The 227,578-nt window shown below is 68.1% G+C and carries 207 protein-coding genes, 6 tRNA genes and 1 pseudogene (2 of these 214 running past the window's edge); 126 read left to right on the top strand and 88 right to left on the bottom strand.

Annotated elements, in window-relative coordinates; genetic code table 11:
• From BMW26_RS02665 to BMW26_RS02675, 3 genes are all read right to left on the bottom strand, one after another.
• Positions 1–373, bottom strand: the 5' end (the start) of a protein-coding gene (locus BMW26_RS02665; protein WP_072590696.1) for an ABC transporter ATP-binding protein. It extends 533 nt beyond the left edge of the window; only the first 373 of its 906 coding nucleotides appear in the window; its start codon is at positions 371–373; its stop codon lies off the left edge, out of view.
• Between the two features lie 111 nt (positions 374–484).
• On the bottom strand, positions 485–1,915 hold the full coding sequence (locus BMW26_RS02670) for a cell division initiation protein (RefSeq protein ID WP_072590697.1): 1,431 nt from the start codon (positions 1,913–1,915) through the stop codon (positions 485–487).
• Positions 1,916–2,078: 163 nt separating this feature from the next.
• Entirely contained in the window at positions 2,079–2,582 is a 504-nt protein-coding gene (locus BMW26_RS02675; RefSeq protein ID WP_056276735.1) for a hypothetical protein, read from the bottom strand.
• A 69-nt stretch (positions 2,583–2,651) separates the two neighbouring features.
• Here BMW26_RS02675 and BMW26_RS02680 point away from each other — a divergent pair, with 69 nt between their 5' ends.
• Positions 2,652–3,386 carry a DUF2071 domain-containing protein gene (locus tag BMW26_RS02680; RefSeq protein ID WP_072590698.1) on the top strand — a complete coding sequence of 245 codons (735 nt, stop codon included), beginning with the start codon at positions 2,652–2,654 and terminating at the stop codon, positions 3,384–3,386.
• On the opposite strand, the gene BMW26_RS02685 is transcribed toward BMW26_RS02680, so the two are convergent.
• From BMW26_RS02685 to BMW26_RS02705, 5 genes are all read right to left on the bottom strand, one after another.
• A complete protein-coding gene (locus BMW26_RS02685) occupies positions 3,367–4,287 on the bottom strand; it encodes an AEC family transporter (RefSeq protein ID WP_053098716.1) in 921 nt (306 codons plus the stop codon). The genes BMW26_RS02680 and BMW26_RS02685 overlap by 20 nt on opposite strands.
• A gap of 317 nt (positions 4,288–4,604) precedes the next feature.
• On the bottom strand, positions 4,605–5,228 hold the full coding sequence (locus tag BMW26_RS02690) for a GntR family transcriptional regulator (protein WP_082586498.1): 624 nt from the start codon (positions 5,226–5,228) through the stop codon (positions 4,605–4,607).
• 261 nt (positions 5,229–5,489) lie between these two features.
• Positions 5,490–5,562 (bottom strand) — tRNA-Phe (locus BMW26_RS02695).
• Positions 5,563–5,632: 70 nt separating this feature from the next.
• Positions 5,633–5,706, bottom strand: a tRNA-Asp gene (locus tag BMW26_RS02700).
• A gap of 29 nt (positions 5,707–5,735) precedes the next feature.
• Positions 5,736–5,808 (bottom strand) — tRNA-Glu (locus tag BMW26_RS02705).
• 211 nt (positions 5,809–6,019) lie between these two features.
• On the opposite strand from BMW26_RS02705, the gene BMW26_RS02710 reads away from it, so the two are divergent.
• A complete protein-coding gene (locus BMW26_RS02710; protein WP_053098718.1) occupies positions 6,020–7,387 on the top strand; it encodes a peptidoglycan DD-metalloendopeptidase family protein in 1,368 nt (455 codons plus the stop codon).
• Positions 7,388–7,455: 68 nt separating this feature from the next.
• On the opposite strand, the gene BMW26_RS02715 is transcribed toward BMW26_RS02710, so the two are convergent.
• Together BMW26_RS02715 and BMW26_RS02720 are read right to left on the bottom strand one after the other, a co-directional pair.
• Positions 7,456–7,947, bottom strand: a complete 492-nt coding sequence (locus BMW26_RS02715) for an inorganic diphosphatase (RefSeq protein ID WP_053098719.1) — start codon at positions 7,945–7,947, stop codon at positions 7,456–7,458.
• Between the two features lie 68 nt (positions 7,948–8,015).
• Positions 8,016–8,987: a LysR family transcriptional regulator gene (locus BMW26_RS02720; RefSeq protein ID WP_072590699.1), complete on the bottom strand. Its 972-nt coding sequence runs from the start codon at positions 8,985–8,987 to the stop codon at positions 8,016–8,018.
• 111 nt (positions 8,988–9,098) lie between these two features.
• Between BMW26_RS02720 and BMW26_RS02725 the strand changes: the two genes are divergently transcribed.
• Together BMW26_RS02725 and BMW26_RS02730 are read left to right on the top strand one after the other, a co-directional pair.
• On the top strand, positions 9,099–10,478 hold the full coding sequence (locus BMW26_RS02725) for an MFS transporter (protein ID WP_056276751.1): 1,380 nt from the start codon (positions 9,099–9,101) through the stop codon (positions 10,476–10,478).
• Positions 10,475–11,272: a 3-hydroxybutyrate dehydrogenase gene (locus BMW26_RS02730; protein WP_072590700.1), complete on the top strand. Its 798-nt coding sequence runs from the start codon at positions 10,475–10,477 to the stop codon at positions 11,270–11,272. Before BMW26_RS02725 ends, BMW26_RS02730 begins: the two co-directional genes overlap by 4 nt.
• On the opposite strand, the gene BMW26_RS02735 is transcribed toward BMW26_RS02730, so the two are convergent.
• Positions 11,239–11,895, bottom strand: coding sequence for a TMEM175 family protein (locus BMW26_RS02735; RefSeq protein ID WP_072590701.1), 657 nt, complete (start codon positions 11,893–11,895; stop codon positions 11,239–11,241). The two genes, BMW26_RS02730 and BMW26_RS02735, sit on opposite strands and share 34 nt — an antisense overlap.
• 77 nt (positions 11,896–11,972) lie before the next feature.
• Here BMW26_RS02735 and tilS point away from each other — a divergent pair, with 77 nt between their 5' ends.
• Positions 11,973–12,959 carry a tRNA lysidine(34) synthetase TilS gene (gene tilS / locus BMW26_RS02740; RefSeq protein WP_072592202.1) on the top strand — a complete coding sequence of 329 codons (987 nt, stop codon included), beginning with the start codon at positions 11,973–11,975 and terminating at the stop codon, positions 12,957–12,959.
• Positions 12,960–13,054: 95 nt separating this feature from the next.
• On the opposite strand, the gene BMW26_RS02745 is transcribed toward tilS, so the two are convergent.
• Positions 13,055–13,642, bottom strand: a complete 588-nt coding sequence (locus BMW26_RS02745; protein ID WP_056276759.1) for a DUF937 domain-containing protein — start codon at positions 13,640–13,642, stop codon at positions 13,055–13,057.
• Between the two features lie 137 nt (positions 13,643–13,779).
• Here BMW26_RS02745 and hpt point away from each other — a divergent pair, with 137 nt between their 5' ends.
• The 10 genes from hpt to BMW26_RS02795 all read left to right on the top strand — a co-directional run bounded on the left by hpt (position 13,780) and on the right by BMW26_RS02795 (position 22,411).
• Complete coding sequence (gene hpt, locus BMW26_RS02750; RefSeq protein ID WP_053098725.1) at positions 13,780–14,331, top strand: hypoxanthine phosphoribosyltransferase; 552 nt, start codon at positions 13,780–13,782, stop codon at positions 14,329–14,331.
• An 81-nt stretch (positions 14,332–14,412) separates the two neighbouring features.
• A complete protein-coding gene (gene ftsH, locus BMW26_RS02755; protein ID WP_056276765.1) occupies positions 14,413–16,413 on the top strand; it encodes an ATP-dependent zinc metalloprotease FtsH in 2,001 nt (666 codons plus the stop codon).
• 3 nt (positions 16,414–16,416) lie between these two features.
• Positions 16,417–17,016 (top strand): GTP cyclohydrolase I, encoded by a 600-nt coding sequence (gene folE, locus BMW26_RS02760; RefSeq protein ID WP_053098727.1) that lies wholly within the window; start codon positions 16,417–16,419, stop codon positions 17,014–17,016.
• Positions 17,013–17,813, top strand: coding sequence for a dihydropteroate synthase (folP, locus tag BMW26_RS02765; RefSeq protein WP_072590702.1), 801 nt, complete (start codon positions 17,013–17,015; stop codon positions 17,811–17,813). The genes folE and folP overlap by 4 nt, the downstream gene beginning before the upstream one ends.
• Positions 17,814–17,816: 3 nt before the next feature.
• Positions 17,817–18,209 carry a dihydroneopterin aldolase gene (folB, locus tag BMW26_RS02770; protein WP_056276771.1) on the top strand — a complete coding sequence of 131 codons (393 nt, stop codon included), beginning with the start codon at positions 17,817–17,819 and terminating at the stop codon, positions 18,207–18,209.
• Complete coding sequence (folK, locus tag BMW26_RS02775) at positions 18,206–18,745, top strand: 2-amino-4-hydroxy-6-hydroxymethyldihydropteridine diphosphokinase (protein ID WP_072590703.1); 540 nt, start codon at positions 18,206–18,208, stop codon at positions 18,743–18,745. The genes folB and folK overlap by 4 nt, the downstream gene beginning before the upstream one ends.
• Positions 18,742–19,239 carry a DUF3180 domain-containing protein gene (locus tag BMW26_RS02780; protein WP_072590704.1) on the top strand — a complete coding sequence of 166 codons (498 nt, stop codon included), beginning with the start codon at positions 18,742–18,744 and terminating at the stop codon, positions 19,237–19,239. The genes folK and BMW26_RS02780 overlap by 4 nt, the downstream gene beginning before the upstream one ends.
• Complete coding sequence (locus BMW26_RS02785; protein WP_053098732.1) at positions 19,175–19,771, top strand: PH domain-containing protein; 597 nt, start codon at positions 19,175–19,177, stop codon at positions 19,769–19,771. Before BMW26_RS02780 ends, BMW26_RS02785 begins: the two co-directional genes overlap by 65 nt.
• Positions 19,768–21,714, top strand: a complete 1,947-nt coding sequence (locus BMW26_RS02790) for a PH domain-containing protein (RefSeq protein WP_083569270.1) — start codon at positions 19,768–19,770, stop codon at positions 21,712–21,714. Before BMW26_RS02785 ends, BMW26_RS02790 begins: the two co-directional genes overlap by 4 nt.
• Positions 21,707–22,411 carry a DUF2520 domain-containing protein gene (locus BMW26_RS02795; protein WP_053098733.1) on the top strand — a complete coding sequence of 235 codons (705 nt, stop codon included), beginning with the start codon at positions 21,707–21,709 and terminating at the stop codon, positions 22,409–22,411. Before BMW26_RS02790 ends, BMW26_RS02795 begins: the two co-directional genes overlap by 8 nt.
• Before the next feature lie 2 nt (positions 22,412–22,413).
• On the opposite strand, the gene BMW26_RS02800 is transcribed toward BMW26_RS02795, so the two are convergent.
• The gene (locus tag BMW26_RS02800; protein ID WP_072590705.1) at positions 22,414–24,255 is read right to left on the bottom strand and encodes a DUF2207 domain-containing protein; all 1,842 of its coding nucleotides are present in this window, start codon (positions 24,253–24,255) and stop codon (positions 22,414–22,416) included.
• Positions 24,256–24,335: 80 nt separating this feature from the next.
• Between BMW26_RS02800 and lysS the strand changes: the two genes are divergently transcribed.
• On the top strand, positions 24,336–25,862 hold the full coding sequence (gene lysS / locus BMW26_RS02805; protein ID WP_053098735.1) for a lysine--tRNA ligase: 1,527 nt from the start codon (positions 24,336–24,338) through the stop codon (positions 25,860–25,862).
• Here lysS and BMW26_RS02810 read toward each other — a convergent pair.
• Positions 25,855–26,973, bottom strand: coding sequence for a DUF4192 family protein (locus tag BMW26_RS02810; RefSeq protein WP_072590706.1), 1,119 nt, complete (start codon positions 26,971–26,973; stop codon positions 25,855–25,857). The genes lysS and BMW26_RS02810 overlap by 8 nt on opposite strands.
• 120 nt (positions 26,974–27,093) lie before the next feature.
• Between BMW26_RS02810 and BMW26_RS17715 the strand changes: the two genes are divergently transcribed.
• From BMW26_RS17715 to BMW26_RS02820, 3 genes are all read left to right on the top strand, one after another.
• Entirely contained in the window at positions 27,094–27,267 is a 174-nt protein-coding gene (locus tag BMW26_RS17715) for a hypothetical protein (protein ID WP_171821981.1), read from the top strand.
• A gap of 100 nt (positions 27,268–27,367) precedes the next feature.
• Complete coding sequence (cls, locus tag BMW26_RS02815; protein WP_053098737.1) at positions 27,368–28,828, top strand: cardiolipin synthase; 1,461 nt, start codon at positions 27,368–27,370, stop codon at positions 28,826–28,828.
• 52 nt (positions 28,829–28,880) lie between these two features.
• Entirely contained in the window at positions 28,881–29,621 is a 741-nt protein-coding gene (locus tag BMW26_RS02820) for a hypothetical protein (RefSeq protein ID WP_053098738.1), read from the top strand.
• A 28-nt stretch (positions 29,622–29,649) separates the two neighbouring features.
• On the opposite strand, the gene BMW26_RS02825 is transcribed toward BMW26_RS02820, so the two are convergent.
• A complete protein-coding gene (locus BMW26_RS02825; protein ID WP_072590707.1) occupies positions 29,650–30,648 on the bottom strand; it encodes a diacylglycerol/lipid kinase family protein in 999 nt (332 codons plus the stop codon).
• 74 nt (positions 30,649–30,722) lie between these two features.
• Between BMW26_RS02825 and serS the strand changes: the two genes are divergently transcribed.
• The 4 genes from serS to BMW26_RS02845 all read left to right on the top strand — a co-directional run bounded on the left by serS (position 30,723) and on the right by BMW26_RS02845 (position 34,255).
• Entirely contained in the window at positions 30,723–32,006 is a 1,284-nt protein-coding gene (gene serS, locus BMW26_RS02830; protein WP_053098740.1) for a serine--tRNA ligase, read from the top strand.
• Positions 32,003–32,824 carry an HAD family hydrolase gene (locus BMW26_RS02835; RefSeq protein ID WP_072590708.1) on the top strand — a complete coding sequence of 274 codons (822 nt, stop codon included), beginning with the start codon at positions 32,003–32,005 and terminating at the stop codon, positions 32,822–32,824. The genes serS and BMW26_RS02835 overlap by 4 nt, the downstream gene beginning before the upstream one ends.
• A 42-nt stretch (positions 32,825–32,866) precedes the next feature.
• Positions 32,867–32,951 (top strand) — tRNA-Ser (locus BMW26_RS02840).
• Positions 32,952–33,001: 50 nt separating this feature from the next.
• A complete protein-coding gene (locus BMW26_RS02845) occupies positions 33,002–34,255 on the top strand; it encodes an LCP family protein (RefSeq protein ID WP_072590709.1) in 1,254 nt (417 codons plus the stop codon).
• Between the two features lie 75 nt (positions 34,256–34,330).
• On the opposite strand, the gene BMW26_RS02850 is transcribed toward BMW26_RS02845, so the two are convergent.
• On the bottom strand, positions 34,331–34,921 hold the full coding sequence (locus tag BMW26_RS02850; RefSeq protein WP_072590710.1) for a TetR/AcrR family transcriptional regulator: 591 nt from the start codon (positions 34,919–34,921) through the stop codon (positions 34,331–34,333).
• Positions 34,922–35,014: 93 nt separating this feature from the next.
• Between BMW26_RS02850 and BMW26_RS02855 the strand changes: the two genes are divergently transcribed.
• Positions 35,015–37,303: a glycoside hydrolase family 3 C-terminal domain-containing protein gene (locus tag BMW26_RS02855; RefSeq protein WP_072590711.1), complete on the top strand. Its 2,289-nt coding sequence runs from the start codon at positions 35,015–35,017 to the stop codon at positions 37,301–37,303.
• 23 nt (positions 37,304–37,326) lie between these two features.
• Here the strand turns inward: BMW26_RS02855 and BMW26_RS02860 are convergent, their stop codons facing one another.
• From BMW26_RS02860 to BMW26_RS02875, 4 genes are all read right to left on the bottom strand, one after another.
• Entirely contained in the window at positions 37,327–38,430 is a 1,104-nt protein-coding gene (locus BMW26_RS02860; RefSeq protein ID WP_072590712.1) for a mandelate racemase/muconate lactonizing enzyme family protein, read from the bottom strand.
• On the bottom strand, positions 38,427–39,323 hold the full coding sequence (locus BMW26_RS02865; protein WP_072590713.1) for an NAD-dependent epimerase/dehydratase family protein: 897 nt from the start codon (positions 39,321–39,323) through the stop codon (positions 38,427–38,429). The genes BMW26_RS02860 and BMW26_RS02865 overlap by 4 nt, the downstream gene beginning before the upstream one ends.
• Positions 39,320–40,648 carry a Gfo/Idh/MocA family protein gene (locus tag BMW26_RS02870; RefSeq protein ID WP_072590714.1) on the bottom strand — a complete coding sequence of 443 codons (1,329 nt, stop codon included), beginning with the start codon at positions 40,646–40,648 and terminating at the stop codon, positions 39,320–39,322. Before BMW26_RS02870 ends, BMW26_RS02865 begins: the two co-directional genes overlap by 4 nt.
• Before the next feature lie 85 nt (positions 40,649–40,733).
• The gene (locus tag BMW26_RS02875; protein WP_198032374.1) at positions 40,734–41,738 is read right to left on the bottom strand and encodes a LacI family DNA-binding transcriptional regulator; all 1,005 of its coding nucleotides are present in this window, start codon (positions 41,736–41,738) and stop codon (positions 40,734–40,736) included.
• 74 nt (positions 41,739–41,812) lie between these two features.
• Here BMW26_RS02875 and BMW26_RS02880 point away from each other — a divergent pair, with 74 nt between their 5' ends.
• A complete protein-coding gene (locus BMW26_RS02880) occupies positions 41,813–42,856 on the top strand; it encodes a M24 family metallopeptidase (RefSeq protein ID WP_232224523.1) in 1,044 nt (347 codons plus the stop codon).
• 92 nt (positions 42,857–42,948) lie between these two features.
• Here the strand turns inward: BMW26_RS02880 and BMW26_RS02885 are convergent, their stop codons facing one another.
• Positions 42,949–43,956, bottom strand: coding sequence for a LacI family DNA-binding transcriptional regulator (locus tag BMW26_RS02885; protein ID WP_053098748.1), 1,008 nt, complete (start codon positions 43,954–43,956; stop codon positions 42,949–42,951).
• Positions 43,957–44,106: 150 nt separating this feature from the next.
• Between BMW26_RS02885 and BMW26_RS02890 the strand changes: the two genes are divergently transcribed.
• From BMW26_RS02890 to rhaS, 4 genes are read left to right on the top strand one after another with little or no spacing between them, the layout of a single operon-like run.
• Positions 44,107–45,636 carry a sugar ABC transporter ATP-binding protein gene (locus tag BMW26_RS02890; RefSeq protein WP_053098749.1) on the top strand — a complete coding sequence of 510 codons (1,530 nt, stop codon included), beginning with the start codon at positions 44,107–44,109 and terminating at the stop codon, positions 45,634–45,636.
• Positions 45,633–46,664, top strand: a complete 1,032-nt coding sequence (locus tag BMW26_RS02895; protein WP_053098750.1) for an ABC transporter permease — start codon at positions 45,633–45,635, stop codon at positions 46,662–46,664. The genes BMW26_RS02890 and BMW26_RS02895 overlap by 4 nt, the downstream gene beginning before the upstream one ends.
• Complete coding sequence (locus BMW26_RS02900) at positions 46,661–47,713, top strand: ABC transporter permease (RefSeq protein ID WP_053098751.1); 1,053 nt, start codon at positions 46,661–46,663, stop codon at positions 47,711–47,713. Before BMW26_RS02895 ends, BMW26_RS02900 begins: the two co-directional genes overlap by 4 nt.
• Before the next feature lie 55 nt (positions 47,714–47,768).
• On the top strand, positions 47,769–48,812 hold the full coding sequence (gene rhaS, locus BMW26_RS02905; protein ID WP_056276817.1) for a rhamnose ABC transporter substrate-binding protein: 1,044 nt from the start codon (positions 47,769–47,771) through the stop codon (positions 48,810–48,812).
• A gap of 175 nt (positions 48,813–48,987) precedes the next feature.
• On the opposite strand, the gene BMW26_RS02910 is transcribed toward rhaS, so the two are convergent.
• The 6 genes from BMW26_RS02910 to BMW26_RS02935 form a co-directional block, all read right to left on the bottom strand.
• The gene (locus BMW26_RS02910; protein WP_072590716.1) at positions 48,988–50,385 is read right to left on the bottom strand and encodes a rhamnulokinase; all 1,398 of its coding nucleotides are present in this window, start codon (positions 50,383–50,385) and stop codon (positions 48,988–48,990) included.
• Positions 50,382–52,418 (bottom strand): bifunctional rhamnulose-1-phosphate aldolase/short-chain dehydrogenase, encoded by a 2,037-nt coding sequence (locus tag BMW26_RS02915; protein WP_056276821.1) that lies wholly within the window; start codon positions 52,416–52,418, stop codon positions 50,382–50,384. The genes BMW26_RS02910 and BMW26_RS02915 overlap by 4 nt, the downstream gene beginning before the upstream one ends.
• A complete protein-coding gene (locus BMW26_RS02920; RefSeq protein WP_072590717.1) occupies positions 52,415–53,269 on the bottom strand; it encodes an alpha/beta hydrolase in 855 nt (284 codons plus the stop codon). The genes BMW26_RS02915 and BMW26_RS02920 overlap by 4 nt, the downstream gene beginning before the upstream one ends.
• A gap of 75 nt (positions 53,270–53,344) precedes the next feature.
• Positions 53,345–54,511, bottom strand: a complete 1,167-nt coding sequence (rhaI, locus tag BMW26_RS02925) for an L-rhamnose isomerase (RefSeq protein WP_053098756.1) — start codon at positions 54,509–54,511, stop codon at positions 53,345–53,347.
• Positions 54,508–54,900 carry an L-rhamnose mutarotase gene (locus BMW26_RS02930; protein WP_072590718.1) on the bottom strand — a complete coding sequence of 131 codons (393 nt, stop codon included), beginning with the start codon at positions 54,898–54,900 and terminating at the stop codon, positions 54,508–54,510. Before BMW26_RS02930 ends, rhaI begins: the two co-directional genes overlap by 4 nt.
• Positions 54,901–54,995: 95 nt before the next feature.
• Entirely contained in the window at positions 54,996–55,961 is a 966-nt protein-coding gene (locus tag BMW26_RS02935; protein WP_072590719.1) for a serine hydrolase domain-containing protein, read from the bottom strand.
• 65 nt (positions 55,962–56,026) lie between these two features.
• On the opposite strand from BMW26_RS02935, the gene BMW26_RS02940 reads away from it, so the two are divergent.
• The 9 genes from BMW26_RS02940 to BMW26_RS02980 all read left to right on the top strand — a co-directional run bounded on the left by BMW26_RS02940 (position 56,027) and on the right by BMW26_RS02980 (position 65,330).
• The gene (locus BMW26_RS02940; protein WP_072590720.1) at positions 56,027–57,802 is read left to right on the top strand and encodes an ABC transporter ATP-binding protein; all 1,776 of its coding nucleotides are present in this window, start codon (positions 56,027–56,029) and stop codon (positions 57,800–57,802) included.
• Between the two features lie 28 nt (positions 57,803–57,830).
• Positions 57,831–58,922: a Gfo/Idh/MocA family protein gene (locus tag BMW26_RS02945; RefSeq protein ID WP_072590721.1), complete on the top strand. Its 1,092-nt coding sequence runs from the start codon at positions 57,831–57,833 to the stop codon at positions 58,920–58,922.
• A complete protein-coding gene (locus tag BMW26_RS02950) occupies positions 58,919–59,848 on the top strand; it encodes a hypothetical protein (RefSeq protein WP_072590722.1) in 930 nt (309 codons plus the stop codon). Before BMW26_RS02945 ends, BMW26_RS02950 begins: the two co-directional genes overlap by 4 nt.
• A gap of 163 nt (positions 59,849–60,011) precedes the next feature.
• Positions 60,012–61,307, top strand: a complete 1,296-nt coding sequence (locus tag BMW26_RS02955; protein ID WP_053098762.1) for an ABC transporter substrate-binding protein — start codon at positions 60,012–60,014, stop codon at positions 61,305–61,307.
• Positions 61,308–61,374: 67 nt separating this feature from the next.
• Positions 61,375–62,376: a carbohydrate ABC transporter permease gene (locus tag BMW26_RS02960; RefSeq protein ID WP_072590723.1), complete on the top strand. Its 1,002-nt coding sequence runs from the start codon at positions 61,375–61,377 to the stop codon at positions 62,374–62,376.
• Complete coding sequence (locus tag BMW26_RS02965; RefSeq protein WP_072590724.1) at positions 62,373–63,314, top strand: carbohydrate ABC transporter permease; 942 nt, start codon at positions 62,373–62,375, stop codon at positions 63,312–63,314. The genes BMW26_RS02960 and BMW26_RS02965 overlap by 4 nt, the downstream gene beginning before the upstream one ends.
• A gap of 2 nt (positions 63,315–63,316) precedes the next feature.
• The gene (locus tag BMW26_RS02970; protein ID WP_072590725.1) at positions 63,317–63,994 is read left to right on the top strand and encodes a hypothetical protein; all 678 of its coding nucleotides are present in this window, start codon (positions 63,317–63,319) and stop codon (positions 63,992–63,994) included.
• 42 nt (positions 63,995–64,036) lie between these two features.
• Positions 64,037–65,038 carry a LacI family DNA-binding transcriptional regulator gene (locus tag BMW26_RS02975; protein ID WP_056276845.1) on the top strand — a complete coding sequence of 334 codons (1,002 nt, stop codon included), beginning with the start codon at positions 64,037–64,039 and terminating at the stop codon, positions 65,036–65,038.
• A gap of 203 nt (positions 65,039–65,241) precedes the next feature.
• A tRNA-Ser gene (locus tag BMW26_RS02980) sits at positions 65,242–65,330 on the top strand.
• Between the two features lie 37 nt (positions 65,331–65,367).
• On the opposite strand, the gene BMW26_RS02985 is transcribed toward BMW26_RS02980, so the two are convergent.
• Positions 65,368–67,992: an excinuclease ABC subunit UvrA gene (locus tag BMW26_RS02985; RefSeq protein WP_198032375.1), complete on the bottom strand. Its 2,625-nt coding sequence runs from the start codon at positions 67,990–67,992 to the stop codon at positions 65,368–65,370.
• A 228-nt stretch (positions 67,993–68,220) separates the two neighbouring features.
• Here BMW26_RS02985 and BMW26_RS02990 point away from each other — a divergent pair, with 228 nt between their 5' ends.
• The 3 genes from BMW26_RS02990 to BMW26_RS03000 all read left to right on the top strand — a co-directional run bounded on the left by BMW26_RS02990 (position 68,221) and on the right by BMW26_RS03000 (position 71,030).
• Positions 68,221–69,261, top strand: a complete 1,041-nt coding sequence (locus BMW26_RS02990) for an aldo/keto reductase (protein ID WP_072590726.1) — start codon at positions 68,221–68,223, stop codon at positions 69,259–69,261.
• 99 nt (positions 69,262–69,360) lie between these two features.
• Positions 69,361–70,017 carry a GntR family transcriptional regulator gene (locus tag BMW26_RS02995; protein WP_072590727.1) on the top strand — a complete coding sequence of 219 codons (657 nt, stop codon included), beginning with the start codon at positions 69,361–69,363 and terminating at the stop codon, positions 70,015–70,017.
• 38 nt (positions 70,018–70,055) lie between these two features.
• Positions 70,056–71,030 (top strand): NAD-dependent epimerase/dehydratase family protein, encoded by a 975-nt coding sequence (locus BMW26_RS03000; RefSeq protein WP_072590728.1) that lies wholly within the window; start codon positions 70,056–70,058, stop codon positions 71,028–71,030.
• Between the two features lie 9 nt (positions 71,031–71,039).
• Here the strand turns inward: BMW26_RS03000 and BMW26_RS03005 are convergent, their stop codons facing one another.
• The 3 genes from BMW26_RS03005 to BMW26_RS03015 are packed head-to-tail and all read right to left on the bottom strand — an operon-like array spanning position 71,040 to position 73,417.
• Positions 71,040–71,435: a VOC family protein gene (locus tag BMW26_RS03005; RefSeq protein ID WP_072590729.1), complete on the bottom strand. Its 396-nt coding sequence runs from the start codon at positions 71,433–71,435 to the stop codon at positions 71,040–71,042.
• A 40-nt stretch (positions 71,436–71,475) separates the two neighbouring features.
• Positions 71,476–72,411, bottom strand: a complete 936-nt coding sequence (locus BMW26_RS03010; protein ID WP_056276856.1) for an NAD(P)-dependent oxidoreductase — start codon at positions 72,409–72,411, stop codon at positions 71,476–71,478.
• A 22-nt stretch (positions 72,412–72,433) separates the two neighbouring features.
• Positions 72,434–73,417, bottom strand: coding sequence for a LacI family DNA-binding transcriptional regulator (locus tag BMW26_RS03015; RefSeq protein ID WP_072590730.1), 984 nt, complete (start codon positions 73,415–73,417; stop codon positions 72,434–72,436).
• 99 nt (positions 73,418–73,516) lie between these two features.
• On the opposite strand from BMW26_RS03015, the gene BMW26_RS03020 reads away from it, so the two are divergent.
• Genes BMW26_RS03020 through BMW26_RS03030 form a run of 3 tightly spaced genes read left to right on the top strand, consistent with a single transcriptional unit; the run spans position 73,517 to position 76,433 of the window.
• On the top strand, positions 73,517–74,647 hold the full coding sequence (locus BMW26_RS03020; RefSeq protein ID WP_072590731.1) for a Gfo/Idh/MocA family protein: 1,131 nt from the start codon (positions 73,517–73,519) through the stop codon (positions 74,645–74,647).
• Positions 74,644–75,375, top strand: coding sequence for a cupin domain-containing protein (locus BMW26_RS03025; protein WP_157557394.1), 732 nt, complete (start codon positions 74,644–74,646; stop codon positions 75,373–75,375). Before BMW26_RS03020 ends, BMW26_RS03025 begins: the two co-directional genes overlap by 4 nt.
• Entirely contained in the window at positions 75,372–76,433 is a 1,062-nt protein-coding gene (locus BMW26_RS03030; RefSeq protein WP_072590733.1) for a Gfo/Idh/MocA family protein, read from the top strand. Before BMW26_RS03025 ends, BMW26_RS03030 begins: the two co-directional genes overlap by 4 nt.
• A gap of 150 nt (positions 76,434–76,583) precedes the next feature.
• Here the strand turns inward: BMW26_RS03030 and xylB are convergent, their stop codons facing one another.
• A complete protein-coding gene (gene xylB / locus BMW26_RS03035) occupies positions 76,584–77,870 on the bottom strand; it encodes a xylulokinase (protein WP_072590734.1) in 1,287 nt (428 codons plus the stop codon).
• 5 nt (positions 77,871–77,875) lie between these two features.
• Positions 77,876–79,063, bottom strand: coding sequence for a xylose isomerase (gene xylA, locus BMW26_RS03040; protein WP_072590735.1), 1,188 nt, complete (start codon positions 79,061–79,063; stop codon positions 77,876–77,878).
• Between the two features lie 86 nt (positions 79,064–79,149).
• On the opposite strand from xylA, the gene BMW26_RS03045 reads away from it, so the two are divergent.
• From BMW26_RS03045 to BMW26_RS03060, 4 genes are all read left to right on the top strand, one after another.
• On the top strand, positions 79,150–80,319 hold the full coding sequence (locus BMW26_RS03045) for an ROK family transcriptional regulator (RefSeq protein WP_053098778.1): 1,170 nt from the start codon (positions 79,150–79,152) through the stop codon (positions 80,317–80,319).
• Between the two features lie 89 nt (positions 80,320–80,408).
• Positions 80,409–81,272, top strand: coding sequence for an AraC family transcriptional regulator (locus BMW26_RS03050; RefSeq protein WP_072590736.1), 864 nt, complete (start codon positions 80,409–80,411; stop codon positions 81,270–81,272).
• Positions 81,273–81,380: 108 nt separating this feature from the next.
• Entirely contained in the window at positions 81,381–82,013 is a 633-nt protein-coding gene (locus BMW26_RS03055; protein ID WP_072590737.1) for a GyrI-like domain-containing protein, read from the top strand.
• A 67-nt stretch (positions 82,014–82,080) separates the two neighbouring features.
• Positions 82,081–82,878 (top strand): DUF1206 domain-containing protein, encoded by a 798-nt coding sequence (locus tag BMW26_RS03060; protein WP_072590738.1) that lies wholly within the window; start codon positions 82,081–82,083, stop codon positions 82,876–82,878.
• 9 nt (positions 82,879–82,887) lie between these two features.
• Here the strand turns inward: BMW26_RS03060 and BMW26_RS03065 are convergent, their stop codons facing one another.
• Positions 82,888–83,535, bottom strand: a complete 648-nt coding sequence (locus BMW26_RS03065) for a LysE family translocator (protein ID WP_072590739.1) — start codon at positions 83,533–83,535, stop codon at positions 82,888–82,890.
• A gap of 210 nt (positions 83,536–83,745) precedes the next feature.
• Here BMW26_RS03065 and BMW26_RS03070 point away from each other — a divergent pair, with 210 nt between their 5' ends.
• From BMW26_RS03070 to BMW26_RS03090, 5 genes are all read left to right on the top strand, one after another.
• Entirely contained in the window at positions 83,746–86,271 is a 2,526-nt protein-coding gene (locus BMW26_RS03070; protein ID WP_072590740.1) for a prealbumin-like fold domain-containing protein, read from the top strand.
• Positions 86,272–86,338: 67 nt separating this feature from the next.
• Positions 86,339–87,820: a SpaH/EbpB family LPXTG-anchored major pilin gene (locus BMW26_RS03075; protein WP_053098784.1), complete on the top strand. Its 1,482-nt coding sequence runs from the start codon at positions 86,339–86,341 to the stop codon at positions 87,818–87,820.
• 102 nt (positions 87,821–87,922) lie between these two features.
• On the top strand, positions 87,923–88,885 hold the full coding sequence (locus BMW26_RS03080) for a class C sortase (protein ID WP_056276889.1): 963 nt from the start codon (positions 87,923–87,925) through the stop codon (positions 88,883–88,885).
• The gene (locus tag BMW26_RS03085) at positions 88,882–89,475 is read left to right on the top strand and encodes a hypothetical protein (RefSeq protein WP_053098786.1); all 594 of its coding nucleotides are present in this window, start codon (positions 88,882–88,884) and stop codon (positions 89,473–89,475) included. The genes BMW26_RS03080 and BMW26_RS03085 overlap by 4 nt, the downstream gene beginning before the upstream one ends.
• A 259-nt stretch (positions 89,476–89,734) precedes the next feature.
• Positions 89,735–91,633: a sigma-70 family RNA polymerase sigma factor gene (locus tag BMW26_RS03090; RefSeq protein ID WP_072590741.1), complete on the top strand. Its 1,899-nt coding sequence runs from the start codon at positions 89,735–89,737 to the stop codon at positions 91,631–91,633.
• A 4-nt stretch (positions 91,634–91,637) separates the two neighbouring features.
• Here the strand turns inward: BMW26_RS03090 and BMW26_RS03095 are convergent, their stop codons facing one another.
• Complete coding sequence (locus BMW26_RS03095) at positions 91,638–93,224, bottom strand: PucR family transcriptional regulator (protein WP_072590742.1); 1,587 nt, start codon at positions 93,222–93,224, stop codon at positions 91,638–91,640.
• Between the two features lie 154 nt (positions 93,225–93,378).
• Here BMW26_RS03095 and BMW26_RS03100 point away from each other — a divergent pair, with 154 nt between their 5' ends.
• The 8 genes and pseudogenes from BMW26_RS03100 to BMW26_RS03135 all read left to right on the top strand — a co-directional run bounded on the left by BMW26_RS03100 (position 93,379) and on the right by BMW26_RS03135 (position 100,932).
• A complete protein-coding gene (locus BMW26_RS03100) occupies positions 93,379–95,385 on the top strand; it encodes a sigma-70 family RNA polymerase sigma factor (RefSeq protein ID WP_072590743.1) in 2,007 nt (668 codons plus the stop codon).
• Positions 95,386–95,441: 56 nt separating this feature from the next.
• Complete coding sequence (locus tag BMW26_RS03105) at positions 95,442–96,764, top strand: cysteine desulfurase (protein ID WP_072590744.1); 1,323 nt, start codon at positions 95,442–95,444, stop codon at positions 96,762–96,764.
• Positions 96,761–97,195 carry a Fe-S cluster assembly sulfur transfer protein SufU gene (sufU, locus tag BMW26_RS03110; RefSeq protein ID WP_056276906.1) on the top strand — a complete coding sequence of 145 codons (435 nt, stop codon included), beginning with the start codon at positions 96,761–96,763 and terminating at the stop codon, positions 97,193–97,195. The genes BMW26_RS03105 and sufU overlap by 4 nt, the downstream gene beginning before the upstream one ends.
• Before the next feature lie 31 nt (positions 97,196–97,226).
• Positions 97,227–98,174, top strand: coding sequence for a GNAT family N-acetyltransferase (locus BMW26_RS17720; RefSeq protein WP_198032376.1), 948 nt, complete (start codon positions 97,227–97,229; stop codon positions 98,172–98,174).
• A 53-nt stretch (positions 98,175–98,227) separates the two neighbouring features.
• Positions 98,228–98,872, top strand: a pseudogene (locus BMW26_RS03120) (NADPH-dependent F420 reductase); the annotation flags it as partial.
• Positions 98,873–99,010: 138 nt separating this feature from the next.
• Positions 99,011–99,661 (top strand): GntR family transcriptional regulator, encoded by a 651-nt coding sequence (locus tag BMW26_RS03125; protein WP_053098794.1) that lies wholly within the window; start codon positions 99,011–99,013, stop codon positions 99,659–99,661.
• Between the two features lie 151 nt (positions 99,662–99,812).
• Positions 99,813–100,058 carry a hypothetical protein gene (locus BMW26_RS03130; RefSeq protein WP_072590746.1) on the top strand — a complete coding sequence of 82 codons (246 nt, stop codon included), beginning with the start codon at positions 99,813–99,815 and terminating at the stop codon, positions 100,056–100,058.
• A gap of 10 nt (positions 100,059–100,068) precedes the next feature.
• Positions 100,069–100,932, top strand: coding sequence for a hypothetical protein (locus BMW26_RS03135; protein ID WP_232224524.1), 864 nt, complete (start codon positions 100,069–100,071; stop codon positions 100,930–100,932).
• A gap of 1 nt (position 100,933) precedes the next feature.
• On the opposite strand, the gene BMW26_RS03140 is transcribed toward BMW26_RS03135, so the two are convergent.
• A complete protein-coding gene (locus tag BMW26_RS03140; protein ID WP_072590747.1) occupies positions 100,934–101,773 on the bottom strand; it encodes an SDR family NAD(P)-dependent oxidoreductase in 840 nt (279 codons plus the stop codon).
• Positions 101,774–101,901: 128 nt separating this feature from the next.
• Between BMW26_RS03140 and BMW26_RS03145 the strand changes: the two genes are divergently transcribed.
• Together BMW26_RS03145 and BMW26_RS03150 are read left to right on the top strand one after the other, a co-directional pair.
• Positions 101,902–102,483, top strand: a complete 582-nt coding sequence (locus BMW26_RS03145) for an asparagine synthase (RefSeq protein ID WP_072590748.1) — start codon at positions 101,902–101,904, stop codon at positions 102,481–102,483.
• A 66-nt stretch (positions 102,484–102,549) separates the two neighbouring features.
• A tRNA-Arg gene (locus BMW26_RS03150) sits at positions 102,550–102,622 on the top strand.
• A gap of 213 nt (positions 102,623–102,835) precedes the next feature.
• On the opposite strand, the gene BMW26_RS03155 is transcribed toward BMW26_RS03150, so the two are convergent.
• On the bottom strand, positions 102,836–103,768 hold the full coding sequence (locus BMW26_RS03155) for a LysR family transcriptional regulator (protein ID WP_053098801.1): 933 nt from the start codon (positions 103,766–103,768) through the stop codon (positions 102,836–102,838).
• Between the two features lie 71 nt (positions 103,769–103,839).
• Here BMW26_RS03155 and BMW26_RS03160 point away from each other — a divergent pair, with 71 nt between their 5' ends.
• Positions 103,840–105,570 carry an L-aspartate oxidase gene (locus BMW26_RS03160; protein WP_072590749.1) on the top strand — a complete coding sequence of 577 codons (1,731 nt, stop codon included), beginning with the start codon at positions 103,840–103,842 and terminating at the stop codon, positions 105,568–105,570.
• 76 nt (positions 105,571–105,646) lie between these two features.
• Here the strand turns inward: BMW26_RS03160 and BMW26_RS03165 are convergent, their stop codons facing one another.
• Entirely contained in the window at positions 105,647–106,120 is a 474-nt protein-coding gene (locus BMW26_RS03165; protein ID WP_232224525.1) for a hypothetical protein, read from the bottom strand.
• Between BMW26_RS03165 and BMW26_RS03170 the strand changes: the two genes are divergently transcribed.
• From BMW26_RS03170 to BMW26_RS03190, 5 genes are all read left to right on the top strand, one after another.
• Complete coding sequence (locus BMW26_RS03170) at positions 106,083–107,576, top strand: L-serine ammonia-lyase, iron-sulfur-dependent, subunit alpha (RefSeq protein WP_072590750.1); 1,494 nt, start codon at positions 106,083–106,085, stop codon at positions 107,574–107,576. The genes BMW26_RS03165 and BMW26_RS03170 overlap by 38 nt on opposite strands.
• Before the next feature lie 52 nt (positions 107,577–107,628).
• Positions 107,629–108,381, top strand: coding sequence for an AAA family ATPase (locus BMW26_RS03175; protein ID WP_056276942.1), 753 nt, complete (start codon positions 107,629–107,631; stop codon positions 108,379–108,381).
• A 34-nt stretch (positions 108,382–108,415) separates the two neighbouring features.
• Complete coding sequence (locus BMW26_RS03180) at positions 108,416–109,012, top strand: TetR/AcrR family transcriptional regulator (RefSeq protein ID WP_056276946.1); 597 nt, start codon at positions 108,416–108,418, stop codon at positions 109,010–109,012.
• A 96-nt stretch (positions 109,013–109,108) separates the two neighbouring features.
• Complete coding sequence (locus BMW26_RS03185) at positions 109,109–109,885, top strand: ABC transporter ATP-binding protein (RefSeq protein WP_198032377.1); 777 nt, start codon at positions 109,109–109,111, stop codon at positions 109,883–109,885.
• Positions 109,882–110,616, top strand: a complete 735-nt coding sequence (locus BMW26_RS03190) for an ABC transporter permease (protein ID WP_072590751.1) — start codon at positions 109,882–109,884, stop codon at positions 110,614–110,616. The genes BMW26_RS03185 and BMW26_RS03190 overlap by 4 nt, the downstream gene beginning before the upstream one ends.
• A gap of 7 nt (positions 110,617–110,623) precedes the next feature.
• Here BMW26_RS03190 and hrpB read toward each other — a convergent pair whose 3' ends face one another.
• The 5 genes from hrpB to BMW26_RS03215 all read right to left on the bottom strand — a co-directional run bounded on the left by hrpB (position 110,624) and on the right by BMW26_RS03215 (position 118,563).
• Entirely contained in the window at positions 110,624–113,176 is a 2,553-nt protein-coding gene (gene hrpB / locus BMW26_RS03195; protein ID WP_072590752.1) for an ATP-dependent helicase HrpB, read from the bottom strand.
• Positions 113,177–113,279: 103 nt separating this feature from the next.
• Positions 113,280–114,881, bottom strand: a complete 1,602-nt coding sequence (locus tag BMW26_RS03200; protein ID WP_053098808.1) for an SPFH domain-containing protein — start codon at positions 114,879–114,881, stop codon at positions 113,280–113,282.
• 250 nt (positions 114,882–115,131) lie between these two features.
• Positions 115,132–115,560, bottom strand: coding sequence for a MarR family winged helix-turn-helix transcriptional regulator (locus tag BMW26_RS03205; protein ID WP_053098809.1), 429 nt, complete (start codon positions 115,558–115,560; stop codon positions 115,132–115,134).
• 943 nt (positions 115,561–116,503) lie between these two features.
• Entirely contained in the window at positions 116,504–117,058 is a 555-nt protein-coding gene (locus BMW26_RS03210; RefSeq protein ID WP_072590753.1) for a TetR/AcrR family transcriptional regulator, read from the bottom strand.
• Between the two features lie 14 nt (positions 117,059–117,072).
• Positions 117,073–118,563, bottom strand: a complete 1,491-nt coding sequence (locus BMW26_RS03215; RefSeq protein WP_072592210.1) for an MFS transporter — start codon at positions 118,561–118,563, stop codon at positions 117,073–117,075.
• Between the two features lie 424 nt (positions 118,564–118,987).
• On the opposite strand from BMW26_RS03215, the gene BMW26_RS03220 reads away from it, so the two are divergent.
• Positions 118,988–119,590: a cysteine hydrolase family protein gene (locus BMW26_RS03220; protein WP_072590754.1), complete on the top strand. Its 603-nt coding sequence runs from the start codon at positions 118,988–118,990 to the stop codon at positions 119,588–119,590.
• A 73-nt stretch (positions 119,591–119,663) separates the two neighbouring features.
• On the opposite strand, the gene BMW26_RS03225 is transcribed toward BMW26_RS03220, so the two are convergent.
• Positions 119,664–120,254: a TetR/AcrR family transcriptional regulator gene (locus BMW26_RS03225; protein ID WP_083569274.1), complete on the bottom strand. Its 591-nt coding sequence runs from the start codon at positions 120,252–120,254 to the stop codon at positions 119,664–119,666.
• A 145-nt stretch (positions 120,255–120,399) separates the two neighbouring features.
• Between BMW26_RS03225 and BMW26_RS03230 the strand changes: the two genes are divergently transcribed.
• Complete coding sequence (locus BMW26_RS03230) at positions 120,400–121,854, top strand: MFS transporter (protein ID WP_072590755.1); 1,455 nt, start codon at positions 120,400–120,402, stop codon at positions 121,852–121,854.
• A gap of 144 nt (positions 121,855–121,998) precedes the next feature.
• On the opposite strand, the gene BMW26_RS03235 is transcribed toward BMW26_RS03230, so the two are convergent.
• Positions 121,999–123,039 (bottom strand): LacI family DNA-binding transcriptional regulator, encoded by a 1,041-nt coding sequence (locus BMW26_RS03235; protein WP_072590756.1) that lies wholly within the window; start codon positions 123,037–123,039, stop codon positions 121,999–122,001.
• Positions 123,040–123,170: 131 nt separating this feature from the next.
• Between BMW26_RS03235 and BMW26_RS03240 the strand changes: the two genes are divergently transcribed.
• The 4 genes from BMW26_RS03240 to BMW26_RS03255 all read left to right on the top strand — a co-directional run bounded on the left by BMW26_RS03240 (position 123,171) and on the right by BMW26_RS03255 (position 130,289).
• The gene (locus BMW26_RS03240; RefSeq protein ID WP_072590757.1) at positions 123,171–124,436 is read left to right on the top strand and encodes an MFS transporter; all 1,266 of its coding nucleotides are present in this window, start codon (positions 123,171–123,173) and stop codon (positions 124,434–124,436) included.
• A gap of 58 nt (positions 124,437–124,494) precedes the next feature.
• Positions 124,495–126,252, top strand: coding sequence for a glycoside hydrolase family 3 protein (locus BMW26_RS03245; protein WP_072590758.1), 1,758 nt, complete (start codon positions 124,495–124,497; stop codon positions 126,250–126,252).
• A gap of 480 nt (positions 126,253–126,732) precedes the next feature.
• A complete protein-coding gene (locus BMW26_RS03250; RefSeq protein WP_072590759.1) occupies positions 126,733–127,221 on the top strand; it encodes a hypothetical protein in 489 nt (162 codons plus the stop codon).
• Positions 127,222–127,907: 686 nt separating this feature from the next.
• Positions 127,908–130,289, top strand: a complete 2,382-nt coding sequence (locus BMW26_RS03255; RefSeq protein WP_072590760.1) for an AAA family ATPase — start codon at positions 127,908–127,910, stop codon at positions 130,287–130,289.
• An 86-nt stretch (positions 130,290–130,375) separates the two neighbouring features.
• Here BMW26_RS03255 and BMW26_RS03260 read toward each other — a convergent pair whose 3' ends face one another.
• Positions 130,376–132,337: a hypothetical protein gene (locus BMW26_RS03260; protein WP_072590761.1), complete on the bottom strand. Its 1,962-nt coding sequence runs from the start codon at positions 132,335–132,337 to the stop codon at positions 130,376–130,378.
• Positions 132,338–132,672: 335 nt separating this feature from the next.
• Positions 132,673–133,665 carry an Abi family protein gene (locus tag BMW26_RS03265; RefSeq protein WP_072590762.1) on the bottom strand — a complete coding sequence of 331 codons (993 nt, stop codon included), beginning with the start codon at positions 133,663–133,665 and terminating at the stop codon, positions 132,673–132,675.
• Positions 133,666–134,548: 883 nt separating this feature from the next.
• On the opposite strand from BMW26_RS03265, the gene BMW26_RS03270 reads away from it, so the two are divergent.
• Both BMW26_RS03270 and BMW26_RS03275 read left to right on the top strand, forming a co-directional pair.
• Complete coding sequence (locus tag BMW26_RS03270) at positions 134,549–135,289, top strand: hypothetical protein (RefSeq protein WP_072590763.1); 741 nt, start codon at positions 134,549–134,551, stop codon at positions 135,287–135,289.
• A 454-nt stretch (positions 135,290–135,743) separates the two neighbouring features.
• Positions 135,744–137,327, top strand: a complete 1,584-nt coding sequence (locus BMW26_RS03275; RefSeq protein WP_072590764.1) for an SLC13 family permease — start codon at positions 135,744–135,746, stop codon at positions 137,325–137,327.
• A gap of 17 nt (positions 137,328–137,344) precedes the next feature.
• Here BMW26_RS03275 and BMW26_RS03280 read toward each other — a convergent pair whose 3' ends face one another.
• Both BMW26_RS03280 and BMW26_RS03285 read right to left on the bottom strand, forming a co-directional pair.
• Complete coding sequence (locus tag BMW26_RS03280; RefSeq protein ID WP_072590765.1) at positions 137,345–138,247, bottom strand: PfkB family carbohydrate kinase; 903 nt, start codon at positions 138,245–138,247, stop codon at positions 137,345–137,347.
• Positions 138,248–138,371: 124 nt separating this feature from the next.
• Positions 138,372–139,388, bottom strand: a complete 1,017-nt coding sequence (locus BMW26_RS03285; RefSeq protein WP_198032380.1) for an NAD(P)-dependent alcohol dehydrogenase — start codon at positions 139,386–139,388, stop codon at positions 138,372–138,374.
• 131 nt (positions 139,389–139,519) lie between these two features.
• On the opposite strand from BMW26_RS03285, the gene BMW26_RS03290 reads away from it, so the two are divergent.
• From BMW26_RS03290 to BMW26_RS17725, 4 genes are all read left to right on the top strand, one after another.
• Entirely contained in the window at positions 139,520–140,218 is a 699-nt protein-coding gene (locus tag BMW26_RS03290) for a DUF2306 domain-containing protein (RefSeq protein WP_157557396.1), read from the top strand.
• 4 nt (positions 140,219–140,222) lie between these two features.
• Positions 140,223–141,338: a sensor histidine kinase gene (locus BMW26_RS03295; RefSeq protein ID WP_072590766.1), complete on the top strand. Its 1,116-nt coding sequence runs from the start codon at positions 140,223–140,225 to the stop codon at positions 141,336–141,338.
• Positions 141,335–142,021 carry a response regulator gene (locus BMW26_RS03300; RefSeq protein ID WP_072592214.1) on the top strand — a complete coding sequence of 229 codons (687 nt, stop codon included), beginning with the start codon at positions 141,335–141,337 and terminating at the stop codon, positions 142,019–142,021. Before BMW26_RS03295 ends, BMW26_RS03300 begins: the two co-directional genes overlap by 4 nt.
• Before the next feature lie 157 nt (positions 142,022–142,178).
• Positions 142,179–143,816, top strand: coding sequence for an Ig-like domain-containing protein (locus tag BMW26_RS17725; RefSeq protein ID WP_198032381.1), 1,638 nt, complete (start codon positions 142,179–142,181; stop codon positions 143,814–143,816).
• 66 nt (positions 143,817–143,882) lie between these two features.
• Here BMW26_RS17725 and BMW26_RS03310 read toward each other — a convergent pair whose 3' ends face one another.
• Entirely contained in the window at positions 143,883–144,425 is a 543-nt protein-coding gene (locus BMW26_RS03310; RefSeq protein ID WP_053098813.1) for a hypothetical protein, read from the bottom strand.
• A 154-nt stretch (positions 144,426–144,579) separates the two neighbouring features.
• On the opposite strand from BMW26_RS03310, the gene BMW26_RS03315 reads away from it, so the two are divergent.
• Positions 144,580–145,800 carry a sensor histidine kinase gene (locus BMW26_RS03315; protein ID WP_072590768.1) on the top strand — a complete coding sequence of 407 codons (1,221 nt, stop codon included), beginning with the start codon at positions 144,580–144,582 and terminating at the stop codon, positions 145,798–145,800.
• A complete protein-coding gene (locus BMW26_RS03320) occupies positions 145,797–146,399 on the top strand; it encodes a response regulator transcription factor (protein WP_072590769.1) in 603 nt (200 codons plus the stop codon). The genes BMW26_RS03315 and BMW26_RS03320 overlap by 4 nt, the downstream gene beginning before the upstream one ends.
• A gap of 206 nt (positions 146,400–146,605) precedes the next feature.
• On the opposite strand, the gene BMW26_RS03325 is transcribed toward BMW26_RS03320, so the two are convergent.
• Positions 146,606–147,328, bottom strand: coding sequence for a cation transporter (locus BMW26_RS03325; RefSeq protein WP_053099384.1), 723 nt, complete (start codon positions 147,326–147,328; stop codon positions 146,606–146,608).
• Positions 147,328–147,660 carry an ArsR/SmtB family transcription factor gene (locus tag BMW26_RS03330; protein WP_157557397.1) on the bottom strand — a complete coding sequence of 111 codons (333 nt, stop codon included), beginning with the start codon at positions 147,658–147,660 and terminating at the stop codon, positions 147,328–147,330. The genes BMW26_RS03325 and BMW26_RS03330 overlap by 1 nt, the downstream gene beginning before the upstream one ends.
• Before the next feature lie 124 nt (positions 147,661–147,784).
• Between BMW26_RS03330 and BMW26_RS03335 the strand changes: the two genes are divergently transcribed.
• A complete protein-coding gene (locus BMW26_RS03335; protein WP_072590771.1) occupies positions 147,785–148,255 on the top strand; it encodes a GNAT family N-acetyltransferase in 471 nt (156 codons plus the stop codon).
• Between the two features lie 16 nt (positions 148,256–148,271).
• On the opposite strand, the gene treZ is transcribed toward BMW26_RS03335, so the two are convergent.
• Genes treZ through BMW26_RS03355 form a run of 4 tightly spaced genes read right to left on the bottom strand, consistent with a single transcriptional unit; the run spans position 148,272 to position 154,862 of the window.
• A complete protein-coding gene (gene treZ / locus BMW26_RS03340; protein ID WP_072590772.1) occupies positions 148,272–150,029 on the bottom strand; it encodes a malto-oligosyltrehalose trehalohydrolase in 1,758 nt (585 codons plus the stop codon).
• Positions 150,026–152,374, bottom strand: a complete 2,349-nt coding sequence (gene treY, locus BMW26_RS03345; protein ID WP_072590773.1) for a malto-oligosyltrehalose synthase — start codon at positions 152,372–152,374, stop codon at positions 150,026–150,028. Before treY ends, treZ begins: the two co-directional genes overlap by 4 nt.
• Positions 152,371–154,581 carry a glycogen debranching protein GlgX gene (gene glgX, locus BMW26_RS03350; RefSeq protein ID WP_072590774.1) on the bottom strand — a complete coding sequence of 737 codons (2,211 nt, stop codon included), beginning with the start codon at positions 154,579–154,581 and terminating at the stop codon, positions 152,371–152,373. The genes treY and glgX overlap by 4 nt, the downstream gene beginning before the upstream one ends.
• Entirely contained in the window at positions 154,578–154,862 is a 285-nt protein-coding gene (locus BMW26_RS03355; protein ID WP_053098820.1) for a hypothetical protein, read from the bottom strand. The genes glgX and BMW26_RS03355 overlap by 4 nt, the downstream gene beginning before the upstream one ends.
• 178 nt (positions 154,863–155,040) lie before the next feature.
• Here BMW26_RS03355 and thrC point away from each other — a divergent pair, with 178 nt between their 5' ends.
• Positions 155,041–156,444, top strand: a complete 1,404-nt coding sequence (gene thrC, locus BMW26_RS03360) for a threonine synthase (RefSeq protein ID WP_072592216.1) — start codon at positions 155,041–155,043, stop codon at positions 156,442–156,444.
• 5 nt (positions 156,445–156,449) lie between these two features.
• Here the strand turns inward: thrC and BMW26_RS03365 are convergent, their stop codons facing one another.
• From BMW26_RS03365 to BMW26_RS03380, 4 genes are all read right to left on the bottom strand, one after another.
• A complete protein-coding gene (locus tag BMW26_RS03365) occupies positions 156,450–156,860 on the bottom strand; it encodes a VOC family protein (RefSeq protein ID WP_053098821.1) in 411 nt (136 codons plus the stop codon).
• Between the two features lie 94 nt (positions 156,861–156,954).
• Complete coding sequence (locus BMW26_RS03370) at positions 156,955–157,221, bottom strand: thioredoxin domain-containing protein (protein WP_053098822.1); 267 nt, start codon at positions 157,219–157,221, stop codon at positions 156,955–156,957.
• Between the two features lie 62 nt (positions 157,222–157,283).
• Positions 157,284–157,682: a DUF1801 domain-containing protein gene (locus BMW26_RS03375; protein ID WP_072590775.1), complete on the bottom strand. Its 399-nt coding sequence runs from the start codon at positions 157,680–157,682 to the stop codon at positions 157,284–157,286.
• A gap of 40 nt (positions 157,683–157,722) precedes the next feature.
• On the bottom strand, positions 157,723–158,733 hold the full coding sequence (locus tag BMW26_RS03380) for an FUSC family protein (protein WP_072590776.1): 1,011 nt from the start codon (positions 158,731–158,733) through the stop codon (positions 157,723–157,725).
• Positions 158,734–158,820: 87 nt separating this feature from the next.
• Between BMW26_RS03380 and BMW26_RS03385 the strand changes: the two genes are divergently transcribed.
• Both BMW26_RS03385 and BMW26_RS03390 read left to right on the top strand, forming a co-directional pair.
• Entirely contained in the window at positions 158,821–160,164 is a 1,344-nt protein-coding gene (locus BMW26_RS03385) for a M20/M25/M40 family metallo-hydrolase (RefSeq protein WP_072590777.1), read from the top strand.
• 58 nt (positions 160,165–160,222) lie between these two features.
• Positions 160,223–161,677 (top strand): MFS transporter, encoded by a 1,455-nt coding sequence (locus BMW26_RS03390; RefSeq protein ID WP_072590778.1) that lies wholly within the window; start codon positions 160,223–160,225, stop codon positions 161,675–161,677.
• Between the two features lie 31 nt (positions 161,678–161,708).
• Here the strand turns inward: BMW26_RS03390 and BMW26_RS03395 are convergent, their stop codons facing one another.
• The 3 genes from BMW26_RS03395 to BMW26_RS03405 all read right to left on the bottom strand — a co-directional run bounded on the left by BMW26_RS03395 (position 161,709) and on the right by BMW26_RS03405 (position 163,319).
• A complete protein-coding gene (locus tag BMW26_RS03395; RefSeq protein WP_072592217.1) occupies positions 161,709–161,966 on the bottom strand; it encodes a hypothetical protein in 258 nt (85 codons plus the stop codon).
• A gap of 147 nt (positions 161,967–162,113) precedes the next feature.
• Positions 162,114–162,518: a VOC family protein gene (locus BMW26_RS03400; protein WP_072590779.1), complete on the bottom strand. Its 405-nt coding sequence runs from the start codon at positions 162,516–162,518 to the stop codon at positions 162,114–162,116.
• Positions 162,519–162,551: 33 nt separating this feature from the next.
• The gene (locus BMW26_RS03405; RefSeq protein WP_072590780.1) at positions 162,552–163,319 is read right to left on the bottom strand and encodes a siderophore-interacting protein; all 768 of its coding nucleotides are present in this window, start codon (positions 163,317–163,319) and stop codon (positions 162,552–162,554) included.
• Positions 163,320–163,421: 102 nt separating this feature from the next.
• Between BMW26_RS03405 and BMW26_RS03410 the strand changes: the two genes are divergently transcribed.
• From BMW26_RS03410 to BMW26_RS03425, 4 genes are read left to right on the top strand one after another with little or no spacing between them, the layout of a single operon-like run.
• Complete coding sequence (locus BMW26_RS03410) at positions 163,422–164,414, top strand: siderophore ABC transporter substrate-binding protein (protein ID WP_072590781.1); 993 nt, start codon at positions 163,422–163,424, stop codon at positions 164,412–164,414.
• A gap of 52 nt (positions 164,415–164,466) precedes the next feature.
• Positions 164,467–165,465 (top strand): iron chelate uptake ABC transporter family permease subunit, encoded by a 999-nt coding sequence (locus tag BMW26_RS03415; protein WP_072592218.1) that lies wholly within the window; start codon positions 164,467–164,469, stop codon positions 165,463–165,465.
• Entirely contained in the window at positions 165,458–166,483 is a 1,026-nt protein-coding gene (locus BMW26_RS03420) for an iron chelate uptake ABC transporter family permease subunit (protein WP_072590782.1), read from the top strand. The genes BMW26_RS03415 and BMW26_RS03420 overlap by 8 nt, the downstream gene beginning before the upstream one ends.
• Complete coding sequence (locus BMW26_RS03425; protein WP_072590783.1) at positions 166,480–167,235, top strand: iron ABC transporter ATP-binding protein; 756 nt, start codon at positions 166,480–166,482, stop codon at positions 167,233–167,235. Before BMW26_RS03420 ends, BMW26_RS03425 begins: the two co-directional genes overlap by 4 nt.
• 3 nt (positions 167,236–167,238) lie before the next feature.
• Here the strand turns inward: BMW26_RS03425 and BMW26_RS03430 are convergent, their stop codons facing one another.
• The 3 genes from BMW26_RS03430 to BMW26_RS03440 are packed head-to-tail and all read right to left on the bottom strand — an operon-like array spanning position 167,239 to position 169,167.
• Positions 167,239–167,436 carry a hypothetical protein gene (locus tag BMW26_RS03430; protein ID WP_053098832.1) on the bottom strand — a complete coding sequence of 66 codons (198 nt, stop codon included), beginning with the start codon at positions 167,434–167,436 and terminating at the stop codon, positions 167,239–167,241.
• 38 nt (positions 167,437–167,474) lie between these two features.
• Complete coding sequence (locus tag BMW26_RS03435) at positions 167,475–168,434, bottom strand: DNA-3-methyladenine glycosylase family protein (protein ID WP_072590784.1); 960 nt, start codon at positions 168,432–168,434, stop codon at positions 167,475–167,477.
• 34 nt (positions 168,435–168,468) lie between these two features.
• A complete protein-coding gene (locus BMW26_RS03440) occupies positions 168,469–169,167 on the bottom strand; it encodes a winged helix-turn-helix domain-containing protein (RefSeq protein ID WP_072590785.1) in 699 nt (232 codons plus the stop codon).
• 328 nt (positions 169,168–169,495) lie between these two features.
• Here BMW26_RS03440 and BMW26_RS03445 point away from each other — a divergent pair, with 328 nt between their 5' ends.
• The 4 genes from BMW26_RS03445 to BMW26_RS03460 all read left to right on the top strand — a co-directional run bounded on the left by BMW26_RS03445 (position 169,496) and on the right by BMW26_RS03460 (position 175,715).
• The gene (locus tag BMW26_RS03445) at positions 169,496–169,804 is read left to right on the top strand and encodes a GNAT family N-acetyltransferase (RefSeq protein WP_053099389.1); all 309 of its coding nucleotides are present in this window, start codon (positions 169,496–169,498) and stop codon (positions 169,802–169,804) included.
• Between the two features lie 153 nt (positions 169,805–169,957).
• Entirely contained in the window at positions 169,958–171,403 is a 1,446-nt protein-coding gene (locus BMW26_RS03450; protein WP_053098835.1) for an MFS transporter, read from the top strand.
• A gap of 109 nt (positions 171,404–171,512) precedes the next feature.
• Positions 171,513–172,667 carry an exonuclease SbcCD subunit D gene (locus tag BMW26_RS03455; RefSeq protein ID WP_053098836.1) on the top strand — a complete coding sequence of 385 codons (1,155 nt, stop codon included), beginning with the start codon at positions 171,513–171,515 and terminating at the stop codon, positions 172,665–172,667.
• A gap of 51 nt (positions 172,668–172,718) precedes the next feature.
• On the top strand, positions 172,719–175,715 hold the full coding sequence (locus BMW26_RS03460) for an AAA family ATPase (RefSeq protein ID WP_072590786.1): 2,997 nt from the start codon (positions 172,719–172,721) through the stop codon (positions 175,713–175,715).
• A 26-nt stretch (positions 175,716–175,741) separates the two neighbouring features.
• On the opposite strand, the gene BMW26_RS03465 is transcribed toward BMW26_RS03460, so the two are convergent.
• On the bottom strand, positions 175,742–176,299 hold the full coding sequence (locus tag BMW26_RS03465) for a phosphorylase family protein (RefSeq protein ID WP_072590787.1): 558 nt from the start codon (positions 176,297–176,299) through the stop codon (positions 175,742–175,744).
• Positions 176,300–176,411: 112 nt separating this feature from the next.
• Here BMW26_RS03465 and nadE point away from each other — a divergent pair, with 112 nt between their 5' ends.
• The 3 genes from nadE (at position 176,412) to BMW26_RS03480 (ending at position 181,585) form a co-directional block, all read left to right on the top strand.
• Positions 176,412–177,230 (top strand): ammonia-dependent NAD(+) synthetase, encoded by an 819-nt coding sequence (nadE, locus tag BMW26_RS03470; RefSeq protein WP_053098839.1) that lies wholly within the window; start codon positions 176,412–176,414, stop codon positions 177,228–177,230.
• 68 nt (positions 177,231–177,298) lie between these two features.
• Entirely contained in the window at positions 177,299–180,769 is a 3,471-nt protein-coding gene (locus tag BMW26_RS03475; RefSeq protein ID WP_083569276.1) for a TM0106 family RecB-like putative nuclease, read from the top strand.
• A gap of 24 nt (positions 180,770–180,793) precedes the next feature.
• Positions 180,794–181,585 (top strand): hypothetical protein, encoded by a 792-nt coding sequence (locus BMW26_RS03480; protein ID WP_072590788.1) that lies wholly within the window; start codon positions 180,794–180,796, stop codon positions 181,583–181,585.
• Between the two features lie 28 nt (positions 181,586–181,613).
• On the opposite strand, the gene BMW26_RS03485 is transcribed toward BMW26_RS03480, so the two are convergent.
• Complete coding sequence (locus tag BMW26_RS03485) at positions 181,614–182,651, bottom strand: methionine synthase (protein ID WP_157557399.1); 1,038 nt, start codon at positions 182,649–182,651, stop codon at positions 181,614–181,616.
• 20 nt (positions 182,652–182,671) lie between these two features.
• Positions 182,672–183,679, bottom strand: a complete 1,008-nt coding sequence (locus tag BMW26_RS03490; protein WP_056277081.1) for a putative oxygenase MesX — start codon at positions 183,677–183,679, stop codon at positions 182,672–182,674.
• Between the two features lie 122 nt (positions 183,680–183,801).
• On the opposite strand from BMW26_RS03490, the gene BMW26_RS03495 reads away from it, so the two are divergent.
• Positions 183,802–184,782 (top strand): LysR family transcriptional regulator, encoded by a 981-nt coding sequence (locus BMW26_RS03495; protein WP_056277084.1) that lies wholly within the window; start codon positions 183,802–183,804, stop codon positions 184,780–184,782.
• On the opposite strand, the gene upp is transcribed toward BMW26_RS03495, so the two are convergent.
• Positions 184,767–185,399, bottom strand: a complete 633-nt coding sequence (upp, locus tag BMW26_RS03500; protein ID WP_042538962.1) for a uracil phosphoribosyltransferase — start codon at positions 185,397–185,399, stop codon at positions 184,767–184,769. The genes BMW26_RS03495 and upp overlap by 16 nt on opposite strands.
• Positions 185,400–185,480: 81 nt before the next feature.
• Here upp and tadA point away from each other — a divergent pair, with 81 nt between their 5' ends.
• Positions 185,481–185,936 (top strand): tRNA adenosine(34) deaminase TadA, encoded by a 456-nt coding sequence (gene tadA, locus BMW26_RS03505; RefSeq protein WP_056277087.1) that lies wholly within the window; start codon positions 185,481–185,483, stop codon positions 185,934–185,936.
• 23 nt (positions 185,937–185,959) lie between these two features.
• Here the strand turns inward: tadA and BMW26_RS03510 are convergent, their stop codons facing one another.
• Positions 185,960–186,931 carry a cation diffusion facilitator family transporter gene (locus BMW26_RS03510; RefSeq protein ID WP_072590790.1) on the bottom strand — a complete coding sequence of 324 codons (972 nt, stop codon included), beginning with the start codon at positions 186,929–186,931 and terminating at the stop codon, positions 185,960–185,962.
• Positions 186,932–186,991: 60 nt separating this feature from the next.
• Between BMW26_RS03510 and proC the strand changes: the two genes are divergently transcribed.
• The gene (gene proC, locus BMW26_RS03515) at positions 186,992–187,831 is read left to right on the top strand and encodes a pyrroline-5-carboxylate reductase (RefSeq protein ID WP_072590791.1); all 840 of its coding nucleotides are present in this window, start codon (positions 186,992–186,994) and stop codon (positions 187,829–187,831) included.
• A 1-nt stretch (position 187,832) separates the two neighbouring features.
• Positions 187,833–188,120 (top strand): DUF1905 domain-containing protein, encoded by a 288-nt coding sequence (locus tag BMW26_RS03520; RefSeq protein ID WP_072590792.1) that lies wholly within the window; start codon positions 187,833–187,835, stop codon positions 188,118–188,120.
• Between the two features lie 21 nt (positions 188,121–188,141).
• Here the strand turns inward: BMW26_RS03520 and BMW26_RS03525 are convergent, their stop codons facing one another.
• On the bottom strand, positions 188,142–188,813 hold the full coding sequence (locus BMW26_RS03525; protein ID WP_047520565.1) for a potassium channel family protein: 672 nt from the start codon (positions 188,811–188,813) through the stop codon (positions 188,142–188,144).
• On the bottom strand, positions 188,806–190,236 hold the full coding sequence (locus BMW26_RS03530) for a TrkH family potassium uptake protein (protein WP_053098848.1): 1,431 nt from the start codon (positions 190,234–190,236) through the stop codon (positions 188,806–188,808). The genes BMW26_RS03525 and BMW26_RS03530 overlap by 8 nt, the downstream gene beginning before the upstream one ends.
• Before the next feature lie 104 nt (positions 190,237–190,340).
• Here BMW26_RS03530 and BMW26_RS03535 point away from each other — a divergent pair, with 104 nt between their 5' ends.
• The 8 genes from BMW26_RS03535 to BMW26_RS03570 all read left to right on the top strand — a co-directional run bounded on the left by BMW26_RS03535 (position 190,341) and on the right by BMW26_RS03570 (position 193,807).
• On the top strand, positions 190,341–190,757 hold the full coding sequence (locus BMW26_RS03535) for an ArsR/SmtB family transcription factor (protein ID WP_056277731.1): 417 nt from the start codon (positions 190,341–190,343) through the stop codon (positions 190,755–190,757).
• Positions 190,758–190,955: 198 nt separating this feature from the next.
• On the top strand, positions 190,956–191,657 hold the full coding sequence (locus BMW26_RS03540) for a cyclase family protein (RefSeq protein WP_072590793.1): 702 nt from the start codon (positions 190,956–190,958) through the stop codon (positions 191,655–191,657).
• A 78-nt stretch (positions 191,658–191,735) separates the two neighbouring features.
• The gene (locus BMW26_RS03545; protein WP_053098849.1) at positions 191,736–191,927 is read left to right on the top strand and encodes a helix-turn-helix domain-containing protein; all 192 of its coding nucleotides are present in this window, start codon (positions 191,736–191,738) and stop codon (positions 191,925–191,927) included.
• Between the two features lie 135 nt (positions 191,928–192,062).
• Positions 192,063–192,161, top strand: a complete 99-nt coding sequence (locus BMW26_RS03550) for a 30S ribosomal protein bS22 (RefSeq protein ID WP_003792170.1) — start codon at positions 192,063–192,065, stop codon at positions 192,159–192,161.
• Between the two features lie 81 nt (positions 192,162–192,242).
• Entirely contained in the window at positions 192,243–192,545 is a 303-nt protein-coding gene (locus BMW26_RS03555) for a rhodanese-like domain-containing protein (RefSeq protein WP_053098850.1), read from the top strand.
• Positions 192,542–192,832 carry a glutaredoxin family protein gene (locus BMW26_RS03560; protein ID WP_053098851.1) on the top strand — a complete coding sequence of 97 codons (291 nt, stop codon included), beginning with the start codon at positions 192,542–192,544 and terminating at the stop codon, positions 192,830–192,832. The genes BMW26_RS03555 and BMW26_RS03560 overlap by 4 nt, the downstream gene beginning before the upstream one ends.
• Positions 192,829–193,128, top strand: a complete 300-nt coding sequence (locus tag BMW26_RS03565) for a Dabb family protein (protein WP_053098852.1) — start codon at positions 192,829–192,831, stop codon at positions 193,126–193,128. The genes BMW26_RS03560 and BMW26_RS03565 overlap by 4 nt, the downstream gene beginning before the upstream one ends.
• Before the next feature lie 34 nt (positions 193,129–193,162).
• Complete coding sequence (locus BMW26_RS03570) at positions 193,163–193,807, top strand: hypothetical protein (RefSeq protein WP_072590794.1); 645 nt, start codon at positions 193,163–193,165, stop codon at positions 193,805–193,807.
• A gap of 12 nt (positions 193,808–193,819) precedes the next feature.
• Here BMW26_RS03570 and BMW26_RS03575 read toward each other — a convergent pair whose 3' ends face one another.
• Genes BMW26_RS03575 through BMW26_RS03585 form a run of 3 tightly spaced genes read right to left on the bottom strand, consistent with a single transcriptional unit; the run spans position 193,820 to position 199,699 of the window.
• Positions 193,820–195,121, bottom strand: a complete 1,302-nt coding sequence (locus BMW26_RS03575; protein ID WP_072590795.1) for a M1 family metallopeptidase — start codon at positions 195,119–195,121, stop codon at positions 193,820–193,822.
• The gene (locus tag BMW26_RS03580) at positions 195,118–199,047 is read right to left on the bottom strand and encodes a Pls/PosA family non-ribosomal peptide synthetase (protein ID WP_072590796.1); all 3,930 of its coding nucleotides are present in this window, start codon (positions 199,045–199,047) and stop codon (positions 195,118–195,120) included. Before BMW26_RS03580 ends, BMW26_RS03575 begins: the two co-directional genes overlap by 4 nt.
• Positions 199,037–199,699, bottom strand: coding sequence for a hypothetical protein (locus BMW26_RS03585; RefSeq protein ID WP_072590797.1), 663 nt, complete (start codon positions 199,697–199,699; stop codon positions 199,037–199,039). Before BMW26_RS03585 ends, BMW26_RS03580 begins: the two co-directional genes overlap by 11 nt.
• Positions 199,700–199,938: 239 nt before the next feature.
• Between BMW26_RS03585 and BMW26_RS03590 the strand changes: the two genes are divergently transcribed.
• From BMW26_RS03590 to BMW26_RS03600, 3 genes are read left to right on the top strand one after another with little or no spacing between them, the layout of a single operon-like run.
• A complete protein-coding gene (locus BMW26_RS03590) occupies positions 199,939–200,754 on the top strand; it encodes a transporter substrate-binding domain-containing protein (RefSeq protein WP_053098857.1) in 816 nt (271 codons plus the stop codon).
• A gap of 34 nt (positions 200,755–200,788) precedes the next feature.
• Positions 200,789–201,586: an amino acid ABC transporter permease gene (locus BMW26_RS03595; protein WP_053098858.1), complete on the top strand. Its 798-nt coding sequence runs from the start codon at positions 200,789–200,791 to the stop codon at positions 201,584–201,586.
• The gene (locus tag BMW26_RS03600; protein WP_053098859.1) at positions 201,583–202,338 is read left to right on the top strand and encodes an amino acid ABC transporter ATP-binding protein; all 756 of its coding nucleotides are present in this window, start codon (positions 201,583–201,585) and stop codon (positions 202,336–202,338) included. The genes BMW26_RS03595 and BMW26_RS03600 overlap by 4 nt, the downstream gene beginning before the upstream one ends.
• Before the next feature lie 84 nt (positions 202,339–202,422).
• On the opposite strand, the gene BMW26_RS03605 is transcribed toward BMW26_RS03600, so the two are convergent.
• The 5 genes from BMW26_RS03605 to BMW26_RS03625 form a co-directional block, all read right to left on the bottom strand.
• A complete protein-coding gene (locus BMW26_RS03605; RefSeq protein WP_072590798.1) occupies positions 202,423–202,599 on the bottom strand; it encodes a YegP family protein in 177 nt (58 codons plus the stop codon).
• Between the two features lie 86 nt (positions 202,600–202,685).
• Positions 202,686–203,765: an ABC transporter ATP-binding protein gene (locus BMW26_RS03610; RefSeq protein ID WP_072590799.1), complete on the bottom strand. Its 1,080-nt coding sequence runs from the start codon at positions 203,763–203,765 to the stop codon at positions 202,686–202,688.
• The gene (locus BMW26_RS03615) at positions 203,762–204,556 is read right to left on the bottom strand and encodes an ABC transporter permease (protein WP_072590800.1); all 795 of its coding nucleotides are present in this window, start codon (positions 204,554–204,556) and stop codon (positions 203,762–203,764) included. Before BMW26_RS03615 ends, BMW26_RS03610 begins: the two co-directional genes overlap by 4 nt.
• On the bottom strand, positions 204,553–205,503 hold the full coding sequence (locus BMW26_RS03620; protein WP_198032382.1) for an ABC transporter permease: 951 nt from the start codon (positions 205,501–205,503) through the stop codon (positions 204,553–204,555). The genes BMW26_RS03615 and BMW26_RS03620 overlap by 4 nt, the downstream gene beginning before the upstream one ends.
• Positions 205,500–206,639 (bottom strand): ABC transporter substrate-binding protein, encoded by a 1,140-nt coding sequence (locus BMW26_RS03625; RefSeq protein ID WP_053098863.1) that lies wholly within the window; start codon positions 206,637–206,639, stop codon positions 205,500–205,502. Before BMW26_RS03625 ends, BMW26_RS03620 begins: the two co-directional genes overlap by 4 nt.
• 169 nt (positions 206,640–206,808) lie before the next feature.
• Between BMW26_RS03625 and BMW26_RS03630 the strand changes: the two genes are divergently transcribed.
• Entirely contained in the window at positions 206,809–207,636 is an 828-nt protein-coding gene (locus BMW26_RS03630; RefSeq protein ID WP_056277117.1) for a sulfite exporter TauE/SafE family protein, read from the top strand.
• 249 nt (positions 207,637–207,885) lie between these two features.
• Here the strand turns inward: BMW26_RS03630 and aspS are convergent, their stop codons facing one another.
• Complete coding sequence (gene aspS, locus BMW26_RS03635; RefSeq protein ID WP_072590802.1) at positions 207,886–209,667, bottom strand: aspartate--tRNA ligase; 1,782 nt, start codon at positions 209,665–209,667, stop codon at positions 207,886–207,888.
• Positions 209,668–209,783: 116 nt separating this feature from the next.
• Between aspS and BMW26_RS03640 the strand changes: the two genes are divergently transcribed.
• Complete coding sequence (locus BMW26_RS03640) at positions 209,784–210,158, top strand: DUF5684 domain-containing protein (protein WP_053098866.1); 375 nt, start codon at positions 209,784–209,786, stop codon at positions 210,156–210,158.
• 1 nt (position 210,159) lies between these two features.
• The gene (locus BMW26_RS03645) at positions 210,160–210,789 is read left to right on the top strand and encodes a histidine phosphatase family protein (protein WP_053098867.1); all 630 of its coding nucleotides are present in this window, start codon (positions 210,160–210,162) and stop codon (positions 210,787–210,789) included.
• A gap of 30 nt (positions 210,790–210,819) precedes the next feature.
• Here the strand turns inward: BMW26_RS03645 and BMW26_RS03650 are convergent, their stop codons facing one another.
• Entirely contained in the window at positions 210,820–211,719 is a 900-nt protein-coding gene (locus BMW26_RS03650) for an NAD(P)/FAD-dependent oxidoreductase (protein ID WP_072590803.1), read from the bottom strand.
• 61 nt (positions 211,720–211,780) lie between these two features.
• On the opposite strand from BMW26_RS03650, the gene BMW26_RS03655 reads away from it, so the two are divergent.
• The 5 genes from BMW26_RS03655 (at position 211,781) to ccsB (ending at position 216,548) form a co-directional block, all read left to right on the top strand.
• The gene (locus BMW26_RS03655; RefSeq protein ID WP_053098869.1) at positions 211,781–212,185 is read left to right on the top strand and encodes a MerR family transcriptional regulator; all 405 of its coding nucleotides are present in this window, start codon (positions 211,781–211,783) and stop codon (positions 212,183–212,185) included.
• Between the two features lie 64 nt (positions 212,186–212,249).
• Entirely contained in the window at positions 212,250–212,903 is a 654-nt protein-coding gene (locus BMW26_RS03660; protein ID WP_082297998.1) for a TlpA family protein disulfide reductase, read from the top strand.
• Positions 212,904–212,919: 16 nt separating this feature from the next.
• On the top strand, positions 212,920–213,699 hold the full coding sequence (locus tag BMW26_RS03665; protein WP_072590804.1) for a cytochrome c biogenesis CcdA family protein: 780 nt from the start codon (positions 212,920–212,922) through the stop codon (positions 213,697–213,699).
• 28 nt (positions 213,700–213,727) lie between these two features.
• The gene (gene resB / locus BMW26_RS03670; protein WP_232224526.1) at positions 213,728–215,557 is read left to right on the top strand and encodes a cytochrome c biogenesis protein ResB; all 1,830 of its coding nucleotides are present in this window, start codon (positions 213,728–213,730) and stop codon (positions 215,555–215,557) included.
• Between the two features lie 4 nt (positions 215,558–215,561).
• Positions 215,562–216,548 carry a c-type cytochrome biogenesis protein CcsB gene (gene ccsB, locus BMW26_RS03675; RefSeq protein WP_072590806.1) on the top strand — a complete coding sequence of 329 codons (987 nt, stop codon included), beginning with the start codon at positions 215,562–215,564 and terminating at the stop codon, positions 216,546–216,548.
• 15 nt (positions 216,549–216,563) lie between these two features.
• Here ccsB and BMW26_RS03680 read toward each other — a convergent pair whose 3' ends face one another.
• The 3 genes from BMW26_RS03680 to BMW26_RS03690 all read right to left on the bottom strand — a co-directional run bounded on the left by BMW26_RS03680 (position 216,564) and on the right by BMW26_RS03690 (position 222,073).
• Positions 216,564–217,145: a 2'-5' RNA ligase family protein gene (locus BMW26_RS03680; protein WP_083569431.1), complete on the bottom strand. Its 582-nt coding sequence runs from the start codon at positions 217,143–217,145 to the stop codon at positions 216,564–216,566.
• Positions 217,146–217,310: 165 nt separating this feature from the next.
• The gene (locus tag BMW26_RS03685) at positions 217,311–219,275 is read right to left on the bottom strand and encodes a YhgE/Pip domain-containing protein (protein WP_072590808.1); all 1,965 of its coding nucleotides are present in this window, start codon (positions 219,273–219,275) and stop codon (positions 217,311–217,313) included.
• Positions 219,272–222,073, bottom strand: coding sequence for an MMPL family transporter (locus BMW26_RS03690; protein ID WP_072590809.1), 2,802 nt, complete (start codon positions 222,071–222,073; stop codon positions 219,272–219,274). Before BMW26_RS03690 ends, BMW26_RS03685 begins: the two co-directional genes overlap by 4 nt.
• A 121-nt stretch (positions 222,074–222,194) precedes the next feature.
• On the opposite strand from BMW26_RS03690, the gene BMW26_RS03695 reads away from it, so the two are divergent.
• Positions 222,195–222,818 (top strand): TetR/AcrR family transcriptional regulator, encoded by a 624-nt coding sequence (locus tag BMW26_RS03695; protein ID WP_053098875.1) that lies wholly within the window; start codon positions 222,195–222,197, stop codon positions 222,816–222,818.
• A gap of 19 nt (positions 222,819–222,837) precedes the next feature.
• Here BMW26_RS03695 and BMW26_RS03700 read toward each other — a convergent pair whose 3' ends face one another.
• Both BMW26_RS03700 and BMW26_RS03705 read right to left on the bottom strand, forming a co-directional pair.
• Entirely contained in the window at positions 222,838–223,815 is a 978-nt protein-coding gene (locus tag BMW26_RS03700) for an o-succinylbenzoate synthase (RefSeq protein ID WP_053098876.1), read from the bottom strand.
• 58 nt (positions 223,816–223,873) lie between these two features.
• On the bottom strand, positions 223,874–224,893 hold the full coding sequence (locus tag BMW26_RS03705) for a GNAT family N-acetyltransferase (RefSeq protein WP_072590810.1): 1,020 nt from the start codon (positions 224,891–224,893) through the stop codon (positions 223,874–223,876).
• Between the two features lie 78 nt (positions 224,894–224,971).
• On the opposite strand from BMW26_RS03705, the gene BMW26_RS03710 reads away from it, so the two are divergent.
• The 4 genes from BMW26_RS03710 to BMW26_RS03725 form a co-directional block, all read left to right on the top strand.
• Positions 224,972–225,304, top strand: a complete 333-nt coding sequence (locus BMW26_RS03710; protein ID WP_082586537.1) for a PadR family transcriptional regulator — start codon at positions 224,972–224,974, stop codon at positions 225,302–225,304.
• Position 225,305: 1 nt separating this feature from the next.
• Positions 225,306–226,265: a permease prefix domain 1-containing protein gene (locus tag BMW26_RS03715; RefSeq protein ID WP_072590811.1), complete on the top strand. Its 960-nt coding sequence runs from the start codon at positions 225,306–225,308 to the stop codon at positions 226,263–226,265.
• 79 nt (positions 226,266–226,344) lie between these two features.
• A complete protein-coding gene (locus BMW26_RS03720; RefSeq protein WP_072590812.1) occupies positions 226,345–227,256 on the top strand; it encodes a 1,4-dihydroxy-2-naphthoyl-CoA synthase in 912 nt (303 codons plus the stop codon).
• A 16-nt stretch (positions 227,257–227,272) separates the two neighbouring features.
• A protein-coding gene (locus tag BMW26_RS03725) for an AMP-binding protein (protein ID WP_072590813.1) crosses the window boundary here: on the top strand, positions 227,273–227,578 show its start. The gene runs 855 nt beyond the window's last position; 306 of the gene's 1,161 nt are visible here — the first part of the coding sequence; it begins with the start codon at positions 227,273–227,275; its stop codon lies beyond the right edge, outside the window.

Below are 227,578 nucleotides of genomic sequence, written 5' to 3' on the forward strand. Positions count from 1 at the left end.
GCTTGTGCTCGAGCCCCACGGCGGCGATCACCTCGTCGACCGGACGAGGGTGGGGGTAGTAACCGGCGAACTCGGTGAGCAGCTCCCGCACGGTGAAGTTGCCGGCCTCTCCGGTGGACTGCAGAACGATCCCCAGTCGCGCCTTCCACGCCAGACCGCCGCGCTGGGGGTCTACACCGAGCACGCGCACGTCGCCGGACGTGCGGTGACGATAGCCCTCGAGGATCTCGATGGTCGTCGACTTGCCAGCGCCGTTCGGGCCCAGAAGAGCGAAGGTCTCTCCCCGGCGGATGTCGAAGCTGATGCCGTCGACTGCGACGGCACCCCCGTACTCCTTGCGGAGATCCCGCACCTCGATCACGCTGTCTGTCATAGGTACAGCGTGCACGCTGACGGCTCCGAGCGATAGCAGGACGGGTGAACGAAGCGGGGGCGTGGACGGATATCCGCCCACGCCCCCGCTCGGTCAGTCAGGAGAAGTCGCTCAGCGGGAGGCCTTCTGATCGGACTCGACGACCTCGATGGTGATCTTGCCGTCGATCGTCTCGGCGTTCTCGTCGAGGAGCTCGTCCTCCAGCGCCTCGTCACCGCGGAACTCCTCGTCGCCGGTGACCTCGTCGACCGCGTCGTCGGAGTCGACGATCAGCTCGGCTTCCTCGACCTCGACGGTCTCGGCGTCGGTGTCGTCATCGACCTGCGACGCGGCTGCTGCAGAGCCGACGGATGATGCCTCGTCGCTGAAGATGCCCTCCGGGCGGATCAGCTCGCGCACCTCGGCCATGAAGCTGGCGAGCTGCTGCTGCTGCCAGCGCAGCTGGCGCGCGTGGTCCTCGGCATCCCGCAGCACGGCGGACGTGTGACCCGTCACCGAGTCGACGATCTTCTGCGACTTCACGCGGGCACGGTCCAGGGTGTCGCGGGCGCGCACCTGAGCATCCGCTTCGATGGTCTGCGCCTGCGACCGCATCAGGCGCTCGTAGTCGTCAGCCTTCGCCGAGATGCGCTGCGCGTGATCGAGCGAAGCGGCCACCTGCTCGTTGGCATCGGTGGTGATGCGCTCGGCGTGGGCGACGGCCTGGTTGTGCAGCACCAGGAACTCCTGCTGAGCGTCGTCCTGCCGACGGGTGAGCGTCTCCTCGAACTCGAGGACGCGGGCGTTCATCTCGCGCACCTCGCGCTCGGCCTCGGCGCGCAGCTGGGTGGTCTCGCGGGTGACGAGCGAGCGGAGCGCCGCAGCGCCCTTCTCCGCCTCGGTGCGGATGGCCGTGGCCTCCTGCGTCGCCTGATGCACCCGCTCTGCGGCGTGCGCGGCCTCGCGCTCGAGCGTCGCCTGGTGGGCGGTGTACTCGGTGTCGATCTTCAGGCGCACCTGGTCGGCGTCGTGCTGAGCGTGCGCGATGATGCGGGTGACGTCGGCATCCGCCTCGGCCCGCTGTGCGGTGACCTCTTCGCGCGCGGCCGCCATCAGACGGTCGGCCTGCACGGCGGCGTTCTGGATGAGGACGTTGGCCTGCTCCTCGGCCACCCGGAGGATCGCCTCGAACTGCTCCCGCGACGGTGCCTCCTGGCCATCCGCGCGCGGGGTGTCGACGAGCTCGTTGGTGAGGGTGGCGACCTGCTGCTCGGTCTCGGCAGCCTTCGCCTTGGTGGCGAGGAGCTCCGCCTCGAGCTCTTCGCGGGCGATTCGCTCTTCTTCGCGAAGCGCCTCGACTGCGTCCTCGTGACGTGCCTCGGTGGCGGCGAGGTCGGCCTTCGCCTGCTTCAGCTGATTGCGCAGAGTGCTGAGGGCCGAGTCGACCTCCGCCTTGTCGTAGCCGCGGAACGAGGCCGTGAAGCCGGACTGCTCGCGCGGCGTCTCTTCGATCAGCTTGTCGAAGAAGTCGGGGGTCCGGTCGTTGTCGGGGGATTCACTCATGGGTCGGCCTTTCCGGCGCAGGTCACAGGGACTGAGAGCTGTGATGAGAAATGGTGCCGTCGCGAGGCCGACTGTGGGCTGGCCGGTGCGTGATCAGCAGTAACACAGCCTAGTTGCGACGGCTGTGAGATGCACCCGATGTTCCGGTACGCACTGGGCTTCTCTACTCCGCGATCCACGACTCGGTCGCATCGTCGCGCCGGTGCCGCAAGGGCGGCCCGGGCGAGACCTGGACGCCCTCAGCGCGTGCTGCGGCGGAGACGGCGGAGCGCAGGTCTGACCAGAACTCGGAAGTGTTGGGAACGCCCAGATGCTCGCGGATCCTCTCCACCTGCAGACGGGTCCCGTTCTCATCGTCGACCACCCGCACGATCGCGTCATCCGGTTCGACGAATCGGATACCGTAGCCTCCGCTCGCGAGCGGGGTGAACTTGCGTGGCTGCTGACGCACGACTCCGTCGACGATCTCCCTCGCCGTGGCCTCAGACGTCTGCAGCACGAGCGTCGTGCCCAGTTCCTCGAGTATCCCGGTGAGGCGGTCGGCCACGTGACGCTGCCCTGCTCTGCCGCCGGCGGCGCCGGTGGAGCGACGGACCCAGCGGGGCAGGAGGATGGCGAGCACGATGATCGCGCCGATCGCGGCGATGTAGATGAGCGGATTGTCCACGGATACAACCTACGTGCACCTCGTCCCCGAGGCCTTGGAGGAATTTAGCTCCAGTGCTACATTCGGAGCATGACGATCATCCGCGGTGTCCGTGCTCAGCTCCGTCGGCGACTCCTGATCACCTATCGGGTCGAGCCGGAGGTCGCCGCCTCCCTGCTGCCCACGGGATTCCGCCCGCAGATCGTCGACGGGTCTGCGGTGGCCGGCGTGTGCGTGCTGGGGCTGGAGTCGATCCGACCGAGCTGGGCGCGGCGCCGGTGGGGTCTGCGCTCCGAGAACGCCGCCCACCGGGTCGCCGTCGAGTGGGACACCGCGGATGGCGTGCAGAAAGGCGTCTTCATCGTCGGTCGGCACAGCTCGGCGTGGCATCCGGTCATCTTCGGCGGACGGTTGTTCCCGGGGGTGCATCGCCGAGCGAGGTTCGAGATCGAGGAGGGGGATGATCGCTACGCGGTCACGATGGATGCCGGCGAGCACAGTCTCTGCGCGGATGTCGAGGTGGGAGGCGCATGGTCGAGCTCTCTCTTCGCCTCGATCGACGAGGCCTCGGACTTCTATCGCGCCGGTAGGCTCGGCTGGTCGGCGGCGCGGGGAGGGCGCAGCGTCGAATCGGTCGCGCTCACCACCGACGCGTGGAGGGTCGAGAACGCACACCTGCACAGCGTGAGCTCGTCGTTCTTCGACGCTCTTCCCGCCGGCTCAGCGGTGTTCGACAGTGTCGTCGTGATGCGCGATCTTCCGCTGACGCTGTCGGACGTGCGCGAGTCCCCGATCGACGCGGTGCTCAGCCCAGCAGGAACATGATGAGGATCAACACGGGCAGGCAGCCGAGAGTGGTCAGGAATACGGTGTCGCGCGAGATCGTCTCGCCGATGTCGTAGCGCTGCGAGTAATTGAAGACGTTCTGTGCGGTGGGGAGCGCGGCGAGGATCACGACGATCAGCACCTCGGCCGGCGAGAGCCCGAAGACGAACTCGGCCACCACCCACGCGATCAGCGGCATCGCGAGGAGCTTGAGCGAGGTGGCGAGGATGATGTCCCGCCGGTGGCCGGGAGCCCCGAGCACGCGCTGGCCGTGCAGGGAGATGCCGTAGCTGATCAGCAGAACCGGCACGGCGGCATCGGCGATCAGCTGAGCCGGCTCCATGATGATGGGCGGCACTGTGAGGCCCAGCACCGAGATGAGCGTGCCGAGGAGCGACGCGATGATGATGGGATTCGTCGCCGTGCGCACGAGCGTCTTTCGCAGCGAGACGCGATCGCTCGTGACGGCGTCGAGGATCGTCAGCGAGATCGGGGTGAACACCAGCAACTGCATCAGCACCACCGGTGCGGGGTACGCGGCGCTGCCGAGAAGGTAGAGCGACAACGGGATGCCGATGTTGTTCGAGTTGACCTGCCCCGCCGACAGCGCTCCGATCAGGGTCTCTCCGACCGGACGCTTCCACCAGAGCCGCGCGATGAGTGTGTAGATCCCGATGATCGCGACGGCCGCGATCGCCGACACGGGTAGCAGCGAGGAGAAGAGCATCTTCGCATCGGCGTGGGCGAGCACGGTGAAGAGCAGGAACGGCGACAGCACGAAGAAGATCAGACGCCCGAGCACGTGCCGGGCGTGCGGTCCGAGCAGGTCGATCCGGCCGAGCAGATAGCCGAGTGCGATCGCGACTCCCACGACGGCGAATCCGGTGAGCGTCTCGAGCATGGTTCGAGCGTATCCAGCCCGGACGCACGTCGTCGCCACCGGCACGGTCGGCGCGCGGGAGTCCGCCGTAGCAGTCGGAGTGGGCCCGCGTCAATGGATGAGCTCCGATCAGCGTCAAGACGGGGTGCGGCCATACGCTGAGAACACGACGAGCAGCATCTGCCGCTCTCCGTCGGTCGAACCAGACGGTGCCCTCGAGTTCTCTCGGTCTTGAGCGCCCACATGGGGGTGGGTGCGCTTGCGGACCTTCTCATCGACTGCTCCGGTCCCCCCGTTCGGGCGCGGGGGACCGGAACCAACTCCCTCGGGAGTGGCCGCTACTTCAGGCGGAGCATCCTCTGCACGGCCTTCACGCCGGCGTTCGCGCTGCGGGCGCGCATCGCGGACTCGAGCTCCTCGAGCGATTCCTTCGTGTCCACCCGGGGCTCGCCGAGGTAAAGGTCGCGGAACACGAGATACCAGAAGTCGCTCAGCATGAGTCGATAGAGATCGTTGAGCGCGCGGTCGGTGAGGAACTCGAAGAGCTCCACATGGGCTTCGATCCATCCCTCGCCCGTTTCGACGGACTGGATGGCGTCGGCGATCAGTTCGCACGCGATGGCGAGATCCGCCTCGGACAGCGCAAGCGCGGCCTCACGGATGATCTCCCCGCCCTGAGAGGCGGCGAACTCGCGGGTGATGCGGGACCGCTCGTCGGTGATGTCGGTGACCATCGAGTAGCGGTTCGCGTGGACCTCCATCAGCCCGGCGCGCGCCAGTCGCTGCACGGCCTCTCGGACGGGGGTGCGGGTGACTCCCAGATCGTCTGCGATCGCCTTGTCGCTCAGTTTCGCGCCAGGCGCGTAGGTGCCGTCGGCGATCGACGTCGCGAGTCGACGAAAGAGCTCTTCAGCTCCGAGGTTCCGCTGCGCCCCAGGCACAACGGGCAGTTCAGGTCCCATATCGGTATATTACGGCGCATAGGTATGGCGCAGCTGTCCGCCGAGCAGATGCGTGTTTGACCTGCGGCCCGTGCACCTGCTCGACGCATCGAGACGGTCGTCCTGAGACGCGTCGTCTCGTGGCTGGAGCGCGTGACGACAGGCACAGAACCAGCAGCCCAGGGGAGCGGTGCGGAAACCAGCCTTCGCCGGAAAAAGCGGAAACCCCCGCCATGTAGAAGCTAGGCGAGGGTTCCTAAGGTGACTGTAATGATCACCCTGTGGCTCCGACGGGCGTCGATCCCGTGACCTCACGATTTTCAGTCGTGCGCTCTACCAACTGAGCTACAGAGCCATGCGACCGGCTAGACCTGTCGCATCTAGACGAAAGGCCCTTCTCGAAGAAAAGGGCCCGTCGCTTAGAGCGACCCTGACGGGACTTGAACCCGCGACCTCCGCCGTGACAGGGCGGCACGCTAACCAACTGCGCTACAGGGCCATACTTGTTTTCAATTGTACCGGAAGGAGTGACCCCAACGGGATTCGAACCCGTGCTACCGCCGTGAAAGGGCGGCGTCCTAGGCCGCTAAACGATGGGGCCGAAGTCTGTCCCGGAGGACTTCCTTGCCGACGCTCAAGCATAAGGGAAGATCTGAGCAAAACGCGAATCGAGGGCGAGCCTGCTGTCTCCCGGGCGTGTTCAGGAGGACGATGGACTCACATCGCTGTGCCCTCTCCCGCTGTCCGCCCCCTGGTGCGGATGTGAAAGAAGTTGTTAGTGTGGCATCTGTGAAACCGGCGAAAGGGGCCGTGTGAACGACCATCACTCCACGTCGGATGCTGCTGCGGCGGCGTCCGACGACTGCGGCTGCGCGCCGACCCCTGCGGAGAGCCGCGCGTTCTGGAAGGACCGTTCGGTCACCCGTCGCAGCGCCCTCACGTTCGGCGCGCTCAGCGTCGTCGCCCTCAGCGCCTTCGGCGTCTCCTCAGGAGTGACCGCCGCGTACGCCGCCTCGTACCCCAGCTGGGACGACGTGCAGAACGCCATGAACAACGAGTCCGCGAAGGCAGCGGAGGTCACGCGCATCGAGGGACTCATCCAGTCGCTCAAGCAGCGGGTGGCGGATGCGCAGGCCAAGGCCGTGCTCGCGGGCGAGGAGTACAACGCCGCGCAGCTCGCCTACTTCGACGCCATCGCCGTCGCAGAGGAGCTCCAGTCGAAGGCCGACGAGCAGGCCGTCGCCGCCGATGACGCCACGAAGAAAGCCGCCCAGCTCGCGGCGCAGTTGTATCGCAACGGCGGCGACGATACCGCCCTCGAGCTGTTCTTCGCCGGCTCGGCCGACAACGCCGACCAGCTGCTCTCGCGTCTCGGCACGATGGACAAGGTCTATCAGTACAACCAGACGGTGCACGACAACGCGGTCGCTGCCCGCAACTCGGCCCAGCAGCTCACCGATCAGGCTGTCGTCGCCCGCACGGAGCGCGATCGCCTGCAGCAGATCGCCGAGCAGAAGATGATCGAGGCTCAGGCCGCTGCGGACGCCGCTCAAGCTGCGCTCGACGAGCAGTCGGCGAACCTCGCGACGATGCAGGCACAGCTCTCAGCCCTGAAAGACGCCACGGCGACGACCGTGGCCGGGTACAAGGAGGGCGTGCGCGTCGCGGAGGAGGAGCGCAAGCGTCGCGAAGCGGCCGAGGCCGCGGCAGCCGCCGCAGGCAACGGCGGCGGAGGAGGTGGCGGCGGAGGCGTCGGCGGCTCGCCGGGTTCCGGCGGCTGGGTTCGACCGCACGGAGGACACCGGAGCGCCGGATTCGGCCCCCGGCCCAAGCCCTGCGCAGCCTGCTCCGGCTACCACTACGGCGTCGACCTCGCGAACGGGTGCGGCGCGGCGATCTATGCGGCGCAGTCCGGAACCGTCGACTACGCCGGTCCGCGCGGCAACTACGGCAACTACATCCGCATCCAGCACGGTGGGGGAGTCTCCTCCGGCTATGCCCACATCAGGGACGGCGGCTTCGCCGTCCGCAGCGGGTCATGGGTCAACTCCGGTCAGGTCATCGCCTATGCGGGCAACACCGGAGCATCCGTCGGCTGCCACCTGCACTTCGAGGTGTACATCAACGGCGCGTACACCAACCCGATCACGTTCCTCGCAGATCGCGGCGTCTCGGTCTGAGAACGACCACGACGAGAAGACCCCCGGCCGCTGAGCGGAACCGGGGGTCTTCTCGTCGGAGCCTGGGGTCAGTGACCCTGCTCGCCGAAGCGGACGATCGCCTCGTCGAGGATGCGCTGCGCCTCTGCGGCGTCGCCCCATGCGTCGACCTTGACCCACTTGTTGGGCTCGAGGTCCTTGTAGTGCTCGAAGAAGTGCTCGATCTCCTTCTTGGTGTACTCGGCGACGTCGCCGATGTCCTGGATGTGGGCCCAACGGGGGTCCTTCGACAGCACGGCGACGAGCTTGTCGTCTCCGCCGGCCTCGTCGCTCATCTTGAGCACGGCGACCGGGCGCACCTCGACGACGACGCCGGGGTAGATGGCGTGGTCGAGGAGCACGAGAACGTCGAGCGGGTCGCCGTCCTCGCCGAGGGTGTTGTCGAAGTAGCCGTAGTCGGCGGGGTACCCGAAGGTCGTGTAGAGCACGCGGTCGAGGTGCACTCGTCCGGTCTCGTGGTCGACCTCGTACTTCACGCGGCTGCCGCGCGGGATCTCGATGACGGCGTCGTGTGCGCCCATGCGTGTGCTCCTCAGAAATGACGGTTGGATGCCGCGCACTAGCCTAGCCGGGCCGTCGACGGGTGCTGTCAGCGTTCGGCGGCCGGGGCGATGCCGAGCAGTGCATCCTGGACGGCCGCCGTGCGGTCGCGGATGGCGGCAGCCACCGCGGCGACCGCGGGCTGGCGCAGCGAGTCCGGACGCAGCACCATCCAGTAGGGCAGGCGCTCGGCGAAGTCGTCGGCGAGGAGCCGCACCAGATCGGCGTGGCCGTCGGCCAGGAAGCACGGAAGGAAGCCGATCCCCGCGCCGGCGCGTGTGGCCTCGACATGGACGAAGACGTTGGTCGAGCTGAGCGAATCCGGCATCCCCGGCACGAGTCGTCGAGGAGCATCCAGATCGTCGACCTGGAGCATCGAATCGACGAAGTAGACCAGCGGATGCCTGCTCAGCTCATGGGAATCGGCGGGCGTCCCGTGCTCGTCCAGGTACCCGTGCGACGCGTACATGCCCAAGGTGTAGAAGCCGAGTCGGATGGCCTCGGCGCGGTGCACCTGCGGTTCTCCGACCACCACTTCCAAGTCCAGCCCGGAACGGTACTGCAGAGCCCGCCGGGTGACGTTGACGATCTCGACGCTGAGTCTCGGATACTTTCGCCGCAGCTGCGCGACCGCGGGCGCGATGACGAACGCACTGAACCCGTCGGTGGCGGAGATCCGCACGACCCCGGCTATCTGATCGGACTCGGCTTCTCCTTCATGGATCGTCGCCACCGCCGTCTCCACGTCCTCGGCAGCGCGCACCGCCCGACGCCCGAGGTCTGTCAACTCCCACCCTCCCGAGCTGCGGGCGAGGACCCGCCCGCCGAGGACTCTCTCCAATGCGGCGATGCGTCGCGAGACTGTCGTGTGATTCAGCCCCAGGCTCTGGCCGGCAGTAGTGAAGCGACCGGTGCGCGACACGGCGAGAAGGATGAGGAGATCGTCGGCGTGCGGCTCGGAGGTGCTCGGGGAAGATGTCACATCTGCAATTGTGCACTCCGTCTCTGCTCGACTGGTCATTGGCGCACAGAGCCGGGCGTGCACATACTGGCGAGGGCCGCCCGCAGACGGGATACCGGCCCGCCAGGCAGCTGTCGACGAGGACGCTGCAGAACACGAAGGAGTGCATTCATGGGCGTCGAGCAACCGGTCGACTCGCAGGTCGAGACCCGAACATCCGGGCTGAAGAAGATCGTGGCCGCCTCGATGGTGGGCACGGTGGTGGAGTGGTACGAGTTCTTCCTCTACGCCACCGCCGCATCGCTCGTCTTCGGCACCTTCTTCTTCCCCAACGCCGGCACCGAGCTCGACGGCATCATCGCCGCATTCCTGACCTACGCGGTCGGATTCATCGCCCGTCCGCTCGGCGGCATCGTGTTCGGCCAGATCGGCGACAAGCTCGGCCGCAAGCACACCCTGCAGATCACCATCATCCTCGTCGGGGTCGCGACCTTCCTGATGGGGTGCCTGCCCGGCTTCGATTCGATCGGCTACTGGGCGCCGGCGCTGCTCGTGCTCCTGCGATTCATCCAGGGGTTCGCCGTCGGCGGTGAATGGGGCGGTGCCGTGCTGCTGGTCGCCGAGCAGAGCCCCGACAGGTCTCGCGCGTTCTGGTCGAGCTGGCCCCAGGCCGCCGTCCCGGTGGGCAACCTGCTGGCGACCCTGGTGCTGCTCGGCATGTCCTGGGCGCTTCCCGCCGACCAGTTCCTGAGCTGGGGATGGCGCGTGGCGTTCTGGGTCTCGGCGATCGTCGTCGTCATCGGCTATTACATCCGCCGGCACGTCAGCGAGGCGCCCATCTTCCTCGAGGCCCGCGCACAGGTCGAGGCTGACAAGGCCGTGAGCTACGGAGTGCTCGAGGTCGTGCGCAAGTACCCGCGGGGCATCTTCGGAGCCATGGGCCTGCGCTTCGCGGAGAACATCCTGTACTACATCATCGTCTCGTTCACGATCGTGTACCTGAAGACGGTGCACGCCTACGACACGAGTCAGCTGCTGCTGGCGCTTCTGGTCGCGCACGCCATCCACTTCGTCGTGATCCCGCAGGTCGGCCGGCTCTCGGACGCCTGGGGACGCAAGCCCGTCTACCTCGCCGGCGCGGTGCTCGGAGCCAGCTGGGCGTTCTTCGCATTCCCGATGTTCGACACCCAGAACCCGTTCGTGATCATCGCGGCGGTCACGATCGGTCTGTGCTTCCACGCGCTCATGTATGCGGGGCAGCCGGCGATCATGGCCGAGATGTTCCCGACCCGCATGCGCTATTCCGGCGTCTCCCTGGGGTACCAGGTCACCTCGATCGTCGCGGGCTCGCTCGCGCCGATCATCGCCACGGCCCTGCTGCAGGACTTCGGCTCGTGGCTGCCGGTGGCGATCTACGTCGCGGCAGCTTGCGCCGTCACCGCGGTCGCGGTGGTCACCCTCAAGGAGACCCGCGGGGTGTCCCTGCACGACATCGATGACGCGGATGCACGCAAGCACGGGCTGAACACTCCCCGGGTGAGCGCGGCATGACCGAGCGAAGCATCGAGAGGCCGGGTGCGGCCGGTCTGTCGCTGAGCGGCCGCCGAGCCCTGGTGACGGGAGGCGCCAGCGGGATCGGCCTGGCGGTCGTGCGAGCATTGGCCGCGCGTGGCGCTCATGTCGTGGTCGCAGACAAGGATCGCGCGCAGTGCGAGGCCGCCGCGGCCGAGGTCGGAGGCTCGAGCTGGGTGGTCGATCTGCTGGAGCCGGCCGCCGTCACCGACGACCGGCTGGTCGACGTGCTGGCCGGTGTCGACATCCTGGTGAACAACGCCGGGATCCAGCACATCAGCCCGATCCAGGATTTCGATCCCGAGGACTTCCGACGGATCGTGACCCTCATGTTGGAGGTTCCGTTCCTGCTGATCCGCGCGGCTCTGCCGGAGATGTACGCGAACGGGTTCGGCCGGATCGTGAACGTCTCATCGGTGCACGGACTGCGCGCATCGCCCTACAAGTCCGCCTACGTCGCGGCCAAGCACGGGCTGGAGGGACTGTCGAAGGCCACCGCGCTCGAAGGAGGGGAGCACGGCGTCACCAGCAACTGCGTCAACCCCGGCTACGTGCGCACGGCGCTGGTCGAGAAGCAGCTGTCCGACCAGGCGCGCGTGCACGGCATCCCTGAAGCCGAGGTGCTGGCGAAGATCATGCTGACCGAAAGCGCGATCAAGCGCCTGATCGAGCCCGACGAGGTGGCATCGCTGGTCGCCTGGCTGGCGAGCGACGAGGCGTCGATGGTCACCGGGGCGAGCTATGCGATGGACGGCGGCTGGTCGGCGCGATGAGGAACGATCCGCGTCCAGAGCCGATCCAGGAGCGATGACAGAGGTCCGGTGAGCCAGAGCAGCAGCAGGGCGAGGTACCCCACCCCTCCGAGGCTGATCGCCAGCAGCATCGCCACCGCCGAGAGCAGGATCGAGGCGATGTCGGCGGCGGCACCGTGACGGATGCGGGAGGGCGACGTCTTCGTCAGGTCAGGGTGCCGCAGCAGATAGATGCGCGCGCCGAGCGTGGTGATCTGCGTGGCGATGAGCGTGCCGATGTAGAGGACCACCTGCAGCGGGTCGGTGTCCATTTGACCGAGCATCGCCGTAGGCACCGGCAGCCAGACGATCGTCGCCATCCAGGCCACGTTGAGCCAGAGAAGCGGTCTCGTGATCCGCGTGACCTCGTCGTACTGTCGGTGGTGCCCCATCCAGAAATTGGCGATGAGGACGAAACTCAGCCCGAAGCTCAGCAGCTGTCCTGCATGCTCCTGCAAGAACTCGGCGGTGCCCAGACCTCCGGCGGCGGCCTCGGACACGGACTCCATCAGCGGCAGGATCAGCAGCGTCATCGCGATGGCGACGACCGCGTCGACGAACGCCTTGAATCGTTCGGTCCTGAACCGCAGCACGTGATCCGTCACGGCGCCAGGCTAGAGCGCGATGCCCGTCGAGCGCGAGCGCTGTGCGGTGATCCGTCCCCGTGATCTACCGTTGGTCTGTGCCGTCGCTCTCTCCCGTCATCGCCGAGATCCGCCTCGCCGTGCGCACCGCGCTCGCCGATCTGCCCAAGGGGTCGACAGTCGTCGTCGCTCTCTCCGGGGGAGCGGACTCCCTCGCGCTCGCCGCGGCGACCGCTTTCGAGGCGCCCAAGCTCGGGCTTCGGGTGGGCACGCTCACCGTCGACCATGGGCTGCAGAACGGGTCGGATGCCGTCGCCGCGCGCGCTGCGAGAGCGGCGGCCGCGCTGGGGCTCGATGCGCTGGTCGTGCGCGTGGAGGTCGGCGCTGACGGAGGCCCTGAGGCAGCGGCGCGCGACGCGCGGTACCGGGTGCTGAAGGACGCCGCGACGGATGCCGGTGCGGCGGCCGTGATCCTCGGGCATACGCTCGACGACCAGGCCGAGACGGTGCTGCTCGGTCTCGCACGCGGATCCGGCGCCGCGAGCCTGCAGGGGATGGCTCCCGTGCGAGAGGACGATGACGGACTGCGCTGGGTGCGCCCGATGCTCGGGGTGCGGCGCGAGACCACACGAGCGTTCTGCGCGGAATCCGATCTCGAGGTCTGGGACGACCCGCACAACACAGAGGATCGGTTCGCCCGGGTGCGGGTGCGCGACCGGGTCCTTCCGGTGCTCGAGACCGAGCTCGGCCCCGGCATCGCCGAGGCGCTCGCGCGCACCGCCGAGCAGCTGCGCGAAGACGCCGAGGCGTTCGACGAGATGATCCACGAGACGATCGAGGACATCGTCGAGCACGCCGAGGCGGGGATCTCCGTGAGCGTCGCCGCACTCGCCGCGAACCCCGCCGCTCTCCGCAACCGCATCATCCGACTCGTGGTCGACAGCGAGTTCGGCGTGAGCCTGACCCGATCGCAGACCCTCGAGGTCGCTCGTCTGGCGATCGACTGGTCGGGTCAGGGGCCCATCGATCTGCCGGGGTGCTCGGCGGCTCGAGCGGGCGGTCGCATCGTGTTCACCGCGCGCTGAGCTGCGGCATCCCACTCCTCGCGGAGACGGAGAACTCCCGCGGTCGCCTCCTCAGGAGGGGGCCGCAGGGGTGTCGTCCGGCAGGCTGGCGGGGGCTACTTCTTTCCGCCCAGCAGGCCGCCGAGGATGTCTCCGATTCCGCCGCCGCCCGACGAGCTTCCGCCGCCGAGGATGCCGCCGAGGATGTCTCCGATTCCGCCGCCGCCCGTGGAGCCGCCGCCGAGGATGCCGCCGATGACGTCACCGATTCCGCCGCCGCCCGACTGCGACTCTGCAGGCGCGGACTTCGCGGACTTGTCCTTGGTGGCGTTGGCGATCAGGCCCATCACGATCGGAGCGAGGATCGGAAGGAGCTTGCCGAAGTCGATGCCGGCGGTCTCCTTCGACTCGGTGAGCTTCTGTGTGACCTTCTGCTCGTCGTCGCCGAGGATGTGCGAGACGATCTTGCCGCCGTCGGTCTGATCGATGTCGTCGACCTTCGCCGCACCGGTCCGTCCCTCGTGGCGCTTGAGCGCGTTCTCGATCGCGGAGGAGCCCTCAGCGGTCGAGGCGTTCTTGGCGAGGCCGCCGAGCAGCACCGCTCCGCCCTGTTCGACCGCCTCCTTGGCGACGTCGGGGGAGACTCCGAGCTTCGCGGCGATGTCGTCGATCGGGACCTGCTTCAGGATGTCGTCGAGAGCCATGGGTGAATCCTTCCGTCCGGGGCGTCCGCCCGTCACACCGTCAGAGTAGTGGGGATGCCGGCGCGCATCCGGAATTCTGGTCGACGATCTGCGGATGCTGTGCAGGACCATGGTGATGCGTCGCCTAAAATCGATCCATGCGCGCCGCGGAGATCCAGGACGACCTTGCTCAGATCCTCGTCACAGAGGAGGAGATCATCGCGAAGCTCGATGAGCTCGCGGCCCAGGTGGCGATCGATTACGAGGGCAAGGAGATCATCCTCGTCGGCGTGCTCAAGGGCGCGGTCATGGTCATGGCCGACTTCGCCCGCGCACTTCCGTTCCACGCTCCGATGGACTGGATGGCCGTCTCGAGCTACGGTGCGAGCACCAAGTCGAGTGGTGTCGTGCAGATTCGCAAGGACCTCGACACCGACCTGAACGGCAAGCACGTGCTGATCGTCGAGGACATCATCGACTCGGGTCTGACCCTCAGCTGGCTGCTCGAGAACTTCGAGTCGCGCGGCGCGGAGTCCATCGAGGTGCTCGCCCTCCTCCGCAAGCCCGAGGCCGCGAAGGTGGTCATCGACTGCAAGTACGTCGGCTTCGACATCCCGACCGACTTCGTGGTCGGCTACGGCCTCGACTACGACGAGCGCTACCGCAACCTGCGCGATGTGGCCGTGCTGGCCCCGCACGTCTACAGCTGAGCGGACGCTCCGGCGCACCCGCTACGCCGTGGGTGAACGCACAGCGGCCACCTAGGGCGCGCGCGATACGCTGATCCGACCATGGATGTCAAGAAGCTCACGCGGAACCCGCTGATCTACGTCGCTCTGATCGGACTGCTGCTGTTCGGCGGCTTCCTGCTGATCTCGAACCTCGGCGCCCCCAAGCAGATCACGACCCAGGAGGGTCTCGAGCTGCTCGGCGGCAAGACGGTGACCGAGGTCGTCAACACCGACGGCGACCAGCGGGTCGACATGACCCTGTCCAAGGCCTTCGAGGGCGCGGACAAGGTGCAGTTCTACTACGTCGACGCCCGGGCCGAAGAAGTGGTCACAGCGATCAACGACGCCGACCCGAAGGACGGCTTCAACGATGCCGTTCCGCGTGCGACCTGGTTCGACGGCATCCTCTCCCTTCTTCTTCCTCTCGTGCTGCTCGGCCTGCTGTTCTGGTGGCTCCTGTCGTCGATGCAGGGCGGCGGCGGCAAGGTCATGCAGTTCGGCAAGTCCAAGGCCAAGCTCGTCAACAAGGAAACCCCGACCGTCACCTTCGCCGACGTCGCCGGTGCGGATGAGGCGATCGAGGAGCTCCACGAGATCAAGGAGTTCCTGCAGGACCCGGCCAAGTTCCAGGCCATCGGCGCCCGCATCCCGAAGGGCGTGCTGCTGTACGGCCCTCCCGGAACCGGAAAGACGTTGCTCGCCCGCGCGGTCGCCGGCGAGGCGGGAGCCCCGTTCTACTCGATCTCGGGTTCCGACTTCGTCGAGATGTTCGTCGGTGTCGGCGCATCCCGAGTGCGCGACCTGTTCAACGTGGCGAAGGAGAATTCTCCCGCCATCATCTTCATCGATGAGATCGACGCCGTCGGTCGTCACCGCGGTGCCGGCATGGGCGGCGGAAACGACGAGCGCGAGCAGACGCTCAACCAGATGCTCGTCGAGATGGACGGCTTCGACCCGAACGCGAACGTCATCGTGATCGCCGCGACGAACCGTCCCGACATCCTCGACCCCGCACTACTGCGTCCGGGCCGCTTCGACCGCCAGATCGGCGTCGACGCCCCTGACCTCCGCGGCCGCCAGAAGATCCTCGAGGTGCACAGCAAGGGCAAGCCGCTGTCGAAGAGCGTCGACCTCGAGGTCGTCGCCCGCAAGACTCCCGGATTCACGGGTGCCGATCTCGCGAATGTCCTCAATGAGGCCGCGCTGCTGACCGCCCGCTCGAATGCGCAGCTGGTCGACAACCGTGCGCTCGACGAGGCCATCGACCGTGTGATCGCCGGCCCTCAGCGTCGCACCCGCGTGATGAAGGACAAGGAGAAGCTCATCACCGCGTATCACGAGGGCGGTCACGCTCTCGCAGCTGCGGCGATGAACTACACCGACCCTGTGACGAAGATCACGATCCTGCCTCGCGGCAAGGCCCTCGGCTACACGATGGTGCTGCCGCTCGACGACAAGTACTCCGTCACGCGCAACGAGCTGCAGGATCAGCTCACGTACGCGATGGGTGGCCGCGTCGCCGAGGAGATCATCTTCCACGACCCGACCACCGGTGCCTCGAACGACATCGAGAAGGCGACCTCGATCGCCCGCAAGATGGTCATCGAGTACGGCATGACCACCCAGGTGGGTCCGGTCAAGCTCGGTTCCGAGGGTGGCGACATGTTCGTCGCGCGCGACATGGGCCGTGGCCGCGAGTACTCCGAGAAGGTCGCGGAGCGGGTGGATGCCGAGGTGCGCGCACTCATCGAGCAGGCGCACAACGAGGCGTACGAGGTCATCAGCGCCAACCGCGACATCCTCGACAGGCTCGCTCTGGCCCTCCTCGAGGAGGAGACACTGGACCACAATCAGATCGCCGAGATCTTCACCGAGGTGAAGAAGCTCCCCGAACGTCCGCTGTGGCTCTCGAGCGAAGACCGCCCCGTCTCGGAGCGTCCCCCGATCGAGGTCCCGAAGAAGGACGTCTCGCTGGCTGCTTCGATCCAGGCGCCGGCGTCGGCTCCGCGCACACAGCCAGGATCGGCGGGAGCCGGTCAGGCTCGACCAGCGACGGCCTGACCCGTGTCTGTCGACCGCGCGCGTGTCGAGCGACTCACCAGGGAACTGCTCGAGGCGATCGGCGAAGACCCTGACCGTCCCGGGCTGAAGCAGACGCCGACGCGGATGGGCGATCTGTATGCGGAGTTCTTCGCCGGGGTCGGCGAAGACCCCGCAGCGCCTCTCGCGCACACGATCAGCGTCGCCCGGGGTCCCGCACCCGACACGCTCCCCTCGGGTGCCGTGCTGCTGCGGGACATCCGATTCCGGTCGGTGTGCGAGCACCACCTGCTGCCGTTCGCGGGGCGCGCGCACATCGCCTACCTCCCGGGCGAGCAGGTGGTCGGGCTGGGCGCGCTCGTGCGCGTCGTCGAGATCCTCGCCACCCGCCCCCAGGTGCAGGAACGACTCGGCGAGCAGATCGCCGACACCATCGCGGAGCACCTCGACACCCGCGGAGTGCTCGTCGTGCTGGATGCCAGCCACGGCTGTGTGACGATGCGCGGAGGACGGCAGCCGGAGGCGTCCACGCTGACCATCGCCGCCCGCGGCGAGTACACGGACCCGATCGCGAGGGCGGAGCTCATCGCGCTGATCGGCGCCCCGAGCGCGGGGCACGCATGACGGGGATCTGGGGGATCGTCAACGTCACGCCCGACTCGTTCAGCGACGGCGGTCGGTATCTCGACGTGGATCGGGCCGTCGAACATGGCCTGCGGCTGCGGACCGAGGGAGCAACCGTGCTCGACGTCGGCGGCGAGTCGACGAGGCCGGGAGCCGAGCGCGTGGGGGCGGAGATCGAGCAGGAGCGCGTGCTCCCCGTGATCGAGCGACTCGTCGCTGAGGGCGCGCCTGTGAGCATCGACACCATCAACGCGTCGACTGCGGCGGCGGCCGTCCGAGCGGGCGCTCGGATCGTCAACGACGTCTCCGGCGGGCTCGCCGACCCCGACATGCTGGCTGCCGTCGCCGAGTCCGGCGCGGACTATGCGATCGGCCACTGGCGTGGTTTCTCCGCTGACATGTACGAGCACGCCGAGTATCGTCGTGCCGCCCGCGAGGTCGCGGGAGAGCTGCGCGAGCGCATGGGCGAGGCCGCGGCTGCGGGAATCGCGCCGTCGCGCCTGATCGTCGACCCGGGGATCGGATTCTCGAAGAAGGGCGGCCAGAACTGGGGCGTCCTCCGCGGCCTCGACGAGATCGTCGCGCTGGGGCCACGCGTGCTCGTGGGCACCTCCCGGAAGAGGTTCCTCGCGGAGACCATCGGCGCCGACCCTGCGGCGGTGTCCGAGGCACGTCGCGACCTCGCGACATCAGTCACGAGCGCCCTCGCCGCCCGCGCCGGCGTCTGGGCCGTCAGAGTCCACGATGTCGGTGCCACCCGCGATGCTCTGGCCATCGTGCATGCCTGGGAGGGATGAACCATGGATGTCCTCGACGAGATCGTCCTCACCGGACTGACCGTGTTCGGTCGGCACGGCGTGTACGACCACGAGCGGGAGAACGGTCAGGAGTTCACGATCGATCTGCGCCTTCGGATGCCGCTGGACGATGCGGCGTCATCGGACGACGTGGCCGACACGGTGCACTACGGAGAGCTCGCCGAGAGAGTCGCAGAGGTCGTCGCGGGCGAGCCGGTGAACCTCATCGAGACGCTCGCCGATCGCATCGCGGCTGTCGCGCTCGCCGACGCCCGGGTGCACTCCGTCACCGTCACGGTGCACAAGCCGCATGCTCCGATCGCCCTGACCTTCTCGGACGTCGCCGTCACCGTGCACCGGGCGCGACAGCAGTTCGCCGAGGAGGAGTCGCGATGAGTCGCAATCTGGCGAACCCGCCGAGTCTCCCCGGCCCGCGACCCGGGCGCGAGGATGCCGTCGCGGTCGTCGCCTTCGGCGCGAATCTCGGTGATCGCGAACGCACGATCCGCGCCGCCGCCGAGCGCATCTCGCGACTGCCGCTGGTCAGAGACGTGCGGTTGTCCTCGTTGATCGAGACCGTCGCGCTGCGGCTCGACGGGCCGGATCCCGACGCCCCGGGGTATGTGAACGCGGTCGCCCTGGTCACCACCCGCCTCGCTCCGTCGATCCTGCTCGGCATGCTGCACGCGATCGAAGACGAGTACGGCCGCGAGCGCCTGGAGAGATGGGGCGATCGGACACTCGACCTCGACCTGATCGCCTACGGTGACGAGTCGGCGGAGGGTGACGGACTGCAGCTGCCGCATCCCCGTGCGTTCGAGAGGTTGTTCGTCCTCGAGCCGTGGCTCGAACTCGATCGCGACGCAGTGCTTCCCGGTGCGGGTCGGGTCGCCGACCTCGTCGCGGATCTGCGACGCCGGGAGCAGCGATGAAGCGCACCTCGATCGGACTCCTCGTGCTCCTCGCCGTGCTCGCCGCCTGCGGGGGCTTCGTCCTCGACCACATGCTGACGGCGATGGGCCGCACGACCTTCACGCCGTCGTTGCTGCTGCCCGTGCTGCTCCTGCTCATCGGCGCAGCCTCGCTGGGCGTCGCCTGGCCGGTGCGCGCGAGCGTTCGCAACGGCGTCCGCATCGATCCGTTCCGTGCGACGCGCGCGGTGACGCTGGCCCGCGCGTCCAGTCTCGTCGGGGCGATCATGGCGGGGTTCGGAGCGGGCCTCTTGTCGTTCCTCCTCTCCCGGCCGATCGATCCCCCGGTAGGGTCGACTGTGGCGATGCTGGCACTGATCGGAAGCGCGGTCGTGCTGGCCGTCGCCGCGCTCATCGCCGAACAGTTCTGCATACTTCCGAAGGATCCTGATGACTCAGAACCCAGAGATCGAGCCGGGGATCCCGGCCCCGCTGAACTCGGCGGAGGTCACTGACCGCGCGGCCCTCGACCAGGGCACGTACCCGCAGCTGCGCACCGCGCGCAGCGAGGCGAGACTCGAGCTCGACGGGACCTGGCATCAGATCTCACCTCGCTACGTGGTCTCGCAGAACGTGCAGAACCTGATCTTCATCGCCGTCGTCCTCGCGGTCGCGGCGGTTCTCGCGCTCGTGCTGCATCAGACCTGGGCGTGGATCCCGGCGGGTGTCGTCGTGCTCATCACGCTGATCACCATGGTCATCCTGCCGAGGCAGGCGAGGGCCATCGGATACATGCTCCGCGAAGACGACATCGTCTTCCGCAAGGGCATCCTCTGGCAGCGCATGATCGCCGTGCCCTACGGACGTATGCAGCTCGTCGACATCACCCAGGGGCCGCTGGATCGCGCGTTCGGCATCTCCCAGCTGAAGATGGTCACCGCCGCCGCGACGACCGGAGTGCAGATCCCCGGTCTCACCCAGACGGCGGCGGAAGCGCTGCGGGACACCCTGATCGAGGTCGCCGAGACTCGCCGGACGGGCCTGTGAGCGAGCACCAGCCGCCGGCACCGACGGGAGAGCGGCCCAGCGCGGCCACCGGGCGCGAGACCCTCGCCGACGGCGAGTGGCATCGGATGCATCCGCTCACCCCGCTCTTCAAGGGCGGGCTGGCCCTCATCATCATCGCGGGCATCGCGATCGCCAACCTTCGCGACCGTCTGATCGCCTGGTTCGTCGACCTCTTCACCCCCGAAGAGGCGCAGTACGACTACAGCGGCGGGGATCCCGTCGACTGGGTGCTGCAGAACAACCTCATCGTCATCGTGCTGCTCAGCGTGCTCGGACTGGTCGTCGTCCTCGTCCTCATCTTCTGGTTCGTCTGGCGCTTCCAGCAGTTCCGGATCACGGGGGACCACGTCGAGGTCCGCAAGGGCATCGTCTTCCGCTCGCACCGTCGCGCTCCGCTCGACCGGGTGCAGGGCGTCAACCTCACCCGTCCGTTCCCCGCGCGCATCATCGGACTCGCGAAGCTCGAGGTCGTCGGTGCCGGCACCGATTCCAACGTCGAGCTCGAGTACCTCGCGACTCCGCGCGCAGAGGCGGTGCGCACCGACATCCTGCGCCTCGCCTCGGGTGCGCGCGCGGCCAGACTCACAGCTGCGGACGCCGCGGCCGGCGTGCGCTCCTCTGACGCCGCAGGCTCGGGGACCGTCGCGCCCGGTTCGGCACGGGCACAGCTCGTCGGATCGATGAACGCCGGCGTCAACGATCTGATCAGCGGCGTCGACCTCGCCGACGTCGAGCCCGAGAGTGTGGTGAAGATCCCGACGGGGCGTCTCGTCGGCTCCCAGCTCATCTCGAGCGTCCTCTGGCTCATCTTCTTCGGGATCATCTTCGGGGTCGCGGTCGGCGGCGTCGCGATCGGCTCGCTGATCGACGGAGACCCCATCGGCGGGTTCCTCGGTCTCGGGATCACGCTGGGCATCGCGATCCCCATGATCATCGCGATCGTCGGAATCACCTGGGCGCAGATCTCGAAGTCGCTGCGCTACTCGATCGCCCCGACGCCCGACGGCGTGCGGATCACCTACGGTCTGCTGACGACCGTGACCGAGACGCTGCCGCCTGGACGCATCTTCGCCGTGGAGGTCACGCAGTCGCTGCTGTGGCGGCCGTTCGGCTGGTGGACCATCAGGATCAACCGCATGAGCGGCAAGAGCGCCGCTCAGCAGTCGTCGGGTTCGGCCCAGCAGTTCAGCGTCGTGCTGCCGGTCGGCAAGCGCGCCGATGTCGAACGCGTGCTCGCGCTGATCCTTCCCGATGCTCCGGTCGCCGACATCCCGCTCGTGTGGGAGCACGGCATTCTCGGGCCGGTCGAGGGCGACCCGTACCGGACGATGCCTCGGCGCGCATGGTGGCGCAGGCCCGTGTCGTGGAAGCGTCACGGCTTCGCGTTGACCGAGTTCGGACTCCTGCTCCGGCGTGGCATCGTCTGGCGCAAGCTGGCGATCTTCCCGCTCGCCCGGCTGCAGGGAGTGTCGCTCTCGCAGGGGCCGATCGACCGTGCGCAGCGTGTGTCCGGTGCGCAGGTGCACTCCGTGCAGGGGCTCATCACGGGCTATCTGTCGGGTCTCGAACGCGATGACGCGCTGTACCTGCTCGACAGGGTGAGCTCGGCAGCGGTCGCCGCCGCCGCGCGCGATCACACCCACCGGTGGGGCGAATACGTGACGGATGCCGAGGGAGCGCAGGTTCCCGGATATCCGGTCCCCGGGGCGGATGCCGCTGCAGGCGTCTCCGGGGCCCCGCTGCCTCCTCCGGCTCCGCCTGTCGTCCCTCCGGCTCCGCCTGTCGCGCCGCCCGCTCCGCCTGTCGTGCCTCCGGCTCCGCCTGTCGCGCCGCCCGCTCCGCCTGTCGTGCCTCCGGCTCCGCCTGTCGCTCCGCCCGTACCTCCGGCCCCGCCCGCAGCGCCGGCTCCGAACGGTGAGTGATCCGACGCGCCGCGATGGGCGCCTCGGAGTCGGCATCATCGGCGCGGGACGAGTGGGGCCGGTCATCGGCGCGGCTCTCGCCGGAGCAGGACACGCGATCATCGGCATCACGAGCGGCTCTGACGACGACCGTGCGTCAGCGGTGCTGCCGGACGTCCCGATCCTCGATGCGCTGGAGGTCGTGCGTCGCAGCGAGCTGGTCGTGGTGGCCGTTCCTCACGATCAGCTGGCGGGCCTGATCGCGGGCATCGCCGAGGTCGGAGGCTGGCAGCTCGGCCAGCTCGTGCTGCACACGGACCCCGGTCACGGCATCGAGGTGCTGCGACCGGCGGCCTCGAGCGGTGCGATCCCGCTCGCCGTGCATCCGGCGATCACCTTCACGGGCACATCGATCGATCTGCGTCAGCTGCAGGCGAGCTATGCGGCGGTCACCGCTCCGGCGGCGGTGCTTCCCATCGCGCAGGCTCTGGCAGTCGAGATGGGATGCGAGCCGGTCGTGATCTCGGAGGCCGATCGGGAGGCCTACGCCGACGCGATCCAGACCGTCACCGAGTTCTCACGCTCGATCATCGCGCAGTCCACCTCGCGCCTCGGTGAACTCGGCGTCGAGAACCCGGGGGGATACCTCTCCGCCCTGGTGCAGTCGACGGTCGAACGGGCGCTCCGCGATGCGTCAGGGCCGCCCCCTCTGCTCTGACGTCAGCGACCGCCCGAGAAGCCGCCTCCACCGCCTCCGCCGGAGAAGCCGCCGCCGAACGATCCGCCTGCGCTCGACGACGAGCTCGCACTCGGTGCCGCGTACGTCGCGGACGCGTGCGACGTCGCAGCGAACGCCACGAGCTGACCGCGGACGAAGGGCGCGCTGGGATCCCCGATCCACGACGCGCCTCGTTGCTCGTAGGCGTACACCTGCTCGAGAATGGCGCCCCATTCGTTCTCCATGCCGAACAGCATCGCGTAGGGGAGCAGGCGCTCGTAGACGACGATCACGTTCGCGCTGCCGTCCTGTCGCCTCTCGGCGCCCGTGTACGACTGGAGCATCCGGAGTCGGTCGGCTTCGGCGACGCGGATGAACTCCCTGACGCCCATGAGGTACTCGTACAGTCGGGCGCCTTCGGCGGTGAGGACGGTGTGCTTCGAGAAGCCGTAGAAGGAGGACAGGAGAACGAGGAAGACACCGAACGCGATCGCGACGAACGCAGGAATCGCTGTGACACGTCCGCCGATGATCCCCCAGAGGCCGAGGGCGAAGCCTGCGAGCACGACGCCGATCGCACACCACTGCAGGATCATCGCGCCCCTGCCGCGCGCCTTGGTGGTGAGGCCGCGTGACACCGCTGCCTCGATGCCGCTCTGCGAGAGCGTCTTCATGCGAGCCGCGAAGTCCTCGCTCGAACTCGGGACCTCGGCGACTCCTGCGGCGTCGGCGCCGACGAAGAGCGCATCCAGTGCCTGGGCGTCGAGCTCGTCAGGAATCCTTCCACCCGGAAGGCGTCGCAGCCGTGGCTGCTCGACGTCGGTGCCGTCCTCGATGCGCAGCAGGCCGCGTACCGCGAGGTGGATGATCTCTGCGGGGATCGGGTCTTTGGCGCCGGGCACGATCCCGGTGGCCAGCAGTGGCGGCAGCGAATCCGGCACGTCGTACTGCGCGACGATGATGCCGCTGGATGTGCGTCGCTTCTTCTTGAACGCCGACACGGCGATCCAGCTTCCGACCGAGAGCCCGAGCCCGCCGAGTGCCGCGATCGCGGGCACGGTGTCGGTCACGGGATCGGGCTGCCGAGCCGACGGCTGCACAGCGGTGCCGGGGTCGAATCCGACGGCGATCGTGATCCCCTCGCCGGGGGAGAGCTCTTTCGCCTCGACAGCGAACTGCGAGCCGTCGGGCGACGCGACAAGGTCGCACTCGTTCGTCGATCCCTGGTAGCCGGTGTAGCAGCGGGCGTTTCCGGTCATCCGCTCCGTCATCGTCTCGTCGAACACGATCTCCGCACGGAAGTCCTCGACGGGCTGCGTGCTGTCGAGAGGAAGCAGGTCCCAGTAGAACTCGTCGACTCCGGAGTCTGCCGCCAGGATCACGTCGCGCATCTCGTATTCGATCACGTAGGTCGTGAGTCCGCGCACGTAGTCGTCGTCGCCGGTGAGCACCAGCAGCAGCCCGTCCTCCTGCTCGGTCTCGTAGGGCACGTCGGCCCCGGTCTCGTCGGTCACCGACAGCACTCGCACATCGAGCCACGCGTTCTCGTAGCTCGTCGGAAGGCCGCGGACGATCCCCTTGTTCTGATCGACCTCGGGGAATCGAGCCGTGAGGGACTCGGTGACGTGCATGTGCGAGCGGCCGTCGTCGTCGAGACCCACCTCGTACCGTGCATCCCACGATGCGTAGGAGAAGTCGTCCACGTCGGCGCGGATCGCGGTCGAGGCACCGGCGGCGGGTGCTGGTCCCGCTGCTGCTGCAGCTGCCGGTGTCGTGGGCACGAGCAGTGCAGCGGCGGTGAGACCGATCGTGACGAGCGTGCGGGCGAGTCTGGTGGCTGCCATGCTTCGAGGCTACCCAGACTCGACCGCAGGGTGAGGGGTCGGACCTCGGTAAACTGGACACGACTTTCAAGGAGCCCCGAATGACTGACGCGTCTGCCGCGCCCGAGACGACCACCGCCGCCACTGAAGAAGACGTCCACGAGCAGAAGGCCGTGCGCCTGGCGAAGCGCGAGCGTCTGGTCGCGAACCGCGCGGACGCCGGCGGGGGAGCGTTCCCTGTCAGCGTGCCGGTGACTCACCAGATCCCGGCGCTGCGCGCCGAGTACGGCGAGCTCGAGGCGGGTGCCGAGACGGGCGTCGTCGTCGGAGTCGCAGGTCGTGTGGTGTTCAGTCGCAATACGGGCAAGCTGTGCTTCGCGACGCTGCAGGCCGGCGACGGCTCGCGGATCCAGGCGATGATCTCGCTCGCGAACGTCGGGGAGCAGTCGCTCGCCGATTGGAAGGAGTACGTCGACCTCGGGGATCACGTCTTCGTGCACGGCGAGGTGATCTCCAGCCGCCGAGGCGAGCTGTCGATCATGGCCGACGGGTGGGCGATCGCCTCGAAGGCGATCCTGCCGCTCCCGAATGCGTACTCGGAGCTCAGTGAAGAGGGCCGGGTCCGCAGCCGCTACCTCGACCTGATCGTCCGCGAGCAGGCGCGCACGACGGTCCGCGCTCGTGCGGCGGTGAACGCGAGCCTGCGAGCGACGTTCGGCAGCCACGACTACCTCGAGGTCGAGACCCCGATGCTGCAGGTGCAGCACGGTGGAGCATCCGCTCGCCCGTTCGTCACCCATTCGAACGCATTCGACACGGAGCTCTACCTGCGGATCGCGCCCGAGCTGTACCTGAAGCGTGCCGTGGTCGGTGGCATCGAGCGGGTGTACGAGATCAACCGCAACTTCCGCAACGAGGGCGCAGACTCGACCCACAGCCCCGAGTTCGCGATGCTCGAGGCCTATCAGGCCTATGGCGACTACAACCAGATGGCCGCGCTGACGCAGGAGCTGGTGCAGCAGGCGGCGATCGCGGTCGCCGGTTCGACCACGGTCACCTGGGCGGACGGCACCGAGTACGACCTCGGTGGCGAATGGGATCGCATCTCGATGTACGAGTCGCTGTCGGCGGCATCCGGTCGCACGATCACTCCGAGCGATCCGGTCGAGGACCTGATCGCCTTCGCCGAGGCGAACGGCGTGGACCTGCCCGCTCAGGCCACGCACGGCAAGCTCGTCGAAGAGCTGTGGGAGCACTTCGTGAAGGGCGACCTCGTGCGCCCGACCTTCGTCATGGACTTCCCCGTCGACACCTCGCCCCTCGTCCGCGAGCACCGCTCGATCGAGGGCGTCGTGGAGAAGTGGGATCTGTACATCCGCGGGTTCGAGCTGGCGACCGGATACTCCGAGCTCGTCGACCCCGTCATCCAGCGCGAGCGCTTCGTCGAGCAGGCGAAGCTCGCCGCCCGCGGTGACGTCGAGGCGATGCCGGTCGATGAGGAGTTCCTGCGGGCGCTCGAGCACGGCATGCCGCCGTCCGGCGGCATGGGCATGGGCATCGATCGCCTGCTGATGGCGATCACCGGGCTCGGCATCCGCGAGACCATCCTCTTCCCCCTCGTCAAATAGCGGGCGTCGCGCCGCGTCTGAACGCCCACTCCGGCAGCATGGCCGCGTCGATCATCGACGCGAGCAGCGCGGCGAGACCGTACTCGGGATCGATCGCCCGCACGAGATCGAGGTACTGCGCGGCATGGCTCGAGCGGCCGAGTGCCCAGGAGAGCCATGCCGCAGCGGTGAGCGGAGCGGGTCTCGCCGCAGGCGGGGCGAGAGCGGCAGCCGTGCGGACGAGTGAGAGGGCGACTGCGAGTCGCTGCGGATCAGGAGTGGGTCCCCGGCCGAGGAAGACATCGCCCAGGTCGTCGGGCACCCTGGTCGTCGCGCCCGCGAAGTCGAGCTGCGCCTGGAGCGTGCGCTCGCCGCCGCGCGCATCGGTCGCCCATTGGGTCAGCGCGACGTCTCGGAAGAGCGGGCGATCGAGGCACCAGAGGAGGGCCGCGGTGGCGAACGGCGGCAGATCGTCCGGGGATGCCAGAACGGACTCGAAGAAGGCCGGGATGTCCTCGAGGAGCACGAGCGCCGCGATCGCCTGAGGGTTCTCCGTGCTCGTCGCCCCAGGTGTGCCGCCTCGTTCGAGGAGACCGCTGACGTCACGCAGTGCGCGCCCCACCCGCTCCTTGTCGGCGAAGCCGGCCGCAGGAAGAGCAGCACCGGACAGCTGGTCCCCGGAGACGTCACCGACACCCGGCACCTCGGGTGCGCGGCGGTCGAGACGGCGGACCTGCGGATCGCCGTCGAGGTAGCTCGACCACCCGTCGGGGGTCACGCAGAGCGCATCGACGATACGCAGTCCGGCGTCCTCCGCCCGACCGAGCACTTCATCGACCTCGACGGCGAAGGGGAGCACCAGCCCGTCGCGTGTGCGCTGCACGGTGTCATCCGTATAGACCACGAGGGCGACCGCATCCGTCCGCTCGACTCGCGAGACGAGGCCGACCGCGGCATCCGCGTAGTCGGCGAGGTCGTCGTGGCTGCGGGGGAGGTCGAGTCGCATCGCGCCGTACGTGCGTGTGCCACGGAACGGCAGCAGGACGAGGCTCTCAGTCGGAGTGAAGCCTGCGAGAGAGGGGACGATGCTGAGGAACTCAGCGGAGCCGGAAGCGCGGAGCAGTGTTGTCATCCGGCGAGTCTCATCGCACGAGCACGCTCGCGGTCGGTCTCCACAGCGCCGATGGTCTATCCCCCTTCTGCGCCCGAGTGTGGAGGAGCAGTGGGGTAGTGAGTCGCGTACCATGGAGCCATGGAGAACTTCTGGCTCGCAGCCGCATGGTCGCTCATCCCGACCATCGGGGTGAGCGTCGTGTTCTTCTTCGTGCTCCGCGGAATCCTGCGGTTCGATCGCACCGAACGCAAGGTGCACGCACGGATCGAAGCCGAGGAGCGGGCCGCACGCGGTCTGCCGCCGCGCTCCTGAGCGGCGTCGGAACCATCGGCTACTGTGTAGCCAGCGCACCGTCATCGGTGCCCACTGAAGCGCCCGGCGTCGAAGTGCCGAGCGGCCGAGAGGACGAGGGATGACGCCCGAGATCTGGGCTTGGTGGACCGCGGCGTTCCTGATCGCCCTCGACCTGACCATCCGCATCACGGCGATCATCATCATCCCGCGCAACCGGCGTCCCACGGCGGCGATGGCCTGGCTGCTCGCGGTCTTCTTCATCCCGTTCGTCGGTGTGTTCCTCTTCCTGCTCATCGGAAATCCACGGCTGCCGCGAGCGCGGCGTCGCAAGCAGGATCAGATCAACGAGTACATCGCCGAGACGAGCGAGCACCTGCACTTCGGCACCCTGCGCCCGAATGCGCCGAGCTGGTTTCCCCCGCTCGTCGAGATGAACCACCGTCTCGGAGCGCTGCCGATCTCCGGCGACAACGGCGCGCATCTGATCGCGGACTATCAGGACTCGCTCGATGCGATGGCCGACGAGATCCGCAAGGCCCAGGACTACGTCCACATCGAGTTCTACATCCTCCAGTCCGATGCGTCGACGGACAACTTCTTCCGCGCGATGGAAGAGGTGGCAGAACGCGGCGTGCATGTCCGCGTGCTGCTGGACCACTGGGCGAACAGGTGGAAGCCGAAGTACCGGAAGACCGTCGCCCGGCTCAATCGGATGGGCGCGAACTGGCACCTGATGCTGCCGGTGCAGCCGCTGAAGGGACGCATGCAGCGGCCCGACCTGCGCAACCACCGCAAGCTCCTCGTGGTCGACGGCAAGGTCGCGTTCCTCGGCTCCCAGAACGTCACCGACTCGACCTACAACCTTCCCAAGAACATCAAGCGGGGTCTGCACTGGGTCGACCTCATGGTCCGCATCGACGGGCCCGTCGTGCTGAGCGTGAACGCCATCTTCCTCAGCGACTGGTACAGCGAGACCGACGAGGTGCTGCAGGAGATCGACATCTCGCACGCCGAGGCGGGCTCGGGCGACCTGGACTGCCAGGTCGTGCCGTCGGGACCGGGGTTCGAGGTCGAGAACAACCTGCGTCTGTTCCTCGGGCTGCTCTACGCGGCCAAAGAGAAGATCATGATCGTCAGCCCGTACTTCGTGCCGGATGAAGCGCTGCTGCTCGCGGTCACCGCAGCGGTCGACCGGGGGGTCGCGGTCGAGCTGTTCGTCTCCGAAGAGGGCGACCAGGCGATGGTCTACCACGCCCAGCGCAGCTACTACGAGGCGCTGCTGAAGGCCGGGGTGCGGATCTGGATGTATCGCAAGCCGTACATCCTGCACACGAAGAGTCTGACCATCGACGACCAGGTCGCCGTGATCGGCTCGAGCAATATGGACATGCGCTCGTTCGGTCTGAACCTCGAGGTGTCGATGCTCGTCCGCGGCGAGGAGTTCGTCCTCGAGATGCGCGCGGTCGAAGACGTCTACCGCTCGCTCAGCCGGGAGCTCACTCTCGAGGAGTGGATGCAGCAGCCGCTCCGGTCGACAGTCCTCGACAACCTCGCCCGTCTCACCTCGGCGCTGCAATAGGGCGCCGATAGGGGGGGTGCTTTCGGCAGACCGCGGCCGGTACCCTGTGTGCATGGCTTCCCCGTCGCGTGTCGTCGCCGCTCTCTCGTCCCTGGCCGCTCTGCTGCTGATCGCGGGGTGCACGATCGGCCCCGGGGCCACAGGATCGCAGGCGACCTCGAACCCGTCGAGCGGGCCCGGGCAGAGCACCGACGATTCGGACGACGTCGAAGGCACGCTGCTCGACGACGGCCGCATGTTCGCCGTGGTGACGTGGGGCTCCTCGACGTGCATTCCCCAGGTCGACGCGGTGACGGCCGAGGGGCAGACGGTATCGGTGACGCTGGTCGAGCCGGAGTCAGAGACGGACGGCGAGAAGGCGTGCACCGCTGACCTGGCCTCCCGCGCGAGCATCGGCGCACTGCCCGAGGGAGTCGACCCGACGAAGGAGATCACTCTGCAGGTGACGTACGGCGACATGGTCGACGACGTCGAACTCGACGGCGACCCGTCGTTCACCGGCACCCCCGGCTCATCGACGGAGTACGCGCCGAGTGCCGGCTGGTTCGATGACGGCTCGCTGGTGCTGCTCACGTGGGGCTCTTCAGGCTGCCCCCCGGTGGTCGAGAGCCTCGAGGGATCTGGTGCATCGGGCACCGCGACCTTCACGACCGACGACGATCAGGTGTGCACCATGGACATGGCACCGCGCGCGACGATCCTGGAATTCGGCGAGGACGCCGTCGATGATGACGCCTTCACCCTCACGCTCGTCGGCGGGAACCTCGACGGCACGGTCGAGGTGCGCAGCTGACGCTGTAAGAAGTGCGCGCCCCGGTGGATCAGAGCGATGCGACCGGGTGATCGGCGGGGAGCGCCAGCAGAAGAGCCCCGGGATCGACCCGGCACGTGACGCGCACCGCTGTCCCGAACTCGTCGCCGTCGAGCTCGATCGGGGTGGGAGAGGTCACCGCGGCTTCGGCGACGGCTCCGCGGAAGTAGTGCACCGATGCGTCCCGGCCCCGTCGCTCGAGCACGCGACGGCCGGCGCGCGAGCGTCGCAGCACCGAGTTGTCCCACCAGATCTTGCGCCACACGCCGAGCCAGCCCCAGACGCCGGTCGGCTGGATCACGGCGACGTCGAGGACGCCGTCGGTGATGGAGGCGTCGGGGATCAGCGCGATTCCCGCAGGCAGGGTGCCGCAATTGGCGAACAGGATGCTGTGCACCTTCGTCGAGTGCAGGCGGCCGTCGTCGATCTGGAACACGGATCGGAACGGCTCGGCGCTCACGAGCGACCTCGCCGCGCCGTCGACGTACGCGATCCAGCCGACCGACTTCTTGAGGTCGGGGCGCGTGTTGGCGATCATGTCGGCATCCAGCCCGACGCCGGCGAGAACGACGTAGGCGTGCTCCTCGTCTTGCCCGCTCTCTCTCGTCAGACGCGCCCAGCCGATGTCGATCGCGTGGCGGAATTCGCCCAGCGCCGCGCGGATCATCTCGTCGGGGTCGGCCAGCGGGAGTCCGAGATTGCGCGCCAGCAGGTTGCCCGTGCCACTCGGCAGGATCGCGAGCGGCACCCCGGTGTTGGCGATGGCCTCGGAGACAGCGCGTACCGTGCCGTCTCCGCCGGCCACCAGCACGACATCCACGCCGCGTGCGAGGGCCTCGGCCGTCGCACCCTGACCGGGATCTTCGATCGTGGTCGGATAGAAGGCCGGATGCTCCCACCCGGCCTCGTGCGAGAGAGCGCGGACTCGCGCCCGCAGCTGCTTCCCGTCGACCTTGATCGGGTTGTAGACGAGCGCTGCCTGGCGTCGGCCGGTGGCGCTCGTGGTCATGGCGCTACTCTAGCCCGGGCGTCGGCCCGCCCGGACGCGGCGGACGCGCCCGGGCCGCACCATAGACTTGATGGATGATCGACCTCGCACTCCTCCGCGAAAATCCGGAGATCGTCCGCCGCTCTCAGGCCGCCCGTGGCAATGACCAGGGCACCGTCGACACCGCGCTCGAGGCTGACCGATCGCGCCGAGCGGCGCTCGCCGCGTTCGAAGAGCTGCGCGCCGAGCAGAACGCCTTCGGCAAGCTGGTGGCGAAGGCTCCCAAGGAGGAGAAGGCGGCGCTCGTCGCTCAGGTCAAAGACCTCGCCGAGCGCGTCAAGCAGGCGCAGCAGGCCGCGAACGAGGCGGCAGACGCCCTGGCGGTGGCTCTCGCACGCATCGAGAACGTCGTCGTCGACGGCGTCCCCGCGGGCGGCGAGGCGGACTTCGTCGAGCTGCGACGCGTGGGCGAGGTCCCCGCATTCGACTTCGAGCCGCGAGACCACCTCGAGCTCGGCGAGATCCTCGGCGCGATCGACATGGAGCGCGGCGCGAAGGTGTCGGGCGCCCGCTTCTACTTCCTGCGCGGGATCGGAGCGCGGCTCGAGATCGCGCTCATGAACCTCGCCCTCGACAAGGCGCTGCAGAACGACTTCATCCCGCTGATCACGCCCACCCTGGTGCGGCCCGAGATCATGCAGGGCACCGGATTCCTCGGCGAGCACGCCGACGAGGTGTACCACCTGGACAAGGACGACGACCTCTACCTCGTCGGCACCAGCGAGGTCGCACTCGCCGGATACCACAAGGACGAGATCCTCGACCTCGGCAAGGGCGCGCTGCGGTACGCCGGATGGTCGACCTGCTACCGCCGTGAGGCGGGCTCCCATGGCAAGGACACCCGCGGCATCATCCGGGTGCACCAGTTCAACAAGCTCGAGATGTTCGTCTACACCAACCCGGAGGACGCCGAGGCCGAGCACCTGCGCCTCGTCGCGCTGCAGGAGGAGATGCTGACCTCGCTCGGTCTCGCCTACCGCGTGATCGACGTGGCCGCCGGCGACCTGGGCTCCAGCGCCGCACGCAAGTACGACATCGAGGCGTGGGTCCCGACGCAGGGCGCGTTCCGCGAGCTCACATCCACCTCGAACTGCACGACGTATCAGGCGCGCCGTCTCGACATCCGCCACCGACCCGAGGCTCAGGAGGGGCAGACCGCGAAGACGCAGCCGGTCGCCACCCTCAACGGCACCCTCGCGACGACCCGATGGATCGTCGCGCTGCTCGAGACGCACCAGCAGGCCGACGGATCGGTCCGCGTGCCGGAGGTGCTGCGCCCGTACCTCGGTGGGCTCGAGGTTCTGGAGCCGACCGCGTGACAGCTCCCTGGCTCGTCGGGCTCGACGTCGACGGCACGATCATCCTGCAGGACGAGACGATGAGTCCCGGTGTTCCCGAGGCGGTCGCGCGCCTGCGAGACGCCGGCCATGTGGTCACGATCGCCACCGGACGCAGCTGGATGGCGACGCGTCGCTACGTCGAGCAGCTCGAGCTGACCGCCGATTTCGTGGTGTGCTCGAACGGTGCGGTGACCATGCGCCGTGTGGGAGACGACTGGGAGCGGTGGCACATCGAGACGTTCGATCCGTCTCCTGTGCTCGCTCTGCTGCGCGAGCGGCTCCCGGAAGCCCGCTACATGGTCGAGCTCGGGTCAGGGCTGCGGCTCTACACCGAGTACCTGGACGACTGGACGCTCGACGGCGGACGGCAGGTCGGCTTCGAAGAGCTCGTCGCCGAACCGGTGTCCCGTGTCGTCGTCGTCTCTCCCGGGCACGACGAGGAGGACTTCCACCGCCTCGTGGCGGACGCCGGGCTGAATGAGGTCTCCTACGCGATCGGCTGGACGGCCTGGCTCGACATCGCACCGCAGGGAGTGGACAAGGGCACGGCGCTGGAGCGCGTGCGCACCGAGCTCGGCTTCGAGCGCGGGCACGTCTTCGTGGCCGGCGACGGGCGCAACGACATCGGCATGTTCGGCTGGGCGCTGGGTCTCGACGGCCGGGCGGTCGCCATGGGGCAGGCGCCGACAGAGGTGAAGGATGCCGCGGGCGAGGTGACCGGCGATGTCGAGGACGGCGGTCTCGCGATGGCGCTGAACACGCTTCCAGCGGCCGCCCAGGTCAGCGCGGGAGAATAGAACTCGGCTAGACTCACGGCTTGTCGGCAGATTCGTCTGTCGGGAGGGTTGTCCGAGTGGCCGATGGAGCTGGTCTTGAAAACCAGTGGGCAGAGATGTCTCGTGGGTTCGAATCCCACACCCTCCGCATTCCAGGGACGGTGCCTCCGCGCCGTACGCTGAACCGAAAGGCCCCGAGTGAGTCCCACCACGCGACGCCGCCGCACCATCGCGCGCCACGGTCAGCTCCACACGCCGGGCCCCCTCAGCCAACTGCTCAAGTTCATCGCGATCGGTCTCGCCGTCGTCCTGGTGAGCGGCTTCGGCGTCGTCTCCTACATCGTCTACGACCTCTCGAGCACCGTCTCGGCCAACGCTGTCGAACTCGACAGCACCGAGGAGCTGCCGCCCGACATCAGTGAGTACAAGGGCGGATTCAATCTGCTGCTCACCGGTGTCGACACGTGCGAAGAGGCGTACGCGCAGTATTTCGGCGACCGCTGCACGGGCGCGGACTCCGAAGGCACCCTCAACGACGTGAACCTCCTCATGCATGTGTCGGAGGAGCCGCGCCGGATCACTGTCGTCAGCCTTCCGCGCGACATGATGGTCCCGATCCCCGAGTGCGAGGACGCGGAGGGCGAGGTGCACTCCGCGATGAACAAGCAGCAGATCAACGTCGCCTACACCGACGGAGGACTCAACTGCGTCGCGAAGACGGTCTCTGACCTGTCCGGTCAGGACATCCAGTTCGCGGCCTCGGTCACCTTCGGCGGCGTGATCGAGATCACCAACGCGATCGGCGGCGTCGAGGTGTGCCTCGCCTCCCCGATCAAGGACCGGTACACGGGCCTCGACCTCGCAGCCGGAAACCATGTGATCGAGGGCATCACCGCGCTGCAGTTCCTGCGGACCCGACACGGAGTCGGCGACGGAAGCGACCTCGGCCGCATCGGCAACCAGCAGCAGTACATGTCGAGCCTCGCGCGCACGCTCATCAGCGGCGAGACGCTCGGCAACGTGCCGATGATGCTGAAGCTCGCGACGACCGGTCTCGACAACGTCGAGGCGAGCACGTCGCTGGCCGACCCGATGAAGATCGTGCAGATCGCGCTCGCGGTGAAGTCCGTACCCTTCGAGGACATCGTCTTCCTGCAGTACCCGACCTTCACGGACCCGGACGACCCCAACCGCGTCGTGCCGGACAAGGCGTCAGCAGAGGCCATGTGGGACGCGATCAACCAGAATGCTCAGCTGCAGGTCACGCATCAGAACACCGAGAACGACGGCGTCGTCGTCACGGACCCGGGAACGCAGGCACCGGCGGAGCCGGGAGCGGAGGCGGCGACGCCGGACCCCTCGGCCGCACCCGAGAACGTGGTGGCGCTGCCCGACACGATCAAGGGCAACTCGGCCGCACAGCAGACCTGCTCGAACGGGAACGTGCGCTGACGCGCCGACTGCACGCTCCGTCACGAAGAACCGCCCCTCGCCTACAGCGCGAGGGGCGGTTCTCCGCATTCAGCCCTATTGCGCGTCGGGCTGATCGGTCGGCGGGTAGAGCACATCCATCAGAGCGCTGATGATGCCGGGCATGTCGACCGAGCGGTCGATCATCCACTGCAGTTGGAGTCCGTCGGCGACCGCCTGGATCACGCGCGCCATGGTGTCCGGATCGAGAGCGGCTCGACGGTCGGCATCGTGGGCGAAGGCGTCGGTGATGCTCTCGCGGAGTCGCTCGCTGCGCTCGAGGAAGTACTGATGCGCGGGATGCGCGGGGTCGACGGCATCGACGGAGAGTCGGGAGAACAGTTCCACGACACCCGGGACCTCGGTGTTGTGGCGGATGACGTCGACGAAGGCGGACTTCGCGTCTTCGGAGTTCGAGGTCTGCGGCGCCATCCCGTCGTGTTCGTCGCGCGTGCGCAGCACCTCGGTGAACAGCTCCTCCTTGCTGCCGAAGTAGTGCAGCAAGGCGGCGGGGGTGACGCCGACGAGTTCGGCTATCTGCTTGAGTGAGGCGTTCTGATAGCCCTTGCGGCCGATCACATCGAGAGCGCTCTCGAGGATCTCCTCGCGCCTGGCGACGCCCTTCGCGTATGAACCTCGTCGTGCCATTCCTCGAGAGTAATCCTGAACAACGTTTGAGATCCAATACTTACTGGCATATAGTTTTCGCAAGACACCGCTGTCGCGCGCGAAAGGAAGACCATGACCGACACCTCGGCATCCGATCTCACCCTCGAGGAGAAGGCGTCGCTCACGAGCGGCGCGGACTTCTGGACCACGAAGGCCATCGATCGCGTCCGTCTGCCGTCGATCATGATGACCGACGGGCCGCACGGCCTGCGCAAGCAGTCGGGGGGAACCGACCACCTCGGCCTCTCGAGCAGCGTGCCGGCGACGTGCTTCCCACCGGCCGTCGGCATCGGATCGTCGTTCGACCCCGAGCTCATCGAGCGGGTCGGCGCCGCCATCGGAGTCGAGGCGGCCATCGAAGACGTCGCGATCGTGCTGGGCCCCGGCATCAACATCAAGCGGTCGCCGCTGTGCGGCCGCAACTTCGAGTACTTCTCCGAAGACCCGATCGTCTCGGGAACCCTGGGTGCCGCCTCGGTGCGCGGTGTGCAGTCGCAGGGCGTCGGCACGTCGCTGAAGCACTTCGCCGCGAACAACCAGGAGTTCGACCGGATGCGGGCGAGCTCCGACGTCGACCCGCGACCGCTGCACGAGATCTACCTGCGTGGCTTCGAGCGCGTGGTCAAGGACGCTCAGCCATGGACGGTCATGTGCTCGTACAACCGCATCAACGGCGTCTACGCATCGGAGGACCCCTGGCTGCTCACCCAGGTGCTCCGCGACGACTGGGGCTTCGACGGTCTCGTCGTGTCGGACTGGGGTGCCGTGAACGATCGTGTGGCGGGCGTCGCCGCCGGCCTCGATCTCGAGATGCCGTCGTCGGGAGGTCGGACGGATGCGCAGCTCGTCGCTGCCGTGCGCGCCGGCGAGCTCGCTGAGAGCGTGCTGGACACAGCGGCCGACCGCGCGATCGATCTGGTCCGCAAGGCGCAGCGGCGTCCGGCCGTCTCCGGCCCGCTCGACGTCGACGCGCACCATGCGCTCGCCAGGGAGGCGGCCGGTCGCTCGATCGTGCTGCTCAAGAACGACGGAGACCTGCTGCCGCTCGCCCCCGAGCAGCGCATCGCGGTCATCGGCGCCTTCGCCACCGAGCCGCGATTCCAGGGAGCAGGATCGTCGCTCATCAACCCGACCAGGGTCGACGAGGCGCTGGACGAGCTGCGCGCGATCGGTGGGGACCACGTCGCATATGCGCCGGGCTTCGCCGTGGAAGGCGGCGACACCGCCGCATCCGGTCGCTCGGCTGACGACCTGCGCGCGGAGGCGGTCGCCGCCGCGTCCGCAGCGGATGTCGCGGTCGTGTTCCTCGGCCTCCCCGCCGCAGAGGAGTCGGAGGGCTTCGACCGCGAGCACATCGACCTTCCGGCGGCTCAGCTGGCGGTGCTCGACGCCGTGATCGAGGCGAATCCCGCGACGGTCGTCGTGCTCTCGAACGGCGGCGTCGTCGCGCTGCCCTTCGCCGACCGGGTGCCCGCGATCGTCGAGACCTGGCTGCTCGGACAGGCGGGCGGCGGAGCGGTCGCCGACGTGCTCTACGGCGCCGTGAACCCGTCGGGCAAGCTCACCGAGACGGTGCCGGTGCGTGTGGAGGACAACCCGTCGTTCGGCAGCTTCCCCGGCGAGTTCGGTCATGTCCGCTACGGCGAGGGAGTGCTGGTCGGCTACCGCTGGTACGACGCGAAGGGACTCGATGTCACGTTCCCGTTCGGCCACGGGCTCTCGTACACGGCCTTCTCGTACGGCGAGGCAACGGTCGAAGCGGCCGAGAACGGTGACATCGCCGTGCGCGTCGACGTGACCAACACCGGAACCCGCGACGGCCGCGAGATCGTGCAGGTGTACGCCGCTCCGGTGTCCTCGGTCGTCCAGCGCGCGCCTCGCGAGCTCAAGGCCTTCGCCTCGGTGGCGATCACCGCGGGCGAGACCCGGACGGTCGAGCTGGTCATCCGTCGCGAGGACCTCGCCTACTGGGACGTCCGCGTCGACCGCTGGATCGTCGAGCCCGGCGAGTACCGCATCGATGTCGCGGCATCGAGCCGCGACATCCGCTCCACCGCGACTGTCGAGGTGGCGGGTGATGTGGTCTCGCTGCCCCTCACCATGAACTCCTCGATCGGCGATGTGATGGCGCACCCCGTCGCGGGGCCGATCATGATGGGCGCGCTCGGCGGCTTCCTGGGCGAACTGAGCGGCGCCGATTCGTCGGCGGCATCGATGATGCCCAACGACGAGGCCTTGGAGAAGATGATGGCGTCGTTCCCGATCGGCCGCCTTATCGGATTCCCGGGGGTGGACGTGACGCACGAGCAGGTCGAGGAGCTGCTCGCCGGAGCGAACGCCGGCGCGCTGCCGCAGGCCTGACCGCACGCCTCGGCGCCGAGAACTCAGGCGCCGAGGCGGGCCCCGTCGTCGAGCAGGGGAGCGAAGCGGAGCCCGAGACCGTGGTGCGCGTTCTCGGTGAGGTGGCCGTCGGCGATCGTCACCGGCGAGGGGTCGGCGAGAGCTCCCAGTGCACCGAAGCCGGCGTCTTCGACGTCTTCGACCAGGACCTCGTGGCCGGTGTCGGGCAGAGTCAGCGCGAGCTGACCCGAGAGCTCGGGCAGAAGGTGCGGGTGCAGGGTCGCACCGTGCGCGGCGACCAGCTCGGCGATGCGGAGGAACGGCGTGATCCCGCCGACCCGCACGATGTTGGGCTGCAGGATCTGCGCCGCACCCGCGCGCAGGAAGTCGCCGAAACGGTGCGCGGTGTGCAGATTCTCGCCGAGCGCGATAGGCACGTCGATGCGCCGTGCGAGTTCCGTGTGTCCGTCGAGGTCGTCGGCGCGCAGGGGCTCTTCGATCCAGGCGAGGTCGAAGCGGGACAGGACCTCGACGGATGCGGTCGCCCGCGCCAGATCCCACCGCTGGTTCGCGTCGATCATCAGCCCCCGATCAGGGCCGAGTAGCTCGCGGACGGCGGCGACGCGATCGGCGTCCTCGGCGATGTCGGGCTTTCCGACCTTGATCTTGACCGCCTCGAACCCCGCATCGATCCAGCGCTGCACCTGGGCGAGCAGTTCGTCGAGCGAGTAGTGCAGGTTCACGCCTGAGCCGTAGGCGCGCACCCGTTCGCGGCCGCGGCCGATCGACTCCGACACCGAGACGCCGGTCGACCGCGCCTCCGCATCCCACAGCGCCAGGTCCAGGCCGGCGAGTGCGATCGTCGTGATCCCCCCGCCTCCGGCTTCGTGCAGGTGCTCCCACATCCCCTGCCAGCTCTCGCCGGGCGTGGCGGAGCGGCCGACCGCGGCGGGAGCGATGTCATGCTCGAGCAGCGCCTGCACGGCCGGCGCGCCGATCTGCGGACTCCACGAGAAGCCCCATCCCTCGCCACCGTCAGAGCGCACGACATGAGTCGCGATCACGCCGACGGAGGTGACGTCGGCAGCCCACGGACGAGTCAGCGGCACCCTCTGCAGACGAGTCGACAGGTTCCGGATCGTGGTCACAGCAGTGCCAGCTCTGTGCGCCAGGTGCGGGACGGGCGCCAGCCGAGGAGTCGGGCGGCCTTGTCGGACGAGAAGGCGGAAGAAGTGCCGGTCAGCGCCGCGGCCGCGTGCTCGGTGCCGGGGTGGAACGCGGGCAGCAGCTCGCTCAGCGGGCGGCGGGCGAGGGCATCGTCGGCTCCCACGAAGAATCTCTCCCCGTTCGGGATGTGGTCGAGCGCGGCGAGGAGGGTGTCGGTGAAGGCTGCGACGTCGCGGGCGTCGACATAGTTGAAGAGCGCCGGCGCGGAGAGCGCCGGATCGTCGAGACGATCGAGAACGGTGTGGCCCTGCTGGGTGAGAGCGCCGGCCCACTCCTCCGGGGCGATCACGTAGCAGGGGCGGAAGGAGGCGAAGCGCACGTCGTCGCCGGCCTGACGCCGCAGCATGTCGACGGTCTGCTCGATGAGCAGCTTCGACAGGGCATAGGCGTTCCAGGGCTCGGTCGGCGACGTCTCGTCGAGGGGGAGGCGCTCAGGGGTCCAGCCGCGAGGTGCGCCATAGCCGACCACGGTGGGACTCGACGCCGCGACGACGCGGTGGATGCCGGCCCGTACGGCTCCGCCCAGCACCGACTGGGCGAGACCTGCGTTCGTGCGGATGATCACGTCCTCGGGTGCGCTGAAGGGCACCGCGATCGCCGCGAGATGGATCAGTGCATCCGCCGACGTCGCGGCGAGAGCGGATGCCGTGGCATCCGCGTCCGTCAGGTCGAGGGACGCCTGCGTGATCCCGTCCCGGTCGAGGGCCGCGCTCGGCTCCCGGTCGATCGAGACGATCTCGTGCCCGGCATCTGCGAGGCCCGTCACCAGGGTGCGTCCGAGTCTGCCCGAACCGCCGGTGACGATGATCCTCATGGCCGCGCCAGCAGGGCGATCCCGAGCTCGTCGACCGTCACGGGAAGGCCCGTCTCGAGTGAGCGGTTGCCCGCGATGCCCACAGCGATCGAGCGGATGCCGTCGGTCCAGTCGGCCGGACGCGCGAGGGGGTCGTCCCCGGGGCCCTCGAAGACATCGGACAGCAGCAGCTCGTCTCCACCGCCGTGGCCTCCGTCGCCGCCGTCGATCGGCACCTCGTAGGCCTCTTCCCAGTGGCGCTGCACGATCAGACGCTCGCTCTCAGGGCGCAGTGCGGTCGTGCCGTGGCCGCCGGAGAGGCTGGGGTCGATGTGCGGGTGCAGTCCCTCGCCCGCGAGCACGGCGCCGCGCTCGACCACCTCGAGCTCGACCCGGCCGAGGGTGCCGTTGACGGCGACGCGGTAGCCCTCCCAGGGGGAGTGCGCGTTCAACGAGTACGACATCGTCGCGCCGGACGCATAGTCGACGACGAGTGCGAGGTTGTCCTCGATCGTGATGCCTTCGCTGAACACGTCGAGATCGCGCCGGTACCCGTCGTGCTCCTCGGCGTCGAGGTAGAGCGCGGTGAGACGCTCATCGGTGCGCAGGTCGAGTTCGAACAGGTCGCCGTCGTCGTGGGTGCCTCGCGCCGGTCGCTCGCCGAGGCCACGGCCGGCCGCGTTCTCGGCTCCGTAGAAACGCAGGCCGCCGGACGCGAAGACGCGGGTCGGCTGTGAGCGGATCCACCAGTTGACGAGGTCGAAGTGGTGGCTCGACTTGTGCACGAGCAGACCGCCCGAGTTCTTCTTCTCGCGGTGCCAGCGGCGGAAGTAGTCGGCGCCGTGGTTCGTGTCGAGCATCCACGAGAAGTCCACGGACGTGACGTCGCCGATCGTGCCGTCCTGGATCACCTGGCGCAGTGCGCTGTTGCGGGGCGAGTAGCGATAGTTGAAGGTCAGCACGACCTGGCGACCGGTGCGCTCGACGGCGTCTTCGATGCGGGCGGCGCTCGCCGCGTCGATCGTGAGCGGCTTCTCGACGACGACGTCGGCGCCCGCTTCGAGCGACCGGACGATCAGCTCGGCGTGGAGGTCGTCGCGGGAGCAGATGATGACCCGGTCGACCCGCTCGTCGCTGATCACCTGCTCGAGCTCGTCGGGGGTGGCGAGGCGGGGCGCCGGCGCGCCGACCTCCGCGATGCGGTCGGCGTAGTGCCCGGCCCGCACCGGGTTCGGCTCGATGATCGCCACGAGCTCGGCGCGGTCACGGTGCGTGCCGATGATCCCCTCGACGTACATCTGCGCGCGGGCTCCGGCACCGGCGAGGGCGTAGCGGGTCTTCGTCATCGTGATCTCTCTTCGATCTCCGGTCAGGAAACGTTTTCTCGACGATAGCACAGGAGAGGTGTCAGGCCCCGGGACGGCCGACGGTTCAGGGCGTGTGCACGGCGGCGGTGCTGCCGCGCACGATCAGGGAGGGCGTGAAGGTGAGCGCTGCCGTGGGATCGCCGCCGGTGAGCTGGTCGTGCATCGCAGCCCATGCGGCTGCGCCGATCTCGACCGCGGGAACGGCCACGGTCGTGAGCGGGGGTGAGGTGTAGGCGGCGAAGGGGATGTCGTCGAAACCCGTGATCGACAGCTGCTCCGGCACGTCGACACCGCGCACGGTCAGGGCCGAGAGCAGCCCCATGGCGACGAGGTCGTTGTAGGCGATCACTGCGGTGGCTCCGCTCGCGAGAACCTGGTCGGCGACCGCGGTGCCGCTGTCGAAGTCGACGCCTGCGGTGATCTCCTCGACTTCGAGCCCGTCGGTCCGGGAGAGCTCCGCCGCGATCGCATCCTGCCGCGCCCTGTGCGTCACGCTGCGGGTGGCGCCGGCGAGATAGACGAGCCGGCGGTGGCCGAGCGAGGTGAGGTGGCCGACGATCTCGCGCATGCCGGATCCGTAGTCGGCGCCGACCACGGGAGTGCTCGTCTGCGGGCCGCGGTTGATCACGACGGCGGGGGAGAGCATCGGCAGCAGTCGGCCGAGGTCCTCCTTGGGCATTCGAGGGGCGCAGAGGATCACGCCGTCGGTGCGCAGCCTGGTCGCTCGGGCGAGCGCCTGCTCTTCATCCAGATCCTCACGCGAGTCGGCGACCAGCACGTGATAACCCTCGGCCGCGGCCGCGCGGCTGAGGCCACGCAGGATCGCCTGGAACGTCGGGTTCTCGAGGTCGGGGATGACGACGGCGATGGTCTGGGTGCGGCCGAGCACCAGGCTCCGTGCCACGGGGTTCGCCGTGTAGCCGAGCTGCGCAGCGGCTGCCTGCACGCGCTCGGCGAGCGCCGGATCGACCGTCGGGTTGCCGTTCATCGCGCGCGACACCGTCGACAGTGAGACGCCGGCGAGTTTCGCGACGTCGGTGATGCCGGGGCGTGTCGATTCGCGTGCCATCGGCATCCCTTCGTGTCCGCGAGAGGTCGCGGCTGTCGTCATACTACGAGAAAACGTTCTTCAGGGAGGGTCTCATGGCTGGAGCATCCGAGGACCGCGCCGAGAAGCAGGATCGGCTGGCGCGCGTGCGCCGAGAGGTCGACGGGGCGCCCGTGGTGCTCGTCTCTCACGAATCGCTGTCGTGGTACCTCGAGGGCGTGCGCACGCATGTGTCGCTCGCGGGTCCTCCGGTGCTCGCGGTGCGGGCGGAGGCGCAGGGCGATGTGCTCTTCATCGCCGAGAACGAGGCCGATCGGCTGATCGCCGAGGAGCTGCTGCCGGAGGATGCCGCGCGCGTGGTGCGCGTGCCGTGGTGGATCCCACCCGCTGCCGCCGCGGCTGAGGAGGCCGGCGTCGCCGAATCGCATGTGGCGGCTGAACTGCGCGCGGCTCGCGCGCGCCTGCTGCCGGCCGAGCGTGCCAGATATCGACTTCTCGGACGGGAGACGGCAGAGGCGCTGACGGATGCGCTCGCCCGCGTCGGTCCGGAGCAGAGCGAGCGGACGGTCGCCGCAATCGTCTCCGCCGAGCTGATCGCCCGGGGGATCGATCCGCTGGTCGTGCTGGTCGCCGGTTCCGATCGGACTGCGTTCCGGCATCCGCTTCCGACCGCCGGGCTGCTCGGAGAGCGGGCCATGATCGTCGTGTGCGGGCGTCGGAACGGGCTCATCGCCAACGCGACACGCTGGGTCGGCGCATCCGTCGATGACGAGCCGATCTGGGGCGTGGAGCGGGCTCTCCTCGATGCGTCAGTGCCGGGAGCCCGTCTGAACGACGCGTTCACGGCGGGCATCGCGGCGTACGCCCGCTATGGGTTCGACGCCGACGAATGGCAGCGCCACCACCAGGGCGGACCGACCGGGTATGCCGGTCGCGATCCCCGCGCCACGGCATCCACTGCGGATCTGATCATCGAGGATCAGGCGTTCGCCTGGAACCCGACCGCACCGGGCCGCAAAGTCGAAGACACCCTGCTGCGCACAGATGACGACTGGGAGGTGCTCGCGGTCGATGAGCGCTGGCCGTCGGTGGAGTACGAGGGGCTGCACCGGCCGGTCTCGAGGGCGTACGGGACCTGATCGGGGGCTCGATGGCGGGGCTCCGGGCCGAAATGCATGCTCAGGTTGCGGATGCACGTGAGCCGCCGAGGTGCGGGGAAGGCCGCCCCGGGTCAGCCGCCGGTCGAGCTGCGTACGATCAGCTCGGGCGGGAACACGGTCTGACGGGGGATGCTCTCGGGGTCGGCCGCCTCTTCGAGCACGATCCGCAGCGCCGTGCGACCGATCATGCGGCTGGGCTGCCGGATGGATGACAACGGCACCGCGGCGGCGGCCGCGAACGGATTGTCGTCGAAGCCGATCAGCGCGATCTCGTCGGGGACGAGCAGGCGTCCGCCCGACACGAGCGACTGCAGCAGGCCGAGGGCGAGCAGATCGTTGGCGGCGAAGAGCGCGTCGGGCCACTCGCGCCGAGGGCGGGTGAGCAGGCGCGCTCCGGCGGCGACGCCCTCTTCGACCGTCATCGCCGCCGTCGGCACGACCTCGAGCTCGACGTGCACCGCCGCGTTCTCGGCCGCCGCGCGAGCGCCCGCGAGACGGTCGGTGACCTGACGCATGTCGAAGGGGCCCCCGACGAAGGCGATCCGCCGCCGACCGCCCTCGATGAGGTGCTCGACCGCCAGCCGCCCACCCGCGACGCTGTCGACCGACACCGACGAGAACCCGCTGTCGGCGCTGAATCGGTCGACGAGAACCGTCGCGATCCCGCTCGCTCGGAACTTGCGCAGCTGCGTCATGACGTCGCCGTAGGGGGCGATGAGCAGGCCGCGCACCTGCTGCTCGCGAAACAGGTCGAGATAGACCTTCTCGCGGGACGGGTCGTCGTCGGTGTTGCCGTACAGGATCGCGATGCCGTGGCTGGACGCCTCGTCTTCGGCACCGCGCACCACATCGTTGTAGAAGGGGTTCTGGCCGTCGAGCACGACGAATCCGACGGTCGTGCTCACGCCGGCTCTGAGCTTGCGGGCGGCGTCGTTTCGCACGTAGCCGAGCTCTTCTATCGCCTGCGTCACTCGCTCGACCGACTCGCTGGAGACCTCGTCCGGTCGGTTCAGGACGTTCGAGACGGTGCCGACGGAGACGCCGGCGCGAACGGCGACATCGCGGATGCTGACCGGCATTCGGCAGTCCTCTCGTCGTCGGGCGGATCACGCTTCGGCATCGGGGGTTGACCTGAGACCGGCATCACATACACTAGCCTGAAACGAGCTTGAATCGATTCAGGTAAAGTTCATTCCGATCATCATCCCCCTCAACGGAGAGGAAAGCCAGTGGTAGACGCAGCCTCCGCCCGCAGCGCTCCCCCCACCGCGCTCGAGCTGCATCGGGTGGTGAAGTCCTTCGGCCCCGTCGTCGCACTCCGCTCCGGCAGCCTGACGCTCCGCCCCGGCTCGATCCACGCCCTCATCGGCGAGAACGGCGCGGGCAAGTCCACGCTCGTGAAGATCATGGCCGGTCTGTACCGCCGCGACTCGGGCGACTTCCGTCTGCACGGCGACGATGTCGATTTCACCAGCACCGCCCAGTCGAAGGCCGCGGGCATCGCGGTCATCTACCAGGAGCCGACGCTGTTCCCCGATCTCTCGGTCACCGAGAACATCTTCATGGGACGTCAGCCCACCGGCTTCCTCGGCCGCATCGACCGCAAGGCCATGCGCACCGAAGTCGACCGGATCTTCCGCCGCCTGGGCGTGACGCTCGACCCCGACCGCATCACCGAGGGTCTGTCGATCGCCGACCAGCAGATCATCGAGATCGCCAAGGCCATCTCCCTCGACGCGAGCGTGCTGATCATGGACGAGCCGACGGCCGCACTCAGCGGCGTCGAGGTCGACCGACTCTTCGCGGTCGCGCGGAGCCTCCGCGACGAGGGACGCGCGATCCTCTTCATCTCGCATCGCTTCGACGAGGTGTTCGACCTGTGCGACACCGTCACCGTCATGCGTGACGGGGCATACATCGACACCACTCCCATCGCCGAGACCACGGTCGACGAACTGGTGCGCCAGATGGTCGGCCGCGACGTCACCGAGCTGTTCCCCAAGCAGGAGGCCGCCATCGGCGAGCCGCTGCTCGAGGTCACAGCGCTCACCCGTCCCGGCGTCTTCCATGACATCTCGTTCACGGTGCGCGCGGGCGAGATCGTCGCACTGGCAGGTCTCGTCGGTGCCGGTCGCTCGGAGGTCGCCCGCGCGATCTTCGGCGTCGATCCCTACGACGAGGGAGAGGTGCGGATGCTCGGCGCGGGCGTCGCCCGCCGCAACCCGACCGCCGCGATGCGCAGCGGACTCGCGCTCGTTCCCGAGGACCGCCGCAAGCAGGGCCTCGTGATCGACGCGAGCGTCGGAGGCAACATCACGCTCGCCATCCGCCGGCGCCTCTCGAAGTGGGGACTCATCACGAGCGGCATCGAGAACCGTGCGGCGAAGGAGTGGGCGTCGCGCCTCGAGGTGAAGACGCACGCGCTCGACACCGTGGCGTCCACGCTCTCGGGCGGCAATCAGCAGAAGGTCGTGCTGGCCAAGTGGCTGGCCACCGACCCGCGCGTCCTCATCATCGACGAGCCGACCCGCGGCATCGACGTGGGCACCAAGTCCGAGGTGCACCGACTGCTGTCGCAGCTCGCCGGCGAGGGCATGGGCATCCTGATGATCTCGTCCGAGCTGCCCGAGGTGCTCGGCATGGCGGATCGCGTGCTCGTGATGCGCGAAGGACGCATCACCGCCGAGATCTCCCGCGACGACGCCACCAGCGAGAACGTCATGTTCGCCGCCACCCACTCATCGGAGCTGCACTCATGAGCACCACCACCGCACCCGCGGCCGCCGCTCCGGCGATCGCGAAGAAGCCCGGCGGCATCGGCCGTGCACGCGAGTTCGGCATCCTCGCCGCGCTCGTGCTCGTCGTGATCGCCGCGACCGTCAAGAACCCGGCGTTCCTCTTCAGCTCCGACGGCTGGCGCGATCTGCTGCTCACGCCGTCGATCCTCATGCTCGTCGCCGTGGGCCAGGCGATCGTCATCATCACGCGCAACGTCGATCTGTCGGTGGGCTCGGTGATGGGCCTCACGGCCTACCTGACCGGACGCCTCTTCGTCGACGTCCCCGGCATCCCGATCGTGGTCGTCGTGATCGCGGCCGTCCTGCTCGGTGCCTTCCTCGGCCTGGTCAACGGCGCATTGGTCGCCTTCGCGAAGGTGCCGGCCATGGTGATCACGCTCGGCACGCTCTATGCCTACCGCGGCATCAACGTGCTGTGGACCGGCAGCGATCGCATCAACGCCTCCGACATGCCCAAGGACTTCCTCGCACTCGGCACGCAGCAGATCCTGTTCATCCCTGTGCTGACGATCATCGCGGTGATCGTGCTCGCGCTCGCGGCCTGGTATCTGCGCAACATCCGGGGCGGACGCGAGTACTACGCGATCGGCTCCGACCCCTCGGCCGCCGAGCTCTACGGCCTCAAGGTCACCCGTCGGGTGCTCTCCGCGTTCGTCCTCTCGGGTGCACTCGCAGGTCTCGCCGGCGTCTTCTACGCCGCGCGATACGGATCCATCAGCTCGCAGGCGGGAAGCGGCTGGGAGCTGGATGCCGTCGGCGCAGCCGTCATCGGTGGCATCGCGATCACCGGCGGTGTCGGCACGGTCTGGGGCGCGGCCATCGGCGCGATGCTCCTGATGACCATCAACCGCGCGCTGCCCATTCTCGGCATCCCGGACTTCTGGCAGCGTGCCGTGGTCGGTGTGCTCATCATCGGGGCCATCGTGCTCGACCGGGTGCTCGCGGTCAGACAGAGACGCCAGCTCATCGAGGCGAGGGACGAATCATGACCACGACAACGACGACGACGTCGACCCGCGTCATCCGCGACTACGACCGTCCGCTGTGGCGGCGCATCTTCATCAACCGCGAGTTCGCGATCATCGCGCTCCTCGTGCTGGTGACGATCGTGGCGGCCGTCACGATCCGCGGCTTCGCCCAGCCGATCACCGCGAACTACCTCCTGCTCGACGTCGCACCGATCCTGCTCATCGCGCTGCCCATGACGCTCGTCATGATCACGGGCGAGATCGACCTGTCGGTGGGATCCATGGTGGGCCTCGCCAGCGTCGTCACCGGAGTCCTCACCGAGTCGGGTGCTCCCTTCGAGGTCGCCGCCCTTGCGGCCCTCCTCGTCGGCGTCGTCGGCGGAGCCTTCAACGGGTTCCTCGTCACGATCGTCGGGCTGCCGTCGCTCGCCGTCACGATCGGCACACTCGCACTCTTCCGCGGGCTTGCGGTCGGCCTGCTCGGCACCACGGCCGTCACGGACTTCCCCGAGACATGGACGGCGCTCGCGAAGGCGAAGATCGCCGGGACGACCATCCCGTACATCGTCATCCCGTTCCTGATCCTGCTGGTGCTGTTCGCCGTGCTGCTGCACTTCACGCCCTTCGGCCGTGGTGTCTTCGCGATCGGTCTGTCGAAGGACGCCGCGCGGTTCTCGGGCGTCGACGTCGAACGGACGAAGTTCATCCTGTTCGTGCTCTCGGGCGTGGTCGCCGCCTTCGCAGGCATCTTCTACACGCTGCGGTTCGGCAGCGCCCGAGGCGACAACGCCACCGGGCTCGAACTGCAGGTCATCGCGGCCGTGGTGCTCGGCGGAGTGTCGGTGTTCGGCGGACGGGGACACCTGCACGGCGTCGTCGCCGCCGTTCTCCTGATCGGGGTGCTGGGCAGCAGCCTGCGCCTCGCCGGAGTCACATCCGACGTCATCAACATCATCACCGGCGGGCTGCTGATCTTCTCGGTCGTCGCAGCGAGCGTCCTCGCCTGGGCGCAGCGCGTCCGCGCGAAGGCCGGTCCGCCACTGCGCGTAGCAGCCTCTCCCGCACCATGAGGCAGCCTCTCATCGCCGGCACCCGCCAGCGGTGATCATCACGAAAGGAAGAACAATGACGTTTGCACGTAAGAAGATCGCGGGGTTCGCGGCGGTCGCCGTGGCCGCAGCGCTCGTGCTGAGCGGCTGCGCCGACACCAGCGGCGGATCCGGAGGCTCGGGTTCAGAGGGTGAAGGCGGATCCGACAACCTCGCGATCACGTTCCTGCCCAAGAACCTCGGCAACCCGTACTTCGACACCTCGAGCGAGGGCGGCAAGACCGCCGTCGACGAGTTCGGCGGCACGTTCGCCGAGGTCGGCCCGGCCGAAGCCACCCCCGACGCCCAGGTCAGCTACATCAACACCGCGACGCAGCAGGCCGTGGGCGCGCTCGTCGTCTCGGCGAACGACCCGAAGGCGATCTGCGACGCGCTGAACGAGGCCCGTGACGCCGGCGTCAAGGTCGTCACCTTCGACTCCGACACGAACCCCGAGTGCCGCGACCTGTTCATCAACCAGGCCGACTCCGAGGGCATCGCCAAGGTGCAGGTCGACCTGATCGCCGACCAGATCGGCGGAGCCGGCGAGGTCGCGATCCTGTCGGCATCCGCCAACGCGACCAACCAGAACGCCTGGATCGACCTGATGAAGGAGTACGTCGCCAGCGAGTACCCCGACATTACGATCGTCGAGACCGTCTACGGTGACGACGACGACCAGACGTCGTTCGACAAGACCGCTGCGCTGCTGCAGAGCCACCCGAACCTGAAGGGCATCATCTCGCCCACCACGGTCGGCATCGCGGCTGCGGCGCGGTACGTGTCCACCTCGGACTACAAGGGCAAGGTCGCCATCACCGGTCTCGGCACGCCGAACCAGATGCGCGAGTACGTCGAAGACGGCACCGTCACCGCGTTCGCGCTGTGGAACCCGGCCGACCTCGGCTACCTGGCCGCGTTCGCCTCCAAGGCGCTGATCGAGGGTGAGATCACCGGCGAAGAGGGCGACACCTTCGAGGCCGGAGACCTCGGCGAGTACACGGTCGGCGCCGACGGCGTCGTTCTTCTCGGCGACCCGTTCGAGTTCAACGCAGACAACATCGGCGAGTTCGACTTCTGAGTCGAGTTCGGGAGGGGTGTCGGGGCTTCGGCCTCGGCGCCCCTTTCCGTGTGCGCCGCGGTGTGCGTTCTCCGGCGCCTGAGAGGGCGGGCATCCGCACCCGCACAGGGATTCGCACCGGCAGCCATCGGGGATACGGGCGGTCGGATGAGGGGCTGCGACGGGCGTGAGGGAGTCAGCGCGGGTCGAAGCGCTCCGGTTCGTGCGTCGCGGCGACGAGGGCGCGCAGCTCCTCGAGGGATGCCGGGGCGGCGCCGAGAGCCCGTGCCTGCACGAGCACGTTGCCGAGGGCTGTCGCCTCGACGGGGCCGGCGAGCACGGGACGGCCGGTGCGATCCGCGGTGGCCTGGCACAGCAGACGGTTCAGCGAGCCGCCTCCCACGAGGTGGATGCTGTCGAGTTCGCGCCCTGACAGATCGGCTGCCGTCTGCACGGCATCCGCGAAGGCGGTCGCGATCGACTCGACGATCGACCGGGCGAACGCGGGTCGCGTCGTCGGAGCCTCGGCCCCGAGCAGTGTCGTGATGCGCGCGGGCATGTCTCCCGGTGCGCTGAGCGACGCGTCGTTCGCGTCGAAGAGGGGCACGTCGTCCGTCACGGCGGATGCCGCGGCCAGCAGCTCGGGAAGGTCGATCCGCGAGCCGTCCTCCGTCTCCCACGCGCGCACGGTCTCGCTCAGCAGCCAGAGCCCCGTCACGTTGTGCAGGAAGCGGTAGCGACGGTCCACGCCGAGCTCGTGCGTGAAGTTCGCCTCGCGCGCGGCATCCGTCAGCACCGGCTCGATCAGCTCGACGCCGACCAGCCCCCAGGTGCCGCACGAGATGTAGGCGGAGTGCGGGGTCGCCAGGGGAGCGGCGACGACGGCGGATGCTGTGTCGTGCGACCCGACCGCGATCACCGGCAGCTTCTTGCCGATGCGCTCGACCAGGTCCGCGCGGAGTGTGCCGATCGTCTCGCCCGGATCGACGAGCGTCGGCAGGATGCGCGTCGGGATGCCGATGCGCTCGGCGAGCTCGGCGTCCCACTCGCCCGACTCGACGCCGAGGAGCCCGGTGGTCGAGGCGTTCGTCCGCTCGGCCACCGCTGTTCCGGTGAGCAGGAACGCGATGAGGTCGGGAATGAGCAACGCGGTGTCGGCGTCGGCGAGGCGGGCATCGACGCGGTACTGGTACAGCGTGTTGAACGGCAGGAACTGCAGTCCGTTGCGGCCGTAGAGCTCGGCGAAGGGCGCGACCGTGTGCACCTCGTCGACGCCGCGCGCCGTGCGCGCGTCGCGGTAGTGGAACGGCTCGGCGAGGAGTTCGCCGTCTCGCAGCAGGCCGTAGTCGACGGCCCACGAGTCGATGCCGACGCTCTCGATCGCCGGTTCGCGCTGTACCGCCTCGGCGAGCCCTGCGACGACGTGCTCGTAGAGAGCGCCGAAGTCCCAGTGCAGACCGTCTTCGCGCTCGACGGGCCCGTTCGGGAACCGCGAGACGAGTTCGAGGTCGAGCCGGCCGTCGCCGATCCGGCCGATCATGACGCGACCGCTGGTCGCTCCGAGGTCGACGGCGGCGACGGACCGCACCGTCATCGCAGGAACGCCGCAGCGACGCCGGAGTCGACCGGGATGTGGAGACCGGTCGTGCGGCTCAGCTCGGGACCCGTCAGCACGTAGACGGCATCCGCCACGTTCTCGGGAACGACCTCGCGCTTGAGGATCGTGCGGTTGGCGTAGAACTGGCCGAGGTCCTCTTCGGCGACACCGTAGGTCGCGGCACGGTTCGCGCCCCAGCCGGAGGCGAAGATGCCCGAGCCGCGCACGACACCGTCGGGGTTGATGCCGTTGACGCGGATGCCGAACTCGCCGAGCTCGACGGCCAGCAGCCGCACCTGGTGGGCCTGGTCGGCCTTGGTCGCCGAGTAGGCGATGTTGTTGGGGCCGGCGAAGACGGAGTTCTTCGACGAGATGTAGATGATGTCGCCGCCGAGCTTCTGGTCGATCAGCACGCGGGCCGCGGCCTTCGACACGAGGAACGAGCCCTTGGCCATGACGTCGTGCTGCAGATCCCAGTCCTTCTCGGTGGTCTCGAGCAGCGGCTTCGACAGCGAGAGACCGGCGTTGTTGACGACGAGGTCGACGCCGCCGAACGCGAGCACGGCGTCGTTCAGCGCCGCCTGGATGGCATCCGCATCGGCGACGTTCGCCGCGACGCCGATCGCGACGTCGGTGCTGCCCAGCTCGGCGGCGGCCGCCTGTGCCTTCTCGAGGTCGAGGTCGGCGATGACGACGCAGGCGCCCTCTGCGGCGAGGCGGGTGGCGATGGCCTTGCCGATGCCGCTGGCGGCTCCGGTGACGAAGGCGATGCGTCCCTGGTGCGACTTCGGCTTCGGCATGCGCTGCAGCTTGGCCTCTTCGAGCGCCCAGTACTCGATGTCGAACTTCTCGGCGTCAGAGATGGGCGAGTAGGTCGACAGTGCCTCGGCGCCGCGCATGACGTTGATCGCGTTGACGTAGAACTCACCGGCGACGCGGGCGGTCTGCTTGTTGGCGCCGTAGGAGAACATTCCGATGCCGGGCACGAGCACGATGAGCGGGTCGGCGCCGCGGATCGCGGGCGACTCGGCGGTCGCGTGCGCGTCGTAGTAGGCCTGGTAGTCGGCGCGGTACTCGGTGTGCAGTTCGTGCAGACGGGCGATCTGCTCATCGGCGGATGCCGTGACCGGCAGGTCGAGGATCAGCGGCTTGACCTTGGTGCGCAGGAAGTGGTCGGGGCAGCTCGTGCCGAGAGCCGCGAGTTCAGGGGCGCGCTCGGAGGCGAGGAAGTCGAGGACGACGTCGGAGTCGGTGAAGTGGCCGACCATCGGCTTGTCGGTCGACGCGATCCCGCGAATGGTGCCGGCGAGGGTCGCTGCGCGCTCACGCCGCTCGGCCTCGGGGAGTGCCTCGAAGCCGGCACGGACGCCGCCGAACGGATCGGCCTTGCCGTTGGCCTCGATGTAGGCGGCCGCGGTGTCGATGATCCAGAGGGAGTTGGCTTCGGCCTCCTCCGACGTGTCGCCCCAGGCGGTGATGCCGTGGCCGCCGAGGATCGTGCCGATGGCCTGCGGGTTCTTCGCCTTGATGGTGGCGATGTCGAGTCCGAGCTGGAATCCGGGGCGACGCCACGGAACCCACACGACCTTGTCGCCGAAGATCTTCGCCGTCAGCTCTTCGCCGTCGGCCGCGGTGGCGATCGCGATGCCCGAGTCGGGGTGCAGGTGGTCGACGTGCGCGGCGTCGACGAGCCCGTGCATCGCGGTGTCGATCGACGGAGCTGCACCGCCCTTGCCGTGCAGGCAGTAGTCGAACGCGGCGACCATCTCGTCCTCACGGTCGAGGCCCGGGTAGACGTCGACGAGTGCGCGCATGCGGTCGAGGCGCAGCACGGCGAGACCCTGCTCTGTGAGCGTGCCGAGGTCTCCACCCGAACCCTTGACCCACATCAGCTCGACGGGCTGACCCGTGACGGGGTCGGTCTCCGTGCCCTTCGCCGACGTGTTGCCACCGGCGTAGTTGGTGTTCTTCGGGTCGGCGCCCAGGCGGTTCGACCGCTCGATGAGGGCGGCGGCGGTGGGGTTGGTCATGGCTGTTCCCTGTTCTGTGGAGACGTGGCGAGGATGCGGGCGGCGAAGCGGTCGATCGATGCTGTCGCTGCCGCGAGTTCGGGCTGATTGAGGTGGCCGTGGCGGGTGCCCGCCTCGGTCGAGATGTCGATTTCGACGCCCGCGTCGCGCAGCAGGGCGCCGAACGCCTCGCCGGAGACACGGAGCTCGTCGACCTCGCCGTTGATCATGATCGTGGCGGGGAAATGCGAGAGCTGGGCGGGGGACGCGGTGCCGGGCACGGCGTAGACGTCGCCACCGTCGACCGGTCCGCCGAGGTAGTTCTCGTACATGCCGCGCACCGGGTCGGGGCCGAACACGTCGGCATCGGGGTCCGCGTCGAGAGCGGCGCGCAGCGCAGCATCCGGGGCTGCCTGCACGGCGTGGAGCGTCGGATAGGCGAGCACCGCGAGCGCAGGGAAGGGCCCGGGACCGTGACTGAGGCGCAGTGCCGCGCCGGCCGCGAGGTTGCCGCCGGCGCTCGCTCCGCCGATCGACCACGGCCCCTCGGTGAGGCCGGAGTGGACCGCCCAACGGAATGCGGCCTCGACCTCCTCGGAGGCGACCGGGTAGTGCACGCCCTCTCGCTCGGGTGCCCCGGCTGCCGCAGCCCAGGTGCGAGGGAAGGGAGCCAGCGCGTAGTCGACCGACACCACGGCGATGCCGCGCTCGGCGAAGCTCTGCGCGACCCAGTCGGCCTCCGGCATGTCGATCTCACCGGCGGCGAACCCTCCGCCGTGCACCCAGACGAGTCCGGGGCCGACGGGAGAGGTCGGGGTGTACACCCGCACGCGCAGCGGTCCGTGCGGTCCGTCGAGCACCTGCTCGTTCACGGTGTCATCCGTTCTGTCGGGGGGCGTCGGGATGCGGGGATCGGCTCCCGCATCCCGACGGGTCGGGGTGCGGGCTCAGGCGCCCCAGCCGGCCTGCACGCCACCGACGCGGTCGGCGGCGATCTTCTGCTGGTAGCCCGACTCGGCGTAGGCCGCCATCGGGTCGGCTGCGAGGCCGCGCGACTCTCGCCATTCGGCGAGCGCGGGGCGCACGTCGGTGTAGAACGCGTCCATGAAGACGGCGTTGGCGGCGAGCACGTCGCCGGACTTCTGCGCCGCGGTCAGGGCGTCGCGGTCGACGATCAGCGCACGCGCCGTCATCTCCTGCACGTTGAGCACCGAGCGGATCTGACCGGGGATCTTGTCCTCGACGTTGTGGCACTGGTCGAGCATGAACGCCACATCGGGGTTGTTCAGGCCGCCGCCGCGCACGACCTCGAACAGGATGCGGAACAGTTGGAAGGGATCGGCCGCGCCCACGATGAGATCGTCGTCGGCGTAGAAGCGCGAGTTGAAATCGAACGACCCGAGCTTGCCGAGGCGCAGCAGCTGCATGACGATGAACTCGATGTTGGTGCCGGGTGCGTGGTGGCCCGTGTCGAGGCACACCATGGCCTTGTCGCCGAGGGACGAGACCTGGGCGTAGGACGTGCCCCAGTCGGGAACATCGGTGTGGTAGAACGCCGGCTCGAAGAACTTGTACTCGAGCACGAGGCGCTGGTCGTCGCCGAGGCGTGCGTAGATCTGCTGCAGCGACTCCTGCAGGCGGTCCTGACGGCCGCGCAGGTCGGCCTGCCCCGGGTAGTTCGAGCCCTCGGCGAGCCAGATCTTCAGGTCGCGGCTGCCCGTGGCATCCATCACGTCGATGCAGGCGAGGTGGTGGTCGATCGCCTTCTGGCGGATCGACGGGTCTTCGTGGGTCAGCGCGCCGAACTTGTAGTCGTCGTCCTGGAACGTGTTGGAGTTGATGGTGCCCAGGGTCACGCCGAGGTCCTCGGCGTGCTTGCGCAGGTCGGAGAACGAGTCGACCAGGTCCCACGGGATGTGCAGGGCGACCGAGGGTGCGAGCGCCGTGTACTTGTTCACCTGCGCGGCATCCGCGATCTTCTCCCACGGGTCGCGGGGCGTGCCGGGCGTGCCGAACACCTTGAAGCGCGTGCCGGAGTTGCCGAACGCCCAGCTGGGGAGTTCGATGCCCTGCTGTTCGAGGGCGGCGAGGTTGTCGGACGAGAGGATGCTCATGAGGCGCTGCCTTCGGTGTCGGTGCGGTTGTCGATGTCTGATGCGGGGGAGTCGCCGGCGTCGGCGAGCTGGTCTTCGAGGTGGAACACCTCGGCGAGTGCGGTGGCGGCCTGGTCGGGGCGTCCGTCGAGACCGATGAAGAATCGGCTCATCTCGGACTCCCAGCGCGCGGCGACGGGGGAGGCGGCGAGATACGCCTGGGCGGCGGCATCGTCGTCGGTCTCGTAGTAGCCGACGAGCGTGCCGCCCTCGGCGAGGAACAGCGAGTAGTTGCGGCGGCCGGCTGCCGCGATCTCGCCCAGCATCTCGGGCCAGACCGGCGAGTGACGGGCGAGGTATTCGTCGAGCAGTTCAGGACGCACCTGCAACTGGAACGCGACGCGGGTCATGATGGTTCTCTCTTCATCGAGCGGATTTTGAATCGTTTCATTCAATGTCTCAACCCTAGACACGGGCGAGCGACGTGTCAAGCGAGCGTCGGCGGTCACACGGCGGTGATGACCGCGTTGTCGAGCTGATCGGCGTCCACGCCCGGGCGCACGGCCGCGTTCGTGAGCAGCACCCAGCAGACGCCCGCCGTCGGGTGCACCCAGAACTCCGTGCCCGCCCACCCGCCGTGGCCGAAGACGTCACGGTCCACCAGCCCCGGCGCTCGTGAGCGCAGGTTGAACGTGAAGCCCCAGTCCTGACCGCGCTCAGAGGGGTACGGGTCGAGGCGGGGGATCGCGCCGGTCAGCGGGCGGAGCATCATGGCCAGTCCCGCCGGAGACAGGATGCCGTCTTTCGCGCCCTGGCCGATGCGCAGCAGCTCGGCGCCGAGGTGCAGGAGATCCTCGGCTCTGCCCAGGAGTCCTGCGCCGGGAGCACGCGTGGCGTGGAACCGGTCGAGGTCGAGTCCGCCGGCCGCGGCATCCGGAACCCCGAGGGACTCGCTCGGGTCGAGGGTCAGGCTGATCGCGCCGATGCGATGCGCCCAGTCGAATGTGCCGGCATCCCAGGTCGAACCGGTCGCGTGCTCGATCAGCGCCGCGATCCCCTCGAAGGCCAGGGTGGAATACCGCGACGCGGTGCCGGCGGCGAAGTCCCGCCCCTGGCTGAGCAGCTCGTCGCGCAGCGGAAGCGCGGTGTCGAGAGCCGGCTCGGAGATCCCCGAGGTGTGGGATGCCAGGTGCCACAGCCGCACGATGTCGTCACGAGAGGTGCCGAACTGCGGCAGGGCGTCGGCGAGCGGAGTGTTCGGGGTGAGCAGACCCCTCTCGATGGCGCGCGTCGCCGTGATGCCGGTGAGCACCTTCGTGATCGAGAACAGCGGGTAGACGGCATCCGTCGCGGCCCCGAAGCCCTCGAGGTCGACGATCCCGTCGGCGGTGGCCATGCCGAGCACGGCTGTCGGCAGGCGCTCCGCCTGCACGTGACCACGTGCCCAGTCGAATGCTGCGTCGAAGGTCATGGCTGCTCCTGCTGATTCGGATGGTCGCGCTTCCCAGACGGGTGCGGTGACTCTACGATAGGACCATGGCACAGAAAGCGCTTTCCCATCCGGCCGCGCTCATCGACGGTGATCACCCCACCCGCTCCGTGCTGCGCCTCGTCGCCCGCCGTCACTGGCGACTGACCTTCGCGATCACGGCCTTCGCGATCAAGGAGATCCCGCTCTGGTTCCTGCCGGTGATCACCGCCGCGATCATCGACGTCGTGGCGAGCGACGGCGATGTCACCGAGGTGCTGTGGTGGTTCGCGCTGGCCGCCGTGCTGCTGCTGCAGAACTACCCGAACCACATCATCTACACCCGCAACTTCATGACCGTGGTGCGAGACCTCGGTGCCGATCTCCGCAACGCCCTCACCGCGCGACTGCAGAGCCTCTCGATCGGTTACCACACGAGGATGAGCTCGTCGATCGTGCAGACGAAGGTGGTGCGCGACGTCGAGAACGTCGAGCTCATGCTGCAGCAGGTCACGCATCCGCTCCTGTCGTCGACCATGGTGATGCTCGGCGCACTCAGCATGACGGCGGTCACCGTGCCGCAGTTCCTTCCCGTGTACGCCCTCGCCGTGCCGATCGCGATCGGCATCCGCTACGGCATGCGCAATCGATCGCAGCGTCGCAACGAGGTCTTCCGGCGCGAGATCGAGACGCTGTCGGCCCGCGTCGGCGAGATGGCGTCGCTGATCCCGGTGACACGCGCTCACGGGCTCGAGGAGACGGCGATCAACCGCGTCGCGGGCGGGGCGGATGGCGTGCGCCGCGCCGGACTCGACCTCGACCTGCTGAACGGCCGGGTGGCCTCGATCTCCTGGGTCGCGATGCAGCTGCTCGGCGTCGCCTGCCTCATGCTCGCCGCCGTGTGCGCGCTCACCGGCTTCCTCCCGATCACGCCGGGCGAGGTCGTGATGCTCTCGAGCTACTTCACGCTGCTGACCGGCGGGCTCACCCAGCTGCTCATGCTCATTCCCGTCGGCGCCCGCGGGCTCGAGTCGGTGCGCTCGATCGCCGAGGTGCTGCAAGAGCCCGACATCGAGCAGAACTCCGGCAAGCGCGTCGTCTCGGCGGTCGCCGGCGAGATCGTGCTCGATTCTGCGACGCATCGCTACGCGGATGCCGACGACGACGCCCTGTTCGAGATCGATCTGCGGATCGCCCCCGGCGAGACGGTCGCCTTCGTGGGATCGTCGGGCTCGGGCAAGTCGACCCTCCTGAACCTCGTGCTCGGATTCGTCCGTCCGACGAGCGGCCGCATCGTGCTCGACGGCGCCGACATGCAGGAGCTCGACCTGCGCACAGTGCGCCGGTCGATCTCGGTCGTGCCGCAGGAGTCGGTGCTGTTCGAGGGATCGGTCTTCGACAACATCGCCTACGGCATGCCCGACGTCACGCCCGATCGCGTCGAACAGGCGCTGCGAGACGCCAACGCGTGGGAGTTCGTGAGCGAGCAGTCGCAGGGGTGGGACACGGTGGTCGGCGAGCGCGGAGCGCGCCTCTCGGGTGGTCAGCGCCAGCGTCTGGCGATCGCCCGCGCGCTCGTGCGCGATCCGCGGATCCTGCTGCTCGACGAGGCGACGAGCGCGCTCGACCCCGAGTCCGAGGGACTCGTCAAAGAGGCCCTCGAACGGCTCATGCGCGGTCGCACGACGCTCGTGGTCGCGCACCGGCTGTCGACGATCCGGCAGGCCGATCGCATCGTCGTGCTCGAGCACGGACGTATCGTCGAACAGGGCTCGCACGACGAGCTGCTCGCCGCCGACGGGCGATACGCCCGCCTGCACCTGGTGCAGAACGGCATCAGATGACCCCGGCTCAGCGTCCTGAGGAGGAACGATGACAACCGAGAAGACCCTTCGCGCGGCCCTGGTCGGCACCGGGGCGGTGGCGAACGCGCACGCCCGCGCGGTCGCCGCGTACCCGCGCGCCGAGCTCGTCGCCGTCGCCGACCTCAGCCGGGAGAAGGCGCAGGAGTTCGCCGGCCGATACGGCATCGATGCCGCCTACGGCGACCTCGACGAGATGCTCGCCGCCGAGCACCCCGACGTCATGCTCATCTGCACGCCGCCCGGGCCGCACCGTTCGCAGTCGCTCGCAGCCTTCGCAGCCGGCGCGCATGTGATCGTCGAGAAGCCGCCGGCACCGTCGCTCGACGAGCTCGACGAGATGCGCGCGGCGGCCGAGGCCGCGGGCAGGCAGCTGGCGGTCGTCTTCCAGCAGCGCACCGGCACGGCCGCGGCGCACGTGCGCGGGCTGCTGCAGAGCGGAGCCCTCGGCCGCCCGCTCGTCGCCGTGTGTCAGACGCTCTGGTTCCGTGACGCCGGCTACTTCGCGGTGCCGTGGCGCGGCAAGTGGGAGACGGAGGGCGGCGGAACGACCCTGGGCCACGGCATCCACCAGATCGACCTGCTCGCTCACCTGCTGGGCGACTGGTCGTCGGTGCAGGGCAGGCTCTGGCGGCTCGACCGCGAGACCGAGACCGAGGACGTCTCGACCGCGACCATCGTCTTCGGCCAGGGAGTGGTCGCGCAGCTCGTCACCAGTGCCGTGTCGCCGCGAGAGACGAGCTCGATCCGCATCGACACCCAGAAGGCCACGGTCACGGTCGACCACGTCTACGGCCACGGTCATGAGAACTGGCGGATCACCCCGGCGCCCGGCTTCGAGTCGGAGGCCGAGGGATGGGCGTTCCCGGATGCCGAGGAGCGCAGCGACCACGAGCCGCTGCTGCGCGACGTGTTCGACGCTCTGCTCGAGGGCGCACCCCTGCCTCCTACCGCTGATGCGCCGGCGCGCTCACTCGAGATCGTGGCGGCCATCTACGCCTCGGCCGCTGCGGACGGCACGGTGATCACCCCCGAGCTGCTGGGCTCGCACCCCACGCACCGGGCCGGCTTCGCGAGTCCGGTCGCCGATCTCCGCAGATGAGAGAGCTCTACCGCGACCCCGTCTACGACGGCGCCACCGACCCGCGGGTCGTGGTCGACGCCGACGGGCTGTGGTGGATGTTCTACACCCAGCGTCGGGCGAGCCTCGCCGATGCGGGACCGGGGGTGTCGTGGGTGCACGGCAGCCGGATCGGGGTCGCGACATCGACCGACGGTCTGGACTGGCGCTACGACGGAACGCTCGAGCCCACGGCATCCGATCTCGTCCTCGAGCCCGGCCCGCCGCCCGCCGAGGTCGACCGCACGCACTGGGCCCCGGAGGTCTTCTGGGACGGTGCGCGCTGGCGGATGCATCTCACCGAGATCGACGGCATTCCCGACCGCTGGCCGGGGTTCGCTCGCGCCATCGTCGAGTACGCCTCCGACGACCTGAGGCACTGGTCGAGATGCGGCCCGCTCGTGCTGAGCAGCGATCGTGTGATCGATGCGGCCGTCGCGCGCACGCCCGACGGACTGTGGCGCCTCTGGTACAAGGATGAGGCGGCGGACTCGGTGACCATGGTCGCGTCATCGCCCGACCTCGTGGACTGGTCCCTCGACGGCGTCGCGATCGGAGGACGGCCGCACGAGGGGCCGACCGTGTTCGAGCTCGGCGGTCTCTGGTGGCTGATCGTGGACGAGTGGCGGGGGATGGGCGTCTATCGCTCCGACGACGGCACGCGCTGGACGCGTCAGGGTGATGCGGATGCCGTGATCCTCGCTGATCTGCCGACCGGAGGGGTCGGCAGTCACGGCGCGCAGGTGCGCGTCGGCGACGACCTGTGGTTCTACTTCTTCGCCGCCGCCGCGGAGCGGGCTCCGGCCCACGCTGCGACGGGCGAGCAGAGGCGATCCGCCGTGCATCGCGTGGGGCTCGAGGTCGAGGGCGGGAAGCTGATCGTGAGAGGATCGAAGACCCCGCGGTAATCGATGTAATCCCCGCCGCGAATTGCCGGTTGCGAAACGTTTCAATCTGGATTAGCGTGCAGGTAAGCGTTTTCCCCGCACGATGGAGATCGCATCCCGCACCACATGGACACAGGCGTTCCGCGGCCCTGCCGAACGAGGACGTTCATCAGAGAGGACAACGATGTTCAGCAAGAAGCGTCTGGCGGCCGCAGCGGCCGTCGCCACCAGCGCAGCGCTGGTACTCGCCGGCTGCGCCGGCGGAGGCAGCCCCGAGGGCGAGCCCACGTACGACCCCGACGAGAAGGTCACCCTCGACCTGGCGTTCTGGGGCAACGACGTCCGCGCCGATCTCTACAACCAGGCGATCGAGGCGTTCAATGAGGAGTACCCGAACATCACGGTGAACGCGACGTTCCTCGGGTTCCCGGAGTTCTGGGAGAAGCGCCAGACCGAGGCCGCCGGCGGCGGACTCCCCGACGTCATGCAGTTCGACTACTCGTACCTGCGTCAGTACTCGGAGAACGGCCTGCTGCTCGACCTCGAGCCCTACCTCGGCTCGGTCATCGACACCGAGCCGCTCTCCGAGAACATCCTCGGCATCGGCGTCGTCGATGACACGACCTACGGCATCACCACCTCGACCAACGCGTGGGGCGTCTTCACCAACCCCCAGCTGCTCGAGACCGCAGGCGTCGAGGAGTTCCCCGGGGGCGACTGGGAGGACTACGACGAGTGGATGGGCGAGATCACCGATGCCGGCGCGGGTGAGTTCTGGGGCGGGTCCGACTGGACGGGGCGCATCCAGAACTTCGAGCTGCAGCTGCGCAGCGAGGGCAAGAACCTGTTCGACGAAGACGGCACGCCCGGCTTCGACGAAGACCGTCTGAAGGAGTTCTGGGAGGCCGGAGACGACATCCGTGACGGAGTCGTCGTTCCGCAGCAGGTCGTCGAGGAGCTCAACCCCCTCACCGCGTTCGACGCCGCGAAGAACGCCAGCGAGCTGACGTGGGACAACTTCGGTGCGGGCTACCTCGCCAACCTCGGCGAGAGCTACACCGAGCTCGGCCTCGTCGCCCCGCCGGTCACGAAGGAGGGCGCGAAGGATCTGTACCTGAAGCCCTCGATGCTGCACACGATCTCGGCCAAGACCGAGCACCCGGAGGCGGCGGCGACGCTCGTCAACTTCCTGGTCAACTCGCCCGAGTCCGGCGAGATCTTCGGCACCAACCGTGGCCTCCCCGCATCCGAGACCGCTCTCGAGGCCGCAGAGCTCGATCCCATGAGCCAGCTCGTCAAGGACTACGAGGAGTCGATCGCCGACCGCCTCGGCGACGCTCCGCCCGTGCCGATCGTCGGCTACGGCACCCTCGAGGAGAAGTTCCGGGTGCTGGGCACCGAGCTGAACTTCGGCACCACGACGGTCGACGAGGCCGTGACGCAGTTCTTCTCCGAGATGGACGTCGTCCTCAACCAGTGATCCCGTCGGTGGGCCGGGTGGCATCCGCCCGGCCCACCGCATCCCATCCACTTCGGAAGGAGCTGTCATGACCACGACGGCGACCAGGACGATCGTCACGGGCAAGAAGTCCGGGCGAGGGCGGGCGCTGCGCAGCGGCCGCCGCCCCGAGAACGAACTCGCGCGGCCGGGCCAGCGCGCACGTCTGCGGCGTGAGACGGCGACCGGCTATGCGTTCCTCACCCCGTGGCTCATCGGCTTCTTCGGTCTCACCGCCGTGCCGATGATCTACTCCCTGTACCTCTCCTTCACGAAGTACAACATCTTCCAGCCGCCCAAGTGGATCGGGCTGGACAACTACATCCGACTCTTCACGAGCGACCCGAACTTCATCCAGTCGGCGCAGATCACCCTGGTCTATGTGTTCATCGGCACCCCGATAACCCTGGCGGCGGCGCTGGCCGTCGCGATGCTCCTGAACTACCGAGACAAGGGCGCGGGCTTCTTCCGTTCCGCCTTCTACGCGCCGTCCCTCATCGGCGGCTCGGTCTCGGTCGCCATCGTGTGGCGGGCCATGTTCTCCTCCGACGGTCCGGTCGACAGCGGTCTGCAGATCTTCGGCGTGGATCTCGGCGGATGGATCGGCAACCCGAGCCTCGTGCTCCCGATGATGATCCTGCTCGCCGTCTGGCAGTTCGGAGCCACGATGGTGATCTTCCTCGCGGGTCTCAAGCAGATCCCCAAGGAGCTGTACGAGGCCGCAGAGATGGACGGCGCGAACGCCTACCGTCGGTTCCGCGCGGTGACGATCCCGATGCTCTCCCCGGTGATGTTCTTCAACCTGCTGCTCGGTCTCATCGGCGCGTTCCAGGTGTTCGCCTCGGCGTACATCATCTCGAACGGCACCGGCGGCCCCGCCGGCATGACGAACTTCATCACCGTGTACCTGTACAAGCGAGGGTTCTCCGACGGACAGATGGGCTACGCGGCCGCGATCGCGTGGGTCCTGCTCGTCGTCGTCGCGATCATCGCCTTCATCCTCTTCCGCACTCAGAGGTCGTGGGTGCACTACTCGGGAGACGACAAATGAGCACCTCCAATCAGGCGACCACGTCCGGCGCCGCATCCACTCCGGTCTTCGCCGCGCAGCAGACGACGCCCGTCGGTCCGCCCGCCCCGCGTCGCCGCATCAAGCGCAAGACCTGGCAGACCGTCATCTGGTTCATCGGTCTCCTCGCGCTCACCGCGGTGGTGCTCTACCCGTTGTTGTGGCTGTTCCTGTCGACGTTCAAGCCGAACGCCGAGTTCGGTCAGAACCCGGGGCTGCTGCCGCAGGCGCCGACGCTCGACAACTACGGCAAGGTCATGGAGGGCATCGCCGGAGTGCCGATGTGGCGCTTCTTCCTGAACTCGCTGATCCTCGCGGTCTCGGCCGTGGTCGGCACGGTGCTCTCGTCGGCGCTCGCCGCCTACGCCTTCGCACGAGTGCAGTTCAAGGGACTCGGCGTGCTGTTCGCCGCGATGATCGGCACGCTGCTGCTGCCGTTCCACGTCGTGATCATCCCGCAGTACATCATCTTCAACCAGCTCGGATGGGTCGACACCTTCATCCCGCTGATCCTGCCGAAGTTCCTCGCCACCGAGGCGTTCTTCGTCTTCCTTCTCGTGCAGTTCATCCGCCAGATGCCCCGCGACATGGATGAAGCGGCGCGCATCGACGGAGCAGGCCACCTGCGGATCTTCTGGTCGATCATCCTGCCGCTCATCAAGCCCGCCCTGATCACCTGCGCGATCTTCTCGTTCATCTGGGCGTGGAACGACTTCCTCGGGCCGCTGCTCTACCTGACGAGCCCCGAGAACTACCCGCTGCCGATCGCGCTGCGCCTCTACAACGACCAGACCTCGTCGTCCGACTACGGCGCGACGGTCACGGCGTCGTTCGTGGCCCTCGTGCCGGTGCTGCTGTTCTTCGTGGTCTTCCAGCGCTTCCTCGTCGACGGAGTCGCCACGCAGGGACTGAAGGGCTAGTCATGTCGGTCATCAACGCAGAGCGTCGGGCGCACCGGGCGGCGAAGCGCGAGGCGCGGTCGGGCGCCGGCCCGACGGTGGCCGGTGTCGAGCCCGGGGTCAACCCCGGAGCGACCGCCAAGTTCGGTCTGTTCGGCGAGGTGCTCACGGTCGGGCTGCTGATGACGATCATCGCCCTCGGCGTCGTCACGCTGCCGATCGCCCTGGCCGCCGGCATCCGTCACCTGCGTCGCTTCGTCGCCGCGGAGGATTCGCGCACGGCCCTGTTCTGGGACGACGTGCGCACCGGCATCCTGCCCTCGCTCCGCGTCGGGGTGCCGGCGGCGCTGATCGCCGCCGTGCTCACGGTCGACGTCGTGCTCGCGGGCTCGGGCGCACTGCCCGGTGGCGAGATCATCGCGGTCATCGGCTGGGCGGGGCTGCTCGCTCTCGCGGTCGCCGTGCTGCTCGCCGCCGGCGCCTGGTCGCCGTCGACCGGGTGGAACGCCGGGGTCCGCGCGGTGCCGGGGATGATCACAGCGGATGCCGCCGGAGCCGCGTACATCGCGGCCGCGGCCGTCTTCACCGGTGTCGTGACCTGGGCGCTCGCGCCCCTGTTCATCGCGGGCATCGGCTGCGCGGCGCTCGCCGTCGTCGCGGTTCCGGGGCGTCGTCGGCGCGGAGTTCACCCCGCGGAATGAGAAGGTAGTCGTGGCGCACGCGCGGACGGACGGAGGCAGGCCATGGCGGTAGGGGTGAAGGACGTGGCGGCTGCGGCCGGCGTCTCGGTCGGCACCGTCTCGAACGTGCTCAATCAGCCCGAGCGCGTGTCCGCCAAGACGGTCGAGCGCGTGCAGCGGGTGATCCAGGAACTCGGCTTCGTGCGCAACGACGCCGCCAGGCAGCTGCGCGCAGGTCGCAGTCGCAGCATCGGACTCGTGGTGCCCGACATCGGCAACCCGTTCTTCGCCGAGGTCGTGCGCGGCGCGGAGGACCGGGCAGCGGATGCCGGCATGACGGTGCTGCTCGGCAACAGCGACGAGCGAGACGAGCGCCAGGTCGCGCACCTCGAGCTCTTCCAGGAGCAGCGGGTCAACGGCGTGCTGCTCACACCCGCCACCGACGACCTCTCGGCCGTGCATCGATTCGCCGCAGGCGGCATGCCGGTGATCCTCGTCGACCGCGAGGTGGAGGAGGGGCTGCTGCCGTCGGTCTCGGTCGATGACGTCGAAGGCGGACGCCTGGCTGCCGATCACCTGCTGGCTTCGGGACGTCGCCGGCTGGCATTCGTCGGAGGACCGCAGTCGGTGCAGCAGGTCGCCGATCGTCTGCGCGGCGTGCAGGCGGCCGTCGCCGCTCACCCCGATGTCACTCTCGAGATCTTCGAGCAGTCCGCGCTCACGGTGCTCCAGGGCAGGGCTGCGGGCGAGGCCATCGCGGCGCGTGGGCCTGAATCGCGCCCGGATGCCGTCTTCGCCGCGAACGACCTGCTCGCCGTCGGGCTGCTGCAGGCGTTCAGCTTCGGCTCCGGCATCCGTGTGCCCCAGGACATCGCCATGGTCGGCTATGACGACATCGACTTCGCCTCGGCGACCGTCGTGCCGCTGAGCTCCGTGCGCCAGCCCGCCAGGCTGCTCGGCTGGACCGGGGTGGATCTGCTGCTGAAGGAGCTCGACGGCGTCGAGCACGACCGTCGCGTGCGGTTCCAGCCCGAACTCGTGGTGCGCGAATCGAGCGCCGGCTGAGGGATCGTCTCGGGTCACGCGCCGTCACCCGTGCCGTGTGCATGACCGGAGCACGGATGCGGGAGCATCCGTCGGGTCTCGTCCTGCAGATGTGCTTTCGTCCTGCAGGCGGCCCGGCCGAGGACCCTGAGCCCCGATTCGTTCCAGCCACGGGAACCCGTTATGATTGCAAGGTGCATCCGCTCTTCACGGTTCGGATGCCTGGAGACGTCGCATAGTCCGGCCGAGTGCACCACCCTGCTAAGGTGGAGTCCCCTCACGGGGACCAGGGGTTCAAATCCCCTCGTCTCCGCAGAAAGAATCCCTGCCTCGGCAGGGATTTTCTGTTCTCAGGCGCTGACTCCGAGTTCCTGAGCCGCGATGGCATCCGCGAGGTACGACGCCGTGGTGCTTCCGCTCGCGGAGGCGACGGAACGCGGAGTTCCCTGCGCCACGACAGTGCCGCCGAGCTCTCCGGCTCCCGGTCCCATGTCGATCACCCAGTCGGCCTGTGCGACCACGCGCATGTCGTGCTCGACCATCACGACCGTGTTGCCGGCGTCGACGAGATGCTGAAGATGGACGAGCAGCCGATCGGTGTCCGACGGATGCAGTCCTGAGGTGGGCTCATCGAGCAGGTAGAGGGTGTCGCCGTGCTGGGCGCGCCGCAGTTCGGACGCCAGCTTCACGCGCTGCGCCTCGCCGCCGGAGAGCTCGGTCGCCGACTGGCCCAGCGGCAGATACCCGAGCCCCACGTCGAGGAGGGCATCGAGATGTCGCGCGACGTCGGCATCGTCCTCGAAGAGGACACGCGCGTCGTTCACGCTCAGGGCGAGGACGTCGGCGATGGTGTGCCCGTGGAGCTCGATCTCGAGGGTCTCCGGGTTGTAGCGCGTGCCGCCGCAGGTGCCGCAGGGGGCGTGGACGGTGGGGAGGAAGAGCAGCTCCACCTCGACCGTGCCCTCGCCCTTGCAGGTGGGGCATCTCCCGCTCGCCAGGTTGAACGAGAACCGGCTCGCGGCGTAGCGCCTCCGACGCGCTTCCGGTGTCGCGGCGAACAGCGCGCGGACGCGGTCGAAGAGCCCGGTGTACGTCGCCACGTTCGATCGAGAGGTGCGGCCGATCGGCTTCTGACTGACCTGCACCACGCGTCGCACGCGGTCGGCGGGGCCGGAGGCGCGACCCGTCGTGTGGGCGATCGGTGCGGAGAACAGCGGATCAGCTGCTGCGCTGCCCTGCTCTTCCCTCGTCGACGTGTCGGTCGACGAGCCGTCCACCTCGCTGGAGAGGCTGCTCTGCAGCAGGTCGGGCAGGGCCTGGGTGACGAGAGACGACTTGCCCGAACCGGAGACGCCCGTGACGGCGGTGAGGCAGCCGAGGGGGATCGACACCGAGACGCTGCGGAGATTGTTCCGCGAGACGTCGACGAGCACGAGTTCGGCATCGGGCTCGCGAGGGGCCCGCGGCTGTGCCGTCGGCTGCTCGGCTCGCAGGTCGTCGGCGAACAGATATCGTCTCGTCTGGGAGCGTTCCGCGTCCCGCAGCCCGTCGATCGGGCCGGAATAGACGATCTCACCCCCGGTGGATCCCGCTCCGGGGCCGATGTCGACGATCCAGTCCGCATGCCGGATCACCTCGAGGGAGTGCTCGACGAAGAAGACCGTGTTTCCGGAGTCTCGCAGCGAGCGGAGGATGCGCACGAGCGCTTCGCCGTCGGCGGGGTGGAGGCCGGCAGACGGCTCGTCGAGCACGAACATGACCCCGAACAGCTGCGACAGCACCTGGGTCGCGAGCCGCATACGCTGCAGCTCACCCGACGAGAGCGTCGGGGTCGAGCGATCCAGCGAGAGGTAGCCCAGACCGAGCTCGATGATGGGGGAGATCCGATCGCGCAGCTCGTCGACCAGCCGGTGCGCCGCGAGCTTCTTCTCGGGTGGGAGCGCTTCGCCACCGGCGCCGGGGGCATCCGTTCCGTTGCCGGAGGAGTCGAGTGCCGTCTCGAGGAGTGCCTCGAGGTCCGCGAGTGGCATCGCGGCCATCTCGGTGATGTCGAGACCGGCGAACGTCACGGCGAGCGCCTCGGGCTTCAGGCGGCGTCCGTCGCACATCGGGCAGCGGACGCTGACCATGAAGCTCGCCGCCTTCTCGCGCATCTTCGCGCTCTTCGAGTTGGCGAAGGTGTTGAGCACGTACTGCCTCACGCCGACGAACGTGCTCATGTACGAGGGCTCGATGCCGGCCGCGACGGCCTTGCGCACCTGCGCCGGGCCGCGGTCGGTGAACACCGGAACCTGAGGCGACTCCTCGGTGTAGAGCACCCACTGACGCTGCTTCTCAGGCAGATCGCGCCACGGGATGTCGATGTCGTAGCCGAGCGATATCAGGCTGTCGATGAGCTGCTTGCCGTGCCAGGCGCGCGGCCAGGCGTCGAGCGCACGGTCGCGGATCGACAGCGACTCGTCGGGGACCATGAGGTGCAGAGGCACGTCGTACACCTGCCCGATCCCGTGGCAGCGCGGGCACGCGCCCTGCACGGTGTTCGCGGAGAAGTCCTCGGCGAACAGCGGCTCCGCCCCACTGGGGTATGTGCCCACTCGCGAGAACAGCATGCGGATGACGTTGCCGATCGACGTGGCGCTGCCGACGGTCGATCGAGCGCTTCCCGCGGTGCGCTGTTGGGGGAGGGCCACCGCCGGAGGCAGCCCGCCGATGGCGTCGACGTCGGGGATGTCGACCTGGCTCATCAGGCGCCTCGCGTAGGGCGCCACCGACTCGAAGTACCGACGCTGCGCCTCGGCGTACAACGTGCCGAATGCGAGGGAGCTCTTGCCCGAGCCGGAGACGCCGGTGAAGGCCACGAGGGCGTCGCGGGGTATCGCGACGCTCACGTCGCGAAGATTGTGCACCCGTGCTCCGGTCACGACGATGGCGTTCGACGTGCCGGACAGCTTCGACGGTGGGGTCCCGCCCATCATGGACCTCTTCTCGTTTCCCGCGGGGAGCGGGGGTGAATGCGATGATCGCCGTCTCTCCGTCACGCTACCCCGACCGTCGGACTTCGTCGGTGTGGTTGACAGCGGTCGGTCGGGCCTGCGAGCGCGGACACCCGTATGCCGGCGCAGCATGCATCGGAGTCCTGGTCCCGCCGTGCGAGAAAGCGCTATCCTGAAGCTCTTCCCGCCTCGGATCCAGGAGCGTCCCTCATGCCCATCGCCGCCGATGACCCCCGCCTGACGCATGCCTACGAGGCTGCGGCCACCCGCTACACCGACGTGCCGTTCCAACGCGCAGGCGCCAGCGGGGTGAAGCTGCCGAAGGTGTCGCTCGGACTCTGGCAGAACTTCGGTCGTGACCGCACCTTCGACAGTCAGCGCGAGATCGTGCTGCACGCGTTCGACCGCGGTGTCGTGCACATCGACCTCGCGAACAACTACGGTCCGCCGTACGGGTCCGCCGAGTCGACGTTCGGGGCCGTTCTCGACAGCGGGCTCGCCCGCTACCGAGACGAGCTGTTCGTCACGACCAAGGCCGGCTACGACATGTGGCCGGGGCCGTTCGGCGACGGCGGATCGCGCAAGTACCTCATGCGCTCGCTCGAGCAGAGTCTGCAGCGCATGGACACCGACTACGTCGACGTGTTCTACTCGCACCGCCCCGACCCCGAGACCCCGCTGGAGGAGACGGTCACGGCGCTCGCCGACATCGTGCGCAGCGGCAAGGCGCTGTACGTGGGCATCTCGAACTACCCGGCCGAGCTGGCGCGTCGCGCGTATCAGCTGCTCGCGGATCAGGGCGTGAGGCTGCTGCTGCACCAGCCGCGGTACTCGCTGTTCGACCGCACTCCCGAGGCCGAGCTGTTCCCGGCGCTGCGCGAGCTGGAGATCGGCAGCGCCGTGTTCTCGCCGCTCGCGCAGGGCCTGCTCACCGGCAAGTACATCGACGGTGACGTCCCGGCCGACTCGCGTGCCGCGAACAGCCATTTCCTGAACGGCTCCGCGCTCACCGACAGCTACCTCGGGCGCATCCGCGGCATCGACCGCGTCGCGAAGGACGCGGGCCTCTCGATTCCCCAGCTCGCCGTCGCGTGGGTGCTGCGGGACTCCGTGGTGACCACCGCGATCATCGGTGCATCGCGCACGGGCCAGATCGACGACGCGGTGGCGGCCAGCCAGGTCGAGCTCTCCGACGACGTCGTCACCGCTCTCGAGGAGTTCGCTGCGGCGCCCGGCGCCAGCGTCGTCTGACTTTTTCCCTGGCGCTGCGTAATATTCCGGGCGGCAGCGAGTCTGTCTAGTGGGGGCCCCTGTCACAGGGGGCGTACACAACGGACCTGGGGAGCACCAATGACCATCGCCTACGCGGATCCACGGACGCACCACTGGACCCATCGCGGTGCCGTGCCGCTGCCCGAACTTGCCTTCCAGCACATCCTCGGGGCGATCCTGCGGGGGGACTATCGGTCGGGCGACACGCTCAACACGATGCGCTTCGCCCGAGAGCTCGACATGTCGCTCAACCCGATCCGCGAAGCGATCATCCGGCTGCGTGACATCGGACTGGTCGAGGTCACTCCCGCGCGCTACACCAAGGTCGCGGACCTCACCGCACGCGAGTCGCGTGCCGTCATCAGCTACGCCGGCGTGCTCGCGGGGACGGCGCTCCGCACGGCGCTGCCCACGGCCGCGGAAGGCGTCCGCTCCGATCTCGCGGCGTATGCCGAGGAGATCGGTCGCGCGCAGGCCGCAGCCGACCGCGACGCCGCGGCCATCGCGTTCCTCACCGCCGTCGACGATCTCGTGCGGCATCCGCGACAGGCGATGCACCTGGTCGAGGCCACGATCCTCGCTCAATGCGCGCTGCAGTTCTCCGAGACTGTACCCGGAGACGACGAGACACCCGGGCTGGTCGCTGCGGCCGAAGCCGTCGCCCACGCGATCCGTGCGGAAGATCCGGATGCCGTCGAAGGGGCCGTCCGCGCGCTCTTCGAGCACCTCGCCTAGGCGGCCTCCCCGCCTGACCCGTCGCTAGAGTCGGATCCATGACTGCGACGACGGTGTTGTTCATCGGTGGAACCGGAATCATCTCCTCGGCGGCGAGTGCGCTCGCGGCGTCCCGGGGGATGGAGGTCACTCTGCTGAATCGCGGACAGTCGCAGCGCGAGCCCGCTGACGGCGTCGAGGTGCTGACGGCGGATGTGTCGGATGCGGCAGCGGTCGACGCCGCCCTCGCCGGTCGTGAGTTCGATGTCGTCGCCGACATGATCGCCTTCACGCCGGATCAGGTGCAGCGGGACATCGACCGCTTCGAGGGCCGGACGGGACAGTACGTCTTCATCAGTTCGGCATCCGCCTACCAGAAGCCGGTCTCTCGTCTTCCGATCACCGAGTCCACACCGCTGCGCAATCCGTACTGGCAGTACTCGCGCGACAAGATCGCCTGCGAGGACCTGCTGACCGCCGCGTACCGGGATCGCGGATTCCCGGTCACGGTGCTGCGGCCTTCGCACACCTACGACAAGTGGACGATCCCGGCGTTCGGAGGGTGGACGGCGATCGACCGCATCCGCCGGGGTGAGGAGATCATCGTCCACGGAGACGGCACGTCGCTGTGGACGCTCACGCACTCGAGCGACTTCGCGGTCGGCTTCGCGGGGCTGCTCGGCAACCCGCTCGCCTACGGCGACACCTTCCAGATCACGAGCGACTTCGTCTACACCTGGAACGAGATCTACGCGATCCTCGGTCGCGCGGCGGGAGCAGAGCCGAAGATCCGGTACGCCACGAGTGCGGCGATCGAGGATGCCGCACCCGAACGCGCCGGGCAGCTCACGGGTGACATGGCGCACTCCGTCGTCTTCGACAACACCAAGGTCCGCCGCCTCGTGCCGGACTTCGCCCCGCTCGTGCCACTGCACACCGCGGCGCGCGAGATCATCGACTGGCACGACGCGCATCCCGAGCTGCAGCGCGTCGACCCGGCCGTGAACGAGCTCTTCGACTCGCTCCTCGCCTGAGAGCGGCGCTCAGCCGGCGGCGAGCACGGCGAGGACGTTGCCGGCGGGGTCCGTGAACCAGGCGATGTCGGGCCCTCGATCGGGACCGCCTCGCAGGATGCCCTTCTCATCGGTGGCGAACTCCGAGTCGTCGTAGATCTTGGTCACGACGCCCCGCTCGTTGAGCTCGTCGACGGCTGCTTCGATGTCGTCCACCGGGAAGTTCAGGATCGTGAAGCTCGCGGGCTCATGGTTCGGCTTGCCGTAGACGAGGATCGATCCGCCGTCGGGCAGGCTGATGTCGAGGAACCCCATGGCATTGGTGGTGACGTCCATGCCGAGGGTGTCGCCGTAGAAGGAGCGGGCGGCGTCGATGTCGTCGACGCTGAACCCGCTGAACGCGTGTGTGGTCTGAAAGGCGGTCATGCCCTCAGCATGCGCCGCTCGCCCCCGCGGTGTCCAGACCCTAGGGGTGCACCTGGTTGAGGAGATCATCGCCCGCGAGGAGGCGGGTCACGTTCTGGTCGACCAGGCGTGCCGCTCCGACCGGACGGTTGCCGGCGATGTGAGGGGTGATGAGCAGGTTCGGTGCGTCCCACAGCACGTCGGATGCCGGAAGCGGCTCGGACTTCGCGACGTCGATCGCCGCGGCGCGCAGCTGTCCCGACTCCAGCGCCGCGATCAGCGCAGCCTCGTCGACGGTCACACCACGACCGACGTTCACGAACACCGCGCCTGGCTTGAGCGCGAGGAAGAGCTCGGCGTCGAACAGGTCGGCGGTCTCGTCGGTGGCGGGCAGGATCGAGACGAGCACGTCGGTGTCAGCCAGCACGGCGGCTGCATCGGCATCCGAGTGCACCCGATACCCGGATCGCTCTCCGGCGGTGCGGGCGATGCCCTGCACCTCCGCGCCGAGTGCGGTGAGGAACGGCGCGAGCGTCGAGGCGATCGAACCGAATCCCCAGATGGTCACGCGGGCGCCGGACAGCGTGTAGAGCGCGCGAGTGGGCGCGGCGCTCTGCTCCTCGTTGAACGCCTCGTCCCAGACGTGCTCGCGCTGAGCGTCGCGCAGCCGGTCGAGACGTCGAACGGCGCTCAGGATCAGGGTCAGCGCATGCTCGGCGACGGGTCCGTCATGCAGCGAGCGACCGGAGCAGATGCGCACGTCGGCGCCGAACCCGGCGTTGAGAACCGCATCCGCGCCGGAGGCGAGGGCCTGGACGAGACGCAGGCGGGGCAGTGCGCGGGCGGCTTCCCGGAGCCACGACGAGGAGTTGTGCCAGACGACGAGCGCTTCGGCGTCACGGTGCTCGGCGGGAATCTCGGCGTCGATGTCGTAGACGACGGTCTCGACGTCTGCGGTCACCGGCAGCTCGATGGTGTTCGGGATCAGGATCTTCATGTGCGCCTCCAGGTCTCGGCGGTCAGTGGGGAGAATCGGTCGACTCGCGCCAGATGACGGTCAGCAGACCGTCGGGCTTCATCGGCTCATCGCCGCCGCGGACGGCTGCGATCAGACGGTGCATCGAGTAGGCGCCCAGTCTCTCGCGGTCCTGCGACACGCTCGTCAGCGACGGCACGAGGAACGCGCTCTGGGGGTGATCGTCCCACCCCGTGACGGCGACGTCGTCGGGCAGCGTCCATCCGCGTCGTGTCGCCGCTCGGATGGCTCCGGTCGCGATCACGTCGTTGGCGGCGATCACGGCGAGCGGCGGTGCGTCTGCGGGCAGCCTGTCGACGGCGGCCTCACCGGCGCTGCCGCTCCATTCCTCTCCGAACACACCGAGCGACTCGAGTCCGAGACGCTCGATCGCTTCGAGGTAGGCCGCGCGACGGGCTCGTGCCGACGGGAAGTCGTCGGGGCCGGCCAGATGCACGAATCTCCGATGTCCCTGTGCCGCGAGGCGTTCGATCATCTCGGTGATGGGTCGCGAATCGGTGAATGCGCCGGTCATGTGCATCGCGTCATCGAACTCGCCGACCGAGAGGACGACGGGGCCGTCGGCGGGGGAGTCGGTGGCGGGCAGCGGCGTGAACGCGAGCACGCCCTCGTGCTGCCCCGACCCGATGAGATCGGCGAGGCGATCGTCGCGCGCGGTCGCCTCCTCGGGCAGGCTCACCACCTCCACGACGTAGCCTGCCTCGCGCGCGGCGGAGATCGCGCCGGAGAGCAGAGTGAGCGGATTCATCGTGGCGATCGGCACGACGACGGCGAGGCGGCCGGTGCGCTGGGTGCGCATGGACCGGGCGGCCAGGTTGGGTCGGTAGTTCAGCTCGGATGCCGCGCGAAGCACCCGCTCGCGCGTCGCCTCGGAGATCCCCGGCCGCCCGGTGAAGACGAAAGAGACGGTGGACTGCGAGACCCCGGCGAGGTGGGCGACGTCGTGGCTGGTCGGGCGTTTCTCCACGGCATCCTCCTTTCCGGGCTTGACGTGGCGGGTGTCTGTCTCGATAGTATCTACTACGTCTTAGTAATACGTAGTAACACCTCATCGGGGAGGCAGCGAATGCTCAGGATCGGCATCATCGGCACCGGCGGGATCGCCGACGCGCACATCAGCGGATACCTCGCCTTCGCGGGCGACTGCGAGATCGCCGCGCTCGCCGACGTCATCCCCGGGCGGGCCGCGCAGAAGGCCGAGGCGTTCGGGCTCACGCGGGCGGCGACGTTCGATGATCCGCTCGCGATGATCGCCTCGGGTCTCGTCGACCTGGTGAGCATCGCGACCCCGCCGTCGACGCACGCCTCGCTCGCGACCGCTGCGCTCGATGCCGGCATCCACGTGCTGGTCGAGAAGCCCATGGCTCCGTCCCTCGAGGAGTGCGATGCGATGCTCGCCGCGCAGGAGCGTTCGGGCCGTGTGCTGTCCGTCGTCGCGCAGAACCGATTCCGCGACGATCTCGCCGCGCTGAAGGAGGTCGTCGACTCGGGTCTGCTCGGATCGATCTCGCACGTCCGGGTCGACTCGGCGTGGTGGCGTGGGCTGCCGTACTACGACCTCTGGTGGCGCGGCACTTGGGAGAAAGAGGGGGGCGGCTGCACGCTGAACCACGCCATCCACCACATCGACCTGCTGTTGTGGCTGCTCGGACGCCCGGCCGAGATCACGGCCATGCTCGCCAACGCGCAGCACGACAACGCCGAAGTCGAGGATCTCTCGGTCGCCGTCTTCCGCTACGAACGGGGGCTCGCGCAGCTGACCAGCTCCGTGGTGCACCACGGGGAGGAGCAGGCGATCGTGATCCAGGGGGCGAACGCCCGGGTGTCCCAGCCGTTCTCCGTCGTCGCCGAGCAGTCCCGACGCGACGGATTTCCCGCTGACGGCGGAGACCCCGAGGCCGTCGCACGCATCGAGGAGCTCGTCGCCGGCCGTGCCCCGCTCGCCCACCTCGGGCATGAGGGCCAGATCGGCGACCTGCTCAGCGCGATCCGTGAGGGGAGAGTCCCGATCGCCGGCGGACAGGACGGCCGCGATGCGGTCGAGGTGGTGACCGCGATCTACAAGTCCGGCTTCGAGCGCCAGTTCGTCTCGCTGCCGATCACGGCGTCCGATCCCTACTATCGGGCGGGACAGCTGGTGGCGAACGCCCCGCACTTCTTCGAGAAGACCGCGTCGCTCGTGGAGGCGGCATCGTGACCGCATCCTCGTTCCCCGGCGGCACATCGCTGTCGCACCTCGACGTCTACCCGGATGCCGCGCCGGACGGCATCTGCGGCGGCAGCCCTCACATGCACCTCGTCTCGACCGAGGCCTATGTCGTGATCTCCGGTGAGGGAGCCCTGCAGACGATCGACGCCGCCGGGTTCCATGAGACCCCGCTGAGGTCGGGGTCCGTCGTCTGGTTCACCCCTGGCACCATCCACCGTGCCGTGAACGGCGGCGACCTGCGGGTCGTCGTGCTGATGAGCGACGCCGGACTCCCCGAGGCGGGTGATGCGGTCATGACGTTCCCCGCCGAGATCGTGGGCGACCCCGACGCGTATGCGGCGGCGGCCTCGCTCGGAGACGATGCAGATGAACGCGCCGAGCGAGCGGCCCGACGACGTGATCTCGCCGTGACGGGATTCGAGACGCTGCGGGATGCCGTCTCGGGTGGTGATTACGGCGCGCTCCGCGCGTTCCATGCCGCCGCCGGTGTGCTCGTACGCCACCGCGCCGAGGCGTGGGGCGACCTCGTGCGCCAGGGTCCGCTGGCTCAGGCCGAGCGCTCGGTGGCGCTCGCCGATGCCGTGGCATCCGGTTCGGTGGCGCACCTGGCCGATGCTCGCGTGCACGAAGCCGTACCCTCGGGGGGAGACCGCGGATTCGGCATGTGCGGACGCCTGCGCACCTATGACATGAACCACGAGGAGACCCGGCGATGACCCGCACCTACACCTTCGATCCGCTCCCCGAACCTGTCGTCGCACCCGGCGAGTTCGTCTTCGCCGCGATCGGACTGGATCACGGTCACATCGTCGGCATGGTCGAGCAGCTGATCGAGGCCGGCGCGACCCTTTCGCTGGTCTTCGACGAGGACCCGGTGAAGATCGCCGACTTCCTCGAACGCTTCCCGCAGGCGCGTGCCGCCGCGAGCGAGCAGGAGGTGCTCGACGACTCGGAGGTGCGGCTCGTCGCCAGTGCATCGATCGCGAATCGGCGGGCTCCACTCGGCGTGCGCGTGCTCGACGCGGGCAAGGACTTCTTCGCCGACAAACCCGCCATCACGACGATGCACGACCTCGATGCCGCTCGAGAAGCCGTCGAGCGCACCGGGCGGAAGTTCGCCGTGTACTACGGCGAGCGCGTGCATTCCGAGGCGGCGATCCTCGCCGGCCAGCTGATCGATCGGGGCGCGATCGGCACCGTGCTGCAGGTCGCGTCGTTCGGCCCCCATCGCATCGGCACGGGGCGGCCCGACTGGTTCTACGACCCCGAGCAGTACGGCGGCATCATCTGCGACATCGGCAGTCACAACTTCGAGCAGATGCTGTACTACACGGGCGCGACGACCGGCGAGATCGCGAGCTCGACCGTCGCCAACTACGCGCACCCCGACACTCCGGGCCTGCAGGACTTCGGAGACGCCCACGTCGTGCTCGACAACGGCACCACCGGCTACGTGCGCGTCGACTGGTTCACCCCGGCGGGGCTCGACGTCTTCGGCGACGGTCGCACCGTGCTGCTCGGCACCGACGGATACATCGAATTGCGCAAGTACACCGACATCACGACCGACAACGGCGGCGGACAGGTGCTGCTCGTCGATCAGGACGGACAGTTCCGCTTCGACGCGACAGGGAAGACGGGGTTCCCCTTCTTCGGTCAGCTGATCCGCGACTGCATCGACCGCACCGAGCACGCGATGACACAGGCGCACGCCTTCACGGCGGCGGAGCTGAGCATCATCGCCCAGCGGGACGCCAGGGTGCTGGCCGGCTGACGGCATCCGCCTCGCTCGTGTGCTCGGTCGTTCGGTCGCCCGCTCGGGAGGAGAACTGCGCTTCGGGAGGACGGATGCGGCGAACGCACCCCGTCGGGAGGAGATCTCCTCCCGACGGGGTGCGTTCCGGCGGGGTGCGTTCCGGCGGGATCAGCCGACGAGCTGTGATGCCTGCCGGGCGGCGCCGAGCGCGACGTACTCGCCGGGCTCGGGCACCTCGACCGGCAGGCCGAGGATCTCCGGCGCGACGCGACGCACGGCCTCCGACTGCGCTCCGCCGCCGATCAGCAGGGCGCGTTCGAGCGGGATGCCGAGATCGCGCAGTGCATCGAGCCCGGCGCCGAGTCCTCGGAGCATCCCCTCGACGGCGGCGCGGGCGAGATTCTCCCTCGTCGTCGAGGCGAGGGTCATCCCCGAGAGGGAGGCCGTGGCATCCGGCAGATTCGGGGTGCGCTCGCCCTCGAAGTAGGGGAGCAGAGTGAGGCCGCCCGCGCCGGGGGCGGCCCGCAGCGCGAGGTCGCTGAACTCGCTGTGCGTGACCCCGAGCAGCGCAGCGGTCACGTCGACCACCCGCGCGGCGTTGAGCGTGGCGACGAGAGGCAGGAAGTTGCCCGAGGCATCGGCGAAGCCCGCGACGGTCCCGGTCGGGTCACTCAGAGGAGTGGTGCTGATGGCGCAGACCGTGCCCGAGGTGCCGATCGACACGACCACATCACCCGGCACGGCGCCGAGTCCGAGCGCGGCGGCCGCGTTGTCACCCGCTCCCGCACCGACGCGCCGGTCGTCGGCATCCGTCACCCACTCGTCGTGGGCGAGCACCCGGGGGAGGATCGCGTCATGGCCGAGCGCCGCCACCAGCAGCTCGCGGTCATAGTCGCCCGTCGACGGGTTCCAGTATCCGGTGCCGGAGGCGTCGGACCGATCGGTCACCAGCTCGTCGAGCGCGGGGTTGTCGGGTCCGAACCCGCGTAGACGCCACGTCAGCCAGTCGTGCGGCAGAGCGACGGCGGCGACCCGTGCCGCGTTCTCCGGTTCGTGGTCGCGCAGCCAGCGCAGCTTGGTGATCGTGAACGAGGCGACGGGCACGAGGCCGGTGCGGTCGGCGAGTTCGGACGCACCGAACTCGCCGATCAGATCCTGCGCCGCACCGGCGGAACGTGTGTCGTTCCACAGCACCGCGTCGCGGATCACCGCGCCCGACTCGTCGAGCGCGACGAGGCCGTGCTGCTGCCCGCCGATCGACCACGCGGCGATGTCGTCGAGCGACCCCGCCTCCGCGATCGCGGCGTTCAGCGCCTGCCACCAGGCTTCGGGGTCGACCGACGTCCCCTCCGGGTGCGACGCGCGACCGGAGCGGACGACCGCCCCGGTCGACGTGTCGACGACGACGACCTTGCACGACTGGGTCGACGAGTCGACCCCGAGAACCAGTGGCATGACGATCAGCGAGCGCCGAGCAGGTGCTCGGTCGCGAGCTGCTGCAGCCGGACGAACCCGAAGCCCTTGCCGCCGAAGTACGAGTTCGCGTCGAAGTCCTCGTATGCCGAGCGATCGGCGAGGAAGTCGTTGTAGCTCTCTCCGGGGTTGAGGGTCGGCGTCGAGAGCTCGTCGACGCGGGCGGCGGCGAGCGCCTCCTGCACCTCGGGGTCGGCGCGGAATGCGGCCGCCCGCTCCTTGAGCAGCAGGTACGTGCGCATGTTCGCGGCGGCCGACTCCCACACGCCCTTCTCGTCTTCGGTGCGGCTCGGCTTGTAGTCGAAGTGACGGGGGCCGTCGTAGGCGGGCACTCCACCGGGGCCGCCGTTCTCGAGCAGATCGACGAGCGAGAAGGCGTTGTGCAGGTCGCCGTGTCCGAAGACGAGGTCCTGGTCGTACTTGATGCCGCGCTGGCCGTTGAGATCGATGTGGAAGAGCTTGCCGTGGAACAGCGCCTGAGCGATGCCCGCGGTGAAGTTGAGTCCTGCCATCTGCTCGTGCCCGACCTCGGGGTTCACGCCGACGAGCTCAGGGCGCTCGAGCGAGTCGATGAAGGCGATGGCGTGGCCCAGCGTCGGCAGCAGGATGTCGCCGCGCGGCTCGTTGGGCTTCGGCTCGATCGCGAAGCGGATGTCGTAGCCCTTGTCGGTGACGTAGTCGCCGAGCAGGTTGACGGCCTCGCGGTAGCGCTCGAGCGCCTGGCGGATGTCCTTGGCGGAGTCGTACTCGGCACCCTCGCGGCCACCCCACATGACGAAGGTCTTGGCCCCGAGCTCGGCACCGAGATCGAGCTGACGGAACACCTTGCGGAGCGCATAGCGGCGCACGTCGCGGTCGTTCGAGGTGAAACCGCCGTCCTTGAAGATCGGCGCGCTGAAGAGGTTGGTGGTGACCATCGGCACGACGAGGCCGGTGTCGGAGAGCGCACCCTTCAGGCGGTCGATCTGAGTCTGGCGCTCGGCATCGGTCGAGCCGAAGGCGAACAGGTCGTCGTCGTGGAAGGTCAGGCCGTACGCGCCGAGCTCGGCGAGCTTCTCGACGGCGTGCACCACGTCGAGCGCCGGGCGCGTGGGGCCGCCGAACGGGTCGGCGCCGTTGTAGCCGACGGTCCACAGGCCGAAGGAGAACTTGTCGTCACGGGTGGGGGTGGTCATGGCTGCTCCTGTGCAGGTCATCGAATAAGTTGTGATTCACAACATATCTCATGACAGAAGGTGCGTCCACCCCCTACAGTGAAGGGATGCCGACGCAGCCGAGCCCCGCGCTGGGCACCCGCCCGCACAACCTCGCCCTCCTCCTGCGGCTCGTGCACGAGAACGGCGCGCAGTCGAGAGCCGCGCTGACCGAGCAGACCGGGCTCAACCGCTCGACGATCGCCGACCTCGTCGCAGAGCTCGTCAGACGCGGTCTCGTCGACGAGCGCATACCCGACGTACCCGGCCGTGTGGGGCGTCCCTCACCGGTCGTGACGGCGTCGGCTCGCGTCGTCGCCATCGCGGTGAACCCTGAGGTCGACGCGATCGAGATCGCTGCGATCGGCCTCGACCGCAGCATCGTCCTGCGCGAGCGCCTGCCGAACGAGACCGTTCCGACGCCGGATGCGGTGGTGTCGACGATCGCCGATCGCATCGCCGCCTGGCGCGAAGGGGCGCTCGCCGCGGCACGGATCGCGGCGATCGGTGTCGCGGTCCCCGGCCTCGTGCGAACATCCGACGGTGTCGTGCGCAATGCGCCTCATCTCGGCTGGACCGATGTGCCGCTCGCCGATCTCGTCCGTTCGGCGACGGCGTCTGCGGCTTTCGTCGACAACGACGCCACGCTCGGAGCCATCGCCGAGCACCGCTACGGCGCCGGCCGGGGGATCGACGACGTGGTCTACCTGAACGGAGGTGCGTCGGGTATCGGAGGCGGACTGATCATCCACGGGAGGCCGGTCGCCGGGGCGGGTGGGTACGCGGGGGAGTTCGGTCAGAACAGACCCCGGATCTCGGCAGACGCCGACCGCCGCACTCGCGACGGTGTGCTCGAGGCCGAGGTGAGCCGCCGGCTGCTTCTCGATGCGGTCGGCCTCGACTCGGCCGACGATGAGACGCTCGCCGCCGAGCTCTCCGAATCCGACTCGCCGGTGGTGGCCGCCGAGATCACGCGTCAGGCGCATGTGCTCGCGAGCGCGCTGGCCAATGCCGTGAACGTGCTCAATCCTGCTCTCGTGGTGCTGGGCGGATTCCTCGCCACCCTCGCCGATCTGCGGGCGGATCAGATCGTCGACGATGTGACGGCGCTCGCGATGTCGGAGAGCGCCGAGGCGCTCGAGATCCGCCCGGCCGCTCTCGGCGCTGACAGGCTGCTGATCGGCGCGGCCGAGCTGGCATTCGCCGACCTGCTCGCCGATCCGGGCGAGCGGAGCTGACCTCCGAGAGGCGATCGATCGGATCCGACACGGAAAGTCGGGTCGCAGATCGCCCTCGGGCCGCACGATGGTGGGGAAAGGAGGACCTCATGATCGGAACGCTCAACGCACTGGTCGATCTCGTCGAGGCGGGCACCGGCGACGAGATCGACGTCGCCGGGTTCGCTCGCGTGCACGGCACGACGGAGTACCACCTGCGCCGGATGTTCTCGGCTCTGGCGGGGATGCCGCTGTCAGAATACGTCCGCCGTCGGCGGATGACGCTGGCCGGCGCAGAACTCGCCGCCGGCGCCCCGAACGTGCTCGACGTCGCCGTGCGACACGGGTACGGCTCGATCGAGGCGTTCGGCCGCGCGTTCCGCGCCGTGCACGGGATCAGCCCGGTCGATGCGCGCCGAGACGGGGGTCCTCTCCGCACACAACCCACGCTTCGGTTCCGCCTGAGCGTCGAAGGGAGCACCCCGATGCACGTCACCATCACCACCACCCCCGAGCTCGTCCTCGTCGGCCATGCCGCACGAGTGCCGCTCATCCACGAGGGCACCAATCCGCACATCCAGGCGCACATCTCCTCGATCGCCCCGGAGGAGCATGCTCGCCTCAAGGCGCTGAGCGATGCGCAGCCCGAGGGGATCCTGGCCATCACGGGGGACATCGCTCAGGATGCGCCGGAGGGCACCGAGCTCACCTACCTGCACGGAGTCTCCGTGCGGCCGACCACCTCGGTGCCCGACGATCTCGATGTCGTGAGGGTCGAGGCGGGCGCCTGGGCGGTCTTCGCCGCCACGGGGCCGTTCCCTGAGACCCTGCAGACACTGTGGGCGGCGACGGCGACGGAGTGGTTCCCGTCGAATCCGTGGCGGCTGCGGCCCGCGCCCTCGATCGTCCGGTATCTCGAGTTCACCGGGACGCACGCGTCCTGCGAGCTGTGGCTCGCGGTCGAGCCCGCCTGAGCGCGTCAGGGTGGTCGGCGCGGATGCGCGCCGACCACCCTGACGTCCGTCGCCCGTGCGACACTGTGCCGACGGACGGATGCCGATTCCGCCGTGAGAGGACCCGCGATGGCGCTCGACCCGAAGAAGACCCTCGACGCCTATCAGGCGAAGCACGGGGAGTTCCGCATCCTCGATGTTCCCCCGATGCAGTATCTGATGGTCGACGGGGCGGGCGATCCCAACACCGCCCAGGCATACCAGGACGCAGTGTCCGCACTCTTCCCTATCGCCTACGCGCTCAAGTTCGCGAGCAGGGAGCAGCTCGGGATCGACACGGTCGTGATGCCGCTCGAGGGGCAGTGGCACGCGCCCGACATGGAGTCGTTCACATCGCGCCGCGACAAATCGGCGTGGCGGTGGACTCTCCTGATCATGGTGCCCGACCACATCGCCCCGGAGATGTTCGACCACGCGGTCGACACGGTCGAGGCGAAGCTGGCGAAGAAGAAGCAGCCTGCACCCGCCCTCCGCTCCGTGCGTCTCGAGACCCTCGACGAAGGGCTCAGCGTGCAGACGCTCCATATCGGCTCCTACGACGACGAGGCCCCGGTGCTCGACGGGCTGCACCATCGATTCATCCCCGAGAACGGCCTGTCGATGACGGGCCTGCACCACGAGATCTACCTCAGCGATGTCCGACGGGTCGAACCGGCGAAGCTCCGGACGATCCTGCGCCAACCCGTCGAGAGGGCGACCTGACGAGGGCGGCTCTCAGCGACGACGCAACCCCCTCCGACGTCTTCGCGCCGACAGATATCCTGCTCGGATGACCTCAGCGAAGGGTGCCGCGCGCACGGCGCAGCGATCCGATGCCTTCCGGCGCGTGGCGCGGGCGGGATTCGTGGTGATCGGCCTCGTGCACATCATCATCGGGGCGATCGCCGTGTCGATCGCCAGCGGCGGCGGTGGAGACGCCGATCAGGACGGCGCGATGGAGCAGATCCGCTCGACGCCCGTCGGCGGGCTGGTCCTCGGCGTGATCGCGGTGGCCCTGATCGCGCTCGCTGTCTGGCAGGTCGCCAGCGGTCTCCTCACCGGCGGCAAGGAGACCAGGAAGTGGGGGATGAGGATCAAGCTGATCGGCATCGCGGGCGCGTACCTCGTGATCGCCGGCTTGGCCCTGATCTTCGCCTTCGGCGGGCACGTCGAATCCGAAGACACCTCTCGGGCGCTCAGCGCCGTCGTGCTCTCGGCGCCGGGTGGCATCGTGGCGCTCATCGTCCTCGGTCTGACCGTCGCGGGTGTCGGCATCGGATTCATCGTCATCGGATTCACTCGGGGCTTCGAGAAGACGATGGATGTCCCGACGGGCCCGTCGCGGCCCGGGATCGTCGCCCTCGGAGTCGCCGGCTACATCGCCAAGGGAATCGCGATCGCGGTCACCGGAGCGCTCTTCGTGGTGGCCGCGTGGACGCAGGATCCGCAGAAGGCCGCTGGTCTCGATGCGGCTCTGCGGAGCCTCGTCGACCTGCCCCTGGGCCGAGCGATCCTCTGGCTCGTCGGGGTCGGACTCGCGATCTACGGCGTCTTCTCGATGGTCCGCGCCCGCTTCGCGCGTATGTGAGTCTCGGCCTCAGGCGTTCGCAGGCTTGTCGTTCCACAGCAGGAGGAACGCGCCGAGCCCGATCATGAGCACGCCGCCGGTGGCGCCCATCGCCTCGATGCGTCGCGGAGAGCGTCCGAACCATTCGCGCGCGGCGCTCGCCAGCAGCACCCAGATCGCATCGCAGGCCACTCCGATCGCGACGACGATCGTGCCGAGCACGAAGAGCTGCATCGGCACCGACCCTGCGTGCAGGTCGACGAACTGAGGAAGGATCGCCAGGAAGAAGGCGATCGACTTGGGGTTGGTGACCCCGACGACGAACCCCTCACCGAGCAGACGCACGCCTGATCGCCGTGCCACAGGTCCTGTCACCGTGGCCGCGGCATCTTTTCGATGCCGGATGGCCTGGACGCCGAGGAAGACGAGGTAGCCGGCGCCCAGCACCTTCACGATCGTGAACAGCACGATCGACTGCGCCACGACGGTGCCGACGCCCAAGGCGACGGCGACGACGAGCAGGATCGAGCCGAGCGCCGTGCCCAGGATGCTGAGGAACCCGCCCAGTCTCCCCAGGGCCATCGCCCGGCCGATCGTGAACAGCACTGTCGGTCCGGGGATCACGACCATGACGAACGCGGCCACGACGAAGGTCGCGAGGGTCTCGGCGCTGAACATGGTGCGAGCTTAGGGCAGCCCGAAGAGCCCCCCCGAAAAGTTTTCTCCCTCGCCCGTCATAAAAAGTCCGCGCCGGGGTCTGGGTATGTGACGGGCGGCTTCTGCTTCCTGTCTCGCACTGGGGACACACACGACTTTCGGGGACAGGCATCCGCCTCTCGCGCTCCGCCGTATCCGGCGGGCCGAGGGCATGCCGGGATTGGGACATTCATGAGCATTCGCTCGCACCACCGCACGACGGAGCGGTCATTACGCTCCGCAGTCGCGCCTCGCCGACGGGCGATCACGCGGCTGCTCGGCGTGCTCGCCATCGCCGGCGTGCTCGTCGCCGGAGCGACGCTCGCCCCCAACAGTGGAATCACAGCCGCGGCGACGGTGCCCGGCACACCGGGAACGCCTCAGCCGGGTACTCCGGTGTACACCGAGGACTTCTCGAATCAGAGCGCAGCACTCGCCGCACGGTCGATCACCACCTACGTCGGCGGTGCGGCAGCCGCGAACTCGACGTACACGGCTTCGACGCAGTACACCCCGGCCGGCAACCAGTGCAACGGCTGGATCATGAGCGGTGCGACTCCGACGGCGCCCGTCACTGACCTGGGCTGCCTGAACAACGTCAGCACGACGTGGACGACGCTGCAGCAGATGGCTCGTGCACTCGGAGTCGCGCAGGGCCAGACGACGACGCAGGCCGCGACCAACCAGGTGCTGACGTCGTACACGAATGCGACGAACGGAGCGATCGCCGCGGGCACGCAGTTCCGCACGGTCAACACCATCCCGGCCATCGGCGGTCACTACTACGCGGTCTCCGCATACTTCGCTGCGGTCAACTGTCCCGCAGCCGGCGGAGCGAACCAGCCCAAGGAGACCTTCAGCCTCCTCGTGAACGGCACCCCGATCGTGCTCAGCACGGGACTCAACCCCTGCACGAACAACACGGTCTGGGAGACGCAGATCGCGAAGCTGCAGTCCGCGGCATACCAGGTGCCGGTCGGAACCACGGCGAACCTCGGTCTGATGCTCTACAACGCGACGGCCACCGGCGCGGGCAACGACGTCGCCTTCGATCTGCCGCAGATCGTCGATGTGACCCCGCAGCTCGACAAGGCGTTCAGCCCGACCGTGATCACCAACGGCTCGACGTCGAAGATGACGCTGACCGTCACGAACACGACCGACCTGATGGCCAAGAGCGATTGGACCATCACCGACGCGCTGCCGACGAACCTCAAGATCGCGGCGGCCCCGAACGTCGGCGGCACCTGCACGCAGCGCACCGGTGCGGCTTATGTGGTCACGGCGCCGGCCGGCGGAACCTCGGTGTCGGTCACCGGCGGCGACCTCGCCCTTGGACAGGCATCGTGCACGATCACGGTCGATGTCACTTCGACGGTGAACGGCACCTACATCAACGGCCCCGCCAACATCACGACGAACCTGAACCCGCCGGCCAACGCGTCGCTCGAGGTCATCCAGCCGTCGATCGACATCGTCAAGAGCATCACCGCCGTGAACGGCGTCGCCGTGACGAGCGACACCGATCCCGACAAGGTGTACTCGAAGGTCGGCGACGTCATCACCTACAGCTTCGTGGCGACCAACACGACTCCCAAGGCCGCGACGAACACGACGCTCAACACGAACCTCACGAACGTGCGGATCACCGAGGACACGTTCTCGGGTGCGGGCGACATGACGACGCTGTCCTGCACACCGATTCAGGGATCCACACTCGCCAGTGGCGCCACGATGACCTGCACGGCCACCTACGTGGTGCAGCAGGCGGACCTCGACAGCGCTCCGCTGACGAACGTCGCACGGGCCACCGGAACGCCGGCGGTCGGACCGAACGTCACGGACACCGATGACGAGATCATCCCCGCCACCTGGACGCCCGCTCTCGTGCTCGACAAGACCGCCTCGGTCGTGGACATCGATCAGGACGGCGTGACCGGGCTCGGCGACCACATCATGTACGCGTTCACCGTCACCAACACCGGAAACATCACGGTCGCGAACATCACCGTGGTCGATGACCGCCTGACGCAGCGCAACATCACCGTCACCTGCACGCCCACGACGATCGCGCCGACCCAGATCTCGACGTGCGCCGCGAATGCGCCGTACGTCATAGGCCAGGCAGACGTCGACGCGAAGAAGGTCATCAACACGGCCTACTCCACGGGAACCGACCCCAAGGGCGGTCCGGTGCGCTCGAACAACGACAGCACCGAGACCCCCGTCGAGCCGTTCCGCATCCCGCTGAAGATCGAGAAGGTCGGCGAAGCCGCAGCGAACACCTGGGTGCGCATGGACGGCTCCTCGTTCGCGGTGCTCGCAGACGCGAACGGGCAGCCGGGCACGGCGCTTCCGTTCACCATCAACGGGGTCGAGACCGGTCTGTTCCAGATCGACAGCATCCCGGCCGGCACGTACTGGTTGAGCGAGCTGACGGCACCCGACGGGTTCAGCCTGCTCGCCGCTCCCGTGAAGTTCGTCATCAACCCGGACCGCACGGTGAGCATCACCGCAGGCGGCGATCAGGCGGTGACCTCCACCGGTCAGATCATCACGGTGCGCGACGTGCCGGCGCTGACCCTTCCGACCACCGGAGGGACGGGCGCACTGCCCTACATCCTCGCCGGTTCCCTGACCGTGCTCGGCGCGGGCGGGCTGGCCCTCTGGGTCCGCCGACGCAACACACGTGCCGACACCACAGACCCGCAGATCTGATCTGCACTTCTCACAATCCACCATCTGCAACCCACCAGGGCGACCTGGCCACCTAGAGAGAGACACAGTGAACACTCCCAACAACGGACGCGGATCCCGCGTCGCGGCAGGTCTGCTCGTCGCAGGCGTCGCCGCGCTGACCCTCGCAGCGCCTGCAAGCGCCGCGACGCCCAACCTCGTCGACCCGGACGCCGTCGGTTCGCTGACGATCCACAAGTTCGAGGCACCCGAGACGCCCACCGGCCTGCCGAACGACGGCACCGAGCAGAACGTCGCACTGGCACCGCTGCCGGGCGTGGGCTTCACGGTCTACAAGGTCGACACGATCGACCTGACGAGCAACCAGGGCTGGGTCGACGCGAACGATCTCGCCGACCTGAACCCCGACAGCGTCGCTGACATCACGGCTGCCGGATACACGGCCAGCGCGATCGGCGGTCAGACCCTGACCGACGCGAACGGTGAGATCGCCCTGGCGAACCTCGACCTCGGCCTCTACTTCGTGGTGGAGACCGCTCCGCTCGCTGGCTCCACCGGCGTGGCCCCGTTCCTCGTGACGGTCCCGCTGACGGACCCGGCCGATGACAGCACGTGGCTGTACGACGTGCACGTCTACCCGAAGAACGCCCTCACCGAGGCGACCAAGACCGTCGAGGACTCGGCCGACATCAAGCTCGGCGACGAGATCGACTTCACGATCACGGCAGGCATCCCCAACGTCGCAGTCATCGACGGCTACAAGATCGTCGACACGCTAGACGCCAAGCTCGACTACGTGAGCGCCGCTGTGACGCTCGTCGACGGAACCCCGCTCGCTGCGGGTGACTACACGGTCGTCCACGACGCCGCCACCAACGCGGTGACGGTCGAGTTCACCGCCGCGGGTCGCGCAGTTCTCGCGGCTCACCCGGCCACCGAGGTTCAGGTCGTCATCACCGCCGAGGTAAACACGGTCGGCGAGATCGCCAACACGGCAGTGCTCTACCCGAACGCCGGTTCGTACACGGTCGCACCGGGCGAGCCCGGCGGACCCACCGTCACCCCCGAGGTCATCACCAAGTGGGGCGACATCACGGTCGAGAAGACCGACAAGGCCGGCGCACCGCTCACCGGTGCAGTGTTCTCGGTGTACCCGACCCAGCAGGACGCGATCGACGGCACCAACGCCATCGCGCTCGCCGGTTCGACCGAGTTCGCGGTCGCCGCTGACGGCACCGTGACCATCTCGGGTCTGCGCTACTCCGACTGGGCTGACAACGCCACCGTCGCCGTGGGCGAAGACGGCTACCAGTCGTACTGGCTCGCTGAGATCGTCGCACCCGACGGATTCGAGCTGCTCGCAGCTCCGATCGAGTTCACCGTCACCGCCGCCACCTCGGCTGTGGGCGTCGACCTCGAGGTCGTCAACGTTCCCTCGAACGCCGGCTTCACCCTGCCGCTGACCGGTGGCACCGGCACGACCCTGTTCCTCGCCGGCGGCGTCATGCTGCTCGGTGGAGCGGTCCTGCTCGCCATCCGCAGCCGTCGCAAGGCCGCAGCACAGGCGTAACCCGAAAGACCGGCCGTGCGGGGGAGGTGAAGAGATCCCTTCCCCCGCACGGCCCATTCGTTTCCACCTACTTCTTCTCCAGCTCCGATCAGAAAGCGCAGCATGACCCTCATCGACGCGTCCGCACCGGACGCCCCAGCGCGACCCGCTACGGGTGCCACCGCCCAGAAGGCGCGGTGGGGATGGAGCCAGTCGATCGTCATGCTCATCGCGACCATCGGCATCGTGGTCCTCGTCTACCCGACCGCGGCCTCCTGGTTCTCGGCCTGGTCTCACGACACCGACGTCGACGGGTACATCCAGTCCGTCGAGCAGATCCCCGATGAGGCGGTCGACGAGATGCTCGCCGCCGCTGAGGAGTACAACGAGAATCTTCCGACCGGGCCGCTGCGCGACCCGTATGCCCTCGGAGCAGACGGACAGCAGACGGCGATCGGCGAGGGTGCTTCGGCGTACTTCGACACTCTGACCACCGAGGGAACCGACACGATGGCGCGGATTCGCATTCCGAGCATCCACGTCGATCTGCCGGTCTTCCACGGCACCGATGAAGACACACTGTCTCGCGGTATCGGGCACCTCTACGGCTCATCGCTTCCTGTCGGTGGACCGGGGACGCATTCGGTGCTCACCGGCCACAACGGCTTCGTGCAGGCCACCCTCTTCGATGACATCGATGAACTCGTCGAGGGCGACGTCATCATCGTCAGCGCACTGGGCGAAGACCTCTACTACGAGGTCGATCAGACCAAGACCGTGCTTCCCGACGACGCGGAAGACCTGCGTCAGGTCGCAGGCAAGGACTACCTCACGCTCGTCACGTGCACGCCCACCGGCGTCAACACGCACCGCCTGCTCGTGCGCGCAGAGCGCATCGATGCTCCGACCGAGGACTCCGCCGTGACGACCATCGCGGACACCACCGACCCCGCCGGCTTCCCGTGGTGGGCACTGCTCGTCGTCGGGGTGCCGGCACTCACGTTCATCGTCGTCAAGCCTCGCCGTGCCCGGAAGAACCGCAGCGGCCGACGAGCGACGCACGTGTCCGCTGGCTCCGACTCATGACGGTCGACGTCGCAGTGGACCGCACCGCCGCGAACGGCGACGAACCCGGCGAGCCCGTGACACGCCGCCGCCCGCGGCGACGTATCGGTCTGCTGTCGACCAGCATCCTGCTCGTCGGACTGGGAGCATCCTTCCTCTCCGCATCCGTGCTCGCCCCCGATGCGGTCGACAAAGTGACCGGTGACGTCAAAGTCTCGGTGCTGAAGACATTCCATGAGGTCTTCGCGCCCGACGAGCTTCCCGTCATCAGGCTCGGGGTCGAGGGCGGGATGGTCGAGCTCGACCGATGCGACGGCACGTTCACCGAGATGGTCAGCTACCGCATCGACGACGTGCTGCCGCTGTTCGCCGCACACAACAACTGCGGGGGAGACGTGATCCTCGGCTGGGAGCTCGGTCAGCGGGTCACCGTCGAGGGCTCCGACGTGATCTACGAGGTGGTCGAGGAGCGGCACACGCCCAAGTGGTCGAACGTCGAAGAACTCACCGGTATGACGGGGGAGTTCATGGTCCAGACGTGCTTCTACGGCGAGAACAAGATGCGCTTCCTGTCGCTCGCGCCCGTGGACCCGGCGGCGAGCGGCAGCTGATGTCCTGCACAGCGAGAATCTCGGGTTCTGACCGTCACGATTTCCGGTCATACCGGTCTTGTAGGTATGGCCATCGGCCTCGCGTCGGGTTCCCGGCCGACGCCCGCACAGCAGAGGTCGACCACTCCCCGGCCGAACCTTCTCAGAGCGGATTCGACCCTTACGAGAGTCGGAGGGACGAGGCATCCCCACTGCCTCGTCCCTCAACCGTCTCCGGCGCTGCGCTCGCGATGCCGGACTCGACAGCATCCGGAGCAGCATGATCCTCGGTACGTATCTCGACGACGACGACATCTCGGGTGAGCCGTCCGATGCCGAGATCATCGAGGCGGTGCGGGGTGGCGACATCGGCGACTTCGCCCTCCTGTGGCGCCGGCATGTCGAATCCGCGCGCCGAGCCGCGCGAGCGATCTCGCCCTCGGCGGATCCCGACGATCTCGTGAGCGAGGCGTTCGCGTCGATACTCCGGGTGACCAAGGCGGGCGGCGGGCCGAGCGACGCGTTCCGGCCATATCTCCTCGCCACGCTGCGCAACACGGCCGCGCGCTGGTCCCGCAACGGGACCGACCTGTCGATCGACCTGATCTCGGAGGGCGATCTGTCGTCGGAGGGCGGCGATGCCTTCGAGCGCATCGCCGAGCGATCCAGCATCGCGGCCGTGTTCGGCACGCTGTCGGCTCGGCATCGCACGCTGCTCTGGTATCTCGAGGTCGAGGGCATGAAGCCGCGAGAGCTCGCGCCCCTGATGGGGATGACGGCCAATGCGGTCTCCGCTCTCGCGGCGCGCGCACGCGACAGCTTCAAACGCGCCTGGCTCGAGGCGCACATCCACGATCCCTCGCGGTCTGAGGACTGCAGATGGTTCTGCGAGCGCGTGGTCGACCGTCGCGGTCGTCCGGTCGCGGTCGGCGACGCCGACCGTTTCAGAGAGCACATGAGCGTGTGCGGCGGATGCCGGATCGTCGCCGCGGAGATCGATACCGTCTCGCAGCGGCTGCGGGCGATCCTGCCTGCCGCGCTGTTGGGAGGCGTGGCGGCGGCGATCTACACCGGTGATGCCTCCGCGGAGGCGCAGGTCATGGGCGCGAGCTCCGTGGTGGGGTCCACCGGGTCGTCTGGCTGGGCCGATGCAGCAACCTCCTCGATCGGCGCGGGGGCGCCTGTCGCCGCGCACGGAGCAGCGGCGGTGGTACCGGCCGGTGGCTTGGCCGCCTTGGCGGCGACTGCCGTCGTCGTGGTCGGCGCCGTCATCCTGGCGGGCAGCGTCCTGAGTCTGTCGGCCGAGGAATCGGACGATTCGGAACTCACCCGGTCGATCTCCGAGGCGTCGGTCTCCGGTGAGGCGGGCCCGGTTCTCGAAGATCTGCCGCGCTTCCCGGCTCAGCCGCCCGCATCGGAGCCGATGCCCGAACCGCAGCCCCTGCCGTCGCCGGAGCCCGAGGTCGATGCGGGACTGGAGCCCGATTCGGACGCGAGCCGTGAACCGGAGACCCCAGGACCCGGCGAGAGGCAGCCCCCACTGACCCCGCTCAGTATCGCCCCGGCCCCGTCGACAGCGGTTCCGACCCCGACTCCGACCCCGACCGACGCTCCGTCGGAGACACCGCCGCCCATCGACCTGGCGGAGTTCCGCATCACCCGGTCGATCGCCCAGGACTCTCTCGTGCCGGATCTGATCGAGGGGGTCGGCGCTGCAGGCGCGGTCGTCACGGTGACCGACGAGAGCGGCGTCATGCTCGACACCGGGGTGATCGACGAAGACGGCGCATTCGTGCTCGACGTCTCGGGCGAAGCCCTGCGTCAGGGCATGACGCTCAGCGTGAGGCAGTACGACGCGGCGACCGGAGTCACCGAGTGGGCGGAGGCGATGGGGCCGCTCACCTTCGCGACGCCCACGATCGCGGCCGCGGACCAGGATGCCTGTCCTGAGGCGTCCCTCGGCGCTGTCAGCTGTCTGCATCTGAGCGCCGCACCGGATGCATGGGTCGAGCTGCTCGATGAACAGGGGCGATCGCGCACTGTGCGGCTCGCGACCGACGACATCGACGGGATCGTCGTCCGATCCGGTGTCGGTGAGCCGTTCGTCGCCGCCCGGTACATCGAGCCGTCCACGGGTCGTGCCGGAGTGACCGTGCTGCTGCCGGCGGCGATCGAATGAGTCCTCACACTGCGCTGCGCGCGGTCGCCGACAGCCGGAGCCAGAGCCAGAGTCGCGTGGCCGGCGAATCGATGTCGATCCCGAGCTCGTTGCGCACGACATCGAGCCGATACCGGACGGTGTTCTGGTGAACGTGCAGTGCGCTGGCGGTCTCACGCACACTGCCGAGCTGGTCGAGGAAGACCCGCATGGTGTGCGTCAGACGGGTGCCCTGCGCGGCATCATGCTCGGCGAGGATGCTCGCGGCGTCGCCGACCGTGGCATCCAGGCCGTCGATCAGGTCGGCGACCTGGAGGATCGCCAGGCGATCGCGCATCTCGTCGAAGGTCGCGATGCGGAGCTCATGGTCGTCGCGGAGCGACGAACTCACGAGCACGCCGGCCGTGGCCCCGGCCTCACGATAGGAACGGCCGATGCCGTTGATGTCGTACGCGCGCGTGCCGATGCCGGCGATCAACGCGTCGTCGATCCGGATCACCGCCTGGGTGAAGGTCTCGACCGCAGCCGCGTTCGGGCCCGGGATGAGCGTCACGACCTCCGAGCCGACGACCGCGCTGTGGGAGCCGGGGAAGGCGGCGCCGGACACGCTCATCGCCAGATGGAGTACTCGCTGCAGACCGCGCATCGCCTCCACCTCGTCGAACGTGGTGATCCGGAAGCACACGACCGTGCATCCGGCTTCGGGACGGATGAGGAGCTGCGACGCCGCGCCGCGGGCATGCCGTCGATCTTCGAGAAGCGTGCGGAGCAGGTCGGATGTCCGACGGTCCCGGTCGCCCGCCTCCGCTCGAGCACGAAGCAGATGCTGGGCCACGATCGGTTCCATCTCCTCCAGCAGGGACCGGGTCCGGGCGGCCGGCGATGGATCGATCTGGATCACCCAGAGAGAGCCGAGCAGCTCGCCGGACGCTCGCACGGCGATCCCGACGCGTCCGAACTCGTCGGTGCTCGAGGGGAAGTGCCGTGCCTCGCTGGCGCGGAGCAGCGACCGGTAGCGCGAGTCGGATGCGATCGAGATGTCCTCCTGCAGCAGCAGAGTGGTGCGTCGACGGACGTCGTCGATCGGCTGCTCGCTGTGCGTGGAGTAGCCGACGATCTGACCGGTCGAGTCGACGATGCTGACGGCACCGTCCGCGAGGGTGGCGATGGCGTTGGCGAGGCCGAAGAGGTCTCCCAGTCGCACACCCGAGACCCGGCCGATCGAGTGACCGCTCAGCAGCGACCGCAGGACGTTCGCCAGCTGTGCCCAGTCCCCGTCACTGTGGTGGAGGACAGGCAGGGCGACGTGCAGATCGAGGGCAATGCGCTCCAGGCCATCGCCGTCATCGGGAGCGCGCACCACCAGCGCGGCCGCCCCGACATCGGCCAGCTCGGCGACGAGGGCCGGAACGCTCGTCGTCGCGACACCGGCCCCGAGGACGATGCGATCGGTGTAGTCGGATGCGGATGCCGACGGATCGTAGAACTCCACGCCCACGTACGTCCTGGCATCGAGCCGCGTGCTTCGACGGGGGGAGAAGAGCCTCCCGTCGCTCAGGCGAAGCGCGTCGCGCAAAGTCGGGGCTTCGGCGCGGATGTCATCGAAGGCCATGGAATCTTCTCTATTTGGTGTCAAGAACTCTCGTATGAATCTACATACCGGTCAGATCGCGATGTCGCGAGACTGACAGTAAGAAGTCGAAAGGGATCCCTGTGAACGACCCGTCCGTTGCTCCTGCCTCGATTCGCGCCGAACGGGTCGCGCCATGAGCTCGTCGACAGTGCGCGAGCGGCGCACGCGGATCGATCCCGAGACGAGTGACGACGAGCTCGTCCTCGCGACCCGAGCGGGGAACAGCAGTGCGTTCGGTGTGCTGTGGGATCGTCACTCGCCGGCAGCCCTCCGCGCGGCGCGTTCGATCACGAGCTCGATCGACCCCGAGGATCTCGTCAGTGAGGCGTTCGCCAAGACCTTCAGCGCGATCCGCAATGGCGGAGGTCCGACGGATGCGTTCCGTCCCTACATCTTCGCGGCCGTGCGCAGCGCGGCCGCCACGTGGGGAGGAAAGCAGAAGGACGTCGTCGCGCTCGAGTACATCGAGGAGCTTCCGACCGAGCACACGGAGGATTCGCTCGACCTGCTCTCTGACAAGGCGCTGCTGACGGTGGCGTTCAAGGACCTCCCCGAACGGTGGCGCACACTGCTCTGGTACCTCGAGGTCGAGGGCATGAAGCCGCGTGAGATCGCGCCGCTCATGGGCATGACTCCCAACGCCGTCTCGGTGCTGGCGGCCCGGGCGCGCGAGGGCTTCAAGCTCGCCTGGCTGCAGGCCCACATCAAGGAACCGGGACGTGACCCGGAATGCCGGTGGGTCTGCGCGCGCATCGTGGCGCAGGGGCGCAGGCGCCATGTGGCGCGTGCCGACCGAGCGCGATTCGACGCGCACCTGGAGCGCTGCCAGCGGTGCACGATGGCGAGCGCCGAGATCGAGCAGGCGTCATCGAAGCTGCGCGCCGTGCTGCTTCCCGTGATCATCGGCGGACCGGCGGCGTTAGCCTATTCGGCCGGATCTCCTGCGCCTGCGACGGCTGCGTCTGCGCCGGCCTGGATGCCCAGGGGTACCGCTCGGTGGCTGGTCGTCGGCGGATCCGTCGCGGCAGCCGGGGCCGTCGTCGCGGTCGCAGCGGTGGCCGCACAGCTGGCGCCCGTGGGCGCGCCGAACGCCGAGGAGTCGTCGACACCGTCGTCCGCGCTCGTCGTCGCATCTCCGGCGCCGATCATGTCGCCCGAATCGACGGCGGTCCCGAGCCCGATCGCGCCGGCGGAGGAGGCCGAGACGGGTGTCGACCCGCAGACGCCCGTGACCGTTCCCGAGGAGCACGCCGGCCCCGAGGTCGTCATCGACCCGATCATCGTGGTTCCCCCGGTGGTCGACCCGTCCGTGGTCGCGCCTCCCGCCGGCGGCCCCTCGGTCATCGCGCCTCCCGTCGTGAAGGCGCCGGTCGTCGACTCTCCGGTGGTCGAGCCTCCTGTCGTCGACCCTCCGGTGGTCGACCCTCCGGTGGTCGACCCTCCGGTGGTTGACCCTCCTGTCGTCGACCCGCCGGTGGTCGACCCTCCTGTCGTCGACCCTCCGGTGATCGAGCCCCCGGTGGTCGAGCCGCCGGTGGTCGACCCTCCCGTGATCGACCCTCCGGTCATCGAGCCTCCCGTCGTCGAGCCGGTGACGATGGACTGGAGCATCCTGCCGGGGACGACTGTTCCCCCGACCATCACCGGCACGGGAACTCCGGGAGCAGCGGTGCAGATCATCGACGAGACCGGCCTCGTGATCGCCTCCACCCTCGTCGGTCCTGACGGAGATTTCTCGGTGCGCCCCGATGTCGACACGCTTCACCAGGGCATGTCGATCTCGATGCGCCACACATCCCGGACCACCGGCGTGCGGACGGTGAGTGATCCGACGGGGCGCCTCTACTTCCCGGTCCCGGGGCTCGCCGAAGACTCGGACGGTGCGATCTCCCGCGTCGACTCCGACGGCGACGGGCGACGGGATGACCTCTCGCTCGACGTCCGCGGCGTCGCCGGCTCGACGGCATCCGTGTCCCTGGACGGGGAGACGGCGTCGCTCGCGCTGCTCGACGACTCCTCGACCATCGTGTCGTTCGTCGACATCCGGCCCGGGCTCCATCGGATCACCCTGCGCTACGTCGACCCGGCGACGGGGATCCTCGGCATCTCGGACACGGACTACATCCTCGTCGTTCCCTGACCGTCGCCCCGTGTGCGCAGGGCCCCGCGGGGTGCGCCAGATGAGAAGCTAGAAGGATGAGCATCTCCCGCGAATCCGACGTGATCGCCCCGACCGGGGGCGGCCCGCTGACCGATGTCGAGGTGAGGCGACTCCGCGAGGACTTCCCGATCCTGCGCTCCGAGGTCAACGGGCACCCGCTCGTGTATCTGGATTCGGGTGCGACGTCGCAGCGTCCGCTCGCCGTGCTCGACGCCGAACGCGAGTTCGCCACCACCCTCAACGCGGCCGTTCACCGTGGTGCGCACACTCTCGCGGCCGAGGCCACCGAGGTGTTCGAGGACGCTCGGGCCGCCGTCGCGCGGTTCGTGGGTGCCGACGAGGGCGAGATCGTGTGGACGTCGAACGCCACCGAGGCGCTCAACCTCATCGCGTATTCGATCTCGAACGCCTCGCTCGGCCGCGGGGGAGCGGCAGCCGAGCGCCTGCGTCTGCGCGAGGGCGACGAGATCGTCACGACCGAGATGGAGCATCACGCCAACCTCATCCCGTGGCAGGAGCTCGCGGCCCGCACAGGAGCGACCCTGCGGGTCATCCCGCTCGACGACGACGGTGCCCTCCGGCTCGACGCCGCCGCAGATCTCATCACCGACCGCACGAAGCTCATCGCCGTCACGCATGTGTCGAACGTGCTCGGCGTCATCAATCCGATCGAGCATCTTGTGGCGCGTGCGCGCGCCGTCGGCGCGCTCGTCGTGCTCGACGCCTGCCAGTCGGCACCCCATCTGCCGCTGGATGTCCGCGCACTCGACGTCGACTTCGCCGTGGTGTCCGGTCACAAGATGCTCGGGCCGACGGGGATCGGCGCGCTCTACGGGCGGCGCGAGCTGCTCGAGGCCATGCCGCCGTTCCTGACGGGTGGATCGATGATCACCACCGTCACCACGACGGAGGCGGAATACCTGCCGCCGCCGCAGCGGTTCGAAGCCGGCACCCAGCGGGTGTCCCAGGCGGTCGCGCTCGCCGCGGCGATCGACTATCTGACGGCGGTGGGGATGCCGCGCATCGCGGCGCACGAGGCTGCATTCGGCGCGCGACTCGTCGAGGGGCTCACGGCCATCGATGGGGTGCGCGTGCTCGGTGCCGGCATCGATCTGCCGCGTGTGGGCCTCGCGAGCTTCGACGTCGAGGGCATCCACTCGCACGATGTCGGGCAGTTCCTGGATGATCGCGGCATCGCGGTGCGTGTCGGACACCACTGCGCACAGCCGCTGCATCGTCGCCTCGGCGTCACCTCATCGACGAGGGCCAGCACGTACCTGTACACGACCGATGACGAGATCGACGCCGTGATCGACGGCGTCCAGGGTGCGATCGACTTCTTCCGGAGGGGCGCATGAGCGACCTGCAGAACCTGTATCAAGAGCTCATCCTCGATCACTCCCGCACCCCGCACGGGTTCGGGCTCCGGGGTGAGATCGCCGCGCAGTCGCACCAGGTGAACCCGACCTGCGGTGACGAGGTGACTCTGCAGGTGCACCGCGGCGCCGACGGCGGCATCGAGGCGATCGCGTGGGAAGGACACGGATGCGCCATCTCGCAGGCATCCGCGTCGCTGCTCGCCGAGCTCGCCGAGGGGCTCACGGTCGACGAGCTCGAGATCCGCATCGCCGCGTTCCGCGAGGCGATGCGTTCGCGCGGCAAGATCGAACCGGATGAAGAGCTGCTCGGCGATGCGGCTGCTCTCGGGGGCGTCTCGCGATACGTGGCACGGGTGAAGTGCGCCATGCTCGCCTGGGTCGCTGCGGAGGATGCACTCCACAAGTCCTGAGCACCGAGGCGATGCGGTGCAGGATGGAACCATGCCTCTTGAACTGACTCCTCTCACCGCAGACGCCTTCGACGACTGGCGCGAGGCCACGAGAGCACGACTCGTGTCGCTGCGGCAGGAGTCCGGGATGCACGTCGGCGACGATGCCGTCTCGCACGTGGACGCCGTGCTCGACGAGCTGCTCCCCGCAGGGCACGACACCGAGACCTCGCTCATCCTCACGATCGATGACGGCGACGCCCGGATCGGCACCGTCTGGCTCGCCGCGAACAACGGCGTGCTGTTCATCGTCGATCTCGCGTTCGCGACCGAGCCGAGTGGCCGACAGCTCGACGGCCTCCTCGACGAGCTGACGACGCTCGCGCGGAGGCAGCAGGTCGGTCGTCTGAGTGTCGCCCTGCATTCGTCCGACACCGCTGGTCGCGGTTTCGTCGAGGGGCGGGGATTCGAGGTCGCGTCGATCCAGATGCTTCTCGAACCGCTGCCGTCTCGGGCGGCACAGCCGTCAGACGGCGCGTTCGTCGTGGCGCCGATGACCCCGGAGCGCTTCGCGAGCTTCGCTGCCGCGTCCGAGGCGGCCTTCGCGGAAGACCTGGTGGCATCCGGTCGGTATTCGGCGGAGGATGCCGTCGTCGAGTCGCACCGGCAGATGGAGCTCGAGCTGCCGGACGGCATCGATTCGGAGGGGCAGGAGCTGTTCACCGCCCATGTGGACGGCATCGAGGTCGGGGTGCTGTGGATCGGCGTCCGTCGGCGAGGAGGGCGCCCGCACGGGTTCATCCTCGACATCGAGATCGCCGAGGACCAGCGCCGCAAGGGCTATGGTCGTGATCTCATGCTCGCGGCCGAGCGCGAGGCCGCACGACTCGGTGCGGACTCGATCGGGCTGCATGTCTTCGGTTTCAACGCATCGGCGATCCGTCTCTACGAGAGCCTCGGCTACCGCCGGGTCGAGGAGCGCTTCCTGCTCACGGTGTGATCGCGACACGCGGGGTCGCGCGGGAATAGCGGCGCGGGGCGGGCGTTGGGCTCCACATGACTACTCTCGGAATCATCGGTGCAGGACACATCGGCAGCCAGATCGCACGGGTCGCCGTGGCGAACGGCTACGACGTGGTGATCGCGAACTCCCGTGGACCGGAGACGCTCTCGGATCTCGTCGCAGAACTCGGCGATCGAGCGACTGCCGCAACCGCGGTGGATGCGGCTGCGGCCGGAGACGCCGTGGTCGTCACCGTCCCCCTGGGCAAGATCGACGAGCTGCCGGTCGAGCAGCTCGCGGGCAAGATCGTGCTCGACACGAACAACTACTACTTCGAGCGCGATGGGCACATCGAGGCCCTCGACCGCGGCGAGACCACCACATCGGAGCTTCTGCAGGCGCAGCTGCCGACGTCGCGCATCGCCAAGGCGTTCAACCACATCCTCGCGGCCGACATCACGACCGACGGATCGCCCGCGGGCACACCCGATCGACGCGCCCTCGCCACAGCGGGCGATGACGTCGAGGCCGTCGCCTTCGTCACCCGCTTCTACGACGAGGCCGGCTTCGACACGGTCAACGTCGGACCCCTCAGTGAGTCCTGGAGGGTCGAGCGCGATCGCCCGGCATACGTCGTGCGCCAGAACGCGGACGAACTGACGGCGAACCTCGCGATCGCCAACCGTCTGCCCTGACGACACGGACGAGGGGAGCGGATGCCGAGGCATTCGCTCCCCTTTTCTCTGTCCGCCCCCGATGAAGCACCCGTAACATATGCGCCGCGTTGGGATACCAAACTTGTCGGGCGGTTCTCCGAGTGAGACAATTCGGTCATGGCGGGGGTGGGGACTACCGGCGAACTCGAGTCGGTGCGGGTGACGCGCGTTCTTCGCGATGACATCGTGCTCGGTCGGCGCGCCCCCGGTTCCCGGCTGGTCGAACGAGATATCGCGGCCGAGCTCAACGTCTCGCGGCTTCCGGTGCGCGAGGCCATCCGCACTCTCGTCGGCGAGGGAGTGGTCGTCGCACGCCCGCGGACCTGGGCAGTCGTGCGGGAGTTCACGCATCGGGACATCCGGGATTTCGGGGAGGTCCGCGAGGCGATCGAGACCCTGATCTTCGTCTTCGCCGCCGAACGTCACACCGACGAGGGGATCGCGCGGCTTCGAGCGGCCTATGAGCGCGAATTCGCCGCAGCATCCGCGGGCGAGATCGAGGCAGCGCGGATCGCTGCGGGCGAGTTCCACGAGATCTCGGCCGAGCTCGCCGGCAACGAGATGCTGGGCGAGCTCATCGCGGTGTTCGTCACACGGCTGCGCTGGCTCTTCGGGCAGCACGACGATCTGCTCGCGATGGCCGAGGAGCATCGGCTGATCCTCGAAGCGGTCGCCGCACGTGACACGGACGCCCTGCGCGTGATGGTCCCGCGCCATCTGGCCAGCGGGCAGGAAGCCGCCGAGCGACGCCTCAGCGACCAGGCATAGTCGATCTGATCGGCCCGGCCCGGCGTGCCGCGCGAACGCAGCGCACGACCGCGCCGCGCGGCCGACCACCGACCGGCCTGGAGAGCGGTCTCCCGCGGGGATATATTGGCCATACGGAATGGTTCCGGAGAGTCGTGTCCTGGGGAGCGATATGAGAGGCGTCGCCGTCGTCGCGGGGGGACTGCTGCTCCTCGGCGGAACGGTGCTCATCGCTGTCGCGGATCAGCAGCGTGTGGATGCCCTCGCCGAGGCGAGGGCGGCTGTCGTCCAGGCGGAAGAGCGGCTCGAGCTCGCGCGCGAGGTGAACCTCCGTCTTGCCGAGCAGCTGACGGCACTGCGCACCACCATCGCCGAACAGGAGACGCTGCTCACCGACACCTCCGGGTTCCTGCCGTGAGGCGAACGCTGTGATCCGGCGGTTCCTCTCCGTCACGATCGTCGCAGCAGTGATGCTGACTGCGGGCGTCGTCGGTCGCGCCGCGGCCCTGGACGAGGACAGGGCAGAGGCGATCGCCGAGCTGCAGTCGCTGGCGCAGTCGATCCGTACGGCGGAGATGCGCACGGACCACCTCGACGGATCGATCGCGATCGCCGAGAAGGACACCGCCGCACGAGCCGCAGTCCTCGAGGTGCGGCCCGCTTTCGTCGACGAGATCGCGGCGCTGACTGCGGCGATCGAGGGAGCAGCCGGCAAGGTCGACACCTCGGCACACAGGGCCTCCGCGCAGTCGGCCCAGCAGTCCGTGCTCGACGAGCGCAAGAACCCGGCGACCGTGGTCGCCGCCACCGCCACCGTGCATGCCCTCATCGACAAGGTGGGTCAGGACATCGGCAGCTGGGAGACGGCGCAGTACGCCGCTCCCTCGGGCCCCGCGTGGGCATCGAGCGGTCCGGACGGGTACGCGCGCGTGCGTGCCGCTCTCGACCAGGTCGGCGGCGGGGGAGTCGGGCTCTACGAATCGGCTTCCTGTGCGGGAGGGACCGCGCCGGCGTGCGCGAACAGCGGCGGCTTCATCAAGTACCGCGCCGACATCGTCGACTGGAGTGCCGACCGACTGAACTGGGCGATGGCGCATGAGCTGGCGCACATCTACCAATTCCGGGTGTGGGGCGCCCTGACGTCGTCAGATGCCTACTACTCCGCGTTCGGAGGAGACGCCGAGTTCCTTGCGAACTGCATGGCGGCGGTTCGCGGATATCCGGGATCTGTCGGGTGCGACGCCGACCAGCAGGCGTGGGCGTCCGGGATCTGGGTCGGCGCAGTCGGCTGACTCAGGCGATCGGCGTCGTCGTGTCGATGGCCTCGCGCAGGGGACGCCGCATGACCCGCCAGTAGCTCGACGGGGCGACGCGGGTGAGCACATCGATCAGTCGCGCCTCGCGTCCGACCATCGTGCGGGCGCGGCGACGTTCGGTCGCGCGCACGATCAGCGCCGCGGCATCCGCGGGCTCCGTGTGGTACATCGCCGCCTGGGCAGCCGCGGCTCGCGCGGCGACGGCCGGCTCGATCGCCGCGGCATACCGTCCGTGCAGGATGATGCCCGTGCGCACGCCGGCGGGATACACCGCTCCCACCGTCACCGAGGTGCCGTCGAGTTCGTGGCGCAGGGCCTCGGAGAACGCGCGCACCGCGAACTTGCTCAGGGAGTAGGGGATGCGTCCCGCGGGGGCTGCCAGCGCGTAGACGCTGGCGAGGTGAGTGATGTGGGCGGCCGGCGCCGCGCGCAGGGCGGGGAGCAGCGCCTTCGTGATCGACACCGTGCCCCAGAGGTTCACATCCGTCAGCCAGCGCATCTCCTCCATGGTCAGCTGGTCGAGGTCTCCGAGCATCGACGAGCCCGCGCACGTGATCAGAGCATTCACCCTGGGGTGCGCCGCGGTGATCTCCGAGGCCGTGGCGAAGACGGCGTCGTCGTCGCGGAGATCGACCACATGGGTGGTGACGATGGCGCCCGTGAGCTCGGCGGCGATGGCTGCGAGGCCGTCGGCGTTGTGGTCGATGAGCGCCAGATGCACGCGTCGGCGAGCGAGCAGCCGGGCGATGTCGGCACCCATCCCGCTCGCAGCGCCCGTGATGACCGTCGTGCTTCCGGTGAGCGTGAGACGCTTCATCGCATCCCTCCTGGCGGCGATCGGGAGAGCAGCCGGTCGTGGAGTGGGTCGGAGAGACCCGATTCCGATCCATTCTGGCCCACTGCATCCCCGAGCGATACCGGTACTCTCGAAGGGAGGAGGTAGGGGTGGGACGAACAGCGGATGCCATCGCCGAAGGCGTTGCGATCGCGACCGCTGCGGCGCGCCTCGCCGTGAAGAATCACATCCTCATCGGCACGATCGCCGAGAACGGCGTCTTCGACACGGACAAGTACGTCGCCGATGCGCGGGAAGCGCTGCGGGCGATGGCCGAGGAGTCCGAAGAGGTCGAGCGCAACCTGACCGAGCTGCGCAAACGCGCTCGCGGTCGCCATTCCGACCCCTCGGGAACCCATGACTACCGGGACCGCGACGTGCGCAACCTGCGTCGGAGGGCCAAGCAGTCGCACGGGGTCGCGACCAAGCTGCGCGACATGATGGAGGACGAGGCCGCCCTGCGCGTCATCGTCGAAGAGGCGCGCGAAGGCGCCTGGGCCGACGTGCGGCACAACCTCGATCGTCGGCTGCGCGTCGAGGGCATGCGACCCGATCAGGACCCCGATTACGACCGGATGCGCGAGGCGCGGATGCAGGCGCTGCGACTCGTCGACCTGCAGGCGCTGTCGTCTCTGCAGCGTGCGAAAGCGAAGCGGAAGAACAAGCAGAACACGCCCGACAGTGACGAGTGAGCGCTCGTTTCGCTTTCGCGTCTCGTCTGTTGTAGGCTGTTCTACGGCCCGCTGAGCGGTCCAGGAGCGCCCGTAGCTCAATGGATAGAGCATCTGACTACGGATCAGAAGGTTAGGGGTTCGAGTCCCTTCGGGCGCACATCAGCTGAAACCCCCGTCGCGAAAGCGGCGGGGGTTTTGCGTTGTCCGCGGGGTGTGCAAGCCTCCGGTGCAGGCTGTGAAGGAGAACTCGCCTAGCGAAGGATCGGTTGCGCGCTGTGGTCCTTCGATGCGCGAGATACCCTTCGCGACCGGCCGATCATCGACTGGCGCGACGAGTGGTCTCCCGACGAGTACGAGGACGCCTGAGCGATCAGTCGAGCAGGCTCGTGATGGCAGGGTCTCGGCGGGCGACCTCAGCGGCCGTGCCGACGATGACGTGACGCATCGCGGCCACCGCCACGGCTGGCGTGACGTCCGCACGGTGGGCCAGGCTCACTGTGCGCCTCATCATCGGGTGCGAGATCCTGACCGACCGCAGCGCCGGCTGATCGAGCAGCACCATCGCCGGAACCACGGCCACGCCGACGCCTCGTTCGACGAAGCGGAGCAGCGCGTCCATCTCGGCGCCCTCGAGGACGAAGTTCGGGGTCAGCCCTGCCGAGCGGAAGGCCGCATCGGTCGTCGCCCGCAGCTCATAGGTCTCGTCGAGCGCGATCAGCGGAAGGGTGGCGAGGTGGTCGAGGCTCATCACCGTGGAGGTCGAGACGGGAGGCTCGGATGCGGCGGACACGACCACCAGCTCTTCGGTCAGCAGCGGCATGCGCGTCAGGCTGAAGCCCGACGGCGGCGGACCCTCCGACTCCGTGATGAGAGCGATGTCGACGGCACCCACGGCCAGCTGATCGACGAGCAGCCTCGACCCGCTCTCGGTGAGGTGCAGGTCGACGCCCGGGTGGGCGGCGTGGAAGGTGCTGATCGCCTCGGCGACGAGGCTGATGCAGAGGGTGGGCGGTGCGCCGAGTCGCACGCGGCCACGGCGGAGTCCGGCGAGTTCGGCCATCTCCTCGCGGATCGCGTCGGACTCGGCGAGCATGCGCTGAGCGCGGGGGAGCAGGGCCTCTCCGGCGGCGGTGAGTCCGATGTGCCCGCGCGCCCGGTGGAAGAGCTCGGCGCCGAGCTCGCGTTCGAGTGTGGAGATCTGTCGGCTCAGCGACGGCTGGGCGAGGTGCAGGTGCTCGGAGGCGCGGGTGAAATGGCCGAGGCGGGCGACCTCGACGAACCCGCGGAGCTGCTCGAGGTTCATGTTTTCAGTGTATCGATACCAGTAGAACAATGCATTGGAGTTATCGGCACGCCGTACTTAGCGTGGAAGGCATGAGCACTCGCGAACGTCAGATCTCCACCACGGTCCTGGTCATCGGCACCGGCGGCTCCGGGCTGCGGGCGGCGATCGAGGTCGCCGAGCACGGCATCGACGTCCTCGCCGTCGGCAAGCGCCCGCGCCAGGACGCGCACACCTCTCTCGCCGCCGGCGGCATCAACGCCGCGCTGGGCACCATGGACGAGGCCGACAGCTGGCAACAGCACGCCGCCGACACGATCAAGGAGAGCTACCTGCTCGCCAACCCGCACACGGTCGAGATCGTGACGCAGGGGGCCGAGCGCGGCATCCGGGATCTCGAGCGCTGGGGCATGGACTTCGCCCGCGAGGACGACGGCCGCATCTCGCAGCGGTTCTTCGGGGCGCACACCTTCCGTCGCACGGCCTTCGCCGGCGACTACACGGGTCTCGAGATCCAGCGAACCCTCGTCGCGAAGGCCGAACAGCTCGAGGTGCCGATCCTCGACCACGTCTACATCACGCGTCTGCTCGTGCGCGACAACGTCGTCTTCGGCGCCTACGGCTTCGACCAGTCGGATGGCACGCGCTACCTCATCCACGCGGATGCCGTGATCCTCGCCGCGGGCGGGCACAACCGCATCTGGCGCCGCACCTCGTCACGACGGGACGAGAACACCGGAGACTCGTTCCGGCTCGCGGTCGATGCGGGCGCCCGCCTGCGGGACCCGGAGCTCGTGCAGTTCCACCCGTCCGGGATCATCGAGCCCGAGAACGCCGCCGGGACCCTGATCTCGGAGGCGGCCCGCGGCGAGGGCGGGATCCTGCGCAACGCCCTCGGTGAGCGCTTCATGTCGAAGTACGATCCGGAGCGCATGGAACTCTCGACACGCGACCGTGTCGCGCTCGCCGCGTACACCGAGATCGCCGAAGGGCGGGGCACCGAGAACGGCGGCGTCTGGCTCGACGTCTCGCATCTGCCGCGCGAGACGATCATGACCCGTCTGCCCCGCGTCTACCAGACGATGATGGAGTTGCAGATGCTCGACATCACGACCGATCCGATCGAGATCGCGCCCACCGCGCACTACTCGATGGGTGGCGTGTGGGTGCGTCCCGACGACCACCAGACCGACGTCGACGGGCTCTACGCGATCGGCGAGGCATCGAGCGGCCTGCACGGAGCCAACCGCCTCGGCGGCAATTCGCTCATCGAGCTGCTCGTCTACGGGCGCATCGTCGGGCAGGCGGCCATGGCGCATGCCGCGGGGCTCGACGCTCAGCGCCGCTCGGCGGACGCGATCGCCCAGGCCCGTTCCGAGATCGATGACCTTCTCACGGCCGACGGTCGCGAGAATGTTCGAGCCCTGCAGCGCGCGATCCGCAACACCATGACCCAGCACGCCGGTGTCGTGCGGTCGGAGGACGGACTCCGTGCCGGCCTCGCCGAACTCGACATGATCGAGGGGCGGATGGAGGACATCGGCATCCACCCGGACATCGCCGGATTCCAGGATCTCGCGCATGCCTTCGACCTCAAGGCATCGGCGCTCGCCGCGCGAGCCACTCTCGAGGCGGCGCTGGAGCGTCGGGAGACGCGCGGATGTCACAACCGCAGCGACTACCCCGACACCGACCCGACGCTGCAGGTCAACCTCGTCTGGTCGCCGACCGGCGGAGTCACGCGCGAGTCGATCCCGGAGATCCCCGCCGAGATCGCCGAGCTCATGCGCGAGGTCGACACCGAGGGCAAGCTCGTCGAATAGCCGCATCCGAACTCGCTCCCGTCGCAGGGTGCATCGCGACGGGAGCGGTGGGGTGGTCGAGCGAGGTAGGAGTCGCTCAGTCGCCCTCGTCGGTCTCCGGACCGTCGATGACCCCGATCCCGACCGCCTCATGGTCGGGCTCGGGGTCGTTTCGCGACGGAGCCTTGGGCTCTTCCGAGGGCTCCTTCTCGGTGCTCGGCTCTTCGAGTTCGTCGTTGCTCGGAACCTCCGACGGATCCGCGTCTTCGGGGGACTCCGCCTCCGCCGGCTTCTCGGCGGTGTTCGCCGGATCCTTGAACTCGCCGGCATCGCCGGACGAGGGCGTCGGAGTGGGAGTCTGGGCCTCGGGGTCGAGGCCGGAGGTCGGGTCCTGCTCGGGCGTGCTGTTCGTCATGATCGTCCCTTTCGCATCGAGTGCACCCCCAGCATCCGTCAGCGGCTGCGAGGCGAGAAGGGCCTTGACGACAGCCTCCGGAGCGTCCGTCTCCCCGCCCACGACGTAGGCTGAGGAGGTGACAGCGTACGTCTCGGCCTTCGATCTCTTCTCCATCGGAGTGGGCCCCTCGAGCTCCCACACGGTCGGGCCGATGCGGGCGGCCCTCGCGTTCGCTCAGCGCCTGCGCTCCTCCGGAGCTCTCGATCGCGTCGCCCGCATCGGATGCACGCTGTACGGCTCTCTCGGCGCCACCGGAATCGGTCACGGCACGCCGGATGCGGTCGTCGCGGGTCTTCGCGGGCTGTCGCCGGAGAGCTGCGACCCGGCCGACGTGCGCGCAGCCTGGACCGACCTTCGCGACGGCGCCACGGTGCGCGTCGACGGGGTCCATGAGATCCCGTTCTCGAAGGCCGACATCGTCTTCGAGCCGCGGACCCGGCTGCCCGGTCATCCGAACGCGATGACCATCACCGCCCGGGACGATGCCGGCGGTGTCGTCGCCGAAGAGACCTATTACTCCGTCGGCGGCGGGTTCATCCGCCGGGACGGCGAGGAGGCGAAGCTCGCCTCGGCCCCACTGCCCTACTCGTATGCCGACGCCGCGTCGCTGCTCGCACTGTGCGACGAGCACGGACTGTCGATCGCCGAGATCGCGCGACTCAACGAGACCGCTGAGCGCTCGGAAGAAGAGGTCGCCGCCGGACTCGATGCGATCTGGGACGCCATGGCTGCGTGCGTCGAGAACGGACTGCACTCGGACGGCGTCCTGCCGGGGATGCTCAAGGTCAAGAGGCGGGCGAGCATGATCCGCGCGCAGCTCGAGGAGGCGGAGGCCGACGGTCATCGCGAGCTGCCGGGAGAGTGGCTCGGTGCCTTCGCGCTCGCGGTCAACGAAGAGAACGCGGCGGGCGGTCGCGTCGTCACGGCGCCGACCAACGGCGCGGCCGGCATCCTCCCCGCCGTCGCGATGTACTGGTGGCGGTTCCTGGCGGATTCGGGCCTCGGTGCGGGCAATGCCGTGACGCCGTACGGAGAACTCGTCGGCAGTGCGCTGCTCGGCTTCGACGGCACGCGGGCGATCGAGGCGGCGCAGGCCGAGGACGACGACGCCGTCGCCGACGCGAACCGCCGCCGTGGCATCCGTCGGTTCCTCCTCACGGCCACGGCGCTGGGCTCGCTGTTCAAGGCCAACGCCTCGATCTCGGGGGCCGAGGGCGGCTGCCAGGCCGAGGTCGGCTCGGCCTGCGCGATGGCTGCCGGAGGGCTCACCGCCGTGATGGGCGGCACCAACCGGCAGATCGAGAACGCCGCCGAGATCGCGATGGAGCACCACCTCGGGCTCACCTGCGACCCGATCGGCGGCCTCGTGCAGATTCCGTGCATCGAGCGCAATGCGATCGCCGCGTCGACGGCGGTGACGGCCGCCCGTCTGGCGCTGCGCGGCGACGGCAGCCACTATGTCTCCCTCGACGCGGTGGTCGAGACGATGCGCCAGACCGGAATCGACATGTCGACCAAGTACAAGGAGACCAGCGAGGGTGGTCTCGCGGTCAACGTCATCGAGTGCTGAGTCACTCCGAGCGCGTCGGCGGCTGCGGATAACCTCCTCTGAGGAGGCGCGCATGGAATCGATCTGGACCCCGGGCAGTCGCAGGCGGCGGGAGCAGCCCATCGTCGCCGTGCGCGCGAATGGTGACGCGCCGGATTCCGGCCGCATGTGGCCGACCACCATTCCCGCCGTCGCCCAGGTGCTCGAGGAAGGCATCGATCTCGCTCCCGGGGTGACCTTCCTCGTCGGCGAGAACGGCAGCGGCAAGTCGACGATCGTCGAGGGCATCGCCGTCGCCTACGGACTCTCGCCCGAGGGAGGGTCCCGCCAGGCGATGCACAGCACGCGCCCCAGCGAGTCGCCGCTGTCGGAGTGGCTGCAGCTGCAGCGCGGAGTCGGAGCCAACCGCTGGGGATTCTTCCTGCGAGCCGAGACGATGCACTCGTTCTACACCTACCTCGAAGAGAATCCCTCCGCGAGGGGCGACGTGGCGTTCCACGAGATGAGCCACGGCGAGTCCTTCCTCGCTCTGCTCGACAGCCGATTCGATGAACCCGGCTTCTACTGTCTCGACGAGCCAGAGGCAGCGCTCTCGTTCCAGTCCACCCTCGCCCTCATCGCGGTGCTGCAGCGCATCGTCGACGACGGGGGTCAGGTGCTGTGCGCGACGCACTCGCCGGTGCTCGCCGCGCTGCCGGGAGCTCGCATCCTCGAAGTGGGGGAGTGGGGCATCCGTCCCGCCGAGTGGAACGACCTCGAGCTGGTGAACCACTGGCGGTCGTTCCTGCAGGACCCGCCGCGGTACCTGCGGCATCTGCTCGACTGAGGGGAGCGCGCAGATCTGGTCGTAGGCTGGCGCCATGACCGAGCAGCGTGCGCCCAAGAAGCGCGGGCGTCCGCGTGGCGTGTCCGATGCGCGCGAACGCATCATCGCCGCCGCAGTCGACGAGTTCGGCGAGCACGGATACGACGGCACGACGGTGCGCTCGATCGCGGCTCGTGCCGACGTCGACTCGGCGCTCGTGCACCACTACTTCGGCACGAAGGCAGACCTCTTCGCTGAGGCGGTCGGCATTCCGCTGCGCCCCGACATCGACGTGCCGGCCATCGTCGCGGGTCCGCGTGACGCCGTCGGCGAGCGTCTCGTGCGGTACGTGCTCGAGGCCTTCGAGCAGCCCGACATCCGTCGCCGCGGGGTCATGCTCATTCGGACGGCGATCGGCAGCCGGCTCACCACGCCCCTTCTCGCGGGGTTCCTCTCTCGCGAACTCATCGGCCGGATCGCGAAGACGCTCGGCGTCGCGGATGCCGAGCTGCGCGCCACACTCGTCGCCTCGCAGATCGCCGGCCTGCTGCTCACGCGCTACGTGCTGCGGCTCGCGCCGATCGCCGCGGCATCCGTCGATGACATCGTCTTGCGGGTCGGACCGACCGTGCAGCGCTACCTCTTCGAATAGCGCGGGCCACGCGCCGCACTGCCGCCTGCATCCCGCCTCGGCTTCGGGCACGAGTACCCGTTGACCCCGCGACTCGCGCGGCGCATAATTCATCACATGATGAATAACGCGGCGGTCGAGATCTCGGGGCTGCGAGTGCGACGGGGAAGGACGCAGGTCTTCGACGGTGTCGACCTGGTGATCCCCCGTGGCGAGATCACCGGCTTGCTGGGTCCCTCGGGATGCGGCAAGACCACGCTGATGCGCTCGATGGTGGGTGTGCAGCGGATCACCGCCGGCACGGTGACGGTGCTGGGAGAATCGGGCGGATCGCCGCGGCTGCGGCATCGGGTGGCGTACGGGACACAGGGTGCCGCCGTATACGGCGATCTCACCGTCCGGCAGAACCTCTCGTACTTGGCGGCGGTGCTGAAAGCACCGAAGGGCGACGTCGACCGGGTGCTCGACGAGGTCGGGCTTCGGGCGCAGGCCGCCCAGCTCGTCGACTCCCTCAGCGGTGGCCAGGCGACGCGCATCTCGCTGGGGATGGCACTGATCGGATCCCCCGAGCTCATCGTCCTCGACGAACCCACGGTCGGCCTCGACCCCGTGCTGCGCGCCGAACTGTGGGGCCTGTTCCGCGGCCTCGCCGCGCGCGGCGTCACCATGATCGTCTCGAGTCACGTGATGGACGAGGCGCTGCGATGCGATCGGCTCGTGCTGATGCGGAGCGGGCGGATCATCGCCGACACGGACCCAGCCGGACTCCTCGCCGACACGGGCACGACGGAGCCCGAGGCGGCGTTCCTCGCCCTGATCGAGCGGGACAGCAGAGCGACCGGGGGTCCAGCGGCGGGCAGCACCCGGCGCGCACGGCGGGAGGCCTCGGAATGAACGGCGGTCGGATGCTCGCCACCGCCGCCCGGGTGCTCGGACAGCTGCGGCACGATCCTCGGTCGATCGCGCTGATGCTGATCGCGCCGAGCCTGCTGGTCGGACTCTTCGCGTGGCTCTTCAGCGATCAGGACGGCGTGTTCGATCAGTTCGGGGGAGCGATCCTCGCGCTGTTCCCGTTCATTGTGATGTTCCTGATCACCTCGATCACCACTCTGCGGGAGCGACGCTCCGGCACGCTCGAACGTCTGATGACCACTCCGCTCGGCAAGGCCGACTTCATTCTCGGCTATGCCCTGGCGTTCGGGCTGATGGCGCTGCTGCAGGCGATCATCACCGTGTCGTTCGCGGTCGGCGTCTGCGGGCTCGACGTCGAGGGTGAGCTCTGGCAGCTCGGACTCGTCGCCGTCGTCGACGCTCTCCTGGGCACCGCCCTTGGGCTCCTCGCGAGCGCCTTCGCGCAGACCGAGTTCCAGGCGGTGCAGTTCATGCCGCTGCTCGTCTTCCCGCAGATCATCCTCGGCGGGCTCTTCATGCCGCGCGATCAGATGCCCGACGTGCTGTACGCCATCTCGGGCTGGCTGCCCCTGAGCTATGCGATCGACACGATCAACGCCGTCACGGCCGGCGACGAGGGGTGGGACGTGTACGGACCCCTGCTGGTCGTCGTCGCCTTCGGAGTCGGGGCGCTCGTCCTCGCATCGCTGACCCTGCGGCGTCGCACCGCGTGAGGCAGGGTCAGCGCGCGGCGCGGTTCTTGGTGTGCTTCGTGGGCACGGCCGCCCACGGGTCCTCCGGCCAAGGATGCCTCGGGTAGCGCCCTCGCATCTCCGCGCGAACCTGGGCGTAGGGGCCCGACCAGAACGAGGCGAGGTCGTCGGTGACCGCGAGAGGGCGCCCCGCGGGCGACAGCAGATGGAACAGCACCGGCACGCGTCCGTCGACCAGTCGAGGGGTCTCGGCCCAGCCGAAGCACTCCTGCAGCTTCACAGCGACGACCGGGGGTGCCGAGGTGTCGTCCGGGTCGGGGTAGGTGATGCGGATACGGGATCCGCTCGGCACCGCGAGGCGCTCGGGTGCGAGCTCGTCGAGGCGCGCCGCCTCGGGCCAGGGCAGCAGTCGACGCAGAGCCGAGGACAGATCCACTCGCGCTGCGGGGGTGCCGCCCGCCAGGGTGTCGAGCTCGGGAGCGAGCCAGTCATCGAGAGTGCCGAGCAGCCCGGCATCCGACACGTCGGGCCACGGGCCGCCGAGCTCTCGCCGCAGCAGGGCCAATCGGCGTCGGAACGCGGTCGCGGCATCCGACCAGGCGAACATGCCGAGCCCGTCGCGCAGGATCGCGCGGCGCACGGCATCCCGCCCCTCTCGAGCAGAGGGGCGCACGGGCGAGGACGAACGCAGGATCGCACCGACGCGGCGCTCACGGCGCGCCTGCACGCGACCTCCCGTGAACTCCGCCTCGACTCGGTCGGTCAGCAGGTGGCTCGCAGCGCGTTCCATCTGGGCTTCCGTGAGCACAGCCGCGGATCGGATGATCGCGCCTGACCCGGCCGCCACTCGCGCCGTGGCCCGCGCGACGTCGGCGACCGCGAGCCACTCGACTGCGGCGAGCGGGCCGGTGACTCCGGCACGGGTTCCGGATGCCAGGAGGAAGACCGCTCCGTCGGCGGTGCGCTCGACGCGATGCGCGATCCGGTCGGGGAACGCGAGTGCGATCACGAGTCCGATGCCGTCGTGATCCGATCGCACGTCCCGCGCCGGAGCGACCATGCGCTCGAGGCGGTTCGCGTCGTCACGCCAGCGGCGAGCGTCCGGTGTCCGTCCGCCGCGCAGGGTGATGAGCGCCTGTGAGACGTCGGCCTCGGCGATGCGCAGGTCGCCGCCGAGCACGGCGACGACCTCTGCGGCGAGACGGCTGCCGACGACCGGGCCGCCGTCACGGAGAGCGCGGGCGAGCCGGGGGTCGGCGGGGATCCGGGCGAGAGCTCGACCCTCGGCCGTGGCGCGGCCCTCGTCGTCGATCGCGCCGAGACCGCGTAGCACAGAGACGGCATCGGCTAGGTTGTCTCGGGGCGGCGGGTCGATCATGCGCAGGCCTTCTGCACCCGGGGCACCCCAGCAGGCGAGCAGCAGGGCGGCATCCGCGAGGTCGGTCACCGCGATCTCGGGTGCCGGGCGGGCCGGGGCGGCCGCATAGGTGCGTTCGTCGACGCAGCGGATGACGACGCCCGGTCCCTGGCGCGTGGCGCGACCGGCGCGCTGCACGCATGACGAGCGCGACGCGGCAGTCGTGACCAGACCCGTCATGCCGCGCGCGGCATCACGCTGCGGATGCCGCGACAGACAGCTGTCGACGACGAGGCGCACTCCGGGCACGGTGAGCGACGACTCCGCGAGCGAAGTCGTCACGATGATGCGCGGAGGCTCATCCGGTCGACGCCCGCGGATCACGGCATCCTGCTCCGCCGCGGGGATCCGACCGTGCAGCTCTCGCACGTCGAACGCCGCGCTCGCATCGCGGATGCGGCGGCTGATCTCCGACACCTCCCGCGCGCCCGGGGCGAACACCAGCACATCCGCCAGAGGGTTCTCGCGGACCAGCTCGAGTGCGGCCGCTGTCGTCGTGCGTGCGACGTGGTCGAGGAAGCCCCAGGTGACACCGCGCTCATCGAGGCGCGGCGTCGGGCTGGGAGCCCAGCGCTCGGTGAGAGGGAACGCCGGCACGCCGTGGTCGACGATCGGTGCGGGCTGGTCGTCGGTGCCGAGGACGGAGGCGATGCGCGCGGCATCCAGCGTCGCCGACATGGTGACGACCACGAGGTCGTCGCGCAGCTCGCGGACCTCCGAGAGCAGGCCGATCAGCAGGTCGGTCTCGAGTGCGCGCTCGTGCACCTCATCGAGGATGACGGCATCCACACCGTCGAGGCCGGGGTCGTCGATCATGCGACGCAGCAGCACTCCGGCGGTGACGAACTCGATGCGGGTCGCCGCACCTGCCGACCGCTCGCCGCGCACGGTGAAGCCCACGCGGGTGCCGAGCGCCGAGCCGTCGAGATGAGCGAGGCGGCGGGCTGCGGCGCGAGCCGCGACGCGGCGAGGCTGGGTGACGATCACGCGCCCGGACGACCGTGACGCCAGCAGCGGCGGCACGAGAGTGGTCTTGCCCGTGCCGGGTGGGGCGCTCACGACCACTGATCCGCTCCCGTCGAGCGCGGCCCCGAGTTCGTCCAGCGCGGCCGCGAACGAGAGCCCGGCGCCGATGGCGGCGAGGTCGAAGGCGGCGGCGGTCATTCCCTCAGTCTGCCTGGTCTCCGGAGTCATCGAGCACGGGTGGCGGAGACGACGGATGCCGCGACCGAATCGGCCGCGGCATCCGCTGTGCGCTGTGTGCTGACTACTCCGCTGCGGGAGCCGGAGGTGCCGGCGGCGGCGGGGTGGTCGGCGCAGACTGGCGGGTCGGCGTCGACGGTGCGGATGCCGCAGCCACGCCTTCGCCGATCCCGCGACCCACGGCCTGGCCCTGGATGATCGACGCGAGGTCGAGGCCGGTCGCCGCGCTGACGCTGTCGAACACCGACTTGAGTGCCTTCGCGCTGTCGGCGCCGACGACGCTCGACGCGCCGTCCTCGCCGGAGCCGCCGATGATCGAGACGCTGCCGATCGCGGCGTAGCCCTTCGAGAACTCGGCCATGATCGACGGCAGGGTGTCGAGCACCCGCTGCGACAGGAACGCGTCCTGGTTCGAGGCGATGGCCTTCGCCTCTGCCTCGACGGCGGCGGCTCGCGCCTCACCCTCGGCGCGGATGGCGTCTGCTTCGGCGTTCGCACGCAGTCGGCGGGCCTCGGACTCGGCCTCGGCCTGCGCGCGCAGTGCGTCGGCCTCACCGGTGGCTCGAGCGATCGCGGCTGCGGCCTCACCGTCGGCCTTGGCCTTGTCGGCCTGCGCCTGCTGCTCGGCGATGCGGGTGCGGGCCTCGGCCTGCTTCACCTGCTCGATCGCGCCCGCCTCCGCCGCACGCTCACGCGTGTAGAGCTCGGCCTGTGCCCGGGTCTCTGCCTCATAGCGCTGTGCGTCGGCGACGCGCTTGACGTCGGCGTCGAGCTGGGCCTGGCGGTTCTCCGCCTGCTGCTGCAGCACGGCCTGCTGAGCCTGCTCGCGGGCGAGGTTCTCGGCCTGCTCGGCCTCGGCGCGAGCCCGACCGATGCCGGCGTTGGCGTTGGCGGTGTTCGTGTCGAGAGCCGTCTGCTCGACCAGGTTGGCTTCCTGGTTGGCGATGTTCTTCTGGTTGATCGCGCGGTCGGCGTTGGTCTGCGAGATCTCGGCAGACTGACGCTTCGCCTGGATCTCGGGAGCACCGAGCGACTGGATGTAGCCGACCTTGTCGGTGATGCCCTTGATCTGGAACGAGTCGAGGATCAGACCCTGCTCGGCGAGCTCCTGCGAGACGTCGGCGGCGATCTGGTCGGAGAACTTCTTGCGCTCGCGCATGAGCTCGACGACAGACAGCGTCGCGACGATTCCACGGAGCGCACCTTCGAGCTGCTCAGTGGTGAACTGCTCGATCGCCTTGTCCTGCGAGGCGAAACGCTCGGCGGCGCGGCGCACGAGGATGGGGTCGGAGCCGATCTTCACGATGGCGACGCCGTCGACGTTGAGGGTGACGCTGTCGAGCGACTGGGCCTCGGCGTTGAGCGACACCTGACGCGAGCGCAGCGAGATGATCTCGTGGCGCTGGGTGATCGGGTTGACGAGGGACTTGCCGTTCACGATGACCGTGACGGGCGACTCCGACATCTCGTCTCTGGTCGTGCCGTCGGCCGAGATGACGGCCCGCTGCACCTTCTGCTTGCGCCCCGAGATGACGAGCGCCTCATCGGCGCGAGCCACCTTGATCCAGCTGCGTGCGAACAGCAGCAGGATGAGCAGGACGACGATAGCGATGGCTATGCCGATCCCGACGATGATCAGGATGCCGACGATTCCGGCGATCTCCATGGATGACCTCCCTGGTTCCCCCCGAGGGGGCGGTCGTGGATGCCGGCGCGGCCGCGCGGGCGTTCACGCTCCACCCTGCCAGAAAAGAGGGGAGGGTGTCGGGGCGGGATGCCGCCGGATCTCGGCGATGCGGAGGAGATCTGCGATACGGAGGAGGCTCAGCGCCGCGACATCCTCCGTACGGCGGAAACCCTCCGTATGCGCCGAGCTCGTTCGGTCAGCGACCGCGGATTGCGAGCGTGCGTCGGGGTCAGCGACCGCGTAGCTTCTCCGCCAGATCGCGGAGCGTCTTCAGCTCGGCGTCGTCGAGGCGCGACATCCGCTCGGCGATCGACCGGCCATGCACCGTGGCGACGCTGCGGAACTGGCGCACACCCGCGTCGGTGGCCCTGATCAGCGCACCGCGCCCGTCGTCGGGGTCGGGGCACTTCGAGACGAGTCCGCGGGCGACCATGCGGTCGACGAGGCGCGAGACGCTCGGCTGGCTGATCAGCATGTTCGCCGTGACGTCGCGCAGGCGGGCCGACATGCCGGGGGAGCGGGTCACCGTGAGCAGCACGTCATACTCCGCCTGCCCGAGATCGGTGTCATCGAAGTCGGTGTTCATCTCCGTGAACAGCTCGTGCTGTGCACGGAACAGGCTCTCCCAGGCCTCGAGGGCGAGCTTGCGATCGGTCATGGAGAACAGCGTACTGGCAACAGTAAAGGGCCGGTCGGAGAGGCTCCCGACCGGCCCTTGTCCCTTGCACCAAGAGTGTCCTGCAATCACATGCGGTGTATGCCACAGCAAACATTCACCGTGCAATCACTCTATAACGGCGAGGTAACGAATGCAACGGTTTGGTCACGGAAATCTCGACGGGCCTGCGCAGCGATCTTGTCCCTTCTCATCGCGGTTGGCACAGTCTCGCCCGGTTGGTACAGAATCTCGCGGACGCAGCACAGGCTCACTGGCTTGGCACTGTTGGGGCGTGTCGCAGCGCGAGAACCCTGTCGAGCCGTAGGTTTCTCGCGGGTGGACTCATTTAATCTCTTACCTCGCCGCCAGGGGCGGCAGGGGCGGGTTCCATCTGACTCGTCTTACGCCGCCGGACGAACACTCCTTGTTGTTCGTCGATTGGTTGCGTCATGCTGCTTTCCCTTTCCTGGCCACTCTCAGAAACTCACACCGCGCGTCTGCGCCAGCGAGTCGGGTGATGGAGGGGCGTCCTCAGGGGGTGCGTCACCTCGTTGCTCCGTCGTATGGATCGAAGATCCCTCGCTATGGGCGGTGGAATGAGATCGACGGATACGCAGCCTCTCTTAGGCCGCGGATATCGCGCTTGATCCCGCTTCTCATGAGACATGTCGACAGTAGAACCCCATCGGCTGAGCGACTGCGGCTCCTCAACGTCACAACGTTCAGCTCACATACGCGACCTTCGCAGGCGTTGGTGGAGACACAAAGAGTGCACGCCTAACCACTCGCGCTGATCGCCCCTATTGGATGCGACGCCAGCCGCGTCAGTTCTTCACGGACTAGCCCCGGAGGGACTCTCCGTCTGAGCTACCGCGGAGCGTCGAGTCGTCGTTAGCTCGTTTCAGGAGGGCCGGTGATCGAGGTCTTCGAGCCGAGAGGGCGTTCAGGGCGTCGCGTTCAGTGCCCTGACAGAGTTCGAAAGATGCTGCGCCAGGGCTTCGCGCAGTGCAGTGGGCATAGGGTCCGCGCCCGTCGAGGCATGAAGCCAGAGCCCGTCGGCGGCAAGAAGCATGGCCATCTTTTCTAGAGCTGCCGGGTCATTCGGGTTGATGCTGCGCGGGTCCGGCGTCCAGCGACGGACGACGTCCTGCCACGGCCGGTTGAGAGCCTCGTCGTTGGAGGCCTCGAGCATAAGGAGAAGCTCGGGTCCTGATATGCCTGCCGCGCTGACACGAGCGTATGCGGCAAGACGCTCGTCCTCAGTGGCTTCCTCTGGCTGACGGCCGAGCGCCTCTATGAGCTGCGCCTCCCAGAGCTTCGCCTGGTGCTCATGAAGCGCAAGGACCATCGCGTCTTTGGACGCGAAGTGGTAGAGGAGTCCACCCTTGGTGAGGCCGGACGCCGCCGCTACGGACTCGAAGGTGACAGCGGTGACGCCGTGGGCCCCGACGACACCCAGCGCGGCATCAAGAATCATCTCGCGTTTGCTTGTACGCATGATCTTCTCCGTGGTCAGTGTTCAGAGTGCATCTGCGATCGAGTCCCGGGTCGGTACGTCCGTAGAAGCACACCGCTCAGAGCTGTTGCGACCGCGAGGGCGACGGCGACGATAACCATAACAACCAGATAGGCGGAGTCAAACGCACTCGAGGCAGCGGTGATGATCGAGGTGTCGCCCTCGGCCAGACGAAGAGCCTCGGTGATGCCCTCGCGGGCACCGGCAGGCGCCCCAGGTGGCAGCCTCACTGTCGAGCTGAATACAACGCTCAGCGTGCTTCCGAGGAGGGCAACGGCAGTGAGGCTGCCGAACTCATACGAGACTTCTTCGACGGCTGCCGCCATGCCGGCCCTCTGAACGGGAACATTGCCGATGATTGCCGACGAGGCGACCGACATCGCGGCTCCCATTCCCGCTCCCGTGATCACCAGCCCGACGACCAGAAGCCCGAATGAAGTCGGAAACCCAAGAATGGTCACGATGGCGCCGATGGTGGCGAACCCGAGACCTCCCGTGATGAGTGCGAGCAGTCCAGTCCGGTGGAGGAATGCCCCGCCGAGAATTGCAGTGGGCAACGAGCCGATCGCGACGGCGGAGACAAGGATCCCCGCCTCAAGAGGGCTGAATCCAGCGACGAGTTGGAAGCGCTGCGTTGTCGCCAGTTGGATGCCCGCGACCGCGAACGTCGCGAACGCAGCGGCGAGGACTCCGGATGAGAACGCCCCATTCCGGAAGATCGAGAACTCTAGGAGGGGCTGAGCCAGGCGGCGCTGCCGGCGAACGAAGACGGTGAACGCGACGATGGCAATCACCACGGCGCCTATCAAGACAGGGATAGAGGGCGGGTTGTGGCCGACTTCCTTGATCGCGAACACGGTACCCACGAGGCCGACCATCACCTGGAGGGAGGAGATTGCATCCCATCTCTTGGAGCGGTCTGTGTCGTTGGCAGGACGCAACATCACCACTGCAATGAGAGCCGCGACAACGACGGGGACGTTGAGGAGGAAGACGGAACCCCACCAGAAGAACTCCAACAGCGCGCCTCCAAGGATCGGGCCGAGCGCTCCTCCGACGAGGGAGGCGCTACCCCAGATAGCGATGGCGATGTTGCGTTCGCGCTCGATGGTGAAGTTGGTGCGGATCAGTGCAAGTGTGGCCGGCATCATGGACGCAGCGCCCACGGCGAGGATGGCCCGGGCAGCGATCAGGATCTCCGCCGTGGGAGAAAACGCAGCCAAGAGCGAGGCCGCACCGAAGATGACGAGACCGATGATGAACATGCGAGTGTGGCCAATACGGTCACCCAGCGTGCCGCTGCCGAGTAGCAGCCCCGCCATCACCAAGGGATACGCGTTGATGATCCACAACCCCTGCGTGCTCGTTGCCCCCAGTTCACGCGTCAAAGTGGGTAGCGCTGTGTACAGGATCGAGTTGTCCAACGTGATCAGCAGCAGACCTGCCGTCACCGTCGCCAACAACAGCCAGCGCTGCTGCTTCGTCAAAATCACTCCGCACACTCCATCTTCCGAATCATAAGTATACCGGATGAAAGGTATAGTTATGAAGGCCGATCGCAGCAACTTCCGACCGCATTTGCATCCTGGGGTTGATAAGTCGTTCGTGGCGAGGGTCGCGCGTACCCGACGTTCTCCGCATCGCCAGCGGTGTCGTCATGGCCGCCCCTGGACCCGGCTAGACGCGAATTTACTTGCCAGTAACGAGCGCGAGACGTGCCCGTATCGTGAGTTCGATTGTCTTGAGTCGTCCTCGGCGAGGGCGCCCGCCGACTCAGCTACGGGTTCGGCGGGGAGGCACTCTCGATCGAAAGCATCGATTCGAGGGTCTGAGGCGCCGCGGCGTAGGCCACCCATGGCCGCGCGGCCATGCAATCGGTGACCGCCTCATCTCTGCCTCGCAAGGAGACTCATGTCCAGCGCACTACTCGTCATCGATATGCAGAACGGCTTCGTTCACCCCGAGGGCTCTTTGCCGAGCCTCGGAATGGGAATGCCCGACATAGACCGGGTGATCGCCGAGAATGCCGCGGTCATCGCGGCGGCTCGCGCGGTGCGTATGCCAGTCATCTACACGCGGAGTGTCTTCCGTCCCGGCATGGTTGACCTCCCCATGCGAATGGAAGGCTTGCTCCCGCCTCACTTCGAGTTGCTTGAGCGCGGCAGCTGGGACGCGGACATCCACGCAGCCCTAACGCCCGAGGTGGGCGAAGCGGTGATCGACAAGAACCGCTATGACGCCTTCTTGAACACTCCGCTCGAACAGGTTCTGCGAACGCTCGGTGTCTCGAGTGTGCTGGTCACCGGGACCGTGACGTCTATCTGCGTCGAGTCGACCGTGCGCTCTGGATATATGCGCGACTTCGACATGCACGTCGCCTCCGACTGTGTCGCGGGCGCGCTAGGGCAGCATGAAGCCTCGCTGAGCATCATGGGTGCGGCCTTCGCGAATGTGTTGCCGTGGCGCGAAGCGATGGCCGCACTGACAGCCTCAACCGAAACCATAAGCGCCTGACCGGCCGTCCTCGAGGTTCTGCGATGCCCACGTCAGTGGACTGCGTCCGTAGCGCTCTCGGGCTGTGTGCGATCTAGAGATCGGTGCTGAGAGCGATGATCTCCTGAGTGATTCCTACCCTCGCATCCTGCGGGATTTCATCGCCTCCGAGGGAGTGGTGGGACCAAAGTCCGTCCGCCGCCAGGCAGGCGATGAACTGCCGCAGAATGGTTCGATCTTCCGCCGCCTCCTGGCTCGAAGGCGTCCATCGTCGACGGACGCTCGCTATGGGTTCCCGACCCTGAGGATCGTTGCCAGCCGCCTGGAGCAGCCCAATCTGCATGCTCGTCGATGGCGTCACAGCGACGGAGATGTACGCGTTCACCCTCTCTGGCAGTGAGGCTTCGTCCGCAGTTTTCCCCGCAGCTTCGATGAGTTGGGCTTCCCAACTCATCGCCACGTGTTCTTGCATCGCATGGGCGAGGGCCGCTCGGTCTTTGAAGTGGTACATCATTCCGCCGCGCGTGAGGCCAGCTTCTTCGGCGGTGGCCTCGAGCGTGACTCGGCCGGCACCCTCGCGCCCGGCGACACGCACTGCAGCATCGAGAATCCGAGTTCGACTGTTAGGTCTAGTCATCCTGTGCCCTTCGTGGAGAGCCGAAGAAGACTCTTCGCTCGCCCTCATAAGTGTACATTCATGAATGTACACTTATGGTACTGTGGTGCCCTGCCCAGCTCCGGTGCTGCGGGTGGTCGCGCGGAATTCCTGCGCGGATCCGAGGCTGAAAACCTCCAGCGACTTCATCTCATAGAAGCCTGGAGGTTTCTTCATGTCCAAAATCTTGGACAAGCCCAGCACTCGCTGGTGGGCACTCGCCGTTCTTGCGATGACTCAGCTCGTCGTCGTGCTCGACACGATGATCGTCACCATCGCGCTGCCCCAAGCGCAAGCTGACCTGGGCATGACGGATACGCAGCGTCAGTGGGTCGTCACCGCCTACGCCCTGGCTTTCGGTGCCCTGCTGCTCCTCGGCGGTCGGATCGCCGACTACTGGGGGCGGAAGCGCACCTTCATGGTGGGTATGTTCGGCTTCGGAGCAGCCTCACTATGGGCCGGACTCTCGCAGAGTGGCATGGAACTGATCATCGCCCGAGGCGTTCAAGGCGCGTTCGCGGCGTTGCTGGCCCCGGCCGCACTCGCCATGCTCACCGTGACATTCCCTCACGGCAAAGAGCGCAACACCGCGTTCGCCATCTTCGGCACAGTCGCGGGATCAGGAGCCGCGATCGGCTTGATTCTGGGCGGCGTGCTCACGGAGTTCACAGACTGGCGTTGGTGCCTTCTCGTCAACATCTTCTTCGTGATCATCGGCCTCGTCGGCGGCGCACTGGTGCTGCGTGAGAGCAAGGCAGAAGGTGGCAACCGCTACGACATCTGGGGAACGATCACCGTGACCCTCGGCTTGGGCTCGCTCGTCTACGGATTTACGCTCGCTGAGCACGGCTGGGGCTCCATTGACACTGTCGGTTTCCTCGTGCTGGGCGTGGGTCTGCTCGTGGCCTTCGTGCTCATCGAACTCAAGGTCGCTCAGCCACTGCTGCCCTTGCGCGTCATCCTGCACCGAGTCCGAGGGGGAGCGATCCTGATCCAGGCAGCGAACGGGGCCGTGATGATCGGTGCCATCCTCTACCTCGCGTTCTACTTCCAGATCGTTCTCGGCATGGGGCCGCTCATGGCTGGACTTGCGAACCTCGCCATGACGATCGCGATCATGGCGTTCTCGCCCGTCACCACGAAGATCCTCAACAGGTTCGGACCGCGTCCGTTGATGATCGTTGGCCCGCTCGTCTCGGCGGCCGCACTCTTCATGCTCCTCGGCATCACTCCGGACGGGAACTACTTCATCCAGGTGCTCCCTGCGCTGATTGTCCTCGGCGTCGGTCTCTCGATGCTCTTCGTCCCGGTTCAGAACCTTGCTCTGCTCAACGTGGAGAACCACGATGCAGGCGTGGCCTCCGCGGTTGTGAACTCCGTGTTCCATATCGGCGGATCGATCGGGCTTGCGGTGTTTACGGTGTTCTACTCGAGCACGTTCGCTGGAGCGATCGCCACGGGTACGCCGGAGCTGACGGCGTTCACCGACGGGTACAAAGCAGTGTTCCTCGCCGCAGCAATCACCATGGTCGCCGCTTCGGTGATCGGGTTCTCTTTCATCCGCGGAAAGAAGGAAGAGCTCAACCCCGCCTGGGATGAGGCAGAGCCTGAGGCCGCGATCTTGCACTGAGGCGAACAACGGTTGGGTCGAGCCAGAAGGTCTCTTGCGGACAGGCTCGACCCAACACCCACCGCAATCGGGGCTTGCTCGCACGATCGACTGATGATCGAGAGGGTGACTACGGATCGTCGATGCGTGGCCGGTCCGCCGTAGCTACGCGATGTCGTGCGCGGTGGAGGCTCGCACGACGAGCTGCGTCGGGAACTCATGTCGCTCGATCACTGGACGGTCTCCGGAGAGCGACCGCAGAAGAAGCTCTGTTGCAGTGCGACCCATATCTTCATAGGGCTGTCGCGCAGTGGTCAGCTGCGGTGTCACAAGGATGGCCGTTCGTTCGTCGTCGAAGCCGGCGACAGCGACGTCATCGGGGACGCGCAGTCCGCGGGTGGCGAGTTCGCGCAGCGCAGTCGGAGCAAGCTGGTCGAACGCGCAAAACACCGCATCGATCTCGCCGCCGTTCTCCACGAGTTCGCCGAGCTCCCGGCATCCGGATCCAGCTTCGTCCAGGGCGGTGTCGATGATGAGCCTCTCATCGATCGGGATCCCGGCGGCGGCAAGCGAGTCCCGGTACGCTCGCTCGCGCTCCTGCAAGTAGAACGTCTCGCCCCAGACGGGTGCTCCGCCGCTGAGGCGCGGTCGAATGAACGCGATGCGTGATCGGCCACCGGCTATGAGATGCTCGACCACTTGGCGGGCGCCTTCGTAGTTCTTGGCTGAGATCGAGGGGAAGTGGATGTCGACGCTGGTGTCGTCGATCGCCACCCCTGGGATGCCGATGCGGTCGCAAGCTTCGCGCACCGCCTTCTGATCGGGAACACTGATGACGATCACGCCCTCGGTGGGGACATCTGAGAGTCCGGCGATGACGTCAGCCAGAGATGCTGGCCCACCGCTGACAGGATGTACGAGCACCTGATACCCGGCCGCGCCGGCGGTCTCGACACAGGCGTGCGCCAAGGGCTCCCACCACCCCCACTGCGTATCGGGGACTATCACGCTGATGGCGTGGAACCCGCCTCGTCGCAGAGCGCGCGCTGCGACCGAGGGGCGGTAGCCGAGGTCGAGGGCGATCTTGCGAATCCGGTCACGGGTCGAGGCGCTCACATCCGGGTGGTCGCCCATGGCGCGGGAGACCGTCGCGATGCCGACACCCGCTGCTTTCGATACGTCTGTGAGGGTTACTCGCTGCGCCATACGGCACCTCCCGATGCTCCACATTGACCATGAAGGGTCTGTTGTGTATCTTATCGGTAGCGTTTCCGGAAACGTTACCGGAAACGATGATCAGTCTTTCTCACCTATTAGACTCAACGACGAGGAACCCGATGTCCACGACAACGCCGGCCACTGTTGGCCGCACCACCCTCACGCCGGTCAGCGGCGGCTTCATCGCTGTCTACGCCCTCGCCATGTTCGGCATCTGGATGGCGATCAACCTCCCTGCCTCTGTCACTCTGGCGCTCCGGATCGCAGAGATCGACCCCGACGGGAAGACCACCAGCTATTCCATCGCCGCCGGCGTGGGGACGCTGACGGCCGTTCTTGCCAACCCGTTCTTCGGACGGCTGTCGGACCGCACCCGGAGCCGCTTCGGTCGTCGGCGCCCGTGGATAGCGATCGGCCTGGTGGGCACCACCATCGGCGCCGCCGTCATCGGCCTCTCGGACACGTTCCCGATGCTCCTGCTCGGATGGGTCCTGATGCAGGCATTCGTCAACGCCGCCATCGCCGCCACCCTCGCGATCGTCGCCGATCGCATTCCCGAGTCGCAGCAGGGGTTCGTCGGCTCACTGTCCGGTGCAGCCTCCGCCGCATCACTCGTCGTCGGCATCTTCTTCATCCAGGCGTTCCCCGAGAGCATCCTCGCCCAGATTGGCCTGCCGGTCGCTGTGGCGCTGGTCGTAGGAACGGCGCTGATCGCGGTCTTCAAAGACGACACTCCTGCGGCCGAGCCGCTGCCGGCGTTCGGCGTCAAGGAGTTCTTCGGCTCGTTCTTCATCAACCCCCGCCGTGAGCCCGAGTTCACTTGGCTGCTGCTCGCACTGTTCCTGATGTTCGCCTCGTGGGGAGTCGTCTCGACCTACACGGTGTACCTGCTCCAGGACATGGTGGCCGCGTCCGAGGACGAGATCAATGGTGCGATCACGCTCTCTTACGTCATCCCCGGGATCGTCGCCTTCGTCCTCGGGCCTCTCGGCGGGTGGGTGGGAGATCGGCTGGGGCGTCGCAAGCCCGTGTTGATCTTCGCCGCACTCGTCGGCGCGGCCGGCATGATCACGATTGCCACGGCATCCTCGGTCGTGCAGTTCCTCGTCGGTGTGACACTCGTCTCCGGTGTCGCCGCGGGCGTCATGATGGGAACCTACGTCGCGTTTGGCATCGCGGTGATGCGCGAGAAGTCGGCTGCGGCGAGAAACCTCGGTGTGATCAACATCGCGATCACGCTGCCGTTCTCGATCATCCCCTTTATCGCCCCCGTGCTGCTCGGCATCGGAGGAGGCACGGAGAACTACGTCGCCCTCGTCCTCTTCGGTGGGGCGGCCACGCTCCTGGGTATCTTCCCACTCCTCGGCATTCGCACTGCCCGCTGACTCTCGCTCCAATCCGATCGCGCGAGCTTCGCTGCGCGCTTCCCGAAGGGAACCATTCATGAACGACTACCTGGACCCCACCCGGCCCATCGAGCGCCGCGTCGAAGATCTTCTCGCTCGCATGACGGTCGCCGAGAAGGCCGGACTCATGTTCCACCCCACCACCGAACCCGGCGGCGAATCTCACACCGATGCTGAGGCGCTGCGCGACGCGGAGCTCAACGTGGTCACACGCGGAATCAGCCACTTCAACATCCTCGGCGGTGGCGACAGCGTCGGTGTAGCCCGATGGCACAACACCATTCAGGACCTCGCAGCCAGCACCCGCCTGGGTATCCCGATCACGCTCTCCTCAGACCCGCGCCATGGGTTCCGCAGCAACCCGTTCACCGGGCAGTCGCTGGAGAGCATCTCTCGGTGGCCGGAGACCACCGGTATCGCGGCCATCGCCGGCACGGAGGCCGCACGGGACTATGCAGACACCATCCGTCGCGAGTTCCTGGCTTTGGGCATCCGCGTCTACCTCGGCCCGATGGCTGACATCTTCTCCGAGCCCCGTTGGTCACGCGGCTTCGGGACGTTCGGCGAGGACCCCGAGCGCGTCGCCGAACTCACCGTCGCCTTCGTCGAGGGACTTCGTGGCGGACCGGCGCTCGGCCCCGAATCCGTGGCCGCCGTCGTCAAGCACTTCCCCGGAGGAGGTCCGCAGCTGCGCGGCGACGACGCACACGACTCGAGATACCCCGAGCAGGTCTATCCCGGCGGCATGCAGGAGCTGCACATCAAGCCCTTCGAGAAAGCCTTCGCCGCGGGCACGACGCAGGTCATGACCTACTACGGCAAGCCGGTCGGCACCGAATGGGACGAAGTCGGCTTCGCCTTCAATGCACCCGTCGTGCGCGACATCCTGCGTCGACGCCTCGGCTTCGACGGGATCGTCGTCACCGACTGGAACCTCCTCGAAAGCGAGCAGATGGGCGACCTCACCTTCGGACCGAACGGATGGGGACTCGAGCACCTCACGCCACTCGAGCGGGCGCAGATCGCCATCGAGGTCGGCGTCGACCAGTTCGGCGGCGACCGCAACCCCACCCTCGTCGAGGAGCTCGTCGACAGCGGAAAGGTGACCGAGGATCGCATCGACCAGTCCGCACGGCGACTGCTGCGCGAGAAGTTCCAGCTCGGAATCTTCGAGGCACGCCACGTCGACATCGACAATGCACGGGCGACCGGCGGCGCGCCCGTGTTCTTCGAGAAGGGCGCCGCAGCACAGAGCAAGTCTCTTGTTCTGCTCGCCGACGACGCGGGCGTGCTCCCCATGCACTCGAAGGTCTATGTCGAGGGCGTGAGCGATACCTCGGTCCTTGAGCAGACCTCGAACCTCGACGAGGCAGAGGCGATTCTCGTCCGCCTCGAGGCGCCCTTCGAAGCGGGACACGGATCGGTCGTCGCCGAGTACTTCCATGGCGGCACACTCGAGTTCTCTCAAGGCACGTTGGATCGACTGCGTGACTACGCCAGCAAGGCTCCGCTCTACGTGACGGTGTTCCTCGAGCGACCCGCGATCCTCGGACCGCTCCTCGAGCTCGGTGCGACCGTCATCGGTGAGTTCGGCGCCAGCGACCGAGTCATCGTCGATGCGCTCACCGGCCGCACTCCGATCACCGGCATCCTGCCCTTCGACATCCCCTCGTCGATGACGGCGGTGGAGAACTCCCGCGAGGATGTTCCCTTCGACACCGAGGCTCCCCAGTTCCGCGCCGGATACGGCATCGCTCGCGGAGCTGTTGAACAACGGGAGAAGACTCCGGCATAGTCCCGAGGACCCGCCATCAGCGCTCTTCTCGCAGCCCCACTTCAAGACTGAAGCGGGGCTGCTCGAAGATCGCAAGTGCACCGGACGTTGAATCGCGAGGGAGCATCGAAGAGCCCTCGGGACACGCGCTCTTCTGGCGAACCGGAGCACGACGGTGAGACCACCAGGGAACAGTCGGCCGCTCAGATTGGTTCACCCGGCTGCTCGCAGTGGACGCACGAGATCCACGAGATTCCTGCGCCGGAGCGTTGCTTTGTCCAGGCGGCCGCGGTCACTTCGCAGTCGCCACCGATCGGATAATCCGGAAAACTTGTTCTTATCGTGCCCATGTGCCAGACGTTGAAGTGAGATTACGCTGCCGCGGTCGACGGCTTTGCTACGAAGAGACCTGCCACACGCAGTAGCCAGTGAGTGAGTGAAGCCAACTGCTGAGCGGCGTACGATCGCAGTATCGGCTCGCGTCTGAGACAGGAGGACCGAATGTCGGACCTGGTGCGACCTCTGACTCTGGACGCTGCTGTCGATGAGCTACTCGAATCGATCGACGTGAGCGACTGCGACCTCGACATCGTGGAGGCGCTTCGGCGAGAGGCTGTCCAGCTTTCCAGACCGTTGCGTCCCTCGAACTCGTGCCTGTCACCGGCGCAGCGAGTCTTACTTCTCAAGTCCGGCGCTTTCACCCCTGAGCAGTTCGCGCAGACCGAACAACGGGTCGCTCGCGGTGAGTTGCGCGAGGACGAGAACCGCACTCGGCTCGGAACGATCGCGCGCTCGTACGGTGAGCACGCGGTTGCAGCACGACTGGATGTGGAGCTCGACGAGGTCCGAGAGCGCCGGCGGGCGGGCGCACTGTATGCGTTCGACGCATCCGGTGTCACCGTTCACCCGAAATGGCAGTTCACAGACCAGACAGACGACGGGCTCTTGCCGCACCTTGCGCGTGTCGTGAGGTTGCTCATCGAGGACTGACACCCTGCGAGCGTCGAAGGGTTCATGACCGTCCCGAAGGACAGCTTGATTTATCGCGGTGAGTGGCAGACGCCCATTCAATGGCTGCTCCGGGGCGCCAGCCCTCGTCGCATCGAGATGATCCTCGAGGGTGAGCGGTGGCGCTGACTGAGCGGTCTGAGGCTGTGAGTAGCGTTGTCGTCACGCTTCGCCTCCCGCCCACGTGCGAGCCGGTCCCCGGCCGGTGCAGGGATTAGGGGAGCTCACCTCGGAATCAGGATGCATCGTCGGGCTCGGCCGGTGAGCGCTCGGCAGGCTCATGATTGTCGGCCGTTTGCGCATCGTTCATGTGATTCCAGAACGCAACGAACACGAGTCTCAGCACGAATCACCAGCAGCACAGTGCCTCGGCCGAGCCGACTGCTGAATCATTGCTGACACCGGGAGCACACGGATTGCGCAGGTTCGGCCCTATCGGGCCGCAAAGAGCGCGCGAACTTCATAGGCAAGGCTCGAGTTGAAGATCTCGCTTGCGGAGTCACGCGTCATGAGCGCCGTCAGGCCGATCTCGTTCTCGATCCCGCGACATGAACGCCCTGTCGGTTCCCCATCACAGTTTCGAGGCAGGAAGCGAGTACGTCGGGGGCCTCCGATAGAGTCGAGCACGCCAGACAACGCGGTCTGGCCTGTTGCGAGGGGGCGACTCGATGCGGGTCAAGACTCTGTACGTGCGGTTTTATCGATCGTTCAACTACGACTACCTGCGCAAGAGTGATCCGGGCGCAGCTCCCGACTCATGGGACACGATCGGCCCGGACCAGCTGTTTTATCCCTTTGTTCGGATTCCCTTGGAGAAGGGGATCACTACCGTCGTGGGGGCCAACGAGGCAGGTAAGACCCAGTTGCTGGGAGCGATCAAGCGCCTCCTGACTGGGGAGGACATCGTGCCCAAAGACTTCTGCCGATACTCCGACTTTTTCGCCGTTGACAAGAAAATGGCGTTGCCAGAGTTTGGTGGAGAGCTCGACACCTTAGATGCCTCGGATGTTGCACTTGTGCGGAAGACCCTTGGCCTCGACGGCGAAACTGCTGTCAGTTCCTTCTGGCTGTTCCGCATGGACGGGCGGGTAATGGTCTACGCGCGACGTCCTGACGGCTCCATGGCAGAGAAGAGCATCACGAGGAGCCAGCTCGAGAAGTTTCAGATCCCGACCTTCTTTGAGATCGACGCGCACGTTCCACTCCCCGATTCCGTGCCAATCGACTTCCTTGCGGACGGCAAAGTCCCCGGACTGGCGCCGCGAATCAAACTCCTTCAATGGGCAGAAGGCATGATTCACGGCTCATCACTATTCAAGAAGGGACAAGAGCCGCTGACCGACCAGGCCCGAGCGCTTCTTGAACAGCACCCTCACCTGCAGCGGCTCCCTGAGGCAGATGCCAGGCTGATTCGTGAGCAGTATGCGCTTGCGGAGAAGCTCCTTATAGACGTGGGCGGCATCGATCGATCCGCGTTCAAGTCGTTGCGGGAGGCCATCCACGACTCCGAGGGCTATGCGAACGCGATCATGGACAAGTTGAATGCCAAGCTGGATGCCGCGCTCAACTTTCCCAGATGGTGGTCGCAGGACCGCGATTTCAAGCTCGCTCTGACGCGAGGGGATCGCGACATCCTGTTCACGATCCGAGATCGGACAGGAAGCGACTACGCCTTCAGCGAGCGAAGCGGCGGCATGAGCTACTTCCTCTCGTACTTCGTGCAGTACATGTCTCACCGGGCGGCGTCAGACTCCGAGGTCCTCTTGATGGACGAGCCCGACGCGTACCTTTCCATGCTCGGTCAGCAGGATCTCCTGAAGATTTTCGATGACTTCGCAGACCCTCAGGATCCGGAGCGAGCACCAGTCCAGGTGGTGTTCGTCACCCACTCCCCGTTCTTGATCGACAAAAATCATGGTGAGCGCATCAGAGTGCTCGAGAAGGGCGACGGTGATGAAGGAACAAGGGTCGTCAGCAATGCTGCTCGCAATCACTACGAGCCACTTCGGTCATCTCTCGGAGCATTCGTCGCCGAAACCACGTTCATTGGAAACTGCAACTTGATGGTTGAGGGCCAGGGCGATCAGGTTCTATTGGCTGGACTGAGCTCGCTCAGCAGGCGTCTTGGCCGACAGCAGATAGGCCTCAACCTGAACACCCTCAGCTTGGTGCCATGCGGTGGAGCGCCACATGTTCCTTACCTCGTCTACCTCGCGCGGGGAAGGGACGTCGACGTCCCCGCGGTTGTCGTGCTGCTAGACAATGATGAGGAAGGAAGGAAGGCAGCGGGCCAACTCCGAGATGGATTCGGCGGCCGCCAGCTGGTTGATCCTCGGTTCGTGCTGCTCTTGGGCGAGCTCGACGCGGCCAGGCTGGACGTGGATGTCACACAAGTGGCCGAGATCGAAGATCTGATCCCAAGTCGCGTTGCTCTTCGCGCTGCCCGGCATTTTGCAGGCGAAGTACTTACCGGTGAAGAGGCCGTTGCGTTTGGAGCGAAGATCGCTGAGTTTGCGCCGACAGCGGGACAGAAGCTGTTCAAAGCGGCGGATGCAGCTTCTATCGCAGCTAGTCCGAACCCTGACCGGCCTCTTGAACTAAACAAGGTTGGGTTTGCGCGGGGTGTGCTCTGGGCGCTGGAGAACGCGGAATCCGACGTTGAGGTCGCAGATCGTGACCGCACGCTCGCAAATTTCGACGTGCTGTTCTCCCGCGTTGATCAGCTACAGCGCGATGCGGTTCGGCAGAACGATCGCGACCGTCTGAGCAAAGTGATTAATCGTCTTCGGCGCAACTTCCTTCGCGATCATCCCCATGGTGCGACCGGGCGAGACGTTCTCGATCTCTTTGAAACCATTGAGTATGAGTTGCCGGCGGCCGCCCCCGAAGCCCAAGATCTGCGTGATTCGCTGAAGCGACTTGCCGTCGAGTATTCCATCGGCGCCGAACCGATGTCTGAAGTCCGAGATTACGATCGGCTCAAACGAGAGATTGAAGGGGTGGCTTACCAGGCGTTGCGCGAAGTTCAGGAGCCGGCGGTTGCGATCTAGACAGAGTCTCGCTTCTTGCTACCGAACACCAGCTCGCGTCGACCCCGCAGTCGTTCGCGCTGACTCTTCCCTCTGATGGGGGCCTTCTATCTGGTCGGGGGAACCAGGACTCGAACGGCGCGGCTCGTCGGCATCTGCGGTCTCTTACTGTTCTGGGCAATTTCGGCGAGCCGGGTCGTCAACCCGGGCGGGGTGGGGCGGCGAAGGGTGGCGATTATCTGGTCAGCGAGAGCCGCGTCCTCTGCCCACTTGCGCTCGAGAGCCCACGTCTTGAGGCGCCGCAGGTGCACGATGGCGTGCGCGTCGCCACCGAGGAGCGCGATGCCGAGGACGGACAGCATGAACTGCACGTCGGAGTGACTCAACAGGCTGTGGCCCTCGCGTTCGGCACTGGCTTTGAACCCGAGGAAGTTCATCTGCAAGTTGTAGCCGTCGGTGTTCCGCCATGCCCAGGAGTCCGCCAAGCTCACGGTGAGGAGAGGGTCTCCGGCGGGGCCGAGAAGTTGAATCTCGGGGACGTGTCCGACGGCGTTCTCGGCGGCGACCAGCGCGGGGGTAAGCAGGTCTACGTCACCGTCGACGTAGAACGTCCACCCGCCGTCCACTTCTTGGTAGTCGCGGACAGTCAAATCGGCGGTGACGGGCAGGGCGATCGCGGTCAACACGAGTGGCGTGAACCCCATGTAGAGGGCGTCACTGTCGCTGAGGGTGACATCGATGCCGGCGACATCGATCGCGTTTGACAGCGCCCAGGTGCTCGCGAACACCGTTTCCAGGAACGCGTATACGCGGTCGATGAACACGTCTCGGAGAACGGTTTCGGAGTGGGATTTGAGGTTGATCACGAACGCGCCCGCGTTGGGCTCGTAGTCGAGCGCCCGCCCGTGTACGGGGGCGTGCCGAAGATAGCGGGCTGCATCATCGAACACTGGGGCTAGGGCGCCCTTCTGGAGGTCCGCGGCGAGCTTCGTGGCATCTTCGGCGGAGACCTTCGTGAATGCATCCGCGCCGGCTCGGTCGGTGGTCATCAGCCGGTACCAAGCGAGGACAGCGGTGGAGGCCTCGTAGATCTCACTGGCAAGCTTCCCGAACCTGCGAGCGACGGCCCGTTCGTCGCTCTCGACGGCGAGGATCGCGGTGAACGCGATCACCGCTTCAACCATCAGCCGGTGAGTGTCCGCCAACGCCTGTACTGCGCCGTCCATTAGGGCGACCTCGCGGAGACGGGTGGCGTTTGTGAGGCCGCTGGATGCCTGCAGAATCTTTGACCGGAAGACGTCGGGATTCAGCATTGTGTGAGCGATCGGCTGCAGCAGGAGATAGGACATGCCTGAGTTTGTGCCGATGCTGATGGCGAGGTCTCGACCGGTCATGGCGACGCCATGGGAGGGGAGCTCGGAGATCGTCACGTTTGGGAAACGTGTTCTGAGGGAGGCGAACATTCGTTCCGGGATGGGGCGGGATTCGTCCCCGAGGATCGCCGCGAAGTTCTCCCACTCGTCAATCTGTTGTAGTGGTGTCCGCACAGTGTCCAGGCCGTCCTGGGCGTCTTTGCCAGACTTCTGCGCGTCGAGAACGGTGTCTGCGGTCAGGACGTCGCGGTAGAGGTCCCAAACCCTCTCGATCCGGTCGATCGATTCCCCGACGGCCGTCCAGGTTCCCGTTGTCGGCCGCAGCCGTGCCGCGACGAGTGCGTCTTGGCGGGCGGTCCGCAGCTTCGTGACAGCTCGCGCCAGAGCGTCTACCGTGTGCTCAGACGTGGGGGCCGCGGAGAAATCAGCGATCGCCGCTAGCAGTGTTTCAAGCAGCTCGTTGACGATACGAGCCGCTGGTGGCGCGGCGAGCTGTGGACTTTCGTGAGGGTTCGTTTCGGTGGGGTTGGTGTCTGGGCCGAGGAGTGCAAGGACGCGGGCGAGACCTGATCGCCGATGGACGACGTACCGGTTGACCTCCCCAGAGAGTGGTTTCCTACCGCATTCCGGGCACGACGACCCGAGAATCCGGGATCCGCCGCATGGGCACGGAAGAGTCTGAAAGTTCAGCAGCATCTCGATGGAAACTCCTATCGGCCTCGAAGAGCAACATCGGCATCGTATGCGGCACCCCGGACATGGTTTCCACTCGTCGCAGCAGGGATGAAAGCAGTTGGGGCGTCCTGTTCCGCGATCGCCGTATCAAAGGCTTGGGGATGTTGAACGTTTTCGGCTCTCAGTCGCGCGACGCTTCTTGGCGACCGCTCTCGGATCACTGTCACCCGGCAGCGATCGGCCCTTTCGGAAGCCGCAGGGCGCTACGTCCTGGTGAGCGGGCGCAGATCGATTCAACACGTTGGATACTCTCGTGCGGATCGACAGACGGCAACTCGGACGCGTGGATGTACTGGCTATGACATGTGGCGCGCCCAGAAGGCGTCCTGGGACCAGTCCTGTGGGATACCCATGCCGGCGAGATTCATCGGCGGACGAGTGCTGATCAGCTGATGCAGTCGCCGCGCCCAAGTGCTTCGGGGTGATACGACGTCGAGCACGGACTGCAGCGACACGAGCACGGGGTAGAGACGCTTCTGTGAGGGCGAAGGGAGTGCCGTGTCGCCCTCCAGCCAGGCGATCGCAGGGGAGGCTGGAATCGCTGGGTAAACACCTATGCCCACGTTCCAGAGTCGACCGTGGTGGGCGCAGATGTTCCGAACCCGCACGTAGGTGCGAAGCCATGACATGAGCACCGGCTCACTCAGGCCGAGACGTCTCGCAATAGTTGTCCGGTCAGCGCGCAGGGCGAGGTTGTTGATCACGTTGTTCAGCTGGCCGAGCGTGAGCGTCTCCACCATCAGCCACGAGGGTGGCAGCTCGGGTTCACCGTAGGTGAGCAGATAGTGCTCGAGTGCTGAGCGGTAGACAACGTTGGAGGGCTGGCTCGCTGGCTCCGGGGCGCCGGCGAGACGAGCTTCGGAGGTGTCGCGAATGAGCTTTAGAAGGTGTGTGTGCTTTCCGCGGTCCTGAAAATGAGCGGGGGCGACGTACCAGTGTGGGTCCTCGTACACAGTCGACATATGATCCGTCAGCGCCGCGCGCACAGCGACTTCGACCCGCTCCAGCGCATCCATTACCAGCAGTCTGAGCGCCCGATCGAAGACGTAGATGTCCAGCACATCATCGAACGCGGCACCAGTGCGGAACGTGTGGTCGGGCTGGCCCTGTTGGAAGGGGATCGTGTACGGCGACAGTCGGAAATAGCCGATGTGCCGCAGGTACCGTGCAGCCCGTTCGCGATCCGGGACGTCGAGCCCTCGTTCGACCAGCCGACTGACGAGGTCGTCCAGGCTCAAGGCCGGCTTGTCGTAGGTGAGAGTGCCGCGAGGCCGGGGTGGTCGGGGCATCGATGCTCCTCTGGCCGGGAAAGAAAAACCTCCCAAGTGCGCATCCAGGAGAGGCGTGGGAGGTGTAGTGATACGAATGTAGCACGGAGCTGGGACAGAGCAATGGGTTGTCCCCAGAATCGATCGACGCTCGCATCCAGGAGCTGATTCCGAGGAAGCCCCCTATGCGGGTCCCAACGCCACACAAGTCGAGTTCAATCCGGAAGGGACCGCACGCGACTCGTCGAGAAGCCTAGTGTGGCCGGTCGCTCCGGGCAGCACCCGCGAGACGCGGCGACGCCCCACTCTGGTTGGCTAGATTGGCTGTTCGGCGAGCTATGTAGGAAAGGGCATCATGACGATGTGGCGCGGAGGGGCGCCCGGTCGGAAAGTTGGCGACGGTCTACTTCCTCCAAGCGAAACGAAGTTTTGGCCGACGAACGCACACCTCACGGGTAAACCGAAGAAGGGAAAGGTTCGTTCATACAAGTCGACCAAGGTGTACGCGACCATCGATAGGGAGTTCGCTGAGGTTTGGGCCATTATGTACACACAGGACACTGCGCGGCCAGGCGACGGATTGGTCTACGAGGTGGAGCTGGATTCGCCAGCAATCGATCCCGACTTCGCGACAGCCGGAGTGTGCTTCGAGGCTCCCAGGGGCAAGATCGTGGGCGCAGGGGCGCCCGTCACATCCTCTGAGGAGAGGTTGGCCGCTGTCCTCGAGAAGTATCGAAGCGAGGGGGCAAGTGCGAACGCCGCTCGTGTTGAACGCACCCGTCGTCGCTCGCAGCGCACGAATCAAAAGACTGCGCGAAGACAGAACCGATCCAAGAAGTGAAGGCGCGGCGGATCGGTCTCCACGGTGATATTTGCCGCGCAGTCCCTACCGAAGAGGAACTATATGTCGACGACATCGGACGAGATCTCCCTTGAGCCCGCCTCTCCCGAGTACATCGCCGCTGTCGCTCGTGCTGTGCTCGCTGTCGACTACGCCGACATCCGCACGACCGCCGTCGGGCGAACCGTCATCGGGTGGATCCGCGCTTCCCATGACCAGATCCTGGCCGTCGCAGAACTCGTGCTCAACGGTCGTACCGGCGCGACCGGCCCGAACGTCCGCACCATCATGGACGTTGTCCTCCGACTCATCTGGCTCAACACGCTCGATGACCGTAGCGCAGCCCTCCGTGGACAGTTTCAGGGCGAACAAAGACAGAGCGATCTCCACCAGGCGAATCTCAAGAAGCTGCGCCTCCCGATCGGACTCGTCGAGACCCCTCCCGAGATCGATCTTGACCTGTTCGGACCGCTCGACTCGCAACTCCAAGGCCTCGCTACACGCGTCCTCGACATCTCGCTCGACGCAGCAAAGCGCAACGAGAATCTGACGGGTATCGCCGGCTTCTATGACCAATGGCAAGCCACCTCCCAACTCACGCATGCCACCCACGCACTCGCCGAGAAATATGCACCACAGACCGCCCTCGCAAACTCCTTCGTTCCCTCCGAGGCCCTGGACAGATCGCTCTATCTCAACGGAGTCTCTGTCGTCATCTGCGCGATCGCCACATCGATCCTGATGGACGAGGGCCTGCCCAACGAGCTAGCGCGCGCGTTTCTCGACGCCTCTCTCACTGCCTGACCCTGCATCGAGCGAACATTCCCGGCGGACTTTCATCGATGCGTGCTCACCCTGCCCAAACTGAGCCAGCGAGTGAAACCAGTTCTCACGAAGGCGGCGGACGAAGTTCATTAACGCGAGAAGCCGCGCGAGGCTTCGCGGACGGAATCCCGCCGTCGCTTCGAAGAGCTCACGAGTGAGTCGAAGTTCGCGACGTCGTTGAAGGACTCTCGGGACTGCTGACCAATCACTGACAACTTTTGTGAGACAACGGCCTTGCCACAAGCCTGCTGACTTGGCCGGAATCGCGCGGTCTCCGTGTCTCATCCACTGGCAGGTTTCATGAGATCGGACAGCAGCGATCCGGCTGAGGGCAGGCGAAGATGGTGATGTCTCCTGAACAGGGGACGACGCGCTCGCCGCCGACAGCCTTCCCATTCGCGCTCATCGCGCACCCCCACACCGGAGACACACGATGAACCCCGAGATCATCACCTTCCTCATACTCGGTGCGGCCGTGATCGCGTTCGTGTCGAACCGCATCCCGATGGTCATCGTCGCGATGGCGGTGCCCATCGCTCTGTGGGCGACGGGAGTGCTCTCGCTCGGCGACGCCTTCGCCGGTTTCGGCGATCCCATCGTCCTGTTCATCGTCGCTCTGTTCATCGTCAGTGAGGCGCTGGATGCCACGGGCGTCACGTCGTGGGTGGGACGGCAGCTCATGCGCCGCGCCGGCAAGAGCCGTTCGCGCCTGCTGCTCATCGTGTGTCTGCTGGCCGCCGTGCTGTCGGCGGTGATCAGCATCAACGGTGCCGTGGCTGCCCTCCTTCCGATCGTGGTGCTCGTCGCGGTACGGGCAGGCGTCGCGCCGTCGCGCATGCTCCTCCCGCTCGCATTCGCCGCCGGAGCGGGGTCGCTCCTCACGCTCACCGGAACGCCGGTCAACATCCTCGTGTCCGAGGCGGCTGCGGAGGCCGGTGGGCGTGCGTTCGGGTATTTCGAGTTCGCGATCGTCGGCATCCCGATGGTCGTCCTGACGGTCGTGCTCGTGCTCGCGCTCGGAGACAGGCTCCTGCCCGAGCGCGTTCCGGACCGTCTCGAGGAGCCCGCCGACCCGAGTCACGATGCACGCGCCTGGCGCGAGACGTATGACGTCGCGCTCGATACGGGCAGCCTCTTCACGGTCGGCGAGGGCGTCGCGGAGGTGCTCATCGGGCCGAGGTCGAGCCTGATCGGCCGGGTCGTCTCGCCCGGGATGACGACGCGACAGGAGGACCTGGTGATCCTCGCGCTCCGGCACGGCAGCCGTCCGGGCGATGTGGGCGGAAGGGCGACCGGCGCGGTCACGCTGCAGGCGGGTGACTCCGTGCTCGTCCAGGGGCCGTGGGAGGCACTGCACCGCTATACGAGCTCACCCGATGTGATTCCGGTCCGCTCGCCCCAGCAGATGCAGCGGACAGTGCCGCTCGGCCGGGGTGCGCGGCGCGCGCTGGTGATCCTCGGAGCGATGGTCGTGCTCCTCGCCACGGGTGTCGTCCCGCCCGTCATCGCTGGCCTTCTCGCGGCCGGTGCCCTCATCGTCACGCGGGTGCTCACCGTGACGCAGACGTTCTCGGCGATCTCGTGGCCCACTGTCACGCTCATCGCCGGGATGATCCCGCTGTCATCGGCGTTCGTCTCCACCGGCGCCGCCGATCTCGTCGGCGACGCGGTTCTCCAGCTGGTCGGCAACACCTCGCCCCATCTCGCTCTGCTCACCATCTGCGTCGCGTCGGTGATCCTCGGGCAGTTCATCTCGAACGTGGCGACCGTGCTCGTCATCGCGCCGATCGCGGTGTCGGTCGCATCGAGCATGGGCGTCAGCGTGCAGCCGTTCATGATGGCGCTCACGGTCGTCGGAGCGGCTGCGTTCCTGACGCCGATCGCGACACCCGTGAACCTCATGGTCATGCAGCCCGCCGGCTACCGATTCGGTGACTACTGGCGTCTCGGTCTCCCACTCGTCGCGATCTACGTCGCCGTCGCGGTGCTCTACGTCCCGCTCATCTGGCCGTTCTGACTCCCGATCACGCGGCATCACCGCACGAGGTGCGCGAGTTCCGGCCGACCGCCCAGCCGTGCCACGGTCGACGCGGCAGCCCGTGCAGCGAGATCCGCGACGCGATCCATCGACCACCCGTTCGCGATACCCCGCACGAGTCCCACGAAGAATGCGTCGCCGCCTCCCGTGCGGTCCACCACGGTCTCGTCGTCGTCATGTGCGCGGTAGGCGCTGCCGTCCTCCCAGACGACGAGGTCGCCTTCGCCTGCCACCTCCACGGCCGCTATGCGGGGTCCGCGAGCGAGCAGCCACCGGCACGCCTCGTGAGCCGAGTCCAGGTTCGACACGGCGATCCCCGTCAGTCCTTCGGCTTCCGTGGCGTCGGCACGCACGACGTCCGCTCCGGCGAGCAGTTCGTCGCGAACCTCCGGCTCGGGCGCTCCGTCGAGCGCCACCGTCGCGTCCGCTCGTCGCGCGATCATCAGAGCGGCCGACAGTGCATCGCCCGGTTGCTGAGCCTGCAGACAGATCGTGCCTGCACGGCTGACCGCGCTCGCCGATGCCTCGACATCCGCGACGGTCAACAGCGACGTCGGCGGGACGTGCTCGAGCAGCATGCGCCGCGATGCCGGATCGACGACGTCCACCAGCACGGCCGAGCCCCCGCGCCGCACCACCCCGCAGACATCGATCGCGTCGTGCAGCAGGGCGGTGACGAGCCGTTCTCCGATGTCGTCCTCTCCGACCACGCCGACGATCGCGACCGAACCCCCGAGCTGACGAAGGCCTACGGCCTGGTTCGCGCCTTTGCCGCCGAGGAGCCGTCGCAGTTCCGATACGCTGACGGAGTCATCCGGCTCGGGGAGCGCATCTCCCCTGAGGACCAGATCCTGGGCGATCTGGCCGAACACCGCGAAGCGGTCTCTTCTCTCCGACATGCGTGCGCCGCCCTTCGACCGTCGTGACAGCACGAGGCTAAGCGTCGACGACGCCGACCGAGAGGGCATTGCGCGAGCGGGGCGCCGCTGTTAGCCGCGATGTCGAGCGAGATGCTGCCGGTCATCACCCATGCGCGTGGTTCGCTCCGGGCTGGGGGATGCGCAGCACCACGTTCCCCCGCTTGCGGCCGGTGTCGACGTGGCGGTGCGCCTCGACGATGTCGGCCAGATCGAACGTCCTGTCGATGACGGCCCGGAAGCGACCGGAATCCGCGAGGCGCACGAGGTGGGCGAGGTCCTCCGCGCCCGGCGTACCGACATTCCAGATGACGAGCTTTCCCGACCGGCGAGTGTGCCCGCGGCTCGTCAGCATCGACCGCAGATCGCTGATGACGAGCAGCAGCGCACCGCCGGGGTTGATGCGTGTCTCCACCCGGCTGAAAGGGGCATTGCCGACGCAGTCGACGATCACGTCGTACGTGTCGCCCCCCGCCGTGAAGTCCTCTCGGGTGTAGTCGGTGACCCGATCGGCGCCGAGGGACGCGACCAGTGGGACGTTGCCGCCGCTCGTGACGGCGGTGACGTCTGCTCCGAGCTGCTTCGCGAGTTGTATCGCGGCAGTGCCGACCGCGCCGGATGCTCCGTTGACGAGCACGGAGGTGCCGGGGCCGATGGCGACCTGGGCGAAGAAGCACTGCGCGGTGATGCCGCCGAACACCAGCGTCACCGCCTCTTCGAAGCTCATGGTGTCGGGAGCTCGGGTGATCGGGCCGTCGGCAGACAGGCGCACGTACTCGGCATGACCGCCGAACGCTCCGCCGGTCGAGGCGATCACCCTGTCGCCGGGTGCGAAGGCGGTGACGCCCGAGCCGACAGCCGCGACGACGCCCGCGGCATCCATGCCCAGGATCGGCCGACTGGGACGGAACACGCCGAGTCCGAGGGCGGCGAGCACCCCGAGGCCGGCCGGGATGTCCCGAGCGCGGGCGCGATGATCGCCGACGCTCACGGTGCTCGCGTGCACGCGGATGAGCACATCGCCGGGCCGGGGCGTGGGGACCGCCCGCTGTTCGAGGCGGACCTCCTCAGGGGCGCCGAAGCGGTGGTAGACGGCCGCGGTCATGGTCGTGTCAGTGGTCATGTCTCGATGCTGGTCGTCCGGGGGATGCTCGTCATCGGCCAGGAAGCCCGGATCCGCTCGGCCGAAAGTACTGTTCCGAGTCCGTGCTGACGGCCGATGCCCCGGACTGTCGATGAGACGAGCATCGAGACATGTCGCAGCAGATGAAGGCCGCCCGATCGACTCCCGAGCAGAAGGAGCGGCGTCGGCGATCGAAGAGCGGGTGGCCGGCGATCACCGGCCTTCTGCTGCTCAGCGTGCTTCCCGTGATCGGTGGAGTGCTTCGTCTGCAGGAGGTGAGCGGGGAACCCGTGAGGACTCTCCTCCTGGCGTCGACGGTCGCGATCGTCGCGCACATCGTGGCGATGACCGTCTACTGCGTTCTCGGGGCGTTCCAGTTCTCACCCGCGCTGCGAACGCGGCATGCCTGGCACCGCGTGGCCGGCCGCGTTCTGATTCCCGCGGGATTCGTCGCGGCCCTCTCAGCCGCCTGGCTCGCGGTCTTCTTCGGTGGTCCACCGGAAGAACTCGCGCTCGCGATGGTTCGTCTCGTCTTCGCCGTGGCGATGACCCTGTTCCTCGTGCGGGGCGTGCTCGCGATCACACGACCAGACTTCGTGGCGCACGGAGCCTGGATGACCCGCGCCTACGCCACCGCCGTGTCGGGCGGAACCCAGGCGCTCGTCTTCGCGCTGTGGACGATCCCCCTCGGTGAGGTCGACGCCTTCGGTGAGGCATGGCTCGTCGCCGCCGCGTTCATGATCAACAGTGCCGTGGCGGAGCTGCTCATCCGGCGCCGCTCTCGCCGGCGGACGCGCGGGGTGTCGCGCCGTGGTGCGCTTGTATCATGACAGCGTGACCGGGCTCGTGCGTTCCGTGTGGAGTGCGCCGAGCGCTGTGCCCCCTCCGCCGTCCCGAGTCTGGAAGGATTGGGTGCTCCTGGCCCTCGTCGCCGTCCTGGCCGTGGTCGAGGGCATCGTCCGCACCGACCTGACGCAGCCGCTGTTCGCGGTGATCGCCCTCCTCGTCGTGCTGCCGACCGTGCTGTGGCGCCGCACGAAGCCGCTTCTCATGCTCATCATCGTGATGGTGCCGGTCGATCTGCTCCTGCCCGACTCGGCGCTGTACTCGAGTCTCTTCGTGATGGTGAACGTGTACGCCGTGTACCGGTGGGGGGCAGGTCGCGACCTCGTGATCGGGTCGGCCATCCTCCTGGCGAGCCTCGCGCTGACATTCGTCCGCGGGGAAGGCTTCGATGAACTCGTCGGGGGGTTCGCGCTGCTGCTGACGGTCGCCCTGTTCGGCATCGCCTTTCGCTACCGGGCGGGATCGAGACGACGAAGCCTCGACCGGATCCGGATGCTGGAGCGCGAGCACCTGGCTCGCGACCTGCACGACACGGTCGCCCACCATGTCTCGGCGATCGCGATCCGCGCCCAGGCGGGCATCGCGGTGGCCGGGCGGGACTCGCGCGCAGCGCAGGATGCGCTCGGCGTGATCGAGGCGGAGGCGGCCAGGACGCTGAGCGAGCTGAGGTCGATGGTGCGAGTCCTGCGGCAGGGCGAGACGGCCGAGCTCGCGCCGAGCGCGCAGCTGGACGACATCGCGCAGCTCGCCGGAACGCGGCCGGGCGGAACGGTCGTCGTCGTCGAGGTCGCGCGCAACGACGACAGCATCCCGCCACCCGTGGCTGCCGCCGTCTTCCGTCTCGCGCAGGAATCGGTGACCAACGCCCTCCGTCACGCGCGACAGGTCACCCGCGTCGACGTCCGCGTGGAGGCAGACGCGGGTGGTGTGCGCCTGAGAGTGACGAACGACGGAGACGTGGCCGCGTCGCCGACTCCCGGCTTCGGCATCATCGGCATGAGGGAGCGTGCTGCCCTCCTCGGCGGTGCCTGCGAGGCGGGTCCGGCGTCAGGCGGCGGATGGATCGTCAACGCGGTGCTGCCCCGCGCCGGGTGGGCGCCATGATGATCCGAGTGCTCGTCGCCGACGATCAGGAACTCGTGCGCACCGGACTGAGCATGATCCTCGGCGCCCAAACCGACATCGAAGTCGTCGGTCAGGCGGCCGACGGCACCGAAGCGGTCGCCCTCGCCCGCAGTCTGCGACCGGACGTGTGCCTGTTCGACATCCGGATGCCCGGCCTCGATGGCATCGAGGCGACCCGGATGCTCGCCGGCCCAGGGGTGCCCGATCCCATGGCCGTCGTCCTCATCACGACCTTCGACCTCGACGAGTACGTCTTCGCGGGATTGCGGGCCGGCGCCAGAGGGTTCCTGCTCAAGGACGCCGGGTCGGAGCTGCTCGCCCAGGCGATCCGCGCCGCAGCGAGCGGTGATGCCCTGATCGCCCCCAACGTGACGGTGCGCCTGCTCGAGGCCTTCGCCGGATCGGCCGCCCACGCACCATCGCCACCGCCGGTCGAGTCGCTGACCGAGCGCGAGGAGCAGGTGCTCGCGAAGGTGTCTGCGGGTCTGAGCAACGGCGAGATCGCGCGCGAGCTGTTCATCACCCTCAGCACGGTGAAGACGCACGTGGCGAGCCTCATGACCAAGCTCGGGGTCCGCAATCGCGTCGAGATCGCCATCTGGGCCCATCAGACGGGGCGCATGAGCCCGCGAGCCACGGGCGGGGAAAACCGGAATCGATGACGGCCGGGACGCGTCGAGACAGTCCGCGGTACGCGGCAGCCAACACCGCATCCCGGTATATCGGAGTTGTATACCGGTTGCCGCGTAATCCCCCCGCTTTTTCCTGATCTCTTAGATGTGTCGCATTGGGAGCGACGCGAATCGGATGGGGAGAACGATGACTGGGGAGCGTGGTGTCGTGCGTGCACGGACGAAGAGGATGAATGAGGCCAGGAGAGCCGGGGGAGCGAGGCCGCGACAGCGCGGCATCGTGGCGATCATCGTGGGGATGGTCTTGGCGATCGCGGGGCTGCTCGGCTCCACCGCGCCCGCGATGGCGGCTCCGTCCGTGACCTATCCGGGGGCGATCGGCAGCGTCTCGCTCGAGAACGAGAACGGCGGTGGCCCGCTGGTGCAATGGCAGACCGTGCGGATCACGGGCGAGTGGGCCGTCCCGACCGGGGCGCAGGCAGGGGAGACCTTCGGGATGACCTTGCCCGCGGAGTTCAGCCGTCAGTCGGCCGGTGAGTTCACGATCACAGACCCCGTGACGGGTCTGGTCATGGCGAACTGCGTCGTCGCTGCCGGCCAGGGGCCGGACATGGTGTGCACTCTGACCGCAGCGGTCGACGGCCTCGAGGAGGTCGGCGGCTCGTTCTGGATGGAGGCGCGGGCTTCGCAGTCGACGACCAGCGAGACCGTCGAGTTCGACCTGGGCGACACGATCGAGATCGTCGACCTGCCCGGTGACGGTGGAGTCGTACCGGGAGATTCGGCGGAAGAGGACGAGCCCTACAAGTTCGGCGGCGCGACCGCGACCGACGGGCTCCTGAGATGGGTCATCGGGATTCCGAGCGGCTATGTCGACGATGGCGCCTTCACGATCACCGACACCCTCGATGCCGGACTGACCGAGCACCGCTACACCGGGGAGTTCCATCTGGCGCGACGCGCTGTCGAGAACGGTGCAGTGGTCGGCGACTGGAGCGCGGTCGATTCGTCGGCCTACGTGATCGATCTCGCCGACGACGGGCGCTCATTCGAGTTCGCCGTCACCGATCTGCCGACCGGCGGATTCGCTTACGAGCTCGTGTACTTCACGCAGGCGGATGCGCCGGTGTCCGAGGGAGATGTCTTCGGCAACCACGCGATCGTCAACACGTTCGCGACCTCGGCGACCCACACGGTCGTCGAAACGGGTGGTGGCGACGGCAGTGGTGTCTCGTACACGACGTTCGGCATCACGAAGGAGCTCACCGGCGCGCAGGCGGATGCCGCTCGGGATGCGACCTACACCGTGCGCTATTCGGTCGAGGGTTCGGATGCGGCAGCCACAACGATGACGGTTCCGGTGGGGGAGTCGGTGCTCAGCGGACGTGCTCCGCTCGGTTCGACCTTCGTGATCGAGGAGATCGATCTGCCTGAGATCCAGGGTGTGACCTGGGGTGAGTGGACGATCACCGGCGACGGCGTCGTCGACGTCGGAGACGGCACCTTCGAGGTCACGCCGGAAACCACGGCCGGTATCGAGCTCACCCTCACCAACATCGCCAACCCGGTGCCCGTCGTGACGCCGACGCCGACTCCGACGCCGACCCCGGCCACGCCGGTTCCGACCCCGACCCCGACGCCGGTCGCAACTCCGGCACCGACTCCGGCGCCGACGCAGACCCCGGTCGCGGCTCCCGGCGAGCTCGCTCTGACGGGAGGCGAATCGGGCGCGGCATTCCTGTCGTTGGCGGTCGCACTGATCGTCGGTGGCGGACTGGCCACCGGAATCGCCGCCAGGCGCCGTTCGAGCGCCGGACGTCGCTGACCCCGACACGCACGGAAGCCCACTCGCGTTCGGCGAGTGGGCTTCCGTGCGTTCGACGTCGTTGTCTCAGCGGATCGCGTAGACGGCGCTGCCGACGATCACCGCGACGATCGTCGTCCAGCCGATGATCGCGACAGCCTGCCAGATGAGGATGCGGACCTTGCCGACACCCGCCGCGGCGAGCATCGTCGCGGTGAACTGCGTCGGCAGCAGCAGCGGACCGAGCAGGCTGACCCCCGGCACGCCGTAGCGCTCGAACGCCCGCTGGAACTTCTCGCGGCGGGCGCCACCGCGGTCGGAGTCGATCGTGTCTGCGGGTGCCGCCTCGACGGCTCCGCCACCGGCCGCAACGGCCTGCCGGCTGCGGGACCGGTTCACGATCGCGGTGCGTGCACCGGAGCTCGCGATGACGAGCACGGCCACGCAGAGGAAGTTGCCGACGATCGCCGCGACGGCCGCGATCACCGGATTGATGCCGCCGATGATGCCGATCGACACGGCTCCCTCGCCCTCGATGAAGGGGATGGCGCCCGCGAGGGCGACGATGAGCGGCTGAATGAGTTCAGGCACCTGGGCGACGAAGCCCTGGAAGGTCTCGATGAGATTCATGGGTGGCTCCTGCCGGTCTGAGCGACGGTGTCTCCGTCGCGATGCATCCAGTCCACCGTCTGGCGTCGTGCTGCGGCAGTGCCGAACCGTCACTGCTTTCCGGGTGGTTCGCCCGCGGCCTCCATGACATGTGTCACGCCCGTATCGTGGGGGCATGCGCAGCACTTCTCCGGTCGTCGATCCTGCCGACGACCCACCCCCGGGAGCCCGCCAGCTCGCCCGAGGCATCACCGCGACCTGGTGGTACACGGTGTCGGCCGTGGCCTTCCTCGAGCTCTTCCTGGTGCTGGTCTGGACGCTGCAGGCGCTCGCCGTGCCCGGCGATGCGACGGCGGCGTTCGTCGTCGGCGTGGGTGGCCTGATCTGGTGGGGCTCCACCATCGTGCTGCTCGCGGACTATCGCCACCGGCTGGATGCCGAGCCGGGCATCGCGTGGACGCGCATCGCCCTTCCGCTGCTCATCGCGGTCGGCTACGGGATCGCGGGCGGCCTCGTGCTCGACAGCTGGCTGCTCGCGCTCATGCCCATCGCTCAGTCGGTGCTGCTGCTCAACTGGCCCAAGGGGGTGCGCCTGCGGATGGTCGTCCTGACCACCGTGGTGCTCGTGCTCGTCGCCGTCGCCGACGCCGCTCGGGGCGCGACCGAGATCGCGCTCCCCGGCTGGATCCCTGCGCTGTACGCGATCCTCATCCCGGCGATGTCGGTGAGCTCGCTGTGGTGGTGGGATGTGCTGGTCACCGTCGATCGTGCGAGGGCGTCGGAGGCCCGCCTCGCCGCGACGCAGGAGCGTCTGCGCGTGGCGACCGACGTGCACGACCTCCAGGGGCACCACCTGCAGGTGATCGCGTTGCAGCTCGAACTGGCCGAGCGCCTGATGAGGATCGATCCCGACGCCGCTCTCGAGCAGCTCCGGGCCGCGAGGGTCAGCGTCGACGAAGCCAGGCAGGGGACCCGAGATCTGGCGACGCGCTTCCGCTCGGTGCCGCTGGGTGACGAGGTGGCGAATGCCCGAGACCTTCTCGCCGCGGCCGGACTCTCCGTCGAGGCCGACATCGCACCCGACGCCGATGAGGCGCCGTCATCGGCTCTCGGTCCCGTCATCAGGGAGACGACCACGAACGTCCTGAGGCACGGGGCCGGGCGACGGGCTCGGCTCGACCTTCGCAGGGTCGACGACGGGTGGCGCTACGAGGTCGCGAACGATGTGGTGACCGGCGTGGCGACACACCCCGTCGGGTCGGGCCTCGACGGAGTGCGGCGCCGGATCTCGGAGGCGGGAGGAACCCTGGAGATCCGGGAGGATGCCGACGAGTTCATCGTCTCGGTGACGGTTCCGCGATCCGATGTGTCGACCGCAGATGGGCAGAGCCGATGATCCGTGTGCTCCTCGCTGACGACGAGGGGATGATCCGTTCGGCGCTCGCCGCCCTGTTGCGTCTGGAAGGAGACATCGAGGTGGTCGCCGAGTGCGCCGACGGTGAGCAGGCGCTCGCTGCTGCGCTCGCTCTGACGCCCGACGTGTGCCTGCTCGATCTCGAGATGCCCGGTCTCGACGGTGTGGAGGTCGCGGAGCGATTGAACCGAGCCATCGTCACGCGCTGCCTGGTGGTCACCCGTCACGCGCGTCCCGGGGTGCTTCGGCGGGCTCTCGCATCGGGTGTCGCGGGCTTCCTGCCGAAGTCACGAGGAGCGGATCAGGTCGCCGATGTCATCCGCAGGGTCGCCGCGGGTGCCCGCTACGTCGACCCTGAGATCGCGGCCGACGCGCTGAGCGACGAACGGTCGCCCCTCACGGATCGGGAGCTGGACGTGCTCCGCGCCGGGCGCCGCGGTGAGACGACGACCCAGATCGCCAGGACCCTCTCGCTCGCGCCCGGCACGGTGCGCAACCACATCTCGGCGGTGCTCGCGAAGCTGTCGGTTGGCACCCGCCAGCAGGCGGTGCTGATGGCCGAGGAGCGCGGCTGGATCTGACTGCGCGGACGCCTGACCCGTGAAGCCCGGAAGGGCGGGTGGGGCCGTGGGAGTTGCCCCACCCGCGAGCCGCTCAAAGGGGAGAGTGCGGCTCAGACCCGAACCCGGCTCGTATCCCCCCAGGCCGACTTCAGGTCTCGTATGCAAGACCCCGAACTCGACGGAAAGTGACGCGGGCGGGAATTCTTTCTGGAACTCCGTGTTCGTCAGTGCATGTGACGCGCGTCGTCGTGACGGTGGTCGTCGTGCACGTGCTCGTGGTCGTGGTCGTGGTCGTGGTGCTCGTGCTCGTCCTCGAGGATCATGCCGATCGAAGTGGCACAGGCGTCGCCCTTCCAGGCTTCGAGACCCTCGCGTACCGCGAAGACCGCGATGACGAGGCCGGCGACGGCATCCGCCCACCACCACCCGAACAGGCTGTTGACGCCGAGTCCGATGAGCACGGCGGCCGAGAGGTAGCTGCAGATCAGCGTCTGCTTCGAGTCGGCGACGGCCGTGGTCGACCCGACCTCGAGGCCGGCGCGTCGCTCGGCGAACGACACGAGCGGCATCACGATCACACTGACCGCGGTCAGCACGAGACCGACCGTGCTGTGCTCCGGCCGATCACCGCCGAGCAGCGACAGCACCGACGACGTGACGACATAGGCCGCGAGAGCGAAGAACGCGACGGCGATGACACGGAGGGTGGGCGTCTCCCAGCGCTCGGGGTCGCGTCGCGTGAACTGCCAGGCCACGGCCGCTGCCGAGAGCACCTCGATGCTCGAGTCGAGCCCGAACCCGATCAGCGCGGCCGACGATGCGACTGACCCTGCGGCGATCGCGACGGCCGCCTCGATCACGTTGTAGACGATCGTGAACGCCACGATGAGGCGGATGCGGCGGTGCAGAGTCGCGCGTCGTTCGGCGGTGAGAGTGCTCGTCGACATCAGCAGCTGCATCCTTCGCCGTCGCAGCAGTCCGGTTCGACGATCAGCGTGATGCGCATGAGCTCGTCGAGCGCGGTCGCGAGATGCGGGTCGGCGAGCGCGTAGCGGCTGCGGCGTCCGTCCTGGACGCTTTCGACGAGCCCGCATCCTCGAAGGCACGCGAGATGGTTCGACAGGAGCTGTCGGCTGACCCCGAGCTCGTCCGCGATGTCGGACGGGTACGCCGGCGCCGCTCGAAGCGCCAGCAGAATGGCTGCGCGCGTCGAGTCCGACAGGGCATGACCCAGGCGGGCGACGGCGGCGGTATGGGTGGGCGAGGCGGCGAGGGTCATGATGCAACTGTACAGAAAAGCGTGAATTAAGAGAATCGTGAATCTATGGTGACGCGCGGCAACATCCCCGACATCTTCGCTCGGTACCGTGAATCGGGCGGCGACATCGGATCGAGAGGGCGACATGGGAGTGACGGTCGAGCGGGTGACATGGTCGCATCCGGATGCGGAGCGGCTCAGGGCCGCGCAGCGCAGCGAACTCGATGCGCGGTACGGCAGCGACGACCATGAGCCGGGCGTCATCCCCTCGGCGGACGACGTGCCCGTCTTCCTCATCGCACGAGAGGAGAGCGGGCTCGCCATCGTATGCGGCGGTCTCCGACCCCTCGATCCGGCCGTGCTCGGAACCGACATCGCAGAGATCAAGCGGATGTACGCGGCTCCCTCCGCGCGCGGGACGGGCGCAGCCGTGGCGCTGCTGCGCGCACTCGAGGGAGAAGCGCGCCTGCTCGGCATCCGGTCCCTCGTGCTCGAGACGGGCACCGCTCAGCCGGATGCCGTGCGCTTCTACGAACGCGAGGGCTACGGACCGATCCCGCTGTTCGGCCACTACATCGGCAGCGGTCTGTCCCTGTGCTTCGCCAAGTCTCTCTGACCTGGCCGAAAGGCGATCAGCGCGCAGGTGCGACGATCGCCGCGGACTCGGGTGCGAGCACGATGGTCCGCGCGATCGTCCGCACGGGCGCCGTCTCCAGCAGTATCCGCGAGTCGGGGGCGAGATCGAACTCCACCTCCTGCTCGGCGAGATTCACGAGCACCGACACCTCGCCTCGTTCGATCCGGTAGGCCCGGTTCTCCGGTGCGCCCTCCGTCTTCGACACGATGACGTGGTTGTGCGACATCTCGGGATCGGTCAACTCGGGCACCTCGCGCCGCAGGGCGATCAGGCGTCGATACAGATCGAAGATGCGGGCGTGCGATGCCGATGCGAGCTCGCTCCAGTCCAGCCGCGATCGCTCGAACGTAGCCGGGTCCTGTGGGTCGGGCACGGCGGCCGGGTCCCACCCCATGCGCGCGAACTCCGCGATCCGCCCCTCCGCGGTGGCTTTCGCGAGCTCCGGTTCTTTGTGCGAGGTGAAGAACTGCCACGGGGTGGACGCAGCCCACTCCTCACCCATGAACAGCATGGGGGTGCCCGGTGCGGTCAGAGTGAGAACCGCGGCGACGGCGAGTCGATCGGAGGAGAGCGAAGCGGTCAGCCGATCTCCCGCTGCACGGTTGCCGATCTGGTCGTGGTCCTGCGCGAATGTGACCAGTCGCCAGGCAGGGACGCTCGGCGGCAGCGGCGCGCCGTGCGTGCGCCCGCGGAACGACGAGTACGTCCCGTCGTGGAAGAACCCGGTCTGAGTGACCTTCGCCAGCGCGTCCGGCGCGGCGAAGTCGGCGTAGTACCCGTCGGTCTCGCCGGTGAGCGCGACGTGCACCGCGTGATGCCAGTCGTCTGACCACTGCGCGGTGAGGCCGTTCCCTCCCTCCTCGTGGGAGAGGACCATGACCGGGTCGTTCAGATCCGACTCGGCGATCAGGCTCAGCGGGCGATCGACCTCGCGTTCGAGCGCATCTACGCGCTCGGACAGCTCGTGCAGGAGGTGCGGGGTGCTCTCGTCGTGCAGTGCGTGCACGGCGTCGAGCCGCAGCCCGTCGACGTGGAAGTCACGGAGCCACATCAGCGCGTTCTCGATGATGTACTCGCGCACGGCCGGCTCGTCGAGGTTCACCGAGTCGCCCCACGCCGTGTGCCGGCCCTCGCGCAGATACGGACCGAACTCGGGCAGGTAGTTGCCGCTGGGTCCGAGGTGGTTGTAGACGACGTCCTGGATCACCGCGATGCCGCGTGAGTGGGCGGCGTCGACGAACCGCTGGTATGCGGCGGGTCCGCCGTACCCCTCATGCACGGCGTACCAGAGCACGCCGTCGTAACCCCAGTTCCAGTCGCCGCTGAACGCGTTGACCGGGAGCAGCTCGACATGCGTGATGCCGAGTTCGACGAGGTGATCGAGATGCCCGATGAGCGCGTCGAGCGTGCCGTCCGGTGTGAATGTCCCGACGTGCAGCTCGTAGATCACGCCACCGTCGAGCGGCGCACCGCGCCAGTCCCCGTCGGTCCACTCGAAGCGGGCCGGATCGAAGAGAGCCGAGGGCCCGTGCACGCCCCGCGGCTGCCGCAGCGACCGCGGATCAGGGCGCAGGTCGGTGCTGTCGCCGAGGAGGAAGCCATAGCGCTCGCCCTCGGACATCGCCACATCGGTGCTCCACCATCCCGAACCGTCGTCAGCCGACGTGAGGTCGTGCTCCGAGATCGTGGTGCACGCGGGTGTCAGACGACGCAGCCGCACGCTGTCGGCGCGGGGAGCCCAGACCGAGATCATGGCTCGTCCACCAGCAGCGCGACCGGATACGTGTCGAGCAGGTCGGCCAGCCGGATCGGACCGCGGCCGAAGCGGCGACCGGTGATCGCGTCCGTCGCCGGCAGTTCGCGGCGCAGCAGCACGGTGTCGCCCCATCCGCCGCGGCGCTCGAGTCCGACGGGCAGACGCGACGCCACCGCCAGCACACCGCCCCGGTCCATCGCGACCACATGATCCGACGCCTCACCGGCGACACCGCCCGGGCGATACCGGTAGAAGAGCTCGGGGTTGTCCCGGCGCAGACGCAACGTGCGCGACGTGACGAGCATCTTCGCGAGGCCCGAGTCGTCGATGGGAGGAAGGATGCCGCGAGAGACGTCGGCATCGAGTCGACCCAGCATCGCCGAACGCGCTGCGAAATCGACCGGCCGCCGGTTGTCGGGGTCGACGAGCGAGTGGTCCCACAGCTCGGTGCCCTGGTAGACGTCGGGCACACCGGGAGCTGCGAGCTGCAGGAGCTTCGCGGACAGCGAGTTGACTCGACCGGGGTCGACGATCTCGCCGACGAATCCCTCGAGGATCGGTCGAGCCCGCCCGTTCGCCGCCTCGGCGATCGCTTCGACGCCCTTCTCGAACTCGAGGTCCGGATGCTGCCATCCGGTCGACTCCGCAGCCTCGCGCGCGGCCTTCAGCCCGTAGGCGAGCAGGCGCTCCGACGAGATCGGCCATGCTCCGACCGCGGCCTGCCAGAGAAGGGAATCGAGTGGCCCGTGTCCTGTCGAGGCGACGGCACGGAGCTCGGCCAGCACCTGCGCCCAGCGGTCCGGAATCTCGGAGAGCACCGACAGACGCGCACGGACGTCCTCGGATCGCTTGGTGTCATGGGTCGACAGAGCGGTGAGCGAGTGCGGCCACGACGCGAGCCGCGCCTGCTGGGCGTCATGGAACTCGTCGACCGAGACGGAGGCGATCGAGGGATCGCCGCCGACCTCGGTGAGGGTGCCGAGGCGGGTGTGGCGGTAGAACGCGGTGTCCTCCACGCCCTTGGCCATCACCGCTCCCGTCACCTGCGGAAAGCGCTGCGAGACCTCGAGCGAGGTGTCGAGCAGCAGGGGCGTCAGCTCGGCGATCGATCCCGCGAGGTCGGGGCGGCGCCGTGCGGCGTCGTCGATCGCGTGCTGCAGATGCTCGCGTCCCGCCGGGAGGTAGGACCGGTAGACCGGGAAGCTCGCCACGATCTCGGCGAGCGCGTCCTCGGCGCCGACCACGCCGAACGGCAGAGCCCTGACGAGGCGTCGCACCTCGGACTGCAGGAGGTCGTCGGCGATCATCCGCTTCGTGGAGTGGATCAGGTCGGCCCAGGACTTCGCGGCCGGCAGACCGGTCTCGTCCCGCAGCCGCGAGTCGAGGAGGTCGAGGGCTGCGACTCCGTCGCCGTCGATCAGCACGCGGTCGATCTCGCCCATCGCGTCGTAGCCGGTCGTGCCGTCGGTGCGCCACCAGGACGGCAGCTGCTCACCCGGTTCGAGGATCTTCTCGACGACCGTGTACGCGCCGCCGGTGATGTCGGCGAGTCGCTCGAGGTACTCGCCGGGATCCGTCAGCCCGTCGGGATGGTCGACGCGGAGTCCGTCGGCCAGACCGTCGGTGATCCACCGGGCGATCTCGCGGTGCGACTCCTCGAAGACATCCGGGATCTCGACGCGGATGCCGGCGAGCTCGGACACGGCGAAGAACCGACGGTAGTCGAGGTCGGTGTTCTGGTCCTCCCAGAACCGCAGCTCGTAGTGCTGGGCGTCGAGGAGGGCAGGCAGATCGTCTGCGAGCTCTCCCGATCCCGGTGCCAGGGGAAGCACGTGGTCGAAGTACGACAGCGTTCCGTCGGGGGCATCGTCGGCCGGGGTCGTGTCGACGACGATCTCATCGGCTGACAGCACCTCCGCGAGCGACGACCCGAGGATCGGCAGTCGCACCCGTCCGTCGGACAGTCGCGGGTCGACGTCGAATGCCAGCGCATGGCGCGATGAGCGCCCGAGTCGCAGCAGATCCCACCACCAGAGGTTCGCGCGCGGGACGGCCACGCCGACGTGGTTCGGGACGATGTCGACGAGGACCCCGAGCCCCGCTGAGCGGGCCGCGGCGGAGAAGCGCTCGAGCCCCTCGGGGCCACCGCGGGCATCGTCGACCCGGGAATGATCGACGACGTCGTAGCCGTGGTCCGACCCCGGCACGGCCGCGAGCAGCGGTGAGAGGTACGCCCACGAGGCACCCAGCTCGGTGAGGTACTCCGTGATCGATGCCGCGTCGTCGAGCGTGAAACCCGCTCGGATCTGCAGACGATAGGTCGAGAGCGGGCGGTGGGTCATCGAGGCAGCTCCGGGGTCGGGGCGGGTGACGGAGCTTCGGCGCGCTCGGTCTGGATGCGCAGCGAGGCCTCGACGGAGTCGTCCGTCGGCACCTCGGTCTGATCGACTTCGCGCAGCACCAGCATCGAGTTGGCTTCGAGGGTCACCGGAGCGCCGGCGTCGATCGCGTCGCCTCCGGCACGGTCGCCGGCGGTGTCGACGGCGACCTCCCACGCACGCCCGTGGCGCTCGTCGGGGAGCACGGCGTCGATAGCCTCCGTCCCGCTGTGGAAGTAGACGAGGAAGTTCTGATCCGTCACCGGCTGTCCACGGCGGTCCTTCTCGCGGATGCCCTGTCCGTTCAAGAACATGCCGATCGCGAGACCGAATCCGGAATCCCAGTCCTCGGGCTCCATCCGGCGGCCGTCGGGTCGCAGCCAGACCACATCCGGCACTCGTTCGCCGTCCTCCGACCGCACCGGCCGGCCGTCGAAGAACCGGCTGCGGCGGAACGTCGGGTGCATGCGGCGCAGTCTCGCCACCGCTGCCGTGAACTCGACGAGAGGACGATCCGCCGCCTCCCAATCGACCCAGGTGAGCTCGTTGTCCTGCGCGTAGCCGTTGTTGTTGCCGTCCTGGGTGCGACCGAGCTCGTCGCCGTGCGCGATCATCGGCACTCCCTGCGACAGCAGCAGTGTTGCGAGGAAGTTGCGCTGCTGTCGGGCGCGGACGCGGTTGATCGTCTCGTCGTCGGTGGGCCCCTCGACGCCGTTGTTGCTCGAGCGGTTGTGGGATTCGCCGTCGTTGTTGTCCTCGCCGTTGGCCTCGTTGTGCTTCTCGTTGTACGACACGAGGTCGCGCAGCGTGAAGCCGTCGTGAGCGGTGACGAAGTTGATCGACGCCACGGGACGCCGACCGGAGTGCTCGTACAGGTCGGCGGAACCGGTGAGACGCGATGCGAACTCGCCGAGCGCCTGCGGCTCACCGCGCCAGAAGTCGCGCACGGTGTCGCGGTACTTGCCGTTCCACTCCGTCCACTGCGGAGGGAAGTTGCCGACCTGGTATCCGCCGGGGCCCACATCCCACGGCTCGGCGATGAGCTTCACCTGCGAGACGATCGGATCCTGCTGCACCAGCTCGAAGAAGGCCGCGAGACGGTCGACGTCGTAGAACTCGCGCGCGAGAGTCGAGGCGAGATCGAAGCGGAAGCCGTCGACATGCATCTCCGTGACCCAGTACCGCAGCGAGTCCATGATCAGCTGCAGCGCGTGCGGGTTGCCGGCGTTGAGGCTGTTGCCCGTGCCCGTGTAGTCGGTGTAGTAGCGACGATCCTCTTCGAGGCGGTAGTACGCCTCGTTGTCGATGCCCCGCATCGACAGCATCGGCCCCATGTGGTTGCCCTCGGCGGTGTGGTTGTAGACCACGTCGAGGATGACCTCGATCCCCGCCGAGTGCAGTGCGCGCACCATGGCCTTGAACTCCTGCACCTGCTGACCGTGCTGCCCGCTGGAGGAGTAGTCGTTGTGCGGCGCGAAGAAGGCGAGCGTGTTGTAGCCCCAGTAGTTCGTGAGGCCCTTCTCCTCGAGGGTCGAGTCGTAGACGAACTGATGCACCGGCATCAGCTCGATCGCGGTGACGCCGAGGTGCACCAGGTGCTCGATGACCGACGGGTGGCCGATGGCCGCATACGTGCCCCGCAGCTCCTCGGGGATGTCCGGGTGCAGCTGGGTCAGTCCCTTGACGTGCGCCTCGTAGATCACGCTCTGCGCATAAGGGGTCTTGGGCAGTCGGTCGCCCGCCCACTCGAAGAACGGGTTCACGACGACGCCCTTGACCATCGTCGCGGCGGAGTCTTCATCGTTGCGGGAATCGGGGTCGCCGAAGTCGTAGCCGAACAGGGGCTGCCCCCAGTCGACTCGGCCGGCCACGGATTTCGCGTACGGGTCGAGGAGGAGCTTGTTCGGGTTGAATCGCTTTCCCTGCGCGGGGTCGTACGGTCCGTGCACGCGGTATCCGTAGAGCTGTCCGGGCTGCACGGAGGGCAGATAGCCGTGCCAGACGAACGCGTCGACCTCTTCGAGCGGAACGCGCTCCTCGTTGCCGTCGTCGTCGAACAGACACAGTTCGACCTTCTCGGCGCCCTCGCTGAACAGGGCGAAGTTCGTGCCCTGGCCGTCGAAGGTCGCGCCGAGCGGGTAGGGGGAACCGGGCCAGACCTCGTGGCTCACTGAGCGCGCCGCTTCGAGACGGCGCGGTGCAGGACAGTCCTCACCGCGTCGTGGAAGTCATGCACCTGAGCGATCTCGTCGGCGTGCGGGTAAGGGTGGCCGACGTAGCAGACGAAGACAGGATGCACGTGCTCGACGTATCCGACGGGGCCGTCGTGCAGCACGACGTAGCGATCGAGGTCGACACGCTCGTAGAGGGGTTCGGCCGGCGTCGAGGCTGTCGTGGGAGCCTGGCCGTCCGCGGGCTTGTGGTCATGCGCGGTATGGGTCTTCGCAGTCATGAGGGCTCCTGTTCTGTTGATGGGGTCCACGCTAAGAGATACGAGTTCACAGCGGAACACCATTGCCTCCGCGCGATGAACGCGCTATGTCGTGAGACGCGCATCCTGATCGTGAAATCACCCCGCGCCCACCTGCGACAATGGAAGCCCCGTGCCGATCCCGAACCGAGGAGCTCCCGTGCAGTACATCTCCACCCGAGGCGGCATGCAGCCGCTGCCGTACTGCGAGACCCTGCTCGAGGGGCTCGCGCCCGACGGAGGACTGGCCGTCCCCGAGACGATGCCCACGGTCGACGGAGAGACGCTCGAGCGCTGGCGTGCCCTGACGTATCCGCAGCTCGCCACCGAGGTGCTCGGTCTCTTCGCCACGGACATCCCGCGGGCCGATCTCGCCCGCATGACGGAGGCCGCCTACGAGCCGTTCCCTGAAGAGGTCGTGCCCCTGCGGTCGATCGGCGACGATCTCACCCTGGTGGGTCTCTCCGAGGGGCCGACCCTCGCTTTCAAGGACATGGCCATGCAGTTCCTCGGGCAGGTCGTCGAGTACGCGCTCGAGCGCAAGGGCTCTGTCCTCAACATCCTCGGCGCGACCTCGGGAGACACCGGCTCGGCTGCCGAGCACGCTCTTCGCGGCAAGGACCGCATCTCGGTGTTCATGCTGTCCCCGAAGGGGCGCATGAGTGCGTTCCAGCGCGCGCAGATGTTCTCGCTCGACGATGACAACATCCACAACATCGTCGTCGACGGCGTGTTCGACGATTGCCAGAACCTCGTCAAGTCCCTCGCCGGCGACCTCGACTTCAAGCGCGCTCAGCACCTCGGTGCGGTCAACTCGATCAACCTCGCCCGCATCACCGCCCAGGTCGTCTACTACTTCTGGGCGTGGCTGCGTGCGACGGACGCCGGGGGATGGACCGAGGTGTCGTTCACGGTGCCGTCCGGAAACTTCGGCAACATCCTCTCGGGGTTCTTCGCGAAGGAGATGGGGCTGCCCATCCGTCGCCTCGTGCTCGCCGCCAACGAGAACAACGTCCTCGACGAGTTCTTCCGCACCGGCGTCTACCGGCCGCGGAGTGCGGCGCAGACGCTCGCCACCTCGAGCCCGTCGATGGACATCTCTAAGGCGTCGAACCTCGAGCGCTTCATCTTCGAACTCGTGGGTCGTGACGCGAGCCGCGTCGTGAAGGCCTGGCAGGAGCTCGACACCCAGGGTTTCTTCGATTTCACCTCCGATCTGGCGCGTTTCGTCGAGGAGTTCGGCATCGTCAGCGGCACCTCGACGCACGACGACAGGCTCGCGACGATCAGGTCCGTCTACGAGGCGACGGGAGACATCATCGACCCGCACACCGCCGACGGTGTCAAGGTCGCTCGCGAGAACGTTGAGCCCGGCGTGCCCATGCTGGTGCTCGAGACGGCGAAGCCGCAGAAGTTCGCCGAGACGATCCGCGAGGCGATCGGCGTCGAGCTCGAGTACTCCTCAGAGCTGCGCGCGATGCTCGACGCTCCGCAGCGCAGGACCGAGATGGCCGACGACGAGCACGAGCTCCGAGCGTTCATCGAGGCCGAAGCCCTGCGCTGAGCGACTCACTCGGGGTCGCCGTGCAGCATCCAGGGGACTCCGAAACGATCGACGAGCATTCCGAACGTGCCGCCCCACGGCGGGGTGTCGAGCGGCATGGTGATCGCCGCACCGTCGGACAGGGCGTCCCAGACCTGTTGCGTCTTCTCCTGCGAGTTGCCGCTGAGTGAGACCGAGAATCCCTGGGGCGGCTCGAACGGGATGCCGTCGGGGGTGTCTGAGGCCATGAGCACCAGGCCGTCCGGCGTCGTGAGCTGCGCATGCATCACGAGATCGTGCTGATCCGGGTTCTGGACCATGTCGGGGAACTCGCCGAACACGTTGATCTCGAGATCACCGCCGAGCACGCCCTGATAGAACTCCATCGCCTGTCGCGCCTCGGTGCGGAACGAGAGATAGGGATTGAGATTGGCCATGACTGCCCCCAGCCTTGTCAGGCGGGGCCGCCGTCGGTCCCGCTGCGGCTCATTCTGCGCCGGGGGTCGGACATCCGCAAGAGCGACGTCGCGCTCAGGCGGGGAGGGCCTTCACCGCCGCCGTGAGCACCTGAGGCACCGTCGGCACACCTTCGGCGCGGAACACTTCTGCGCCCGAATCATCGCGGATGATGACGGTCGGGGTGAAGCGGATGTCGAGCGCCTCCGCGGCATCCGGTTCTCTCGCGACGTCGATCTCGGTGACGGTCGCGTCGGGAAGGTAGCGCACGGCGTCCTCCACGACCGAGCGGGTGCGCGAGCACGCTCCGCAGAACGCGGAGGTCACGAGCGTCAGTTCCATGGCTCTCCTCTCGGCTCTCGAGGTGCAACCGCGCACCGTCTCGCGGTGTTCCCGAGCCGCGATCAGAACGAGGTGCGCTTGACGAGGCCCCGGTTCGTGTGGATGTGCTCGTAGTCCCATTGCACGACCCGCGACTCCGACAGCCAGACGGCGAGCCGGTCGGTGTCGATCTCCGAGGCGGAGGTGAATCTCTTCTCGGCGGCCTCGAAGGATCCTGAGGCGACGAGTCCGGGCTCTGCGAACGACTGGCCGCTCCAGAACATCAGTCGGACGGCATCCTTCAAGCGGTCGTATCCGACGATCGGATTGCCGTCGAGGAACCAGACCGGGTGCGCGTGCCAGACCTTGGCGGCGGCGTCGGGGAGTGCTCGGTCGATCTCGTCCGCGAGGAGGTCGCAGATCAGCCGATCCTCCGAGCTGAGCCTGCGGTGGTAGTCGGCGATCTCAGGCGCACGGGTCATGCTGCGAGTATGGCGCGTGCGACGGCAGACGTCGAGAGAGTCACACGGAAGACGTGGTCGCGCGCGGATGCAGCAAGCCGGAGATCGCACCCAGAGCAGCTCCGACGAGGGTGTCGACGATCCTCTCCCCGGCGACGTCCATCGAACCGATCTCGCCCGTCGCTGCGCCCGTCAGCAGAAGCACCAGAGGGGTGATGAAGACGAGCGCGAGAGCGTAGTGCCTGACGACGACGAGCTCGATCGTGAACTGCAGCGCGCCCAGCAGCAGAGCGAGCCACAGCCCCGACGGATGCAGCAGCGCGAGCAGCGCGTACACGCCGGCCCCGACCACGGTTCCGAGCATGCGATGGAGTCCGCGCTGGACGGCGGCGCGACGGGCGGCGGCCACGCCGATCACCGCCACCGCCGACCCCACGATCCAGTATGTCCGGGTGGGGTCGATCACCAGTCCCAGCAGAACGCCGATGACGGCGACGATCGCGACCCGGATCACGAGCATGCGCGAATCGGGGGTGAATGCGGGGCCCGGGAGCAGCTCGCTCAGCGGCCGAGCGGAGATCGAGCGCGCTCGAGGACGCAGAAGCGGCGCCATCGCGACCAGATAGGAGAACACGCAGCCGGCCGCGAGTGCCCCGAGATAGGCCAGCGGTGCCAGGGGCGAGCTCGCCACGACGTGCGCCGACAGGCCGAACACCAGCACGAAGAAGAGCGGTCCGGGCGGGCCGAGCCGGAACCCGAACGCCAGGGCAGCGCTGACGACCGCGACCACCACGACGCCGATGCTCACGAGCCAGGCGTTGGCGGAGACAGCCACTCCGAGAGCGGCGCTGACGATGAGGCCCGCGGCGACGAACGGCAGGATCCTCGCCCGATCGATCACCGGTGCCGTCCCGGCGAAGAGGACCGTGAATGCGCCCGAGGCCGCGACGTAGCCGAGCGACGGCTCGCCGAGCACGGTCATGACCGCTATCGGCACCGCGATGCCCAGCGCCGCTTGGGTGGCGAGATGCCAGCGCGGACCGCGCTTGGGTGCCAGGGCGAACAGGCTCATCCCTCCATTGTCTCGCGGCGCCGGCGCCGAGCAGGACGGACGTCGACCGGAGTGCGGCGAGCCGGCGGGAATCGCCCCGGCGATACGATGGCCGACGTGACGGAACCTCGACCGGGAATCGCCGAACGGCTTTCGCAGATGATCCAGCTGCCGACCGTGTCGGCCGAGGTCGAGGAGCGCGGAACCGAGCCGTTCGAGTCGTTCGTCGCCCTGATCGCGCAGCTCTACCCGCTCGTCCACGAGCATCTCGCACTCGAACGGCACACCGATTTCGGGCTGCTCTTCCACTGGACGGGCAGGGACGCCGGCGCTGCGGGGCCGGTCGTGCTGATGGCGCATTATGACGTCGTCCCCGTCGACGAGAGCGACGCATGGACGCATCCCCCGTTCGAGGGCGTCATCGCCGACGGAGTCGTCTACGGTCGTGGTGCTCTCGATGACAAGGGTCCGCTGATCGTCGTGCTCGAGGCGGTCGAGAACCTGCTCGCCGACGGGTTCACCCCCGCACGGGACGTCTACCTGTCGTTCGGGGGCAATGAGGAGACCTTCGGTCGAGCAGCCGAGGAGATCGCCCGCGTCCTGCGCGATCGCGGCATCATCCCGTGGCTCGTGGTGGACGAGGGCGGCGCCGTCGTGGATGCGCCGCTGCCCTTCGTTCCGGGACGGGCGGCGATGATCGGCGTGGGGGAGAAGGGCGTCATGACGCTCACGCTCTCGGCGCGTGGTGAGGGTGGTCACGCCTCGGCACCGCCCGCTCTCACAGCGGTCCGGCGCGTGGCGAGGGCCGTCGATCGGCTCGGCCCCCGCACGTTCCGACCGCGTCCGTCGAAAGCGATCGGACGGATGCTGTCGCAGCTCGGAGCTCAGACTCCCGGTCCGGCAGGGCATCTGCTCAGGCTGCTCGGCTCCGCCCCGCTGGTCACCGGTCGGCTGTTCGCCGCGCTCGGCGGCGAGCCTGCAGCACTCGTGCGCACAACGGTGGCTCCGACCATGCAGTCGGGCGGCACTGCCGCGAACGTCCTGCCGTCGCAGGCCTCGGCGACGGTCAACCTGCGCATCGCGCTGGGTGAGACGACGCAGCAGACGGTGCTGCGGGTGCGCCGGCGCATCCGGGATCCGCTCATCACCGTATCCGTCGAGGAGGCGAGCGAGCCGTCGCCCGAGTCCGCGACCGACAACGCCCAGTTCACGCTGCTCGCCGACGCTCTCGCCGTCTCTCACCCGGGAGTCCCCGCGGTCCCGTACGTGATGATGGCGGCGACGGACTCCCGCCACTTCCACCGTTTCGCCCCCGCCGTCTACCGCTTCGCGCCGCTCGAGATGTCGAACGCACAGCGGGCGTCGATCCACGGCGTCGATGAGAACGTCGAGATCGTCGCGCTCGAGCGGGGGGAGCGGTTCCATCGGGCGCTCCTCGAGCGGCTAGGGTGATCTCACCCCTCCGCGGGCGCTTCGGTGCCCGATCCAGTCCTTTCACCGAGGAGCCGCGATGACGCGCACCCGAACTCTGGGAACCCTCGCCACCGTCGTCGGCTTCCTCGCCTTCGTCGAGTTCACCAGCGGCGTGCTGCAGGGCTACTACACGCCCATGCTCACGGACATCGCGCGGCACCTCGGCATCCACGACGCCGATGTCAATTGGCTCGAGGGCACGCAGCTCATGCTGTCGGCTCTGGTGGTGCCCGCTTTCGCGAAGCTCGGCGACATGGTCGGCCACAAGCGGATGCTGCTCATCTCGACGGCGCTCACCGCCGCGGCGGCGCTCGTCCTGCCCTTCACCGATTCGTTCCCCGTGTTCCTGGTCGGCTGGACGCTGATGGGGTTCTACGTCGTCTGGCTGCCGCTCGAGATCGCGCTCATCTGGTCGCGCTCCCGTCGCATGGAGGGGCGTTCGTCGATCACGGCGAAGGCCGCGGGACTCCTCGTCGCGGCGCTCGAAGGCGGCGCGATCATCGGTGCGCTCGTGGGCGGAGCCCTGATCGATGTCCTGCCCCTGACGGTGGTGCTGCTCATCCCCGCCGTGCTCATCGTCGTGTGCTTCTTCGTGATCCTGTTCGGGGTGAAGGAGTCTCCTGATCCGACCGGCGGTGTCTTCGACACTGTCGGCGTCGTGCTGATCTCGCTCGCCCTGATCTGCTTCACCGGGGGTCTCAGCCTGCTCCGTCTCGAGGGCGGACTCGTCAACCCCTGGTCCTGGGCCGTCGTCGTCCTCGGCCTTCTGCTCGTCATCCCGTTCGTGCTCTGGGAACTGCGCTGCGACGACCCGCTCATCGACGTGCGCATGTTCCGCTCGCCGGCACTCGGCCCGGTCTTCCTCACCGCCGGCCTGTTCGGGGTGAGCGTGCTGGGTGCACAGGCGCCGCTGTCGACGTTCGCCCGCACCGACCCCGGTGTCTACGGCTACGGGCTCGGAACCACGGGTTTCGCGACGTCCCTGATCATCGGGCTCTACCTGATCGCGATGATCGCGGGAGCCCTGCTGTTCCCGCTCATCGCTCGTCTGCTGACTCCGCGGATCACCCTGATGGGCGCATCCCTGCTCGTGGGCATCGGCTTCCTGCTGTTCCTCCCGTTCCACGATTCGTACGTGCAGGTGGTGACCAACATGGTCATCGTCGGCCTCGGCTCGGGTGCTCTCGTGGCCGCCCTTCCCGCGGCTGCGGCATCGGCGGCTCCGGCGACCCAGACGGGCGTCGCGACAGGCCTCACGAACTCGGTCAAGACCGTGGGCGGAGCGATCGCCTCGTGCATCTTCGGGATCGCGCTCCTCAACGGCGTGAGCGGGGCGGTCGAAGGCACTGCGGGATCATTCGCCGGGTACATCACCGTGTGGGTGGTCTGCGGTGTGACCGCGCTGATCGCCGCCGCGATCCTCGTCTTCGTTCCGAAAGAGGCCTTCACCGACCGCACGGATGCCGAGGCCGTCGCCGCACCCGTGGTCTGAGCTGCGGGCGGCCGGCTGCCGGTGTCAGTCGTCAGTCGCGGTCGAGGCCGAATGAGCGCTTGACGACGGCCTGCATGTCGCGGTCGAGTCCGTCTATCCGCGTGTTCACGGCATCGAAGCGGGCGTTCATCTCGCCCCGGAGTCCGCCGATCTGTGCGTTCATCTCCCCGCGCAGCCCGCCGATCTCGGTGCGCACCACGCGGATGAACAACGTCGAGACGACCGTGAGCATGCCGAACATGAGCGCGGTGAAGCACCCGATCATGGTCCAGATCTGAGCGTCGTTCATGAGGTGCACCGTGTCATCCTCGCATCGTTCCAGACGAGGAATCGGAACAGGCGTCGCTGTATACCGCCATCCCGAACAGTGGGAGGAACTCGTGTTCCGGCCTCGGTGTGCAGGAGGGCCGGGCTCACCCGGCGCAGAGCGCGCGCGTCACTGGGACTCGCGCGGCGGGTTGTGCATGAACTCGATCCGGATGCCGTCGGCATCCTCCACGAACGATGCGTAGTAGCGCTCCGTGTATCGCGGATATTCCTTGGGCTCGCGCACGGCCGACCATCCCGCATCGCGCGCGACGGCGTGAAGGCGGTCGACCTCGTCTCGCGTCGACACCGAGAAAGCGATGTGCTGCCATCCCACGCGGCCGTGACGATGGGGCCCGGATTCCTCATCCCAGGCGTACAGGATGATCTCGGTCTCGTCGCCGTTGTGCCACGAGATCGAGTGGTCGTCCTCGCCGCCGCTCTGATAGCCGAGGGCCGTCAGCACGGGATGGAACTGCGCGCGACCGCGCTCCAGCTCGTTGACGGTGATGCCCAGGTGATCCAGAAGAGCCATGCGTCCAGTCTTCCAGTCGGCGCCCGGATCGCACTAGTGCGGAGCGTGGTACTCGGCTTCGCCCCGCTTCCAATAGCCCTTGACCACCGCGTTCGCGGAGTCGACGCCCCACCGGCTGAGCAGCGCGCGCCCGGGCTTCACGACCGACTGCTCGGCGGCGATGAACACGAACGGGTCGTCGCCGACCGAATCGTCGGCGGTCAGGCGGTTGAGGAATGCGATGAGGGCGGAGCCTTCGGCGGCGTCGCCACGGTGCAGCCATTCCACGTCGACCGGGGTGTCGATCTCGATCTCCCGGCCGACGGAGGCCGTCTCGATCACGATGCGGGCGGGCACCCCGGCGGGTATCGACGAGGCGAAGCGTCGGATCGCCGGGATGGCGGTCTCGTCTCCGACGAGAAGCCAGGATCCGGGGCTGCCGCTGAGCACGGCCGAACCGCGGGGGCCACCGACTCCGATCGATGCACCCAGCGGAGCGGTCGCGGCCCACGGGGCGCCGACCCCTGCGTCGCCGTGCACCGCGAACTCGACGTCGAGCCAGTCGTCGCCCCAGGCGAGAGGTGTGTACTCGCGACTCGGCGCCTCCCGCATCTGCTCGAGGGACTCCACGGGACCGGACGGGAAGAAGAGGCGCATGTGGTCGTCGGAGCCGGGAGAGTCGAAGCCCTCGAGGTCACTGCCACTGAGCCGGACACGCACGTAGCCAGGGGCCAGCCATTCCCGGGCGGTCAGCGTGACGGTGCGGAAGCGCAGATCGAGGCCGCGGCGCTCGATGGAGAAGCGGGATTTCGTATCGCTCATAAAGTAAGGCTAACCTATCTTGGAGGTGGAGTTAGGGCATCCTAAGTCCGCCGTTCCCGCGCCGTTTCCGCGCACTCATCACCGCAGAACAGGAGTCTCTCCATGTCCATGCCCAGAATCCTCACCGCTACGAGCGTCGGTCTCGTCGGCCTCCTCACCCTCGCCGGCTGCGCCTCCGGCTCCGACGCCGAGCCGGAGGGGACCGCAGCCGCAGCGGACTCGGTCACCGTCGAGGACAACAGCGGATCGCACGAGATCGCCACGCCCCCTGCATCCGTCGTCGCACTGGACAACCGCACGTTCCAGACCCTCTCCGACTGGGGAGTCGAGCTCTCGGCCGGCGCTGTCGCGCTCATGCCGGACACCGTGTCGTACCTCGACGACGAGTCGATCGTCGACATCGGCCTGCACAGCGAGCCCGACCTCGAGGCGATCGTCGCCGTCGAACCCGACCTCATCATCAGCGGCCAGCGATTCACCCAGCACAACGAGGCGATCGCGGAGCTCGTGCCGGACGCCACGATCATCGACCTCGAGCCGCGCGAGGGCGAGCCCTTCGACGAGGAGCTCAAGCGTCAGACCACCGTCCTCGGCGAGATCTTCGGCAAGCAGGACGAGGCGCAGGCGCTCGTCGACGATTTCGACGCGGCCGTCGAGCGGGCCAAGGCCGCATACGACGACGCCGACACCGTCATGGCGGTGAACACCTCCGGCGGCGAGATCGGGTACCTCGCGCCGACCGTCGGGCGCTCGCTCGGACCGATCTACGACATCCTCGGTCTGATGCCGGCGCTCGAGGTCGATGACGCCTCCGACGACCACCAGGGCGACGACATCTCCGTCGAGGCGATCGCCTCCTCCAACCCCGACTGGCTTCTCGTGCTCGACCGCGATGCGGTCTTCGCCGCCGAGACCCCCGACTACGTGCAGGCGTCCGAGATCCTCGAGAGCTCGGAGGCGCTCGCCGGCGTCACTGCCGTCGCTGACGAGCAGATCGTCTACATGCCCACGGACACCTACCTGAACGAGGGCATCCAGACGTACACCACGTTCCTCGAGGACCTCGCCGACGCGCTCGAGGCCGCGCAGAAGTAGGGCCGACCGGCGGCATCCGCTCCGCGCGGATGCCGCCGTCCGGCGTCGCATGATGACCCGCACCCACACCCGCACCGCATCCATCGAGTCGCCCCGTTCCGTCGGGCGGCTCTTCGACGTGAAGCTGCTCGTCGGCATCCTCGTCGTCGTCGCACTCCTCGTCGTGTCGCTCTTCACGGGCGTATACGACATCGCGGGGGCCGCGGACGGCGCGGAGATGTTCCAGATCACCCGCGTGCCGCGCACGATCGCTCTCGTCCTCGCGGGAGCCGCCATGGCGATGGCCGGGCTCGTGATGCAGCTCCTCACCCAGAACCGCTTCGTCGAACCCACGACCACCGGCACGACCGAGTGGGCAGGGCTCGGTCTGCTGACCGTCATGGTGCTGGTGCCGAACCCGTCGATCCCGTTGAGGATGACGGGCGCCATCATCGCCGCCTTCATCGGCACGATGGTCTTCTTCGCATTCCTGCGCCGCGTCTCTCTCCGGTCGTCGCTCATCGTCCCGATCGTCGGGATCATGCTCGGCGCCGTCGTCGGATCGGTGTCGACGTACTTCGCGCTCGTCACCGACTCGCTCCAGGCGATCGGCGTCTGGTTCGCCGGCAGCTTCACCTCGGTGCTCCGCGGGCAGTACGAGATGCTCTGGATCGTGGCGGTCGTCGGGGTCGTCGTCTTCATCGTGGCGGACCGCCTCACGATCGCCGGACTGGGGGAGGAGATCGCCACCAACGTCGGCGTGGACTACAACCGCGTGATCCTGCTCGGGACCGTGCTGATCGCCGTCATCACCGGAGTCGTCACGGTCGTCGTCGGCAACCTCCCGTTCCTCGGACTGATCGTGCCCAACATCGTCTCGATGGTCCGAGGAGACGACCTGCGCAGCAACCTGCCGTGGGTGTGTCTGCTGGGCATCGCGATCGTCACGGTCTGCGACATCATCGGCCGCACGATCATCATGCCGTTCGAGGTCCCGGTCTCGCTGATCCTCGGGATCGTCGGCGCGATCGTCTTCATCATCCTCCTGCTGAGGCAGCGTCGTCGTGGCTAGCGCACTCGCGGTCGATGCCCGCACCTCCGGATCCTTCACGTCCGCGCATGCGCGCCGTCGCTACGCCCTGGTGCTGGGCGTCCTCGTCGTCCTCTCCGCGGCCTTCGCCTTCGCCCTGCTCGCCTGGGACAACCCCATGCCGATCGGATCGCCTGGGTTCTGGCGCATCGCGAAGCTCCGCGTGACGAATGTGACCGTGATGGCAGTGGTCGCGGTGGCGCAGGCGATCGCGACCGTGAGCTTTCAGACGGTCACGAACAACCGCATCATCACGCCGTCGATCATGGGGTTCGAATCGCTCTATCGGGTGGTGCAGACGACTACGGTCTACCTGTTCGGCGTCGCGGGGCTCGTCGCGATCCAGGGTGTCTGGCAGTTCGGCCTGCAGGTCGTCATCATGGTGGGGCTCGCGATGGCGCTCTACGGATGGCTGCTGTCGGGGCGCTACGGAAACCTCCAGATCATGCTCCTGATCGGGATCATCATCGGCGGCGGACTCGGGGCGATATCGACCTTCATGCAGCGGCTGCTCACACCGAGCGAGTTCGACGTGCTGGCGGCTCGCCTCTTCGGCAACGTCTCCAACGCGGACGCGTCCTACCTGCCGCTCGCGATCCCGCTGTGCATCGCCGCGTCCGCGCTGCTGTGGCTGCGGGCGCGGCGGCTGAATCTCCTCGCGCTCGGACCCGACGTGTCGCGCTCGCTCGGACTCGACCACAAGCGCGAGCTCTACGCCGTGCTCTTCCTCGTCGCCGTGCTGATGGCGACCTCCACCGCGCTGGTGGGCCCGATGACGTTCCTCGGCTTCCTCGTCGCGACCCTCGCGTACCAGTTCGCCGATACATACGACCACCGGCTCATCTTCCCGGTGGCGGTGCTCACCGCCTTCACGATCCTCGCCGGGGCGTACTTCGTCATGAAGAACGTCTTCTACGCGCAGGGCATGGTGTCGATCCTCATCGAACTCGTCGGAGGAACCGTGTTCCTCGTCGTCATCCTCAGAAAGGGCAGGCTGTGATCACACTCGACGGCGTCCGCCGCGACTACAGCGACCAGGTCGCGATCGGCCCTGTGGACCTCCGGATCCCCTCCGGCGGCATCACGGCACTGATCGGTCCGAACGGCGCGGGAAAGTCGACTCTGCTGACGATGATCGGCCGGCTCGGCGGCATGGACGCCGGAGCGATCGAGATCGCCGGATACGACGTGGCGACCACGAAGTCGAAGGATCTCGCCAAGATCGTCTCGGTGCTGCGGCAGGAGAACCACTTCGTCACCCGTCTCACCGTGCGCCAGCTAGTGGGCTTCGGGCGCTTCCCGCATTCGAAGGGCCGGCCGACGCGCGCCGACGAGGAGCTCATCAGCAGAGCGATCGACTTCCTCGATCTCGGGGACCTCGAAGGTCGATACCTGGACGAGCTCTCCGGCGGCCAGCGACAGCGAGCCTACGTCGCCATGGTCCTGGCGCAGGACACCGAGTTCGTTCTGCTCGACGAGCCACTCAACAACCTCGACATGAAGCACGCCGTGCAGATGATGAAGCACCTGCGCCGGGCGTCGGAGGAGCTGGGGCGCACGATCGTCATCGTGCTGCATGACATCAACTTCGCGGGGCACTACGCCGACCACATCTGCGCCATGAAGGACGGAGCCGTCATCGAGTTCGGGTCGCCCGCCGAGATCATGACCGGCGACGTGCTCACCCGGGTGTTCGATACGCCCGTGCGGGTGGTCGAGGGGCCGTCCGGTCCGTTGGCGGTCTACTACTGACGCTCAGAGCTCGACGCCGTGGTCCTCGTCGTTGACGCCGGTGTTGTGGCCGCGCCGGGACTCGTAGCCGATGAACCAGCCGAGCCAGACGATCGCGGCGAGCAGGATGCCGAGCCAGACGTTCTGGAAGATCAGGCCGATCACGACACCGACGATGAGCAGCCCTGCCGTGACGGAGAAGCGGAGTGCGTTGCGGGACATGGCCTCAGCCTAGGGGCGATCCGCGCCGTGCGGCAGGGTCAGCGACTCCGATGATCCTCGGGGGAGAGCCGCGGCCCACGACGGGGTTCGCTCACCCTGCTCGCGAAGATGAGGCGGATCACTCGCTGCCGGTGGCCGGCCCACGGGGCGAGCAGCTCGAGCATCCCGTCGTCATCCGTGCGGTGGCCCGTGAGGGCATAGCCGACCTGATGAGCCAGGTGGTAGTCCCCGACGCTCACGGCGTCAGGATCGCCGAGGGCTCTGATGCGCGTCTCGGCCGAGGTCCAGATGCCGATGCCCGGCAAGCTCGTCAGCACGCGATCGCGCTCCTCGCCGGTGGGGGCGGCCAGAAGTGCGCGCGAGACGCTCTCAGCGCGCTCGGCGGCTCGCACGACGGTCTTCGACTGCGGCGGCTGCACCGCGACCCGGTGCCAGTCCCACGACGGGATGCGGCGCCACTGCGCGGCGGTGGGGGCGGTGTACATCGGCCTCGGGGTGGGACCGGGTGCGCGCTCGCCGAACTTCGTGACGAGCTGTCTCCATGCGCGGAACGCCTCGAGGCCGGTCACCTTCTGCTCGATGATCGCGCACGCGAGAGCGTCGAACACGACGCCCGTGCGAGCCAGGCGGATGCCGACCGACCGGCGTGCGACGTCGGCGATCAGCGGATGATGGGAGGGATCGAAGCCGGTGGGGTCGTCGTTCGCGCCGCACAGCTCCGGGACGCTGTCGAGCGCGTGCTCCGCTCCGTCGCCCCACGCCGTGGCGATGATCTCGGCGCCGCGGGCGCGCAGCGCGAGTGCGGCAGGACCGAGCGGCGTTCGCAGCGTGCGCCAGATCACCGGGCCGTCGAACACCATGGTCGGGTCGCCGGGCCCCCGTCGCAGCATGCCCACCGTCGCGCGAAGATCGACGGGTGCGGCCGGCCGATACACGGTCTCGCGCGGCGTGCCGCGGGAGGCCGCATCGGCGGCTCCGGCATCCGCGGTCAGGGTCATGCGCCCACCATACGTGGCGGGGCTGACACTCGGATCAGAAGCGGTCGGGCGAGGGCGTTCCGTGGCCGTAGCGGATGACGACGTCGGCGTGCCGGTCGAAGCGGTAGCCGATGCCGCGCACGGTGCGGACGATGTCCTCGTAGCGGCCGAGCTTCGCGCGCAGACGCCGCACGTGCACGTCGATCGTGCGCTCGCCGGGAGTCTCGTCGTCCTGCGCCTGCCAGAGCGCGGAGACCAGCTCGCTGCGCTCGATCGTCCGTCCTTCACGGAGCACGAGGTACTGCAGCAGCTCGAACTCCTTGTAGGTGAACGCCGCGGACTCGCCGTCGATCAGCACGCGCTTGCGCGAGATGTCGACCACGACGCCGCCTTCTTCGTCGGTCGCCTCCTCTTCGGCAGCGGCCTTGGTGCGTGCGATCGCACCCGGCTCGTGCAGTGCGAGACGGACGACGTCGAGGTCGCGGCCGCCGGAGCCGTGCGGGGCCAGGGCGACGGTGGCGTGCGTCTCGGCACCCGGTGCGAGCTCGGCGAGGGTGCGGCGCAGGGCGTCGACCAGGAGCGGGAGGCTGACGCCGGCTTCGGCCGCCTTGATCTCGTCGAGACCGACGTAGAGGGCGAATCCTCGCGGCGAGCGGACGGCGGGAAGATCTGCATCGAGCGGTGCGGCGGGCTCCGACGACACGGCGCGGACGGCGGTGGCGGCGGGACGCTCGAGAAGTGCGATGTTCGACATGATGATGTAGTCCTCAGGACGTGAGCCGGAAGAAGGCTCTGATGCGTTGCATGAATGACCGGGCGAGCCGGGAAGCGAGCACGGGGTGGGTGCTCGGAGACCAGTCCTCGCAGATCGCGAGAAGTCAGGTCAGACGGAGTGGCTGTTCGTTCAGCGACACATTCGGCAACACATGCCAACGCGACCGGGCATCATCATCCCGGCAGTCCTGTTCGCCTCCTGGGCGGACAAAGGGCTTGCGTTGGTAGTCATGGGGGGATTATGTCGGAAGAAGTCCGCGCGTGTCAAAACGGCCGCCGGCCGGGGAGCGAGGCGTAACGTGGAGAAGGTGACCACTTCGACCCTCGCTGCCGGCTTCATCCTCACTGATGAGAAGGACGCCTCGCGGTACACGCTGACGCGCGACGGGCAGCTCGTCAGCGTGCTCGACTATCGCGACGACGGGAACACGATCGCCCTGACGCGAGCCTTCACCATCCCGACTTTCCGCGGCCACGGCTACGCGGGCGTCGTCGTGGAGGGAGCGGTCGCCGAGATCGAGGAGCGCGGAGATCGCAAGGTCGACGCCGTGTGCTGGTATGTCGCCGACTGGTTCCAGGCGCATCCCGAGCACGCGTCTCTGCTGCGCTCGCGCTGACGCATCGACGTGTGACGCTGTGTTACGCGGCGTCATTCCTCCGGTAATATGGATGCTCTGCTCAGCCCCGTCGGCTGAGGTGGTCAGGCGCTGACGCGCGCTGGTCCGAGGCTCGAAACCTCCGGCATCGTCCCCGACACCGGAGGTTCTTCCATGTCATCGTCCCTGCGCGCCCGCCCCCAGACACGGTGGTGGGCGCTCGTCGTCATCTCCCTCACGCAGCTGATCGTCGTCCTCGACGGCACCATCGTCAGCATCGCCCTGCCGCAGGCGCAGGCATCGCTCGGTCTGAGCGACGGCCAGCGTCAGTGGGTGGTCACGGCCTACGCCCTCGCCTTCGGCGCGCTGCTTCTGCTCGGAGGACGCATCGCCGACTACCTCGGTCGCAAGCGCACCTTCATGATCGGGATGGTGGGCTTCGGCGCGGCGTCCCTGTTCGGCGGCCTCGCGCAGTCCGGCTGGGAGCTGATCCTCGCGCGCGGCCTCCAGGGGGTCTTCGCCGCGCTCCTCGCTCCCGCCGCCCTCGCTCTCCTCACCGTGACCTTCCCCTCCGGGAAGGAGCGCAACACGGCGTTCGCCGTCTTCGGGACGGTCGCAGGAACAGGAGCGGCCGTCGGTCTGCTCCTGGGCGGATTCCTCACGGAGTTCACCGATTGGCGCTGGTGCCTGCTCGTCAACCTGTTCTTCGTCGCGATCGGACTGATCGGCGGAGCGCTCTTCCTGACGGAGAGCAAGGCGGACGGCGACAACCGCTACGACGTCTGGGGCGCGATCACCGTGACCCTCGGTCTCGGCTCCCTCGTCTACGGGTTCAGCCTCGCCGAGAACGGCTGGGGCGACCCGCTGACCATCACCTTCCTCGTGCTCGGAGTCGTGCTGCTCGCCGCGTTCGTCTGGGTCGAGAGCCGCGTGGCCCAGCCGCTCCTTCCGCTGCGGGTCGTCGCGGACCGGGTCAGGGGTGGTGCGTTCCTGATCCAGGGCGTGGCCGGAGCGATCATGATCGGCGCGACGCTCTACCTGACCTTCCACCTGCAGTTCGTGCTCGGGATGGGCGCGCTTCAGGCGGGCGCGGCGACCCTGCCGCTGCCGATCGCCACGATGATCATCGCCCCGATCGCGACCAAGCTGCTCGGAGTGATCGGACCGCGGCCGATGATGATCGTCGGACCACTCATCGCCGCGGCGGGTCTGTTCCTGTTGTCGGGCATCACCCCGGACGGCGCCTACCTGGTGCAGATCGCCCCGGCGCTCGTGCTGCTCGGCGTCGGCATGGGCTTCGTCTTCATCCCGCTGCAGAACCTCGCTCTCACCGGAGTGGCTCCGCACGACGCGGGCATCGCGTCGGCAGTCGCCAACTCGGCCATGCAGATCGGCGGATCGATCGGCCTGTCGGTGTTCACAGCCGTGTACGCCGCGTCGGTCGGAGGGCACGCCCAGGCGGATCTCGACCCCGGGCAGCTGACCGACGCTTACGGCTGGGTCTTCATCGTCGCGTCGATCCTCATGCTCGTCGCCGCGGTGATCGCCGCGGTGATGGTGCGGGGCACGAAGGACGAGCTGATGCCGGCGCAGCCGGGACTGGCCGTCGCTGCGCACTGACGTCGTCGTGGCGTCCTCTCTCGGCCGGATCGCGGAGATCTCGATGCGGGGAACGGGCGCCACGGCACGCCTCGGACCGAATGTCGGTGGGGGTTCGTAGCGTGTGAGTATGCGAATCCTGCACACCTCCGACTGGCACATCGGCCGCACCTTCCATGGCAACTCGACCATGGACGCGCTGGCCGAGGTGCTCGGGGCGCTCACGGCGCAGGTTCGCGACCACGCGGTCGACGTCGTCATCGTCGCCGGCGACGTGTTCGACTCGGCGACCCCCGCCGGCCCCGCGTACACGCTTCTCGGTGACGCTCTCGTGGCGCTGCACGAGACGGGGGCCCGTGTGATCGTCACGAGCGGCAACCACGACTCCGCCGCGCGGCTGGGGTTCCAGGCGCGACTGCTGCGTGACGGCATCCATGTGCTGACCGACCCCCTCGCGATCGGCACTCCGGTGACACTGACAGACGCCGACGGCCCCGTGCACTTCTTCGGCATCCCCTACCTCGAGCCCGCCATCGTCCGACAGCACTGGAACGGGGCCGAACTGCGCACGCAGGCGCAGACGCTGGCGCACGCCATGGACCTCGTACGGGTCGGTATGAATGAACACCCCGGCCGGTCCGTCGCGATCGCCCACTGCTTCTCCGCCGGGGTCGACGCCACGGTGGGCCTCGAGCGCGAGGTCCGGCAGGGCGGTCTCGACGTCGTGCCGCTGACCGTGTTCGACGGTCCCGACTACGTCGCCCTCGGTCACATCCACGGGCGCCAGCAGATCAGCGAGCGCGTGCGCTACTCGGGCGCCCCCCTGCATTACAGCTTCGGCGAGCAGAACAAGCCGCGCGGGTCCTGGCTGGTCGAGCTCGACGCGACCGGACTGGCATCGGTCGAGTGGCTCGAGCTCCCCGTGCCTCGCCGTCTCGTCACGCTCACGGGCACCCTCGAGGAGATCCTGTCGACCGAGAACGTCGCCGCTCACGCGGAGGACTGGGTCTGCGCGGTCTACACCGACGCGCTCGCCCAGACAGAGCCGATGCGCCGACTCCGTGAGCGGTATCCGCACTGCGCGATGGTGCAGCATCAGCCGTCCCAGACCTCGGAGACGATCGAGCGGTCGTACGTCGAGAGATTGCAGGGTGCCGTGACCGATCCTGAACGGATCGAGGCCTTCCTCGAGCACGTCCGCTCAGGGCACGGGGCGACCGAGCGCGAGGCCGAGCTGATCCGCGAGGTGCTCGATGACCGCGTTCGTGCAGAAGCCCTCGTCTAGTCCGGTGGCCGCTCGACGCGAAGACTCTCCGACAGCGAAGGAGGCGCTCTGATGCAGCTGCACCTCCTCGAGGTCGAGGGCTTCGGGCCGTTCCGCGATCGTCAGGTCGTCGACTTCGACGCCTTCGCAGACGACGGCATCTTCCTGATCGCCGGTCGCACGGGAGCAGGCAAATCCAGCATCCTCGATGCGGTCTGCTTCGCTCTCTACGGTGGGGTGCCACGGTACGAGGGCGGCGAGAAGCGACTGCGCAGCGACCACTGCGAGCCCGACGACGTCACCGAGGTCGTCGTCGAGTTCAGCACTCCGGCCGGCCGATACCGGGTCACACGTTCGCCCGAGTACGAGCGGCCCAAGAAGCGTGGCGGCGGGATGACGGTGCAGTCGGCAGCCGTGCAGCTCGACACGCTGGTCGGCGGCGAGTGGATCGGACTCGCTGCGAAGGAGCGCGAGGCCGCCTACGAACTCGACGAGATCCTGCAGCTCAGCCGTGAGCAGTTCCTGCAGGTGATCCTGCTCGCGCAGAACCGCTTCTCGGAGTTCCTGCTCGCCGGCAGCCGTGAGCGGCAGGCACTGCTGCGGCGGCTGTTCGGCACCGAGCGGTTCGAGGACGTGCAGACACGTTTCGACGAGCGACGCAAGGCGGCGGAGCGGTCGCTCGGAGCCCGTCTCGCCACCGTGTCAGCCCGCCTCGACGAAGGCGAGCGACTGGTCGACAACGCCGACCTCGGGCATGACAGCGACGCGCAGGGAGGCGACACCGCTTCGAGTGAGGCGGAGTCCCTCGTGATGACGACGGACGAGCGTCTCGACCGTCTGCGTCGCGCTCAGGCTCGAGCGGACTACCGCGCCGAGCGTCGCGCGGCGGAGCGTGTCGACGCCGAGAAGGAGTCGGATGCCGCGGATGCGGCGCTCGCGACGCTGCGAGACGAGCAGAGGGCGCAGATCGAGCGCGATCGTGCCAGGGCAGCGCTCGATCGTCTCGAGGCCGAGGAGCCTCGGATCGCGGACGCGCGGACGGAACTGCACGAGGCTCGGACTGCGGAGCTTCTTCGGGGCCCGATCACGGCCGCGGCGACGGCGTCTTCTGCGCTCGATGCTTCGGTCGAAGCCGAGAAGCGCGCACGCGCCGTGTGGGCGGCTCACGACATCGTCACGGACGATCTCGCGGAATGGGCGGCTGAACGCACCAGGCAGACGGGCACGTGGCAGCGGGCGGCGGAACTGGAGGGTTCCGCGTCCGCTCTCGACGCCGAACTCACCGCAGCCGCGGATGCCGTGGCGGCGGCGACCGCGCGCATCGAGGCGGCGGAGGCCGATCGCGTCGCTCTTCCGGGACAGCTCGAACAGCTCACTCTCGACCGTGACGCGGCGAGGCAGCGTGCCGATCGCGTCGCGGATCTGGCTGCAGCGCGAGATGCTGCCGCCGTGCGGCATGCCGCCGCGCTCGAGGCGGAACGCCTCCGTGTCGCGCACGCCGGAGCGGAGCGCGAGCTCGCTGAGGCCAGCGTCGCGCTCGCCGCGGCCCAGACGGCGCTGGCTCAGCTCAGACAGCGCCGCCTCGACGGCATCGCGGGAGAGCTGGCGGCTTCCCTGCAGGACGACGACGCATGTCCGGTGTGCGGATCCCCCGAGCATCCCGCTCCCGCCGTGCACACGGATCCGGTGTCCGCCGACGACGTCGACGAAGCCGAGACCGAGCGCGACATCATCGCCCGGCGTGAGCGGGACGCCGCCGAGCACGTGTCCTCGCTGCGTGCGGATCTCGCCGCCGCAGTCACCCGGGCCGGCGGCCGAGCAGTCGATGAGGCGGCCACAGAGTTGCACGACGCGACCGCCGCACACGCGGAGAGCGTCGAGGCCTCGCACGAGCGGACGAGGCTCGAACAGCGGCGCGACGCCCTGATCGAACGCATCCGGCGGCTCGAGATCGATCGCGAACGTGACACCGCCGCGCTGGCCGCAGCCCGCGAGGAGCACTCGCTCGTGGCTCAGCGCATGGCCGAGGCGCGTCAGGCGATCGCCGACGCGAAAGGACCGTTCGACTCCGTGGCAGCGCGGCTCGCTGCGACGCTCGATGAAGTTCAGGCTGCTCTCGCGCTGGTCGAGGCGTCGGCCGAACGTGAGCGCAGAGCAGAGGCGGCGACCGCGGCGATGCTCGAGCGGGACGCCGCACTCGCCGCGTCCGAGTTTCCCGACGTGGCCGCTGTCGAGCGGGCGCTGCGCTCCGCCGCTTCCCAGGCGGCGCTCGAGAGCCGGATCACGCAGCATGCCGTGCTCAGAGAGAAGGAGCGCGCGATCCTCCTCGACCTCGAACTGCGCACGCTGCCCGAGGAGCCGATCGATCTCGATCCCGCCGAGCTGAGGTCCCTCGCCGCTCGGCAGCGCTGGTCGGCAGCGGTCGACGAAGCCGGGCGAGCTGCCGCCGTGGCGGAGCAGCTCGCGGCACTCATCGAGGCCGCCGCCGCCGAGCACGCGCGCACCGCGGAGGACGCCGCCGAGTACGAAGTCCTGCAGAACCTGGCCGACACCATCGCCGGGCGCGGCGCGAACACGCGCAAGATGACCCTCGAGACGTTCGTGCTGGCCGCAGAGCTCGAGGAGATCGTCGAGGCGGCCAATCGACGCCTCGGTGACATGTCGACCGGGCGCTACCAACTGCGTCACTCCGACGCGCTCGCCGCGCGCGGCGCGGCATCCGGGCTCGGGATCGTCGTGTTCGACGCATTCACCGGCCAGACGAGGCCAGCGCAGTCCCTGTCAGGCGGCGAGACGTTCCTGAGTTCGCTCGCCCTCGCTCTCGGACTCGCCGAGGTGGTCACGGCGCGAGCCGGCGGCATCCGTCTCGACACCCTCTTCATCGACGAGGGGTTCGGATCCCTCGACGGCGACACGCTCGACGTCGCTATGCGCACCCTCGACGAGCTCCGACAGGGCGGTCGCACCGTCGGGGTGATCAGCCACGTCGAAGCGATGCAGGAGCAGATCCCCGCGCAGCTCTCCGTACGCGCGACGCCGAACGGGCCGAGCGTCATCGAGACGCGCTGAGACCCCGCACCGACGCGGTGCCCGTCTCAGACGCCGTACTCCCGACGGATCACCTCGCGCAGCTGCACGCTGCAGCGGGCGATCGCCTCGCGGAAGTCGACGAGCGCACCGTCCTCGGCTCGATCGGAGATCGCACGGAAAGCACGGATCGGCACCCCGAACTTCCCGGCGACCCAGATGTACGCATAGGTCTCCATGTCGACCAGTCCCGCACCGGACGGCCGGATGACGGCCGTGATCCCCGCATCGCCGACGAAGCTGTCTCCGGTCGCGATCAGCACACCCTCGCGGCCCGTCGACACGCGCGCCGGCAGAGACACGTGCTGCCCTGCGACACCGTCGAGGTCGAACACGTCATGCTGCAGCGCGCTGCCGATCTCGTGGACCGTCGCCTCGAGTTCAGGGTCGATCCCACCGGCGGTGCCGACGACCACGACCTCGGAGTACTCCTTGGCGTCGAGCGCACGGGTCAGGGCGTAGACGGCCTGCATCTTGCCCTCGCCGGTCACGAGCTGGTCGAATCCCTCGAGCTCCTCCGGGAACGCTGCGAGTTCGGAGGCCATGGCTGCGACGAGAAGTTTCACTCCGCCATCCTCTCAGGTGCATCGGCCGCCGCGGAGTCACGCGCGTGCGATCCACGTCATCTCGATGTAACACTGGAGGAGGATACTGACGTCGGGTAGACCGGAGGAACACATGACCCTGCAGCAGCAGATCTCTGAAGCGCTCGGCGTGAGGGCCGAGATCGACCCCGAGATCGAGGTGGAGCGCCGCGTGCAGTTCCTCGTCGACTACCTGCGCACCACCGGCGCGAAAGGTTTCGTGCTCGGCATCTCGGGCGGTCAGGACTCGACACTCGCCGGTCGTCTGGCGCAGCTCGCCGTCGAGCGGGTGCGAGCAGAGGGCGGGGAGGCGAAGTTCCTCGCCGTCCGGCTGCCGTACCGCATCCAGAAGGACGCGGCGGATGCCCAGGCAGCACTCGAGTTCATCGAGCCGGATGCGTCGGTCGAGGTGAACATCCAGAACGGCGTCGACGGCGTCGAGGAGGACATCGAGTTCGCCGTCACGAGCGACATCAGCGACTTCAATCGCGGCAACATCAAGGCGCGAGTGCGCATGGTGACGCAGTACGCGCTGGCCGGCCACGACGGTCTGCTCGTGATCGGCACCGACCACGCGGCTGAGGCCGTGACGGGCTTCTACACGAAGTTCGGCGACGGGGCCGCCGACATCCTCCCGCTCTCCGGGCTCACCAAGAGGCAGGGGCGTTCGCTTCTCCTGCTCCTCGACGCTCCCGACCAGCTCGCCTACAAGGTGCCCACCGCCGATCTGCTCGACGGTCAGCCCGGTCGCGCCGATGAGGACGAGCTCGGACTCACCTACGAGCAGATCGACGACTTCCTCGAAGGGCGCCAGGTCGACCCGGAGGTCGCCGGGCGCATCGAGTCGCGCTATCTCGCCACCCAGCACAAGCGCAACCTGCCGGTCACGCCCGACGACTCCTGGTGGCGCTGAGCGGCCCATCGTGATCCCGTGTCGGATGCCGCGGCTAGTGTCGAAGTGTCCGACAGAACGGGAGCATCGTGCGGATCGACATTCAGGCGCAGCGCGTCATCTGGAGCGCGAGCGACCTCAAGGCGGCCGCCGAATGCGAGTTCGCGTGGTGCCGTGCGATCGACGCCAAGCTGGGGCGGGTCCCCGCGATCGACGAGCCCGAAGACGCGACGCTGGCGCGGGCGGCGCTGCTCGGAGACGTGCATGAGCGGAACGTCTTGGCGCGCTATCTCGATGATCTCGGCGCCGATCGGGTGCATCTCGTCGAGAAGGTGTCGTCCGTCGACGCAGTTGCCCTGGCGGCGGCGGTCGAAGAGACGGTCCAGGCACTCGGCTCCGACGCTGTCGTCGTCTTCCAGGCGGCTTTCGCTACACCCGAGTTCGTGGGATTCGCAGATTTCCTGAAGCGCGACGACGACGGTCGCTGGCGGGTGCAGGACTCGAAGCTCGCCCGAAAAGCGCGGGTCACGGCCCTCATGCAGCTCGCGGCATATGTCGATCAGCTCGATCGGCTCGGCATCCCACGATCCGACGAGGTCGACCTCATCCTCGGCGACGGCTCAGTGAGCACCCACTCCGTCGACGACCTCCTCCCGTTGTTCCAGGTGCGACGGGCGCGTCTGCGCGCGCTCATCGCAGATCGTCGCATCGACGACGGTTCCGCCGGGGCCGCGCTGGCGTGGGGCGACGACCGCGGCGATCTCGAGGTCGTGGCGTGCGGGCGCTGCGCCACCTGCGAGGAACAGGTGATCGCGCACCGAGATCTCCTCATGGTCGCCCGCATGCGGCCCGTGCAGCGTGCGCGACTGAGAGCCGCCGGCATCGAGACCATCGATGCCTTGGCAGAGGCGCCCACGCCCCCTGACGGCATGAACACCGACGCGTTCGAGACTCTGAGGGCACAGGCCCGACTGCAGATCCAGGCGGATGCCGACGGTGCGCCGACCTATGACGTGCACTACGCGGCCGCGATCCATACGCTCCCGGTGCCGAGCCACGGAGACATCTTCTTCGACTTCGAGGGTGACCCTCTCTACACCGAGCCGGCGCCGGACGGTCAGGCTCACTGGGGGATCGACTACCTCTTCGGATGGGTCGACAACTCCGATCAGTACACCGCGCTCTGGGCACACGATTTCGCGGCGGAACGCGAGGCGTTCGAGAGGTTCCTCGACTTCGTGAAGCTGCGGCGCGCGGCTCATCCGGGCATGCACATCTATCACTACGCCCCGTATGAGACCTCGCACCTCGTGGCCATGGCGGCGCGGCACGGCGTCCGTGAGGGCGAGATCGATCGACTGCTGCGTGAAGGAGTGTTCGTCGACCTGTATCCGCTCGTGCTGCGGACCGTGCGGGTCGGCACGAGGTCGTACTCCATCAAGAAGCTCGAGCCTCTCTACATGGGCGCGGATGTGCGCACGAGCGACGTCCAGAAGGGCGATGACTCGATCGTGCAGTACGTCGCGGCTCGAGAGCTCGCGGCGGCGGGGGAGCAGGAAGAAGCGGATGCCGTGTTCGCCGACCTCGCCGACTACAACCGCTACGACTGCGTCTCCACCCGGCGCCTCCGCAACTGGCTGATCGACATCGCGAGGGCTGAGGGCGTGAATCCGGCGCCGCCGGATGAAGCGGACGAGGTGATCTACGAGCCGTCACCGCGCTCTGTGTCACTGCTCGCCGATGCGGAGCGCGCGGTCGACGCAGGCGACGACGGTCAGGTGCATCGCATCGCGGCCGCGGCGATCGACTACTTCCCGCGCGAGGCGAAGAGCTTCTGGGTCTCGCACTTCCAGCGACTGCGCGAACCCGTCACGATGTGGGACGGCACGCGTGACGTCGTGCGCATCGACCGCGCCTCATCGCGCGTGCAGAGGGACTGGAGCATCGGCGAGGGCCGACGGGTGATGTCGCGCGACATCGAGATCCGCGGCGAGGTGTCGCCGGGCACCACTCTGGGCGCCGGGGCGCAGCCGTTCGCCCTGTATCCGGTTCCGGCTCCCTTCGACACCGAGGCACCGTCACGAGCGGTGCATGTCCCTCACACCGTCACGATCACCGAGGTGCTCGACGACGGCTACCTGATCACCGAGACGGCGATCCAGGGGCAGACCTGGGACGAGCTCCCCCTCGCTCTCACTCCGGCTGCGCCGCCACGCGTCGTCTCGCTGCAGGGCGCGATCGATGAGTGGGCGGACTCCGTCCACGCGGCCGCACCTGGGTTCCCGCGTGACGCGGCCACCGACGTGCTTCGTCGCATCCCTCCGCGCACGCTGTCCGGTCGTCCGTTGCCCGAGCAGGGCGACGACGTGATCGACGCCATCGTCCGAGGCGTGCTCGATCTCGATCGCAGCTACCTCGCCGTGCAGGGCCCCCCGGGGACCGGCAAGACCTACACGGGCTCGCAGGTGATCGCCCGGCTGGTGAAGGAGCACGGATTCCGGATCGGCGTCGTGGCGCAGTCCCACGCGATCATCGAGAACCTCCTCGAACGAGTCGTCGCCGACGGCGTGCCGGCGAGTCAGGTCGGCAAGGCTCCGAAAGACCCCTCCGTCGAGCCGGGCTACACCGTCATACCCAAGAACGGCATGGCGTCATTCCTCGCCGAGCACGCCGAGCACGGTGCGGTCGTCGGCGGCACAGCGTGGGACTTCAGCAACACCGCCCGCGTCGAGCGCGGAGGGCTCGATCTCCTCGTGGTCGACGAAGCAGGGCAGTTCTCGCTCGCGTCGACGATCGCCGTCGCGGCCGGAGCGAAGAACCTGCTGCTCCTCGGAGACCCGCAGCAGCTTCCTCAGGTCAGTCAGGGCGCGCACCCCGAGCCGGTCGACACCTCGGCGCTCGGCTGGGTCATGGACGGCGACGCGGTCATCAAGCCCGATCACGGCTACTTCCTCGCGAGATCGTGGCGCATGCATCCGTTCGTCGCGGCCCCGGTGTCCAGGCTCGCGTACGCGGGCCAGCTCGCCTCGGCACCCGGAACCGAGAGGCGGTCGATCGACGGCGTCGACGCGGGGCTCCACGTCGTCCCGCTGCGGCATCGAGGCAACGCCACAGAGTCGCCGGAAGAGGCGGCCGAAGTGGTGGCGCTGGTACGCGGTCTCGTCGGACGCACGTTCACCGACAATGACGCAGAGTCCACGGCGCGCCCCCTGGCGCAGAACGACATCATCGTCGTCGCGCCGTACAACGCCCAGCGTCAGACCGTGCACGATGCGCTCGCCGCGGCGGGCTTCCACGACGTCCCGGTCGGCACGGTCGACAACTTCCAGGGCAAGGAGGCGGTGGTCTCGATCACCTCGCTCGCGGCGTCCAGCGGACGCGATGCTCCGCGAGGCCCCGAGTTCCTCCTGCTGCAGAATCGGTTGAATGTGGCGATCTCGAGGGCGCAGGTCGCGGCGTACCTCATCCACTCACCGGCCCTGCTCGACGATCTTCCGCGCACTCCCGAGGGGGTCGCTCGGATGAGCGCCTTCGCGCGTCTGGTCGGAGCGGCGAGCTGAGGTCGCCGTCGGCAGAGGAGAGCGATGACTCACACGATCGATGATGTCCTGCGAGCCTCGGCCGCGTGGGTGTGGTTTCCCCGCGGCAGCGAGCAGCAGCGGAGCCATCTGCAGCTGGTGCGGTATCCGACGCGATTCGGTGGCGGAGTGCGCGGCTCTCAGGTCGACTCGGATGCGGATGCCGCAACCGTCGTAGAACACGCCATCGACCGCACGAGGGCGTGGGACGAGAGCGAGCTGCGGTTCTGGACCAACGCGTCCGACCGCCCCGATCTCGAAGCCGAGCTCCGCAAGCGCGGAGCCGAGCACATCGACACCGTAGCCGTCTTCGCGAGCCGGATCGACAGCGCCACGATCGACAGCGCCGCGAGCGATGTCCCGCCTGAAGCCAGGGCGGAGGTCGTGCGAACGCTCGAGCAGGTTCGCGAAGTCGACGCGATCAATGTGCCGGTCTGGAAGCAGCAGCCGCTCGATGACGAAGGCCTGCGCATCGAACTCGACGAGATCACATCGGCGTACGACGCAGGCACGCAGGTGCGTGTTCTCGCCCGTCTCGGCGCGGACGGCGAGGCGGTCAGCACGGGCGGCTGCACGATCGTCGACGGCTTCGCACGCCTGTGGGGAGCGGCGACGATCGAGCAGGCACGGGGACGAGGAGCCTACCGTGCCGTCCTCGTGGAGCGGCTTCGCCAGAGCGCGGCACGGGGAGCGACCACGGCGTTGGCGAAGGGGCGCACCGCGACCTCCGCGCCGATCCTCGCGCGAGCGGGTTTCACGAACTACGGCGAGGAGCGCTGCTACCTCGTGAGGGCGTGAGTCACACGACGCGGCTGCTCGAGCGCGGTCAGGCGCCGGTGCCGCCGAGTTCGTCGCGCACGATTCGCGCTCCCGCTGACAGGGCGCTCATCTTGTCGAGAGCGACGCGCCTCGGTAGGGGCGCCATCCCGCAGTTCGAGCTGGGGATGAGCAGGTCCGCATCGACGAACTCGAGCGCGCGCCGCAGGGTGTCGGCGACTTCTTCCGGAGTCTCGATCTGCTCGCTCGCGACGTCGATCGCGCCGAGCATCACCTTCTTGCCGCGGATCAGCTCGATGAGGTCGAGCGGCACGTGGGAGTGGTGGCTCTCCAGCGAGACGATGTCGATGGTGGATCGCTGCAGAAGGGGGAACGACTCCTCGTACTGCCTCCACTCGGCTCCGAGGGTCGCCTTCCAATCGTTGTTGGCCTTGATCCCGTAGCCGTAGCAGATGTGGACCGCGGTCTCCGCACGCAGTCCTTCTGCTGCCCGCTCCAGAGCAGCGACGCCCCAGTCCTTCATCTCGTCGAAGAACACGTTGAACGCGGGCTCGTCGAACTGGATGATGTCGACTCCGGCTGCCTCGAGCTCTTTCGCCTCCTGATTGAGGATCGTCGCGAACTCCCATGCCAGCTTCTCGCGGCTGCGGTAGTGGCGGTCCGACAGCGTGTCGATCATCGTCATCGGGCCAGGCAGCGCCCACTTGATCGGCTGGTCGGTCTGCTGGCGCAGAAAGGCCGCGTCGTCCACGAACACGGGCGCGCGGCGGCTCACTGCGCCGACGACGGTCGGCACGCTCGCGTCATAGCGATCGCGGATGCGGACCGTCTCCCGATTCTCGAAGTCGACTCCGTCGAGATGCTCGATGAAGGTGGTGACGAAGTGCTGACGGGTCTGCTCCCCGTCGCTGATGATGTCGATCCCGCGTCGACGCTGCTCGTGCACTGCGGCGCGCAGGGCGTCATGCTTGCCCTCCGCGAGCGCATCGCCCTGCAGCTCCCACGGCGACCAGAGGACTTCGGGCCGGGCGAGCCACGCCGGCTTGGGCAGACTTCCGACGATCGAGGTGGGGAGGAGTTCTCGCACGGTCGACGATCCGCGGCCGGTCATCGGACCGCAACGGGGGAGGCGGACGCGGGGGAGGACGGAGCGGGATACCCGGCAGCCCACCGGTCCAGCACCGTCCGGTGCGGCGTGACGAAGTGCTCATCGGCGTAGCGTCCCTGCACGACGGCGAGCTGGCTGCGCTCCTCGCGGTCGTACGTGATCTCCGTCTGCTGATAGTCGTCGTGGGCGAGGCTCGGACGGTAGACGCTCTCGGCCGGCGCATTCGCATTGTAGATCTCAGGCCGGTAGATCTTCTGGAAGGTCTCCATGGTGCTGATCGTGCCGATGAGCTGCAGATCGGAGTAGTCGCTCAGGAGGTCGCCGCGGAAGTAGAAGGCGAGGGGGGCGACGCTGCCGCGTGGCATGAAGTAGCGGACCTGCAGCCCCATCTTCCCGAAGTACTCGTCGGTGAGCGAGAAGGAGTCCTGCACGTACTCGGCGCCGAGCACGGGGTGGTGGTTGCCGTTGCGGTGATAGGTCCTGCTGGTCGAGACGCTGATGCAGATCACCGGCAGGGTCGAGAAGCGCTCCTGGTACGCCTCGGACTCGAGGAAATGCTGGAAGAGCTTGCCGTGCAGCACGCCGAAGTCGTCGGGAGTGGAGAATCCGCCGGCGGCCGCGCTCGCCGCAGGCAGGACGACGCTGAAGTCGTAGTCGCGGAGGTAGGAGGAGAAGTTGTTTCCCACGATCCCATGGTGGCGTTCGCCGGTCAGCCGGTCGACGATGTGGACGTCGAGCACCTCGAGCACCGGGAACTCCTCATCGTTGCCATCGGCGAATCGCAACTGCACCGAGACGATGTCGAGCTCGACCGTGTAGCGCTCGTCGCCGCCCGCGAGGTCGTTGAAGCGACGGTCGATCATCTCCAGGGCGTTGCGGAGGTTCTGCTGGCGGCGCTCGCCGCGCGCGAGGTTGGCGAAGTTCGTGGTGATGCGCGAGCTGTCGGACGGGGCATAGTCCTCGTCGAAGCGAGTGGTCGTGATGCTGAACGTGATCTCGTTCGCCATGAGGGGCCAATCCGGGAGAGGGGAGGCCCATCGGGCCTCGCGAAAGCGGTGATCTCATAGTGCAGCGATGCCAGAGCTATCGGGTAATTCGGCTCCGCTATGCGGTGATATAGCCTTCTCCTATGCCTAGGCGATCGAGCGGGATCACACTGCAACAGCTCCAGTACTTCATCGAGGTCGCTGCGGAGGGGTCCATCACCGCGGCGGCCGACGTGCTCTATGTCGCGCAGCCCACGATGTCCGCGGCGATGAAAGACCTCGAGAGCCGAGTCGGACGCGATCTGCTCACCCGGTCGGCGCGAGGGGTGACGCTCACGAGCGACGGCACGGAGTTCCTCGGGTATGCCAGACAGATCGTCGAGCAGGCCGAGCTTCTCGAGCAGCGCTACCTCGGGCGGCCACCGTCGCGCCGCCTCCTCGGGGTCTCTACCCAGCATTACTCCTTCGCCGTCGACGCATTCGTGCGGATGGTCAAGCGCTCGAGCGCCGCCGAATACGAGTTCTCGCTCCGCGAGACCCGCACGTGGGACATCATCGAGGATGTGCGGACGCTCCGCAGCGAACTCGGCATCCTCTTCCGCAACGACTTCAACCGCAACGTGATCGACAAGCTCCTGCGGGACTCGGGTCTCGCATTCCATCCGCTCTTCATCGCCGAGCCGCACATCTTCGTCTCACGGCGGAACGCACTCGCGTCGCGAGACCGTGCGACCCTCGACGATCTCGTCGGCCTTCCGCGTCTCACCTTCGACCAGGGCGCGAACAACTCGTTCTACTTCGCGGAGGAGATCCTCTCGACCCTCTCGAGTGCGCGGGAGATCCGGGTCTCCGATCGAGCGACGATCTTCAACCTGATGATCGGTCTCGACGGATACACGATCTCAACCGGCATCATCAGCGACGATCTCGATCCCGAGATCGTCGCCGTGCCCCTCGACGTCGACGAGCGCATCGAGATCGGCTGGATCGGACGCACGGCCATACCGCTCACCGAACAGGCTCAGCAGTACCTCGGCGAGGTGCGAGACGTGGTGGCGAGCTTCGGCGTGCCCCTTCTCGAGGACGAACCGCGCGAGCCGGAGATCCGTCAGACGGTGCCGTAGAGCCGATCGCCGGCGTCGCCGAGTCCGGGCACGATGTAGCCCTTCTCATTGAGGCGCTCATCCAGGGCCCCGAGCACGATCGTCACGTCGCGGTCTCCGACGAGCGCCTCGATGGCGGCGAGGCCTTCGGGAGTGCCGAGCAGGCAGATCGCTGTGACGTCCTTGGCCCCGCGGTCGAAGAGGAACTGGATGGCGGCAGCCAGCGAGCCGCCGGTCGCGAGCATCGGATCGATCGCGAAGCACTGACGATCGCTCAGGTCGTCGGGAAGGCGCTCGGCGTAGGTGGTCGGCTCGAAGGTTTCCTCGTCGCGGACCATGCCCAGGAACCCGACCTCTGCCGTCGGCAGCAGCTTCACCAGGCCCTCGAGCATGCCGAGGCCGGCGCGCAGGATCGGCACGACGATCGGACGGGGCTCCGAGATCTTCACGCCCATCGTCGTCGTCACGGGAGTGGTGATCTCGACCGGACTGACCTTCACGTTGCGGGTCGCCTCATACGCGAGAAGCGTCACGAGCTCTTCGGTCAGCTGCCGGAAGACGGGCGACGGAGTGCGATGGTCGCGCAGCACCGAGAGCTTGTGAGTGACGAGAGGGTGGTCGGCGACGTGGACACGCATGGATACAGGCTAATGCGCCGGGGGCTCCGGTACGACATCGGATGCCGCCGGCCGCCCGAGCGGCTGTCGTAGGCTCGACGCATGACCGCCTCCGACGCCCGTGCGATGCGACGCGCGCTCGAGCTCGCGGCCGAGGCATCGGCGGCCTCGGAGATCCCGGTCGGCGCGGTGGTGCTCGACGCAGAGGGCCGGATCATCGCCGAAGGACGCAATCATCGTGAGGCGACCCACGACCCCACGGGGCACGCCGAGATCGCGGCGCTGCGGTCGGCCGCGGCGTCCGTCGGCTCGTGGAATCTCGACGGCCACACCCTCGTCGTGACCCTCGAGCCCTGCATCATGTGCGCGGGGGCGATCCTGCAGGCGCGGATCGGCCGCGTCGTCTTCGGCGCGTGGGATGACAAGGCGGGGGCCGCCGGCTCCATGTACGACGTGCTGCGCGACCGTCGGCTGCCGTACCGCGCCGAGGTCGTCGGCGGGGTCGAAGCGGATGCCGCCACGGCCCTGCTGCGGAGCTTCTTCGAGCAGCGGCGCTGACGGCTACGGGACCCCGCGCGCGATCAGTCGGAGGACTTGAGCACGAAGACGTCGGTCGACGGCTCGGGGTCGAGCGACGGCCGGTACACGTCGGGCTCGATGTAGATCACGCGTGCGATCGGAAGAGCCTCGCGGATGCGGGCCTCGATCGCATCGATGTCGACAGCTGCCTCGCGCAGCGGCTTGTTCGCGTTGAGTGCGATCTTCGCCGCGACCATGAGCTCGTCCGGGCCCAGGTAGAGGGTCTTCATGTGGATGATCTTCTCGATCTCGTCGCCCGCGTTGATCGCGTCGACGATGCGATCGTGATCGGCCTGCGTGGCGCCCTCGCCCACGAGGAGGCTCTTCGTCTCGACGCCGAGCACGATCGCGATGAGCACGAGCAGGATGCCGATCATCAATGTGCCGAGTGCGTCGAACAGCGGGTTTCCGGTGATCACGGTGAGCCCGACGCCGAGCAGTGCGAACGTGAGACCGGTGAGTGCCCCGACGTCCTCGAGGAGCACGACGGGGAGCTCCGGCGCCTTCGCGCGGCGCACGAACGACACCCAGGACTGGCCCGTGTCACGGACGAGATTGCTCTCTCTGACGGCGGTGCGCAGCGAGAACGACTCGAGGCCGATCGCGACCACCAGCACGACGATCGGCAGCCACCACCACGTCTTGTCGAGTTCATGCGGGTGCGTGAGCTTGTCGATCGCCTCGTAGATCGCGAACAGACCTCCGACGGAGAACAGGATGATCGACACCACGAACGCGTAGACGTACCGTTCCCGCCCGTAGCCGAAGGGGTGCGCCCTGTCCGCCTCGCGCTTCGCCTTGCGTCCGCCCAGCATGAGCAGCAGCTGGTTGCCCGAGTCGGCGACCGAGTGGATCGCCTCGGCGAGCATCGATGCGGATCCCGACAGCGCCCACGCGAGGAACTTCGCCAGGGCTATGCCCAGGTTCGCCAGGAACGCCGCGAGAATGGCCTTGCCGCCGCCGGATGCACTCATGCGTCGAGTCTAGATCGGCTCGTCCGTGGTCGCCCGGTGCGCCCGCCGTAGGATGGCGACATGGCTGACTCGCTTCCCGCTCTCGCGTTCCTCGGTGCCGGATCGATGGGCGGCGCGATCCTCCGAGGGGTGGTCGCATCCGGCATCCAGGTCGACGGGGGAATCACCGCGACGAACCGCACGCCCGAGAAGGCGGCGGCCCTCGCCGACCTCGACGGGGTCAGGAGCATCGCCCTGTCCGAGACCACCGACGGCAACGCGGATGCGGTCGCGAAGGCTCGCATCGTCCTCGTCGGGGTGAAGCCCTCGATGGTGCCCGATCTGCTGCGCGAGATCGCCTCGCATTTGGCCGACGACGCGATCGTCGTGAGCCTCGCTGCGGGAGTCACGCTCCAGACCTTCACCGACAACCTCGGCGCCGACGTGCGGGTCATCCGATCGATGCCGAACACGCCCTCGACAGTTGGCAAGGGAGTCACCGGTCTGGCCGCGGGGGCAGCGGCATCCGACGACGATCTCGCCCTCGTGCACCGCCTCTTCGCCACCGTGGGCGCGGTTGTCGAGGTTCCCGAATCGCAGATCGACGCACTCTCGACGATCTCGGGTTCCGGCCCCGCCTACGTCTACCTGCTCATCGAGGAGCTGACCAAGGCAGCCGTCGGAATGGGCTTCAGCGAGAGCGACGCGCGGGTCATGGTGGAGCAGACCTTCATCGGCGCCACTGCGCTGCTCGATGCGTCGGGTGAGGAGCCGTCCGAGCTCCGCCGCAGGGTCACGAGCCCCAAGGGCACCACCGAGAAGGCCGTGGCGGTGCTGCAGGACGCGCACCTCGATCGCACCTTCGCGGATGCCGCCGCTGCCGCGCTCGCACGCGCGAAGGAACTCGCGGCCGGAGCCTGACATGCAGCTGCGGTTCTCCGGGGAGATCTGGTTCTGGCGCGGTCCCGCGCCGTTCCATTTCGTCACCGTGCCGCCGGCGGAGAGCGAGATGATCGGTGAGGTCGCGAGCGTCGTCACCTACGGATGGGGGATGATCCCCGCATCCGTCACGATCGGCGACACGACGGTGACCACCGCCCTCTGGCCCAAGGACGGCGGCTACATCGTGCCGATCAAGAAGGCACTGCAAGACCGTGAGGGCGTCGCGGTCGACGACCTCGTCGAGATCGCGCTCGACATCGACGCCTGACGTCCGTCGCGCGGATGCCGGTCAGCGGTCGAGGGCGGCGAAGCGCTCGATGTCGCTGTTGGTGCCCGAGACGATGATCAGATCGTGGTTGGTGACGATCGTGTTCGCCTCGGCGTAGCGGAACGGCTTGCCCGGGCTCTTCACTCCCACGACCGTGACCTTGTACTTGCTGCGCACGCCGGACTCGTTCAGACCCACGCCGCGGATGAACTTCGGCGGGTACATCTTGGCCAGCACGAAGTCGTCGTCGAAGCGGATGAAGTCGAGCATCCGGCCGGAGACGAGGTGCGCGACGCGCTCACCGGCTTCTCGCTCGGGGTAGATGACGTGGTTGGCGCCGACGCGGGCGAGGATCTTGCCGTGCGACTGCGAGACCGCCTTGGCCCAGATCTGCGGCACCTTGAGATCGACGAGGTTCGCGGTGATCAGCACTGACGCCTCGATCGACGAGCCGACGGCGACGACGGCGACCTGGAAGTCCTGCGCGCCGATCTGCCGCAGGGCGTCGATGTTCTTGGCGTCGGCCTGCACCGTGTGCGTGACGCGGTCCGACCATTTCTGCACGAGCTCGAGGTTGTCGTCGATCGCCAGGACCTCGCGGTCGAGACGATCGAGTTCGCCTGCGCAGGCGGCACCGAACCGGCCGAGACCGATGACGAGGACGGGAGCGTCGCCCCGGAGGACTTCAACCAACGATCGGCCTTTCCACGGGCAGTGAGTAGTACTGCGTTCGCGATGTCGCGGCGACGGCCGCGGCGAGAGTCACTGTACCAACGCGCCCCATGAAGATGGTGGTCGCGAGGACGTACGAACCGGCGTCGGGGAGATCGGCGGTGAGGCCGGTCGAGAGTCCGACGGTGGCGAAAGCCGAGATGACGTCGAAGAGGACGTGGCTGATGTCCGCCTTGGTGATCTGGGCGATGATGATCGTCGAGAGCGCCACGATCGTGGCTCCCCAGGCGACGACGCTCAACGCGACGCGCTGCACGTCGCTGGGGATGCGACGGCCGAACGCCTCGACGGACTGACGGCCCTTGGCCTCGGACCACACCGCGATCGCGAGCACCGCCAGGGTCGTCACCTTGATTCCGCCTGCGGTGGAGGCCGAGCCGCCGCCGACGAACATCAGCATGCTCGCGGCGAGGAGGGATGAGCCGTTCAGATCGTCCATCTCGATCACGTTGAAGCCGCCCGACCTCGTCATCGCGGACAGGAAGAACGCCTGGAAGGTCGTGTCCGCGGCATCCATCGACCCGAACGTCTTCGGGTTCGCGTACTCGAGGATCAGGAAGACGGCGGCGCCGAGCACGAAGAGCAGCACCGTGGTGACCAGGGTGAGCTTGGTGTGCAACGACCACTTCTTCACGTGCCACACGTGCTTGGCCAGGGTGTAGATCACCGGGAAGCCGATGCTGCCGAGGAACACGCCGGCCATCAGCAGCGTGAGGACGAGATAGTCGTCGGCGAACACGGCGACTCCGCCGGCGTTCGGCGCGAAGCCGGTGTTGGTGAAGGCCATCGCGGCGAAGTAGGGGGCCTCCCAGAGCGCTGCGATCGGCTCGACCCCGGCCATCACGAGTGCGGGGTAGAGGAGGACCGCGAGCACGCCCTCGATGATCAGCGCGGAGACGGCCACGGTCGTCAGGAGCTGACCGACTTCGCCCAGCCGGACGGTCTGGCTCTCGTTCACCACGCCACCGTGCGCGCGAAGGGGGTTGGTGTCTCCCGCGGCGAGGAGCTTGGCGCGGAGTCCCAGTCTCTTGGAGATGAGCATGCCCATCAACGAGGCGAGGGTGAGAACGCCGAGCGCGCCGATGTTGACGCCGATGAAGATCAGCACGTGACCGAAGGGCGACCAGTACGTCGCCATGTCGACGGTCGCGAGTCCCGTGACGCAGATGGTGGAGACCGCGGTGAACAGTGCATCCGCCAACGGCGTGACCGTGCGCGAGGCCGAGGCGATCGGCAGCGAGAGCAGCACCGTGAAGACCAGGATGAGCAGCGCGAAGATGACGATCGCGAAGCGCGAGGGCGACGACGTGATGATGTGCTTGCCCCAGGAGGCGGCGTTCTGGAGACGCTGTCGAGGCGACGACGCCGAAACGATGCCCGACATCGCGTCCCCCTTCGATCTTCCTGCTCCGACGTGCGCGGATGCACGGCGCTGATCGCCGAGCCTTCGTCATGGTACTCCGTGCCGGGGACGACTACCCTGATCACATGACGGACATCTTCGACGTGATCGCAGACGGTACGAGGCGAGACATTCTCCAGCTTCTCCTGCGACGCACCGCCGAAGGGGATGCCGGAACGAGCGTGAGCCAGATCGTCGCCGACCTCGGCATCAGCCAGCCGACCGTCTCGAAGCATCTGAAGGTCCTGCGCGAGGCCGAGCTGGTCAGCGTCCGCGAAGACGGGCAGCGTCGTTTCTACAGCTTGGCCGTCGAGCCGCTCGAGGCCGTCGACGACTGGCTCGTGCCCTTCCTCATGGATGCCTACGGCGACGACGCACCCGACATCGACTACCCCGGACTGCCGCTGCCCGACGGAGCCGCACACGCGGCCGAGGTCGTCGGCCGTGCCGCGGCATCGGCCAAGCACGTGGTCGCGACGGCTCTCAAGCGTCTCGGCGGCTGATCGCGGCCGGAGACACACATCGCCCCTGACGATCGGGGGGCGTGTCGTCAGGGGCGAGGCCGCGGGCCCCAGCCCGCGTGACTCGGATGGTGCCATCGTGAGTCGTGTGGTCAGCCTCGCAGGGCAGTCTGAGCGGTTCCGGCATACGTCCTATGTCTCCGCTGTGACCTCGCCCGTTCCGCGGGCCATGATGAGGGGATGACCACAGTTTCCGCTTCGAGTCCCCGCGTGATCGACCTCAGCCACACGATCGAGGCGGGGCTGGTGACCTACCCGGGTCTTCCGGCACCGACGATCACTCCGCACCTCACTCGCGAGGACTCGCGTTCGAAGTACGCGCCGGGGACGGAGTTCGCGATGGACATCATCACGATGATCGGGAACACGGGCACCTACCTCGACGCGCCCTACCACCGCTACGACGACGGCGGAGACCTGGCCTCGCTCGACCTGAGCTCGCTGGTCGGGCTGCGTGCCGAGGTGTTCCACCTGCGAGGCGCCTGGCGTGCTGAGCATCGCGGGATCGATGCCGACGCACTCGTCGACCGCGACCTGAGCGGAGCAGCGGTCCTGCTCGACACCGGATGGGATGAGCACTTCGGCACACCGGAGTACGGGCGCGGGGCGCCGTTCCTCACGGAAGGAGGGGCTCGTCACCTCGCCGCCGCGGGGGTAGGCCTGGTGGGAATCGACTCCCTGAACATCGACGACACCGAGAGCGGAGGAGAGCGGCCCGCCCACAGCATCCTGCTCGCCGCCGGCATCCATGTGGTCGAGCACTTGACGCACCTCGACGCTGTGCCGTCGCAGGGGGCGCGGTTCACCGCTGCACCGCCGGCCGTGCGCGGATTCGGGACCTTTCCCGTGCGCGCCTTCGCGACCGTCGGGGATGCACACTGATCACACAGGCCACATGGGTTTACACGTGTCCCACCTTGCCCATAGAGTGTGCACACAATCCAGAAAGGGGTACGTGGGATGCCCGAGGTTCCAGATGTCCGGTTCCTTACGGTGGCCGAGGTCGCCGAACTCATGCGTGTGTCGAAGATGACGGTCTATCGGATGGTGCACGCTGGGGAGCTGCCAGCCATCCGCTTCGGTCGCAGTTTCCGTGTTCCGGAATCCGCGGTCGCCGAGGCCCTGCAGCGACCGATAGCCGACGTCGGCTGACGTCCTCGGCGTCGTCTCGTGAGCGCGTGCAGCAGAAGCTCCACGGTTTGCTAGACTGATCCGAGGCATTTTTCCGTGCCCGTACCCGGGTGTCCGTCACCGACGACACCCAGCCACTGACTTAGTGAGGTTTCCGTGGGTTCTGTCATCAAGAAGCGCCGCAAGCGCATGGCGAAGAAGAAGCACCGCAAGCTGCTTCGTAAGACTCGCCACCAGCGTCGCAACAAGAAGTAAGCGACCAGACACGAGCGCCTGTCTCCGGACGGGCGCTTTGTGTCTCTGCCCCCGGTTTCCCACTCGTCGCAGGAGCATGCCATGAAGTCGATCACCGTCACCGAGCTCGCCGAGCGGTCGAACACCCCGCTCATCGATGTCCGAGAGGTGGATGAGTTCGCCGCCGGTCACGTACCCGGGGCCGTCAACATCCCGATGTCCGAGATCGGCAACCGGCTCGAAGAGCTGCCCGCAGAGTCGTTCGACGTCATCTGCCAAGCGGGTGGGCGGTCGGCGCGCGTCGTCGAAGCGCTCGAGTCCCGCGGATACGACGCCACCAACGTCGAGGGCGGAACGGGCGAGTGGATCGCGCAGGGCCGCGATATCGAGGTGCCGTCGGCGTGACCACGCTGACCCTCATCGGCAAGCCGGACTGCCATCTCTGCGATGTCGCGTCCGAGATCATCGACGCCGTCGTCGCCGACCTGCCTGACGCGGCAGCCGAGCGCATCGAGATCGTGGAGGCCTCGATCGCCGACGATCCTGTGCTCTACGAGCTGTGGTGGGAGAAGATCCCCGTCGTCCTGATCGACGGCGACCTGCACGCGCACTGGCGTCTGTCCGCCGACCGACTGCGCGACGCGCTCGAATCAGCCGTGCAGCAGGACGCACTCGAGAAGGAAGCCCGATGATCCGTCACGTCGTCACCTGGAAGCTCGCAGCCGACGATGCGGCGACACGCGCCGAGCAGGCCGCCGAGGTCGCCCGTCGTCTGAACGCTCTCGACGGCGTCGTGCCGCAGCTGCGCTCGATCACCGCGGGCGCGAACGTCGCTTATCCCGACGCGAACTGGGACGTCACCCTCGTCGCGGACGTCGATTCGATCGCTGCTCTCGAGGAGTACCAGGTGCACCCGGCGCACGAAGAGGTCGTGGCGTACGTGCGCTCGGTCGTCGCCTCCCGTGTGGCCGTCGACTTCGAACTCTGAACCTCTGAACCTCTGATCGGCGGTTCTCGGTGTGATGAGCGCAGGGGGAATCGCAGGCGAGACCACCTGGCGTGACATCACGATCGCCTGGGCATCGCCCTCGCAGCCGCACGATTTCACTGAAGCCGATGCCGCGGCGATGGGTCAGCGGGAACGCCTCCGCGAGCTGAGTGGCAGCCGTGCCCAGGCGTTCCTCGCCGGCAGGGCGCTGATGCGCGCCCTCGTGCGCCGGATCACCGGAACGCACGACGTCGTCATCTCGAGCCGCTGTGCCAGGTGCGGGGCGGACCATGGTCGGCCGCGCGCCGACGGCGTCTTGCTCAGCGTGAGTCATGCGGAGGGTCTCGTCGTCGTCGCAGTGGCTCCGGCAGCGGTGGGGACTGCGGCGTCGCTCGGCGTCGATGTCGAGCAGGCATCTGCGGCCGGCCGGGTCGACGAGCTGCGAACGATGTTCCCCGACGGCGCCGCCCCGGATCTCGCGGGGTGGACGCGCATCGAGGCGGCGGTCAAGGCGGATGGTCGCGGATTCGAGACAGAGCCGTCAGAGGTGCTCCTCCGACTGCGCGAGAACACGGATCCCTGCGTGTGGTCGGCAGCGCTTCCGGGTCGTGCCGCCACGATCGACGTCACGACGCTGGTCGGCCCACCGGGGTACGTGCTGAGCGTCGCTCGGGGGTGATCCCGCTCGGTCTCAGGACCGGGATGCAGGAAGTGCGGGCAGCGGGAGTTCGTCGATCCAGGTCCGCACCAGGGTGCGCGCCCGGTCGTCGGCCACCTCGCCGACGAGGCCGAGGAAGTCGTCGCTGGTGACAGCGAGTCGCGCGAACCGCGCGGTCCACTCCCGCGTCAGAGCGAAGAACCGCTCATCGCCGATCGTGAGTCGCAGGGCATGCAGGGTGAGGGCGCCGCGCTTGTAGACGCGATCGTCGAACATGTCGTTCGGACCGGGATCCGAGAGCAGCAGATCATGGGGGAGGCCGCGGAGGGCGGCGTGATGGGCCAGAGCGTTCTCGTGGGCGGTCGACGCGCCGGACGCTTCCGACCACAGCCACTCGGCGTAGCAGGCGAATCCCTCGTTCAGCCAGATGTCCCGCCAGCGGGCGACGCCGACGCTGTTGCCGAACCACTGGTGCGCGAGCTCATGCGCGATCAGCCGCTCGCTGCCCCCAGCTCCGTCCACGTGATTCGCACCGAAGATCGCCATGCCCTGCGCTTCGAGGGGGATCTCGAGATCGTCGGGTGTGATGACGACCTTGTAGGACTCGTAGGGATACGTGCCGAAGGCTCCGACGAACGTCTCCATCATGTGCGGCAGCGGGGCGAAGTCGGAGCGCACGCGACCCGCGAGAGCCCGCGGGTGGAACAGACGCCCGGGAGTCGTACCGAGAGCGACCCTGTCATCGTCGTACTGGCCGATCTGCACGGTCATCAGGTATGTCGCGGTCGGCACCGGCTGCTCGAAGATCCATCGGGTGCGACCGCGCTGCGTCGATCGCGTGGCTGCGCCGCCGCTGACCACGGTGTACTCGGGATCGGCCGTGAACTCCAACCGATACGTCGCCTTGTCCGAGGGCAAGTCGTTGCAGGGGAACCAGGTTGGCGCGCCGGTCGGCTGCGACGCGACGAGCACGCCGTCTTCGAGTTCTTCCCACCCGAGGAGCCCCCATCGAGTGCGCCGGGGCGACGGAGAACCGGAGTACTCGACCGCGACCGTGAGCTCCTGACCGCTCTCCCGCTCGCCCCCGAAGACCACTTTGAGCCGCCGGTCGTCCTGTCTGAACGAGGCGGCGCGATCACCGACGACCCGCACCTTCGTGACTTTGAGCCCGACGAGGTCGAACGAGACGTGCTTCGCCGATTCCTGCATCTGCAGCCGGATCGTCGCCGTGCCCGCGATGCGGTTCGTGGTCACGCGATAGTCGATGGCCAGGTCGTAGTGCAGCACCCCGTAGCGCCGATCGCCGCTGTGCGGGGTGTAGGGGTCGACGGTCATGCGTTCGAGGCCTGGTAGGAGCGCACTTTGACGGCACGCCACGGTCCGATGGGGTTGCCGCTCCATCGACTGCCGATCGGCACGAACTCGCCCCGCATCACGAGTGAGGCGGGCCCGACCGTGGCATCCGATCCGATCGTGGCCGCGGGCAGGATCACGCTGTGCGGACCGAGGGTCGCACCGCTCTCGAGGGTCACTGCGTCGATGCTCATCACTCGATCATGGAACAGATGCGTCTGAACCACACATCCGCGGTTCACGGTCGCACCGTCCCCGAGGGTGACCAGGTCGGGCTCGGGCAGCCAGTAGCTGTCGGTCCAGACGCCTCGGCCGATCTTCGCGCCGAGGGTGCGCAGCCAGATGGCGAGTGCAGGAGTGCCCGATGCGGCGTTGGCGAACCAGGGTGCGGCCACCATCTCCGTGAAGGTGTCCGACACCTCCGTGCGCCACACGAAGCTCGACCAGAGCGGATGCTCGCCGGCACGGATCGGCCCCACGATCAGCCATTTGGCGGCGGTGGTGATCAGAGCGGCGAAGGCGCCTGCGGCGAGCATCACGGCGCTCGAGAGCAGCACAGCCCATGCGAGTCCCCAGGCCTCGACCACCGCGGCGAGCGTGAGCATCACACTCACTCCGATCGCGCAGGTCACGAACACCGGGATGATGCGGCACAGCTCCCACAGAGCCCGCGCGAGGCGGAGTCCCGGGCGCGGGCGATACGTGCGCTCGAGATCGGAGTCGTTCACCACACGGCGCAGTCGCGCGGCGGGCGAGCCCAGCCACGATGAGCCCGCCTTGGCCTTGGGCGGAGCGACGGACAGGACGGCGACGAGGCCGTCGCGAGGCACGTTGTGCCCGCCGGCGGCCATGCCGGAGTTGCCGAGGAACGCGCGCTTGCCGATGCGCGCGGTGCCCAGCCGCATCCATCCGCCCTGCAGCTCGTAGGTCGCGACCATGGTGTCGTCGGCGAGGAACGCTCCGTCGGCGATGGTCGTGAGCTTCGGGATGAGCAGCACGGTCGACGCCTCGACGTCGCGCCCGACCTCGGCCCCGAGGGCCCTGAGCCAGAAGGGAGTGGCACTGCTCGAGTACAGCGGGAAGAGGAAGGTACGGGCGGAATCGAGCAGACGCTCGGTCGTCCACGCCTGCCAGGCGATGCGCGAGCGCACCGGGTACACGCCTTCGCCGAGACCGGCTCCGAGCACACGCACGAGGACGAGCACGAGACCGGCGAAGACGAAGCCGGCGAGCAGCACTGCGGGAACCAGCAGCGCCAGGATGCTCGGGACGGCCGCTGTCAGGGAGTCGGACCCGCGCATGCCCAGCGCGAGCACCCAGGCGCCGGCGGCGAGCGAGAGGACAGGGAGGACGCCGAGCGCGGCGGAGGAGGCGGCGTAGGCCCACAACCACCGGGTGCGGCTGGGTGGGCGGCCCTCCTCGAACGGCCGCGACACTCCGCCGACGCGTGCCGCCGGCGATCCTGCCCAGCGCTGCCCGGCGCGGACCCGACCGAACACGGCCGAGCCGGGTGCGATCTCGGCTCCGCGACCGATCTTCGTGCCGGGGGCGAGGGTGCTGCGGGCTCCGATGGTCGCTCCCGCGCCGATGCGGATGCCGCCGATGCGCACGGTGTCGCCATCGATCCAATAGCCGGTGAGGTCGACCTCGGGCTCGATGGAGGCTCCGGAGCCGATGTCGAGCATGCCCGTGATCGGCGGGACGGTGTGCAGATCGACATCTCTGTGGATGCGGGCGCCGAGAGCTCGTGCGTAGTAGACGACCCAGGGAGCACCGGCCAGGCCGACCGGGTCGACCTGCTGGGCGATCTGCTCCGCGAGCCACAGACGCAGATGCACTCCGCCGCCGCGAGGATAGTCGCCAGGGCGGAGTCCGGCGAGCAGCAGACGCGCGGCGACGGCGGCGATCGTCATCTTCCCCACCGGGGTGACGAAGATCAGCAGGCCGACGATGATCGTCCACACCGGAACAGCGGGCAGGAATTCGAATCCGGGGGACAGCCGCAGGAGCCAGCTCGCGGCGAGCAGGTACAGCAGCCAGCGGATGCCGGTGAACACGAACAGCGGGAGACCCGCGATCGTCTGCACCCACTGCATCCGTCGGGGGGTCGGGACGGGCTGGCTGAAGACGCGTTCCTCGGCGTCCTCGTCATCGGCCTCATCGTCGACGGCATCCGACATCTGGCGCAGCCGCGGCAGATCGTAGACGTCGGTCATCGTGAACTCCGGCGCCCGGGTGCGCAGGCGGGAGACCAGCTGGGCGGCCGCGAGCGACCCGCCGCCGAGCTGGAAGAAGTCGGCGTCCTCGTCGCCCGGGCGCACGCCGAGCACGGCGAACCACTGCTCGGCGAGCCACGCCGCCGTGCCGGACAGGGACGAGTCGTTCGCGTCGCCGGAATCGAGCGGCCAGGGGAGAGCCGCCTTGTCGACCTTCCCGGACGTGCGGACGGGCAGATCGTCGACCATGGCGAGCAGAGGGATCAGCGGAGCGGGAAGCGTCTCCGAGAGCTCACCACGCGCCACCTGCCGGTCGAACCCCTCGTCGGGCACGACATAGCCGACGAGGATCGGCATGCCCGTCTCGGTCTTCTGCACCACCACGGTCGCCGCCGAGACGGAGCTCAGCGCCTGCAGCGCCGCCTCGACCTCGCCGAGCTCGATGCGACGGCCGCCGATCTTGACCTGGTCATCGGCGCGCCCCTGGAAGATCAGTCCCTCGGACTCGACCCGCACGACGTCGCCGGAGCGGTAGGCCCGGTCCCAGCCGAGAGTGGGCATGGGTGCGTACTTCTCGGCATCCTTCGCAGGGTCGAGGTACCGGGCGAGACCGACTCCGCCGATGATCAGCTCGCCGGTCTCGCCCTCGGCGACGCGCTGTCCGTCAGCATCGACCACGGCGAGCGACCACCCGTCGAGCGGGAGGCCGATGCGCACGGGACCGGTGCCGTTCATCAGTGAGGCGCAGGCCACGACCGTGGCCTCGGTCGGGCCGTAGGTGTTCCACACCTCACGTCCGTCCGACGCCAACCGGGCGACGAGCTCGGGCGGGCAGGCCTCCCCGCCGAAGATCAGCAGGCGCACGTTCTCGATCGCGTCCTGCGGCCAGAGGGCGGCGAGCGTCGGCACCGTCGAGACGACGGTGATGCCGTGGCCGAGCAGCCAGGGCCCCAGGTCTTCGCCCGAGCGCACGAGAGCTCGCGGTGCGGGCACCAGGCAGGCGCCGTGGCCCCACGCGAGCCACATCTCCTCACAGGACGCGTCGAAGGCGACCGAGAGGCCTGCGAGCACGCGATCACCGGGACTCAGCGGTGCGGCCTGGAGGAACAGACGTGCCTCGGCGTCGACGAAGGCCGCGGCCGAACGGTGCGAGACCGCGACGCCCTTGGGCACGCCGGTCGACCCGGAGGTGAAGATGATCCAGGCATCGTCGTCGACCGTCGGCGGCGCGACGATCGGGATCGCGGAGGTGCGCGGATGAGGTGACTCGCCGCCCAGGAGATCGACCGCCTCGGTCGCCCCGGCCGGCATGTAGCCGGCGTCGGTGATCGTGCCCGCGATGCGGGCCTCGTGGAACACGAGATCGGCACGCTCCTGCGGGTCGTCGGCATCGACGGGGACATAGGCGGCACCCGCCGCGATGGTGCCGAGGATCGCGATGTACAGCTCGCGGTGTCCGGACGACATGCGGATGCCGACGCGGTCGCCGCGGCGCACGCCTCTCTCGTGCAGCAGGGCCGCCGTGCGCCAGACGTGCGCGAGCAGCTCGGCGTAGCTGAGCGCCCCGTCCGCGTCCTCGATGGCCGAGGCGTCGGGATATCGCCGGGTCGTCTCCTGAAGGATGTCGATCAGCGTGCGGGGAGGAGGCGCGTCGGCGCCCCGGTCGAGCGCCTCCTGCACGTCAGCGCGCAAGGAGGTCGAGCAGAGCGGCCTTCGTCAGGCGCGAGTATCCGGTGCGGCCCTCGGCGCGGGCGCGGGCGCGCAGCTGGACCAGGGTCAGCGCGCTGAGCTCCGGTGCCGCTGCAGAGGTCTCTGTTGGTACCGGTGCCGGTGCCGGTGCTGGTGCTGGTGCCAGTGCGGGTGCCGACGTCGGGGTCGTGATCGTGACCGTCGGCTCGACGGTCGGAGCCGCGACCACGGCCTTCTTGGCCACGGCCTTCTTCGCCTCGGCCTTCTTCGCCTCGGCCTTCTTGGGGGCCTTCTTCGGGGCCGGCTGCTTCGCATCCGGCGTCGGCTCGACGGCGGACTTCTTGGGGGCCTTCTTCTGATCCTTCTTCGCCGCGGACTTCCTGTCCGACGCCTTCTTCTCGGCCTCCAGGCGTGCGGTCGCCTGGGTGAGGCGCGCGGTCGCCGCGGTCGCCGACTTCGCGACCTTCTTGGGCCGGTCCGCGACCTTCTTCTTCGAGACTTTCGCCGCGTCCTTCGCGTCCTCGACGAGAGGCTTCAGCTTCTTGGCGTCCTTCTTGGGCAGGGACTTGATCAGCTTCTTCGCGTCCTTCGCCGCGTCCTTCGCCGCGTCGAGAGCGGCTTCGGCGGTGCGCTGTGCTGAGGTCTTCTTTGCCATGATCGGGTCTCCTCTGAGTCCGGAGCGTGTCGGCTCGGGCTGTCGGCACAGAGGATACTCAGGCAAGGTGAACAATCGGTGCCGCATCGTGCGTAACACGCCCGTCATATTCGGTCACACTTGCAACACAAATGTGATCCGCAGAAGGCGGCCGACGGCGGGTTCGGCCCGGTGGTGCATGTTTAGATGTTCTCCTACCCGTCCGTGGGGAACCACACCCTCGTCCTTCAGGAGCTGACATGCAGCGTCGCAACATCATCGCCGGGATCGCGCTCGCCGCGACCGCCACCCTCGCCCTCGCCGGATGCGCGACCGGCGGCAGTGACGCGGGATCGGGTGAGCCTGCGGCCGGCGACGAGTACGACCTCATCGAGGCGGGCACCCTGACGGTCTGCTCCGACATCCCTTACGCACCGTTCGAGTTCGAGGGCGGCGACAACGGCACGGGTTACACCGGCTTCGACATCGACCTGCTCGACGCGATCGCGAAGGAGCTCGACCTGAAGCTCTCGGTGCAGGACGTCGGATTCGACGCGCTGCAGTCGGGCACCACGCTCGCCGCGGGACAGTGCGACGTCGGCGCCTCGGCCATGACGATCACCGACGAGCGCAAGGCGAACATCGACTTCTCCGAGCCGTACTACGAGTCGCTGCAGTCGCTGCTCGTGCGCACCGACTCGGGCATCGAGTCGATCGACGACCTCTCGGGCAAGAACGTCGGAGTGCAGCAGGGCACCACCGGAGAGGCCTACGCGACCGAGAACGCCGAGGGCGCAGAACTCGTCCAGTACCCCTCTGACGGAGAGCTGTGGCCCGCGATGCAGGCCGGACAGATCGACGCGATCCTTCAGGACCAGCCGGTGAACCTCGAGCACGAGAAGGCCGACAGCGCGTACAAGATCGTCGAGGAGTACGAGACCGGCGAGTCGTACGGCTTCGCATACGCGAAGGGCGAGAAGGACGCTCTGCGCGAGGCGATCGACGGCGCGCTGCAGGATCTCCGCGACAGCGGCGACTACCAGACGATCTACGACACCTACTTCACCGCGAAGTAATCGGCGAGCGACGTAGGACAGGGAGACCTTGACAATGGCGTTGAGGCGCACCACGAAGAGCAAGCTGTATCGGTACACCGTCTATGCGGTGCTGATCGCGGTCGCCGTCTGGCTGATCGTCAGCACCGACTGGGCCCGCATCGCGCAGCTGTATTTCAACCCGGAGGTCGCGGCGAAGATGCTTCCGGGCATCATCACCACGGCGCTCGTGAACACTCTGTGGTTCACGGCCGTCGCGTTCGCCGGCGGTCTGCTGCTCGGCGTCGTGCTCGCGCTGCTGAAGCTGTCGTCCATCGGACCCTTCCGATGGATCGCGACGGCGTGGATCGAGCTCTTCCGCGGGCTTCCCGCGATCCTCACGATCTTCGCCATCGCGTTCATCCTGCCGATCGGACTCGGCGTGCCGGGCACGAAGCTCGGCGGACCGGTCGTGCTCGGCCTGATCGGTCTGATCCTGGTCGCATCGGCGTACATGGCCGAGACGATCCGCGCCGGCATCCAGGCCGTTCCCAAGGGGCAGACCGAGGCGGCACGTTCGCTCGGCATGTCGCCCATGAAGACGACGTTCTGGATCGTGGTCCCGCAGGGGTTCCGCATCATCATCCCGCCGCTGACCAACGAGTTCGTCCTGCTGTTGAAGGACACGTCGCTGCTCTTCGTGGCAGGTTCCTTCATCTGGTCGAAGGAGCTGACGAACTTCGCGCGTGACGCGAGCACGCAGAACGCGAACGGAACGCCGCTCATCATGGCGGCGGCCCTCTACCTGATCGTGACGATCCCCCTCACGCGCTTCAGCGCGTACCTGGAACGAAGGATGTCGAGGCAGCGATGATCACCGATCTGATTGACGTCCACGCGCCCGCGATCGACCTGCAGGGGCTTGTGAAGAGCTTCGGCGACAACGAGGTGCTCAAGGGCATCGACCTCACCGTCACCGCCGGAGAGGTCGTCTGCATCATCGGCCCGTCGGGCTCAGGCAAGTCGACGCTGCTGCGCTCGGTGAACCTGCTCGAGGAGCCGACCGGCGGCAAGGTGCTCATCGAGGGGATCGACATCACTGATCCCGATGTCGACATCGACCGGGTGCGCACCCGCATCGGCATGGTGTTCCAGAGCTTCAACCTCTTCCCCCACCTCGACGTGATGGGCAACCTCATGATCGCGCAGCAGCGCGTGAAGAAGCGGTCCAAGGCTGAGGCTGAGCGGGTCGCGAAGGAGATGCTCGGACGCGTCGGGCTCGCTGAGAAGGCGGACGCCTTTCCCGGACACCTGTCGGGCGGTCAGCAGCAGCGTGTCGCGATCGCGCGGGCGCTGTGCATGAACCCGGACATGATGCTGTTCGACGAGCCGACGTCGGCGCTCGACCCCGAGCTCGTCGGCGAGGTGCTGCAGGTCATGCGCTCGCTCGCGGACGAGGGCATGACGATGCTCGTCGTCACGCACGAGATGGGCTTCGCCCGCGAGGTCGGATCACGTCTGATCTTCATGGACGGCGGCTACATCGTCGAAGAGGGCGACCCGCGCGAGGTGCTCGCGAACCCGCAGCATCCGCGTACGCAGGACTTCCTGGCTCGCGTCCTCTGAGCTCGCGTCTCACCTGTCACGACGAGACCCCCTCCTGCTGAGTCAGCGCGAGGGGGTCTCGTGTGCGGAGAGTGCTGTGCGAGGTCAGGCCTCCACGACCTCGGCATCCGCGGCATTGCGGCGCACCGAGTCGATGCCGTTCAGCGCGGACGATTTCGACGAGTAGCCCTCGCTGATCGCGATCACCTCGCCGTTGCCGGACTTGAGGCGGAACCGGTACTCGCCGGATTTGTCGGTGTACAGCTCGAACGTGCCTGCCATGAGGTGTCCTTTCTCGACGGTGAGGAGGGAACGAGGCCCTCGAGTGTCACGGTATCTCGGAGTACTGCGCCAGCGATAGGGCTCGGTCAGCCGCGCGGATGCACGGCGACGGGCTCGGGAGCGACGGCGATCCGCACGCGATCGCCGAAGGCCAGGTGGATGCCCGGAGCATGCTGGAGGCGCACCAGCTCGCCGGATTCGGTGCGCACGAGCGTGCGGCGCATGCTGCCGAGGAACGTGCTCTCCTGCACCAGCGCATCGGTCGCGGCATCGGCCTCGGATGCGAAGTGCACGTTCTCCGGGCGCAGATACACGTCGACGGGCCCGTCGGCCGGCGACTGCAGGGGAAGCTTCTGACCCCACACGACCACGTGATCACCCTCGGCGACACCCGAGACGACGCTCGAGAGCCCGACGAAGGCGGCGACGCCCGCCGTGGACGGCGTCGTGTAGAGCTGCTCCGGGGTTCCGATCTGCTCGATGGTGCCGGCGTTCATCACGGCGATCCGGTCGGAGACCGCGAGGGCCTCCTCCTGGTCGTGCGTGACGAACACTGTGGTGATGCCGAGCCGCAGCTGGATGCGCCGGATCTCATCGCGCAGCTGCACCCGCACCTTCGCATCGAGGGCAGAGAGCGGCTCGTCGAGAAGCAGGACCTTCGGCTCGGTGACCAGAGCGCGGGCGAGCGCGACGCGCTGCTGCTGACCTCCGGAGAGCTGATGCGGGTAGCGATCGGCGAAGTCCGAGAGCCCCACGAGCGCGAGGGCGTCGAGGGCGCGCGTTGCCGCCTCGGCCTTGCCGACGCCGCGGCGACGCAGCCCGAACGCCGTGTTCTCCGCGACCCGCAGGTGCGGGAACAGGGAGTACGACTGGAACACCATGCCGATGTCCCGCTTGTTCGTGGGCACCCGCGAGACATCGTTGCCGCCGAGCAGCACCGCACCGCTGTCGAGCCCCTCGAGTCCCGCGAGCACGCGAAGCAGCGTCGTCTTGCCGCAGCCGGAGGGGCCGAGCAGCGAGACGAACTCACCGGGGGCGATGTCGAGATCGACGCCGTGCAGCACCGTGTTGCCCGAGTAGCTCTTCACGATGCCCTGCAGTTGCACGCGCGTGCCCTCTCCGGCTTCGGCGAGCAGCATGTTGTCGGCGGTCTGGGGGAGGGTCATGAGCGGGCCTTTCCGGTGCCGCGGGCGACGCGGCCGATGAGAAGCAGAAGCAGGAAGACGAACAGCAGCGCCAGCAGGGTGAAGATCGCCGGAGCGTACGGATCCTGCTTCTGCACGACGACCATGGCCGTCTGGAACACCTGGCGGTTGAGGAGCGAGGCGATCGTGAACTCGCCGAGCACGACGGCGATCGAGATGAGAGACGCCGCGAGGAGTCCCTGACGCAGGTTGGGAGCGAGCACCTTCAGCACGACGGTAGGCCAGCCGGCGCCGAGGGATCGGGCGGCTTCGGCGAGCGTGCGCAGGTCGGCGGCGTCGATAGAGGCCTGGATCGAGCGGTACGCGAACGGCAGCACGGTGATGCCGTAGGCGAAGGCCAGCGTCCACGTGCCGGTGCCGAGGGTGCGTCCGATCTGCAGGTAGATCGGTGCGAGACCCACGACCAGCACGATCGCGGGGATCGAGATCGGCAGCAGCACGGCGAACTCGAAGACGGGTTTGAGCTTCGCGAAGCGCAGGTTCACCAGGATCATGGTCGGTGCGAGCAGCAGGAGCACGATCGCGACGGTCACGACCGCGAGGACCAGGGAGTTGCCCAGGCCCATCCAGATCGGCCTGATCGCCGCCGACTTCGCGGGATCGAAGAGCGCGGCCCACCGCTCGAGGCCGAGACTGCCGTCGGTCTGGCGCAGCGTGTAGAGCAGGGTCGAGACGAGCGGGATCGCGAAGAATGCGCCGACGACCACGCCGATGATCCAGCGGGTCGCGAGTGACGGGCCGAGGCGGTTCATGACTGCCACCTCGCTGCCCGACGCTGGATGAGCGAGTACAGGGCCATCACGACTCCCACGATGACGATCATGCCGAGCGCGAGCGCGCCGGCGAGATTCTCACGGCCGAGAAGGGTCTCGCTCGTGAGGGCGGCGCGGATCTGCAGCGGCACGATCTGCGAACCCTGACTGGCGAGGGCGGCGGCGGTGGCGTACGACGAGAAGGCGTTCGCGAAGAGCAGCAGGAGGCTCGCGAGGAACGAGGGTGCGAGCACGGGGACGCCGATGCGCAGCCAGAAGCTCGCGCGCGTGCCGCCGAGCGTGAGGTTCGCCTCGGCCCACTGCGGCTTGAGGGCTGCGAGGGCGGGCATGAAGGTGATCACCATGAGCGGGATCTGGAAGTAGATGTACGGGAGGATCAGCCCGGGAAGCTCGTAGAGCCACGTGCCGTTCGCGAAGATGTCGATGCCGAGGTCGTTCTTGAGGAAGAGGGTGACGACCCCCTGGATGCCGATCGTGGCGATGAAGGCGAAGGCGAGCATCACGCCGCCGAACTGGGCGAGGACGCCGGCCGCAGCATCCACGGTCGAGCGCACGGCGCCGTCCGGGTTCATGCCGAGCAGGGCATAGCAGACCAGAGCACCCGCGATCGCGCCGACGACGGCGGTCAGCAGCGACAGGCCGGCGGAGTTGGCGAACGTGGTGAGGACGACGGGGTCTGCCAGGGCCGACACGTTCGACCAGGTGAACGACCCGTCCTTCGTGAAGAAGCCGGAGCCGATCGCGAGGAGGGTCGGAACGGCGAGGAAGAGCACGACGTAAACGGCGAACGGCACGAGACCGAGCCAGGCGACGGACGGCGCGGAGCGCTGGGCCCGCGACGAGGTCGCAGGCCCAGCGCTGTGCGCTGCGGGGGAGACGGGGGCGGATGCCGTGGCATCCGCCCCCGCTGCGGTGGCAGTCGTCACTGGACCGCCGCGGCCCACTTCTCGCCGAGCAGCGTTCCGGCGTTCGTCGACTGCTCCTCGGTCGGGACGACCGTCTCGCTGGGGACCTCGGGAAGAGCAGCAGCCAGGTCGGCGTCGATGGTGCCGGCCTCGGTCATGGCCTCCATGCGGGCCGGGCGTGCGCCGCCCTTCAGCCACAGGTTCTGCACCTCGTCGCTGTAGAGGAACTCCTGCCACAGGCGTGCGGCGGCCGGGTTCGGAGCATCCTTGTTGATCGCCTGGTTGTAGTAGCCCGCGTAGCCGGTGCCGTCGAGGACGACGACCTTCCAGTCCTTGTTGTCGGTGGCGTGCGCCGCGTTCAGGTAGTCCCAGTCGAAGACGACAGGGGTCTCGCCGCTGGCCACGGTCGCGGTGGTCACATCGACCTTGAGCAGGTTGCCGGCCTTCTGGAGGTCGGAGAAGAAGTCGATGCCGGGCTGGAAGTCGTCGAGGGTGCCGTCGGACTGCACGGTCGCGAGGCCCACGGCGGCGAAGGCCGCGCCGGCCTGCGTCGGGTCTCCGTTGATGGCGACGGCGCCCTTGTAGGCGGCATCCTTCAGGTCGTCGAGCGACTCGGGAGCGTCGAACTTCGACGAGTCGTAGCCGATCGACATGTATCCGCCGTAGTCGCCGACGAAGAGGCCGGTCGGCTCCTTGAGAGCGTCGGGGATCTCGTCCCACGTCTGCACCTGGTACGGCGCGAAGACGTCGGTGTTCTGCAATGCGACGGTCAGACCCAGGTCGAACACGTCGGGCGCGGTGTCGAGGCCCTCGTTCGTCTTCGCAGCCTGGATCTCCTCGGCGCTCGACACGTCGGGAGAGGCCTCGTTGATCGTGATCTCGGGGTACTTCTCGGCGAAGAGGTCGAGGATCTCGCCGTAGTTCGCCCAGTCACGCGGAAGCGCGATGACGTTGAGCTGCCCCTCGGCCTTCGCGGCCTCTTCGAGGTCGGAGAAGGAACCGAAGTCCTCGACCGAGGTCGCGGATGCGGCGTCGACAGCGTCGCTGCCTGCGGCCGGGGTCTCCGCGCCGGTGGCGCAGGCGGTGAGACCCAGCGCGGCGGTCGTGAACAGGGCGATGCCGGCGCCGATTCGTGCGCGGCGGTGGAAGTTGGTCATCAGGGTCCTCTCGGTGCCCGGCGCTGTGAGCCGGATTCGGGTTGCGAGAGGACACTATGAGCCGAGGGTTGCCGATGATCGCGGCTCGGGTGAACGACAGGTGTCGAGGGTGTGACGGGTCGGACTGCAGTGGCGTTCGAGGTGCCGCGTGGTCTGACATCCTGGACGGATGGACATCGGCAGTGTGCTCGGGCTCGAACAGCTCACCTGGGGCACGCTGATCCTCGTCGTCGTCGCGGCCTTCGCTGCCGGGTGGATCGATGCGGTGGTGGGCGGCGGTGGTCTGCTGCAGCTCCCCGCCCTGCTGCTGATCCCCGGGATCTCGCCGATCCAGGCTCTCGCGACCAACAAGCTCGCGTCCGTGTTCGGCACGGCCACGAGCAGCGTCACCTACTACCGACGTGCGAAACCCGATATCCGCACGGCTCTGCCGATGGCCGCGATCGCCCTGGTCGGATCATTCGGGGGAGCTGCCGTCGCGACTGTTCTGCCGGCCGCCGCCTTCAAGCCGATCATCGTGGTCGCGCTGCTCGCCGTCGCGCTCTTCACGGCCTTCCGCCCGCAGATGGGCGCCGCGACGCGGCTGCGCTTCAGCGGGCACAAGCACCACATCATGGCGGGTCTGTCAGGGCTCGTGATCGGCTTCTACGACGGTCTGATCGGGCCGGGCACCGGCACGTTCCTGGTGATCTCGCTCGTCGCGCTGCTCGGCTACGACTTCCTGCAGGCGAGCGCGAAGGCGAAGATCGTCAACCTGGCCACGAACACCGGCGCCCTGCTGCTCTTCATCCCGCACGGCGCCGTGCTGTGGCTGCTCGGCGGCATCCTCGCGGTCGCGAACGTCGCCGGCAGCTACCTCGGATCCCGCATGGCCATCTCGCGCGGCACGACCTTCATCCGCGTCGTGTTCCTCGTCGTGGTGGTCGCCCTCATCGCCAAGCTCGGCGTCGACGTGTGGAACGAGAACATCGTTCCGGCGCTCGCGCAGCTGCACTGAGCATCCGCCCTGGCGCACCTCCGCCCCCGCGCCTGCGCTCCGGCATCCGCCTGCGCACCGGCATCCGCTCGCCGTCCGCGCGGTGTTCTGCGCGTGTCACGGCCAGATTCGGCGAGTCCGGCCGATGCTGACGCGTTCGGCCGAGCGGGGGATGCGCGGTGCATGCGTCCGGGATCCGGCCCGGCGCATACGCAGAGACCCCGCTCCGCTGAGCGGAACGGGGTCTCGGTGCGACGGGGCGATGCGGCGTCAGGCCTCGTCGTCCGCGGGCTCGAAGTCGACGCCGGCCTCGGCGCGCTGCTCGGCCGTGATCGGTGCCGGAGCGGCTGTCAGCGGGTCGAACCCGTTGCCCGACTTCGGGAAGGCGATGACGTCGCGGATCGACTCGGTCTTCGACAGGTGCTGCAGCACGCGGTCCATGCCGAGGGCGATTCCACCGTGCGGCGGGGCGCCGAACTTGAAAGCGTCCAGCAGGAAGCCGAACTGCTCCTGCGCGACCTCGTCGCTGATGCCCATGACCTCGAACACGCGCTTCTGCACGTCTTCGCGGTGGATGCGGATCGATCCGCCGCCGAGCTCGGAGCCGTTGCACACGATGTCGTATGCATAGGCGAGAGCCGAACCGGGGTCGGTGTCGAACGTGTCCTGGAACTCGGGCTTCGGCCCCGTGAACGCGTGGTGCACGGCCGTCCAGGCTCCGGCGCCGACGGCGACGTCACCCGACGCCACGGCATCCGCTGCCGGCTCGAACATCGGAGCGTCGACGACCCACGTGAACGCGAACTCGTCGGGGTTCAGGAAGCCGAGACGACGTCCGATCTCGACGCGGGCGGCGCCGAGCAGTGCACGGCTCTCCTTCGTCGATCCGGCGGCGAAGAACACGCAGTCACCCGCGGATGCGCCGACAAACTCGGCGAGGCCCGCCTGCTCCGCCTCGGACAGGTTCTTGGCGGCGGGGCCGCCGAGCGAGCCGTCCTCGTTGAAGAGGACGTACGCGAGGCCACGCGCACCGCGCTGCTTGGCCCAGTCCTGCCACGCGTCGAGCTGCTTGCGGGGCTGGCTCGCACCGCCGGGCATGACGACCGCGCCGACGTACTCGGCCTGGAACACCCGGAACGGGGTCTCGGCGAAGTACTCGGTCGCCTCGACCAGCTCGAGTCCGAAGCGCAGGTCGGGCTTGTCGGAGCCGTACTTGGCCATCGCCTCGGCGTAGGTCATGCGGGGCAGCGGGGTCTGCACGTCGACGCCGATGGTCTTCCACATCGCGACGATGAGCGACTCCATCAGCGTGATGACGTCTTCCTGGTCGACGAAGCTCATCTCGATGTCGAGCTGCGTGAACTCCGGCTGGCGGTCGGCGCGGAAGTCCTCGTCGCGGTAGCAGCGGGCGATCTGGTAGTACTTCTCGACGCCGCCGACCATGAGCAGCTGCTTGAACAGCTGCGGCGACTGCGGCAGGGCGTACCAGCTGCCCGGGTGCAGACGGGCGGGCACGACGAAGTCGCGGGCGCCCTCGGGCGTCGAGCGCGTGAGGGTCGGCGTCTCGACCTCGGTGAAGTCCTCGCCGTGCAGCACATCGCGGACGGCCTTGTAGACGTTCGAGCGCAGACGCAGAGCGGATGCCGCGGCGGGGCGACGCAGGTCGAGATAGCGGTACTTGAGGCGCGCCTCCTCGCCGACCGTCTCGGTGTCGGCGACGGCGGTCGACACCTGGAACGGCAGCGGAGCGGACTCGTTCAGCACCTCGACGTCGGTCGCGATGAGCTCGATCTCGCCGGTTGGGAGGTTGGGGTTCGCGTTGCCCTCGGGGCGACGCGAGACCTCGCCGGTGACCTTGAGGACGAACTCGTTGCGCAGCGGGTGCGCGATCTCCTCATCGCGGATGACGACCTGCGCGATGCCGGACGCATCCCGAAGATCGATGAACGCGACTCCTCCGTGATCACGACGGCGATCGACCCAACCCGAGAGGGTGACGGTCTGACCGATATGCTCGGCTCGCAGTGAGCCTGCCGAGTGGGTGCGAAGCACGGAGGATTCCTCCTGATCTGGGAAATGATGAACCCGCCCATTCTACGTGGGCGGGTGTCGCCTCCTCTGCCCGCGGCATATCGGTCAGTAGGATCGCCACGACAGAAAGGGTCACCATGGACTCCAACGGCATCTCCGACCTGTACGCGTCGATCTTCTCCGGCACGACCGGACTCATCGTGCTCGTCTTCTACGTCCTCGTCGCGGTCGGTCTGTGGAAGGTGTTCACCAAGGCGGGGTACCCCGGCATCCTCGCCGTCATCCCGATCGTGAACGTGGTGTTCCTCGTGAAGATCGCCGGGATGTCCGGCTGGCTCGCACTGCTCTATCTCATCCCCATCGTCGGCTTCGTCTTCGGGATCATCGTGGCGGTGCGACTCGGCGAGCGGTTCGGCAAGGGAGGGCTCTTCTCCTTCTTCCTGCTCTTCGTCTTCCCCTATATCGGCTATCTCATCCTCGGCTTCGGCGACTCCCGCTACAGCAGGGCGTGACGTGGTGGCATCGCGACTGCACCTCGTCCGCCACGGCGAGGTGCACAACCCCAAGCGCGTGCTCTACGGTCGGCTCCCCGACTATCACCTGAGCAGGGCGGGACGGAAGATGGCGCGAGCCGCCGCCGATCACATCGCCGGGCTCGATCGTCCGGTCCGGGGGCTCTACTCCTCTCCGCTCGAGCGGGCGCAGGAGTCTGCTGAGCCGTTCGCCGAGCGCTTCGGCCTCTCGCCCGAGATCGACATCCGTCTGATCGAGCCGACCAACGTGTTCGAGGGCACGCAGATGCGCCGCTCGCTTCTGAACCCGCTCAAGTGGTGGCACCTGCGGCAGCCGTCGCTGCCCAGCTGGGGTGAGCCCTACGCGTCGATCGCCGAGCGGATGCTGGGCATGATGGCCGAGGCGTGGCGGTCGGTCGACGACGGCGATCTGGTGATGGTGTCCCATCAGGCGCCGATCTGGATCACCCACCTCCGGGTGGCGGGTCTGCCCCTGCAGCACGACCCGCGCACCCGGCGCTGCGCACTGTCGAGCGTCACCTCGTTCGAGCTGGTGGGCGACGTGTGGCGTGAGGTCGATTACGCCGAACCTGCGGCGACCGGCGGTGCGGTGGACGTGGGAGCAGTCTGACCCCTCGCCTCGGTCTCCCTTCCGCTGCGGTCAGTGCGCCATCAGCGACTGGATGACGCCGACCGCCGCCATCTGACCGGCAGCGGACGCGAGCAGCACCGATGCCATGGGTCCGGGAAGCGACGCCCGGTGCGCGAGGTCGCCCGCCGCGAAGACCCCGGGCTGCGATGTGCGCCCGAAGTCGTCGATCTCGATCGAGCCGGAGGGCAGCAGTTCCAGGCCGAGCTGATCGGCGAACGGCGCACGGTGGCGCAGTGAACCGGATGCCACGAACACGCCGGCCACGGTGTGCGCGGTCGACGCCGTGGTGATGCGCACATCAGCCGCCTCCGGCGCGACGGCGGCGACCGGTTCCGCACTGACCCGAACGCCCAGGCCTTCGAGAGTCCGCGTCTCGTCGGCCGAGAACGGCTGCTCGACGGGGAACACCGTGATGTCGCCGACGATGCGCCCGAGCAGCCCGATCAGGTGCTCGGCTCGAGGAGCGGGCCCGAGGATGCCGATCGAGCGACCGGCGTGCTCGTGACCGTCGCAGAACGGGCAGCTGAAGGCCTTCGTGCCCCAGAGGTCCTGAAGTCCGGGGATGTCGGGGAGATCGTCGGCGACGCCGGTCGCGAGGATGACATGTCGGGTCTCGACCGTCTCGCCGTCGGCGAGTCGTACGACGAAGCCGCCGTCTGAGCCGGTCACCGTCTGTGCTCCGACGTCGCGGAGCTCGACATCCGGGTACTCGGCGAGCTGCGCTCGCGCCGTCGCGCGGAACTCCGCCGGGGGAGTTCCGTCGTTCGCGATGACGTTGTGCATGTGCAGCACGGTGCCGTTGCGGTATTCGCCCGAATCCAGAAGCAGCGTGGGGCGGTGCATCCGCCCGAGGGTCAATGCCGCCTGGAGGCCGGCGGGGCCTGCGCCGATCACGATCGCGTCGTACATGTGGGGTCCTTCCGAGGGGTGCTCGCTTGCGTTCGTCCTCAGTCTGTGACTTCATGTCAACATGAAGTCAAGCATCGAGAGTCCGTGGTCCGTGGGAGAGGTCGCCGAACGCTTCGAGCTGCCCACGAACGTGCTCAGGCACTGGGAGTCGGTCGGCCTGCTGCGCCCCGCGCGGGACACCGCAGGGAGGCGCCGCTACGGCCAGGACGACGTCGTGCGCATCGCCGTCATCCAGCGCAGCAAGGCAGCCGGGATGACCCTCGATCAGATCGCCGTGCTCCTCGACGACGGCAGCGCGGGGCGTCACGAGGTGCTGCAGCGGCACCTCGACGATCTCGATCGGCGCATGGAGGACATGCGCCGTTCGCGGGAGATGACCGAGCACGCGATGGGATGCCGGTCGCACGACATCGCCACCTGCCCGCGCTTCCGGGCCAGCGTGGAGGACGTCCTCGCGCGTCTCTGACGGCGGCCGAGCACCCCCGGGGCTTCCGGCCCATGCATAGGAACCCCCGCGTAAACTGGGAATCGTGCCACTCGCCTCGACGGTTCGTCCGATCCGCAGCGGCCGCTCCTCCCGCATCCGGCCATCTCGCCGCGCGGTCGGGGCCGCGCTCGCCGCGGTGCTCGCCATCGGTCTGAGCGCCTGCGCTCCCGATCCCGTGAACGACTCGTTCCTCAGCGGTGACAACCCGGGCTATGTCGCGGCAGACGGAGCGATCGTCGAGATTCCGGTCGCCGAACGCGGCGAACCCGTCACCGATTTCGGCGGACTCACCGAGGACGGCGAGGACTTCTCCAGCTCTGACCTCGCGGGCAAGGTCACGGTCGTCAACTTCTGGTACGCCGGATGCGCCCCGTGCCGCCTCGAGGCGGAAGACCTCGAGAGCGTCTGGCAGGAGCATGGCGGCGACGACGTCGCCTTCCTGGGCATCAACACGCGCGATCAGGCCGACACCGCGAAGGCGTTCTCCGCCGAGTTCGGTGTGACCTACCCGAGCCTCATCGACGTCGACACGGCCGAGGCGAAGCTCGCCTTCGCGTCGTCGGTGCCGATCCAGGCGACCCCCACCACTCTCGTGCTCGACAAGCAGGGTCGCGTGGCCGCCCGCATCATCGGGCCCATCGATGGCACCTCGATCCTCTCGACGCTCGTCAAGGACGCGCTCGCGGAGGACTCGTGAGTCTCCCGGGAGCGGCGTGAACCCCGAAGTCATCATCGGATCGGGAGCCCTCTGGCTCGCGATCCCCGTCGCGCTGCTCGCGGGCCTCGTGTCGTTCCTGTCGCCGTGCGTGCTGCCCCTGGTGCCGGGCTACCTCGGATTCCTCGGGGGAGCGGTCGCCCCCCGCCGCGTCCCGAACCCGACGGACGGCACGGCGGTGTCGACGGTCGAGGCCCCCGCTCGCGGCCGACTCGTCGTGGGCGTGCTGCTCTTCATCCTCGGCTTCAGCCTCGTGTTCGTGTCCCTCACCGCGCTCGGCGGGCTCGCCAACGTCTTCCTGTTGCAGTGGGGCGAGCTGATCACTCGCATCCTCGGCGGCGTGATCATCCTGATGGGCCTCGTGTTCCTCGGTCTGTTCGGGTTCGCCCAGCGCGAGCTGCGATTCCACGTCGACTCGAAGGCCGGCCTGATCGGCGCACCGCTGCTCGGCATCGCCCTCGGCATCGGATGGGCGCCGTGCCTCGGACCCACGCTCACCGCGATCTTCGCCCTCTCGTTCAACGCCGGCGACCCGGTGCGGGCGGGCCTGCTCGGGCTGGCGTACTCGCTCGGCCTCGGCATCCCGTTCCTGCTGGTCGCGCTCGGCTTCGGATGGGCGACGAAGGCGATCGGATTCCTGCGCCGGCACATCCGCGTCGTGAACGTGATCGGCGGCGTGCTGCTCATCCTCCTCGGCCTGCTGATGGTCACGGGGCTCTGGACGGAGATCATGTCCCGACTGACGGCGGTGATGAGCAGTGTCGACCTCCCGATCTGATCAGAAGAAGACGCATCGGAAGGATGACGTGAGCAGCACAACCGAGAGGTCGAGCGATCCGCTCCGGCCGTCCGACCACGTCGACGGCGAAGAGTCGATCACCCAGCCCCGCCTCGGATTCGTGGGCTGGCTGCGCTGGGGATGGCGTCAGCTGACCTCGATGCGCACCGCGCTGATCCTGCTGCTCGTGCTCGCGATCGCGGCGATCCCCGGCTCGATCTTCCCCCAGCGGATGGCCGACCCCAACGGCGTCACGCAGTGGGAGCGCGACAACCCCGATCTCTTCCCCGTGCTCGACGGGCTGAAGATGTTCGACGTCTACCTCTCGCCGTGGTTCTCGGCGATCTACCTGCTGCTGTTCGCCTCGCTCGTCGGCTGTGTCATCCCGCGCATCCGCCACCATGCGAAGGCCCTGCAGGCACGCCCCCCGCGCACCCCTGCACGTCTGAAGCGCCTCGCCGACTTCCGCGCGGTCGAGCGCGCCTCGACGGACGCTCCGGCAGAGGCCGCCGCATCGATCGACATCGCGCAGAAGCAGCTCAAAGCCCTGGGCTACCGGGTCGAGCGGTACGACGACAAACGATCGTCGTCGGTCTCGGCCGAGCGCGGCTACTGGCGTGAATCGGGCAACCTGCTCTTCCACCTCGCTCTCGTCGGCGTCCTGATCACGGTGGGCGTCGGGGGAGGGTTCGCGTACACCGGACAGCGCGTCCTGGTCGAGGGCGAGACGTTCGCGAACACCCTGCTCGACTACGACTCGATGAACCGCGGCCGCTTCGTGAGCGACGGAGCACTCGCGCCCTACTCGATGCGTCTCGACAGCTTCGACGTCACGTACCAGCCGTTCGGCGAGCCGGGCTCGGGCCAGGCCGGCGACTTCTCGGCCAACGTCACCGTGCAGGAGAACGGCGAGGAGCGCACCGGATCGGTCAAGGTCAACGAGCCCCTCGGCGTCGCCGACGACAACGTCTTCCTGCTCGGCAACGGCTACGCGCCGACGATCACCGTGCGCAACCCCGATGGGGACGTGGTGTTCACGAACAGCACGCCGTTCCTGCCGCAGGACAACAACATGACCTCGCTGGGCGTCATCAAGATCCCCGACGGCCTCAGCGAGCAGGTCGGCCTCGTCGGCTTCTTCTACCCGACGACGGGGGTGCTCGACACCGGCGCGTTCTTCTCGGGATTCGGCGACCTCACCAACCCGACCCTCACGCTCGACGTCTACACCGGCGACCTGGGCATCAACGAGGGCATCCCGCGGTCGGTCTACGTGCTCGACACCACTGGCATGACCAAGGTCACCGGGCGCACGACGGACCTCGAATCGATCGAGCTGGCACCCGGACAGACAGCCGACCTGCCGAACGGCTTGGGAACCGTGACCTTCGAGGACGAGTCCCCGGCGGGTGCGACAGACGCGTCGCAGTCGGTCAAGCGCTTCGCCTCGTTGCAGATCCACCGCGACGCGTCTGGTCCCTGGGTGCTCGGCTTCGCGCTTCTCGCGCTCGGCGGTCTGATGCTCGCCCTGTTCATCCCGCGACGCCGGGTGTGGGTCAAGGCGACGGCACAGGACGGCGCCGTCTCTCTCGAGTACGCCGGTCTCGCTCGCGGCGAGGACCCGACGCTCGCGACGGCCGTCGACGACCTCGTGGCAGGTCATGCGCGTCTGATGGACGCGGCCGGGGTCACGACGGCGGTCGAGGTCGAGGAGCCCGACACCGACACCTCAGAGGCGGAAGACACTGAGGCTGACGGCTCCGACGCCGATGGCTCCGACCAGGCGGCGACGGCACCCGAGACGCCCGCCGACCGCGACTCCGCGCGCCCCGCATCCGACACCCCGAAAGTAGACTGACACCATGTTCGATCTCGAAGTGATCTCGCCGATCCTGCTGTGGACGGCGATCGCGATCTATGCGGCGGCCTTCGTGGCCTACGCCTTCGACCTCGCCCGTCGGTCGCAGCTGTCCGCGGACGCGGCGACCGTGCAGGAGTTCGAACTCGTCGGAGCCGGAACCCGTTCGCGCGGCGGCAAGGCGGCGACGGCTGCCGCGGCATCCGGATCCGATGTCGCTCCGCAGCGCTTCGTGATGGCCCGCATCGGGACCTCGCTGACCGTGCTCGCGTTCATCTTCCATCTCGCCGCCACGCTCACCCGTGGTCTCGCGGCCGGGCGAGTGCCGTGGGCCAACCTCTACGAATTCGCGATGATGGGAACGCTGCTGATCGTCGCCGTGTTCCTGGTGGTGCTGACGCGCATCGATCTGCGCTTTCTCGGCACGTTCATCACCGGTCTGGTCGTCGTGCTGCTGGGTCTCTCCGCCACGAACTTCTACGTCGACGTCTCGCCCCTGATGGACCCGCTGAAGAGCGTGTGGCTGGTGATCCACGTCTTCGTGGCCTCGCTCGGCACCGCGTTCTTCGCTCTGGCCTTCGCCCTCTCGGTGATCCAGCTGATGCAGTCGCGTCGCGAGCGCCTCATCTCCGAGGGCGCGGAGAAGACCGGCCCCGGATTCCTGCGCACGTTCCCCGGGTCCGAGCGACTCGAGAGCATGGCCTACCGCTTCACGATCATCGGCTTCATCCTCTGGACGTTCACGCTGATCGCCGGCTCCATCTGGGCCTACTACGCCTGGAGCCGCTTCTGGGGCTTCGACGTCAAGGAGACCTGGACCTTCGTCATCTGGGTTCTCTACGCCGGGTACATCCACGCTCGCGCGACGCGCGGCTGGCGCGGCAACCCCTCGGCGTGGCTGGCGATCGTCGGCTTCTCGGCCGTGCTCTTCAACTTCACGATCGTCAACGTCTTCTTCAAGGGTCTGCACGCATACTCGGGCCTCAGCTGAGCGCCCGAGCGCGGCTCATCTGAACGAGCGCAGTCCGAAGGGGATGACCTCGGAGTGCTCGGCTCCGTCTTCGTACCAGACGAGCTCGACTTCGCTGATGGTCTCGGCGGGGCGCGAGCTGAGCGAGCGCCGCGACTTGTGCGACAGTTCCGTCCACGCCGCGGGCGCGAGCGTCTTCGCATAGATCACCGACAGGTGGAACGTCCAGTCGTCCGTGCTGCGCTCGTCGAGACGGCGGAAGTCCGTTCCCTCGAGCGCTTCGCTGAGCGTGGAGTACGCCGACACGATGGATGCGGTGCGCCGCAGCCGCAGGATGACGACCTGCCAGGGGGCGGGGAACACGTCGACGGCCTCGGCGACGACCTCGATCGGACGCTGCGCCACCGCCCACTCGCGGATCAGCGCCAGCAGCTCTTCGCGGCGCTCGGGCTCATGGAACGCGCGCAGGGTGACGTGCTCGGTGTGCGGGTGCGGAGCATCCATCCGGCCGAGCGCCGACCTCTGCTCGGCCCGGTACACGTCCGACACGGCCCGCGTGGGCCGCAGCACGAGATACTGCTGTCCCTCGAGTGACTCGAGCTGGGCGGGAGAGGTCATGAAGGGGCGACGCATCCTCTGATCGTACGTGCGCGGGCACACGTCCGAATACCGGTCGATCTCGAGCGGGCACGGATTCGGAGCGGATACAGGACGCGCCGCGCATCGTGATCGATGCGCGGCGCGTCCTGCGTCGTGGTCCGAAGCGGTGCTCGGTGGGGTGGTTCACGCCGTCGCGAGGGCCGCCTTCACGGAGGTGGTGCGCCGCAGTGCCACCGCGACGGTGGTCGCGACGAGCGACAGCACGCCCCAGACGATGAGGCCTGCGGCTGCGCCGCCGTTCGCGGTGATCAGCCCGGCGAACGCGGGGGAGGTCGGCAGCGATGCGCCGAGATCCGCCAGCCATCCCGGCACGGTCGAGATCAGACCGGTCGCGATCGCGAGCACACCGACGAGCGCGCTGACCCAGCGGCCGACGCCGCCGAAGACCGCGACGAGTGCCTGGTTCACGGCCGCGAAGGCGACCCCGGCGAGCACGGCGATTCCTGCGAAGGCCCACCAGGCCGCAGCGTCATAACCGGCGACGATCTGCACGATGAGCGACACCAGCAGACCCTGGGCTGCACCGATGGCGGCAGCCGGGGCGAAGGCGCGCAGGGCGAGTCCGGCCGACGAGCGTCGGGAGGTCAGGGTGCGCGCGGTGTAGGCCCGCATGACCAGGAACGAGGCGAGAGACCCGAACCACAGCACCACGGCGGCGAGCAGCGGAATCGCGGTCGGGCCGAAGATCGTGGCGCCGTCGGCGCCCTTGGACGCCACCGGATCGGCGATCACCGACGCGAGCGAGGTCGACTCGGAGTCGCTGAACGAGGGGAGCGAATCGGATGCGGTGCGCAGGCCGCCCGCGAGATCGCCGGTTCCCGTGGCGAGGGTGTCGAGGCCGGTCGCGAGCTCGCCGGCCCCGGTCGCGAGCTCGGTCGCTCCGTCCGACAGCTGGGATGCCCCCGTCGCCAGTGCTCGTGCACCGCTCGCCGATTCGTCGAGACCCTGCGACGCCAACTGGTTCAGACCGTCCGCGAGACCCGTCGCCCCCGCACCCGCCTCGCCGAGCTGGGCCGCGAGAGTGGTGAAGGCGCCCGGGAGAGTCGCGATCTGGGGAGAGACGGTCGTGAGGTACCCGGATGCGGTTCCGGCCGACGTCGCGGCATCCGCAGCGTTCGCGGCCTCGGCGGCGAGCTCGGCGCACAGATCACCGGAGGTCATGGGGTCACAGCTCGCGGCCATCGCGCCGAGGCGCTGAGCAAGCCCGGCGGTCTGGGTGGCGGCATCCGTCGCGGCCGCGGTCCCGGTCTCGACAGCTCCCACGAGAGCGGGCAGCTGACCGGCCTGATTCTGCAGCTCCGTCGCGCCTGCGGTCAGCCCGGTGCCGATCTGGCTCGCGCCGTTCGCGGCCTCGCGGGTCTTCGACGCGAGTGTGTCGAGCCCGGATGCCAAGGAGGATGCGCCGTTTCCGAGCTCCGTGGCACCGGAGGCGAGCTGAGTCGCGCCGTCGGGGATCGCCGCGGCTCCCGTGGCCGCATCCCGCGCGCCGGTGGCGAGTTCGGCGGCGCCGTCCGCGGCCTCGCCGATCTGGTCTCCGATCGTGGTGAAGCCGACGAGGATGTTCTCCGTCGTCGCCTCCGACAGCAGTGTGCCCATGCTCGAGGCCGCCACGTTCGCGATCTGACTCGTGATCAGGTCATCGGCGACGAGCCCGTCCTCCGGGGTGGTGACCTGGATCGTGGCCTGCTCCGCGTCGCCGCCGCCGTCCGAGATCGCCTGCCCCGCCGAGGTCGCTGCGGCCGAGAACTCCTCGGGGATCGTGATGACGGCCTGATACGAGCCGTCGGCGAGACCGTCGGCGGCATCGTCCTCGTTCGAGATCACCCAGGTGAGGTTGGAATCGAGCTCGTCCGATCCTTCGACGAGCCCCGAGGCGAGCTGTCGACCGAGCGGAGTGAGCTGCCCGTCGATCTCGACGGGCTCGTCGAGGTTGACGATCGCCGCGGTCATCGACTCGAGACGCTCGGTGGGATTCTGCAGGGCAGCGACCAGGATGCCGCCCACTGCCGCGGGAAGCAGCAGGACGCCGAGGATCGTCAGCCACGTGATGGGCTTGCGCGAACGGGCGCGTTCGATGGGGAGGGTCATGCGTTCACCTCGGTCGATTCGGTGGTGCCGTCGACGATGCGGGGCACCGGGGACTCGGATTGCGACTGTGCGGCTGGCGCGTCGATGTCGATCGTGTCAGCCGATGAACGGCCGGCATCGGCCAGGATCTCCAGGGCCGCCTGGGGATCGAGCGCGGTGAGCAGCATCGCCGTCGTGCTGCGGGAGTCGCGCAGTCGCGCCGCGAGCTGATCGCGTTCGGGGCGGGAGAGCCGGTCGGCTCCGTCGATCACCACGAGAGCCGGCCGTCCGCGCAGTGCCTCGGCGAGGTCGGCCGACAGGCTCGCGGCATCGGCGGCCATGACCGCTCCGACATGCGCCCGTACCCACGCGGATCGACCGGGCAGAAGATGGCCTGCGACCCGGAGGCGGCCGTCGTCCGCAGTCGCCCGCCCGGCGATCGTCAGAGCGAGCGCGCGCAATGCGCCGGCTGACGATCCGGTGAGCACGGCGGAGGCCCCGGGTGCGAGGCGCAGGTGGAGGCCGTCGATGCCGGCATCCGTCATCGTGAGGTCGTCGGCGGCGACGATCGAGTCGTCGCCCGGCCAGCCCCCCAGGTGACGCTCGCGTTCGACCGCCTCTCCTTCGATGTCGACGCTCGGGAGGATCCGCTCCAGCCAGGCCGGGATCTCCCACGCGCGCTCCCCGAGGACGGCCATGAGTGCAGGGATCAGCGTCATCCTCACCAGGAACGCGTCGATCGCGATGCCGGCCGCAAGGCCCAGCGCGATCGGCTTGAGCGACGAGTCGCCTTCGGGGACGAACGCCACGAAGACGGCGAACATGATGAGGCCGGCAGCGGTGACGACCTTCGCCGATCCCGTGAAGCCGCTGCGCACGGCACGCAGTGCCGCGGCTCGGCGAGTCGCGCGATCGGGGCTCCTGCCGTCGGGATCGTGCACGAAGTCCTCGCGCATCCGAGACACCAGGAACACCTGGTAATCCATCGCGAGCCCGAACAGCACACCCATCAGGATGATCGGCATGAAGCTGATGATCGGACCGACCTTCGCGACATGGAGGGCGTCGGCGAACCAGCCCCACTCGAACACGGCTCCCACGATGCCGAACGCGGCGACGATCGAGAGCAGATAGCCGGCGGCTGCCGTGACCGGCACCCAGAGTGAGCGGAACACGATCGTGAGCAGGATCAGGGACAGGCCGATGACGAAGATGCCGAACGGGAGAAGGGCGTTGCCCAGCTGGTCGGAGATGTCGATGCCCACCGCGGTGAACCCGGTCACCTTCAGGTCGATGCCGAACTCGTCGAGCCACTCGTCGTGGTGCGAGCGCAGCTCTCGCACGAGATCGGCCGTCGCGGGGTCATCGGGTGCGGTCTCGGGGATGATCTGCACGATGCCGGTGTCTGCGGTCTCGTTCGGGGTGGCGAGGGCGACCTCCTTGACCCCGTCGATCTGGGCGACCTCGTCGCCGAGATCCTCCATCAGGGTCAGCGGATCGGTCGACGTGACGATCGTGCCCGTCAGGATCAGCGGTCCATTGAACCCGGGACCGAACTGCTCGCCGACCAGGTCGTAGCTCTGCCGCGCTTCGGAGTCCTGCGGCAGCACGCCCGCGTTGGGCAGCGCGAGATTCAGGCTGAGGGCGGGCACGGCGACGATGCCGAGCCCGAGCACGACGGCCAGGGACACGAGGATCGGACGCCGGGTGACGCCGGTCACCCAGCGCTCGCTGAAGCGACGGCGCTGCGCGGGGGCTGCCTTGCCCTTCTTCGCCTTCGGAGAACGGCGCGGTCGACCGGCGACGCGGCCCTTCATGAAGCCGAGCAGAGCGGGGGTGAGCGTCACGGCGATGGCGACGGCGACCGCGACGGCGGCGGAGGCCGCGATGCCCATCGTCGTCAGGAACGGGATGCCCGCGAACCCGAGTCCGATCAGGGCGATCAGCACGGTCACGCCCGCGAACACCACCGCCGAGCCTGCCGTGCCCACAGCCCGCGCTGTCGACTCCTCGGGGTCGACTCCCTCGCGGACCTGATCCTGGTGCCTGGCCATGATGAACAGTGCGTAGTCGATTCCGACGGCGAGCCCGAGCATCAGGGCGAGGAGGGGAGTGGTCGACGAGACCGTGGCGAAGGCGGTGGCGGCGAAGATGCCGGCCATCGAGATGCCCACACCGAGCACTGCCGTGAGCAGCGGGAGTCCTGCGACGACGAACGAGCGGAACGTGACGATCAGCACCAGCAGCGCGATCAGCAGACCCACGGCCTCGGTGAGCGTGACGCCGGGGATGGAGGTGGCGAAGAGCTCTCCGCCGAGGGAGGTCTGTGATCCGTCCGGCAGCTCGTCGGCGAGTTCGGCCACGACGGCTCGCAGGTCATCCTGCGTCTCCGCCGAGACATCGCTGGCCTGGCCGTCGAACTGCAGGCGGATGATACCGGCCGTCTCGTCGTCGTTGATCATGCCGCTGACCATCTCGTCGAACGGGGAGGTCGCCGAGAGCACCGAGTCGTCGAGGTCGGCGAGCTGGTCGACGGCATCCTCGATGTCGGTCTTATATGCGTCATCCGTGATCGAGTCGCCGTCCGCGGCGACCACGATGATCTGCGCGCTGGTGCCGCTGACCGCGGGGAACGAGCGGTTGAGCTGCTCGAGGCCGGCCTGGGACTCGGTGCCCGGGATCGAGAAGGAGTTGTCCGTGCCAGCCCCGAGGACGAGGGCGCCGGCCCCCGCGATGCCGAGGGCGAGCAGCCAGGAGACGAGAACGCGCCACGGGTGCCGGTAGGACCAGCGACCGAGCGAGGACAGGAGTGTGGACACGAGGCTCCTCAGGGAATACGGGCTGGATACACAGGTGTATCCAATACATACCTGTATCGTAAGGTGGTCCGAGCCCCGGAGTCTGTGTGCGGGGTGTGAGAATGAGAGGCAGGAGGATTCGATGACGACACCCGCCACCCGCAGCCGGGAGAACACGCGAGCCCGGCTTCTCGATGCGGCCGCGCAGGTCTTCGCCGAGGTAGGCCTCGACGGTGCCTCCGTCGAAGCGGTCTGCGATCGCGCCGGGTTCACCCGCGGCGCGTTCTATTCGAATTTCGAGTCGAAGGACGAGCTCTTCCTCGTGCTCGCCGGCAGCGTCGGCGAGCAGCGCGTCAATGCGGTGCGTGACCGCGTCGACGAGATCGCCGCCGAGGGCGGTCTGTCAGAGGGATGCGACCCGGTCGAGCTCGTCCAGCGGATCATGGACGCGGGCGGCGATGACCGCCTGGGCGTCATGCTGATGAGCGAGATCCGGATCCGTGCTCTGCGTGACCATCAGTTCGGCGCTGCCTACCTCGTGCAGGAGCGCGAGATGGTGTCGAGCATCGCCGTGATCATCACGGACATCGTCTCGGTGAGCTCGCTCGAGCTGAAGGTTCCCGCCGAAGAGGCCGCGCGCATGCTCATGATCATCTGGGAGGGCATGACCGTTCGCGGAGCGATGGCCGGTCAGGACTCCGACCAGCTGCGGCATTCCAGCGGCGAGGAGCTCGGGCGCCTCGTGCAGCTGCTGCTCGCGGAGTGACCTCGCAGACGAACGGCGGTCAGCGCGCGTCGAGCACGGCGTAGCACCGCGCGAGGCGATCGAGCCACCAGTCCCGTCGGTCGTCCGAGGCGGCGAGCCGCGCCAAAGCATCGGGATCCGGGGTGACCCGAGCTGCCGGGATCGAGCCGTCCACCGGGCGCAGGTCGGCGACGTCGTCGAGGAACAGGGATGCCGTGCCGAGCCCGCAGTCGTAGTCGAGAGTCGGCAGGGCGGCGGCGAGCGCCGCACCCTGGGAGAGTCCGATCGCGGTGTCGAGCGCGCTGGAGACCACGACGGGCAGGCCCGCGGCGGTGATGATCTGCAGCGCATGCGTGATGCCCCCGAGCGGCTGCGCCTTGATGACGAGCAGGTCGGCGGCCTTCTCGCGCGCGACCGCGAGCGGGTCGGAGGACTTGCGGATGCTCTCGTCGGCGGCCACCGGAATGCCCATGTACTTCACCCGGGTGCGCAGTTCGGCGAGCTCCGGCACTGTCGCGCACGGCTGCTCGACGTACTCGAGATCGAACTCGTTGAGCGCATGCACGGCGTGCTCGGCCTCGTCGACGTTCCACAGGCCGTTGGCATCGACGCGGATGCGACCCTCCGGCCCCATGGCCTCGCGCACGGCCCGCACACGGGCGATGTCGTCTGCGAGCGTCTGCCCGGGTTCCGCGACCTTGACCTTGGCGGTGCGGCAGCCGGCGAAGCGGGCCAGCACTTCGGCGACCTGCGCCGCCTCGACAGCCGGGATGGTGGCGTTCACGCCGATGCGCTCGCGGAGAGGTTCGGGCTGCGTCCTCCAGGCGAAGTCGATCGCCGCCGCGAGCCAGGTGGCCGACTCGAGATCGTCGTACTCGACGAACGGAGAGAATTCCGCCCATCCCTCCGGCCCTTCGACGAGCAGCGCCTCTCTCTTGTCGACCCCGCGGAAGCGGGTGTGCATCGGAAGCGAGACGACCCTGGCCGAGCCGAGCAGATCTGCGAGCGGTGGGAGCATGTGCTCATTCTGCTCTGTCGGCGCCTCGTCGGGGATCCGCCGTGCCGACGGGTCCGCCTCAGCGCAGGCGATTCTGCAGTTCGCCCATCCGCTCGCTGGGGCGGAACCCGAGCGCGGTGTTGACGGCGAGCATGTGCGCGTTCGACTCGGCGTTGTAGGTGTAGACGGCGCGGGTCTGCGGCGCCTCCCTCTGCAGCATCCGGAGATTGGCTGCCTTGACCGCGATGCCGAGCCGGTGCCCCCGGTCCGCGGTGCGCACGAGCGTGCCCCACTGATAGGCGTTGCCGTCGTCGGTCGACACGACGAGCTGCGAATACGCCGCGGCCTCGCCGTCGGCCGCGAGGGCGATGGCCCCGAACGACACGCGCCTCTGTCGGTCGAGCAGTTCCTCGCTCTCGCGGATGCTGTCGACATCGGGTCTCTGAGGTTCGATGGCGAGTTCGCCGGTCGGGGCTTCGGTCTCGAGGGCGGCGTCGAGGATCGTCCAGCGTTCCACGACCTCATCGGGGATGCGGCCGACCCAGCTACGGATCTCGTACGGAGCGATCGCCGATGCGATGTCGCTCTCGATCCGGTCGAGCAGTGCGGGGTCGACCGGGAGGTCGAGCCTGCTCTGCACGTCGCCGAGCGCCAGGCTGTAGCCGCGGGCGCGTGCGAACTCACGCCCCGGCGATCCGGCACCTTCCGAACCGAGTGCGTGGCGCCACGACGTCGCCCCCTGCGCGATCGTCCGACCGGACGCCGTGACCTCCGCCTCGAGGAACGCGAGGGCCTCGGAGCCGATGCCGCGCCGTCGGTGCTCGGGCGGCACGCTGATCGCGAGATGGGCGACGTGGGTGTTGTCCTTCAGGGGGAGCGCGAGGCTCGCGGAGCCGACGATCCGGTCGGCGTGGCGCAGCAGATAGGCGCGTCGATCGACGACGGCCGACTCCTGCTGCAGCTCGCTGCGCGACTCCTCGAGCGACCACACGACGGCATCCGCGCCGCGATCCGCGCGTTCGGCGGTGGCGTACGCATCCCACCACGCATCGACGGACCGGTCATCGGTCGCGTCGATGCGGAGGATCTCGATCGCCATGCGACCACCGTACGCGCCTTGTCCTTCACATGAATGTGTGATTGACAATGGTGTGTGACGCACAGTAATGTGATGGACATGAACGAGACCCTCGACACGCATCTGCAGGAACTGCGCCGCGGCACCGTGGTGCTGGCGTGCCTGCAGCTGCTGCGCACGGCGGGGTACGGCTACGGGCTGCTCGAAGACCTCGAGCGCCGCGGCTTCGCCACCGATGCGAACACGCTGTACCCGCTGCTTCGGCGTCTCGAGAAGCAGGAGTACCTGACGAGCGAGTGGAACACCGACGAGGCGCGGCCCCGCAAGTTCTACCGCACATCGGAAGCCGGCATCCGGCTCGCCGACACCCTGACCGAAGAATGGCGATCGCTCACGACGGCGATCGCGACCCTCACAGCTGAGGAGAACTGACATGCCCTCGACAGCCACGCTCACCGAGCGATACATCAGCGCCACGATCCGCAGCCTCACACCCGAGGTGCAGGACGACGTCCGCGCCGAGCTCGAAGGATCCATCGCCGACGCGATCGACGCGAGACTCGAACAGGGGGACGACCCGGCCGAGGCCGAACGGGCGGTCCTCACAGAGCTGGGCGACCCCGGCGTCCTCGCCGCCGGCTACGCCGACCGGCCGCTGCACCTGATCGGACCCCGGTACTACCTCGTGTGGTGGCGGCTGCTCAAGCTGCTGCTCATCATCGTGCCGGTGTGCGCGATGGGCGGTGTCGCGATCGCGCAGGCGATCGAGCGCGCACCCATCGGAACGATGATCGGCGCCGCCGTCACGGTCGGCATCTCGGTCATCGTGCACGTCTGCTTCTGGGTGACCCTGGTCTTCTTCATCCTCGAGCGCACCGGAGCGGACACCGGGGTGAAGTGGGACGTCGACCAGCTGCCCGAGCCGACACAGAACGGAGCCGGCAGGGCGGATGCGATCGCGTCGCTCGTGTTCCTCGTGCTGGGGGTGGGCGCGGTTTTCTGGGACGCATTCATCGGCTTCTTCCCGACGGAAGGAGATCCGATCGCGATCCTGAACCCGGGTCTGTGGCCCTGGGGGATCACGTTCTTCCTCGGGCTCTTCGTCGCCGAGGCGCTGCTGACGGTGGTGGTCTACGCTCGCCGCCGCTGGACGATCGCCGCCGCTGTGGTCAACACCCTGCTCGCGGCGGTGTTCGCCGTCTGGTCGCTGACGCTGCTGGTGCAGGGCGAGCTGCTCAACCCCGAGTTCCTCCGCTTCGTCTTCACCGACAACGGCGTGACGGATGAGACGATGCGCATACTGACCGTGATCACCGGGTTCGCCCTCATCGCGTTCCCGATCTGGGACATCGTCGACGGCTGGATCAAGACCGCTCGCGCTCGCCGCGGCTGATCACCGCACGCAGACGGCGTCGCCTCTTCGGGGCGACGCCGTCTCCGTGTGCAACCCGGGCGGGAATAGGCTGGATGCTGTGACCAGCGCATTCGTCTCAGACCTGTTCGACCCGGACGAATGGGTGCTCGCGCCCGGTGCCGAGGACTACACCGACATCACCGCCCACGTGAGCACGGACGGCGGAGTCGAGCGCATCGCGTTCAACCGCCCCGAGGTTCGCAATGCCTTCCGCCCGCACACGGTCGACGAGCTCTACCGGGCACTCGACGACGCACGGCAGAACCCCCGCATCGGCGCGGTCCTCCTAACCGGCAACGGACCGAGTCCGAAGGACGGCGGGTGGGCGTTCTGCTCGGGCGGCGACCAGCGCATCCGCGGCCGCGACGGATACAAGTACTCCGATGACGAGACGACCGTGCACGATCCGGCTCGCGCCGGTCGCCTGCACATCCTCGAGGTCCAGCGTCTCATCCGTTTCATGCCGAAGGTCGTCATCGCCGTCGTGCCGGGCTGGGCGGCCGGCGGAGGGCACTCGCTGCACGTGGTGTGCGACCTCACGATCGCCTCCGCCGAGGAGGCGCGGTTCAAGCAGACCGACGCCGATGTCGGCAGCTTCGACGCGGGGTACGGATCTGCGTACATGGCGAGGCAGACCGGGCAGAAGTTCGCGCGCGAGGTGTTCTTCCTCGCCGAGGAGTACTCGGCGCAGCGGGCGTACGAGGCCGGGGCGGTCAACCGGGTCGTGCCCCATGCCGACCTCGAGCGCGAGGCGCTGAAGATGGCGCGCACCGTGCTCACCAAGTCGCCCACGGCGATCCGCATGCTGAAGTTCGCCTTCAACGCGGTGGACGACGGGCTCGTGGGGCAGCAGGTGTTCGCGGGCGAGGCCACGCGTCTCGCCTACGGCACCGATGAAGCGGTCGAGGGCCGCGACTCGTTCCTCGAGAAGCGGGACGCCGACTGGACCTCGTTCCCCTGGCACTACTGAGCGGATCGAGACGCACATGGTCGCGCTGACGCCGACGGATGCCGAGGATCCGGCCGAACTGCGGGCCGCTCTGGCGCGCGCGCTCGACGGCGGGCCGGCGCTCGGATTCGGGATGCTCGGAGACGCCCCGAAATGGGTGCCGGACGGCACGGCCGTCGTGATCGCCACCTCGGGCTCCAGCGGGGTCCCCAAGCGGGTCGCGTTGAGCGGCGAGGCGCTGCGGGCGAGTGCCGAGGCGACGGCGTCGAGAGTGGGCGGCGGGCGCTGGCTGCTCGCCCTGCCCGCCGGATACGTGGCCGGACTCCAGGTCATCGTGCGGTCT

Origin of the sequence: Microbacterium sp. 1.5R (assembly GCF_001889265.1) — a bacterium.
Classification (GTDB): Bacteria; Actinomycetota; Actinomycetes; order Actinomycetales; family Microbacteriaceae; genus Microbacterium.

Bases quoted from the DNA above. Each gene is read 5' to 3' on its own strand.
- BMW26_RS17725 (WP_198032381.1), top strand. From the start codon at position 142,179: ATGACTGGGGAGCGTGGTGTCGTGCGTGCACGGACGAAGAGGATGAAT.
- BMW26_RS03450 (WP_053098835.1), top strand. From the start codon at position 169,958: ATGTCATCGTCCCTGCGCGCCCGCCCCCAGACACGGTGGTGGGCGCTC.
- BMW26_RS03185 (WP_198032377.1), top strand. From the start codon at position 109,109: ATGATGAATAACGCGGCGGTCGAGATCTCGGGGCTGCGAGTGCGACGG.
- BMW26_RS02855 (WP_072590711.1), top strand. From the start codon at position 35,015: ATGACCGACACCTCGGCATCCGATCTCACCCTCGAGGAGAAGGCGTCG.
- BMW26_RS02960 (WP_072590723.1), top strand. From the start codon at position 61,375: ATGACCACGACGGCGACCAGGACGATCGTCACGGGCAAGAAGTCCGGG.
- xylA (WP_072590735.1), bottom strand. From the start codon at position 79,063: ATGACCACCCCCACCCGTGACGACAAGTTCTCCTTCGGCCTGTGGACC.
- BMW26_RS03080 (WP_056276889.1), top strand. From the start codon at position 87,923: ATGACCCTCATCGACGCGTCCGCACCGGACGCCCCAGCGCGACCCGCT.
- folP (WP_072590702.1), top strand. From the start codon at position 17,013: ATGACGGGGATCTGGGGGATCGTCAACGTCACGCCCGACTCGTTCAGC.
- BMW26_RS03555 (WP_053098850.1), top strand. From the start codon at position 192,243: ATGAAGTCGATCACCGTCACCGAGCTCGCCGAGCGGTCGAACACCCCG.
- BMW26_RS03685 (WP_072590808.1), bottom strand. From the start codon at position 219,275: ATGACCCTCCCCATCGAACGCGCCCGTTCGCGCAAGCCCATCACGTGG.
- BMW26_RS03640 (WP_053098866.1), top strand. From the start codon at position 209,784: ATGGACTCCAACGGCATCTCCGACCTGTACGCGTCGATCTTCTCCGGC.
- tadA (WP_056277087.1), top strand. From the start codon at position 185,481: ATGACCGCCTCCGACGCCCGTGCGATGCGACGCGCGCTCGAGCTCGCG.
- BMW26_RS03330 (WP_157557397.1), bottom strand. From the start codon at position 147,660: ATGACCCTCGCCGCCTCGCCCACCCATACCGCCGCCGTCGCCCGCCTG.
- BMW26_RS03655 (WP_053098869.1), top strand. From the start codon at position 211,781: ATGAAGTCAAGCATCGAGAGTCCGTGGTCCGTGGGAGAGGTCGCCGAA.
- BMW26_RS03285 (WP_198032380.1), bottom strand. From the start codon at position 139,388: ATGACCACTGACACGACCATGACCGCGGCCGTCTACCACCGCTTCGGC.
- BMW26_RS03625 (WP_053098863.1), bottom strand. From the start codon at position 206,639: ATGACCAACTTCCACCGCCGCGCACGAATCGGCGCCGGCATCGCCCTG.
- BMW26_RS02965 (WP_072590724.1), top strand. From the start codon at position 62,373: ATGAGCACCTCCAATCAGGCGACCACGTCCGGCGCCGCATCCACTCCG.
- rhaS (WP_056276817.1), top strand. From the start codon at position 47,769: ATGACGTTTGCACGTAAGAAGATCGCGGGGTTCGCGGCGGTCGCCGTG.
- BMW26_RS02690 (WP_082586498.1), bottom strand. From the start codon at position 5,228: ATGGGACCTGAACTGCCCGTTGTGCCTGGGGCGCAGCGGAACCTCGGA.
- BMW26_RS03325 (WP_053099384.1), bottom strand. From the start codon at position 147,328: ATGTCGACGAGCACTCTCACCGCCGAACGACGCGCGACTCTGCACCGC.
- BMW26_RS03600 (WP_053098859.1), top strand. From the start codon at position 201,583: ATGATCACCGATCTGATTGACGTCCACGCGCCCGCGATCGACCTGCAG.
- BMW26_RS03380 (WP_072590776.1), bottom strand. From the start codon at position 158,733: ATGAGCCTGTTCGCCCTGGCACCCAAGCGCGGTCCGCGCTGGCATCTC.
- hrpB (WP_072590752.1), bottom strand. From the start codon at position 113,176: ATGACCGCCGCCGCCTTCGACCTCGCCGCCATCGGCGCCGGGCTCTCG.
- BMW26_RS02985 (WP_198032375.1), bottom strand. From the start codon at position 67,992: ATGATGGGCGGGACCCCACCGTCGAAGCTGTCCGGCACGTCGAACGCC.
- BMW26_RS03005 (WP_072590729.1), bottom strand. From the start codon at position 71,435: ATGACCGCCTTTCAGACCACACACGCGTTCAGCGGGTTCAGCGTCGAC.
- BMW26_RS03365 (WP_053098821.1), bottom strand. From the start codon at position 156,860: ATGGCCAATCTCAATCCCTATCTCTCGTTCCGCACCGAGGCGCGACAG.
- BMW26_RS02785 (WP_053098732.1), top strand. From the start codon at position 19,175: ATGACTCAGAACCCAGAGATCGAGCCGGGGATCCCGGCCCCGCTGAAC.
- BMW26_RS03575 (WP_072590795.1), bottom strand. From the start codon at position 195,121: ATGACCGTCGACCCCTACACCCCGCACAGCGGCGATCGGCGCTACGGG.
- BMW26_RS03045 (WP_053098778.1), top strand. From the start codon at position 79,150: ATGCCGACGCAGCCGAGCCCCGCGCTGGGCACCCGCCCGCACAACCTC.
- BMW26_RS02970 (WP_072590725.1), top strand. From the start codon at position 63,317: ATGTCGGTCATCAACGCAGAGCGTCGGGCGCACCGGGCGGCGAAGCGC.
- BMW26_RS03335 (WP_072590771.1), top strand. From the start codon at position 147,785: ATGGGAGTGACGGTCGAGCGGGTGACATGGTCGCATCCGGATGCGGAG.
- treZ (WP_072590772.1), bottom strand. From the start codon at position 150,029: ATGATCTCGGTCTGGGCTCCCCGCGCCGACAGCGTGCGGCTGCGTCGT.
- ftsH (WP_056276765.1), top strand. From the start codon at position 14,413: ATGGATGTCAAGAAGCTCACGCGGAACCCGCTGATCTACGTCGCTCTG.
- BMW26_RS03385 (WP_072590777.1), top strand. From the start codon at position 158,821: ATGGCCGACGTGACGGAACCTCGACCGGGAATCGCCGAACGGCTTTCG.
- BMW26_RS03535 (WP_056277731.1), top strand. From the start codon at position 190,341: ATGACGGACATCTTCGACGTGATCGCAGACGGTACGAGGCGAGACATT.
- BMW26_RS03705 (WP_072590810.1), bottom strand. From the start codon at position 224,893: ATGGCGATCGAGATCCTCCGCATCGACGCGACCGATGACCGGTCCGTC.
- xylB (WP_072590734.1), bottom strand. From the start codon at position 77,870: ATGCCACTGGTTCTCGGGGTCGACTCGTCGACCCAGTCGTGCAAGGTC.
- BMW26_RS02780 (WP_072590704.1), top strand. From the start codon at position 18,742: ATGAAGCGCACCTCGATCGGACTCCTCGTGCTCCTCGCCGTGCTCGCC.
- BMW26_RS03030 (WP_072590733.1), top strand. From the start codon at position 75,372: ATGACCCGCACCTACACCTTCGATCCGCTCCCCGAACCTGTCGTCGCA.
- BMW26_RS03190 (WP_072590751.1), top strand. From the start codon at position 109,882: ATGAACGGCGGTCGGATGCTCGCCACCGCCGCCCGGGTGCTCGGACAG.
- serS (WP_053098740.1), top strand. From the start codon at position 30,723: ATGATCGACCTCGCACTCCTCCGCGAAAATCCGGAGATCGTCCGCCGC.
- BMW26_RS02910 (WP_072590716.1), bottom strand. From the start codon at position 50,385: ATGACGGTGCGGTCCGTCGCCGCCGTCGACCTCGGAGCGACCAGCGGT.
- BMW26_RS03220 (WP_072590754.1), top strand. From the start codon at position 118,988: ATGTCCAGCGCACTACTCGTCATCGATATGCAGAACGGCTTCGTTCAC.
- BMW26_RS03320 (WP_072590769.1), top strand. From the start codon at position 145,797: ATGATCCGTGTGCTCCTCGCTGACGACGAGGGGATGATCCGTTCGGCG.
- BMW26_RS03255 (WP_072590760.1), top strand. From the start codon at position 127,908: ATGCGGGTCAAGACTCTGTACGTGCGGTTTTATCGATCGTTCAACTAC.
- BMW26_RS03280 (WP_072590765.1), bottom strand. From the start codon at position 138,247: ATGTCGGAGAGAAGAGACCGCTTCGCGGTGTTCGGCCAGATCGCCCAG.
- lysS (WP_053098735.1), top strand. From the start codon at position 24,336: ATGACTGACGCGTCTGCCGCGCCCGAGACGACCACCGCCGCCACTGAA.
- BMW26_RS02930 (WP_072590718.1), bottom strand. From the start codon at position 54,900: ATGACCCGCGTCGCGTTCCAGTTGCAGGTGCGTCCTGAACTGCTCGAC.
- BMW26_RS02730 (WP_072590700.1), top strand. From the start codon at position 10,475: ATGACCGAGCGAAGCATCGAGAGGCCGGGTGCGGCCGGTCTGTCGCTG.
- BMW26_RS03615 (WP_072590800.1), bottom strand. From the start codon at position 204,556: ATGAACCGCCTCGGCCCGTCACTCGCGACCCGCTGGATCATCGGCGTG.
- BMW26_RS02865 (WP_072590713.1), bottom strand. From the start codon at position 39,323: ATGAGGATCATCGTCACCGGCGGTTCGGGCAGACTCGGACGCACCCTG.
- BMW26_RS02875 (WP_198032374.1), bottom strand. From the start codon at position 41,738: ATGGCACGCGAATCGACACGCCCCGGCATCACCGACGTCGCGAAACTC.
- BMW26_RS02680 (WP_072590698.1), top strand. From the start codon at position 2,652: ATGACGATCATCCGCGGTGTCCGTGCTCAGCTCCGTCGGCGACTCCTG.
- BMW26_RS03210 (WP_072590753.1), bottom strand. From the start codon at position 117,058: ATGCGTACAAGCAAACGCGAGATGATTCTTGATGCCGCGCTGGGTGTC.
- BMW26_RS03165 (WP_232224525.1), bottom strand. From the start codon at position 106,120: ATGGAGAAGAGATCGAAGGCCGAGACGTACGCTGTCACCTCCTCAGCC.
- BMW26_RS02935 (WP_072590719.1), bottom strand. From the start codon at position 55,961: ATGACCTTCGACGCAGCATTCGACTGGGCACGTGGTCACGTGCAGGCG.
- proC (WP_072590791.1), top strand. From the start codon at position 186,992: ATGGCTGACTCGCTTCCCGCTCTCGCGTTCCTCGGTGCCGGATCGATG.
- BMW26_RS02810 (WP_072590706.1), bottom strand. From the start codon at position 26,973: ATGACAACACTGCTCCGCGCTTCCGGCTCCGCTGAGTTCCTCAGCATC.
- rhaI (WP_053098756.1), bottom strand. From the start codon at position 54,511: ATGAGCATCCTCTCGTCCGACAACCTCGCCGCCCTCGAACAGCAGGGC.
- BMW26_RS03520 (WP_072590792.1), top strand. From the start codon at position 187,833: ATGCAGCTGCGGTTCTCCGGGGAGATCTGGTTCTGGCGCGGTCCCGCG.
- BMW26_RS03235 (WP_072590756.1), bottom strand. From the start codon at position 123,039: ATGGCGCAGCGAGTAACCCTCACAGACGTATCGAAAGCAGCGGGTGTC.
- BMW26_RS03650 (WP_072590803.1), bottom strand. From the start codon at position 211,719: ATGTACGACGCGATCGTGATCGGCGCAGGCCCCGCCGGCCTCCAGGCG.
- BMW26_RS03415 (WP_072592218.1), top strand. From the start codon at position 164,467: ATGACCCGCACCCACACCCGCACCGCATCCATCGAGTCGCCCCGTTCC.
- BMW26_RS03125 (WP_053098794.1), top strand. From the start codon at position 99,011: ATGGCGGGGGTGGGGACTACCGGCGAACTCGAGTCGGTGCGGGTGACG.
- ccsB (WP_072590806.1), top strand. From the start codon at position 215,562: ATGTTCGATCTCGAAGTGATCTCGCCGATCCTGCTGTGGACGGCGATC.
- BMW26_RS03610 (WP_072590799.1), bottom strand. From the start codon at position 203,765: ATGACCCTCCCCCAGACCGCCGACAACATGCTGCTCGCCGAAGCCGGA.
- BMW26_RS03375 (WP_072590775.1), bottom strand. From the start codon at position 157,682: ATGACCCGTGCGCCTGAGATCGCCGACTACCACCGCAGGCTCAGCTCG.
- BMW26_RS03695 (WP_053098875.1), top strand. From the start codon at position 222,195: ATGACGACACCCGCCACCCGCAGCCGGGAGAACACGCGAGCCCGGCTT.
- BMW26_RS02720 (WP_072590699.1), bottom strand. From the start codon at position 8,987: ATGACCAGTCGAGCAGAGACGGAGTGCACAATTGCAGATGTGACATCT.
- BMW26_RS03595 (WP_053098858.1), top strand. From the start codon at position 200,789: ATGGCGTTGAGGCGCACCACGAAGAGCAAGCTGTATCGGTACACCGTC.
- BMW26_RS17715 (WP_171821981.1), top strand. From the start codon at position 27,094: ATGGAGAACTTCTGGCTCGCAGCCGCATGGTCGCTCATCCCGACCATC.
- BMW26_RS03065 (WP_072590739.1), bottom strand. From the start codon at position 83,535: ATGTTCAGCGCCGAGACCCTCGCGACCTTCGTCGTGGCCGCGTTCGTC.
- BMW26_RS03205 (WP_053098809.1), bottom strand. From the start codon at position 115,560: ATGACCGATCGCAAGCTCGCCCTCGAGGCCTGGGAGAGCCTGTTCCGT.
- BMW26_RS03260 (WP_072590761.1), bottom strand. From the start codon at position 132,337: ATGCTGCTGAACTTTCAGACTCTTCCGTGCCCATGCGGCGGATCCCGG.
- BMW26_RS03395 (WP_072592217.1), bottom strand. From the start codon at position 161,966: ATGAACGACGCTCAGATCTGGACCATGATCGGGTGCTTCACCGCGCTC.
- BMW26_RS03250 (WP_072590759.1), top strand. From the start codon at position 126,733: ATGTCGGACCTGGTGCGACCTCTGACTCTGGACGCTGCTGTCGATGAG.
- BMW26_RS02850 (WP_072590710.1), bottom strand. From the start codon at position 34,921: ATGGCACGACGAGGTTCATACGCGAAGGGCGTCGCCAGGCGCGAGGAG.
- BMW26_RS03410 (WP_072590781.1), top strand. From the start codon at position 163,422: ATGTCCATGCCCAGAATCCTCACCGCTACGAGCGTCGGTCTCGTCGGC.
- BMW26_RS03155 (WP_053098801.1), bottom strand. From the start codon at position 103,768: ATGAACCTCGAGCAGCTCCGCGGGTTCGTCGAGGTCGCCCGCCTCGGC.
- BMW26_RS02885 (WP_053098748.1), bottom strand. From the start codon at position 43,956: ATGCCGGTCAGCATCCGCGATGTCGCCGTTCGCGCCGGCGTCTCCGTC.
- BMW26_RS03430 (WP_053098832.1), bottom strand. From the start codon at position 167,436: ATGTCCCGCAACGCACTCCGCTTCTCCGTCACGGCAGGGCTGCTCATC.
- BMW26_RS03265 (WP_072590762.1), bottom strand. From the start codon at position 133,665: ATGCCCCGACCACCCCGGCCTCGCGGCACTCTCACCTACGACAAGCCG.
- BMW26_RS02975 (WP_056276845.1), top strand. From the start codon at position 64,037: ATGGCGGTAGGGGTGAAGGACGTGGCGGCTGCGGCCGGCGTCTCGGTC.
- BMW26_RS03130 (WP_072590746.1), top strand. From the start codon at position 99,813: ATGAGAGGCGTCGCCGTCGTCGCGGGGGGACTGCTGCTCCTCGGCGGA.
- BMW26_RS03405 (WP_072590780.1), bottom strand. From the start codon at position 163,319: ATGAGCGATACGAAATCCCGCTTCTCCATCGAGCGCCGCGGCCTCGAT.
- BMW26_RS02870 (WP_072590714.1), bottom strand. From the start codon at position 40,648: ATGACGAAGACCCGCTACGCCCTCGCCGGTGCCGGAGCCCGCGCGCAG.
- BMW26_RS03355 (WP_053098820.1), bottom strand. From the start codon at position 154,862: ATGACTGCGAAGACCCATACCGCGCATGACCACAAGCCCGCGGACGGC.
- BMW26_RS03460 (WP_072590786.1), top strand. From the start codon at position 172,719: ATGCAGCTGCACCTCCTCGAGGTCGAGGGCTTCGGGCCGTTCCGCGAT.
- BMW26_RS03270 (WP_072590763.1), top strand. From the start codon at position 134,549: ATGTCGACGACATCGGACGAGATCTCCCTTGAGCCCGCCTCTCCCGAG.
- BMW26_RS03540 (WP_072590793.1), top strand. From the start codon at position 190,956: ATGACCACAGTTTCCGCTTCGAGTCCCCGCGTGATCGACCTCAGCCAC.
- BMW26_RS17720 (WP_198032376.1), top strand. From the start codon at position 97,227: ATGCCTCTTGAACTGACTCCTCTCACCGCAGACGCCTTCGACGACTGG.
- BMW26_RS03105 (WP_072590744.1), top strand. From the start codon at position 95,442: ATGAGCATCTCCCGCGAATCCGACGTGATCGCCCCGACCGGGGGCGGC.
- BMW26_RS02955 (WP_053098762.1), top strand. From the start codon at position 60,012: ATGTTCAGCAAGAAGCGTCTGGCGGCCGCAGCGGCCGTCGCCACCAGC.
- BMW26_RS03050 (WP_072590736.1), top strand. From the start codon at position 80,409: ATGATCGGAACGCTCAACGCACTGGTCGATCTCGTCGAGGCGGGCACC.
- BMW26_RS02895 (WP_053098750.1), top strand. From the start codon at position 45,633: ATGAGCACCACCACCGCACCCGCGGCCGCCGCTCCGGCGATCGCGAAG.
- BMW26_RS03480 (WP_072590788.1), top strand. From the start codon at position 180,794: ATGACTCACACGATCGATGATGTCCTGCGAGCCTCGGCCGCGTGGGTG.
- BMW26_RS03200 (WP_053098808.1), bottom strand. From the start codon at position 114,881: ATGGAGATCGCCGGAATCGTCGGCATCCTGATCATCGTCGGGATCGGC.
- BMW26_RS02745 (WP_056276759.1), bottom strand. From the start codon at position 13,642: ATGGCTCTCGACGACATCCTGAAGCAGGTCCCGATCGACGACATCGCC.
- BMW26_RS03510 (WP_072590790.1), bottom strand. From the start codon at position 186,931: ATGAGTGCATCCGGCGGCGGCAAGGCCATTCTCGCGGCGTTCCTGGCG.
- BMW26_RS03605 (WP_072590798.1), bottom strand. From the start codon at position 202,599: ATGGCAGGCACGTTCGAGCTGTACACCGACAAATCCGGCGAGTACCGG.
- BMW26_RS02800 (WP_072590705.1), bottom strand. From the start codon at position 24,255: ATGGCAGCCACCAGACTCGCCCGCACGCTCGTCACGATCGGTCTCACC.
- BMW26_RS03290 (WP_157557396.1), top strand. From the start codon at position 139,520: ATGTCGCAGCAGATGAAGGCCGCCCGATCGACTCCCGAGCAGAAGGAG.
- BMW26_RS03435 (WP_072590784.1), bottom strand. From the start codon at position 168,434: ATGACCCTGACCGCGGATGCCGGAGCCGCCGATGCGGCCTCCCGCGGC.
- BMW26_RS02715 (WP_053098719.1), bottom strand. From the start codon at position 7,947: ATGGGCGCACACGACGCCGTCATCGAGATCCCGCGCGGCAGCCGCGTG.
- BMW26_RS03545 (WP_053098849.1), top strand. From the start codon at position 191,736: ATGCCCGAGGTTCCAGATGTCCGGTTCCTTACGGTGGCCGAGGTCGCC.
- BMW26_RS03225 (WP_083569274.1), bottom strand. From the start codon at position 120,254: ATGAGGGCGAGCGAAGAGTCTTCTTCGGCTCTCCACGAAGGGCACAGG.
- BMW26_RS02945 (WP_072590721.1), top strand. From the start codon at position 57,831: ATGACAACCGAGAAGACCCTTCGCGCGGCCCTGGTCGGCACCGGGGCG.
- BMW26_RS03010 (WP_056276856.1), bottom strand. From the start codon at position 72,411: ATGAAGATCCTGATCCCGAACACCATCGAGCTGCCGGTGACCGCAGAC.
- BMW26_RS03070 (WP_072590740.1), top strand. From the start codon at position 83,746: ATGAGCATTCGCTCGCACCACCGCACGACGGAGCGGTCATTACGCTCC.
- BMW26_RS02725 (WP_056276751.1), top strand. From the start codon at position 9,099: ATGGGCGTCGAGCAACCGGTCGACTCGCAGGTCGAGACCCGAACATCC.
- BMW26_RS03710 (WP_082586537.1), top strand. From the start codon at position 224,972: ATGAACGAGACCCTCGACACGCATCTGCAGGAACTGCGCCGCGGCACC.
- BMW26_RS03565 (WP_053098852.1), top strand. From the start codon at position 192,829: ATGATCCGTCACGTCGTCACCTGGAAGCTCGCAGCCGACGATGCGGCG.
- BMW26_RS03095 (WP_072590742.1), bottom strand. From the start codon at position 93,224: ATGGCCTTCGATGACATCCGCGCCGAAGCCCCGACTTTGCGCGACGCG.
- BMW26_RS02820 (WP_053098738.1), top strand. From the start codon at position 28,881: ATGGCTTCCCCGTCGCGTGTCGTCGCCGCTCTCTCGTCCCTGGCCGCT.
- BMW26_RS03090 (WP_072590741.1), top strand. From the start codon at position 89,735: ATGATCCTCGGTACGTATCTCGACGACGACGACATCTCGGGTGAGCCG.
- BMW26_RS03400 (WP_072590779.1), bottom strand. From the start codon at position 162,518: ATGGCTCTTCTGGATCACCTGGGCATCACCGTCAACGAGCTGGAGCGC.
- BMW26_RS03490 (WP_056277081.1), bottom strand. From the start codon at position 183,679: ATGGCGAACGAGATCACGTTCAGCATCACGACCACTCGCTTCGACGAG.
- BMW26_RS03060 (WP_072590738.1), top strand. From the start codon at position 82,081: ATGACCTCAGCGAAGGGTGCCGCGCGCACGGCGCAGCGATCCGATGCC.
- BMW26_RS03240 (WP_072590757.1), top strand. From the start codon at position 123,171: ATGTCCACGACAACGCCGGCCACTGTTGGCCGCACCACCCTCACGCCG.
- BMW26_RS03140 (WP_072590747.1), bottom strand. From the start codon at position 101,773: ATGAAGCGTCTCACGCTCACCGGAAGCACGACGGTCATCACGGGCGCT.
- BMW26_RS02900 (WP_053098751.1), top strand. From the start codon at position 46,661: ATGACCACGACAACGACGACGACGTCGACCCGCGTCATCCGCGACTAC.
- BMW26_RS03310 (WP_053098813.1), bottom strand. From the start codon at position 144,425: ATGAATCTCATCGAGACCTTCCAGGGCTTCGTCGCCCAGGTGCCTGAA.
- BMW26_RS02940 (WP_072590720.1), top strand. From the start codon at position 56,027: ATGGCACAGAAAGCGCTTTCCCATCCGGCCGCGCTCATCGACGGTGAT.
- BMW26_RS02995 (WP_072590727.1), top strand. From the start codon at position 69,361: ATGACCATCGCCTACGCGGATCCACGGACGCACCACTGGACCCATCGC.
- BMW26_RS02915 (WP_056276821.1), bottom strand. From the start codon at position 52,418: ATGACCAACCCCACCGCCGCCGCCCTCATCGAGCGGTCGAACCGCCTG.
- cls (WP_053098737.1), top strand. From the start codon at position 27,368: ATGACGCCCGAGATCTGGGCTTGGTGGACCGCGGCGTTCCTGATCGCC.
- BMW26_RS03455 (WP_053098836.1), top strand. From the start codon at position 171,513: ATGCGAATCCTGCACACCTCCGACTGGCACATCGGCCGCACCTTCCAT.
- BMW26_RS03630 (WP_056277117.1), top strand. From the start codon at position 206,809: ATGGACATCGGCAGTGTGCTCGGGCTCGAACAGCTCACCTGGGGCACG.
- treY (WP_072590773.1), bottom strand. From the start codon at position 152,374: ATGACCCACCGCCCGCTCTCGACCTATCGTCTGCAGATCCGAGCGGGT.
- BMW26_RS03530 (WP_053098848.1), bottom strand. From the start codon at position 190,236: ATGTCGGGCATCGTTTCGGCGTCGTCGCCTCGACAGCGTCTCCAGAAC.
- BMW26_RS03440 (WP_072590785.1), bottom strand. From the start codon at position 169,167: ATGTCGAACATCGCACTTCTCGAGCGTCCCGCCGCCACCGCCGTCCGC.
- sufU (WP_056276906.1), top strand. From the start codon at position 96,761: ATGAGCGACCTGCAGAACCTGTATCAAGAGCTCATCCTCGATCACTCC.
- BMW26_RS03020 (WP_072590731.1), top strand. From the start codon at position 73,517: ATGCTCAGGATCGGCATCATCGGCACCGGCGGGATCGCCGACGCGCAC.
- BMW26_RS03570 (WP_072590794.1), top strand. From the start codon at position 193,163: ATGAGCGCAGGGGGAATCGCAGGCGAGACCACCTGGCGTGACATCACG.
- BMW26_RS03230 (WP_072590755.1), top strand. From the start codon at position 120,400: ATGTCCAAAATCTTGGACAAGCCCAGCACTCGCTGGTGGGCACTCGCC.
- BMW26_RS03055 (WP_072590737.1), top strand. From the start codon at position 81,381: ATGGCGCTCGACCCGAAGAAGACCCTCGACGCCTATCAGGCGAAGCAC.
- BMW26_RS03000 (WP_072590728.1), top strand. From the start codon at position 70,056: ATGACTGCGACGACGGTGTTGTTCATCGGTGGAACCGGAATCATCTCC.
- BMW26_RS02950 (WP_072590722.1), top strand. From the start codon at position 58,919: ATGAGAGAGCTCTACCGCGACCCCGTCTACGACGGCGCCACCGACCCG.
- BMW26_RS03175 (WP_056276942.1), top strand. From the start codon at position 107,629: ATGGAATCGATCTGGACCCCGGGCAGTCGCAGGCGGCGGGAGCAGCCC.
- BMW26_RS03275 (WP_072590764.1), top strand. From the start codon at position 135,744: ATGAACCCCGAGATCATCACCTTCCTCATACTCGGTGCGGCCGTGATC.
- BMW26_RS02825 (WP_072590707.1), bottom strand. From the start codon at position 30,648: ATGACCACGAGCGCCACCGGCCGACGCCAGGCAGCGCTCGTCTACAAC.
- BMW26_RS02670 (WP_072590697.1), bottom strand. From the start codon at position 1,915: ATGAGTGAATCCCCCGACAACGACCGGACCCCCGACTTCTTCGACAAG.
- upp (WP_042538962.1), bottom strand. From the start codon at position 185,399: ATGCGTGTCCACGTCGCCGACCACCCTCTCGTCACTCACAAGCTCTCG.
- BMW26_RS03315 (WP_072590768.1), top strand. From the start codon at position 144,580: ATGCGCAGCACTTCTCCGGTCGTCGATCCTGCCGACGACCCACCCCCG.
- BMW26_RS03715 (WP_072590811.1), top strand. From the start codon at position 225,306: ATGCCCTCGACAGCCACGCTCACCGAGCGATACATCAGCGCCACGATC.
- BMW26_RS03085 (WP_053098786.1), top strand. From the start codon at position 88,882: ATGACGGTCGACGTCGCAGTGGACCGCACCGCCGCGAACGGCGACGAA.
- BMW26_RS03680 (WP_083569431.1), bottom strand. From the start codon at position 217,145: ATGACCTCTCCCGCCCAGCTCGAGTCACTCGAGGGACAGCAGTATCTC.
- BMW26_RS03245 (WP_072590758.1), top strand. From the start codon at position 124,495: ATGAACGACTACCTGGACCCCACCCGGCCCATCGAGCGCCGCGTCGAA.
- BMW26_RS02880 (WP_232224523.1), top strand. From the start codon at position 41,813: ATGGCTGGAGCATCCGAGGACCGCGCCGAGAAGCAGGATCGGCTGGCG.
- BMW26_RS02990 (WP_072590726.1), top strand. From the start codon at position 68,221: ATGCCCATCGCCGCCGATGACCCCCGCCTGACGCATGCCTACGAGGCT.
- BMW26_RS03495 (WP_056277084.1), top strand. From the start codon at position 183,802: ATGCCTAGGCGATCGAGCGGGATCACACTGCAACAGCTCCAGTACTTC.
- BMW26_RS03100 (WP_072590743.1), top strand. From the start codon at position 93,379: ATGAGCTCGTCGACAGTGCGCGAGCGGCGCACGCGGATCGATCCCGAG.
- BMW26_RS03160 (WP_072590749.1), top strand. From the start codon at position 103,840: ATGAGCACTCGCGAACGTCAGATCTCCACCACGGTCCTGGTCATCGGC.
- folB (WP_056276771.1), top strand. From the start codon at position 17,817: ATGGATGTCCTCGACGAGATCGTCCTCACCGGACTGACCGTGTTCGGT.
- BMW26_RS02685 (WP_053098716.1), bottom strand. From the start codon at position 4,287: ATGCTCGAGACGCTCACCGGATTCGCCGTCGTGGGAGTCGCGATCGCA.
- BMW26_RS03700 (WP_053098876.1), bottom strand. From the start codon at position 223,815: ATGCTCCCACCGCTCGCAGATCTGCTCGGCTCGGCCAGGGTCGTCTCG.
- BMW26_RS03390 (WP_072590778.1), top strand. From the start codon at position 160,223: ATGACGCGCACCCGAACTCTGGGAACCCTCGCCACCGTCGTCGGCTTC.
- BMW26_RS03590 (WP_053098857.1), top strand. From the start codon at position 199,939: ATGCAGCGTCGCAACATCATCGCCGGGATCGCGCTCGCCGCGACCGCC.
- BMW26_RS03180 (WP_056276946.1), top strand. From the start codon at position 108,416: ATGACCGAGCAGCGTGCGCCCAAGAAGCGCGGGCGTCCGCGTGGCGTG.
- nadE (WP_053098839.1), top strand. From the start codon at position 176,412: ATGACCCTGCAGCAGCAGATCTCTGAAGCGCTCGGCGTGAGGGCCGAG.
- BMW26_RS03300 (WP_072592214.1), top strand. From the start codon at position 141,335: ATGATGATCCGAGTGCTCGTCGCCGACGATCAGGAACTCGTGCGCACC.
- folK (WP_072590703.1), top strand. From the start codon at position 18,206: ATGAGTCGCAATCTGGCGAACCCGCCGAGTCTCCCCGGCCCGCGACCC.
- BMW26_RS03370 (WP_053098822.1), bottom strand. From the start codon at position 157,221: ATGGAACTGACGCTCGTGACCTCCGCGTTCTGCGGAGCGTGCTCGCGC.
- BMW26_RS03585 (WP_072590797.1), bottom strand. From the start codon at position 199,699: ATGGCAAAGAAGACCTCAGCACAGCGCACCGCCGAAGCCGCTCTCGAC.
- hpt (WP_053098725.1), top strand. From the start codon at position 13,780: ATGCGCGCCGCGGAGATCCAGGACGACCTTGCTCAGATCCTCGTCACA.